This is a genomic window from Streptomyces sp. NPDC093600 (genome assembly GCF_044764755.1).
Taxonomy (GTDB): Bacteria; Actinomycetota; Actinomycetes; order Streptomycetales; family Streptomycetaceae; genus Streptomyces.
Window position 1 is genome coordinate 61,144 of record NZ_JBIWIU010000010.1, and the last position, 225,487, is coordinate 286,630.

Annotated in this window: 212 protein-coding genes, 5 pseudogenes and 1 riboswitch; of the genes and pseudogenes, 111 read left to right on the plus strand and 106 right to left on the minus strand. The window is 71.8% G+C overall.

Going from position 1 to position 225,487, the window contains the following annotated elements; all coding sequences use genetic code 11:
* Positions 1–124 precede the first annotated feature (124 nt).
* Together ACIRB4_RS23535 and ACIRB4_RS23540 are read right to left on the minus strand one after the other, a co-directional pair.
* The gene (locus ACIRB4_RS23535) at positions 125–2,086 is read right to left on the minus strand and encodes an N-acetylmuramoyl-L-alanine amidase (protein ID WP_403294103.1); all 1,962 of its coding nucleotides are present in this window, start codon (positions 2,084–2,086) and stop codon (positions 125–127) included.
* A 325-nt stretch (positions 2,087–2,411) separates the two neighbouring features.
* Positions 2,412–3,536 carry an aminoglycoside phosphotransferase family protein gene (locus ACIRB4_RS23540; protein ID WP_403294105.1) on the minus strand — a complete coding sequence of 375 codons (1,125 nt, stop codon included), beginning with the start codon at positions 3,534–3,536 and terminating at the stop codon, positions 2,412–2,414.
* A 234-nt stretch (positions 3,537–3,770) separates the two neighbouring features.
* On the opposite strand from ACIRB4_RS23540, the gene ACIRB4_RS23545 reads away from it, so the two are divergent.
* On the plus strand, positions 3,771–5,264 hold the full coding sequence (locus tag ACIRB4_RS23545; RefSeq protein WP_403294106.1) for a hypothetical protein: 1,494 nt from the start codon (positions 3,771–3,773) through the stop codon (positions 5,262–5,264).
* 103 nt (positions 5,265–5,367) lie between these two features.
* Here the strand turns inward: ACIRB4_RS23545 and ACIRB4_RS23550 are convergent, their stop codons facing one another.
* On the minus strand, positions 5,368–6,849 hold the full coding sequence (locus ACIRB4_RS23550) for a PP2C family protein-serine/threonine phosphatase (RefSeq protein WP_403294107.1): 1,482 nt from the start codon (positions 6,847–6,849) through the stop codon (positions 5,368–5,370).
* 181 nt (positions 6,850–7,030) lie between these two features.
* Here ACIRB4_RS23550 and ACIRB4_RS23555 point away from each other — a divergent pair, with 181 nt between their 5' ends.
* Both ACIRB4_RS23555 and ACIRB4_RS23560 read left to right on the plus strand, forming a co-directional pair.
* Positions 7,031–9,022 (plus strand): hypothetical protein, encoded by a 1,992-nt coding sequence (locus ACIRB4_RS23555; RefSeq protein WP_403294108.1) that lies wholly within the window; start codon positions 7,031–7,033, stop codon positions 9,020–9,022.
* Between the two features lie 177 nt (positions 9,023–9,199).
* Complete coding sequence (locus ACIRB4_RS23560; RefSeq protein WP_403294109.1) at positions 9,200–9,712, plus strand: GNAT family N-acetyltransferase; 513 nt, start codon at positions 9,200–9,202, stop codon at positions 9,710–9,712.
* Between the two features lie 49 nt (positions 9,713–9,761).
* Here ACIRB4_RS23560 and ACIRB4_RS23565 read toward each other — a convergent pair whose 3' ends face one another.
* The 4 genes from ACIRB4_RS23565 to ACIRB4_RS23580 form a co-directional block, all read right to left on the minus strand.
* Positions 9,762–10,313, minus strand: a complete 552-nt coding sequence (locus ACIRB4_RS23565) for a YdeI family protein (RefSeq protein WP_403294110.1) — start codon at positions 10,311–10,313, stop codon at positions 9,762–9,764.
* A gap of 145 nt (positions 10,314–10,458) precedes the next feature.
* Positions 10,459–11,751 (minus strand): ATP-binding protein, encoded by a 1,293-nt coding sequence (locus ACIRB4_RS23570; RefSeq protein ID WP_403294111.1) that lies wholly within the window; start codon positions 11,749–11,751, stop codon positions 10,459–10,461.
* Positions 11,752–11,956: 205 nt separating this feature from the next.
* Positions 11,957–12,310: a DUF805 domain-containing protein gene (locus ACIRB4_RS23575; RefSeq protein WP_403294112.1), complete on the minus strand. Its 354-nt coding sequence runs from the start codon at positions 12,308–12,310 to the stop codon at positions 11,957–11,959.
* 221 nt (positions 12,311–12,531) lie between these two features.
* Complete coding sequence (locus tag ACIRB4_RS23580; RefSeq protein ID WP_403294113.1) at positions 12,532–12,912, minus strand: SPW repeat protein; 381 nt, start codon at positions 12,910–12,912, stop codon at positions 12,532–12,534.
* A 354-nt stretch (positions 12,913–13,266) separates the two neighbouring features.
* Here ACIRB4_RS23580 and ACIRB4_RS23585 point away from each other — a divergent pair, with 354 nt between their 5' ends.
* The 3 genes from ACIRB4_RS23585 to ACIRB4_RS23595 all read left to right on the plus strand — a co-directional run bounded on the left by ACIRB4_RS23585 (position 13,267) and on the right by ACIRB4_RS23595 (position 14,876).
* Positions 13,267–13,638: a cupin domain-containing protein gene (locus ACIRB4_RS23585; RefSeq protein WP_403294114.1), complete on the plus strand. Its 372-nt coding sequence runs from the start codon at positions 13,267–13,269 to the stop codon at positions 13,636–13,638.
* Between the two features lie 96 nt (positions 13,639–13,734).
* The gene (locus ACIRB4_RS23590) at positions 13,735–14,265 is read left to right on the plus strand and encodes a GNAT family N-acetyltransferase (RefSeq protein WP_403294115.1); all 531 of its coding nucleotides are present in this window, start codon (positions 13,735–13,737) and stop codon (positions 14,263–14,265) included.
* 260 nt (positions 14,266–14,525) lie between these two features.
* Positions 14,526–14,876 (plus strand): DUF4440 domain-containing protein, encoded by a 351-nt coding sequence (locus ACIRB4_RS23595; RefSeq protein ID WP_403294314.1) that lies wholly within the window; start codon positions 14,526–14,528, stop codon positions 14,874–14,876.
* Between the two features lie 31 nt (positions 14,877–14,907).
* Here the strand turns inward: ACIRB4_RS23595 and ACIRB4_RS23600 are convergent, their stop codons facing one another.
* Entirely contained in the window at positions 14,908–15,273 is a 366-nt protein-coding gene (locus ACIRB4_RS23600; RefSeq protein ID WP_403294116.1) for a hypothetical protein, read from the minus strand.
* A gap of 206 nt (positions 15,274–15,479) precedes the next feature.
* Between ACIRB4_RS23600 and ACIRB4_RS23605 the strand changes: the two genes are divergently transcribed.
* A complete protein-coding gene (locus tag ACIRB4_RS23605) occupies positions 15,480–16,988 on the plus strand; it encodes a carboxylesterase/lipase family protein (RefSeq protein WP_403294118.1) in 1,509 nt (502 codons plus the stop codon).
* 145 nt (positions 16,989–17,133) lie between these two features.
* Here the strand turns inward: ACIRB4_RS23605 and ACIRB4_RS23610 are convergent, their stop codons facing one another.
* The gene (locus ACIRB4_RS23610) at positions 17,134–17,694 is read right to left on the minus strand and encodes a type 1 glutamine amidotransferase domain-containing protein (RefSeq protein ID WP_403294119.1); all 561 of its coding nucleotides are present in this window, start codon (positions 17,692–17,694) and stop codon (positions 17,134–17,136) included.
* A 92-nt stretch (positions 17,695–17,786) separates the two neighbouring features.
* Positions 17,787–18,227, minus strand: a complete 441-nt coding sequence (locus tag ACIRB4_RS23615) for an OsmC family protein (protein ID WP_403294120.1) — start codon at positions 18,225–18,227, stop codon at positions 17,787–17,789.
* 235 nt (positions 18,228–18,462) lie between these two features.
* Here ACIRB4_RS23615 and ACIRB4_RS23620 point away from each other — a divergent pair, with 235 nt between their 5' ends.
* A complete protein-coding gene (locus tag ACIRB4_RS23620; RefSeq protein ID WP_403294121.1) occupies positions 18,463–18,771 on the plus strand; it encodes a hypothetical protein in 309 nt (102 codons plus the stop codon).
* 64 nt (positions 18,772–18,835) lie between these two features.
* Here the strand turns inward: ACIRB4_RS23620 and ACIRB4_RS23625 are convergent, their stop codons facing one another.
* The 3 genes from ACIRB4_RS23625 to ACIRB4_RS23635 form a co-directional block, all read right to left on the minus strand.
* Positions 18,836–19,894 (minus strand): hypothetical protein, encoded by a 1,059-nt coding sequence (locus tag ACIRB4_RS23625; RefSeq protein WP_403294122.1) that lies wholly within the window; start codon positions 19,892–19,894, stop codon positions 18,836–18,838.
* 87 nt (positions 19,895–19,981) lie between these two features.
* Positions 19,982–21,346 carry a (2,3-dihydroxybenzoyl)adenylate synthase gene (locus ACIRB4_RS23630; RefSeq protein WP_403294123.1) on the minus strand — a complete coding sequence of 455 codons (1,365 nt, stop codon included), beginning with the start codon at positions 21,344–21,346 and terminating at the stop codon, positions 19,982–19,984.
* A 226-nt stretch (positions 21,347–21,572) separates the two neighbouring features.
* Complete coding sequence (locus ACIRB4_RS23635) at positions 21,573–22,277, minus strand: NADPH-dependent F420 reductase (RefSeq protein WP_403294315.1); 705 nt, start codon at positions 22,275–22,277, stop codon at positions 21,573–21,575.
* A gap of 180 nt (positions 22,278–22,457) precedes the next feature.
* Here ACIRB4_RS23635 and ACIRB4_RS23640 point away from each other — a divergent pair, with 180 nt between their 5' ends.
* The 4 genes from ACIRB4_RS23640 to ACIRB4_RS23655 all read left to right on the plus strand — a co-directional run bounded on the left by ACIRB4_RS23640 (position 22,458) and on the right by ACIRB4_RS23655 (position 26,729).
* Entirely contained in the window at positions 22,458–23,756 is a 1,299-nt protein-coding gene (locus ACIRB4_RS23640; RefSeq protein WP_403294124.1) for a YncE family protein, read from the plus strand.
* Between the two features lie 88 nt (positions 23,757–23,844).
* Positions 23,845–24,462, plus strand: a complete 618-nt coding sequence (locus ACIRB4_RS23645; RefSeq protein WP_403294125.1) for a hypothetical protein — start codon at positions 23,845–23,847, stop codon at positions 24,460–24,462.
* Positions 24,463–24,619: 157 nt separating this feature from the next.
* Entirely contained in the window at positions 24,620–25,444 is an 825-nt protein-coding gene (locus tag ACIRB4_RS23650) for an RNA polymerase sigma factor SigF (RefSeq protein ID WP_403294126.1), read from the plus strand.
* Between the two features lie 76 nt (positions 25,445–25,520).
* Positions 25,521–26,729, plus strand: a complete 1,209-nt coding sequence (locus ACIRB4_RS23655) for a phosphatidylserine/phosphatidylglycerophosphate/cardiolipin synthase family protein (RefSeq protein ID WP_403294316.1) — start codon at positions 25,521–25,523, stop codon at positions 26,727–26,729.
* A gap of 13 nt (positions 26,730–26,742) precedes the next feature.
* On the opposite strand, the gene ACIRB4_RS23660 is transcribed toward ACIRB4_RS23655, so the two are convergent.
* The 3 genes from ACIRB4_RS23660 to ACIRB4_RS23670 all read right to left on the minus strand — a co-directional run bounded on the left by ACIRB4_RS23660 (position 26,743) and on the right by ACIRB4_RS23670 (position 28,415).
* Positions 26,743–27,672: an anti-sigma factor RsbA family regulatory protein gene (locus ACIRB4_RS23660; RefSeq protein WP_403294127.1), complete on the minus strand. Its 930-nt coding sequence runs from the start codon at positions 27,670–27,672 to the stop codon at positions 26,743–26,745.
* Complete coding sequence (locus ACIRB4_RS23665) at positions 27,669–27,953, minus strand: STAS domain-containing protein (protein WP_403294128.1); 285 nt, start codon at positions 27,951–27,953, stop codon at positions 27,669–27,671. Before ACIRB4_RS23665 ends, ACIRB4_RS23660 begins: the two co-directional genes overlap by 4 nt.
* 219 nt (positions 27,954–28,172) lie before the next feature.
* Positions 28,173–28,415, minus strand: coding sequence for a DUF6411 family protein (locus ACIRB4_RS23670; RefSeq protein WP_403294129.1), 243 nt, complete (start codon positions 28,413–28,415; stop codon positions 28,173–28,175).
* A gap of 158 nt (positions 28,416–28,573) precedes the next feature.
* Between ACIRB4_RS23670 and ACIRB4_RS23675 the strand changes: the two genes are divergently transcribed.
* Entirely contained in the window at positions 28,574–29,293 is a 720-nt protein-coding gene (locus ACIRB4_RS23675; RefSeq protein ID WP_403294130.1) for a leucine-rich repeat domain-containing protein, read from the plus strand.
* 32 nt (positions 29,294–29,325) lie between these two features.
* Here the strand turns inward: ACIRB4_RS23675 and ACIRB4_RS23680 are convergent, their stop codons facing one another.
* Positions 29,326–30,276, minus strand: a complete 951-nt coding sequence (locus tag ACIRB4_RS23680; RefSeq protein WP_403294132.1) for an endonuclease/exonuclease/phosphatase family protein — start codon at positions 30,274–30,276, stop codon at positions 29,326–29,328.
* A 208-nt stretch (positions 30,277–30,484) separates the two neighbouring features.
* Here ACIRB4_RS23680 and ACIRB4_RS23685 point away from each other — a divergent pair, with 208 nt between their 5' ends.
* The 4 genes from ACIRB4_RS23685 to ACIRB4_RS23700 all read left to right on the plus strand — a co-directional run bounded on the left by ACIRB4_RS23685 (position 30,485) and on the right by ACIRB4_RS23700 (position 35,187).
* Positions 30,485–31,702 (plus strand): RNA ligase, encoded by a 1,218-nt coding sequence (locus tag ACIRB4_RS23685; protein WP_403294133.1) that lies wholly within the window; start codon positions 30,485–30,487, stop codon positions 31,700–31,702.
* A gap of 4 nt (positions 31,703–31,706) precedes the next feature.
* Positions 31,707–32,621 (plus strand): AAA family ATPase, encoded by a 915-nt coding sequence (locus ACIRB4_RS23690; protein WP_403294134.1) that lies wholly within the window; start codon positions 31,707–31,709, stop codon positions 32,619–32,621.
* Positions 32,622–32,693: 72 nt separating this feature from the next.
* Positions 32,694–33,806, plus strand: a complete 1,113-nt coding sequence (locus tag ACIRB4_RS23695) for a CapA family protein (RefSeq protein ID WP_403294135.1) — start codon at positions 32,694–32,696, stop codon at positions 33,804–33,806.
* 67 nt (positions 33,807–33,873) lie between these two features.
* Complete coding sequence (locus ACIRB4_RS23700; RefSeq protein WP_403294136.1) at positions 33,874–35,187, plus strand: phosphoribosyltransferase family protein; 1,314 nt, start codon at positions 33,874–33,876, stop codon at positions 35,185–35,187.
* On the opposite strand, the gene ACIRB4_RS23705 is transcribed toward ACIRB4_RS23700, so the two are convergent.
* Entirely contained in the window at positions 35,184–36,104 is a 921-nt protein-coding gene (locus ACIRB4_RS23705) for an alpha/beta fold hydrolase (protein WP_403294137.1), read from the minus strand. The two genes, ACIRB4_RS23700 and ACIRB4_RS23705, sit on opposite strands and share 4 nt — an antisense overlap.
* 228 nt (positions 36,105–36,332) lie before the next feature.
* On the opposite strand from ACIRB4_RS23705, the gene ACIRB4_RS23710 reads away from it, so the two are divergent.
* The gene (locus ACIRB4_RS23710) at positions 36,333–36,911 is read left to right on the plus strand and encodes a Type-2Aa cytolytic delta-endotoxin (RefSeq protein WP_403294138.1); all 579 of its coding nucleotides are present in this window, start codon (positions 36,333–36,335) and stop codon (positions 36,909–36,911) included.
* 188 nt (positions 36,912–37,099) lie between these two features.
* Positions 37,100–37,870 carry a hypothetical protein gene (locus ACIRB4_RS23715; RefSeq protein ID WP_403294139.1) on the plus strand — a complete coding sequence of 257 codons (771 nt, stop codon included), beginning with the start codon at positions 37,100–37,102 and terminating at the stop codon, positions 37,868–37,870.
* A gap of 45 nt (positions 37,871–37,915) precedes the next feature.
* Here ACIRB4_RS23715 and ACIRB4_RS23720 read toward each other — a convergent pair whose 3' ends face one another.
* A complete protein-coding gene (locus tag ACIRB4_RS23720) occupies positions 37,916–38,812 on the minus strand; it encodes a transglycosylase SLT domain-containing protein (protein WP_403294140.1) in 897 nt (298 codons plus the stop codon).
* Between the two features lie 4 nt (positions 38,813–38,816).
* Positions 38,817–38,977: riboswitch (cyclic di-AMP (ydaO/yuaA leader) on the minus strand.
* 371 nt (positions 38,978–39,348) lie between these two features.
* On the opposite strand from ACIRB4_RS23720, the gene ACIRB4_RS23725 reads away from it, so the two are divergent.
* The 5 genes from ACIRB4_RS23725 (at position 39,349) to ACIRB4_RS23745 (ending at position 43,465) form a co-directional block, all read left to right on the plus strand.
* Complete coding sequence (locus ACIRB4_RS23725; RefSeq protein WP_403294141.1) at positions 39,349–39,735, plus strand: PadR family transcriptional regulator; 387 nt, start codon at positions 39,349–39,351, stop codon at positions 39,733–39,735.
* Positions 39,725–40,291, plus strand: coding sequence for a hypothetical protein (locus ACIRB4_RS23730; protein WP_403294142.1), 567 nt, complete (start codon positions 39,725–39,727; stop codon positions 40,289–40,291). The genes ACIRB4_RS23725 and ACIRB4_RS23730 overlap by 11 nt, the downstream gene beginning before the upstream one ends.
* Before the next feature lie 107 nt (positions 40,292–40,398).
* Positions 40,399–41,880, plus strand: a complete 1,482-nt coding sequence (locus ACIRB4_RS23735) for a carboxylesterase/lipase family protein (protein ID WP_403294317.1) — start codon at positions 40,399–40,401, stop codon at positions 41,878–41,880.
* A 177-nt stretch (positions 41,881–42,057) separates the two neighbouring features.
* Positions 42,058–42,414, plus strand: coding sequence for a hypothetical protein (locus ACIRB4_RS23740; RefSeq protein ID WP_403294143.1), 357 nt, complete (start codon positions 42,058–42,060; stop codon positions 42,412–42,414).
* Positions 42,415–42,538: 124 nt separating this feature from the next.
* Positions 42,539–43,465: a glutaminase gene (locus ACIRB4_RS23745; RefSeq protein ID WP_403294144.1), complete on the plus strand. Its 927-nt coding sequence runs from the start codon at positions 42,539–42,541 to the stop codon at positions 43,463–43,465.
* Between the two features lie 69 nt (positions 43,466–43,534).
* Here the strand turns inward: ACIRB4_RS23745 and ACIRB4_RS23750 are convergent, their stop codons facing one another.
* On the minus strand, positions 43,535–44,467 hold the full coding sequence (locus ACIRB4_RS23750) for a MerR family transcriptional regulator (RefSeq protein WP_403294145.1): 933 nt from the start codon (positions 44,465–44,467) through the stop codon (positions 43,535–43,537).
* Positions 44,468–44,610: 143 nt separating this feature from the next.
* Here ACIRB4_RS23750 and ACIRB4_RS23755 point away from each other — a divergent pair, with 143 nt between their 5' ends.
* Positions 44,611–46,170 (plus strand): alpha/beta fold hydrolase, encoded by a 1,560-nt coding sequence (locus ACIRB4_RS23755; RefSeq protein ID WP_403294146.1) that lies wholly within the window; start codon positions 44,611–44,613, stop codon positions 46,168–46,170.
* 7 nt (positions 46,171–46,177) lie between these two features.
* On the opposite strand, the gene ACIRB4_RS23760 is transcribed toward ACIRB4_RS23755, so the two are convergent.
* Positions 46,178–47,545 (minus strand): NAD(P)/FAD-dependent oxidoreductase, encoded by a 1,368-nt coding sequence (locus ACIRB4_RS23760; protein ID WP_403294147.1) that lies wholly within the window; start codon positions 47,543–47,545, stop codon positions 46,178–46,180.
* Positions 47,546–47,850: 305 nt separating this feature from the next.
* Between ACIRB4_RS23760 and ACIRB4_RS23765 the strand changes: the two genes are divergently transcribed.
* On the plus strand, positions 47,851–48,660 hold the full coding sequence (locus ACIRB4_RS23765; protein WP_403294148.1) for an SAM-dependent methyltransferase: 810 nt from the start codon (positions 47,851–47,853) through the stop codon (positions 48,658–48,660).
* A 37-nt stretch (positions 48,661–48,697) separates the two neighbouring features.
* Here ACIRB4_RS23765 and ACIRB4_RS23770 read toward each other — a convergent pair whose 3' ends face one another.
* Together ACIRB4_RS23770 and ACIRB4_RS23775 are read right to left on the minus strand one after the other, a co-directional pair.
* Complete coding sequence (locus ACIRB4_RS23770; RefSeq protein WP_403294149.1) at positions 48,698–49,600, minus strand: helix-turn-helix domain-containing protein; 903 nt, start codon at positions 49,598–49,600, stop codon at positions 48,698–48,700.
* Positions 49,601–49,686: 86 nt separating this feature from the next.
* A complete protein-coding gene (locus ACIRB4_RS23775; protein WP_403294150.1) occupies positions 49,687–49,926 on the minus strand; it encodes a DUF397 domain-containing protein in 240 nt (79 codons plus the stop codon).
* Positions 49,927–50,083: 157 nt separating this feature from the next.
* On the opposite strand from ACIRB4_RS23775, the gene ACIRB4_RS23780 reads away from it, so the two are divergent.
* The 3 genes from ACIRB4_RS23780 (at position 50,084) to ACIRB4_RS23790 (ending at position 53,262) form a co-directional block, all read left to right on the plus strand.
* On the plus strand, positions 50,084–50,575 hold the full coding sequence (locus ACIRB4_RS23780) for an ATP-binding protein (RefSeq protein WP_403294151.1): 492 nt from the start codon (positions 50,084–50,086) through the stop codon (positions 50,573–50,575).
* 182 nt (positions 50,576–50,757) lie between these two features.
* Positions 50,758–52,254, plus strand: a complete 1,497-nt coding sequence (locus tag ACIRB4_RS23785) for an APC family permease (protein WP_403294152.1) — start codon at positions 50,758–50,760, stop codon at positions 52,252–52,254.
* Between the two features lie 63 nt (positions 52,255–52,317).
* Entirely contained in the window at positions 52,318–53,262 is a 945-nt protein-coding gene (locus ACIRB4_RS23790; protein WP_403294153.1) for a hypothetical protein, read from the plus strand.
* A 49-nt stretch (positions 53,263–53,311) separates the two neighbouring features.
* On the opposite strand, the gene ACIRB4_RS23795 is transcribed toward ACIRB4_RS23790, so the two are convergent.
* The 3 genes from ACIRB4_RS23795 to ACIRB4_RS23805 all read right to left on the minus strand — a co-directional run bounded on the left by ACIRB4_RS23795 (position 53,312) and on the right by ACIRB4_RS23805 (position 57,563).
* Positions 53,312–54,676 carry a cytochrome P450 gene (locus ACIRB4_RS23795; RefSeq protein WP_403294154.1) on the minus strand — a complete coding sequence of 455 codons (1,365 nt, stop codon included), beginning with the start codon at positions 54,674–54,676 and terminating at the stop codon, positions 53,312–53,314.
* A 273-nt stretch (positions 54,677–54,949) separates the two neighbouring features.
* On the minus strand, positions 54,950–56,611 hold the full coding sequence (locus ACIRB4_RS23800) for an FAD-dependent oxidoreductase (protein WP_403294155.1): 1,662 nt from the start codon (positions 56,609–56,611) through the stop codon (positions 54,950–54,952).
* A gap of 37 nt (positions 56,612–56,648) precedes the next feature.
* Positions 56,649–57,563 (minus strand): diiron oxygenase, encoded by a 915-nt coding sequence (locus tag ACIRB4_RS23805; protein WP_403294157.1) that lies wholly within the window; start codon positions 57,561–57,563, stop codon positions 56,649–56,651.
* A 275-nt stretch (positions 57,564–57,838) separates the two neighbouring features.
* Between ACIRB4_RS23805 and ACIRB4_RS23810 the strand changes: the two genes are divergently transcribed.
* Complete coding sequence (locus ACIRB4_RS23810; protein ID WP_403294158.1) at positions 57,839–58,273, plus strand: Hsp20/alpha crystallin family protein; 435 nt, start codon at positions 57,839–57,841, stop codon at positions 58,271–58,273.
* A 325-nt stretch (positions 58,274–58,598) separates the two neighbouring features.
* On the plus strand, positions 58,599–59,387 hold the full coding sequence (locus tag ACIRB4_RS23815; RefSeq protein WP_403294160.1) for a VOC family protein: 789 nt from the start codon (positions 58,599–58,601) through the stop codon (positions 59,385–59,387).
* Between the two features lie 24 nt (positions 59,388–59,411).
* Here ACIRB4_RS23815 and ACIRB4_RS23820 read toward each other — a convergent pair whose 3' ends face one another.
* From ACIRB4_RS23820 to ACIRB4_RS23835, 4 genes are all read right to left on the minus strand, one after another.
* Positions 59,412–61,511, minus strand: coding sequence for a SpoIIE family protein phosphatase (locus ACIRB4_RS23820; RefSeq protein WP_403294318.1), 2,100 nt, complete (start codon positions 61,509–61,511; stop codon positions 59,412–59,414).
* A 195-nt stretch (positions 61,512–61,706) separates the two neighbouring features.
* Positions 61,707–63,566, minus strand: coding sequence for a molecular chaperone DnaK (gene dnaK, locus ACIRB4_RS23825; protein WP_403294161.1), 1,860 nt, complete (start codon positions 63,564–63,566; stop codon positions 61,707–61,709).
* Between the two features lie 51 nt (positions 63,567–63,617).
* Entirely contained in the window at positions 63,618–64,013 is a 396-nt protein-coding gene (locus tag ACIRB4_RS23830; RefSeq protein WP_403294162.1) for a DUF2267 domain-containing protein, read from the minus strand.
* Between the two features lie 80 nt (positions 64,014–64,093).
* The gene (locus ACIRB4_RS23835; RefSeq protein WP_403294163.1) at positions 64,094–64,297 is read right to left on the minus strand and encodes a hypothetical protein; all 204 of its coding nucleotides are present in this window, start codon (positions 64,295–64,297) and stop codon (positions 64,094–64,096) included.
* Between the two features lie 219 nt (positions 64,298–64,516).
* Between ACIRB4_RS23835 and ACIRB4_RS23840 the strand changes: the two genes are divergently transcribed.
* From ACIRB4_RS23840 to ACIRB4_RS23860, 5 genes are all read left to right on the plus strand, one after another.
* Positions 64,517–64,699 carry a DUF6381 family protein gene (locus ACIRB4_RS23840; RefSeq protein ID WP_403294164.1) on the plus strand — a complete coding sequence of 61 codons (183 nt, stop codon included), beginning with the start codon at positions 64,517–64,519 and terminating at the stop codon, positions 64,697–64,699.
* A gap of 208 nt (positions 64,700–64,907) precedes the next feature.
* A complete protein-coding gene (locus ACIRB4_RS23845) occupies positions 64,908–65,675 on the plus strand; it encodes an NPP1 family protein (RefSeq protein ID WP_403294165.1) in 768 nt (255 codons plus the stop codon).
* Between the two features lie 131 nt (positions 65,676–65,806).
* Entirely contained in the window at positions 65,807–66,349 is a 543-nt protein-coding gene (locus ACIRB4_RS23850; RefSeq protein ID WP_403294166.1) for a VanZ family protein, read from the plus strand.
* A gap of 29 nt (positions 66,350–66,378) precedes the next feature.
* Positions 66,379–66,996 (plus strand): DUF6328 family protein, encoded by a 618-nt coding sequence (locus tag ACIRB4_RS23855; RefSeq protein WP_403294167.1) that lies wholly within the window; start codon positions 66,379–66,381, stop codon positions 66,994–66,996.
* 96 nt (positions 66,997–67,092) lie between these two features.
* Positions 67,093–68,043 carry an aldo/keto reductase family oxidoreductase gene (locus ACIRB4_RS23860; RefSeq protein WP_403294169.1) on the plus strand — a complete coding sequence of 317 codons (951 nt, stop codon included), beginning with the start codon at positions 67,093–67,095 and terminating at the stop codon, positions 68,041–68,043.
* 22 nt (positions 68,044–68,065) lie between these two features.
* Here ACIRB4_RS23860 and ACIRB4_RS23865 read toward each other — a convergent pair whose 3' ends face one another.
* From ACIRB4_RS23865 to ACIRB4_RS23900, 8 genes are all read right to left on the minus strand, one after another.
* Complete coding sequence (locus ACIRB4_RS23865) at positions 68,066–69,565, minus strand: bifunctional phosphatase PAP2/diacylglycerol kinase family protein (protein WP_403294170.1); 1,500 nt, start codon at positions 69,563–69,565, stop codon at positions 68,066–68,068.
* A gap of 136 nt (positions 69,566–69,701) precedes the next feature.
* Complete coding sequence (locus ACIRB4_RS23870) at positions 69,702–70,055, minus strand: STAS domain-containing protein (protein WP_403294171.1); 354 nt, start codon at positions 70,053–70,055, stop codon at positions 69,702–69,704.
* A 2-nt stretch (positions 70,056–70,057) separates the two neighbouring features.
* Positions 70,058–71,341, minus strand: a complete 1,284-nt coding sequence (locus tag ACIRB4_RS23875) for a SpoIIE family protein phosphatase (RefSeq protein ID WP_403294319.1) — start codon at positions 71,339–71,341, stop codon at positions 70,058–70,060.
* A gap of 186 nt (positions 71,342–71,527) precedes the next feature.
* Positions 71,528–71,701 carry a CsbD family protein gene (locus ACIRB4_RS23880; RefSeq protein WP_345483882.1) on the minus strand — a complete coding sequence of 58 codons (174 nt, stop codon included), beginning with the start codon at positions 71,699–71,701 and terminating at the stop codon, positions 71,528–71,530.
* A gap of 128 nt (positions 71,702–71,829) precedes the next feature.
* Positions 71,830–72,177 (minus strand): ATP-binding protein, encoded by a 348-nt coding sequence (locus ACIRB4_RS23885; RefSeq protein ID WP_403294172.1) that lies wholly within the window; start codon positions 72,175–72,177, stop codon positions 71,830–71,832.
* 174 nt (positions 72,178–72,351) lie between these two features.
* Positions 72,352–75,636 carry a LuxR C-terminal-related transcriptional regulator gene (locus tag ACIRB4_RS23890; RefSeq protein ID WP_403294173.1) on the minus strand — a complete coding sequence of 1,095 codons (3,285 nt, stop codon included), beginning with the start codon at positions 75,634–75,636 and terminating at the stop codon, positions 72,352–72,354.
* A gap of 98 nt (positions 75,637–75,734) precedes the next feature.
* Complete coding sequence (locus ACIRB4_RS23895; RefSeq protein WP_403294174.1) at positions 75,735–76,592, minus strand: alpha/beta hydrolase family protein; 858 nt, start codon at positions 76,590–76,592, stop codon at positions 75,735–75,737.
* 310 nt (positions 76,593–76,902) lie between these two features.
* Positions 76,903–77,130, minus strand: coding sequence for a DUF5133 domain-containing protein (locus ACIRB4_RS23900; protein ID WP_403294175.1), 228 nt, complete (start codon positions 77,128–77,130; stop codon positions 76,903–76,905).
* Between the two features lie 323 nt (positions 77,131–77,453).
* Here ACIRB4_RS23900 and ACIRB4_RS23905 point away from each other — a divergent pair, with 323 nt between their 5' ends.
* From ACIRB4_RS23905 to ACIRB4_RS23920, 4 genes are all read left to right on the plus strand, one after another.
* On the plus strand, positions 77,454–81,476 hold the full coding sequence (locus ACIRB4_RS23905) for a HAMP domain-containing protein (protein ID WP_403294176.1): 4,023 nt from the start codon (positions 77,454–77,456) through the stop codon (positions 81,474–81,476).
* 115 nt (positions 81,477–81,591) lie between these two features.
* A complete protein-coding gene (locus ACIRB4_RS23910; protein WP_403294177.1) occupies positions 81,592–84,156 on the plus strand; it encodes a SpoIIE family protein phosphatase in 2,565 nt (854 codons plus the stop codon).
* 44 nt (positions 84,157–84,200) lie between these two features.
* Entirely contained in the window at positions 84,201–84,569 is a 369-nt protein-coding gene (locus ACIRB4_RS23915) for an STAS domain-containing protein (protein WP_403294178.1), read from the plus strand.
* Positions 84,570–84,605: 36 nt separating this feature from the next.
* Positions 84,606–85,820, plus strand: coding sequence for a PP2C family protein-serine/threonine phosphatase (locus tag ACIRB4_RS23920; protein ID WP_403294179.1), 1,215 nt, complete (start codon positions 84,606–84,608; stop codon positions 85,818–85,820).
* 208 nt (positions 85,821–86,028) lie between these two features.
* Here ACIRB4_RS23920 and ACIRB4_RS23925 read toward each other — a convergent pair whose 3' ends face one another.
* Positions 86,029–86,535: a MarR family winged helix-turn-helix transcriptional regulator gene (locus tag ACIRB4_RS23925; RefSeq protein ID WP_403294180.1), complete on the minus strand. Its 507-nt coding sequence runs from the start codon at positions 86,533–86,535 to the stop codon at positions 86,029–86,031.
* Between the two features lie 105 nt (positions 86,536–86,640).
* On the opposite strand from ACIRB4_RS23925, the gene ACIRB4_RS23930 reads away from it, so the two are divergent.
* From ACIRB4_RS23930 to ACIRB4_RS23945, 4 genes are all read left to right on the plus strand, one after another.
* The gene (locus ACIRB4_RS23930; RefSeq protein ID WP_403294181.1) at positions 86,641–87,867 is read left to right on the plus strand and encodes a PP2C family protein-serine/threonine phosphatase; all 1,227 of its coding nucleotides are present in this window, start codon (positions 86,641–86,643) and stop codon (positions 87,865–87,867) included.
* A 37-nt stretch (positions 87,868–87,904) separates the two neighbouring features.
* Positions 87,905–88,348, plus strand: coding sequence for an ATP-binding protein (locus ACIRB4_RS23935; RefSeq protein ID WP_403294182.1), 444 nt, complete (start codon positions 87,905–87,907; stop codon positions 88,346–88,348).
* 141 nt (positions 88,349–88,489) lie between these two features.
* Positions 88,490–89,344: an RNA polymerase sigma factor SigF gene (locus ACIRB4_RS23940; RefSeq protein ID WP_403294320.1), complete on the plus strand. Its 855-nt coding sequence runs from the start codon at positions 88,490–88,492 to the stop codon at positions 89,342–89,344.
* A gap of 186 nt (positions 89,345–89,530) precedes the next feature.
* Positions 89,531–89,962 (plus strand): ATP-binding protein, encoded by a 432-nt coding sequence (locus ACIRB4_RS23945; protein WP_403294183.1) that lies wholly within the window; start codon positions 89,531–89,533, stop codon positions 89,960–89,962.
* 68 nt (positions 89,963–90,030) lie between these two features.
* On the opposite strand, the gene ACIRB4_RS23950 is transcribed toward ACIRB4_RS23945, so the two are convergent.
* The 4 genes from ACIRB4_RS23950 to ACIRB4_RS23965 form a co-directional block, all read right to left on the minus strand.
* Positions 90,031–90,288 (minus strand): WhiB family transcriptional regulator, encoded by a 258-nt coding sequence (locus ACIRB4_RS23950; RefSeq protein ID WP_403294184.1) that lies wholly within the window; start codon positions 90,286–90,288, stop codon positions 90,031–90,033.
* A 92-nt stretch (positions 90,289–90,380) separates the two neighbouring features.
* A complete protein-coding gene (locus ACIRB4_RS23955) occupies positions 90,381–90,836 on the minus strand; it encodes an SsgA family sporulation/cell division regulator (protein WP_403294185.1) in 456 nt (151 codons plus the stop codon).
* Positions 90,837–90,972: 136 nt separating this feature from the next.
* Complete coding sequence (locus ACIRB4_RS23960) at positions 90,973–91,650, minus strand: DUF4230 domain-containing protein (RefSeq protein WP_403294186.1); 678 nt, start codon at positions 91,648–91,650, stop codon at positions 90,973–90,975.
* Positions 91,651–91,697: 47 nt separating this feature from the next.
* A complete protein-coding gene (locus ACIRB4_RS23965) occupies positions 91,698–92,426 on the minus strand; it encodes a beta-glucanase (protein ID WP_403294187.1) in 729 nt (242 codons plus the stop codon).
* A 200-nt stretch (positions 92,427–92,626) separates the two neighbouring features.
* Between ACIRB4_RS23965 and ACIRB4_RS23970 the strand changes: the two genes are divergently transcribed.
* On the plus strand, positions 92,627–93,751 hold the full coding sequence (locus ACIRB4_RS23970) for a glutamate--cysteine ligase (protein ID WP_403294188.1): 1,125 nt from the start codon (positions 92,627–92,629) through the stop codon (positions 93,749–93,751).
* Between the two features lie 103 nt (positions 93,752–93,854).
* Positions 93,855–94,130: a GlsB/YeaQ/YmgE family stress response membrane protein gene (locus ACIRB4_RS23975; protein WP_403294189.1), complete on the plus strand. Its 276-nt coding sequence runs from the start codon at positions 93,855–93,857 to the stop codon at positions 94,128–94,130.
* A 76-nt stretch (positions 94,131–94,206) separates the two neighbouring features.
* Here the strand turns inward: ACIRB4_RS23975 and ACIRB4_RS23980 are convergent, their stop codons facing one another.
* Together ACIRB4_RS23980 and ACIRB4_RS23985 are read right to left on the minus strand one after the other, a co-directional pair.
* The gene (locus ACIRB4_RS23980) at positions 94,207–94,824 is read right to left on the minus strand and encodes a hypothetical protein (protein WP_403294190.1); all 618 of its coding nucleotides are present in this window, start codon (positions 94,822–94,824) and stop codon (positions 94,207–94,209) included.
* Between the two features lie 94 nt (positions 94,825–94,918).
* Positions 94,919–95,476 (minus strand): hypothetical protein, encoded by a 558-nt coding sequence (locus tag ACIRB4_RS23985; RefSeq protein WP_403294191.1) that lies wholly within the window; start codon positions 95,474–95,476, stop codon positions 94,919–94,921.
* A 230-nt stretch (positions 95,477–95,706) separates the two neighbouring features.
* On the opposite strand from ACIRB4_RS23985, the gene ACIRB4_RS23990 reads away from it, so the two are divergent.
* From ACIRB4_RS23990 to ACIRB4_RS24000, 3 genes are all read left to right on the plus strand, one after another.
* A complete protein-coding gene (locus ACIRB4_RS23990) occupies positions 95,707–96,180 on the plus strand; it encodes a DUF6098 family protein (protein WP_403294192.1) in 474 nt (157 codons plus the stop codon).
* Between the two features lie 116 nt (positions 96,181–96,296).
* On the plus strand, positions 96,297–97,625 hold the full coding sequence (locus tag ACIRB4_RS23995; RefSeq protein WP_403294193.1) for a UDP-glucose dehydrogenase family protein: 1,329 nt from the start codon (positions 96,297–96,299) through the stop codon (positions 97,623–97,625).
* 105 nt (positions 97,626–97,730) lie between these two features.
* Positions 97,731–98,144, plus strand: coding sequence for an STAS domain-containing protein (locus tag ACIRB4_RS24000; protein WP_403294194.1), 414 nt, complete (start codon positions 97,731–97,733; stop codon positions 98,142–98,144).
* Positions 98,145–98,184: 40 nt separating this feature from the next.
* Here ACIRB4_RS24000 and ACIRB4_RS24005 read toward each other — a convergent pair whose 3' ends face one another.
* The 5 genes from ACIRB4_RS24005 to ACIRB4_RS24025 form a co-directional block, all read right to left on the minus strand.
* Positions 98,185–98,385: a DUF5988 family protein gene (locus ACIRB4_RS24005; RefSeq protein ID WP_403294195.1), complete on the minus strand. Its 201-nt coding sequence runs from the start codon at positions 98,383–98,385 to the stop codon at positions 98,185–98,187.
* A gap of 64 nt (positions 98,386–98,449) precedes the next feature.
* Positions 98,450–99,196: a VOC family protein gene (locus ACIRB4_RS24010; protein ID WP_403294321.1), complete on the minus strand. Its 747-nt coding sequence runs from the start codon at positions 99,194–99,196 to the stop codon at positions 98,450–98,452.
* A 154-nt stretch (positions 99,197–99,350) separates the two neighbouring features.
* Positions 99,351–99,635 carry an isoamylase early set domain-containing protein gene (locus tag ACIRB4_RS24015; RefSeq protein WP_403294196.1) on the minus strand — a complete coding sequence of 95 codons (285 nt, stop codon included), beginning with the start codon at positions 99,633–99,635 and terminating at the stop codon, positions 99,351–99,353.
* 134 nt (positions 99,636–99,769) lie between these two features.
* Positions 99,770–100,009 carry a DUF6213 family protein gene (locus ACIRB4_RS24020; protein ID WP_403294197.1) on the minus strand — a complete coding sequence of 80 codons (240 nt, stop codon included), beginning with the start codon at positions 100,007–100,009 and terminating at the stop codon, positions 99,770–99,772.
* A 162-nt stretch (positions 100,010–100,171) separates the two neighbouring features.
* Entirely contained in the window at positions 100,172–100,699 is a 528-nt protein-coding gene (locus ACIRB4_RS24025) for a hypothetical protein (protein ID WP_403294198.1), read from the minus strand.
* Positions 100,700–100,941: 242 nt separating this feature from the next.
* On the opposite strand from ACIRB4_RS24025, the gene ACIRB4_RS24030 reads away from it, so the two are divergent.
* Complete coding sequence (locus ACIRB4_RS24030) at positions 100,942–101,502, plus strand: hemerythrin domain-containing protein (RefSeq protein ID WP_403294199.1); 561 nt, start codon at positions 100,942–100,944, stop codon at positions 101,500–101,502.
* 93 nt (positions 101,503–101,595) lie between these two features.
* Here the strand turns inward: ACIRB4_RS24030 and ACIRB4_RS24035 are convergent, their stop codons facing one another.
* Entirely contained in the window at positions 101,596–103,227 is a 1,632-nt protein-coding gene (locus tag ACIRB4_RS24035) for an amidohydrolase (RefSeq protein ID WP_403294200.1), read from the minus strand.
* 151 nt (positions 103,228–103,378) lie between these two features.
* On the opposite strand from ACIRB4_RS24035, the gene ACIRB4_RS24040 reads away from it, so the two are divergent.
* The 3 genes from ACIRB4_RS24040 to ACIRB4_RS24050 all read left to right on the plus strand — a co-directional run bounded on the left by ACIRB4_RS24040 (position 103,379) and on the right by ACIRB4_RS24050 (position 105,255).
* The gene (locus ACIRB4_RS24040; protein ID WP_403294201.1) at positions 103,379–104,143 is read left to right on the plus strand and encodes a TetR/AcrR family transcriptional regulator; all 765 of its coding nucleotides are present in this window, start codon (positions 103,379–103,381) and stop codon (positions 104,141–104,143) included.
* 10 nt (positions 104,144–104,153) lie between these two features.
* Positions 104,154–104,807: a DUF4232 domain-containing protein gene (locus ACIRB4_RS24045; protein ID WP_403294202.1), complete on the plus strand. Its 654-nt coding sequence runs from the start codon at positions 104,154–104,156 to the stop codon at positions 104,805–104,807.
* Between the two features lie 244 nt (positions 104,808–105,051).
* Positions 105,052–105,255, plus strand: a complete 204-nt coding sequence (locus ACIRB4_RS24050; protein WP_356889295.1) for a cold-shock protein — start codon at positions 105,052–105,054, stop codon at positions 105,253–105,255.
* Positions 105,256–105,322: 67 nt separating this feature from the next.
* Here the strand turns inward: ACIRB4_RS24050 and ACIRB4_RS24055 are convergent, their stop codons facing one another.
* Together ACIRB4_RS24055 and ACIRB4_RS24060 are read right to left on the minus strand one after the other, a co-directional pair.
* Positions 105,323–107,584 (minus strand): catalase, encoded by a 2,262-nt coding sequence (locus tag ACIRB4_RS24055; protein WP_403294203.1) that lies wholly within the window; start codon positions 107,582–107,584, stop codon positions 105,323–105,325.
* A 295-nt stretch (positions 107,585–107,879) separates the two neighbouring features.
* The gene (locus tag ACIRB4_RS24060; RefSeq protein ID WP_403294204.1) at positions 107,880–108,296 is read right to left on the minus strand and encodes a CBS domain-containing protein; all 417 of its coding nucleotides are present in this window, start codon (positions 108,294–108,296) and stop codon (positions 107,880–107,882) included.
* 379 nt (positions 108,297–108,675) lie between these two features.
* Between ACIRB4_RS24060 and ACIRB4_RS24065 the strand changes: the two genes are divergently transcribed.
* The 3 genes from ACIRB4_RS24065 (at position 108,676) to ACIRB4_RS24075 (ending at position 121,010) form a co-directional block, all read left to right on the plus strand.
* Complete coding sequence (locus ACIRB4_RS24065; protein ID WP_403294205.1) at positions 108,676–112,230, plus strand: LamG-like jellyroll fold domain-containing protein; 3,555 nt, start codon at positions 108,676–108,678, stop codon at positions 112,228–112,230.
* Between the two features lie 193 nt (positions 112,231–112,423).
* Positions 112,424–116,017: a right-handed parallel beta-helix repeat-containing protein gene (locus tag ACIRB4_RS24070; RefSeq protein ID WP_403294206.1), complete on the plus strand. Its 3,594-nt coding sequence runs from the start codon at positions 112,424–112,426 to the stop codon at positions 116,015–116,017.
* Between the two features lie 55 nt (positions 116,018–116,072).
* Positions 116,073–121,010: a CHAT domain-containing protein gene (locus ACIRB4_RS24075; protein WP_403294207.1), complete on the plus strand. Its 4,938-nt coding sequence runs from the start codon at positions 116,073–116,075 to the stop codon at positions 121,008–121,010.
* Positions 121,011–121,089: 79 nt separating this feature from the next.
* On the opposite strand, the gene ACIRB4_RS24080 is transcribed toward ACIRB4_RS24075, so the two are convergent.
* The 3 genes from ACIRB4_RS24080 to ACIRB4_RS24090 all read right to left on the minus strand — a co-directional run bounded on the left by ACIRB4_RS24080 (position 121,090) and on the right by ACIRB4_RS24090 (position 122,351).
* Entirely contained in the window at positions 121,090–121,254 is a 165-nt protein-coding gene (locus tag ACIRB4_RS24080; protein WP_403294209.1) for a hypothetical protein, read from the minus strand.
* Complete coding sequence (locus ACIRB4_RS24085; RefSeq protein ID WP_403294210.1) at positions 121,226–121,984, minus strand: DUF6338 family protein; 759 nt, start codon at positions 121,982–121,984, stop codon at positions 121,226–121,228. The genes ACIRB4_RS24080 and ACIRB4_RS24085 overlap by 29 nt, the downstream gene beginning before the upstream one ends.
* Positions 121,985–122,075: 91 nt before the next feature.
* The gene (locus ACIRB4_RS24090; RefSeq protein WP_403294211.1) at positions 122,076–122,351 is read right to left on the minus strand and encodes a hypothetical protein; all 276 of its coding nucleotides are present in this window, start codon (positions 122,349–122,351) and stop codon (positions 122,076–122,078) included.
* A 247-nt stretch (positions 122,352–122,598) separates the two neighbouring features.
* Here ACIRB4_RS24090 and ACIRB4_RS24095 point away from each other — a divergent pair, with 247 nt between their 5' ends.
* Positions 122,599–123,642: a YihY/virulence factor BrkB family protein gene (locus ACIRB4_RS24095; RefSeq protein ID WP_403294212.1), complete on the plus strand. Its 1,044-nt coding sequence runs from the start codon at positions 122,599–122,601 to the stop codon at positions 123,640–123,642.
* Positions 123,643–123,651: 9 nt separating this feature from the next.
* Here ACIRB4_RS24095 and ACIRB4_RS24100 read toward each other — a convergent pair whose 3' ends face one another.
* On the minus strand, positions 123,652–124,716 hold the full coding sequence (locus ACIRB4_RS24100; protein ID WP_403294214.1) for a saccharopine dehydrogenase family protein: 1,065 nt from the start codon (positions 124,714–124,716) through the stop codon (positions 123,652–123,654).
* Between the two features lie 97 nt (positions 124,717–124,813).
* Between ACIRB4_RS24100 and ACIRB4_RS24105 the strand changes: the two genes are divergently transcribed.
* Entirely contained in the window at positions 124,814–125,806 is a 993-nt protein-coding gene (locus ACIRB4_RS24105; protein ID WP_403294215.1) for a GlxA family transcriptional regulator, read from the plus strand.
* Here ACIRB4_RS24105 and ACIRB4_RS24110 read toward each other — a convergent pair.
* From ACIRB4_RS24110 to ACIRB4_RS24120, 3 genes are all read right to left on the minus strand, one after another.
* Complete coding sequence (locus ACIRB4_RS24110; RefSeq protein WP_403294216.1) at positions 125,796–126,398, minus strand: isochorismatase family protein; 603 nt, start codon at positions 126,396–126,398, stop codon at positions 125,796–125,798. The genes ACIRB4_RS24105 and ACIRB4_RS24110 overlap by 11 nt on opposite strands.
* 74 nt (positions 126,399–126,472) lie before the next feature.
* Positions 126,473–127,456: a GlxA family transcriptional regulator gene (locus ACIRB4_RS24115; RefSeq protein ID WP_403294217.1), complete on the minus strand. Its 984-nt coding sequence runs from the start codon at positions 127,454–127,456 to the stop codon at positions 126,473–126,475.
* 48 nt (positions 127,457–127,504) lie between these two features.
* On the minus strand, positions 127,505–129,031 hold the full coding sequence (locus ACIRB4_RS24120) for an MFS transporter (protein WP_403294218.1): 1,527 nt from the start codon (positions 129,029–129,031) through the stop codon (positions 127,505–127,507).
* Between the two features lie 171 nt (positions 129,032–129,202).
* On the opposite strand from ACIRB4_RS24120, the gene ACIRB4_RS24125 reads away from it, so the two are divergent.
* On the plus strand, positions 129,203–129,556 hold the full coding sequence (locus ACIRB4_RS24125; protein WP_403294219.1) for a PRC-barrel domain-containing protein: 354 nt from the start codon (positions 129,203–129,205) through the stop codon (positions 129,554–129,556).
* 50 nt (positions 129,557–129,606) lie between these two features.
* Here the strand turns inward: ACIRB4_RS24125 and ACIRB4_RS24130 are convergent, their stop codons facing one another.
* Entirely contained in the window at positions 129,607–130,323 is a 717-nt protein-coding gene (locus tag ACIRB4_RS24130) for a formylglycine-generating enzyme family protein (RefSeq protein WP_403294322.1), read from the minus strand.
* Between the two features lie 57 nt (positions 130,324–130,380).
* Here ACIRB4_RS24130 and ACIRB4_RS24135 point away from each other — a divergent pair, with 57 nt between their 5' ends.
* The 4 genes from ACIRB4_RS24135 (at position 130,381) to ACIRB4_RS24150 (ending at position 133,472) form a co-directional block, all read left to right on the plus strand.
* Positions 130,381–131,496 carry an AI-2E family transporter gene (locus ACIRB4_RS24135; RefSeq protein ID WP_403294220.1) on the plus strand — a complete coding sequence of 372 codons (1,116 nt, stop codon included), beginning with the start codon at positions 130,381–130,383 and terminating at the stop codon, positions 131,494–131,496.
* A 106-nt stretch (positions 131,497–131,602) separates the two neighbouring features.
* Positions 131,603–132,022, plus strand: a complete 420-nt coding sequence (locus tag ACIRB4_RS24140; protein WP_403294221.1) for an ATP-binding protein — start codon at positions 131,603–131,605, stop codon at positions 132,020–132,022.
* Positions 132,023–132,222: 200 nt separating this feature from the next.
* The gene (locus ACIRB4_RS24145) at positions 132,223–132,672 is read left to right on the plus strand and encodes a hypothetical protein (protein ID WP_403294222.1); all 450 of its coding nucleotides are present in this window, start codon (positions 132,223–132,225) and stop codon (positions 132,670–132,672) included.
* Positions 132,673–132,899: 227 nt separating this feature from the next.
* A complete protein-coding gene (locus ACIRB4_RS24150; RefSeq protein WP_403294223.1) occupies positions 132,900–133,472 on the plus strand; it encodes a GNAT family N-acetyltransferase in 573 nt (190 codons plus the stop codon).
* Between the two features lie 146 nt (positions 133,473–133,618).
* Here ACIRB4_RS24150 and ACIRB4_RS24155 read toward each other — a convergent pair whose 3' ends face one another.
* Positions 133,619–134,296 (minus strand): response regulator, encoded by a 678-nt coding sequence (locus ACIRB4_RS24155; RefSeq protein WP_403294224.1) that lies wholly within the window; start codon positions 134,294–134,296, stop codon positions 133,619–133,621.
* A 187-nt stretch (positions 134,297–134,483) separates the two neighbouring features.
* On the opposite strand from ACIRB4_RS24155, the gene ACIRB4_RS24160 reads away from it, so the two are divergent.
* The 3 genes from ACIRB4_RS24160 (at position 134,484) to ACIRB4_RS24170 (ending at position 138,197) form a co-directional block, all read left to right on the plus strand.
* Positions 134,484–135,539, plus strand: a complete 1,056-nt coding sequence (locus ACIRB4_RS24160) for an ABC transporter ATP-binding protein (RefSeq protein ID WP_403294225.1) — start codon at positions 134,484–134,486, stop codon at positions 135,537–135,539.
* Positions 135,536–136,345 (plus strand): ABC transporter permease, encoded by an 810-nt coding sequence (locus tag ACIRB4_RS24165; protein WP_403294226.1) that lies wholly within the window; start codon positions 135,536–135,538, stop codon positions 136,343–136,345. Before ACIRB4_RS24160 ends, ACIRB4_RS24165 begins: the two co-directional genes overlap by 4 nt.
* 307 nt (positions 136,346–136,652) lie before the next feature.
* Positions 136,653–138,197 (plus strand): sensor histidine kinase, encoded by a 1,545-nt coding sequence (locus ACIRB4_RS24170; RefSeq protein WP_403294227.1) that lies wholly within the window; start codon positions 136,653–136,655, stop codon positions 138,195–138,197.
* A gap of 51 nt (positions 138,198–138,248) precedes the next feature.
* Here ACIRB4_RS24170 and ACIRB4_RS24175 read toward each other — a convergent pair whose 3' ends face one another.
* A complete protein-coding gene (locus ACIRB4_RS24175) occupies positions 138,249–140,051 on the minus strand; it encodes a hypothetical protein (RefSeq protein ID WP_403294228.1) in 1,803 nt (600 codons plus the stop codon).
* A 252-nt stretch (positions 140,052–140,303) separates the two neighbouring features.
* On the opposite strand from ACIRB4_RS24175, the gene ACIRB4_RS24180 reads away from it, so the two are divergent.
* The 4 genes from ACIRB4_RS24180 (at position 140,304) to ACIRB4_RS24195 (ending at position 145,576) form a co-directional block, all read left to right on the plus strand.
* Positions 140,304–141,053, plus strand: a complete 750-nt coding sequence (locus ACIRB4_RS24180) for a restriction endonuclease (RefSeq protein ID WP_403294229.1) — start codon at positions 140,304–140,306, stop codon at positions 141,051–141,053.
* Between the two features lie 147 nt (positions 141,054–141,200).
* Positions 141,201–142,370 (plus strand): serine hydrolase domain-containing protein, encoded by a 1,170-nt coding sequence (locus tag ACIRB4_RS24185; RefSeq protein WP_403294230.1) that lies wholly within the window; start codon positions 141,201–141,203, stop codon positions 142,368–142,370.
* A 382-nt stretch (positions 142,371–142,752) separates the two neighbouring features.
* On the plus strand, positions 142,753–143,946 hold the full coding sequence (locus ACIRB4_RS24190; RefSeq protein WP_403294231.1) for an FAD-dependent monooxygenase: 1,194 nt from the start codon (positions 142,753–142,755) through the stop codon (positions 143,944–143,946).
* A 70-nt stretch (positions 143,947–144,016) separates the two neighbouring features.
* Entirely contained in the window at positions 144,017–145,576 is a 1,560-nt protein-coding gene (locus ACIRB4_RS24195; protein WP_403294232.1) for a hypothetical protein, read from the plus strand.
* A gap of 47 nt (positions 145,577–145,623) precedes the next feature.
* On the opposite strand, the gene ACIRB4_RS24200 is transcribed toward ACIRB4_RS24195, so the two are convergent.
* On the minus strand, positions 145,624–146,604 hold the full coding sequence (locus ACIRB4_RS24200) for a TIGR03557 family F420-dependent LLM class oxidoreductase (RefSeq protein WP_403294233.1): 981 nt from the start codon (positions 146,602–146,604) through the stop codon (positions 145,624–145,626).
* Between the two features lie 183 nt (positions 146,605–146,787).
* Here ACIRB4_RS24200 and ACIRB4_RS24205 point away from each other — a divergent pair, with 183 nt between their 5' ends.
* The 9 genes and pseudogenes from ACIRB4_RS24205 (at position 146,788) to ACIRB4_RS24245 (ending at position 157,489) form a co-directional block, all read left to right on the plus strand.
* Positions 146,788–149,316: a SpoIIE family protein phosphatase gene (locus ACIRB4_RS24205; RefSeq protein ID WP_403294234.1), complete on the plus strand. Its 2,529-nt coding sequence runs from the start codon at positions 146,788–146,790 to the stop codon at positions 149,314–149,316.
* A gap of 119 nt (positions 149,317–149,435) precedes the next feature.
* Positions 149,436–149,871 (plus strand): annotated as a pseudogene (locus tag ACIRB4_RS24210) (hypothetical protein); the annotation flags it as partial.
* A gap of 100 nt (positions 149,872–149,971) precedes the next feature.
* A complete protein-coding gene (locus ACIRB4_RS24215; RefSeq protein ID WP_403294323.1) occupies positions 149,972–150,484 on the plus strand; it encodes a DUF2716 domain-containing protein in 513 nt (170 codons plus the stop codon).
* 256 nt (positions 150,485–150,740) lie between these two features.
* The gene (locus tag ACIRB4_RS24220; RefSeq protein ID WP_403294235.1) at positions 150,741–152,480 is read left to right on the plus strand and encodes a SpoIIE family protein phosphatase; all 1,740 of its coding nucleotides are present in this window, start codon (positions 150,741–150,743) and stop codon (positions 152,478–152,480) included.
* A 60-nt stretch (positions 152,481–152,540) separates the two neighbouring features.
* Positions 152,541–153,074, plus strand: a complete 534-nt coding sequence (locus tag ACIRB4_RS24225) for a cytochrome b (RefSeq protein WP_403294236.1) — start codon at positions 152,541–152,543, stop codon at positions 153,072–153,074.
* Positions 153,075–153,146: 72 nt separating this feature from the next.
* Complete coding sequence (gene ligA / locus ACIRB4_RS24230; RefSeq protein WP_403294237.1) at positions 153,147–155,252, plus strand: NAD-dependent DNA ligase LigA; 2,106 nt, start codon at positions 153,147–153,149, stop codon at positions 155,250–155,252.
* Positions 155,253–155,357: 105 nt separating this feature from the next.
* Entirely contained in the window at positions 155,358–155,882 is a 525-nt protein-coding gene (locus tag ACIRB4_RS24235) for a hypothetical protein (protein ID WP_403294238.1), read from the plus strand.
* 198 nt (positions 155,883–156,080) lie between these two features.
* Positions 156,081–156,707, plus strand: a complete 627-nt coding sequence (locus ACIRB4_RS24240; protein WP_403294239.1) for a hypothetical protein — start codon at positions 156,081–156,083, stop codon at positions 156,705–156,707.
* Positions 156,707–157,489, plus strand: a complete 783-nt coding sequence (locus ACIRB4_RS24245; protein ID WP_403294240.1) for a hypothetical protein — start codon at positions 156,707–156,709, stop codon at positions 157,487–157,489. The genes ACIRB4_RS24240 and ACIRB4_RS24245 overlap by 1 nt, the downstream gene beginning before the upstream one ends.
* Positions 157,490–157,620: 131 nt before the next feature.
* Here the strand turns inward: ACIRB4_RS24245 and thpR are convergent, their stop codons facing one another.
* From thpR to ACIRB4_RS24270, 5 genes are all read right to left on the minus strand, one after another.
* The gene (gene thpR, locus ACIRB4_RS24250) at positions 157,621–158,286 is read right to left on the minus strand and encodes an RNA 2',3'-cyclic phosphodiesterase (RefSeq protein ID WP_403294241.1); all 666 of its coding nucleotides are present in this window, start codon (positions 158,284–158,286) and stop codon (positions 157,621–157,623) included.
* 127 nt (positions 158,287–158,413) lie between these two features.
* Positions 158,414–158,698, minus strand: a complete 285-nt coding sequence (locus tag ACIRB4_RS24255) for a hypothetical protein (protein ID WP_403294242.1) — start codon at positions 158,696–158,698, stop codon at positions 158,414–158,416.
* 65 nt (positions 158,699–158,763) lie between these two features.
* The gene (gene ctaD / locus ACIRB4_RS24260; RefSeq protein WP_403294325.1) at positions 158,764–160,503 is read right to left on the minus strand and encodes a cytochrome c oxidase subunit I; all 1,740 of its coding nucleotides are present in this window, start codon (positions 160,501–160,503) and stop codon (positions 158,764–158,766) included.
* Positions 160,504–160,646: 143 nt separating this feature from the next.
* Positions 160,647–161,981 carry an APC family permease gene (locus tag ACIRB4_RS24265; RefSeq protein WP_403294244.1) on the minus strand — a complete coding sequence of 445 codons (1,335 nt, stop codon included), beginning with the start codon at positions 161,979–161,981 and terminating at the stop codon, positions 160,647–160,649.
* A gap of 84 nt (positions 161,982–162,065) precedes the next feature.
* Positions 162,066–162,374, minus strand: coding sequence for a hypothetical protein (locus ACIRB4_RS24270; protein ID WP_403294326.1), 309 nt, complete (start codon positions 162,372–162,374; stop codon positions 162,066–162,068).
* A 279-nt stretch (positions 162,375–162,653) separates the two neighbouring features.
* Here ACIRB4_RS24270 and ACIRB4_RS24275 point away from each other — a divergent pair, with 279 nt between their 5' ends.
* The 4 genes from ACIRB4_RS24275 to ACIRB4_RS24290 all read left to right on the plus strand — a co-directional run bounded on the left by ACIRB4_RS24275 (position 162,654) and on the right by ACIRB4_RS24290 (position 165,290).
* Positions 162,654–163,439, plus strand: a complete 786-nt coding sequence (locus tag ACIRB4_RS24275) for a hypothetical protein (RefSeq protein WP_403294245.1) — start codon at positions 162,654–162,656, stop codon at positions 163,437–163,439.
* Positions 163,440–163,441: 2 nt separating this feature from the next.
* A complete protein-coding gene (locus ACIRB4_RS24280) occupies positions 163,442–163,984 on the plus strand; it encodes a phage holin family protein (RefSeq protein ID WP_403294246.1) in 543 nt (180 codons plus the stop codon).
* Positions 163,960–164,652, plus strand: a complete 693-nt coding sequence (locus ACIRB4_RS24285) for a DUF3618 domain-containing protein (RefSeq protein ID WP_403294247.1) — start codon at positions 163,960–163,962, stop codon at positions 164,650–164,652. Before ACIRB4_RS24280 ends, ACIRB4_RS24285 begins: the two co-directional genes overlap by 25 nt.
* Before the next feature lie 293 nt (positions 164,653–164,945).
* The gene (locus ACIRB4_RS24290) at positions 164,946–165,290 is read left to right on the plus strand and encodes a hypothetical protein (RefSeq protein ID WP_403294248.1); all 345 of its coding nucleotides are present in this window, start codon (positions 164,946–164,948) and stop codon (positions 165,288–165,290) included.
* Between the two features lie 24 nt (positions 165,291–165,314).
* Here the strand turns inward: ACIRB4_RS24290 and ACIRB4_RS24295 are convergent, their stop codons facing one another.
* A complete protein-coding gene (locus ACIRB4_RS24295; RefSeq protein ID WP_403294249.1) occupies positions 165,315–166,475 on the minus strand; it encodes a hypothetical protein in 1,161 nt (386 codons plus the stop codon).
* 395 nt (positions 166,476–166,870) lie between these two features.
* On the opposite strand from ACIRB4_RS24295, the gene ACIRB4_RS24300 reads away from it, so the two are divergent.
* A complete protein-coding gene (locus ACIRB4_RS24300; protein ID WP_403294250.1) occupies positions 166,871–167,545 on the plus strand; it encodes a DUF4142 domain-containing protein in 675 nt (224 codons plus the stop codon).
* 4 nt (positions 167,546–167,549) lie between these two features.
* The gene (locus ACIRB4_RS24305; protein WP_403294251.1) at positions 167,550–168,224 is read left to right on the plus strand and encodes a class F sortase; all 675 of its coding nucleotides are present in this window, start codon (positions 167,550–167,552) and stop codon (positions 168,222–168,224) included.
* Between the two features lie 100 nt (positions 168,225–168,324).
* Here ACIRB4_RS24305 and ACIRB4_RS24310 read toward each other — a convergent pair whose 3' ends face one another.
* Positions 168,325–168,747 (minus strand): acyl-CoA thioesterase, encoded by a 423-nt coding sequence (locus tag ACIRB4_RS24310; RefSeq protein ID WP_403294252.1) that lies wholly within the window; start codon positions 168,745–168,747, stop codon positions 168,325–168,327.
* A 249-nt stretch (positions 168,748–168,996) separates the two neighbouring features.
* Between ACIRB4_RS24310 and ACIRB4_RS24315 the strand changes: the two genes are divergently transcribed.
* Positions 168,997–169,614 carry a DUF1707 domain-containing protein gene (locus ACIRB4_RS24315; RefSeq protein WP_403294253.1) on the plus strand — a complete coding sequence of 206 codons (618 nt, stop codon included), beginning with the start codon at positions 168,997–168,999 and terminating at the stop codon, positions 169,612–169,614.
* 46 nt (positions 169,615–169,660) lie between these two features.
* Here the strand turns inward: ACIRB4_RS24315 and ACIRB4_RS24320 are convergent, their stop codons facing one another.
* The 4 genes from ACIRB4_RS24320 to ACIRB4_RS24335 all read right to left on the minus strand — a co-directional run bounded on the left by ACIRB4_RS24320 (position 169,661) and on the right by ACIRB4_RS24335 (position 172,754).
* Positions 169,661–169,993: a GYD domain-containing protein gene (locus tag ACIRB4_RS24320; protein ID WP_403294254.1), complete on the minus strand. Its 333-nt coding sequence runs from the start codon at positions 169,991–169,993 to the stop codon at positions 169,661–169,663.
* A gap of 148 nt (positions 169,994–170,141) precedes the next feature.
* The gene (locus ACIRB4_RS24325) at positions 170,142–171,302 is read right to left on the minus strand and encodes an oxygenase MpaB family protein (protein WP_403294327.1); all 1,161 of its coding nucleotides are present in this window, start codon (positions 171,300–171,302) and stop codon (positions 170,142–170,144) included.
* A 128-nt stretch (positions 171,303–171,430) separates the two neighbouring features.
* Positions 171,431–172,486, minus strand: coding sequence for a polyprenyl synthetase family protein (locus ACIRB4_RS24330; protein WP_403294255.1), 1,056 nt, complete (start codon positions 172,484–172,486; stop codon positions 171,431–171,433).
* A complete protein-coding gene (locus ACIRB4_RS24335; protein WP_403294256.1) occupies positions 172,476–172,754 on the minus strand; it encodes a polyprenyl synthetase in 279 nt (92 codons plus the stop codon). Before ACIRB4_RS24335 ends, ACIRB4_RS24330 begins: the two co-directional genes overlap by 11 nt.
* Positions 172,755–173,013: 259 nt before the next feature.
* Here ACIRB4_RS24335 and ACIRB4_RS24340 point away from each other — a divergent pair, with 259 nt between their 5' ends.
* Positions 173,014–175,182, plus strand: coding sequence for a protein kinase (locus tag ACIRB4_RS24340; RefSeq protein WP_403294257.1), 2,169 nt, complete (start codon positions 173,014–173,016; stop codon positions 175,180–175,182).
* 353 nt (positions 175,183–175,535) lie between these two features.
* Positions 175,536–176,852: a phytase gene (locus tag ACIRB4_RS24345; RefSeq protein ID WP_403294258.1), complete on the plus strand. Its 1,317-nt coding sequence runs from the start codon at positions 175,536–175,538 to the stop codon at positions 176,850–176,852.
* A 105-nt stretch (positions 176,853–176,957) separates the two neighbouring features.
* Here ACIRB4_RS24345 and ACIRB4_RS24350 read toward each other — a convergent pair whose 3' ends face one another.
* A complete protein-coding gene (locus ACIRB4_RS24350; protein WP_403294259.1) occupies positions 176,958–177,851 on the minus strand; it encodes a LysR family transcriptional regulator in 894 nt (297 codons plus the stop codon).
* A gap of 126 nt (positions 177,852–177,977) precedes the next feature.
* Here ACIRB4_RS24350 and ACIRB4_RS24355 point away from each other — a divergent pair, with 126 nt between their 5' ends.
* Together ACIRB4_RS24355 and ACIRB4_RS24360 are read left to right on the plus strand one after the other, a co-directional pair.
* Positions 177,978–179,183, plus strand: a complete 1,206-nt coding sequence (locus ACIRB4_RS24355) for an MFS transporter (protein WP_403294260.1) — start codon at positions 177,978–177,980, stop codon at positions 179,181–179,183.
* Between the two features lie 819 nt (positions 179,184–180,002).
* Entirely contained in the window at positions 180,003–180,392 is a 390-nt protein-coding gene (locus ACIRB4_RS24360) for a MerR family transcriptional regulator (RefSeq protein WP_403294261.1), read from the plus strand.
* Between the two features lie 69 nt (positions 180,393–180,461).
* Here the strand turns inward: ACIRB4_RS24360 and ACIRB4_RS24365 are convergent, their stop codons facing one another.
* Positions 180,462–181,073 (minus strand): SMI1/KNR4 family protein, encoded by a 612-nt coding sequence (locus tag ACIRB4_RS24365; RefSeq protein ID WP_403294328.1) that lies wholly within the window; start codon positions 181,071–181,073, stop codon positions 180,462–180,464.
* Between ACIRB4_RS24365 and ACIRB4_RS24370 the strand changes: the two are divergent.
* From ACIRB4_RS24370 to ACIRB4_RS24395, 6 genes and pseudogenes are all read left to right on the plus strand, one after another.
* Positions 181,047–181,191: pseudogene (locus ACIRB4_RS24370) on the plus strand (IS5/IS1182 family transposase); the annotation flags it as partial. The gene ACIRB4_RS24365 and the pseudogene ACIRB4_RS24370 sit on opposite strands and share 27 nt — an antisense overlap.
* A 147-nt stretch (positions 181,192–181,338) precedes the next feature.
* A complete protein-coding gene (locus ACIRB4_RS24375; RefSeq protein WP_403294262.1) occupies positions 181,339–181,728 on the plus strand; it encodes a VOC family protein in 390 nt (129 codons plus the stop codon).
* A 1,111-nt stretch (positions 181,729–182,839) separates the two neighbouring features.
* Complete coding sequence (locus tag ACIRB4_RS24380; protein ID WP_403294263.1) at positions 182,840–183,202, plus strand: hypothetical protein; 363 nt, start codon at positions 182,840–182,842, stop codon at positions 183,200–183,202.
* 30 nt (positions 183,203–183,232) lie between these two features.
* Complete coding sequence (locus tag ACIRB4_RS24385; RefSeq protein ID WP_403294264.1) at positions 183,233–183,514, plus strand: hypothetical protein; 282 nt, start codon at positions 183,233–183,235, stop codon at positions 183,512–183,514.
* Between the two features lie 334 nt (positions 183,515–183,848).
* Positions 183,849–184,073, plus strand: a pseudogene (locus tag ACIRB4_RS24390) (Hsp70 family protein); the annotation flags it as partial.
* A gap of 204 nt (positions 184,074–184,277) precedes the next feature.
* Complete coding sequence (locus tag ACIRB4_RS24395; protein WP_403294329.1) at positions 184,278–185,018, plus strand: SDR family NAD(P)-dependent oxidoreductase; 741 nt, start codon at positions 184,278–184,280, stop codon at positions 185,016–185,018.
* Between the two features lie 34 nt (positions 185,019–185,052).
* Here ACIRB4_RS24395 and ACIRB4_RS24400 read toward each other — a convergent pair whose 3' ends face one another.
* The 8 genes from ACIRB4_RS24400 to lanL all read right to left on the minus strand — a co-directional run bounded on the left by ACIRB4_RS24400 (position 185,053) and on the right by lanL (position 191,376).
* Positions 185,053–185,187: a hypothetical protein gene (locus ACIRB4_RS24400; RefSeq protein WP_403294265.1), complete on the minus strand. Its 135-nt coding sequence runs from the start codon at positions 185,185–185,187 to the stop codon at positions 185,053–185,055.
* Positions 185,188–185,217: 30 nt separating this feature from the next.
* Complete coding sequence (locus tag ACIRB4_RS24405; protein WP_403294266.1) at positions 185,218–185,421, minus strand: DUF5335 family protein; 204 nt, start codon at positions 185,419–185,421, stop codon at positions 185,218–185,220.
* Positions 185,422–185,474: 53 nt separating this feature from the next.
* Positions 185,475–185,864, minus strand: a complete 390-nt coding sequence (locus ACIRB4_RS24410) for a hypothetical protein (RefSeq protein ID WP_403294267.1) — start codon at positions 185,862–185,864, stop codon at positions 185,475–185,477.
* Positions 185,759–186,415 carry an Hsp20 family protein gene (locus ACIRB4_RS24415; RefSeq protein ID WP_403294268.1) on the minus strand — a complete coding sequence of 219 codons (657 nt, stop codon included), beginning with the start codon at positions 186,413–186,415 and terminating at the stop codon, positions 185,759–185,761. The genes ACIRB4_RS24410 and ACIRB4_RS24415 overlap by 106 nt, the downstream gene beginning before the upstream one ends.
* Positions 186,310–187,209, minus strand: a complete 900-nt coding sequence (locus ACIRB4_RS24420; RefSeq protein ID WP_403294269.1) for an ABC transporter permease — start codon at positions 187,207–187,209, stop codon at positions 186,310–186,312. Before ACIRB4_RS24420 ends, ACIRB4_RS24415 begins: the two co-directional genes overlap by 106 nt.
* Positions 187,206–188,309 (minus strand): ATP-binding cassette domain-containing protein, encoded by a 1,104-nt coding sequence (locus ACIRB4_RS24425; RefSeq protein ID WP_403294270.1) that lies wholly within the window; start codon positions 188,307–188,309, stop codon positions 187,206–187,208. Before ACIRB4_RS24425 ends, ACIRB4_RS24420 begins: the two co-directional genes overlap by 4 nt.
* A gap of 174 nt (positions 188,310–188,483) precedes the next feature.
* Positions 188,484–188,639 (minus strand): VenA family class IV lanthipeptide, encoded by a 156-nt coding sequence (locus ACIRB4_RS24430; RefSeq protein ID WP_403294271.1) that lies wholly within the window; start codon positions 188,637–188,639, stop codon positions 188,484–188,486.
* Positions 188,640–188,682: 43 nt separating this feature from the next.
* Complete coding sequence (lanL, locus tag ACIRB4_RS24435) at positions 188,683–191,376, minus strand: class IV lanthionine synthetase LanL (RefSeq protein ID WP_403294272.1); 2,694 nt, start codon at positions 191,374–191,376, stop codon at positions 188,683–188,685.
* Positions 191,377–191,786: 410 nt separating this feature from the next.
* Between lanL and ACIRB4_RS24440 the strand changes: the two genes are divergently transcribed.
* The 7 genes from ACIRB4_RS24440 (at position 191,787) to ACIRB4_RS24470 (ending at position 198,492) form a co-directional block, all read left to right on the plus strand.
* Positions 191,787–192,998, plus strand: coding sequence for a serine hydrolase domain-containing protein (locus ACIRB4_RS24440; protein ID WP_403294273.1), 1,212 nt, complete (start codon positions 191,787–191,789; stop codon positions 192,996–192,998).
* Positions 192,999–193,211: 213 nt separating this feature from the next.
* On the plus strand, positions 193,212–193,976 hold the full coding sequence (locus ACIRB4_RS24445) for a uracil-DNA glycosylase (protein ID WP_403294274.1): 765 nt from the start codon (positions 193,212–193,214) through the stop codon (positions 193,974–193,976).
* 143 nt (positions 193,977–194,119) lie between these two features.
* On the plus strand, positions 194,120–195,439 hold the full coding sequence (locus ACIRB4_RS24450; RefSeq protein ID WP_403294275.1) for a hypothetical protein: 1,320 nt from the start codon (positions 194,120–194,122) through the stop codon (positions 195,437–195,439).
* A gap of 80 nt (positions 195,440–195,519) precedes the next feature.
* Positions 195,520–195,996, plus strand: coding sequence for a hypothetical protein (locus ACIRB4_RS24455; protein ID WP_403294276.1), 477 nt, complete (start codon positions 195,520–195,522; stop codon positions 195,994–195,996).
* Between the two features lie 107 nt (positions 195,997–196,103).
* Complete coding sequence (locus ACIRB4_RS24460) at positions 196,104–196,325, plus strand: hypothetical protein (RefSeq protein ID WP_403294277.1); 222 nt, start codon at positions 196,104–196,106, stop codon at positions 196,323–196,325.
* 54 nt (positions 196,326–196,379) lie between these two features.
* Positions 196,380–196,736, plus strand: coding sequence for a phage holin family protein (locus tag ACIRB4_RS24465; protein ID WP_403294278.1), 357 nt, complete (start codon positions 196,380–196,382; stop codon positions 196,734–196,736).
* Between the two features lie 268 nt (positions 196,737–197,004).
* Positions 197,005–198,492 (plus strand): protein kinase, encoded by a 1,488-nt coding sequence (locus ACIRB4_RS24470; protein WP_403294279.1) that lies wholly within the window; start codon positions 197,005–197,007, stop codon positions 198,490–198,492.
* Positions 198,493–198,627: 135 nt separating this feature from the next.
* On the opposite strand, the gene ACIRB4_RS24475 is transcribed toward ACIRB4_RS24470, so the two are convergent.
* The 3 genes from ACIRB4_RS24475 to ACIRB4_RS24485 form a co-directional block, all read right to left on the minus strand.
* Positions 198,628–198,996 (minus strand): DUF4190 domain-containing protein, encoded by a 369-nt coding sequence (locus ACIRB4_RS24475; RefSeq protein WP_403294280.1) that lies wholly within the window; start codon positions 198,994–198,996, stop codon positions 198,628–198,630.
* Between the two features lie 182 nt (positions 198,997–199,178).
* On the minus strand, positions 199,179–199,676 hold the full coding sequence (locus ACIRB4_RS24480; protein ID WP_403294281.1) for a hemerythrin domain-containing protein: 498 nt from the start codon (positions 199,674–199,676) through the stop codon (positions 199,179–199,181).
* Positions 199,677–199,823: 147 nt separating this feature from the next.
* Positions 199,824–200,789 carry a YihY/virulence factor BrkB family protein gene (locus ACIRB4_RS24485; RefSeq protein WP_403294282.1) on the minus strand — a complete coding sequence of 322 codons (966 nt, stop codon included), beginning with the start codon at positions 200,787–200,789 and terminating at the stop codon, positions 199,824–199,826.
* Positions 200,790–201,247: 458 nt separating this feature from the next.
* Between ACIRB4_RS24485 and ACIRB4_RS24490 the strand changes: the two genes are divergently transcribed.
* Positions 201,248–201,556, plus strand: coding sequence for a hypothetical protein (locus ACIRB4_RS24490; RefSeq protein ID WP_403294283.1), 309 nt, complete (start codon positions 201,248–201,250; stop codon positions 201,554–201,556).
* Positions 201,557–201,764: 208 nt separating this feature from the next.
* On the opposite strand, the gene ACIRB4_RS24495 is transcribed toward ACIRB4_RS24490, so the two are convergent.
* Positions 201,765–201,956 (minus strand): hypothetical protein, encoded by a 192-nt coding sequence (locus ACIRB4_RS24495; RefSeq protein ID WP_403294284.1) that lies wholly within the window; start codon positions 201,954–201,956, stop codon positions 201,765–201,767.
* Between the two features lie 413 nt (positions 201,957–202,369).
* A complete protein-coding gene (locus ACIRB4_RS24500; RefSeq protein ID WP_403294285.1) occupies positions 202,370–202,639 on the minus strand; it encodes a hypothetical protein in 270 nt (89 codons plus the stop codon).
* Positions 202,640–203,277: 638 nt separating this feature from the next.
* Here ACIRB4_RS24500 and ACIRB4_RS24505 point away from each other — a divergent pair.
* The 4 genes from ACIRB4_RS24505 (at position 203,278) to ACIRB4_RS24520 (ending at position 204,846) form a co-directional block, all read left to right on the plus strand.
* Positions 203,278–203,475, plus strand: a complete 198-nt coding sequence (locus ACIRB4_RS24505) for a hypothetical protein (RefSeq protein WP_403294286.1) — start codon at positions 203,278–203,280, stop codon at positions 203,473–203,475.
* Between the two features lie 320 nt (positions 203,476–203,795).
* On the plus strand, positions 203,796–204,116 hold the full coding sequence (locus ACIRB4_RS24510) for a hypothetical protein (RefSeq protein ID WP_403294287.1): 321 nt from the start codon (positions 203,796–203,798) through the stop codon (positions 204,114–204,116).
* Positions 204,113–204,325 carry a hypothetical protein gene (locus tag ACIRB4_RS24515; protein ID WP_403294288.1) on the plus strand — a complete coding sequence of 71 codons (213 nt, stop codon included), beginning with the start codon at positions 204,113–204,115 and terminating at the stop codon, positions 204,323–204,325. Before ACIRB4_RS24510 ends, ACIRB4_RS24515 begins: the two co-directional genes overlap by 4 nt.
* 383 nt (positions 204,326–204,708) lie before the next feature.
* Positions 204,709–204,846, plus strand: a complete 138-nt coding sequence (locus tag ACIRB4_RS24520) for a hypothetical protein (protein WP_403294289.1) — start codon at positions 204,709–204,711, stop codon at positions 204,844–204,846.
* 126 nt (positions 204,847–204,972) lie between these two features.
* On the opposite strand, the gene ACIRB4_RS24525 is transcribed toward ACIRB4_RS24520, so the two are convergent.
* Both ACIRB4_RS24525 and ACIRB4_RS24530 read right to left on the minus strand, forming a co-directional pair.
* Complete coding sequence (locus ACIRB4_RS24525; RefSeq protein ID WP_403294290.1) at positions 204,973–206,217, minus strand: serine hydrolase domain-containing protein; 1,245 nt, start codon at positions 206,215–206,217, stop codon at positions 204,973–204,975.
* 601 nt (positions 206,218–206,818) lie between these two features.
* Positions 206,819–208,546 carry a BCCT family transporter gene (locus tag ACIRB4_RS24530; protein WP_403294330.1) on the minus strand — a complete coding sequence of 576 codons (1,728 nt, stop codon included), beginning with the start codon at positions 208,544–208,546 and terminating at the stop codon, positions 206,819–206,821.
* A gap of 526 nt (positions 208,547–209,072) precedes the next feature.
* Here ACIRB4_RS24530 and ACIRB4_RS24535 point away from each other — a divergent pair.
* Positions 209,073–210,128 carry a hypothetical protein gene (locus tag ACIRB4_RS24535; protein ID WP_403294291.1) on the plus strand — a complete coding sequence of 352 codons (1,056 nt, stop codon included), beginning with the start codon at positions 209,073–209,075 and terminating at the stop codon, positions 210,126–210,128.
* A 935-nt stretch (positions 210,129–211,063) separates the two neighbouring features.
* On the opposite strand, the pseudogene ACIRB4_RS24540 reads toward ACIRB4_RS24535, so the two are convergent.
* Positions 211,064–211,189, minus strand: a pseudogene (locus tag ACIRB4_RS24540) (hypothetical protein); the annotation flags it as partial.
* A 50-nt stretch (positions 211,190–211,239) separates the two neighbouring features.
* Between ACIRB4_RS24540 and ACIRB4_RS24545 the strand changes: the two are divergent.
* A pseudogene (locus ACIRB4_RS24545) lies at positions 211,240–211,521 on the plus strand (IS5/IS1182 family transposase); the annotation flags it as partial.
* A 3-nt stretch (positions 211,522–211,524) separates the two neighbouring features.
* Here the strand turns inward: ACIRB4_RS24545 and ACIRB4_RS24550 are convergent.
* From ACIRB4_RS24550 to ACIRB4_RS24580, 7 genes are all read right to left on the minus strand, one after another.
* Positions 211,525–211,827: a hypothetical protein gene (locus tag ACIRB4_RS24550; protein ID WP_403294292.1), complete on the minus strand. Its 303-nt coding sequence runs from the start codon at positions 211,825–211,827 to the stop codon at positions 211,525–211,527.
* Between the two features lie 597 nt (positions 211,828–212,424).
* Positions 212,425–213,021 carry a restriction endonuclease gene (locus ACIRB4_RS24555; RefSeq protein WP_403294293.1) on the minus strand — a complete coding sequence of 199 codons (597 nt, stop codon included), beginning with the start codon at positions 213,019–213,021 and terminating at the stop codon, positions 212,425–212,427.
* A 167-nt stretch (positions 213,022–213,188) separates the two neighbouring features.
* On the minus strand, positions 213,189–213,398 hold the full coding sequence (locus ACIRB4_RS24560) for a hypothetical protein (RefSeq protein ID WP_403294294.1): 210 nt from the start codon (positions 213,396–213,398) through the stop codon (positions 213,189–213,191).
* 681 nt (positions 213,399–214,079) lie between these two features.
* Complete coding sequence (locus ACIRB4_RS24565) at positions 214,080–215,018, minus strand: sigma-70 family RNA polymerase sigma factor (RefSeq protein ID WP_403294295.1); 939 nt, start codon at positions 215,016–215,018, stop codon at positions 214,080–214,082.
* Positions 215,019–215,028: 10 nt separating this feature from the next.
* Positions 215,029–216,231 carry an NAD(P)/FAD-dependent oxidoreductase gene (locus ACIRB4_RS24570; protein ID WP_403294296.1) on the minus strand — a complete coding sequence of 401 codons (1,203 nt, stop codon included), beginning with the start codon at positions 216,229–216,231 and terminating at the stop codon, positions 215,029–215,031.
* Positions 216,232–216,551: 320 nt separating this feature from the next.
* The gene (locus ACIRB4_RS24575) at positions 216,552–217,148 is read right to left on the minus strand and encodes a hypothetical protein (RefSeq protein ID WP_403294297.1); all 597 of its coding nucleotides are present in this window, start codon (positions 217,146–217,148) and stop codon (positions 216,552–216,554) included.
* A 147-nt stretch (positions 217,149–217,295) separates the two neighbouring features.
* Positions 217,296–219,365 (minus strand): RICIN domain-containing protein, encoded by a 2,070-nt coding sequence (locus ACIRB4_RS24580; protein WP_403294298.1) that lies wholly within the window; start codon positions 219,363–219,365, stop codon positions 217,296–217,298.
* Between the two features lie 454 nt (positions 219,366–219,819).
* Between ACIRB4_RS24580 and ACIRB4_RS24585 the strand changes: the two genes are divergently transcribed.
* Entirely contained in the window at positions 219,820–220,776 is a 957-nt protein-coding gene (locus ACIRB4_RS24585; RefSeq protein ID WP_403294299.1) for a zinc-binding alcohol dehydrogenase family protein, read from the plus strand.
* A 169-nt stretch (positions 220,777–220,945) separates the two neighbouring features.
* Here the strand turns inward: ACIRB4_RS24585 and ACIRB4_RS24590 are convergent, their stop codons facing one another.
* The 6 genes from ACIRB4_RS24590 to ACIRB4_RS24615 form a co-directional block, all read right to left on the minus strand.
* Positions 220,946–222,313 (minus strand): pyridoxal phosphate-dependent decarboxylase family protein, encoded by a 1,368-nt coding sequence (locus tag ACIRB4_RS24590; protein ID WP_403294300.1) that lies wholly within the window; start codon positions 222,311–222,313, stop codon positions 220,946–220,948.
* Positions 222,314–222,715: 402 nt separating this feature from the next.
* A complete protein-coding gene (locus ACIRB4_RS24595) occupies positions 222,716–223,336 on the minus strand; it encodes a ketopantoate reductase C-terminal domain-containing protein (RefSeq protein ID WP_403294301.1) in 621 nt (206 codons plus the stop codon).
* Positions 223,337–223,429: 93 nt separating this feature from the next.
* Complete coding sequence (locus ACIRB4_RS24600) at positions 223,430–223,582, minus strand: hypothetical protein (RefSeq protein WP_403294302.1); 153 nt, start codon at positions 223,580–223,582, stop codon at positions 223,430–223,432.
* A gap of 74 nt (positions 223,583–223,656) precedes the next feature.
* A complete protein-coding gene (locus ACIRB4_RS24605; protein ID WP_403294303.1) occupies positions 223,657–223,911 on the minus strand; it encodes a PCC domain-containing protein in 255 nt (84 codons plus the stop codon).
* A complete protein-coding gene (locus tag ACIRB4_RS24610) occupies positions 223,911–224,348 on the minus strand; it encodes a hypothetical protein (RefSeq protein ID WP_403294331.1) in 438 nt (145 codons plus the stop codon). Before ACIRB4_RS24610 ends, ACIRB4_RS24605 begins: the two co-directional genes overlap by 1 nt.
* Complete coding sequence (locus ACIRB4_RS24615) at positions 224,243–224,839, minus strand: DUF2165 domain-containing protein (RefSeq protein ID WP_403294304.1); 597 nt, start codon at positions 224,837–224,839, stop codon at positions 224,243–224,245. Before ACIRB4_RS24615 ends, ACIRB4_RS24610 begins: the two co-directional genes overlap by 106 nt.
* Positions 224,840–225,487: the final 648 nt, after the last annotated feature.

Genomic DNA, 225,487 nt, shown 5'->3' on the forward strand with positions numbered 1-225,487 from the left:
GCCGATCTCCTGCCTGAGCGCGTACAGGACCAGGGCGCTCCCGTCGTAGACGACGGGCCGGAAGAGGCTGATCTTCTGGCCGGGCGAGGCCGGCGACACCCCGAGACCGACCTCGCCGCCGGCCTCAGACGCGGGACACCAGCACGTCGGCCGCCTTCACGAAGGCGACCCGGTGCCCGAACTGGATCTCGTAGTACTCCTCCTCGCCCCGCACGACCTGGTGGCCCGCCGGGTCGAACGCCGGCGCGAAGTAGTACTCGCCCGGCGTGCGGTCGCCCACCACGTACCGCTGCCCCGCGAGCAGCTTGTACGGCAACGGCGACACCGGCTGCACCGGGACACCGGGCGGATACGCCGACGCCTCCGGATAGGCGCGCCCGTACACCGGGATCTGCGCGGCACCGTCCTTCGGGGTCAGCACCCACCCCCGCGCGCCGACCGCCGTCGGCTCCCCCTTCGGGTTGTGGAACCACGCCTTCTGCCCGAGGTACCAGATCGCCGTCCAGTCACCCCGGCGCTCCGCCACCGCGTACTGCTGGCCGGTCGACGCCCGCGCCCCGGTGTCGTTCACCCCGGTCGTCGAGTCCTGACCGCCCGGCCGCAGACCGATGTCCTTCACCAGCGGGGCGTCCGCGCCCGGCGCGGTGTGCAGCCGGACCGCGCCGCTGCCGTGCGGCGCGCACGCCTGGCCCGCCTTCACACAGCCGGTGTACACCGGCTGGTGCGCGGCGTACTCCGGCCGGATCGTGACCACCCCCGCGTCCGGGCCCGCGCTCGGCGTGAAGGGCCGTCCCAACAGCTGGAAGTAGTGCGCCCAGTCCCAGTACGGGCCCGGGTCCGTGTGCATCCCCCGGATCGTCGAGGCGACCGTGCCCGGCACGTTGTCGTGGCCGAGGATGTGCTGCCGGTCCAGCGGAATGTCGTGGAGCTTGGCGAGATGACGCACCAGCCGCGCCGACGTCCGGTACATCGCCTCCGTGTACCAGGAGTCGGGCGAGGTCAGGAAGCCCTCGTGCTCCAGACCCACCGACTTGGCGTTCACGAACCAGTTGCCCGCGTGCCAGCCGACGTCCTTGAGCGGCAGATGCTGGGCGATGTGCCCGTCCGACGAACGCAGCGAGTACTGCCAGGACACGTACGTCGGGTCCTGCACCAGCTTCAGGGTGACGTCCCAGGTGGCCTCGGTGTCGTGGACGATGATGTAGTCGATCGACTGGGACGCGGGCCGGTTCGCCTTGTCGTGGTTGCCGTAGTCCCCGTCGCCGAACTCCTCGTACGGCGCCGGGATCCACTCGCAGGCGACCGTCCGCGGGCACTCCGTCCCCGCGGAGTCGGCGGTCCGCAGTCCGAGGGACTCCACCTGCCCGGTCTCGGGGGCGATGTCCGCGTCGGCAGCCAGCGTGACCACCTGCCCGCTGTCGGTCGTACGGGTCTCACCGTCGCGGATGATGTCGTACACGTCGTTCGCGTACGTCGTCGCCGTCGCCCGGTCGTCCGCGCCGGAGTAGCGCGCCACCGCGCCGTACCAGTCGGCCGGGTCGGCGCTCAGCGGCCGGCCCGACTCCCGCTGGGCCGCGGCGAGCAGCGCGGCCCCGCCCTCGATGTTCGCCGCGGTGCTCGTCCGCAGCTCCTCGGCGGGGATTCCCGACACGGCCGCCGCCCGGTCCAGGGTCCTCAGGCGCGCCGGGAGATCGGCGGCCGTCGGCAGCGGGGTCGGCGCCTCCGCGCCATGACGAGGGGTACGCGAGTCGTCGCCGCGCGCGTCCTCCTCCCCGTGCGAGTGGTGCGGGGCCTGGGCGAGCGCGGTCACGGCGTCCGTCAGGTGCATCGGGCCGTAGCCGCCCGTCACACTCGGCGCCCCTCCGTGCCCGTCCCACCGCGACTGGAGGTACGACACGGCGAGGAGAACACTCTCCGGAACGCCCTGGCGCGCGGCGGCCGCCGCGAACTGGCGCTGCAGCGAGGCGGCCTCCCGCGGTTCGGCGGTGGCCGACGGGGCGGCGACGAGGAGGGGTGACAGCAGAGCGGCGGACGCCAGGGCGCACACCGCTCGGGGGACACGTCTGCGTGCGGCGGAACGGTGCAAGGCAGCCTCCGGAACGGGGGGGGAGTGAGGGGGCGGGGGCCGAACCCGTACAGGGGTATCGGCTCACCGACCATCCGTCAATCACTCTGTCCGACACGGGATTTCCCATGTCAGAGGCCGTTTCACGGAGTTTCGCGACGGCATGGCCCGGGCCTGCGGCGCGTCAGTGGAGTGGACCAATGCCGGTGCCGCGCGGCGCCCGGAATCGATGACGCCCCTCGCGCCCGATGTGTCGGCACCGGGCGCGTGGAGCGATCCCCCGTGGATCCGGCCGGCGTGCGCGCGCCGTCGACGCGTGGCCGCGCCGTCAACACATGCCGCGCCGTCAACGCGTGCCGACCGCGGCGCGCACGGCCCGCCGTGCCATGGCGCAGTCGTCGTGCAGCCGCCGCAACAGCAGCCGCTGCTCCTCACCGGGCGAGACCGCACCGGAGGGGACGGGAACGGAACCGGCGGGCGGCGCCTCCTTGATGGTGCGCTGCACGGCCGTCTCGTACGTTCGGATCTCCCGCGTCAGCACGATCATCAGGTTCACCAGGAAGGCGTCCCGCGACGCCGGTCCCGCCTGCTGGGCGAGCTGGCTGATCTGGCGCCGGGCCAGCGGAGCGTCGCCCAGCACCGCCCACATCGTCGCCAGGTCGTACCCGGGCAGATACCAGCCCGCGTGCTCCCAGTCGACGAGGACGGGGCCCGTGGGGGAGAGGAGGATGTTGGAGAGGAGGGCGTCGCCGTGGCAGAACTGGCCCATGCCCTGGCGGCCGCCCGCGTGCGCCAGACCGTGCAGCAGCTTCTGCAGATCGTCCCGGTCACGGTCGGTGAACAGACCCAGTTCGTGGTAGCGCGCGATCCTCGACCCGTAGTCGAGCGGCGCGTCGAAGGTCCCGGCCGGCGGACGCCAGGCGTTGAGCCGGGCGATCGCGCCGAGCGCCGCACGGATGTCCGCCCGGGGCGGAGCCTCCACGGGGTGGCGCGCCAGCGCCGCCGCCCGTCCCGGCATCCGCTCGATCACCAGCGCACAGTTCTCCGGGTCCGCGGCGACGAGCCGCGGAACGCGCACCGGCGGGCGGTGCCGGACGAAGGCGCGGTAAGAAGCTATTTCGTGCTGGAACCGCTCGACCCACGCGGGGGAATGGTCCAGTAAACACTTCGCGACCGCCGTCGTCCGCCCGGTCGTCCCCACGATGAGGACCGAACGGCCACTGCGCCGCAGCACCTGCACCGGGTTGAACTCCGGGCAGATCCGGTGGACGGACGCGATGGCCATCCGCACCTGAGCGCCCTGCGGGCCGGACAGATCGATTCTCCCACTGGGCGCCTGGGGCACACCCCCCGCCCAGCGCCGGGCCCGTACCGGCTGGGCCGCGGGGGCGAGATACGGTCCGCTGCCGGCCGGCACGGAACGGTGCTGCGGCCGGGGCGGGGCGGACACGGAGGACGATGCTGTGTACATGGAGGAGACAGATCCCTTCGTGTGCCGACGAGTTGCGTGCGTCGCCCCGCCCGGCCTCCGGTCCGCACCCTGGGGAATGAGGGCCGGTTGCCAAGGCGGGGTGGCGCGTTCCTACCTGACACCCGGGCGCGGGTGGCGGAACATCGGGCGCACCCTGGCGAACCCTGGCGAATAGTCGCCAGCCCTATGACAGGGGGTTACTGTCAACTCAGCCGAGAACCTGGGGGCTTAGACGTGACCGGACAAACCAACACCCGCCTGGCGGACCTCTTCGGCCTCACCGGATGGTCCAAGGGCGAACTCGCGAGACTCGTGAACCGGCAGGCGGCGGCCATGGGCCACCCGCAGCTGGCGACCGACACCTCGCGGGTGAGGCGGTGGATCGACATGGGGGAGACCCCGCGCGATCCCGTTCCGCGGGTGCTGGCAGCACTGTTCACCGAGCGACTCGGCCGTGTCGTGACCATCGAGGACCTCGGGTTCGTACGACACGGGCGCGCCGGGAAACGGCAGAACGTCAGGAACGACGACAACCCTGACGGGCTGCCATGGGCGCCCGAGCGTACGGCGGCGGTCCTCACCGAATTCACGGGAATGGACCTCATGCTCAACCGACGCGGCCTGGTGGGCGCGGGCGCCGCGCTCACCGCGGGCGCCGCACTCAGCAACGCCATGCACGACTGGCTCCACACCGACCCCGCACGCAAGACCGACCTTCCGCGTGGCACCGACCCCCTGCACGCCGACCCCGCCGGGTTCGACCGCTACGAGGCCGCCCCCATCGGGTCGGAGGAGATCGAGGCGCTGGAGCGCTCGGTGGAGGTGTTCCGCGCGTGGGACGCCTCCCGGGGCGGCGGCCTCCAGCGCAAGGCGGTCGTGGGCCAGCTCAACGAGGTGGGCGGCATGCTCGCCTACCGTCACCCCGACCACCTCCAGCGGCGCCTGTGGGGCGTCGCCGCCAATCTTGCGGTCCTCGCCGGCTGGATGTCCCACGACGTGGGCCTCGAACCCACCGCCCAGAAGTACTTCGTCATCGCCGCCCACGCGGCCCGCGAGGGCGGCGACCGGCCGCGCGCCGGGGAGGCGCTCTCCCGCGCCGCCCGGCAGATGGTCCACCTGGGCCGGCCCGACGAGGCCCTCGACCTGATGAAGCTCGCCAAGTCCGGCTCGGGCGAGGAAGTCCTGCCGCGCACCCAGGCGATGCTGCAGACCATCGAGGCGTGGGCGCAGGCGTCGATGGGCAAGGGCCAGGCCATGAGGCGGACCCTCGGCGAGGCCGAGGAGCTCTTCGTCTCCGACCGCAACAACGAGAAGCCGCCGAGCTGGATGCAGAACTTCGACGAGGCGGACATGCACGGTATGCAGGCCCTCGCCTACCGCACCCTCGCCGAGCACGATCCGGCGGCCGCGGTACCGGCGCAGCGCCACGCCAAGCTGGCGCTCGAACTCCGCCGCAGCGGCCACAACCGCTCCAAGCTCTTCGACTACATCTCGCTCGCCTCGGCGTGCTTCATCGCCGACGACCCGGAACAGGCCGACCGGTACGCCCGGCTCGCACTGGTGTCGATGGGGGAGACCTCCTCGCACCGCACCTGGGACCGGCTGCGCGAGATGTACCGGCTGACCGGGCAGTACGCGGGCTACGCCCGGATCGAGGACCTGCGCGAGGAGATCGCGCTCGCGCTGCCCAAGCCCGCGGCGAAGCGTCCCGGGTTCGGCGACGTCTGAGCCGCCCGGCCCCACCGCGGGCAACCATCCCGTACGGACGAGAAAAAGGGGCACACCGGCAACCGCCGGTATGCCCACCAAGGCAAGGCGCCGTCGCGCGCGCCTACCGACCGACCCGGACCACCATCACACAGGCGTCGTCCTCACGGGGGGCCTCGCCGAACTCCTCGACCACCGAGCGTACGCAGTCCTGCGCGTCCCGCGCCCCGGCCAGTCGTGGCGCGAGCGCGAGCAGGCGCCGCGTGCCCGAGTCGTCCTGCGCGCCGCCCGTCCCCCGGGTCAGCCCGTCCGTGTGCAGGATCAGCAGGTCACCGGGGAGCAGCCGGACCTCGGCCTCCTCGTACGCGGCCCCGGTCGTCGCTCCCAGGAGCACACCGTCGGGCCGGGCCAGGGCTCGCCCCGTCCCGTCGCGGAAGAGCAGCGGGGCGGGGTGTCCTGCCTGCGCCCAGGAGAGCGTCTGGCTCGCCGGGTCGTAACGGCAGCACATCGCGCTGCCCAGCGCCGGCTGCACGGCGGTCTCGAGGAGCTGGTTGAGATGGCTCATCAGCGCGCCCGGCCTGATCCCGGCCACGGCCATACCGCGCAGGGCGCCGAGGAGCATCGCCATCGAGGAGGTGGCGGAGACGCCGTGGCCCGTCAGGTCACCGACCGTCAGCAGCGCGTCCCCGTCCGGGAGCGCGAGCGCGTCGTACCAGTCGCCGCCGATCAGACCGGTCGTCGAGGCGGGCAGATAGTGGCCCGCCACGTCGAGCGGCGCCCCCGGGCCGCCGTGGGCGAAGCTGAGCGAACCGCGCCAGGGCGGGAGTACGGCTTCCTGGAGCTCGACGGCGACGCGGTGCTCCGTGCGCTCGATCTGCCGACGGCGCTGGAGCGAGTCACGGGACTCACGGACCGCGCGCTCACTGCGGCGCAGTTCGCTGACGTCCCGTAAAACGGCCCACATGGAGGCGGTGGAGCCGTCCTCGTCGAGGACCGGCTCTCCCATCATGTGCAGCGTACGGACCCGCGCGTCGGTACGGACGATCCGGAACTCGCCGTCGATCGGCTTCCCGTCGATCAGACAGTCCGTCACCATGGCCTGAAGCAGCGGCTGGTCCTCGGCGAAGACCATCGACGGAAGCTCGTCGAGCGACATGGGGCCGTTCTCCGGGGCGCGGCCGAAGATCTGGAACAGCTCCTCGGACCAGCTGACCTCGTCGGTGAGCAGATTCCACTCGGCGCTGCCGACACGGCTCAGCAGGGAACCGGTGGGCGCCGGGGCGGGATCGCCGTACGCGGCGCCCGGGTCGGACGGGAAGCCGGTGCCGGTGTCGCTCTCGGGGGCGGAACCGGGCGTGGCGGGCAGCTCGTCGGGGAGACCCACCTTGAGCTGGCTCAAGTGGGCGCCCAGGTCGTCGAGTTGGTGCACCGCGAGGTCGCACAGGGCGCGCTGCCAGCGGTTCCGGGGGTCGTCCTCGTCCAGTACGGCGTCCCGGCGAACGGCGTCCACGTCACCGCGCAGACGGCGTGTCTGCGAGATCAACGCGTCCACCATGCCGGGCTCCGGCGGCTGGGCGGGACGGTCCGCGAACAGATGGGACGGCATGTCGTACTCCGATACAGGCGCGGCGCGGCCAGGTGTGGAAAACAAGGCCCGGACACGACTGTTGCACAGGCTGACGCAGGCCGTAAGCGATTTGGCAACACTCGATCCGGTGGTGCTTCTGACATATGCCAACGGCCCGCCGATTATCGGCCACGGGCTCTCGGGTTACGGTGCTGCTGTGGTGAGCGACGAAGTGGACACGGTGGGTACGGCGGTGCTGCTGGCGGCTGCGCCGACCGGACGGGGCAGGGCGATGGACGCGGCGTCGGTGCTTCCGGCGCTGGCGGCGGTGCCTCCGAGCGCGCTGACCGGCACGCCGTCGGCGACGGTCGTCGAACTGGCCGACCCGCTGGACCCGCAGACCGTTCTGACCCGGTTGCGGGCGGCCGCGGCGATGCCGGGGCCGATGGCGGTCTACCTCGCGGGCCAGGTCCACCTGGACCGCCGCCAGCACCTGCCGCATCTGGCGCTCGCCCGCACCACGTCGACGACGCTGCGCTACACCGGGCTGCCGTGGCACTGGCTCGCGGCGGAACTCGCGGTGCGCGGACCCGGGACGACGACGGTGGTGGCGGACCTGGTCGTGGAGGCGGAGCTCTGGCAACGCCTGACCGCCACGCCCGGGCTCCTCTCCCTCGGGCCCGGCCCGCTCCTGTACGGGCGCGTCGCCCCGGCCCCTCGCCGTGGCGAGCCGGCGACGCCGGAGTACCTCCGCACCTTCGCCACGATCTGGCGCACGGGCGCCCGCCCGCCCCTGGCCCAGCTCCACGAGGAGGCGGCCGCGCACACGGCAGGAGGCGACGCGCTGCTGCTCGCCCCGACAGGGGCGGGGGCGTGGGGTGCATCGGCTCCCGTAAGGGTGCCGGCCGGGCCGGTGGGGATCGGAGGCGGGGCCCCGGCGGCGTCTCTTGGCGTGGCGGCGGGGTCGCTTCCGGCGGCGGGGGCGCCCCTTGGTGTGGCGGCGGGGTCGCTTCCGGCGGCGCCGATCCGTTCCGCGCCCACGGTGACGGAGCAGACTGCCTCGGCGGGCGACTCGCGGACGGGGGCCGCCCCTTCGGGGCCGCTGGTCGCGGCCGTGGCCCCGAGCGCGTGGCCGCCACCGGCCGGGCTTCCCGGCTCGGGAGCTCCTGCCGGGTCGCTCATGGACGGGGCGGCTCCGTCCGGTGCCCCGGGGGTGGCGACGCCGCCCGTCGTGCCGCCCGTAGGGGCGTCGGCGTCGGTCGTGGTTGCCGGTCCGGGGATTTCCTCCGCGCCGCTCGGAGCGTCAGGGACGCCCGTGGTCTCTTCGGACGGGGCGACTCCGTCCGCCGTGCCGCCTGCAGGGGCGTCGGCGTCGGTTGGTGCCTCGTCCGCCCCGCTCGGGGCGTCGTCGGCTTCCGGCGGCCTCGCGGACCGTGTCGTGCCTACCGTGCCGTCCGGGGCGACGGCGGCGGTCGGTGCGTCCGTGCCCATGGCTCCGGCAGGGACTGCGCCCACCGAGGCCCGGCCGTCGGACCGCAGGGGACCGGCCGCGCCGACCGGTGCGTGGCCGACTCCGTCCGGAGCCGCCGGCCCCGGACCGGTGGTGCCGCCCGTGCCGTCGGGCACGTGGGGGCCTTCGGGGCAGGGGGGCGCGGCGATCGCGCCCGGCGGTGGCCCTTCCCGCGCCCCTGCAACCCCGTCCCACATGATCGCCCTACCCACGGAGCCGGCCCCGACCACCTCGCCGTCGTCCCGTTCGCCGCACGGCACCGGTGGTCAAGACGGAGCGCCGGCCGTCGCCCCCGCTCACGACCCGCACCGGGAGATCCTCGCCGCGGCGCAGGCCGGGCGGCACGGGGAGGCCATCGCGGTGGCGGCCGCCTGGGAGCGGGAGGCGCTGCGGCGGTACGGTGCGCGCTCGCAGGAGGCCGTGCACTGGATGGAGGTGCGCGCCGACCTGGCGCGGCTCGCCGGAGAGCCCGCCCGCAGCTGCGAGTTGTGGATCGCCGCCGCCCAGGCCCGACTCGGCCTGCGCCAGGGCCCCGGCGACCCCGACGTCGAAGGCGCCGTCGACCGGGCCCACCACCAGTGGGAACAGATCCAGGACCCCGCCCGCGCCCGCGAACTGGGCCCCGCGCTCATCGCCCTGCGCCGCCAGGTGCCGGGCCGTCAGCCCGGCGCGCTGGCCGCGCTCCAACGCCGGATGCGCTGAACGGCGGCGACGCGGGGCCGCCTTGGGGCCGGAACTCCGAGCCGCTCACCGGGCACGCCTACGGCCGCCCCGCGCACCGTACCCGTACGAGCGCCGTGAAGGCGGCCCCGACGCTCCGTCATCTCGTCCCCCGACCGCAGGACGCGCACGATCCGGCGGGAGTGCCATGATCGAGACATGGCGACCTCCTCCGCCCCGGCCGCGGGCCACCGAGCCACCTGGACGCTGACCACCCGGCGGCTGCTGCTGCGGCCCGTGCGCACCGGTGACGTCCCGGCCGTCACGCGGCTGTGGACGGACCCGACGGTCCGTCACCACCTGGGCGGCCCGGTCGCCGACCATGTCGTACGGATTCGCCAGCGACGGATCGTCGGGGCCCCCGGCGTCCATGCGGTGGTGCGCGAGTCGGACAGGGCGCTGCTGGGCCTGGTGACGCTGGAGTGGGGGGCTCGGGACGGGGAGACCGAGATCTCCTACCAGTTCCTGCCCGAGCACTGGGGCCACGGCTACGCCCGAGAGGCCGTCGCGGCCGCCGTCGAACGGGCCCTGGAGGGCACGCCGAGCGTGGTCGCGGTGACCCAGGACGCGAACGACCGCTCTCGACGGCTCCTGGAGGGCATCGGCATGACCCACGCCGTCTCCTTCGAGGAGTTCGACGCCCACCAGGTGCTCTACCGCAAGCGGGCATGACCAGTGCGTGCCCAGTGCGTGCCCAGGGCGTGAGCCGTCCGGCGCGCCCTCAGCGCACCTTCTCGCCCGCCGCCAGGCGCGCGATCATCCGCTCCAGCCGCTGGGCCCGGACCTCCGGTGTACGGGCCTGCCACAGTCGCAGGATCACCAGATACCGGTCGGTCTTGCCCAGGCTCTCGTAGAACTCCCGCGCCCGGTCGTCCGCCGCCAGAGCGGCCGCGAGATCGTCCGGTACGGTCGCCTCCTTCTGGGAGGGGTACGCGGATTCCCACCGGCCGTCGGCCTGCGCCGTCCGTACCTCCGCGAGCCCCGGCTCCCGCATCCGCCCGGCCGCCAGGAGCGCCTCCACCTTGCGGACGTTCACCTGCGACCAGAGGCTGCGCGGTCGGCGTGGCGTGTACTTCTGGAAGTAGTACACGCCGTCCCCGCCCTTGCGTTGCCCGTCGATCCAGCCGAAGCAGAGCATGCAGTCGAGGATCTCGGGAAGGGACAGCGACTCGCCGCCCGCTCCCTTCTTGGCGATCCTCAGCCAGACACCGGGGGCCTCGGCGTGGTGTGTCTCCAGCCAGGACTCCAGCTCCTCGGCCGTCGTCACGGTCATGATCTCGAGCCCCTCGTACCGCTCCACAATCCAGCCCCCTGTTCGTCGCCGAGCGGCGGAAACCACTCGGTGGCCAGGATAGGGACAGCGGTGGGCGGGGCCGCGGCGCCGATCACGCGTGAGCAGCGGCGTGGATCCGGCGGCGTCAGAAGCGGGCGTGGGTGGTGATGTCCGACTCGAACTGAGTGATCATCTCCGGCGTCACCGTCGGGCGGCACTGGGCGATCGCCTCCAGATAGTCCGCGGTGCTCGCGCCCGGTACCCGTTCCTCGACGCCGCCTCGTGCCCCCACCGCGACGAGGTCGCGTTCGAAGGAGTTCTGGGCGGCGATCCGGGCCGCGTGCTCGATGTCGGCCGGGGTGAACAGGTCGCTCGCCGTGACCAGTTCGTCGATGTCCACGTCGGCCCGGCCGCCGGTGTAGCGCGCCCAGATCGCGGCCCGGGCCGCCTTGTCGGGCGTACCGATGGGGATGAGGTAGTCGAACCGGCCGGGACGGAGGAAGGCCGGGTCGAGGGAGCGGATCGAGTTGGTCGCGCAGACCAGCAGCCGTTCGTCGCGCTCACGGAATCCCGGTATCAGCTTGAGCAGTTCGTTGGTCACGCCGTGCATGCCGCCGGGCTGCGCGGGCTCGGAGCGGACGGGCGCGATCTCCTCGACCTCGTCGATGAAGACCAGGACCCGTTCCAGCTCCGCGATCCGGGCGAACGCGGAGCGCAGCGCGGCCGCCAGATTGCCCTCGTCGGCGAGGCGGGAGGGCAGGATCTCCACGAACGGCCAGCCGAGCCGGGAGGCGATGCCGCGCGCGAAGGTGGTCTTGCCGGTGCCCGGAGGGCCGAACAGACCCACCGCGCGCGGCGGACGCACCCCGTGCCGTGCCGCGCGCTCCGGCTCGGCGAGGGGAAGCACGACACGCCGTTCGATCAGGTCCTTCTCGCGTTCCATGCCGGCCACCTTGGCCCACAGGTCGCCGGGCAGGAGCCGTCCGCCGAGGTCGTCGAGCAGGTTGGCGGCGGGGCCGTGCAGCGGCTCGACCTTCTCGAAGTACGCGACGGCGGGCTGGCGCGTGTAGCCGGCGTTGAGGAGGCCCTCGCCGAGCAGGTCCTCCTCCGGGAGTACGTACGCGATCCGCCCGACCCGAGCCGCGACGAGCCGCCGCTCCAGCTCGACCAGGAGCGCGCTGGCCAGGCCCCGGCCGCGCCACGCCGAGGAGATGGCGATCCGCATCACCCAGGCCCGCTCACCGGCCACACAGGCCAGGGCCGCACCGATGGGCGCGCCCTGGTGGACGGCGACGACGGCGGGCTGACGGGAGGTCAGGGCGCCGATGCACTCGGCGAGGGAGAAGACCGACTCCTGTCCCAGTTCGGCCGTGGTGTCGATCAGATGGACGACCGCGGCGAGATCGCTCTCGCGGTAGTCGTGGATGAGCCAGTTCATCGGTACCGCCCCTCGTTCGTACTTTCGTACTGATGCGGCGAGGCTAGGGGCGGCGGGGGAGGTGGGTCGCGCTCCGGTGTGCACAAGGCGGTGCCACTGAATGCTACGAATCGTCACTGGTCAGGGCGGAGTCCGGAATGCGCGAAGCCCCCGGAAGGAATCTTCCGGGGGCTTCGGAGCACTACCGCGAGTACGCGGGCTACCGTCAGTACGCGGGCGCGAGCTTCGGGTTCGGGCCGTGGGCGTTCTCGGTCTGGTTGCCCTCGCTCGCGTAGAACACGATGAGGATGATGAAGCCGACGAGCGGCACCAGGCCGATGAGGATCCACCAGCCGGAACGGCCGGTGTCGTGCAGGCGGCGGACGGAGACCGCGAGCGTCGGGATCAGGACGGCCAGCGAGTAGATCAGGCTGAGCAGCTGGATGCCCAGCGCGCTGTCGATGATCGTGAGCACGATGCTGATGAGCACGCTGAAGAGCGTGAACATCCAGAATTCCTTACGGCGCGCACGGCCGCTGAATACCGCGTACTTCTTGAGAACGTCGAGGTACCAGTTCACTTTGTCCCCCCAAGGACTGGGATGTGATGCGGGAGGCCTGTCCCTGTGGAGCAAGCTTACGCAGAACTTATGTGGCCGAAACGGCGTGGGTCAATTCGTTATCTGGTAGGGGGCGTTGGGCGCCGGTGTGTCTGGGTTTGTGCCGCGTGTGCGTGAATGCACAAGGAACGGCGCCGCATCCACGCGGATGCGACGCCGGTCGGGAGCGGATCAGTGTTTCGTCACGTCTTCCGCTTGCTCATCAGCAGACCGCCTGCGACGAGCGCGAAGAGGCAGACGCACGCGCCGGTGATGACGTTGCTCAGGATCGCACCGGTGCCGGGGTCCCTGACGACCACCCAGGGGGAGATGATCAGCCAGGCGCCCATCAGCAGGACGGCGAGGTTGAGATCGCCCGTCCGCTCGGGGGCCATCGACATACACAGGCCGACGACCGCGAGCGCGATACCGACGACCAGGTTGCTGAGGGCGAGTTCTGGCCTGGCGGCTGCGAAGTGAACCGTGTATGCGGAGATCGCTGCCCAGACACCCGCGAGCATCACGAGTTCTTCGACTGCTGTGACGCCCCGGGTCTGGAGCATCCTGGAGTAGCGGTCACGCATTTCTGGTGCGTCAGGGTGGCCCCTGATATCACCGGGACGGTGAGAGACGTCAGACATACGACTCGCCTCCTTCTGGCGTCATACACGTCTGACCACGCTTGCGGCATCGTGCCGCGGTTTCATTGTGCTCTTATCTGGCCTTTATGTGTAGATCTGTCCGGTAAAGGATCCGCACAGAAAGCGACCCGCGGATGTGCCGGTATCCGCCAAGCGAACCAACCGTCCGGTGAACGGCCACCGAAGAGATCACATGGAGCCGGACCGATGTGCCGCGATCGGCCCGCCGGGCCGGCCCGGCGTAGCCTGGAAGAGGACTCGGGGTTCTCACGCGCCACCGCCGGGAGGCGGATGATCATGACCGGAATCATGCGGCGGAGCTTCGACTCCGCGGATGAGACCCGCCCCTTCGAGGAAGGCAAGGGCAGGCTGGACCTGCTCACCACCGAGCACGGCCCGGTGGGCCGGGCCGTTTTCGAGCCCGGCTGGCAGTGGTCGAAGCACGTCAAGCCGATCGCGGGCACCGACAGTTGTCAGGCGTCCCACGTCGGTTATGTGGTGAGCGGCCGGATGAGGATCGTCATGGACGACGGCCAGTCCGGCGAGGTGGGTCCGGGAGACTTCTTCACGGTCACCCCCGGGCACGACGCCCTGGTCCTCGGTGACGAACCGTGCGTGGCCCTGGACTGGGTCGGCTTCGGCGAGTACGCCAGGGCGCAGGGCACCTGACCTCTGACGCGGGACCGTGAGCCGCCGTCGCGGCAGAGTGCGGCCGGACCGGATATCCGCTGATCACGAGGGCGTTGGGCTGTTATCGTCGCCCGCATGCCCGAACTGATCGCCCCCACGGCACGTCTGCACTCCTCTTGGCTCGAAGCCCATGCCGAGTGGAATCCCGGTGCCCACCAGGACGGCGCCGGCATGCGGCTCGCGCTCGACGGCGCTTTCGCGATCCCGGAGGTCTTCGCCGCGTGGGTGGGCCGGCTGCGCGACCAGTCCGACCCCACCCGGCCGCTCGCCGATGGCTCAGTCCACGCCACCCACTGGTGGATCGTCGAGGACGGGGCGTACATGGGCGCCATCGATCTGCGGCATGAACTGAACGACATCCTGCTGCGGGCCGGCGGCCACATCGGCTACAGCATCCGCCCCTCCGCCCGCCGCCGGGGACTCGCCACCTGGGCCCTGGGCGCGGTCCTCCCCGAGGCCCGCGCGCTGGGGCTCGACCGTGTCCTGGTGACGTGCGACGACGACAACATCGCCTCGGCGCGGACCATCGAGCGCAACGGCGGCGTTCTGGAGGACATCCGGGAGACGGAACTCGGCCGTAAGCGGCGCTACTGGATCGCGCTGTGAGCGCAGGGCGCCAGGGCGGGGAGCGGGACGGGAACGCGGAGGCTGCCGAGGACGCCCGGGTTGCCAAGGTGCGCCATGCCGTCGAGAACGGCCGGGCTGCCGAGGCTCGCCGGGCTGCCGAGGCTCGCCATGCTGCCGAGGCTCGCCATGCTGTCGAGGACGCCCCGGCCGCCGACTCGGCCGGCGCCGCCCGGCCCCCCGTCGCTGAACCGGGCGCGAGCGGTGACGCCGAGGCCGTCTCGCAGGCCGTCGCTGCCGAGCTGCGGCTCATGGACCCGGCGGTCCGCACCTCCCGGTCCCTCGCCGCCGAACTCCTCGATCCGGAGTTCGTCGAGATCGGCGCCTCCGGCCGCCGCTGGACGTACGACACCCTGCTCGCCGCACTGCCCGAGATGGCCGGCGCCACGGAGGACGGCCCACGCCACGAGCCCTCGGCCATGACGGGAGTCGTGCTGGCACCCGGCATCGTCCATCTCACCTACGAGACCGTCATCGACGGACACCGCGCCCGCCGCAGTTCACTGTGGCGCCGCACGGCCGACGGCACCGGATGGCGCATGTACTACCACCAGGCGACCCCCGTACCCCAAGGCGTCGCCGACCCGTCGTAGCACCACCGCCGACCGGCCGGAGGGCCGGACGTCAGCCGTAGGCGTCGGTCATGCAGTCGGCCGCGCACGCGCCGCGCTCGTACTGACGCCGCAGGGCCGCGGCGGCCCGTGGCCGTTCCACGTCCACCTGCCCGAAGTGCTCCCGGGCCACCCGTACGACGTCGTCGACCGTGACGATGGCCGGCTCGCCCGGGGCGGCCGCGCCGCGCGCGCAGGCGATCGCCACGTCGGCCGCGCGCAGCAGAGCCCGGGCGGAGGCACGCTCGGCCACCGCCCGCGCCCGTTTGGGGAACAACGGCCTGACGGCGCGCCCCTTCCAGGTGGCACCCGCCGCCATCAAGGCCGCGCCCGTGGCCAGGATGAAGATGCCGACCACTGCCCCGGAGCCGATCGTCACGCCTCGCCCCTCCCGTCGACTCTCTCGCAGGCGGTCTACCCGACGGCGCTGGGGCGCCACACACGACCCGCGTCGGCCCGTACGAGTGGCACGTGTCACCTTCCTCGTTCCGGGCATTGACGACCCCCGGCGAGGGCCCGAGGCTGTGGACGACCCCGACCGAAGCACACCGCCCGCCCGCCGCCGCCCGTCAGGAAGGCACGCCCATGTCCGCCCCGACCCCTCCGCGCCCTCCCGAGGAACCGCCCGCCCGCCCCCGGTGGGCGGGTGACGCCGCCCCTGTCGTCGACACGGCGTACGGCCCGGTCCGCGGAGAGCGCCGCGCCGACGGCAGTCTGCGCTTCCTCGGGATCCCTTACGCCCAGCCGCCCGTCGGAGGCCTCCGGTTCGCGGCGCCCGTACCCCCCGAGCCCTGGCACGAGCCCCTCGACGCCACCGCCTACGGCTCGACCGCCCAGCGCCGCCCGTTCGCCGCGGTCACCACCATCCCCGAACCGTCCTTTCCGGGCGGCGGCGTGCTCAACCTGAACGTCTTCACTCCCACCACCGCCCCCGCGTCGGCCCTGCCGGTCCTCGTCTGGATCCACGGCGGCGGGTACGTCGCCGGTTCGGCGGCCAGTCCCTGGTACGACGGGTCCTCCTTCAACCGGGACGGCGTCGTCCTGGTCTCCCTCGGCTACCGGCTCGGGATCGAGGGCTTCCTGCACCTCGACGACGCGCCGGACAACCGCGGCGTCCTCGACTGGATCGCCGCCCTGGAGTGGATCAGGGACAACATCGGCCGCTTCGGCGGCGACCCGGCCAAGGTCACCATCGCCGGGCAGTCGGCGGGCGGCGGCGCCGTACAGACGCTGCTGGCCGTGCCCGCCGCCCGGGGCCTCTTCCGCGGCGCGCTGTCCGTCTCCGGCGCGGTGATGCGGCCCGACGGCCCCGAGGTCGCCTGTGCGGCCTCCCGCCTGTTCACCGCCCGTACCGGAGTGCCCGCCGCGGCCGCCGCACTGCGCGGCTTCGGTGACGACGAGCTCCTCGAGCTCCAGGGCCGGCTGGGGGAGCCGGGCCCCGACCGTGCCGGGCTGCCGCCGCTGCTGTCCCTGGGCCCCTTCGCGGACGGTGTGCTGATCCCGGAGCCGGTCTTCGACGCGCTCACCTCGGGGGAGGCGGGCGCGGACGTGCCGCTGTTGCTGGGGTTCACCGCGCACGAGTTCAACGGCGCCCCGGCTCCGGGACCCGACGGGCCGCCGCTGCCGGAGCTGCTCGGCGCCCTGGGCCTCGACCCGGACGGGGTGGCGGCCTTCACCGCCGCGTATGCCTCGGGCGACCCTGCCCGGCTGTTCGGTCAGGCGCTCACCGACACCACGTTCCGAGCGCCGTCCCTCGCCGTCGCCGACGCCCGCGCGGTACGCGAACGGCCCACCTGGCTGTACGAGTTCGCATGGCGGTCACCCGTCAACGGCATGGCCTTCCACTGTCTCGACCTGCCGTTCGGTTTCGATCTGCTCGACGCCGAAGGCGTCACGGCGGCGGCGGGCGAGGCGCCGCCGCGGGCGCTCGCCGATGCGATGCACCGGGCCTGGGTCTCCTTCGTGTGCGACCAGGACCCGGGGGAGGGGTGGCCGTCCTACACGGCGGAGATCCGCGCCACGATGGTCTGGGACGCCGAGCCGCGCGTCCAGCACGACCCGCTGAGGCACGTCCGCGAGATCTGGCTGACCTGACCGGTCACACCGAGCCGACCGCAACGGGCCCCGGCGACGGCCGACACGCCGTCGCCGGAGCCCAGGACTCGGCGGCCCGGAACTCCGCGACCTGGAAAACGCGGGCCCGGATCTCCTCGGCCCGGAACCCCCGGCCCGGGCCTCCTCAGGACTCCCTCCCTCCCAGCGCTTCGATGATCGCCTGGGAGAAGGGCTCCAGGTCGCCCGGCTTGCGCGAGGTGATCAGCTTGAAGCCCTCGGACGAGTCGACGACCACCTGCCGGTCCACCCACGTCCCGCCCGCGTTGGTCACATCCGTCCGCAAGGACGGGTACGAGGTCAGCTCGCGGCCCTTGACCAGGCCGCTCTCGACGAGCAGCCAGGGCCCGTGGCAGATCGCCGCCACCGTCTTGCCGGCCTCGGCGAACGACGTCACCAGCTCGCACGCCGCCTCGTCCATCCGGAGGTGGTCGGCGTTGATGGTCCCGCCGGGCACCACCACGGCGTCGAACCGGTCCGGCGACATCTCGCCGTACGTCGTGTCCGGCCGCACGCTGTCACCGGGCTTCCGGTCGGACACCAGGGTCTGCACGGTCTCCGGCCTCTGGGCCGCGATGGTCACCCGCGCGCCCGCCTCCCGCAGGGCCGCCACGGGCTTCTTCAGCTCGTCCTGCTCCGTGCCGTAGTTCGTCGTCATGACGAGCACATGCTTGCCTTCGAGGGTCACGGTCGTCTCCTCCCGGTCGTCGGCGTCCGCGTCACTCCCTGCGTGTCACCGCGCGCCACGATCCCAAACCGGGACACTCCGGCACCGGGTCGTCAGCCGGCCCGGAAGCCGACCGTGCCGTCCGGCAGGACCGCTTCCACAGCGGCGCCGTGCTCCACGGTCCTGCTCACCGTGCAGTGCTTCGCGTGCGTCAGCCGGACGCCCCGTGCGAAGACCTCGGCGGCTCGCGGATTGCTCTCCGGAAGCTCGAACTCGTAACTCACCCTGATCCGGCCGACCCGCCCGTCGTCCTCCGGCCCCGAGACCGACTCCACCACGATGCGGAGGTCGTCGTGGTCCACCGCGCGCGCCGTGCGGTCGATCACCAGACCGCCGCACCCGCCCATCGCCGCCAGGAGCAGCTCGACCGGTGTGAACGACGGCTGGGTGGAGTCGTCGTCCGCCGCACCGATCCGGACCTCGGCGCCGCGGTCGTTGCGGGCGGTCCAGTCGCGGTAGCCGTTGCGGACGGTCTCGATGCGGTAGTCGGCCATGACTTCGGTGCTCCTTCGTCCGGGGTACGGTGCGGTCGACCGTCCACGCAACGGCACCGTACCCGGCCCGCCGGGGGACGCGCCGGTCCGGCCGCCCGTACGCCCCGCGTCGGAAGCGGCCCTCACGCGGACGGAGTTCCGCCTCCTCCGGCCGTACGGACTGAGTAGCCGCGGACGGTGAACTGAGTACGGCGTCCGATACCCGGCCCCGGCCCGCGCTGGTTCGATACGGATCATGACCTCGGACACCCGGCGCAACCGCCGTATGCAGCACGTCACGACCACCGGCTCGGCGCTGGCCGTGGCGCTCGTCCCGCTGGTCGTCGGCGTTCTGCTCGCGAAGTCGGTGGGAGCCGATCCGATGACGCCGGTCAACGCCCTGATCACCAGCGGCGGCCAGCGGGCCCGCCTCTCCCGCTCCCAGCTGCGCACCTGCGGGGGACGGGCACTGCGCAGGGCGGGCGCCGGTGTGCGGTCGGTGCGGCACGGGCGGGCGGTCGGCGCGGCGCGTGTCGTACGCGCCGGCCGCGCGCGGCAGCTGTGACGCCCGCAGGCCGCCATGGGCCTGGCGGCCTGCGGGAACGCCCGCGGGTGCTCTCCTGGACGGGTCAGCCGGTGGGAAGGCCCAGACCGTAGTACCGGACGTGGTAGCCGTCCACGTACTCGGCCTCGCCGCCGACGATCAGATCCGCCGGCTCGCTCACCCCCGCCGTCCTGGCCGTCGCCACGAGCATCTCCGCGAGTGCGCGGCCCTTCGGTTCGCCGGGGCCGCCCGCGTCCACGCGCCACACCGGATCGTCGTCGCTCCAGACCGACGCCGTGCCGGGGTGCTGGGCGACCGTGCCCCAGCCGAGCGCGGCGGGATCGACACCGTCCGGGGCGAAGCAGCCGATCGACAGCCGGTCGCCGCACGACACGTCGAAGAGGATGGGCGAGCCGTTTCCGGTGCGGCCGTAGAACGGCATCCCGATGCCGATGCCGAGGGCGGTGGCCTCGGCGGGCAGTGCCCCCAGGAAGCTGCCGAGGGACCGGGTGACGGTCTCCCAGCTCTGCGCGGTCCAGCCGCCGGGAAAGCCGAGACCGGCGTTGGCCTGGTCGCGGTTGCTGCCGAAGAAGCCGCTGATCGAGTGCTCCTCGCCGATGCCCTGACGCCAGAACCAGTTCTCCGCCGGGTCGGTGGGCTGCAGGACCAGCTCCGGCCCCGACGCCCCGGCGCGCAGCTCCAGGGTGTCCGGCCGGCCGCGCCAACGCGCGAAGGGGGCGCCCCAGAGCGGCCCGCTGTCGTAGAAGGGGCCCATGTCTCCGTGCGAACCCATGACGGACGGCTTGCCCAGCGCGGCGGTCAACTCCTCCCTGACCGCGCGGAAGGCCGCGGCCTGCGCCGCGGCGTCCGGTGCGGCGGTCGCCACCGGGACCGCGAGCTCCACGTACGACTCGCCGTCGGCGTAACGCTTCTCGTATGTGCCGACCGGCCGCAGGCGGGCGTCACCCGAGGGCCGGCCGGTGATCAGGACGGGCTTGTCGGGCGTACCGCTCCAGGCCCAGCCGAGCTCGGCCGCCAAGGCCCTCACCCCGTCCGGCGTCCAGCCGCCGGTGTCCGCCGCGACGAGTCGCCGGGCGAGATCCGCGATCGACTGGCCTTCTGTGCTTCCCCGTTGTTCGTTCATGCGCTCATCCTGCCGCATCCCAGGTCGGACGGTTCTGCGGGGTGTACGGGCCGGCTCCGACCGTGACCGCCAGGCCGATCTACGCGATCAGCCCGGCCGTAGGCCGTCCTTGAGCCGGCCGGTCACCACCAGGTCGCCGTCCGAGGTGCGCCGCGCGAGGACGCCGGTGCGGAAGTAGCCGTCGCCGGTGAACGAGCGGGCGTTGTGGTCGGGCGCCCGGTAGTAGCCCCGCAGGGTGTACGGGCCGCGGGCGAGGAGTTCGCCGGGCTCCCCGTCGGGCACGTCCTCGCCGTCACCGCCGACGATACGGATCTCGTCGTCGGGTGAGAGGGGGCGGCCCTGCGTGGTGAGCACCGTCTCGTCCGGGTCGGCGGGCCGGGTGAGGGTGAGCACCCCTTCGGGCATGCCGAAGACCTGCTGCAGACGGCAGCCCAGTTCGGGGCCGATCCGTTCGGCGGTCGCCCGGTCCAGGGGTCCGCCGCCGATCTGTACGAGACGCAGAGCGCTCACATCGGCCTGGACCGTGGGCAGCGCGTCGAGCAAGAGCTGGGCGGCGGAGGGCGTCAGCGACGTGAGGGTGACCCGCTCTCGTCCGATGACCGCGAGGCATTCGGCCGGGTCCGGGTCCTCGGCCAGGACGACGGTGCCGCCGACGGAGAGCGTGCCGACGACGCCGGGGCAGCCGAAGGCGAAGTCGAACGCGGCGGGCAGCGCGGCGAGATACACGTCGTTCTCGATGAGCGCCACCGACTCGGCGGCGGCCCCCGCCTGATAGGCGTAGTCGTTGTGGGTACGCGGAACGAGCCAGGGCGCCGCGACGGTGTCACCGGAGGGAAGGAAGAACGCCACCTGGTCGGCGCTCTGCGCGAGCGGCGGCTCGGGCGGGGCGTCGAGGGAGCCCAGCGGAGAGTAGTGACAGCCCGACGGGTCGGTCGTCAGGCCGCCGGACAGGGACGACGAGCCTGATGCCTCAAAGGTGAACACCCGGCGCAGGAAGGGCCATCGGGCCGCGATCTCCGCGGCCATCGCCGTGTGGTCGAAACCCTGGTACGTCGAAGGACCGACATACCCGGCCGCCTGGGTGAGCCGCGCGAGGTGGGACACCTCGGCCGTGCGGTGCGAGAGGGGGCAGAGCACGGGGACCGCGCCGGCGCGCATCAGCGCGAACACGGTGACGACGAACTCCGGGACGTTCGGCAGCTGGACCACGACCCGCTGTCCGGGCCGGAAGCCGCGCAGCCGGAACCCCGCGGCCATGCGGTCCACGCGCCGGTTCAGACGCGCGTACGTGATACGGGTGCCGCCGTGCACGAGCGCGGTCCTCGGGCCGTACTGCAGCGCCCAGCCGCGCAGCAGATTGTCCAGCGTATTGCCACGCCAGTGCCCGGCCGCCCAGTAGCGGTCGACGAACTCCTCGGGCCAGGGCGTGCAGCCGTCGAGCATGGGTGGCATTCGCTTCCTTCTGTACCGGGTCCTGAGCCGGAAGCCGTGCGGGGCGTTGATGATCCAATCCGTCAACGCCCGCCGTTCGCAAGGCGCGTTCCCGACCAGGGACGCGGTACGCCGTCGGCGGAACGTCCAAAGGAGCGCCGCTGGCCAGGAGGAACGGCACGGACCGCGACCGCGCGAGCAGTGCAGCCGCGCGCCGGGCCTCCTGGTCGGCGCCCGAAGCGAACGGTCAGCCGCGGAACGCCTCGGGCCGTACGGGCGAGGCCTCGGCGAGGGCCTGTGTCACGGCCTCGACCCCGCCGCGCAGGCCGTAGACCGGGGTGTCCGGCTGCTGGCGCCAGGAGTCGTCGATGCCGCCCGCGTCGACGGTGTCGAAGCCCAGTTCGTCGATCAGCTCGCGTACGGCCTTCTTGGCCACCTCGTCGTCGCCCGCCACCGGAAGCGCGATCCGCTCCGGATCGCCGGCCGGGCGCGGCTTGTCGAGGATGTCGTCGGCGTAGGTGCCGTTGAAGGCCTTGATGACGGGGTGCCCGAGATGCTTCTCCGTCCAGCGGCTCTCGGTCAGTCCGTCGTCCTCGATGGCGGCGATGCGACCGTCGCGCTGCTGCGGGTAGTAGTTGCCGGTGTCGATGACGGCGAAGCCGTCCGCCGCACCCTCGAAGAGTCCGGCGGGGAGGTCGGGGACAGCCTTGAGCGGGACGGTGACGACCACGATCTCGGCGCCGTGCGCCGCCTCGGAGACGGGGACGGGCGTCGCACCGGTCTCCTCCGCGAGGGCCGTGAGGGTGTGCGGGCCGCGGGAGTTGGCGACGGAGACGTCGTGACCGAGTGCGGTGAGCCGGCGGGTGAGGTTGCCGCCGATGTTCCCCGCGCCGATGATGCCGATCTTCATGGAGCTTCCTTCCGAACCGGGTGCGGCGAAGTGCCACGCCAGGCGAGAACCGCCGACCACCTGGACCTATTCCCCGGCTCCGCCCGGCGCGTGCGGTCGTCGCGGCGATCCGACTTGTTCCGCACCGACTCTTGTGGCGGCGGCGACAACTGCTTACTTTCGAGTAACTCGCTTTCGCCGCAAGGTCGTCGGCGGCCCGGCCGTCTCCTGGAAGGAACCCGGATGTCTGCTCCCCGTACAGGTCGCGGCGCGCGCCGCCTCCTGCTCGGCTCCCTCGCCGCCGTCCTCGCGATCACCGCCGGCAACGGCGGAACCGTGGCCGCGGCGCCGAGCGACCAGGGCGCCACCGGCCTGCGGGAGGTGATGTTCGTGGGAAACAACTGGGACGGCACCGCCGACGTCATCCGCTCCACCGGCGACTTCCGGCGGATCGGCCGCCTGAATGTGATCCCCGACCGCGAGCAGCGGATGTGGGAGATCGGCCTCAACCCCGTGAAGCTCGCCTACTTCCTCGGCATCCGGCAGGGTCCCGGCGAGGGGCACGACCAGTTCGTCGACGACATGTACGCCACACCGGACGGCTCGGCCATGGTCGTCTCCCGCCCCAGCTTCGCCGACGTCGTCTCCCTCGACCTGCGTACGGGAGCGATCAACTGGCGCTTCCCCGTCTCGGGCTTCCGCTCCGACCACATGGCGGTCTCACCCGACGGCACCCGCGTCGCCGTCTCCGCCTCCACCTCCAACACGGTGCACGTCCTCGACATCGTCACCGGCGAGGAGGTCGGCTCGTTCACCACCGGCGACAAGCCGCACGAGAACGTCTTCAGCGCCGACGGCCGCCACCTCTGGAACATGTCCATCGGCGAAGTCACCACGGCCCTGGACGAGCCGTGGCTCGACTGGACCAAGGGCGACCGTCGCATCACCGTCGTCGACGCCCGCACCTTCGAACCCGTACGGGTCGTCGACATGCGCGCCCGTCTCGACGCCTTCGGCCGTAAGGACCTCTCCGACGCCGTACGGCCGGTGGCCTTCACCCCCGACGAGTCCACGCTCTACTTCCAGGTCTCGTTCTTCAACGGATTCGTCGAGTACGACGTCGCCGCCGACCGGATCACCCGCGTCAAGGAACTCCCCGAGAACGCGGCGACCGACCCGAACCGCACCACCTGGGTCAACGACTCCCGCCACCACGGCATGTCGATGAGCCCGGACGGCAAGCGGCTCTGCGTCGCCGGCACCATGGACGACTACGCCACGGTCGTCGACCGGGCGACGCTCCAGGAAGGGCCGCTGGTCGAGGCGTCCAAGCCCTACTGGGCGACCGTCAGCGGGGACGGCCGTTCCTGCGTCATCTCCGAGAGCGGCGCGGACCGGGTGACGGCCATCGACTTCGCCACCGGCCGCAAGATCGCCACCGTCGCCGTCGGCGATCACCCGCAGCGCGTCCGGCTCGCCCGGATCCCCGCCGACTGGAGCGGCCCGTCCACCGGCTCCTCCAACGGTCCGTCGGCGGGGTGAGCGGCCCGCGCCCGGCGCACGGAGGCGTACGGGTGCGCCAGGGCGCGACCGAGGTGTACGGCAGGCGGCGAGGGGAAGCCTCCCCGCCGTGAACCAGGACGAGCCGACACGGCCGACACACGAGCCCCATCTGCGCAAGACGTCCTTCACACCCGAGGACGAGGCCAGACACCGCCAGGACTTCCTGGCCGGCACGGTGTTCGTCGCCGCGGCCGGCATCATGTCGGCGGGCGACGGATCGGGCCTCGCACCGCTGGAACCGCTCTTCGTCGTCTACGTCCACGAGGACGAGCGGACCTTCGGCGTCATACCGCAGCTCCGCGAGGCGTTCGCGATCCTCGACGAGGCGGGAGCCGCGGACACGTACGGCCGGATGGAGGTCGCCACCGGCTGGTCCGGCATGGGCGGCCACGACCCGCTGCTCAAGCTGCACCTGCGCTTCCTCGGCCCCCGCCCCGCCGCCGGCACGGCCCAACTGGTCCTCCCCGGCAGGCGGTACGCCACGGTGTGGCAGCACATCGTCGACGGCGGTCTGATCGGCATCAGCTCCCAGGAGCGGATGGAGCGAGCCGTCGGCGGCCCCGGCGCGTCCTTCGCCGACGGGATCGACGCCTGCGTCCTGCTCGCCACCGGGACCTCGCCCGTCCTGGACCAGTTCATCGACGGCTACGGCTGGCCCCGCCGCGCACGGTCGGCGCCCCACTGACCGGGGGAGGCCGGCCGGGCCTGTCCCGGTCGCCGATCAGGAGCGCGCAAGCATGCCCGGCTGCGCTGGGGGTAGGCGCGCTCCCACGGGGGTCGAGATGAGTGCTGGTCGATGAGGGAGGGGCCCGAGAGTGTTGACGACGGCTAAGAGGACGCGGGTGGAGAACGATGTGGCGTGCCTGCCGTCGGTCGACAATCCGCTCCAGGTTGCTCCGAAGGACGCCCGTACCCTGTCGAAGCTGTTCTTCGAGCAGTTGGCGGTGCTGGAAGAGGGCACCCACGAGTACCAGTACGCGCGGAACACCCTCATCGAGATGAACATGTCGCTCGTCCGCTATGCGGCAGGCCGCTTCCGCAGCCGTGGCGCCGACGAGATGGAGGACATCATCCAGGTCGGCATGATCGGCCTGATCAAGGCGATCGACCGCTTCGAGCTGTCTCGTGAGGTCGAGTTCGCCACGTTCGCCGTCCCTTACGTCGTCGGCGAGATCAAGCGGTTCTTCCGTGACACCTCCTGGGCCGTTCACGTCCCGCGCCGTCTCCAGGAGGCGCGTGTGGAGCTCGCCCGCGCCACCGAGGAGCTGGGCACCCGGCTCGGTCGCACCCCCACGGTCAAGGAGCTGGCCGAGCTGATGAGCCTGTCGGAGGAAGAGGTCATCGAAGCCCGTCTGGCCTCCAACGGATACAACTCCGCCTCCCTCGACGCCGCGATCAACGGCGACAACGAGGACGGCGAGGCCGCCCTCGCAGACTTCATCGGCGCCGAAGACCCCGCCATGGAACTCGTCGAGGACTTCAACGCCCTCGCGCCCCTCATCGCCGGACTCGACGACCGCGACCGGCAGATCCTCCATATGCGCTTCGTCGAAGAACTCACCCAGTCCCAGATCGGCGAACGCCTCGGATGCTCCCAGATGCACGTCTCCCGCCTGCTGTCCCGCACGTTGAAGCAGCTCCGCGAAGGCATGCTCACCACTCAGTGAGCTCGGGCGCCGGTGTCTCCCACCGGCGCCCATCCCTCCTCTGACGGCCAGGTGAGTCATGACAAGTACGTACGAGATGCGGGAGTCGAGTCAGGACGCCCCCGGCGATCCGGCCCCTCCGCCGCCGTCCGATGAACGCAAGCACCGCCTCCGGCGGCGCCTGGAGCGGCTGATCGGCATCGCTGCCACGGAGGGGAACTCCGTGACGGCCCTGCGCAACGGGGACGAGATCTTCGAGGCCATGCTGGCATCGATCCGTTCCGCCGAGCACACCGTGGACATGATGACCTTTGTCTACTGGCGCGGGGACATAGCCCGTGATTTCGCCCGTGCCCTGGCGGAGCGGGCCCGCGCAGGGGTACGGGTGCGTCTGCTCCTGGACGGGTTCGGCAGCCGGCTGATCGAGAAGGAGCAGCTGGTGGCGATGGAGCAGGCCGGGGTCCAGGTGTCCTGGTTCCGTAAACCGCTCCTTCTCTCACCGTTCAAGCAGAACCACCGCTGCCACCGCAAGGTCCTCGTCGTGGACGAGCACGTGGCCTTCACCGGCGGCGTCGGGATCGCCGAGGAGTGGTGCGGCGATGCCCGCAACGAGAGGGAATGGCGCGACACCCACGTCGAAGTACGGGGCCCCGCGGTGGACGGAATCGCCGCCGCGTTCGCCCAGAACTGGGCCGAGTGCCATGACGAACTCTTCGACGAGCGCGACCGCTTCGTCGAGCACGAGCCGCAGGGCGATGCCGTGGTGCAGGTGGTGCGCGGGTCGGCCAGCATCGGCTGGCAGGACATGCAGACGCTCATTCGCGTGATGCTCGAATCCGCCGAGGAGCGGGTTCGTCTGGCGACCGCCTATTTCGCCCCTGACGCCTACTTCGCCGAGCTGCTGTGCGCGACGGCCCGGCGCGGGGTCGAGGTGGAGATCCTGCTCCCGGGCCCTCACACCGACAAGCGGGTGTGCCAGCTGGCCGGGCAACGCTTCTACGAGATCCTGACCGCTTGTGGCGTGAAGATCTACCACTACCAGCCGACGATGATGCATGCCAAGGTCATCACCCTGGACCGGACCGCTGCCCTGATCGGCTCGACCAACTTCAACCGACGGTCGCTCGACCACGACGAAGAGGTCATGCTCGCCATCCTGGACGAGACCTTCACCGCCACGCTCGACGAGCACTTCGACCGCGACCTGGAAGCGAGTGAGAAGATCAGCGACGGCCGCTGGAAGAAGCGCTCACCCGTGCAGCGCGCCAGGGAAGCGGCCGTCCTCCTCATACGCCGCTTCCTGTAGCGGCGCGGGACGATCAGCGGTTGAGGTAGAAGCGGACGGTCGTGCCGTCCTCGGCCGTGTGGACCCGGACGAGGTCGGCGAGGTAGTTGACCAGAAGGAGACCACGCCCACCCAGTTGGCCACGTGCCGGAGGTCGGCGGCCGGCGAGCGGGTCGGCCAGGCGGCCCCCGTCCCTGACCTCGCACACGATCCGTTCGCCTTCCGCCCACATCCGCAGGGTGCCCGAACCACCGCCGTGGACCACGCTGTTGGTCGTCAGTTCCGCCACCAGCAGCGCGAGATCCTCTTCCCGGTCCCGGGCCAGGCCCAGAACCTCGGCCTGCTTGACCGCGAAGTAGCGGGCCGCTGGAAGCTCCTCGGCGCCGAACGCGAGGGCGGCGGCGCCCACCGGATACGCCAGAGGCTCGTTGTAGCGGGCGACGACCGTGTGCCAGTCGTAGGCCTCGCTGCTCAGTTCACGGCCCTGGTCGATGACCGTGGGATGCGTGGCCCAGGCGTCCGCGATCACCTCGGCATCCAGGCGCACCGTGTCGTAGGGGCACAGGATGGTCGCGTCTCGGCCTTGGAAGGCCGCGTTGATCAGTGCCTCGTGCTGCACGCACGCCGGATACTCCATGGCGGTGCGGCCGGCCCAGATCGGCTCGCCGATGATGCGGACGCGGCCTTCCCCGTGGGCGTCGGCGAACGCTCTCAGCACTCCCGGGATGATCCGGCCGGGATTGCGGCCGACCTCGGTCATGTCGAGGAACTGGACCTCGTCCGCGCTCGACCCGAGGGCGGACTTGATCAGTTCCAGGTTCGGGCCGGGCACGGCGACTGCCACGGCTTCTCCGGCGGCCAAGCCCTCCTGTACGAAAGGCACCGTTCCGGCTGTGTACTCCTGCTCGTCCCGGTAGAACAGCGCCGGGTGCAGGAACGACTCCCCAGTGGCGACCGTACTCATCGCGGCACCACCTCAATGGTCGGCAGATCGGGCCAGAAAATATCCAATATGCGCCGTAGCTCGGACGGCGGTTCTTCCAGAACGAGGCGGCCACCGGACAGGTTCAGCGACGTGACCGCCAGCGCCGCCACACCGGCTACGTCGACGAACTGCAGTTCCGACATTTCCACGTAGGAGACGTCCTCGTGGCACCGTGCCATGGCCGACAAGGCGGCTTCCCAGGAAGGGCGGGTGAGTACGTTGATCTCGCCCGTGGCGCGTACTCCTCGACGACCGGACAAGGGACCTACCTCCAGCAGAGCCCTGCCTGGCGACGGCACGGGGCAGGGCCCGTCCGCGTCGTGTGGGGCATCCACGCTCTGGTCTCCTACGTCGGCGTTGGCGGCCGCTCACCGTTGCCCGGTCGACTTCTGCCGGGACCGCGCGGCCGCTCCCGAGCCCGGATCTTATCCGATGGACGACGCCCCGGGCGCGGGGGACCGGCGATCCCGCGTGCGGAGTCAGAACGGCAAGCGGGACCGGCCCTTCCGCCCGGCGCGAGCGCTGCGCCCGGCAGCGCGGTTACTGCTGTGGAACGGCTTGCTCAGCCAGCGGCCGAGAAAGCCGGGAGCCTTGTTGGCGCCTCGTGCCCCTATCCCCAAAGACTTCTGTGTCCCTCTCTGCGGGCCGTGCGACAGCTTCGGCACCAAAAGTCCCAGAGCGAACAAAAGGACACATACTCCGATGACTACGGCTATGACCATGGTCTTCTCCTTCGCTTGACCGCTCGGTGTGTAGGCCGCTTACCCCGCTTCGTGAAGGACACCGCCGCCGGGGGGAAATCGCGGAATCACTCCGTGTCCCTGTGGCAAGGTCGGCGCAGCACCGCCGGTGCCCGCCCCGAGGTGAAGGGAAGCCTGACGTGAGCCTCACCGTGAACCTGTGGCGCCGACGACTCGGTCATGTGCCGGAGTGGGTCTGGCACCACACCGAACTGCGCGTCCTCATCCTCGCGGACAACGGGCTGACAGCGCTCCCGCCCGAGATCGGGCGGCTGACGCGGCTGCGCACACTCGACCTGGGCCACAACGCCCTCACCGAACTGCCCGAGGAACTGGGCGATCTGCCGGCGTTGAGCGACTGCCTCTATCTGCACGACAACAAGCTGACCCGGCTCCCCGCCGGCCTGGGTCGCCTGACGAACCTGTGCTATCTGAACGTCGGCGAGAATCCGCTCTCCGCCCTTCCCGACACCCTGGGCGACATGACCGGACTGGTCGAACTGCGGGCGCAGCACAGCCGGCTGACCTCGTTGCCCGACTCCATCGGCCACCTCGCCGGCCTTCGCGAGCTGTGGCTGCGCGGCAACGAGCTCGGCCGCCTGCCGGAGTCGGTCGGCGGCCTGCGCGAGCTGCGCCACCTGGACCTGCGGGAGAACGCTCTGGCCGAGGTGCCCGACTCCCTGTCCCGCCTGCCTCTGCTGCGCCAGATCGACCTGCGGAGCAATCGGCTCGACCGGCTGCCGGAGTGGCTCGCGCGGATGCCGTCGCTGGAGAAGCTGGACCTGCGGTGGAACGAGATCGACCCCGAACTGCCGCTCGTGACCGAGCTCCGGCGCCGAGGGTGTGTGGTCCTGACCTGATTCCCGATCGCGTCTCCTTGCCGATCGACCGCTCAGAACCGCACCCGCGCCCCGACGGGCAGATGGTCGCTCCCGGTGTCCGGCAGCGTCCACGTCTCGACGACCTTCGCGCCGCGCGCCAGCACATGGTCGATACGGGCCAGCGGCAGCCCGGCCGGCCAGCTGAACGCGAACTCCGCCCGGCTTCCCCGGACATGCGAGGTCACCGGGCTCAACCCTCGGTCGTCCAGGGTGCCGTTGAGGTCGCCGAGAACCAGGACCCTGTCCTCCCGCTCGGCCGCGAGCGCGCGACCGAGCAGAGCCGCGCTCTCGTCGCGCCACCCCGTCGCGTACCCCTCGGTGAGGCGGATCCGTACCGACGGCAGATGCGCCACATAGGCCGCGATGTCCCCGCCCGGCGCTCGCACGACGGCGCGTAGCCCCCGATCCCAGCCCGGGCCTATCGCCCGTGGCTTGATGTCGACACGGGTGACGTCCTCCAGGGGGTGCTTCGACCAGAGCCCCACCGTGCCGACGCTCGCGTGATGGGGATGCGTCCGGGCGAACGCCGCGCGGTACGTCGGCAGAGCGGCGGGGGTCAGCTCCTGCAGAGCGACGAGGTCGGGGTGGGCGCCGAGGACGGTCCGCGCCACCCGCGAGGGGTCGGTGTTCTCGTCGCTGACGTTGTGCTGCACCAGCGTCATGTCGTACGTGTCCAGCTCCCGAGGCAGCAGGGCGTCGCGGAACACCCCCGCCCACACGGCCGCGAGCACCAGGCAGGCCACCACCGCGACGCCCGAGCGGCGCACGGCCCCCAGGACGAGCCCGGCCGGCACCGCGAGCCCCAGCCACGGCAGGAAGGTCTCCAGCAGGCCGACGGGATGACCCGGCAGCCGGGGGAGCGAGGAGTGGAGCAGCAGGACGCAACCCAGCGCGGCCGTCACCGCCGCCGTGATCAGCCCACGGCGCCGCCGTACCCCCGGAGCCGCCGTCCGCTCTGCCAAGACCCTGCCGTCCTCTCCGGTGCCCCTGTCGTCGCCTGTGATCGGCTGTCATCGGCGCGGGGCGGGTGCGCCGATGACTGGGACGCCGGAGGCGGCGATCCAGTTGCGGCCGGCCACGAGCCGGCGGGCGGCCGCTCCCACGCCTTATTCGCTGTCGCCCATGGGTTCACGTACATGACAATGAGTCACCACGAACCAGGAGGAACCCATGAGCCAGGGCACCCTGACTCTTCACCGTCTGCTGCCGCCCGGGGAACTGGCGGCCGCCCTCGACGCCGGGCACGTCACGCGCAAGGCGCACCCCGAACTGCCGCTGTCGATCTACACGTACACACGCGCGTGCCAGTACGAGCGAATCTGGAACAGGGTCACCACGCGCTGCCGCGGGCTCGTCGCCGACGACGTCACCGGGGAGATCGTCGCCCTGCCCCTGCCGAAGTTCTTCAACATCGGTGAGCACGAGGCCGGTCAGCCCTACGCGCCCGCTCTGCCCGACGAGCCGTTCGAGGTCTACGACAAGGTCGACGGCAGCCTGGCGGTGGTCTTCCACTACGCCGGCCGGTGGCGGGTCGCCTCCAAGGGCTCGTTCGTCAGCGCGCAGGCGACCTGGGCGCAGCGCCGGCTCGACCGCACCGACACGGCGGCGCTGGTCCCCGGGGTGACCTACCTGGCGGAGATCCTCTACCCGAAGAATCGTATCGTCGTCGACTACGGCGACCGCCGTGACCTCGTGCTCCTCGCGGCTTTCGCCGCCGACGGCACCGAGATACCGCTCGCCGACGCCGCCGCCCACTGGCAGGACATCGGCTCCGTCGTCACGGTGTGGCCCGCCATGGAGATCGACGAGCTGGTCGCGATGACCGAGTCGAACACCCTGCCCGGCGGGCGCGCGGCCACCGGCATGGACGCCGAGGGATTCGTGCTGCGCTTCGCCTCCGGCGTACGGGCGAAGGCGAAACTGTCCGAGTACGTACGGCTCCACAAGGTCCTGACCGGGGTCACCGAACGGGACATCTGGCGCAGCCACGGCATCCAGCGCTTCGCCGGGATGTCCGCCAAGCGGCTCGCCCAGGGTCTGGGTTGCTCGGTCGCCGAGCTCGACGGCATCAGGGCCTCGGGCGGCCGGCCGCTGGACGCCCTGCTCGAACAGGTGCCGGACGAGTTCGACACCTGGGTGCGCGGCGTGATCGCGCGCCTGGAGGACGAGGCGGAGGTGCGCCGGCGCGCCATCGACGACGCCTACCGGAGCATCGCCCATCTGGCCGCCGACCGGGCCGCGTTCGCCCGCGCCGTACGCGATCTGCGCGACGAGGGTCTGCGGGCGGCGATGTTCCTGCGCCTCGACGGGCGGCCGACCGACCTCGTCGTCTGGCGCGCCGTGCGCCCGGAGGCGACCGACCCCTTCACGACCGACCAGGAGAACTGAGACCGTGCCAGTCGTACATGTCATGACGGGGCTGCCGGCCTCGGGGAAGACGACGGCCGCAAGAGAGCTGCAGGCGCGGTCCGAGGGCCGGATGCGGCGCGTCAACCTCGACGACCTGCGGACCATGCTCGACCCACCCGCCCCCGAGCGGGGCCGTTCGCACGCGCACGAGCAGACCGTCCTGGGCATCCAGGACGCCGCGGTGCGCGCGGCCGTCGACGGCGGATTCGACGTCGTGGTCGACAACACCCATCTGACGCCCCACATCCCCAAGCGTCTCAAGGCGGCGGTGGCCGGCCAGGCCACCTTCGTGGTCCACGACTTCACCGGTGTGCCGGTCGAGGAATGCGTCCGCCGCGACGCCGGACGGGCACGACCGGTCGGTGAGGAGATCATCCGCGTCCTCGCCGACAAGCACGCCACGGCCATCCGGGGCGGCTGGCGGCTGACCGACGCCTGGCTGAACGACCGGCCCCCCGTAACGCCGTACGTTCCCGATCCGGCGCTGCCGTCCGCGGTGATGTGCGACATCGACGGCACCCTCGCCCTGCGCCGCGACCGGAGCGCGTACGACTTCACCCGCTGCCACCTCGACGCGCTCAACGGCGCGGTACGGGACGCCCTGCGGGCCTTCCAGAGCACTCACCGCGACGCGATCGTCCTTCTCTCGGGACGCGGCGAGGACCACCGCGCGATGACGGAGGCCTGGCTCCGGCACCACGAGGTGCCCTACGACGAGCTGTGGATGCGGGCGTCCGGTGACGGCCGCGGCGACGACATCGTCAAGGCCGAACTCTTCGACGCGCATGTCCGCCACCGCTACGCCGTACGCGTCTCCCTGGACGACCGCGACCGCGTCGTCGCGGTGTGGCGCCGTATGGGCCTGCCGACCTGGCAGGTCGACTACGGCAACTTCTAGCAGCGAGCGGCCCGCTTCCCACGGGACCGCGGGCCGCTCGTCCGCCCCTCATACCGCGTCTACCCTGGAGGTATGGGCACTGACCTGGTCAGACTGTTCCTCAGCGGAGACGTGATGCTCGGCCGGGGAGTCGACCAGATCCTTCCCCACCCCGCCGATCCCGTCCTCCACGAGCAGTACGTGCGTGATGCACGGACCTATGTGGAGCTGGCCGAGGCCGCGAACGGGCCGATCCCCCGGCCCGTGGACTTCGCCTACCCCTGGGGAGACGCCCTCGGCGCCCTCGCCGCCGATCCGCCCGACGTCCGCGTAGTGAACCTGGAGACGGCCGTGACGGCGGACGGCGACGCGGCCCCCGGCAAGCCCATCCACTATCGGCTGCACCCGGCCAATCTGCCCGCCCTCGCCGCCGTACGCCCCGACGTGTGCGTGCTGGCCAACAACCACGTACTCGACTACGGCCCCCGCGGGCTCGACGACACCCTCGGCGCTCTCGCCGCCGCCGGGCTGCGCACGGCCGGAGCGGGCCGGGACGCCGACGAGGCGCGGCGGCCCGCGGTCGTCCGCCTCCCCGGCGGCGGCCGGGTGCTCGTCTTCGCCGTCGGCATGGCCTCCAGCGGCATCCCGCCCGGCTGGGCCGCCACCGAGGAGCGGAGCGGCGTCCACTACGCCGCCGCGCCCAGCGGCGCCGCCGCGGCCCGCTTCAGTGCGCGCGTACGGGACGAGAAGGGTCCCGGCGACATCGTCGTCGTCTCCCTCCACTGGGGCTCGAACTGGGGTTACGCCCTCACGTCCGCCGACGTCGCCTTCGCGCACGCCCTGATCGACGGCGGTACGGACATCGTGCACGGGCACTCCTCGCACCATCCACGGCCGCTGGAGGTGTACCGGGGCAAGCTCGTCCTGCACGGCTGCGGTGATCTCATCAACGACTACGAGGGCATCGCGGGCTACGAGCGGTACCGCGACGACCTGCGGATCGTCCCCATCGTCTCCGTGACGGCCGAGAACGGCGGCCTCCAGGAGGTGCGCATGATCCCCATGCAGGCCCGGCGCATGCGGCTGGAACACGCCTCCGACCGGGACACGCGGTGGCTCCACGGCGTCCTCGGCCGGATCAGCCGCCCCCGCGGCGCCCGGGTGGACCTGGCCCCGGACGGCACGCTGACCGCCGCGGTCGCGTAGCAGCGCGCGCCGAGCGAGAGGCGCACGCCCCGCGCACCGCTCTCCAGACCAGGGAGACGAACGCACCATGTTCTTCACCGACCGCACCGACGCGGGCAGGCAGCTCGCCGCCCGCCTGGACCACCTCAAGGGCCGTGACGTCGTGGTCCTCGGGCTGCCGCGCGGCGGCGTGCCCGTCGCCGCCCACGTGGCCGACGCCCTCCGCGCTCCCCTGGACGTCTGCCTCGTACGCAAGCTGGGGGTGCCGTACCAGCCGGAGCTGGCCATGGGCGCCATCGGCGAGGGAGGCGTACGGGTCGTCAACGAGCGGGTACTCCGCGAGACCGGCGTGTCCGACCGTGACATCGCGGACGTGGAGGAGCGCGAGCGCGCGGTCCTCGCACAGCGTGCCCAGCGCTATCGCGGGTCGCGGCAGCCGGTCCACCTGGAGGGCCGGACGGTCATCGTGGTGGACGACGGCCTGGCGACCGGAGCCACGGCGGTCGCCGCCTGCCGGGTGGCCCGGGCCAGGGGCGCCGCGCGGATCGTGCTCGCCGTCCCGGTCGCGCCCCACGGCTGGTCCGCCCGGGCCCGGGGGGAGGCGGACGAGACGGTGGCCGTGCACGAGCCCGACTTCTTCTACGCGATCGGCCAGTTCTACAGCGACTTCTCCCAGACCGCGGAGGAGGAGGTCCTCGCCCACCTGGAGCGCAACCGCGCTCTGTACGGCACGGCCGCCGGCCCCGCCGACCGGGTCACCCCGCAGGACACGGACGTGGACATCCCGATGGACGCCGTACGGGTCTCGGGCCGGCTGGTGGTACCGGAAGGGGCCACCGGGATCGTGCTCTTCGCGCACGGCAGCGGCAGCAGCCGGCACAGCCCCCGCAACCGGGCGGTGGCCGGCGCCCTGAACCGCGCCGGTCTGGGAACGCTCCTGTTCGACCTGCTCGACGAGGAGGAGGCGGCCGACCGGGCCAACGTCTTCGACACGGAGCTGCTGGCCGACCGCCTCGGCCAGGCCACGGCCTGGCTCGCGGACCGGCCGGGCACGGGAGGGCTCCCGCGCGGCTACTTCGGCGCCAGCACCGGCGCGGCCGCCGCTCTCCGGGCCGCCGCCGTCCCGTCCGCCTCCGTCGCCGCGGTGGTCTCGCGAGGGGGCCGCCCCGACCTCGCGGGCCCCCGCCTCGCCCAGGTCCGCGCCCCCACCCTCCTGATCGTGGGCGGCGCCGACCCTCTGGTCCTCGACCTGAACGAGGAGGCGCAAAGGCGACTGCGCTGCGAGAACCGGCTCGTGGTCGTCCCCGGCGCCGGCCACCTCTTCGAGGAGCCGGGGACCCTGGAACAGGTCGGCGACCTCGCGGCCGACTGGTTCACCGGCCACTTCTCGAAGGGGCCTTAGGGGGCGGCCGCGGGCTGGTGCACCGGGCTGTCGAAGCACTCGACGGGGTTCAGACAGGGCAGCGTCTCGTACGGCTGGTCGGTGAAGAAGCGGACCATGAGGTCGGCCACTTCGGCGTCGCGTTCGATCTGGACGAGGTGGTCCGACTCCTTGATGGTGGTGAAACGGGCGCCGAGTCCTTCGGCGACGCTCCGGCCCATGGACGGGAGCGTGAGGGTGTCGTGCTCGCCGGTGAACACGAGCACCGCCTCCGCGCTCACCCTCGGCTCCGGCAGACTCCAGGGATGGTTCAGGAGACGTTCGTGATGAGTGACGTCCATGGACAGCTGCCGGTCGGTCATCTTCGCGAAGCGCTCCCGCAGGAGGCGTTCCACGGCGGCCCGCCGTCGGACGGTCCCCTGTTCGGGCGGGGACATGAACTGCGCGACCATGTCCTGCGCCATCTCTTCGAGCAGGCCGTCGTCCACCATGCGGCGCCACCGTTCGGCCGAGGCGATGTAGTGGGGGGAGAGGCCCTCGGCGGTTCCACCCAGCATCAGGCGCGTGATGCGGTCAGGGTGGCGCTGCGCGAAGCGCAGAGCGATGGAGGCGCCGAAGCAGGCGCCGAAGACGTTGACGCGCTCGAGCGACAGCGTTTCACAGGCGTGCCGGACGGTGTCGGCCAGGAAGTCCATGCCGTACCCGGTCGGCAGGGGATCGGCTTCGCCGTACCCGGGGAGGTCAAGGGTGAGCATGCCGGTGTGCGGCAGGAGCCACTGCTCGTACCGCTGCCAGGAGAAGCGGTCCTGCGAGGATCCGCCGAGGACGACGACGGGCTCCGTCGCCCGGGTGCCGGCGGTCACGAAGCGGGTCAGGAACCGGAAGCCCCGGTACTCCAGCCATTCTTCCGCTACTTGGCTTTGAATGTCGTGGTACATCCCTGTTGTCTACTAAAGGTCACCTCTGCGCAGGGCAGTGCCACGCCGGACGGCCAGGGCTCGGCGCGAGGACATGGACCGACGGCGGGGACGGCGCGGGAGCGCCGGCGGGCACTGCCGGTCCTCGGGCGGCCGGCGCCGTCCGCACGGCGGGACGCCGTCGCCCCGCGGGCCGCCCCCTCGGCATACTGACCCCTCCTTGATCACCGCGACACCGCAGGAGGAGCATTGACCGCCGACTTCAAGACCGTCATCGAGGTGGGCCCGGACCATCTCGACCAGGCCCACGCCATCGACCGGTTGTTCCAGCAGGCGATCGCCCCGGCGACCGTCAACTTCGACTTCGACAACATCAGGGAGGCGGCCGCCGCCATACCCGACAGCGACATCGTGAAGATGGTCCGCGGCTGGGGACTTCAGGAGAACGCCCCCGTGATGGTCATGGTGCTCTCCCTGAAGGAGGCCGTACGCCAGGCGCTCCCCGGAGAGTTCGCGGACGCCGCCTTCTGGGGCACCATCGAGAAGGAGCTGGTCCACGCGTTCACCGGCCTCGCCGCGCAGGAGGGCGAGCCGGGGCTCTCGTACTACGAAGAGGCGGAGGACCGCACCAGCTACTACCGGGACCTGTTCTTCGCGCTGCAGGACGAGGAGACCGGCGCGTACATGTACGCGATCGCCTTCTGCATCGACGTGACCGTCGGCCTCGACAAGGCCCGGGTCGGCGCCCTGGAGATCGCGGACGTCGCCCCGTACGCGATCCGCCTCAACGCGATCGTGGTGCGCCAGCGACTGGGGCTCGCCGCCTGACCCTCGTCCGCAGGGCGAACACCCGCCCCGGCCCGCCGTCCCGGGCCGGACGAGGGCGCCGCCGCCACCGGGGCATCGGCCGGTCGCGTGCCCTGGACGGGTGAGTGTGCGGGCCGGGGGACAGAGTGGGACGCGGATCGGGTACGGATCGCTGCGTTGCTTCCCCCAACCTCGGAGGATGCTGTCCCATGCCCGTCCGCAAGGCCGCCGCCCGAGCGCTGATGAGCACCCTGTGCGCAGCGCTGCTCCTCGCCGCCTGCACGAAGACACCACCCCTGCCGCCCATCACGGGAGCGGCGGGACCGCCCGGCCAACGAGACGCCGCACCCCACGACCGCCCGGCCCCCCTGCGAACACCGTCCTCGGCCGACCGCATCCCGGGAGTGGGCCCGCTCACCCGCGCGCGGGTTCCCGACGGCACCGGTCAGGCCCTCGTCGTCGTCGGAGAGACCGCGGACACCAACCGGGCCACCGCCGTGCTCTACGAACGCGACGAACGAAAGCAGTGGCGTCGCGTGGCGGGACCGTGGTCCGCGCACAACGCGCTGCGCGGCTGGACCACCCACCATGTGGCGGACGATCTGCGCACCCCGATCGGCGTGTTCCGCATCGGGGACGCCGGCGGGCGACTGCCCGACCCGGGCACACTGCTGCCGTACGACCAGGACGAGGAGTTCGCGCTCGACGGCACCGGCTTCGCCGGAGAGCCGCTGGAAGGCTCCTTCGACTACGTGATCGCCATCGACTACAACCGCGTCCCCGGTACGACCCCGCTCAACAAGAAGCGGCCCCTCGGACTCGGGCGGGGCGGAGGTGTATGGATCCACGTGGACCACGGCGGGCCCACCCAGGCGTGCGTCTCGCTTCCCCGCGAGGTCATGCCGCGACTCCTGCGCGCCCTGGATCCGCGGAAGGAACCGGTCGTCGTCATGGGTCCGAAGGCGGACATCGCACGCTGAAGGGGCTCCGGGCCGACGGCCCGGAGCCCCCTGGGTGGCGCCGGATCAGTAGGGGCCGTTGACGTTGTCGATGGAGCCGTAGCGGTCGGCGGCGTAGTTGCACGCGGCGGTGATGTTGGCGACCGGGTCGAAGAGGTCCATCGACGTACCGGGCACGTGGTAGGCGAGGAAGGTCGGCTCGATCACCTGGAGCAGGCCCTTCGAGGGAGTGCCCTTGGCGGCGTTGGAGTCCCAGAGGTTGATCGCCTGCGGGTTGCCCGAGGACTCGCGCATGATGTTGCGGTGGATGCCGTCGTACGTGCCGGGGATGCCGTACCGGGCCATGACGTCCAGCGACTCCCGGATCCAGCCGTCGAGGTCGTTGGTGTACTGCTTGGCGGCCGCGGGGGCGGCCGGAGCGGCGGCCGGAGCCTGGCCGGGGGCGGCGCCGCGCTCCTGGGAACGGCTGGCGCGGTCGGTGGCGGACGTCGCGGCCTTCTTGGGCTCCACCTCGGCCTTCGCCTTGGCCTTCGCCTTCGTCTTCGGCTGCGCCTCGGGCGCGGTCGCCGACTGCTTGCGAATCGTCAGTTCGAGACCAGGGTGAATAAGTGACGGGTTGTCACCCACGGCGCTGCGGTTGATGCGGTACAGGACTTTCCAGCCGCCCGGAACGCCCTGCTCCTCAGCGATCACGGAAAGGGAGTCACCGCGCGCCACCGTGTACTTCTGGGCGGCGGTTCGGGGCGCTGCGGGAAGCGTTTCGTTGATCTTTTCGACGGTCCTCGCGGCGGCCTTCTCCGCGGTGATTCCGGTGGGGGCGCCGGCCGCCGTGGCGGGAGCGGCGTGGGCGGCGGCGGTCGCGACCAGGGGCAGGGCCAGTGCGGCGCCGCCCGTACTCGCGAGGGCGATGCCCCGGGTCAGAGGGCGTGACTTGGGGCGCCGGTGCTTACCGTGTGCGGGCATGACGAGTTCCTCTCCGGCGCCTGCGGGGTGAGCTGTCGGGTTCGGGCTGGAGATGCCCGGCCGCACGCGTGCGACTTCACCCCGATCCGATCCGGATTTTTTCCGAACCGGAGAGAAAAGTGGGTCCCCCGCTCCTGCCGACGGGTGAATAGGCGGTCTTTCGGACGGTGGCAGGATTCGGCGATCCGTCCGAATGCAGATGACCGTAGGCGAGAAATGGAGCCGAAAACAAGTCTCCGGGTCCTCGGGAATTCCCGAATACGGCGGCCGTGTGTGACGCCGCCCTCACTACCGGGCCCGAGCGCGCCGAACTCCCTTTGGCGGGCAGGCCGAGGGCCGGGGCCGAAACGGTTGCCTCGTCCGGCCGTGATTCACGTCACCCGGTAACGAATATCGCCCTTAACTGGAAATCGGCCACGCTGGGGAGAATCGAAAGAAAAATGAATAACGCCCCTCGGTGTCCCTTTTGATGGTTTATTACCCCCTGTGCGACCACTACCTTGCGATGCAAGGTAGTGGTGCCTATCATGCACCGCATGACAAAGGAGCCGCCGGGCGCCGGTGACCAGCGGCGCAGCCAGCTTCTGCGCGGAGTGCTCGACCTCTGCCTGCTCGCCCTGATCGCCGAACGGCCCCGATACGGCTTCGAGTTCGTCGAGGCGCTCACGGACAGCGGGCTGGAGCTGGTCAGCGAGGGCAGCATCTATCCACTGCTGTCCCGGATGGAGCGGGCCGGACTCGTCGAGTCGTTCCGCGCGCCGTCGTCCAGCGGCGGCGCACCCCGGAAGTACTACCGGCTGACCGGGGCGGGCCGCACCGAACTCGACCGGGGCCGGACCGTCTGGCGCACCTTCGCCGCGCAGGCCGGCCGCGTCCTCACCGACACCGACGAACCCACGGGGGAGACACCGCATGACAACTGAGCAGATACTCGCCGTCTGCCGCAGCAACTGGGAGTACCGCGGCCTCGACGACGCCGCCGTCCGCGACATGCTCGCCGAGCTCTCCGCCCACCTCCAGGACGCGGAGGCGGCCGGACGCGCACCACGCGACGTCGTCGGCGAGGACGTCAAGGCGTTCGCCGCCTCCTGGGCCCGGGCGCGCAGGCCGCTGCACCACAGAGTCCTCCGGATGGGCGCGATGATCCTCTTCGTCGCGGGCATCCTCCTGCTGTTCACGCACCTCGTCCGCTGGACGCCGGCCGTGGACATCACCGCCGGCCGCCTGGCCTTCTGGCTCGGCATCGGGGTGGTCACCGTCGTCCTGGAGCTGCGCCGCGGCTCCCTCGGCCTCGGCAGGAGCTGGCTCCTGGCGCTCCTCGTCGGCATGCCGGTCCTCCTGCTCGCCGACGCGCTCGCGGGTGACGCCCCGCTCTTCCGCCTGCCGCTGTGGGGCACGGTGCTGCTGACCCTGCCGGGACTCGCGTACGCCGTCACCGAGGCGCGCGCCCGGCCGTTGTCTCCGCAGGTGGAAGCCTGATTATCCGATTGCAGGGCTCCGGGCGCCGTGGGAGCCTGTGCTGCCGCGCGGACGGACCGACGGCGAGCGGAGGGGAAACACCTGTGGGTGCGTCAGCGGCAGGCGACATCGTGACGACGAAGCTCGGCACGGTGCGGGGGACGACCAGCGACGGGCTGCGCGTCACACGGGGAATCCCCTACGCCGCACCGCCGTTCGGAGCCGGCCGGTTCCGCGAGCCCCAGCCCGCCGAGCCCTGGGGCGGGGTACGGGACTGCACCCGCTTCGGTCCCGTCGCCCCGCAGTCCGCCGAACTCCCCGGAGCCCCGGTCTGGCGCCCCGGCGACGAGGACATCCTCACCCTCAACATCTGGTCACCGGCCGAAACGTCGGGCCCGCTCCCCGTGCTGTTCTGGATCCACGGCGGCGCCTACACCTTCGGCTCCTCGGCCCAGCCCGATTACGACGGATCCGCCCTCGCCCGGACCGGACTCACCGTGGTCACCTGCAACTACCGTCTGGGCTTCGAGGGGTTCGGACACGTCCCCGGACTCCCCGACAACCGCGGCCTGCTCGACCAGATCGCCGCACTGGAATGGGTACGGGACAACATCGCCGCCTTCGGCGGCGACCCGGACCGCGTCACGGTGGCCGGACAGTCCGCGGGCGCCGGCTCGATCGCCTGCCTGATGAGCGCCGCGCGAGCCCGTGGACTCTTCCGCCGCGCCATCGCGCACAGCGTCCCCGACGCCTACTTCCCACCGGAGTTCGCCGCCGGCCTCGCCCGCAAGGTGGCGGAGGCCGCCGGTGGGGAGCCGACCGCCGAGGGGCTTCTCTCCGCGACGCCGCAAGCCCTCGTCGAGGCCTCGGATCGCGTGGTCTCCCAGTACGCGGCCGACCCGGAGTCGGGACCCCTGCACTACGACACGGTCATCTACGGCCCGGTCCTCGACGGGACACTGCTCGCCGAGGATCCGATCGACGCCCTCTCCGCCGGCGCCGGCCGTGACGTCGATCTCCTGGTGTGCCACACCACCGAGGAGTACTGGCTGATGCGGCAGGTCGGCAGCATGCCCGCGGTCACCACCGAGGACGGACTGGCACGCTTCGCCGCCGAGTACGGCCTTCCCGGCGACCTCGTCGAGCGGTATCGCGCCCTCCTGCCCGATGAGTCCGTGCTCGACATCCACCTCGCGCTCGCCGGTGACGCGCTCTTCGCCACCCACAGCGTCCGCCTCGCGCAGGCCCATGCCCGGGCCGGCGGCCGTACCCACCTCTCCCGGTTCGACCGCCGCCTCACCCGCCCCGACGGCACCCGGGTCAGGGCCTGGCACGCCGCCGACGTCCCCTTCGCCCTCGGCACCCTGGACGCCGACGGCGTCGACTTCCTCACCGGCGGCCCCGCCGACGCGGACGACCGCGACCTCTCGCGGCGCATGGTCCGCGCCTGGTCCGGCTTCGCCACCGCCGGTGACCCGGGCTGGGCACCGCTCGACGGCCCGTCCGGAACCCCGGTCCACGTCTGGGCCGTCCCCGGCGACCGCGAGGAGGGCCCCGCGGCCACCCACGCCCTGTGGCACGACGTACGAGCCGCCGGGCTGCGGCTCTGAGACGTGCCCGCCGACCCGACCGCTGACCCGCCCGCCGGGACACCCTCGGCAGGCGGGATAATCGGCGTGTCGACCGACACGTCGATCGCCCAGTCAAGCCATGTGACAGGTGAAGCCGCGCGAGACGTCCGGCCGGGGCCCGGCCCGGTGTCCCGCCGCAGGAGAGGAAGACCACCGATGGACGTCCAGCACTTCGAGCGCGTCAACGCGTTCATCGAGGCGCGCCTCCGCCCGCTGTTCGACGCCGAGACGGGCAGCGAGCACGGCTTCGGCATGGACGACACCTCCCGCTCCCTGCGCGCGCTCCTCAACACGGTGAAGGCCGCGGCCGCGGTCAAGGGACTCGCCGCCCAGCGGGCCGACGCGGACCGGGCGACCCGCGACATCATCGACCAGGCGCTGGAACACAACTGGGACGTGCTGCGCGGTGTCGCACGTCACTGGGAGGACCACCCCGACTTCCTCCGCGAGTTCAAGCGCCACGCCTGGGAACTCGACGAGAGCCCCGCCGCCGCGGCCACCACGGAGAGCTGACCCGGCCCACCGCGCTCCCGGCCAACCGCGCTCCCGGCGCGCCGCGCGACAGCGGTCCGCCGATGCGCGCCGAGAGCCCTCGCCTCGGACCCCGATCCGGCCGATCGGGCGGCAGGGCGGCACAATGGCGATCATGCTGCAGTCCTTCCTGCCCGTGCTCGAGCGCATCGCCGAGGAGATGGCGGACCTCGCCGTCCGCGGCCGGCCCGCCGACTACATCCCGGCGCTCGCCTCCGCCGACCCCCGGCGCTTCGGGATGGCCGTGGCCGAACTCGACGGGACCGTGTACGGCGTGGGGGACTGGCAGCACCCGTTCTCGACGCAGTCCGTCACCAAGGTGTTCACCCTCGCCCTCTCCCTCGCCCGCGAGGGAGACGCCCTCTGGGAGCACGTGGGACGCGAGCCGTCGGGCAACCCCTTCAACTCGCTCGTCCAGCTGGAGTACGAGAACGGCATCCCCCGCAACCCCTTCATCAACGCCGGCGCCCTCGTCGTCACCGACCGGCTGCACGGGCTCACCGGTGACGCCTCGGGCTGTCTGCTCGACTTCCTCCGCGCCGAGAGCGGCAACCAGGACCTCGACTTCGACCGCGACGTGGCCGCCTCCGAGACCGAGCGCGGCGACCGCAACGCCGCCCTCGGCCACTTCATGGCGTCCTACGGCAACATCGTCAACCCGGTGCCGACCCTGCTGCGCGAGTACTTCCGCCAGTGCTCCATCGCGGCCTCCTGCGCCGATCTCGCCCTCGCCACCGGATTCCTCGCCCGGCACGGCATCCGCGCCGACGGCTCACGGCTGCTGACCCGCAGCCAGGCCAAGCAGGTCAACGCCGTCATGCTCACCTGCGGAACGTACGACGCGGCCGGCGACTTCGCCTACCGCGTCGGGCTGCCCGGCAAGAGCGGCGTCGGCGGCGGCATCATCGCCGTCGTCCCCGGCCGGTGCACCCTCTGCGTCTGGAGCCCGGGACTCGACGCGCGCGGCAACTCGGTCGCGGGCGTGGCCGCCCTCGACCGCTTCACCACGATCACCGGCCTGTCCGTCTTCTGAACCGCCGCCCGAACGTCTAAGGCGTTTTCCGGCCGGGCTGCCGGCCGGACTCCTCCGGCGTCCGCGCCGTCAGGGCGCCGGAGGCGCGGACCGGCCGCCGGTCAGGGCCGCGAGAAGCCAGTCATGGGCGGCCCCCGGGGTGGGCTCCGGTGGGCCGGAGGACGGAGCGGTCAGCTCGGCCACGAGCTCCCAGTAACGGTCGATACGAGGATCCGAGGCGAGCACGGTCCCCAGCCGACGCCGGAAGTCGGGGCTGTCGCGCGTGCCACGGGAGCGGGCGTAGGCGGAGACGAAGCAGTCCAGCGCCTCGCCCTCGCCCGGTGGCCGCCGCGCCCGCATCTGCGCGGCGGCCAGCGCGTACGCCTCGACGAGTCCGTCGTAGAGCACGGCCGGACGGTTGTCCCGGTCGGGCAGGTGCGCCGCAGGCTGGCAGCGGTCACCACCGGCGCAGTCGCCGGAGACGAAGGCGTGCAGCCGCGCGAAGGCGAGCACCTGAGCCGGTGACGGGTCCGGGGGCGGCTGGGGAACAGCCCGGTCGATCACGGCGGCGGCCACTCGCGCCGGGAGCCTCGGCGGCAGCCAGCGCCTCCAGAAGCGGGCCAGCACCGCCGTGTCGGGTGGAGCGGACACGGCGCCGACGAGCCGCAGCCGGTCGGCGCGCTCCTCCGGCGCGCACTCCTGGAGGAGCTGGAGCGCGGCCTCGCGCCAGCGCAGGGCCGCCATCCGCGTGCCGAGTTCCCGCAGCTGCTCCGCGACGACGTCCCGCAGCGTGTCCTCCCGGTCAAGCACCGTGCCCACGTCGGGGACCGGCAGGCCGAGCGAGCGCAACGCGCGGATCGTACGCAGCCGGTCCAGGGCCTCGGGGCCGTAGCGACGGTGGCCGCCGGAGCTGCGGGCCGCTTCGGGCAGCAGGCCGCGGTCCGAGTAGAAGCGGACGGTCTTCACGGTGACGCCGGCCTTCCCGGCGAGCTCACCGATGCTCAGCAGTCCCTCGACGGACACGGCTTGAACCTCCCTCAGGGGGAGTTCCTACGGTACCGGTGCGCCCGGACGGCCCCGGTGGAGGGGCCCGGCCGCACGGCGCCGCCCGCGGCGGCCCGCCGCGGATCACGTGAACGAAGCACGAGAAGGACAAGGAGACGCGCATGACGGCATTCGTCCTGGTGTCGGACATCTGGACCGGCGGCTGGGTCTGGCGGGAGGTGGCCGCCCGGCTGCGGGAGTCGGGGGCGCGGGCGCATCCGGTGACGCTGACCGGCATGGGCGACGGCGGCCCTCCGGCCGAGCCCGACACGGACCTGGAGACCCATGTCCGGGACGTGGTGCGGCTGATCGACCGGGTCGACGCGGAGGAGCTGGTGCTCGTCGGCCACGGCTACGCCATCCACCCCGTGCTCGGCGCCGCCGACCGGCGCGCCGAGCGGATCGCCCGGATCATCCACTTGGACGCGGGCCTGCCCCAGGACGGCGACGCGCCCCTCGCGCTGGTCCCCGACCCGGCGGTCCACGAGCACCTGGCCCGCCCGCCCGCTGGGTGGAACGCCGGGAGCGAGAACCCGGTCACCGCGCACTCCGCCGAAGAGAACCGCGGGAAGGACCGGCCCGTGCCACCGCCCCCGGTCGGCGCCTGGCATCGGCTGGGCAGTCTCGCCGGCGTCACGGCGGACGCGGAGGCACGGCTGGCCCGCCTGGCGGCGCCCCAGCCGCCGGGCACGCTCACCCGGCCGCTGCGCCTGACGGGAAAGGCCGCCGCGCTCCCGACGACCGGCATCCTCTGCACCGGCAACGGATCGAGCATCGCCATGGTCGAGGGCCTGGTGAGCCTCGGGGACCCCCGCCTGCGTCGGCTCACCGACCCCACCGTGAGCTTCTTCGAACTCCACACGGGGCACTGGCCGATGCTCTCCGTCCCCGACGAACTGGCCGACACCCTGCTCCGGGCCGCCGCGGGCGAAGGCCACCGCCTGGCCGCGGCGGTGGCCGAGGACCCCACCCACCTCCGGCCCTTCCTGCTCGACCTGCCCGAGCGGAGGCGCGAGCGCGTCGGGCGGCTCGACCTCTACCTGCCGGACGCCGACGAGCCCCGCCCGGCGGTGGTGTTCGTCCACGGCGGCCCGGTCCCCCTCGGCGTGGAGCCCACCCCACGGGACTGGCCGGGCTTCGTCGGCTACGGCACCTACGCGGCCGGCAGGGGAGCGGTGGGCGTGACCCTCGACCATGGACTGCACGACCTCGGCGGCTACCCGCGGGCCGCCGACGACCTCGCCGCGGCGGTCGAACACGTACGGGCAGACCCGCGCGTCGACGCCGAGCGCGTCGCCCTATGGTTCTTCTCCGCCGGCGGGCTGCTGTCGGCCGACTGGCTCGCCGCGCCCCCGCCCTGGCTGCGGTGCGTGGCGGCCACCTATCCCGTCCTTGCGCCGCTGCCGCAGTGGGGGCACTCCGCGTCACGGTTCCACCCCGCGGCCGCCGTGCCCGCGGCGGGAGCGCTGCCCCTCGTCGTGACCCGGGTGGAGCGCGAGCGACCGGAGATCGCCGCGACGGTCGAGGAGTTCCTGACGGCCGCGGCGGAGTGCGACGCCCGGGTCGAGGTGATCGACGTGCCGGGCGCGCACCACGGCTTCGAGACGATCGACCACACCGACCCGGCACGCCGCGCCGTTGACCGAGCCATGACCTCCGTGCTGGGGCACCTGCTGGGCTGAGCCCGCCTCAGCCCTGCGCCGCCCGCAGGGACGCGGTGTGCTCCCGCACCTGCTCGGGGGTGAGATAGGCGTCGGTGTACTCGAAGTCCTGCAGGGTTCCCGACTTGGACGCCAGGAAGCCGGTACGCACGAAGTCGTCTCCGGCGAGCGCGTTGAGGAGCCAGTTCGTCATCACCCGGGTCTTGGCGACGTTCGTGCGCAGCGCCGACCAGTGGTAGGCCCGGGCCACCGCCTGGGCTGGCATGCCGTGCAGTTCGACCCCGAGCGGCTTGGAGACGCCGTCCCGCCCGCCCAGGTCCACCACGAGGCCGAGATCCTTGTGGACGTACGGGTAGGTCTGCCGGCCCCGCAGGACGGCGACCAGGTTGTCGGCGATCTTCCGCCCCTGCCGCAGCGCGTGCTGGGCGGTGGGCGGACAGACGGCGTCCTTGTCGCCCTTCGCCAGGTCGGGCACGGCGGCTGCGTCACCGAGGGCGTACACACCGTCGAGCCCGGGCACGGTCAGGTCCGCGCCGACCACGAGACGGCCCTTGTGCGTCTCCGCGTCCAGGGTGCCGATCAGCGGACTGGCGGCGACACCGGCCGTCCAGATCAGGGTGCGGCAGGGCAGTACCCGCCCGTCGGTGAGCGTGACCGTCTCGGCGTCCACGGAGGCCACCGACACCCCGAGCGACACCTCGATCCCGCGCCGCCGGAGGATGTCGAGCGCCGCGCCGCCGAGCTTGTCGCCCAGTTCGGGCATCAGCTTCGGGGCGATGTCCACCAGGTGCCACTTGATCAGCTTCGGGTCCAGGCGCGGGTAGCGCTTGATCGCGTGATGCGTGAGGCGCTGCAGACAGGCGGCCGTCTCCGTGCCCGCGTACCCGCCGCCGACGACCACGAACTGCAGCCGGGCGGCCCGCTCGGCCTCGTCCTGGCCCGCGTCGGCCAGATCCAGCTGGGCGATCACATGGTCGCGGATGAAGACCGCCTCGGCGAGGGTCTTCATCCCGCGCGCGTGCTCGGCGAGCCCCGGGATGTCGAACGTCCGCGTGACACTGCCGGGAGCCAGGACGAGGTGGTCGTACGGTTCGGCGACGATCTCGCCGGTGATCTTCCGGATCACGCACACCTTGGCCTTGGCGTCCACGCCGATCGCGCCGCCGGGAATGATCCGCGTCCGGTGTCGCGCGCTGCGACGGAGCGACAGCGCCACGGACTGGGGGGTGAGCACGCCCGACGCCACCTGGGGGAGCAGGGGCAGATAGAGCTGGTACGAGAAGGGCGACAGCAGCGAGATCTGGGCCTCGCCGCCGTGCAGCCGCCGCTCGAGCCGCCGTACGCAGGCCACTCCGGCGAAGCCGGCGCCCACGACGAGAATCCTCGGTCGGGTCACGGTGTGTCCGTCCTTCGGGGTCAACGGTCCTTGCAGCTCCAGTAACCCCAGGGGGGAAACGGAAACCCGTGCTGCCCGCCGATGGAGTGACGGTCACGGCGCCCCGGCACCGCCCGGGACGGCGGCGGTGCGTCGCCGAGCCCTCGCCGTGACGGTCGTTCGCCCCGGGATGGCCGGGTTTCTGCCCTGGCCGGAATCCATGCCTCGGAACGCCGGCGCTCCTCGGCGCTCTGTACCGGGGGAGGGGCCGCTCCCTAGCATGGGCGACCAGGGTTTCCTCTTGCGAAGACACGGGTGAGGACTGGATGCGAGACACGTCGTGGCGCCCGGACGCCATCGACACCAACGTGCCGAGCGTGGCGCGTATGTACGACTTCTTCCTGGGAGGCGACGACAACTACCAGTCGGATCGCGACGCCTGCGAGGAACTGCTGAAGCAGGTTCCCAGCACCAAGGTCCTCGCCGTGAACAACCGGCACTTCCTCCGCCGTGTCGTGCGGATGCTCGCCTCCGAGTACGGCATCCGGCAGTTCATCGACCACGGATCCGGCCTGCCCACGCAGGACAACGTGCACCAGGTGGCCCAGGCCGTCGACCCGGACTCGCGGGTGGTGTACGTCGACAACGACCCGATCGTCCTCGCCCATGGACGGGCCCTGCTGGAGGAGAACGACCGCACGGCCGTCATCCAGGCCGACATGCGGGACACGGAGGGCATCTTCGGTCACCAGGAGACGCGGCGGCTGATCGACTTCGACCAGCCGGTCGCCGCTCTCTTCGTCTCGGTGCTCCACTGCATCCCGGACGAGGACGACCCCGCCGGGCTCGTCCGCCGGGTCGCGGAGCGGCTCGCGCCGGGCAGCTTCCTCGTGGTGTGCCAGCTCGTCAGCGACCGGCCGGAGATCCGCCGGTTCGTGACGGACTTCATGGCGGAGGCCACCGGGGGCCACTGGGGCCGGGTCCGCGAGGAGCATGAGGTCGCCGCCTACTTCGACGGGCTCGAGATCCTCGAACCAGGACTCGTGGAGGTGTCCACCTGGCGGCCGGACAACGACCTGGCGCCGGTGCAGCCCAGCGACGAGTGGCTCGAATGGGGCGGCGTCGGCCGACTCTGAGCGTGCGCGGGCGGACGGCCCCGAGGCCGTCCGCCCCTCACAGGCGGTCGAGGCGCTCCCGTACCCGTGCCAGGGACTCGGCCGGAGTCAGCGCGCAGGCGCTGAGCCGGTCCAGCATGTCCCGGTACTGCTCGACGTCGGCCGGCTTCTGGCTGAACGTACTGTCCGTCAGATGCTCGATGTAGACGGCGTCCTTCAGATCCCTGAGCGCGAACCGCAGATACGTCACGCCTGTGCCGACGCCGATCGCCGCCGTCACATCGAGGGGAGCGACCTGGAGCGTCACCCGGGACCGGCCCATCAGGTCGACGAGGTGCTCCAGCTGTTCCCGCATGACCTCGGGACCGCCCACCGTCCGCAGCAGCACCGACTCGTCGATCACGGCCCACAGCCGGGGGCCGCCCTCCCGGTCGAGCTGCCGCTGCCGCTCCTGCCGCAGCTCGATCCGGCGCTGGATCTCGTTCGGCAGCAGGCGGCCGGGCCCCGACCGGACGACCGCGCGCGTGTACCCCGGCGTCTGGAGCAGTCCGGGGATGTAGAAGGGCTCATACGAACGGATCAGCGCCGCCGCTCCTTCGAGGGCGACCAGCGGCGTGAAGAAGTCCGAGAGCACATCGCTGAAGGAGCGCCACCATTCGGCCTGCCGGGACTGGCGTACCAGTCGGAGGAACTCCTCCGAGCGGGCCCCGTCCGTCACGCCGTACAGCGCCAGGAGGGCCATCGCGTCGGCCGGCTTGCAGCCGTGCCGGCCCAGTTCGATACGGCTCGTCTTCGAGCGGGAGAACCCCAGCCGGGCGTCGACGTCGGCCGGCTCAAGACCGGCCGCCACGCGCAGTTCACGCAGCTTGCCGCCGAGGATCAACTTGAGCGCGGTGGGGTTGTTCTCCAGCGTCCCGATGGAACGGACGAACAGGGGCGAACTCGGTTCGGCTTCGGCCATCACGCGCTCCCGCACTCTTCATGAGGGCTACGAGAGTAACGGCGACGGCGATCGCGGACCAGCGACTCCGGGCGCGACGGCGGTTTTCAGCCGATCGCGAAGTCGAAGTCGCCGTCCCTCGCGCCGGCGACGAACGCCGCGAACTCCTCGCGCGTATAGACCAGGGCGGGGCCCTCCGGGTCGCGCGAGTTGCGCAGCGCGACCCCGCCGCACGGGAGGGCGGCCATCTCCACGCAGTTGCCGGTGGCGTTGCTGTGCCGGCTCTTGATCCAGGTGACCGAGGCCAGGGCGCTCGCCCTCATCCCGTTGAACAACTCCGCGGCCATGAGCCCTCCCGATCCGTACGGCGGTCGTACGCCTGTCCATGAGATCGCACGACTGCAATCCCAGATGCAATTGCACTTTCGGTGTGCGCTCGACAATACTCGTTTCACACCGAACGCCGCAGCATTGAACTCCGGGGCATACAAGGAGACATGACTGGTGATCACTCACACGTCGGCCTTGGCGCCCGATCCCACGCCCGCGCCTGTCCCCGGTCCTGAGGCCCTGCCGCTCGGCTTCGCCGCCTGCGGGCTCGACGGGCGCCCGCAGAACGTCTCCCGCGCGCGCCGCTTCGTCCTGCTGACACTGGAAGGCTGGGTGCTGCCCTCCCTCGCCGGGGACCTGGAGCTCGTCGTCACCGAGCTGGTCACCAACGCCGTACGCCACGCGCTCGGCTGCCCCGACCGCGCCGTGGAGGAGGCCGAGTACCCCGTGTGGCTCGGGCTGTCCCTGCACCCCCGCCACCTCGTCGCCGCCGTCACCGACCCCAGCCCCGAGCCGCCCCGCCCGCGGCCGGTCGACGATCTGGGCACGGGCGGACGCGGGATGCACCTGATCGAGGCGCTCAGCGACACCTGGTCCTGGACCCCCGCCGCGCCCCGCGGGAAGACGGTGTGGGCGGCGCTGCTGCTGCCGACCGCCCGGAGCTGAGCGGCTGCTCTTGTCAGCTGCACGGGTGCGGACAACGGAATCCGTAGGTCGTGACAGGCGAGGCCGACCGTTTGCCTTGCAAGCTACCGCTTAGTCGAAGGAAATCGCAGCTCCCCCCTTGTGCTCGCGCGAGCGGGCGCGGCAGGATCGCTCACCTGTACGTCATCGGAGGAGCACGGCACGTGAGCAGCAGAACCGGTAGCGAGGGCGGCGGCGGTCTGCGGGCCGGCTCCCTGGGCACCTTCGACTCGATCGTCATGGCGGTCGCCGGCTGCGGTCCCGCGTACACCGTCGCGGCGACCATCCCCGCGCTCGTGCTCGCCGTCGGCGTCGCCGCTCCGGCGGTGCTCCTCTATTGCGCCCTCCCGATGGTCGGCATCGCCCTCGCCTTCCGCCACCTCGGACGGCTCGACGTCAACGCCGGCGCCACCTACACCTGGGCCGCCCGCGCGCTCCACCCCTTCCTCGGATTCCTCGGCGGCTGGGCCCTGGTCGTCGCCACCACCGTCTTCCTGGTCTCCGCCACCGTGCCCGCGGGCGCCGCCACCCTGGCCTTCCTCGACCCGGAGTGGGCCGCGGACACGACCCTCGCCACGGTCGTCGGCGTCGGCTGGTTCCTGCTCATGGCGGGCGTCGTGGCGCTGGGCGCCCGTATCGGCCCGTACACCCGCAGGGTGCTCACCGGCGCCCAGCTCGCCCTGCTCATCGGCTTCGCTGTCGCCGCCCTCGCCAAGGACGGCAACGCGGTGGACTTCTCGCTCTCCTGGTTCGGATTCAGCCATTTCGACGCCACACACACCTTCGTCGGCGGCGCGCTGATCGCCGGGTTCAGCTACTGGGGGTGGGACGTGACCAGCAACCTCAGCGAGGAGACCCGCAACAGCCGCCGCGCCTTCGGTCTGGGCGGACTCGTCGGCGTCCTGGTGTCGTTCGCGGTCTTCACCGTCCTCACCCTCGCCGCCACCGTCCTGCTCGGCGTGGACGCGGTGCGCGAGAACCCCCAAAGTTTCCTCACCCAGCTCGGTGAGGCCGTCTGGCCGGGCTGGGGCGGCCGCCTGCTCGTCCTGGCCGTGCTGCTGTCCATGATCGCCACCGTGGAGACGGCGCTCCTGCAGGCCACCCGCACCCTCTTCGCCATGGGCCGCGACCGCACGGTGCCCGCCGTGTTCTCCCGTACCCACCGCGAATGGCGCACACCATGGGTGGCGACCCTCACCGTGGCGGCGGTCGCCCTGCTCCTCGTGGTCGTCTCGGCCACGGCCGGCTCCGGTACGCAGTTCGTCCGCGACGCCGTCAGCGGCATCGGCCTGCCCATCGCGTTCTACTACGCCCTGGCCGGTCTCTCCGCCGTCGTCGCGTACCGCAAGGTGCTGTGCACCTCCGTAGGCAACCTCCTCCTCCTCGGCCTGTGGCCGCTCGGCGGAGCGCTCTTCATGATGTGGATCTTCGTGATGTCGCTCCCGGAGCTGAGCGCCGCCTCCCTCGCCATCGGCCTGGGCGCCCTCGGCCTCGGCGTGGTGCCCATGTCGCTCTCCTGGTTCCAGGGCAGTTCGTACTTCCGGCCCCGGCCGCTGGACCCCGAGCAGGCCGACGCGATGGACGCGTACGACGGCGATACGGGGACCGAGGCGGCGCTCGCCGCCGCCGAACGCCGGGACGGCGTCCTGACCGACTTCTGAACGCGGCCCCGCCCGCCGCCCTCCACCCACCCGAACCGGCCTCGACCCGAGGAGTGTCCTGCCATGGCCGCCTGGCCGCGCCGCCGTTCCGGAGCACCGGTCCACGATCCGGCCTACGGCGACCGCGCCCTGTCGGAGGGCTGCCAGGACATGGTGATGGGCCGCTGGGAGGGCGCCCGCGACCTGCTGTCCCGGCAGCCGCGCGACGACTGGGACCGGCGCTCCCACCGCATCCGCCTGCTCGCCGACGCGGCGGCCAACCGGCGCACCGTCGACGTCTGGCACGCAACCGAACCCGGTAACCCCGACGCGGCGATCCTGTGGGCGGAGACCGAGGTGATGCGCCTGTTCGCCGCCGCCCGCACCGGCACGCTGCCGGCGAGGGACAGCCTCGACCGGGTCGCCCGGCTCTGCCTCCAGGCCTCGGACCTCGCTCCCGAGGATCCGCACCCCTTCGTCTCCCTGGTGACGCTCGGCAGGCTGTACGAGGACGGGGACGCCAACATGGCCCACTGGTGGAAGGAGCTCCGGGCCCGGGACCCGTACCACCGGGAAGGCCACCACCAGGCGCTGCGCCATCTCTCCGCCCGCTGGCACGGCTCGCACACCACCGCCTACAACTTCGCCTGGGACGCGGCGGCCTACGCCCCCGCGGGCTCCCCGCTCGTGGCGCTCCCCCAGGTGGCCCGAGCGGAGGAGTACCGGCACCGGACGGAGACGGAGGGCCGCACGACGATCGGCCTCACCTACCACTGGACCGGCGAACGGGCTCGCTGGGACCTGCGCCAGACGCTGGAGAAGTGGATCGTGCCCCGCACGACCGCGTACGCCCAGGACGTCGCCGACCTCAACCACGTGGCCCACGGCCTCGTCCACGCGGGCATGCACCGGGAGGCCGGCGCCGTCTTCGACCTCCTCGACAACCGGGCCACCCGGGTCCCCTGGTCGTACAGCGGAGACCCCGAGCACCTCTTCACCCTCTGGCGCGACAAGTCACGACGCGACTGAGCCCAGCTCCGGCGCCGGGGGCCGGTCTCGGCACGCGGGTGGATCGGCCTCAGCCGGAGCCGAGCACCACGTCGATGCGCAGGGGCGCCCGGAAGGACAGCAGGCCGAGCATCGGAGGGTCCTCCGCGGCCGGGGCGAGACGGGCCGCCGGCAGGCGACGGGCCACCGCGCGCAGGGCGACGGCCGCTTCCGTACGGGCCAGGGAGGCTCCCGGGCAGCGGTGGCGCCCGGCGCCGAAGGCGAGGTGGTGGCGCACGTCCGCCCGGTCCGTGCGCATCACCGCGGGCCCGTCGAAGACCTCGGGGTCCGAGCCGCTCCCCATGAGCATCAGCAGCAGCTGCGCGCCCGCCGGGAGCCGTACGCCACCCAGCTCCACCGGCTGCGAGGTCACCCGGCGCCAGGACGTGACCGGCGGCTCCCGGCGCAGGACCTCCTCCACCCAGGCCCGGGCCAGCGGCTCGTCCCGCGCGGGCCGGGGCCAGAGCCCGGGCTCGGCCAACGCCCTGCGCAGGACGGTGGAGAGGAGCTGCCCGGTGGTCGACTGTCCGGCGACGAGGACGAAGAAGCAGGCGCCCACGGCGGTCTGGACGTCCAGCGGTCGCCCGTCCGGCAGTGTGTGACGGGTCAGGGCGCCCACGAGACTGTCCGCGGGGGCGTTGCCTTCGCTCACCGTCGCCGTGAGCCACTGGTGGAACTCGCCGACCAGCCTGGCCAGTTCGAGCTGGCGGTCGGGCGTGGGCCGCCCCCAGAACAGCTCCAGCGACGCGTCGCTCCAGCGGATCAGGGTGGCCGGGTCGACGCCGTGGACGCCGAGCAGCTCCATCATCACCCGGCAGGGAAGCGCCTGGGCGAACGACGTGAACAGGTCGCAGCCGCCCGTGGCGTCGACGCGGTCCCGCACCCCGTCGAGGAGTTCGTCGGCGATCCGCTCGATCACGGGCACCGCCGCCGCGACCCGGTGGGCGTTGAAGAACCGTGTGACCACGCGCCGGAGACCGGCGTGGGTGGGCGTGCTGTTGTTGGCCAGCGCCGGCCGGACCCGGAACCCCGCCCGCGCCAGTACGCGCAGGGCCGGGACTCCGAGGGGGGTGACCGCGTGCTGCGCGTTGTCCGGGAGGAACGCGGTCTGATCCAGCAGCACCGTGCGTATGTCGCGGTGGCGGCTGACCAGCCACAGACCGGTGGCGGGATCGTGGTGCACCGGGGACTCGCGGCGCAGGACGTCCATCCACGGGTAGGGGTCGCGCACGAACCCGTCGCCGAAGAGATCGAGGATTCCGTACGGGTCGTCCGGGTCGAGCCGGTCGTGCCGGTCGGGAAGCGCGTCCGGCCCCGGAGCGGCGGTCCGGCCGTACGGGCAGCCGCCGCTCGCTCCGGGGTGCGGCGCGGGTCCGGTCACGGCCTGGAAGATCACGGCCCGGACGCTAACACGCGCCCGCGCGGCGTGAGCCTGCGCTGTGCGGAGGATCACGCACGGACGGGGGGAGGGACGGAGGGTGCTGACCGGCGGCGGTCCGCCCGTCCGGCCTCGGTACGGGCGGGCCGGGTGGGCCCCGGCCCGCGGGATGGGTCGGCCAGGCGTCGTACTGCCGGGCGGAGCCCGGCCGGCCCGACGTGGTCGGCGTCGCGTCGTATTGCCGGGGTCGACCTGGGCCCCCGGACGGGTCGGCCTCGCGTCGTGCGGGCGTCAGTTCGGCCGGCTCCAGCGCTTGCCCTTCGCGGCCGCGACCAGTTCTGGCAGCGTGCCGAGCTTGACCCGCGGGCGGCCGCCCGCGCGGCCGAGGGCCAGCTCGGTGCGGTCGATGGCCGCCAGGCCGCGGGCGTCGACGATCTGGCGGCCGCGGCGGCGCGCCAGGCGCTGGAACGCCCTCGGGGTGCCCGAGGGGGCGGGCAGGGCGCCGGCCACGGCGTCGGCCAGGAGCGTGCCGACCGTCTCGGCGGCGCAGGTGCGGTTGGCTCCGATGCCGCCCGAGGGACCGCGCTTGATCCAGCCGACGACGTACGTCCCCGGCCGCCCCGCCACCCGGCCGCGCTCGTGCGGCACGGTGCCGGTCGCCTCGTCGAAGGGGAGACCCGCCACCGGCGCACCGCGATAGCCGACCGCGCGTACGAGCAGGCCCGCCGGGATGTCGAGCCGGCCCGCGCCGTCCGTCACCCGCACCCCGGCGACCGTCGCCTCGCCGAGCACCTCCACCGGCGCGGAGTGGAATCGCAGGACGATCCGCCGTCCCGGGGGAGCCGCCCCCGACCAGTCCACGGTCGCGCGGGCGACGCCCCGCAGCAGGGCCGCCTTGTCGCCGGCCGCCGCGCCGTCGATCGTCGCGCCGGTGCGCGGATCAGCGTCGTCGACGACCAGATCCACCCCCGGCAGGTGGGTGAGCGCGCGCAGCTCCGACGCGGTGTACGCCGCGTGCTCGGGACCGCGCCGCCCCAGAAGGACCACTTCGCGCACCTCGGACCTCCGCAGGGCCGCGAGCGCGTGGTCGGCGATGTCGGTCCCGGCGAGCGCCGCCGGGTCCGATACGAGGATGCGGGCGACGTCGAGGGCGACGTTGCCGTTGCCGACCACGACGACCCGCTCGGCGGACAGGTCGATCGCGTCCGGGGCGACCTCCGGGTGGGCGTTGTACCAGGAGACGAACGTGGTCGCCGCGAGGCTGCCGGGCACGTCCTCGCCGGGGATGCCGAGCCGGCGGTCCGTGGAGGCGCCGACGGCGTAGACGACCGCGTCGTGGTGCGCGGCGAGCTCCTCCGTGGTGAGGTCCTCGCCGACCTCGACGCCCAGGACCATCCGTACGCGGGGATGGGAGTGGAAGCGGGCGAAGGCGTCGCCCACCTTCTTGGTCGCCGGATGGTCCGGGGCGACGCCGTACCGGACGAGTCCGCCCGCCACCGGCAGCCGGTCGACCAGCGTGACCTCGGCGTTCGTGTGCAGCAGCAGGTCCTCGGCGGCGTACATCCCGGCCGGGCCCGTGCCGACGACCGCGACCCGGATCGGCGCGAAGTCGGACGGCAGACTCCGCTCGAAGACGGGTGCGCCCCAGGGGTGGAAGTTCGGCCCGTCGCCGGCGGTCTCGCGCTCCCTGTCCGCCTCCTCGTCCGCGAAGTAGGCCGCGTTGATGGCGGCGTACTCCTTCGCCGGACCCGAGAGGCTGTCCACCGGGAAGATCGCGTCGACGGGGCAGGCGTCCGCGCACGCGCCGCAGTCGATGCACGACCTGGGGTCGACGTAGAGCATGTCCGTACTGCCGAACTCCCGCTCCTGCGGCGTCGGATGGATGCAGTTGACAGGGCACACGGCGACACAGGTGGCATCGCTGCAGCAGTTCTGGGTGATCGCGTAGGTCATCTCGTCAGCTCGGGTCGTCTCGGCGGGGCGGATCGGGTCAGATCAGGTGGGCGCGCTTGTAGAAGGCCAGGGCCGGCTTGGTGAGGAGCCGGGCGGAGGCGAGGAACTCCATGAGCCCCGAACAGCTGGAGCGCATCAGGGACTTGTGGTGTTCGTTCGCCTTGGCCTCGGCGATCGCGCGCCGTGCGTCGAGCCCGGCGTTGGCGTAGACGTTCCGGTTCACCATGCTGGTGACGATGAAGTAGGAGGCGACGGCGATCACGAAGGCGTTGAGCCGCCGGCGCAGCGGGCCGGCGTGCCGCAGCCGCTTGCGCGTCTCGTCGCGGGCGAACTTCATGTGCCGCGACTCCTCCACCACGTGGATGTTGTTGATGGTGCGGACGAAGGGTGCGACCCGCTCGTCGCGCATCCAGTCGCGCTGCATCACGTCGAGGACCTCCTCGGCGACCAGGATCGCGGCGTACGCCGCCTCGCCGAAGGCGAGCGTCTTGAAGACCCGGCCGAGTTCGACCACCATCCGGTGCGGCCGGTAGGCGGGAGCGCCCAGTTTCGCGGCGCCGCGGGCGAACATGACGGAGTGCCGGCACTCGTCGGCGATCTCGGTGAGCGCCCACTGGAACCGCGGGTCGGCCGGATCCTTGGTGTACATGTCCCGCAGCACCATCTGCTGCAGGATCATCTCGAACCAGATGCCGGTGCTGGCCACGGACGCGGCCTCCTGCCGCGTCAGCTCCTTGCGCTGGGCGTCGGTCATCTCCTCCCAGTACGCCGTTCCGTAGAGGGTGCTCCACTCGGGGCTCGCGCCGTGGAAGTCCTTGTCCAGCGGGGTGTCCCAGTCCACCTCCACGGCCGGGTCGTACGACAGCTTCGCGGCCGATGCGAGCAGTCGCCGGGCGACGTCCTGCTCCTGGAGCGGGTCGTGGTTCTCCGGCCGGACGGTGCTGCTTGCCATGCTGCGGCTCCTTGACTCGAGAGATCGCGCCATCCCCGCTTGTTAGACGTGACGTCTAGCAAGCTGTTAGACGGAACGTATAACAAGGGGAGTGGCCGGGCTACCCCTCGGTAGGAAATCCACGCGACCTCCTCAAGCCCCTGGTCTTCGTCGATCGCCGAAGCTGTGTCATCCGTCCGATGACATGCCATTTGTCATCTTTTGGATGACGTGCTACATATGAGACAGGTGAAGCGCACGAGCAGGCACGTTGATCCGGCTGGAGGTGTATCGCGATGCTGATGCGCACCGACCCGTTCCGCGAACTGGACCGCCTCACCCGGCAGTTCCTCGAAACGCCCGGCACCTGGTCGAGGCCGACCGCCATGCCGATGGACGCCTACCGCGAAGGCGACGAATACGTCATCGCCCTGGACATCCCCGGCGTCTCCGCGGACTCGATCGATGTCGACGTGGAGCGGAACATGCTCACGGTGAGGGCCGAGAGGCGGCCGTCGCGCAAGGCCGACGACGTCGAGGTGGAGCTCTCCGAGCGGCCTCTCGGCGTGTTCTCCCGGCAGGTCATGCTGGCCGACACCCTCGACATGGAGCGCATCGACGCCGACTACGACGCCGGCGTCCTGACCCTGCGGATCCCGATCAGCGAGCGCGCCAAGGCCCGCCGCATCCCCATCGGGGAAGGCGCCGCGCAGAAGGAGATCAAGGGCTGAACCACCGGCGTACGCCTGGCGGGGCGGCGCACCCGGAGCGGGCATCCGAAGGGGGCGCGGAAGGACGGGGATCGCCCCGTCCTTCCGCGCCCGTCGCTTCTCTCCGCGGGTCTCGCCGCCGGCCGGCACGCCCGCGCGCGGGGCAGCGCCCTGCGGGTCGTCAACGTGTCGTCCCCCCTGGTCGAGCGCCTCTTCCGCTCGGTGGGAACGGCCGGGGTCCTGCTGGGCCCGCCCGACCACGCTCGCTGCCCCTCCGCGGGCATGGGGAGGCCCGCGCCCGGGCAACGGCACCAGTACGCAGGGGAGGGACGGAGGGAGGCGGACCATGGTGCTGATGGCCGCGGACGTGTCGGGCGCGCCGTGCTGGCTCAGCCTGGTGACACGGGACCTGCGCGCGGCGGAGCACTTCTACGGCGCCGTGCTCGGCTGGACCTTCCGCGAGGCCAGCTTCGGCCGGGCCTTCTCCGTCGCCGAGCACGACGGCGTGCCCGTCGCCGGTATCGGGGCCGTGGCGGGGGAACTGGCCGTCCCCGTGGCATGGACGGCGTACTTCGCGGTCGACGACGCCGACGAGGTGGTCGCACGCGTACGGGAGCGCGGCGGAACGATCGGCGTGGGGCCGGTCTCCTATCCGCCCCGCGGCCGGGCCGCCCTCATGGCCGACCGGGAGGGCGCGACCTTCGGGATCTGGGAAGGCGGAGTGCTCTCGGACTGGAGCGTCGGTGAGGGAGCGGCCCCCGCGTGGCTGGAGCTGCACACCCGCAACGCCTTCGACGCCGCGCTCTTCTACGGTGAGGTGCTGGGCTGGGGCGACGGGGACATGAGCTGCTGCGACGTCTCCTACGAGGAGGACCAGGTCGTGCTGCGACGCGCGGGCGAGCCCGTCGCACGCCTCAACAGCGGCCCCGTCGAGGAGGGCGCGACCAAACCCCACCTCCGGCCCCGCTGGCTGGTCCACTTCAAGGTCCGCGACCTCGACGCGGCGACGGCCCTGGCCGTCGAGCACGGCGGGAGCGTCGCGACGGACGCCGAGTGGGGCGGGGGCCGGCGAGCCACCCTTCGGGACCCGGAAGGCGCACTGTTCACCCTCGACGAGTCACCGGACGCCTCATGACCCCACGGCTCATGACCGCACGGCTCATGACCCCGCGGCGCGCGTCCGCAGCAGCAGGAACGCGATGTCGTCCGTACGGTCCTGGGCGGGCCGCACCCGCCGCAGCAGCCCGTCGATGAAGAGGCCCAGATCACGGTCGTCGGCCCGGTCCAGGAGCGCGGCGAGGCGGGCCACGGACTCGTCGATGTCGGTGCCCGGTGTCTCGACGAGACCGTCGGTGTAGAACGCCAGCAGCAGCCCCGGGGTCAGCGGGATGTCGGTGACGGGATAGACGGCGTCCGGGTCGATGCCCAGGAGGGGGCCGGGTGAGACCTCCATCGGCGCCGTCCTGCCGCCCGGAGGGCGCAGGAGGGGCGGCGGGTGGCCGGCACTGGCCACGCACAGCGTGCCGCGCTCGAAATCCAGATGGGCGTAGAGGCAACTGGTGAACAGCCCGGGGTCGAGGTCCATCAGCAGCCGGTTCGTACCTGAGAGGACGATGTCGGGAGGCGTACCGAGCGTGGCGTGCGCGTGGACGCCGGTACGGACCTGCCCCATCAGGGCCGCGGCGGCGACGTTGTGGCCCTGGACGTCCCCGATGACGGCCGCGGCGGCCGTGTCGCCGAGCCGGATGACGTCGTAGAAGTCCCCGCCGATGTCCATGCCCCGCGTCGCGGGCAGGTACCGCGCGGCGACGTCGAGGCCGGGAACCCGGGGCAGGGTGTGCGGCAGCAGGGCCTGCTGGAGACCATGGGCGAGCCGGTGCTTGGTGTCGTAGAGACGGGCCCGGTCCAGCGCCTGTGCGAGGAGCCCCGCGAGCGAGGACATCACGGCGCGCTCCTCGGCCGAGAACACCCGCGGCCGGTCGTAGGACAGCACACAGCAGCCCACCGGCCGGCCCGAGATGATCAGAGGCAGAAACGCCCACGCCTGCTTGCCGCTGACCAGCGGCGCCTCCGGGTAGATCCGCCGCATCTCCTCCGGGTTCGCGAAGAACGACGGGATGCCGGTGGCGAGCGTGCGCCCCGCGGGGGTGAACGTCGTGGTGAGGGGCAGTCCGTCGAGGCGCTCGATCACCTCGGCGGGATAGCCGCGGTGACCCATGATCCGGAGCCGGCCGGAGTCGGCGACCGACACGACGAGGCCCCGTGCGCCGAAGGCGGGCATCACCTGGTCGGCGATGAGGTCGATGACGTCCTCGACCCCGACGGCCTCGGTGAGGGCGGCCGCCAGGTGCATGAGCTGGTACAGCCGCCCCGCGCGCGCCGGGCCCGTGGTGGCCGGGGCATGCCGGGGCGCCGGTGAGGGCGGCGGCTGCGCCCCCGTGGGAACGATACGGACGCTGATGCCGCTGGCGTCCGGATACAGATGGAAGTCCAGCCACCGGTCGGGTGGACGGCAGGCGGTGAAGGAGACCGGCTCGCGACTGATCACCGCCGCGCGGTAGCGGTCTTCGTATGAAGGATCGTCGAGCCAGGGCAAGGACTGCCACGGCAGCGTCCCCAGCAGCCCCTCGGCATCCCGGCCCAGCAGCTCGCAGCCCCCGGAACTGACATACGTGATCCGCCCCTCCAGGTCCAGGGCGCACGAGCCGCCGGGCAGGCGCTCGGCGAAGTCGGAGGCCGCCTGCGCCGGGCTCGCCGGGCGACGGCCCGCCTCCACGGGGACGACGCGGGGCCCCTCGCCCCGGCTCGGCGGCCCGCCGGGCACGGCGGTCTCCTCCAGGAGCCGCGCCAGACGCCGGCAGTGGGAGGTGATGTGACCGCGCTCCCGGTCACTCATGCGCGCCGGCCGCGTCGCCGGCCACATGAGCATCAGCGAGCCCCAGCGGCGCCCGTCGGTGATCGGCGCGGCGGCGAGCGCCAGCGGGTACGGAAGCGCCACCGCCGTACGCGGATAGGAGCGGGCCATCTCCTCCTGGCTGCCCACCCAGACCAGCCGGTCCTCGCGGACCGCTTCGGCGACGGGAGCGGGGGCGTTCAGCGGAACCTGCGCCCAGGGGGCGGCGAAATCCGCCGGAACCCCGAACACGGCCTCCAGCCGCAGCACCCGCTCGTCCGGCGCGAGGAGATAGACGGCGCCGATGGACGCCCCGGTCTGCCGCGCCGTCTCCACGAGCGCCTCGTCCAGCGCGTCGGCGGCCAGATCGGCGCGCCGGCCCTGTCGGCCGGGCGGGGAGTCGGCTGCGTCGGCCGGACCGCTCGTGCTCGTCACGAGGCACCTCCAGCGTCGCGGCCGGGTTCCTGGGGACCATTATCCCCGCGCCCGCCCCTCCCGGCCTTCCCGACAGCCTCGGACCCCGGCCGGCCTCCGCCCCGTGCCCACGTCAGCTCGGGCCGCTCACCGCGCATCACCCTTCGGCTTCTCGTCGTCGACGATCTCGGCGTCGACGACATCGTCATCGGCCCTGGCCTCGGCGTGCGGGGCCTCGCCACCGGTGGCCTGGGACGCCTGGGCGTCGGCGTACATCGCCTGGCCGAGCTTCTGGGAGACGGCCGCGACCTTCTCCGTGGCCGTACGGATCTCCGCGGTGTCGTCGCCCTTGAGCTTCTCCTTCAGCTCGGCGACGGCGGTCTCGACCTCGGTCTTGACCTCCCCGGGGACCTTGTCCTCGTTGTCCTTGAGGAACCTCTCGGTCTGGTACACGAGTTGTTCCGCGGTGTTGCGGGTCTCGGCCGTCTCCTTGCGGCGGCGGTCCTCCTCCGCATGCTGCTCGGCCTCACGGATCATGCGGTCGATGGCGTCCTTCGGCAGCGAGGAGCCGCCGGTGACGGTCATCTTCTGCTCCTTGCCCGTGCCCAGGTCCTTCGCGGTCACGTGCATGATGCCGTTGGCGTCGATGTCGAAGGCGACCTCGATCTGCGGGACCCCGCGCGGGGCCGGCGGCAGACCGGTCAGCTCGAACATGCCGAGCTTCTTGTTGTACGCCGCGATCTCGCGCTCGCCCTGGTAGACCTGGATCTGAACCGACGGCTGGTTGTCCTCGGCCGTCGTGAAGATCTCGGACCGCTTGGCCGGGATCGTGGTGTTGCGCTCGATCAGCTTGGTCATGATGCCGCCCTTGGTCTCGATACCGAGGGACAGCGGGGTCACGTCGAGGAGCAGGACGTCCTTGACCTCACCCTTCAGCACACCGGCCTGCAGGGCGGCGCCGATGGCGACGACCTCGTCCGGGTTCACACCCCGGTGCGGGTCCTTCCCGGTCAGCTCCTTGACCAGTTCCGTCACCGCGGGCATGCGGGTCGACCCGCCCACCATGATCACGTGATCGATGTCGGGCACCTTGATACCGGCGTCCTTCACCGCGTTGTGGAACGGGGCCTTGCAGCGCTCCAGCAGGTCGGCGGTGAGCTGCTGGAACTGAGCCCGGGTGAGCTTCTCCTCCAGGTGCAGCGGACCCTCGGCGGAGGCCGTGATGTACGGCAGGTTGATCGACGTCTCGGTCGACGCGGAAAGCTCGATCTTCGCCTTCTCCGCGGCCTCCCGCAGACGCTGGACAGCCATCTTGTCCTTGGAGAGGTCGACGCCGTACCCGTTCCGGAACTGCTGCACCAGATGGTCGACGATCCGCTGGTCCCAGTCGTCACCACCGAGAAGCGTGTCGCCGTTGGTGGCCTTCACCTCGACGAGCCCCTCACCGATCTCCAGGAGCGACACGTCGAAGGTGCCGCCACCGAGGTCGAAGACGAGGATCGTCTGGTCCTCCTCCTTGTCGAGCCCGTACGCGAGCGCCGCGGACGTCGGCTCGTTGATGATGCGCAGGACGTTGAGGCCGGCGATCTCGCCCGCCTCCTTCGTGGCCGTGCGCTGCGAGTCGTTGAAGTACGCCGGTACGGTGATGACGGCGTCCGTCACGTCCTCCCCGAGGTACGCCTCGGCGTCGCGCTTCAGCTTCTGCAGCACCCGGGCCGAGATCTCCTGGGCGGTGTACCGCTTTCCGGCCGCCTCGCCCTTCTCCGGGAACCGCCAGGACGCGTCACCCATGTGCCGCTTCACCGACCGGGCGGTGAGTTCGACGTTGGTCACCGCCTGCCGCTTGGCGATGTCGCCGACGAGCACCTGCCCGTCCTTGCCGAAGGCCACGACGGAAGGGGTCGTCCTGTTTCCCTCGGTGTTCGTGACGACCGTGGGCTCGCCGCCTTCCAGTACCGCGACGACGGAGTTGGTCGTGCCCAGGTCGATACCCACCGCGCGTGTCATCGCTCGCTCCTTTCCAGCGCGGACGGAGTCGTCCGGATCCCGCTGTCCGGCTCAGATCGCCTGTGGACGACCGAAGAGCAGGTCATAGCCCACGGGGAGCTGAAGCAGGATCCGGTTCATGAGGTCGTCTCCCGCGATGTCGGCCACGACACTGAGCACGGAGCTGACGTCCCAGGTCGCCGTCTTCTCGGTGGCCCCCTCGATCCAGGCGGCCGTCGCCCGGACGAACCGCTCGGGCGGGAGCGGCTCGCGTGCCTGGAGCGGGTTGAGCAGGACCAGTGCCAGCGTCTCGGGGAGCCGCTCGGCCAGCTCGGACCTCACCTCACCCACGAGATGCGCGCCGAGGAGGGCGAGGACGACGCGGGCGGCGCGTTCGGCCTCCTCGCGCGAGGCGTACTCGCCCCGTTCCTGGACCGCGGCCAGCAGCGCGTCCCACTGCATACGCATGGACACCTCCCCAAGGCGGAATGCATATGTCGGACACTCTGCTTATATACCCCGCCGTACCAAAGTTGACAAGCGCCGACTCAAGGGTTATCGGTGGCGGGAAGTGGGCGCTCGGCGTCCTCGCCGGAGTAGAGGCGGTCGACCTCGGGGCGCAGGTCGAGCATGTCGAGAAGGCGCTCCAGATCCGCCGGGTCGGTGGCGCGCAGGGCGACGGCCAGCCGGGCGGCGCGTCGCTGGTCGGCCATGGCCGAGGGGGTCCGCTCACTGCCTTCTGCTCGCTCCATGCCCAGATCCGACCACGCCCTCGCCGTCCGCGCAGCCCGACCGCCCCGCCCGTCTCCGCGCGCCGGGGCTCGCGGGGAGCTCGTCCGGCCTCGCGAGGGTGACCCCTGAGGCTCGTTCTGCCTGGCCTGATGACGGTGGGTGACGCTCCGGGATGCGAGGGTGAGGGCGCGCTGCTTCTCTGAGGTCATCCGCTCACCCCCCAGATCCCAGGAGTGATCATGAGCGTTGCAGGAGAGACCGGTGGCCGCGCGCAGCAGCTGCGCCAGAAGGCTCAGGAGATGGAGCAGGCCGCCGAGCGGTCCACGGACCCGGACGAGCGTCAGCGGCTGAAGGACCGGGCCCGGCGGCTCGAGGAGCAGAGCAGGCGCGAGTCGGAGATGGGCATCGGCGAACCGATGTAACGGCTTGTGATCGACCGGCCGGCGGCAGCCTCGTAGGGGGCGGCCACCGGCCGGTCGCGTGTGTGACGCGGACGCGACGCCGGCATGTCGCCCGTCCCTCCGTCGCGTGGACACCTCCGGAACTCGACGCGGCACCGCGGTTCGTCATGTCTGTGATGGGCATGTCAAACGCTGGTGTCACTCACGTCGATCCTCAGGAGGCCACGCCTTGAAGACGAGTTCGCGGTTCCGCAGGCTGTCGCTCACCCTCGGTGCCGCCATGGCGCTGGTCCTCGCCGTCCCCGGCAGCGCGCTGGCTGCGCCCCCACGAGCCCTCCCCGGCCACGCGGACGGGCTGGAACAGACCTTCCAGCCCGCCTACGACTACGACACGGACGGCTGCTACCCCACCCCCGCCATCGGACCCGACGGGACCGTCAACGGCGGCCTCAACCCCTCCGGCGCCCTCAACGGCCAGTGCCGCGACGCGTCCGACCTGGACAACACCAACGGGTACGCGCGCTCCCTCTGCAACAACGGCTGGTGCGCCATCATGTACGGCCTCTACTTCGAGAAGGACCAGGCCCTCGCGGGCAGCGGACTCGGAGGCCACCGCCACGACTGGGAGCACGTCGTGGTCTGGGTGCAGAACAACGAGGCCCGGTACGTCTCCACCTCCGCGCACGGCGCGTTCGACATCCACGGCCGGGACCGCATCCGCTGGGACGGGACCCACCCCAAGATCGTGTATCACAAGGACGGCATCGGCACGCACTGCTTCCGCCCCGCCAACTCCAACGACGAGCCGCCGGAGAACCACTACCGCGGCTGGCGGTTCCCCACCCTCGTCGGCTGGAACGGCTACCCCGCCGACCTCCGGGACCGGCTCGGCCGGGCCGACTTCGGCAGCGCCGTGTTCGGCCTCAAGGACGGCAACTTCGCCGCCCACCTCCAGAAGGCCAAGCCGCCGTCCATCCCCTTCGATCCGTACGCCTGACGCTCGCTCGCGGCGACGCGAGGCGCGTTCGGCGCCCGGCCGGAACCTCGCCCTCTCCTCCAGGCGTCCCGGTGTCCATCGGGGGTAGGCGCAACCTTCCTGGAGGACACCGGACTTGGGGGAGGGGACCCATGACGTCACGCATCGGATGGCGCCGCGCCACGGCCGATCGGTCCGAGGACGAGGACCCGGGACGCGGCCCCGGACCCTGGCTCCGGGTCTTCCTCGCGGTGCTGGCGGTGGCGGCGATGGTGGCCTTCGGTGTCGTCCTGGCCCGGCTGACCCTGCAGCCGGAGCCGGCCTCGGACGCGCTCACCCACACCAACCTCCGGCCCGGCGACTCGATCCGGGCCTACCTCGCGCAACCCGCCTTCCGGGACACGGTCAAACAGCTCGGCGGAAACATCCTTCTCGGCGTGCCCTTCGGGCTGTTACTGCCGGTGGTGTCTCCCCGCACCCGGGGCTTCGTCCGGATCGCCCTGCTGACGGTGGCGACGATGCTCCTCGTCGAACTCATCCAGGGCGCCCTCATCACCGGGCGCGCCTTCGACATCGACGACGTGCTGCTGAACACGGCCGGCGCGCTCCTCGGGTACGCCGTGGTGGGACGCCGCCTGGGCAGGGCGGTGCACCCCCGGCGCAAGCCCCGCTGGTGGTCGCTCCGCCGCACCTGACCGACCCGTCATCCCAGAAGGAGGCTTCCATGTACGAACGAGAGGGCGACACCACGCCGACGCGCACACTGGACGGCGGCCGCCCCGGCACCCGGGACGGCGACCGCCCCGGCACCCGGGACGGCGACCGCCCCGGCACCCGGGACGGCGACCGCCCCACCACCCGGGACGCGCGGTCGGACGGCCGGGCCGAGACGGAGGACGAGCGGGCGGACCGGCGCTGGCAGGAACTCATACAGGAGATACGGGTCGCCCAGACCGGCGTGCAGATCCTCCTCGGCTTCCTCCTCACGGTGGCCTTCACCCCGCACTTCCAGGGCCTCGAACAGACGGACAAGACCATCTACATCGTCACGGTCGTCCTCGGATCCCTGGCCACGGGGGCGCTGATAGGGCCCGTCCCCTTCCACCGGATCGTGTCCGGACGGCGCATCAAGGCGCAGGCCGTGGTGTGGGCCTCACGCCTCACCTTCGCCGGGCTCATGCTGCTCCTCGCGACCCTGACCTCGGCCCTGTTCCTCATCCTTCGGGTGGCCACCCACGACACGTACGTGCCCTGGCTGGTCTCCGGCGTACTCGCCTGGTACCTGCTCTGCTGGTTCGCCCTGCCCCTGTGGGTCCGCACCCGTTACACCCGCGGCGACTGACACCGCAGCCGGCTCCGCGGCAGCGGACGGAGCCGCGGGCGCATTCCCACGGGAGGCGCCCGCGGCCCCCGGTCGGCCGTATGCGAAGGTGACCCGGTGACCACGCCTGAGAACTCCGACCGCCTCGTCTTCGGCTGCATGGGCCTGGGGGGCGCCTGGGACACGAGCCCCCTCACCGCCGCCGACATCGACGTGGCCGCCGCGGCCGTCGAGGCCGCCGTCGAGAGCGGCATCACCACCTTCGACCACGCCGACATCTACCGGCACGGAAAGTCGGAAGCCGTCTTCGGCGAGATCCTGGCCCGCTCGGCCGGGCTGCGGGAACGGATCACCCTGCAGACCAAGTGCGGCATCCGGCTCGCGGACGGAGACCGGCCGGGCCTGTACGACCTGCGCGGCGCCTCCATCGTCCGCAGGGTCGAGGAGAGCCTCCACCGACTGCGTACCGACGTACTCGACGTGCTGCTGCTGCACCGCCCCGACCCGCTCGCCGACCCCGCCGAGATCGGCGAGGCCCTGGCCTCGCTCCACCGACAGGGGCTCGTACGCCGTTTCGGCGTCTCCAACATGAACGCGGCGCAGATCGCACGGCTCCAGGCCCACACGGAGCTGCCCCTCGTGGCCAACCAGCTGGAGATGAGCCTGCACCGGCGGGCCTGGCTGGAGGACGCCGTCCTCGTCAACACGCCCGAGTCCGCCGCCAACGGATTCCCCGCCGGCACCGTCGAGCACTGCCTGACCCACGGCATCACGCTCCAGGCCTGGGGAGCGCTGGCCCAGGGGCGGTACACCGGACGGCAGCAGACCCCGCAGGAGCGGGCCACCGCCGCACTCGTCGCCTCGCTCGCCGAGGCCAAGGGCACCACGCCGGAGACGATCGTGCTCCGGTGGCTGCAGCGCCACCCGGCGCGCGTCGCGCCCGTGATCGGTACGTCGAATCCCGACCGCATCCGCGCCTGCCGGGACGCCGCGCTCGACGAACCCGGCCTGAGCCACGAGGAGTGGTACACCCTCTGGGTGACCGCCCGCGGGGCCGCGCTTCCGTAGGAAGCGTCCGGCCCGGCGGCGATCAGTCGGTGAGCGGCCGGTAGACGGTCAGGGCGCCGGGCAGCTTGTCCAGACGGAAGGCGCCCGGAGCCGGAACCACCTCGCCGTCGTACGCCATGTCCGTGCCCTCGGGCAGCCCCGAGACGCGCAGGGACGTGGTCCGGGCCGCCGCGTACAGCCGCGTCCTCGCCAGCCCTCCCGCCACCGCCGTGGCGAGCAGCCGGGTGCGGGCGAACCGGCCGCCGTGCGCGACCCGCACATCGAGGACACCGTCCGCGAGGTCGTGGCGCCGCAGCGGGGCCAGGCCCACGCTGCGGTAGGCGCCGTTGCCGGCGAACAGCAGCCACAGCGACTCGCGCCTGCCGTTGACCTCCGCGCGCAGGGGCCGTGAGGTCCGCAGCACGCGCACCACCCCGAGCAGCGACGCGAGCGGACCGCCGAGCCGGGGCGACCAGCGCTCCCGGAGCCGTACGAGCTCGGGGTAGACACCGAGGCTGAAGGTGTTGAGGAAGTACGCGCGCGACCCGTCCGTCTCACTCGTGATCCGGCCCACGTCGGCGCGCACCGCATGCCCCTCGGTCAGCGCCGCGCAGGCCTCGGCCACCGTGTCCACCCCGAGGTCCACCGCGAAGTGGTTGAACGTGCCCCCGGGCACGACGAGCAGCGGCACTCCGTGGCGCAGGGCCGGTTCCACCGCCGCGTTCACCGTGCCGTCGCCGCCGCAGACGCCCAGGACGCCCCCGCGGGCGGCCACCTCCGCCGCGGCCGTGTCCAGCACGTCCGCCAGGGTGCCGGTCTTCTCCTCGTACAGGATGATCTCCGCCTGGGGCAGGAGCGTCCTGAGCTGGCGTACGGGGTCCAGAAGCTGGGTCTGGGCGCCGGAGGCGGCGTTGGCCACGACGACGAGGCCGTCGCCCTCCGGGAGGGCGCGCACCCGCATGCGCGGCCGCGCGGGTGTGGCGACCAGGTCGCGGGTCGGGGCGAGGCCCCGGACCGCGTAGGCCGCTCCCACGCCGAGGCCGGCGCCCACGAGCACATCGCTCGGGTAGTGGACTCCGGTGTAGACACGGGAGAAGGCGACCGAGGCGGCCACCGGGAGCACGGCCGCCGCCCAGCCGCGCGACTCCAGCGCGATCCCGGTGGTGAAGGCCGCCGCGGAGGCGGCGTGGCCGGAGGGGAAGGAGCTCGTGAACGGCTGATGGGGCAGTCGCCGCACCAGCGGCACCGCGTCGATGAGCGGACGCTCGCGCCGGACGGCGCCCTTGGCGAGGGTGTTGACGGTGGCCGACGCCAGAGCGAGGGATGCCGTACCGCGGACCGCGGCGCGCCGACCCCGAGGCCCGCCGAAGGCCCACATCCCGGCGGCGATCCCGAACCACAGCAGCCCGTGGTTCGCGGACCGGCTGAGCCGGGGGAGGACCGGCTCGGCTCCCGGCCACGAACGGTTCGCCACGTGCCCGAAGACCGTGCGGTCCAGCCGCCCGAACCTTCCGCGCAGCCGACCCTTGGCGACCTGGCTCATCGCATCTCCTCGTCGTCGGATCCGGAGCTCGAACACGCGCCCGGCCAGCGCCAACGTACCCGGCACGGCCGGAACGACACGTCCGGCGCGGAAAACGTCGCCCGGTGTTCCTCCGTACGCCGCGACGGCACCTCCGTCAGGAGTGGGTGAGGTGGGAGTCCGCCGCGCTGTCGCTGTCGGGGTGGATGGCGAAGATCTGGTCGAGGCCCACGATGCCGATGACCCGGGCCACCGGCGGCGGCACCGCGGCCAGGGCGATCGATGCACCCGCCGCCGTGGCGGTGTTGCGGGCCGTCAGGAAGGTGTTGATCCCGCTGGAGTCGCAGAAGTCGAGATCGGCCAGGTCGAGGACGAGCAGGGACCCGGGCGTGAGATCGGCGGCCCGCACCTCCTCGCGCAGGCGCGGCGCACTCTCGTAGTCCAGGGTGCCCCTGAGCGTGAGGACGGGACCGGCGGGCGTGGTGCGGGTGATGATGTCCAGCATGGTCATGATCAGTCTCGATCGGCGGAGGGTCGGTCCTGAGTGTCTCGGTCTGGAGTGGCCCGGTCCGCGGAGCCTCGGTCCACGGAGCGGCGTTCGACGGCCGGGCTGTCGGGAGGAACCCCCAGGGCGAGTAGGGCGGTGTCGTCGCCCAGCCCGTCGCCGAAGCTCTCCAGAAGCCCGGTCAGGGCGGTGACGATCCGAGCGGGCGTCGCCGGGGCGCGCTCGGCGACGAACTCCCGCAGGGCCTCGTCACCGAACAAATCGTAACCGGCTCCCGTACGGGCCTCGGTGAGGCCGTCGGTGTACAGCAGCACGCTGTCACCGGGTTCCAGGATCGTCCGCGCGGAGACGAACTGCGCGTCCGGAAGGATGCCGACGAGCAGCCCTCCCGGCGTCGGCAGGAAGTCCACCCGTCCGTCGCTCCGCAGGACGAGCGCGGGCGGGTGACCGCCGGAGGCCAGTTCGAGCGCGAATGACCCGCTCTCGCCCTGAGGCTCGAGCACGCCGAACACGGCGGTGCAGTAGCAGGTCTCACCCGCCGGACTCTGCTCCGTCAGCGCCGTATTGAGCGTGCGGAGAGCGGCGACGGGGTCGGAGTCGTGGAGCGCGGCCGTCCGCAGGGTGTACCGGGTCAGCGAGGTCAGCGCGGCGGCTTCGGGCCCCTTGCCGCACACGTCCCCGAGGAAGAAGGCCCAGCGCTTACCGTCCAGCGGGAACAGGTCGTAGAAGTCACCGCCGAGCCGGTCGGGAGAGGCGGTGTGGTAGTACGAAGCGGCCTCCAGACCCGGGACGGAGGGGAGGCGCGCCGGCAACAGGCTGCGCTGGAGTACCGCCAGGGCGTCCTGCAGCCGCGCCCGGTCGGCCTCCGCCGCTCGGCGGGCCTCCTCGGCCTCGGCCCTGCTGCGCAGCAGCTCCACCTCGTACGCGCGCCGGTCCCGGGCGTCGGTCAGGGTGATCCTCGCGAGCAGCGGCCGTCCCTCGGAACTCGACCGCACTATGGCGCTGGCCAGGACCGGGAGCGGCTCACCGGACCGGGACAACTCCAGCGATACGCCGCCCACCTCGCCGTTGAGCCGCAGCGCGGGCGCGAGCTGCGCCTCGTACGCGAGCCGGCCGGCCGGGGTGAGGAGGTCGCCGAAGGTCATGCGGCCCACCACGGAGCTCCGGCTCAGCCCGAGCCACTGCAGCAGGGTGGTGTTGATCCTGGCGATCGTGCCGTCCAGCAGGATCGACACATAGCCGCACGGGGCGGTTTCGTACAGTTCCTCCGCGCTGTCCTCCAACACGGCCATATAGGACTCGAAGGCGGCGGCGGGTGAGTGGAAGCCGGGCTGTTCGCGTCCCGTGGTCCCGTGGTTCATCGAAGAAGGCTCCTGGAGCGGTCGGCCTCTGTCCGGGCCGCACGGCGGAAGCGGAAGAGCGCGCGGAGGGGGCGGCTCCGCCACCGCGGAGCCGCCCCTTTCGCCGCCCGGACGAGGTCAGTGCTTGAATACGTCCTTCGCCTTCTCCTTGGCGTCCCGCGCGTCGCCCTTGACCTGCTCGCCCCGGCCTTCGGCCTCAAGGCGCTCGTCGCCCGTCAGTCGCCCCGCCGCTTCCTTGATCTTCCCCTTGGCCTGCTCGGTCTTGGCCTTCGACTTCTGCTCACCGGACACGTCTGATCACTCCTCGGTGCAGGATCACGTCTGACGAGAGGGCGCCTGACCTCGAATCGCGGTGGTAAACCAGGCGGACGGAAAAAGCTCCCCTCGCCTGGCTCTCGCCGCTCCCGTCACTGCTCCCGTCACTGCTCCAGCGGTACGACCGCGCGGATCGTCTTCCCGGCCGCGTGCACCGACACGATCACCTCGCGGCAGAGGTGCAGGACGATGGGCCAGCCGTAGCCGCCCGGCGTCAGGGCTTCGGTGCTCCGGTCCGTCGGCGGCTCGCCGCTCCCGTCGGTCACCGACACCGTGACACTGTCACGTGCCAGGTCGAGGCGGAAACCGGTGACGCCACCGGCGTGCCGCTCCGCGTTCGTCACCAACTCCGAGACGACGAGCATCAGATCATCGACCTGCGACCGGTCCACCGGCCGGATGCTCGCGAGCCGTCGCCTGGTCGCTTCCCGGGCCTCGGCGGAGGTGCGCACCGCCGGACCGTCGCGGGGCGGGACCCCAAGGGGCCGCATCCGCGTGGACATGTGGGGCCATGCCTCATGGCGAGGCTGCATATTGCTTACCCTTCCTCCCGATTTCCCTGCATTCGCTCTCCGCTCGCCTTCCCGCCTTGGGGGAAGGTGACACACGGCATACGGTGACCGCCCTCACCTGCGGCCTCGGGAAGGGCGCCGCGGGACGGCGGCGGGTCCGTCCGCGCTCCTCGCGGCGCGCGCCAGCACGCCCGACAGCTCGACCCGGGACCGGACGCCCAGCCGGGCGAAGACGTTCCGCAGATGGTGGTCGACCGTGCGAGGGCTGATGGACAGCCGACCGGCGATCTCCCGGTTGGTCGCGCCCTCCGCGGCCAGCGCGGCGATGCGCTGCTGCTGAGGCGTCAGGTCCTCCGGACCCGCGGGCCCGCTCGCACCCCCGCCCGCTCCGCCCGTGGCCCGCAGCTCCGCCCGCGCCTGGGCGGCCCAGACCTCGGCCGCCGCCCGCTCGAAGGTCACGAGCGCGTCGCTCAGCCGCACCCGCGCCTCCAGCGGACGTCTGCGCCGCCGGAGCCACTTGCCGTACGCGAGCAGGGTTCTGGCGCGCTCGAAGTCGTTGCCGGACGCGTCGTGCCGGAGCATCGCCTCGCCGTACCAGTGCGCCGCGTCCTCCGGCGCCGCCGCCAGAAGCGCGCGACAGCGCGCCAGCTGGGCGGGAGCCTGCGGGTCCAGTCCGTAGGCCGCCCATACGGCGAACTCCTCGGCCACCGGCCGCGCTTCGGCCGCCCGGCCCGTCGCGTCGGCCGCCTCCACGAAGCACGGAACGACGAGCATGCGCAGCGCGAAGTGACCGGCGCCGGGTCCGGGGCGGACCAGCCGCGCCAGCCGCGCCGCGGCCTGGGCGGCGAGGCCACGGCCCAGCTCCGCGCGGGCCAGTGCCCACTCGGCGAGCGTGGCGGCCTGCGCGAGACCGTGGCGACGCGCGACGGCGAGCGACTGCCGGGCATGGTCCCCGACGGAGTCCGCGTCGCCGGCGACCGAGGCGACCAGGGCGAGGACGGCGTGCTGATGGGCCGCCACGTTGTGCTGTCCGGTCAGTTCGGCGGCGCGCAGGCCCTCGCGGGCGTGTGTGCCGGCCCGGTCGTGGCGTCCGGCCCGTAGCTCGGCGTAGGCGAGATGTTCGAGCACGCGGGGGAGCATGGCGGTACGGCCCTCCGCCCGCACCCGGGCGAGGGCCCGGGTGTGGATCCGGGCCGCCGCCGCCGTGTCCCCGAGGACCAGCGCGGCCGACCCCGCCCGCAGCAGGCGCCGGGGCTCGTCGGCCTCACCGTCGCACACCACGACGCGCGCGAGCGGCGCCCGCGCCTCGTGCAACCGGGCGCTGAGCGCAGCGCGCATCCCATCGAGAAAATCCCGCTCGGCACCGGCGCCGGGGGGCCGTCGGCCGTCGCCAGGCGTCGGGGCCGGGTGGTGGCGGGCCGTGTCGCCGTGTGGGGCTGGGTGGCCCTGAGGCGCGTCGCCCGGCGTCGCATGGTGCGGCGCCGTGTGGTGCCGGGCCGTGTCGGGTCGATCCGCGCCGTCGTGCGGGACCGTGCGGTGCTGAGCCGCGTCGTCGGGCGGCGTGTGGTGTCCGGCCGTGTCGTGTCCGTGTGTCTCCCCGTGCGGGGCTGGGCGGTCCTGAGCCGCGTCGTCGGCCGGCGTGTCCTGGCCGTGTGTCTCCCCGTGCCGGGCCGTGCGGTCCGGAGCCGCGTGGCCCGGCCCCGCCTCACCCGGCGCCGTGTTGCTCTCCCGGGCCGTGTCGCCGTGTGGGGGCCGGGCTGGGTGGCCCTGAGCCGCGTGGCTCGCCACTGCCTCGCCCTCCGCCCCGTGGTCCCGCCCCGTGCCGTGCCCGACGCCGTGCCCCGCGCCGTCCGGCTCGTCCGGGGCGAGCGCCACCAGGCAGGCCGCGGGGTCGCCCGCCGCCCAGGCGGCCTCCATGGCGAGGAAACGGGCGTCCGCCGCCTCCTGCGGGGCGGCGTCGCGCAGCAGCGCGGAGGCCAGGAGCAGCGCCTGATGGGCGTCCCCGACCGGACCGTCGGCCAGCTCCGAGAGCCCGCGTACGAGTTCGGCCCGGCCGCGCACCACGTCCGCGAGCGAACGCACCTCGTCGGCGGCGTGGAGCCGGTCCGCCCGGTGGCCGAGTGCCCGGAGCAAGGGCGACGTCTGCGGCGTGACCGCGCGTCGCGCGCCACGGCCCGAGGCCGGCCCGGCGGCGGCCGACTCCGCCTCGCCGCACACCCCCGTGAGCGCGCCCCGCCGGCCGTCGCTCGCCGCACCGGCGCCCACCGCGCCGCGACCGGAGCCACCGGGACCACGACTCCGTAACCCCGCCGCCTGGTCGAGCACCGTGCCGTCCGACGGCGCCCCGTCGTTCAGCGGCGGCGCGAAGAGGGCCCGTGCCGAACGGCGCCAGGAGGCCGGTGTCGCGGCGAGCACGGCACGGCGGAGGAACGGGTCCTCGAAGCGCAGCGCATGACGCGCCCCGCCGAGCAGACCGTCCGCGACCAGTCCGTCCAGCGCCTCCGGAGACGTACGCGTCGCCCGCGCGGCGGCCAGGACGGCGCCCGCGTCCACCGTGGGCCGCGCCGTGTCCGCCGTACCCTCCGCGCCCGACGTGGCTTCGCCGGCGACGGCCACGAGCGCGAGCAGCCGTCTCCACTCGGCGGGCAGCGCGTCGAGAAGCCCGCCGTACACGTCGGTGAGGACGCACGCGTCGGTCAGGGGACGGGGGAGGGGCGCGTCGCCCGCGAGCTGCGCGGGCGAGAGGCGCCGGGCCGTCGCGGCCAGGACGCCGGGGTGGCCCGCCGCCTCCCGGAGCAGCCGCTCCCGCACGTCGGGTGCGAGCGGGCCCGGACAGACGTCGTCCAGGAGACCGCTCGCCCCCGCCCGGCTCAGCGGCCCCAGCCGCAGCAACGGCGCCCCCGGTACGTCCGGCGGCCGATGGTGACGGGCGAGCGACACCACCCACCCCACCCCCGCTAGCCCGCCGCCGGCGCGCAGCGCCGAGACGAGCGCGGCGCGCGAGTGCGCGTCCCACAGATGCTGGTCGTCCACACACAGCAGCAGCGGCCGCTCGGGGGCGAGACCCGCCACGGCCGAGGCGAGTCCCTCCGGACCCCGCGCCACCCGCAGGGCGCGACGGGCCGCCGACGGCCCGGGACCGAGCGCGGACAGCAGGCCCCGCACCCCGCTCCACGGGACTCGGTTGCCGGGCGGTGCGGTGACCAGGCACGCCGTACCGGAGAAAGCACGCGCCGCGTGGTGAAGGAGCGCCGTGCGGCCCGTTCCCGGGCCGCCGGTGATCAGCAGTACGCCGCTCGCCCCGGCGCCGACGCGGGCCGAGAGCGAGGCCACCGCGGCGAGTTCGGTCGTACGGTCGTGCAGCCGCGGAGCAGCGGCCGCGTTCATCCCTCCGCTCACGGCCGTCACGCTACTGCCCCGTAGGAACCGACGACAGCCCCCAGGTGTGGACGCCGGCCCACACCTGGGGGCGCCGTTCTGTGAGCGCGCACAAGCCGTCAGGAGTGCGGGCAGGTACCCCGGTACTCCTCGATGGTCAGGCTGGGCCGGGGGAGCGGGCAGAGGAACTGCTCGTACCGGGTGTCGTTGTCGATGAACCGCTTGAGCCACGAGACGCTGTACTTCGCGATCGTCGTGTCCGACGTGTTCGGGGTGAAGTGCGAGGCGCCGTTGAGCTCCAGGTACGCCTTGTCGAGCGAGCGCGGCAGACTCTCGTAGAACGGCTCCGAGTGCGAGGAGACCGGTGCGATCGTGTCGCCGTCCGCGCCCACGACGAGTGTCGGGGTGGTGATCTCGGGCCAGGTCTTGTCCGTGTTCCAGCCGGTCAGGGGGATCGCGGCCTGCAGCGAAGGCCGGCTCTTGGCCGCTTCGAGCGCGCCTCCGCCGCCCATCGAGTGCCCCATCACGCCGAGCCGGGTGCCGTCGATCCGGCCGCGGACCGCGCTGCGCTGCGTCAGGTAGTCGAGCGCGGCGAGGAGCTGACGGCCCCGGCTGTCGGGCTGGTCCGTCGTGGTGTTCGTGTCGATGGTGAAGACGACGAAGCCCTGGGAGGCGAGCCGCGGTCCCAGCCAGGCGATGGAGGACTGCGTGGCGGTGAAGCCGGGCGAGATCACCACCGCGCCGAAGGTCCCGTCCGCGGTCGACGTGGGGTAGTAGACGGTGCCGCCGCCGAACCCGGTGACGGCGAGGGAGGAGACGCGGGTCTCTGAGACGGCGTACGGGCCGCGCAGCGCCTCGATGCTCGCGACGGTCGGCGCGGGGCCGCGCTCGTAGGGGTTGTCCGCGGCCCGGGCGCCGGGGGCGGTGAGTACCGTGAGACAGCAGACGGCCGCGGCGGCGGCGAGGTGTCGTTTCACGACGGAGTCGTCCTCTCGTGTCGTGTACGGCGGCTCCCGAGGCGGCCGGGAGCGGCCGTGGAATGACTGGCCCGGTCAATGTCCGGGCAACGAGGGACGGAGGCATCGGCACAATCGCCGGTCGTGGCGCGGCTTCGCCGTCACGCCCGAGAGGCCCTGGGCCCAGAACGCGCCGAATCCGGCACACCCTCGTCGGGATGTGCCGGATCCGGCCACCGGATGCGAGCCCTTCAAGCCTTTCCAGCTCTTCTCTTCGGGCTCTCTCCCGGCTCTCTTCGGGATCTTCGGGCCTTCGGGCTGTGCAGCCCCGTCAGGCCATGAGCACCGAATCGTCCTCGGGACGCGCGCCCGGCAGCCGATGGCGGGCGGCGATCAGTGCCGTCTCCACATCGCGTGTGCCGGTGGAGACGCACAGCGTGTACGCGATGTCGTCCATGCGCTGCCGTACCTCCGCGCTGCCGTTCTCCGCGTGCAGCACCCTCAGCGTCTCGTACTGCTCGATCAGGTTGCTCAGCACCGCAGGATGGGCCATCAACACAGTGCAACTCCCCTCGCCGTCAGGGCGCCGACCGCCCGGTTCGAACCGCCGCGTACCCCGGCTCTCCGCTTGTATGCGGGAACATATGCGGGTCACCATGCGGGGCGTATGCGGACCGGCGAGCGGGGCGCGGACCCGGAGCGGCTCGCTCCGGCGACTCCCTCCCGTCTCCCTCCCGTCGATCACGGGAGGTAGGCTCGCCTTTATTGCCGTACGACAACGGTCTGTGCCGGAGGCGTACGGGAGGGGCGGTGTCCCGGTCACGGGGCACGGCACTGTGCAAGCCCCTCGGCGACTGTCGATGAAGCCAACGAGGGTGGGTCATGTCCGAGACGACGATCAAGAGCTCATCAGCGGCACGGCCCGGACCGGCCGTCGTGGAGGAGCCGGAACTGCGGCAGCTCCTGGCGGGCCTCACCGCCGTACGTGACGGGGACTTCGGCACCAGGCTGCCGGACGACGCCGACGGTCTGATGGGTGAGATCTCCGCCGTGTTCAACGGCATGGTCGACCAGCTCTCCCTCTTCACCTCGGAGGTGACCCGCGTCTCACGCGAGGTCGGCACGGAGGGGACCCTCGGCGGCCAGGCGGTCGTCCCCGGCGTCTCGGGCACCTGGGCGGACCTCACCGACTCCGTGAACGCGATGGCCGGCAATCTCACCACCCAGGTCCGCGACATCGCCCAGGTCGCCACCGCCGTCGCCAAGGGCGACCTCTCGCAGAAGATCGACGTGGACGCGCGGGGCGAGATCCTGGAGCTGAAGAACACCATCAACACGATGGTCGACCAGCTGTCGTCGTTCGCCGACGAGGTCACCCGCATGGCCCGTGACGTGGGTACGGAGGGCATCCTCGGCGGCCAGGCCGACGTCAAGGGCGTCTCCGGCACCTGGCGCGACCTGACGGACTCCGTCAACTCCATGGCCGGCAACCTCACCACCCAGGTGCGGTCCATCGCGCAGGTCGCCACCGCCGTCGCCCAGGGCGACCTCTCGCAGAAGGTCAGCGTCGACGCGCGCGGCGAGATCCGGGAGCTCAAGGAGACCATCAACACGATGGTCGACCAGCTGTCCGCCTTCGCCGACGAGGTCACCCGCGTCGCCCGCGACGTGGGCACCGAGGGCAACCTCGGCGGCCAGGCGACCGTGCGGGGCGCCTCGGGCACCTGGAAGGACCTCACGGACAACGTCAACGTGATGGCGTCCAACCTCACCGGCCAGGTGCGCTCGATCGCACAGGTCGCCAACGCCGTGGCCCGCGGCGACCTGTCCCGCAGGATCACGGTCGAGGCCAAGGGCGAGGTCGCCGCGCTCGCCGACACCATCAACACGATGGTGGACACCCTGTCGGCCTTCGCCGACGAGGTGACCCGCGTCGCCCGCGAGGTGGGCACCGAGGGCCGGCTCGGCGGCCAGGCCCGGGTGCCCAACGTCGCCGGCACCTGGAAGGACCTCACGGACAACGTCAACTCGATGGCGAACAACCTGACCGGGCAGGTCCGCAACATCGCCCAGGTCACCACCGCGGTCGCCAACGGCGACCTGTCCAAGAAGATCGACGTCGACGCCCGGGGCGAGATCCTGGAGCTGAAGACGACGATCAACACGATGGTCGACCAGCTGTCCTCGTTCGCCGCCGAGGTCACCCGCGTGGCCCGTGAGGTCGGCAGCGAGGGCCGCCTCGGCGGCCAGGCCGAGGTCGAGGGCGTCTCCGGCACCTGGAAGAGACTCACGGAGAACGTCAACGAGCTCGCGGGCAACCTCACCCGGCAGGTCCGCGCCATCGCCGAGGTCGCGAGCGCGGTCGCGGAGGGCGACCTCACCCGCTCGATCACCGTCGACGCCTCCGGCGAGGTCGCCGAACTCAAGGACAACATCAACTCCATGGTCGGGTCGCTCCGGGAGACCACGCGGGCCAACCAGGAGCAGGACTGGCTCAAGTCCAGCCTCGCCCGGATCTCGGCGCTGATGCAGGGCCACCGCGATCTGGCGGTAGTCGCCGAGCTCGTCATGGACGAGCTCACCCCTCTCGTCTCCGCCCAGTACGGCGCGTTCTACCTCGCGGAGGAGGGACCCGACGGCATCGAACTCGGGATCGTCGGCTCCTACGGCCGTCCCGCGGGCAGCCCCGCCGACCGCCGTTTCCGGCTGGGTGAGTCCCTCGTCGGGCAGGCCGCCCGCAGCCGCCGCATCATCGCCGCCGACGACGTCCCCGGCGACTACGCCACCATCTCCTCCGGACTCGGCAGCTCCACCCGCGGCAGCCTGATCGTGCTGCCGATCGTGGTCGAGGACCAGGTCCTCGGCGCGATCGAACTGCTCTCCTTCACCCCGTTCACCTCCGTGCACCGCCACTTCCTGGAACAGCTCATGGAGACGGTGGGCGTCAACGTCAGCACGATCGTCGCCAACGCCCGTACCGACGAACTGCTCGGCGAGTCGCAGCGGCTGGCCGACGAGCTGCGGGCCCGCTCCGAGGAGCTGCAGGTGCAGCAGGAGGAGCTGCAGCGCTCCAATGCCGAACTGGAGGAGAAGGCGGCCCTGCTGGCCTCCCAGAACCGCGACATCGAGGCGAAGAACCTGGAGATCGAGCAGGCCCGGCAGGAACTCGAGGACCGCGCCCAGCAGCTTTCGCTGGCGTCGAAGTACAAGTCCGAGTTCCTCGCCAACATGAGCCACGAGCTGCGCACGCCGCTCAACAGCCTGCTGATCCTCGCCCAGTTGCTCGCCCAGAATCCGACCCGCAACCTCACCGCCAAGCAGGTCGAGTACGCCGGCATCATCCACTCCGCGGGCTCCGACCTGCTGCAGCTGATCAACGACATCCTCGACCTGTCCAAGGTCGAGGCGGGGAAGATGGAGCTCAACCCCGAACGGGTCGCGCTGCGGCAGCTCCTCGACTACGTCGAAGCGACGTTCCGTCCCCTCACCACGCAGAAGAACCTGGCCTTCACCGTCTCCACCGCACCCGGCGTGCCCGTGGACCTCGTCACCGACGACTCCCGCCTGCGGCAGGTGCTGCGCAACCTCATCTCCAACGCCGTGAAGTTCACCGAGCGCGGCAGCGTTGAACTGCGCATCGAGCCGGCCGCGGACGACGAACTGCCCGGCACCGTGCACCGCGGCGGCGCCGTGGTCGCCTTCCGCGTCAAGGACACCGGCATCGGCATCGCCGGCGAGCACCTCGAAGCCATCTTCGGCGCCTTCCAGCAGGCCGACGGGACGACCAACCGCAAGTACGGCGGCACCGGCCTCGGGCTGTCCATCAGCAGGGAGATCGCCTATCTGCTCGGTGGCGCCCTGACGGCCGACAGCGAGCCCGGTGAGGGCAGCACCTTCACGCTCTACCTGCCGGTCGCCCGGGCCGACTTCCAGCCCCAGGCCGCTCAGGAGGGCAGGCAGGCCGAGGACACGGCGGAGCCCGCGGAGGTGCCGTCCGGTGCCCGAGCAAGCCGGCCCGCGCTGCCCGCCGCACCGCAGGCACGCCAGCCCAGGCGGCTGCTGGTGATCGAGGAGCGCCCCCGCGGCCTCCTCTCGCTGGTCGCCGAGAACGCCGTCGCCGAACTGGCCGACAGCCGGGACTTCACCGACCGGGGAGGCATCGAGGTGATGACGGCCGTGGGACCCCAGGAGGCCGCGACCGCCCTCGCCACCCAGCCGTTCCACTGCGTCGTCCTGGAACTCGACATGGCGGACGACGAGGCCCTGAACTTCCTCGACGCCATGGACGGGGACGCCGCCCTGCGGACCGTTCCCGTACTCGCCCACAACAACCGCAGGCTCACCGCCGAGCACGAGCACAGCCTGCAGTCACGCGCCCGCCAGCGGCCCCTGGAACTGCTGTCCAGCCTCGACGAACTCCGCGAGCGGATCGCCCTGCACCTGCTCGCCGACCGGCCGGGCGACGTCGTCCCCCTGCTCCGCGGCGACCAGCGGCAGCCCGCCCCGCAGACCGTGGACGCCGCCCTGCACGGCCGTACGGTCCTCGTGGTCGACGACGACGCCCGCAACCTCTACGCTCTCAGCGGCATCCTGGAGCTGCACGGCATGAAGGTCCTGCACGCGGAGAACGGCCGCAAGGGCATCGACGCGCTCGCCGCCCATCCCGGCATCGACCTGATCCTGATGGACGTGATGATGCCCGAGATGGACGGTTACGCCGCCACTGCCGCGATCCGCCAGATGCCGGCCCACGCCGGACTGCCGATCATCGCGGTCACCGCCAAGGCGATGCCCGGGGACCGGGAGAAGAGCCTGGCCGCCGGCGCCAGCGACTACGTCACCAAGCCCGTCGACTCCGACGAGCTGATCGCCTGCATCCGCCGGTGGCTGCACGAAGGGCAGTGAGCCGCGTCCCGAGCCCGGCCCGCGGCGCCCCGCCCGGCGCCCACCGCACAGCCGTCGTCCACCCCCCGTCCGTCCCACCGGCCCCCCAGGCCGTCGCATCCGAGGAGTCCGCGCCATGAGTGCTCCCCCTGACCACGGCGGAGACCCTGTCGCACGTCCCCTCGGCGACGGCGCCCGGCCGTCGCCGTCCACACCGGCGCCCGGGACCGTCCGGCCCGCCTCGGGAGGTGGCGCGGTGCCGGCGCCCCGGAGCGCCGCGGGCCACGGCCCGCACGGCGATGCCGCCCCCTACCCGGAGGACGCCCTGTCGGACCAGCACTCGACCGTCGGCCGGCTGGCCGCGACGGTGGAACGGCTCCGCGGGGAGGTACGGGCCGCGCACGCCGCGGCCGACGGACGGGCCCTGATCGAACTGGCCAAGGGCGTGATCGTCGAGCGGCTGCGGTGCGGCCCGGCGCAGGCCGCCCTGCAGCTCGGCGAACTCGCGGCCCAGGCCGGGCTCTCCCCCTTGGAGCTGGCCGCCGACATCGTCAACCAGGCCGCCCACGACCGCGTTGCCGAGATCGCCGAGGACTTCGTCCGGCGTGCGGTCGGCGAAGCGGACGGCGGCGGACCGGACGGCGGCGAACGGGACCGCGGCGACCGGCCCGAGCCGTCGGTCGCCGTCCGGCTGCGCACCGCCGAGAGCGCCGCCCTGAACGCCGGCGACACCCAGACGGTGGCCGAGTCCCTCCTCGCCCACGCGCTCGCGCCGCTGGGAGCCACGGCCGTCGCCGTCTGGACCGCGGGATCCGACGGCTCTCTCACCCTCTGCGGCCACGCGGGCTTCGGCACCGACGAACCCGCGCGCTGGCGCTACGTACCGCCGGGGGTGGCGACCGCGGCGCGCCAGGCCCTCACCGAGCGCGGCACCGTCTGGTTCCCCTCGCTCGGGGCCACCGGCATCCCCTCCATCGGCTCCGCCCGGAACCCGGACGGCGGCCGCGTGGTGGTGCCCGCCGGCACCGGCGGGCGGATCCTCGGCGTCCTGGAGATCTGCTGGCCCCAGCCGCTGGAGCGGCAGCCGCAGGCCGTGGAGCGCCAGATCGAAGCGCTGGCCGAGCTGTGCGCCCACACGCTGGACAACCTCGCGGGCGACCCGGCGCCGGCGCCCCCGCACGAGCCGCCGGGAATCTCCGAACTGGTGGACCTCTCCGACGGCCTCTACGACCCCGCCCTCGTCCTCATCCCGTACCTGGACGCGGACGGCTATCTCCGCGACTTCCGCATCCACCACGCCAACGACCACTTCCAGGACCCGGCGGGCCGGCCCAGGAGCGCCGTCGACGGGTCGCTGCTCCTGGAGGCGTACCCCACGGCGGCCGGTCACAGCGAGCTCTTCGAGCGGATCGAGCGCGTCTACGCCACGGGCGAACCCTTCCGCGCCCGCCGCGCGCCGCTCACCGCGCTGGTCGACCAGGTGCCCCTCGCCTCCGCCGCCGACCTCAGCATCAGCCGCCACGGCGGCGGTGTGCTGCTCATCTGGCGCATCGAGGACGAGACGGCCCGGCTCGCCAGTCTGCTGCAGCACGCCCAGCGCCTCGGCCGCATCGGCGGCTTCGAGGAGAACGTCCTGACGGGCGAGATCACCTGGAACGGGCAGCTCTTCGACCTGTACGGCAGAGAGGTCGGCGAGTCGCCCGTTCCGCTGCGGGACCTGGCCGCCCACGCCCACCCGGACGACGCCGACACCATCGGCCATTTCCTCCAAGCGGTCCTGCACCACCGGCGCGCGACCTCGGCCGCCTTCCGGCTGCTGCGGCCCGACGGGGTGACCCGGCACATCCGGGTGATCGCCGAACCCGTCCTCGGCCCGGACACCCGCCTCCTCGCCGTACGGGGCGCCTATCAGGACATCTCCTCGCAGCACTGGACGGAGGTCGCCCTGGCGGCCACCCGAGACCGGCTCGCCGTCACGGAGCAGGAGTCCGCGGAGCGCAACCGCCTTGCACTCCAGCTGCAGCACGCCATCATGCCGCCCACCAGGGGCCCGCTCGACGCCCCGGGCCTGCAGATCGCGGTGCGCTACCGGCCCGCCGAGACCGAGTCCCTGGTGGGCGGCGACTGGTACGACGCCGTGGTGCTGCCGTCGAAGAAGGTCCTGCTGTGCGTCGGGGACATCGCCGGTCACGGCATCGAGGCCGCCACCGGGATGGTCGTGCTGCGCAACGCGATGCGCGGTCTCGCCGTGACCGGAGCGGGCCCCGCGCAGTTGCTCTCCTGGCTGAACATCGTGGCGCACCACCTCACCGAACAGGTCACGGCCACCGCCGTGTGCGGCGTCTTCGACCCGGAGACCCGTACGCTGCGCTGGGCCAGGGCCGGGCACCTTCCCCCGGTCCTGGTGCGCGGCGGCGGAGCCACGACGCTGCCCCTGCTGAAGGGGCTGCTCCTGGGCGCCCTCGCCGAGGCCGAGTACGAGGAGGCGGAGATCCAGCTGGAGGCGGAGGACACGGTGCTGATGTACACCGACGGTCTGGTCGAGCGCCGGGACACGGCCGTGCACGACTCCCTGGCCCAGCTCATCGCCTCGGCCCAGGCGCCGGCCGACACCCTGGAACGCCGGCTCGACACCCTGCTGACCCACAGCAAGTCCGACACCGACGACGACACGTGCCTGATCGGGGTGCGGGTCTCCTGACCCCCGCCCCGCCCCACCGTTCACTCACCCCCGAAAGCAGGACCATGACCGAGCGAGAAGCGAACCTGGACGTCGAGGTGGAGATCCGCGACACCGACACGGCCGTACTGGCCGTGGGCGGCGAACTCGACAACGACACGGCCACGCTGCTCCACCACCACCTGGCCAACCAGTTCGTGCACGGCCGCCGCCACCTCGTCCTGGACCTCTCCCGCCTGGGGTTCATGGACTCCTCCGGCCTGAACATCCTGATCCGGGCGGCGCGCGACGCCCGCGAGTCCGGGGGCGATCTCCATCTCGTGGCGCCGACCCCGGCCGTGCGGCGCATTCTGGAGATCACGGGCCTGACGATGACGACGCCCCTGCACGCCGATGTGGCGCAGGCGCTCGTGGCCGCCGGCCACGCGAGATAGTCCCGGCCGGAACAGAGCGGAAGAGAAGCGGGAGCGATGGACGAGATCGCCATTGTCGAGCAGGCGCTGCGCCGGGCCGCTCCACACATGCTGATGAGTGTGGTGGAGGAGGCTCTGCGGAAGTACTACGGCGCCGTGGACGTGGAACTCCGGCTGGCCGACTACGGCCTGCGCTCGCTCCAGCTGGTGGGGAGCAAGCCCCTCGCGGAGTGGTCGCTGCCGATCCACAGCAGCCCGCAGGGCCGTGCCTTCGGCGCCCAGGAGCCGTACGTGACGCGCACGGCCGACTCCGTCCAGGCGCACCTGCCGGTCACCATCAGGGGAGACCGGATGGGCGTCCTGACGGTCACGGTGGCCAAGGACCACGACATCCTCCCGCAGCTGGAGGAGCTGCAGCACATCTGCGAGGCCCTCGGCCACGAGATCCTGGTCGCCGAGCGCGACACCGACCTGTACGTCCTGGCGCGCCGGGCCGCCCGGCTGACGCTGGCGGCCGAGATGCAGTGGCAGTTGCTGCCGGGCCGGTCCTGCGCCCGGCCCGAGTTCTCGCTCGGGGCGCATCTGGAGCCCGCCTACGCCATCTTCGGGGACAACTACGACTGGTCCGCGTCGGCCGACCACCTGACGCTGACGGTCACCAACGGGATGGGGGAGGGCATCGAGGCCGCCCTGCTGACCAATCTCGCCATCAACGCCCTGCGCAACGCCCGCCGCGCGGGCCTGGACCTCGCGGACCAGGCGGCGCTCGCGGACCAGGCCGTGTACGCGCAGTACCGCGGCCGGTCCTATGTCTCCGTCCTCCTGCTGCGCTTCGACCTCACCAGCGGAGAGGTGGAGGCCGTGGACGCCGGTTCGCCGCGGCTGTGGCGCATGCGGGACCGCGCGGTCGAGCGGGTCTCGTTCGAGTCGCAGCTGCCCCTCGGGATGTTCGAGGACACGGTCTACGTCACCGAGCGCTTCACGGTGCTCCCGGGTGACCGGCTGCTGTTCGGGAGCGACGGGGTGTACGACGCGGCGTCCCCGGACGGCGAGAGCTACGGCGAACGCGCCCTCGCCCGGGCGCTCACCTCGACCAGGCTGCTGCCTCCCACTCAGGTGCCGGGAGCCGTCCTGCGGGAGCTCACGGCGTACCACGGGGACAGCCCGCTGGAGGACGACGCGCTCGTGGTCTGTCTCGACTGGCGGGGCCGCCAGGACGGCGCCCGGGGCGAGGACCGCGCGAGCGCACCGCCGGAGCCCGCCGACGCCTGACGTACCCGCCCCTGATCCGCCCGCCGGGGCCCCGACCTGGGCGGTCCGCCTCGCATCACATGACCACGTGTCAACAGTTGTCGTTCGACAAATGTATCCTTGGTGTAACACCTGGCTCGTGCCCGGGAGTGGACATGGCGTAGGCGACCAGAGGGTGACAAGTGGGACATGGGGCGCGTGACCGGACGACGATCACGGCGGAGGGTGGTCAGGCGGACCGGGCGTTCCCGAGCGGCGTGCCGCGGCGCGGAGACGGATTCTCCTTGTCCAACGCCTCCTGGAACCCGGTCAGTCCGCGCAGCAGCGCCTTGCGGGTCGTCGGCGTCATGGCGGTGATGACGGCCAGCAGGGACTCCTCCCGCTGGCTCCGAAGGTCCCGCAGGTACGCCTTGCCCCGGACGGTCAGGTGGAGTTCGAGCTGCCGGCGGCTGACGGGACTGGGCAGCCGCTGCACGAACCCCAGCGCCTCCAGCCGGTCGCACATGCGGCTCACCGAAGGCGGCGCGGAGCCGAGCAGCTCGCCCAGGGCGCGGAGGTTGATGCCCTCCTCGCGGTCCAGGCTGTACAGCACACGGAGCTGAGAGGCCGACACGGGCGTCGACGACACCATGTCGCGGCCGCGTTCCCACAACACCTCCAGGAGCTCGATGAGCTCCCGCGCTGCCTCCGTCGTCTCCTGCGGCTCCCGCTGAGACGGGTCGGGGTTCGTGTCCATGGCTACTGACACTCCTCAGGCGTCCGGGGCCGAGGGCGTCGGTCTCGCGACGCGCCGGTCATCTACATCTCTCCAGAAGGCGGTACAGGTTCGGTGGATCGACGCGTGACAGTGGAACGCGCTCTGCGCGCGGCGCCGGCACACCGCCTCCTGGACTCCCTCCGTATCAATCTGGCACAGCAGTTCGCCGCGTTCTCGGCCGACCTCCTGCTCGTCGACCACGCCCTCACGGAACTCCGCCCCGTCGAGCCCGTACAGGCTCCGGGCGGGTCGAAGCCCATGACCGTGGAATCGGGGCCCGCGGGTCACGCCTTCTCCACACAGCAACCATATCTTTTCGGCGGAGACGGACCCACGGCGACCGCGTTCCTTCCTGTGACGGTTCGAGGCGATCGCTGTGGGGTTCTTGTGGTCGACCTGCCCGCCGAGCGTGCCACACCGGAGACGACCGAGGACCTCGCCGCCATCGCCGAGATGCTCGGCCACGCCCTGCGCGTCGCCGAGCGCCACACCGACGTCTACCGGCGGGCCCGCAGGGCCCGCGCCCTCGACGTCACCGGTGAGATGCAGTGGGACCTGCTGCCCGGTCGGGCCTGCGTGGGGGAGGAGTTCGACCTGCACGCGTACTGGGAGCCGGCCTACTCCTCCGGCGGACACGTCCTCGACTGGTCCGTGACGGGCGAGGAGCTCACCCTGGTCGTCGCCAACGGCACCGGTCCCGGCACCCAGGCCGTCCTGGTGAGCAACCTCGCCCTCAACGCGATCCGCAACGCCCGCCGCGCCGGCCTCGACGTCGTCGGCCAGGCCAGCCTGACCGACCAGGCGCTCTACGGACAGTACGGAGGAGAGAGATGTCTCTCCGCCCTGCTGATGACCTTCGCGCGCGCCACCGGTGAGGTGCAGGTCGTCGACGCCGGCTCACCGACGGTCTGGCGGCTGCGCGGCGCCGTCACCGAGCGGCTGGAGCTGGAGCGCCAGCTTCCCCTGGGCATGTTCGAGGACACCGTCTACGCCGCCCAGCGCCTGTGCGTCCGCCCCGGCGACCGGCTCGTCTTCGTCGCCTGCGACCGTGCCGAGCCCGCCGGAGGAGGCGACGGCGCTCTGGACCGGCCGGTCGTCCGGGCGATCGAGTCGACCCGGCACCTGTCCTGCGCGGAGACCCCCCGCTCCGTCGTCCGGGCGCTGCGGGAGTCCGGACGCGGGGCGCCGGACGACATCCTCGTCCTGTGCCTGGACTGGTACGGCCCGCAACCGCACCAGGCACCTCCGCGTCCACATTTCTCGGATGTGAACGGATTGGAACGGGCGGGCATGGGAAAATGCGCCGGATGAGACGAGGAACGAGCAGCCACGTGAGGGAGGAGGGGCGATGGCCGAGGCGATCGCCAGGAGAAGCGCGGTGCGCCGACCGTCGCTGTACGCGAGCGTGGCCTACGAAGGGGCCGACGCCGACGACGGCATGATCGCGTCGGCTCGTGACTTCACCGCCGACTTCCTCGCCGCCGCGCCGGCCTCGGGACGAGGGCCGGTCAGCCGGGAGCGCATCGATCTGGCGCGTCTCGTGGTCAGCGAGCTGGTGACCAACGCGGTGCGGCACGCACCGGGCCCCTGCCGGGTCACCCTGGAGCTGTTCGACGGCGCGCTGGAGATCTCGGTCTTCGACCGCCTCGACGCCTCCCCGGTGCCCCGGGCGCACGACCCCCGCCGCATCGGCCAGCACGGCGTCGAGATCGTCCTGGCGGTCTGCGAGAGCGTGAGCGTGGAGCCGCAGCCGTCGGGCAAGCGGGTCCGCGCCCGCCTCTCCCTCGCGTGACCCGCTCCGGCGTGGTGGACTGGCGTGGCCGAAAATTTTTCCTCCGACGAGAATTTCTTGGCATGCCTCGCGGAAGTGGGGGTAGGCGAGGCCCTCACGGGGGGAAACGAGCAGCGACGGACGAGGGAGGTCATCAGAGTGCTGACTGAGGTGACGACGGAGACGCGGGCCGGTGTCGAGACGGGTGTGGGGGACCTTCCCGTGCTCGAAGCTCCCCGCAAGGTCGCCCCGAAGGACGCACGTGAGCTGTCGAAGGTGTTCTTCGACAAGCTGGCGGTACTGGAGGAGGGGACCCACGAGTACCAGTACGCGCGCAACACGCTGATCGAGATGAACATGTCCCTCGTGCGCTACGCGGCCGGCCGGTTCCGGGCCCGCGGCGACGAGATGGAGGACATCGTCCAGGTCGGCATCATCGGCCTCATCAAGGCGATCGACCGCTTCGACCTCTCCCGCGAGGTCGAGTTCACCAGCTTCGCCGTCCCCTACATCGTCGGAGAGATCAAGCGCTTCTTCCGCGACACCTCGTGGGCGGTCCATGTGCCGCGCCGGCTGCAGGAAGCCCGGGTGGAGCTCGCCAAGGCGACGGAGGAGCTGAGCTCCCGCCTCGGCCGCGCGCCGAGCGTGGCGGAGCTGGCGACTCTGATGAACCTCTCCGAGGACGAGGTGATCGAGGCGCGCATCGCCTCCAACGGCTACAACTCCACGTCCCTCGACGCCGCCGTCGGCCCCGACGGAGAGGACGGCGACGCGGCGCTCGCCGACTTCATCGGGGTGGAGGACCCGGCGCTCGAGCTCTTCGAGAACTTCCACACGCTCGCGCCCCTGCTGGAAGAGCTCGACGACCGCGACCGCCGGATCCTCCACCTGCGCTTCGTCGAGGAGCTGACGCAGTCGGAGATCGGCAAGGAGCTCGGCATCTCCCAGATGCACGTCTCCCGGCTGCTCTCCCGCAATCTGGAACGCCTGCGCAAGGGAATGCTCGCCCAGGCGTAGACGCGACCGCGTCCACGTCGAGGGGCGAGTTCCCTTCCCGCATACGGAACGGCCTCACCAACCCCCTTCTGGTGAGGCCGTTCCGTGCTGGGCGGCCGGGGAACCGGGTCCGGCGGGAGGACGACAGGGGCATCGGGGCGGCGACAGGAACCAGGGACAGGGTGTGGAAGGCGAACGGGGAACGACATGACCGAGGTGAGAGAGACCGGCCTGCGCGCGGGCGACGCCCTGCACGCCGTCGTCGAGTTCGGTGAGGCTCAGGGGGTCATCGCGAAGGCCCGGGACTTCACCGCGGCATTTCTCCAGGAGGCGGCGGCCGACAGCGGGCCGTACACGGCGCGGGACATCGACGCCGCCCGCCTCGTCGTCAGCGAACTCGTGACCAATGTCGTGAAGTACGCCCCCGGCCCCTGCCGACTCGAACTCTCCCTGTACGCCGGAACGCTGGAGATATCCGTCCTCGACACGCGCCCCGTGACCCCGGTGGCCCGCCCGCGGGACCCGGACCGGCTGGGACAGCACGGCATGGAGATCGTCCTCGCGCTCTGCGACGGCGTCGAGACCGAGGCCGTGGCGCCCTACGGCAAGCGGGTCAGGGCGCGTCTCCCCCTGGGGTGACCCGCCCTGACCCGTGCTTCGTACGTGCCGACCTTCGTCTCTTCGACCGGGCGGCGCGACCGCCGCGCTCAGTTCCGCTCCTTGGCGCGGCGCCGCAACCGGCGCTTCAGCGCCTGTCGTTCGTCCTCCCGCAGACCGCCCCACACCCCCGTCACCTGGCGGGAGTCGTCCATGGCCCAGCGCAGACACGCCTCGCGCACGGGGCATCGTCGGCAGATCTCCTTGGCCTCCTCGGCCTGGATCAGGGCGGGTCCGCCGGTCCCGACCGGGAAGAAAAGGTCGGGGTCGACATTCTGGCAGGCCGCGGATGCGCGCCAGCTCTCCATCGGTATCTCCTGTTCGTACGACTGGTCGTGTCTCTCCTACTCGGCTCACCCGTGTGCGGTACTTGAAACACCGTCACCCCGACGGCGCAGACTCATCGTCGCGCGAAGAGGTGGGGGGTCTCGGACTCCCAGTCGATCCGCGCGGCTTCGCTCCCCTCCGGGACGGCGGCGTACGTCTCACTCAGCCAGTCCCGCAGACCCGCGCGGTCGACGTCGACCAGCGCGAACGCCCCCGCCGCGCCCAGCCGCATGCGCACGCGTCCCTCCCTGCCACCGCGGCGCAGCGGCCACAGCCGCACATCGCCCTCGCCGCTCAGGACACGGGTGCCCGAGCGGAGCAGGTCCCGGGAGAACGTCCAGACGACGACCCTGCCGAGCGGAAGCCGGAAGCCGATCCGTACCGCCCACGGGTCGTCGGGGTCGTAGTCGAACGTCGCCGGCACGGAAAGGTCGACGCCTCCCTGCACCTGACGGGCCGTCGTGTGCCACGACCGCACGGGAGGCGTCAGCCGTCGTTCCGCGGTCTCGGGTCGGTTCGGTTCGGACATCGTCACCACTTCCCTCGGGGAGATCGCGCTGCCTGAGCGGCGCGTGCTTCTCCCCTCGTAACCGCCGACGGCGAATTCACGCACCGATCCGGTAAAAGGCGGGTGAAAGGTGGAACCGATGCCCGGGGTTGACGGCTCAGACGTAGGTGACCGTCACGCGCTCGAAACCGAGCGCACGCAGCATCCCCTCCAGCATGGCCGTGGTGTTCTTCTCGGCCCGCCGGGTCAGATCGCTCTCGCGCGCGGCCTCGCCGATGCGCTGGGCGGCGAGCGCGTGGACGGCCCGCTCGTCGGCGGGGTTGTCGGAGAACAGGTCGCCCAGCCGGTCCAGGAGCCCGCGCTGCTTGGAGACGGCGTAGGACTTCTCCGGGTCGAGCGACGGCTCGGCGAGCCGCGCGCGCGGCAGGCGCAGCGTGGCCGAGGTGCGCTCCTCGTCCACCGTGACGCTGTCCTCGCCCACGGCGCCGAGATCGACATAGGCGCCGACCGTGCCGCTGGCGACGTAGAGCGTACGGGTGCCGCGGATCGCGTCCGGCAGGAGACGTGCGTCCTTCTCCAGGTCGACCACGATCTGGAAGTTCCCTGCGGCACCTTCGTAACGGTGCATGTCCTGCACGGATTTCAGCAGCGCCGGGCCCGAACGGTCCTTCGTCTCCACGCCGAGGACCCCGCCGAGACCGGGGAAGAGGCCGGCCCGTCCGACGAGGACGACCAGGAGCGCCCCCACCAGGAGGGCGACGGCGACGACCGGCAGGCGGGCCGCACGCCCATGGGCCCGCGGCTCGCGCGGGGGAATCCCCTCACCTTCTCGCATCCTCACAGGATTCCCCCGGCACGCCCCTTCATCCCCGTGGTGCGCCTTCACGGCCGGTGGACGCGAAGGTCGGACACCTCGAAGGACATCTCCGACGCGCCGGGCTCGGGAGGCGGGTGGTGACGCCCGGCGCACACGGACAGGTTGACGATGAGATACGCCCGCCACCGGCGGCCCACCCCCCGCCGGTCGGCGAACACCCGCGCCCCGTTGACGTGCCACACCACCGAGCGGGCGCCGAACTCGACCCTCAGGTCCACCCACGCGCCGGGTTGGACCGAAGGGTCCCGGTAGTAGAGGTGGCCTCCCCGCACCCGGTTCGACAGCTCCAGCAGATCGGGATTGTCCGGGTGGTACTCGAAGACGTCGATCTCCTGGTCCCCGTCGCGCCAGGTCCAGATCGCCGGCCAGGCGCCCAACTCCTCCGGCAGCCGTACCCGCGCCTCCAGGACGTCACCGGCCCTGACCATGAAGCCCTCCGCGCTGCCCTCCGTCGTGAGCAGGCCCGCGTCCCAGTTGCCGTCGGTGCGCCGGGTCGCCCGGAACCGCCCCGAGCGGCTGTACGCGGGATCCTCGACGAGATGGTCGAGCTTGTTGTCCCCCGGATTGGTCGGCCCGCCGTCGGGATAGGCCCAGGACCGTCCGGCGACCCACTGCTCCGTCGAGGCGAAGTCCGCGGTGAAGACCGGCTCGCCGGTGCGGGGCGCGCCGTCGGATGTCGCCCGGCCCCGCCCGCGCCGGAGCCGCTTCAGCCGGTCGATGATCTCCCTCAGCATCGGTGACTCCTCCGCCGCCGGTACGAACTGTCCGGACGGGTTCTGCCCACCCCGCGCCACACCCATACGAGATTGCTCACCCAGTGGCGTCAACTCGTCACGCTCGGGCAGGAATCCCAGGTCTTGGTGCCTCTGTGAGTTTCCGATCCGGGTGCGTGGACAGAGGCAGCAACCAAAGAGTCCGACCGAGGGGTGGAGATGTGCGCAGCGTAGGTGTGGAAGAGGAACTTCTGATCGTGGACGCGGAGAGCGGTGAGCCGCGCGCGCTCGCCGGAGCCGTCCTGGCGGCGGCGGAACGCGCCGCCGACCGCGAGAGCCGGGACGACGACCGCGACTTCGAGAAGGAGCTGCAGAAGGAACAACTGGAGTTCGCCACCAGGCCCGTGACCAGGATGGACGAGCTCCAGGAGGAGATCGTCCGGTGGCGCCGCGAGTCGGCCCGGCACGCGGATACCGTCGGCGCGGTCGTCACCGCCATGGGTACCTCGCCGCTGCCGGTGAGCCCCTCGCTGAACGTGGGGGAGCGGTACGAGTGGATGGGCCGGCAGTTCGGTCTGACCGCGCAGGAACAGCTGACCTGCGGCTGCCATGTGCACGTGTCGGTCGAGTCCGACGAGGAGGGAGTCGCCGTACTGGACCGTATGCGGCCCTGGCTCCCCGTTCTCCTGGCGATGAGCGCGAACTCGCCGTACTGGCAGGGCGAGGACAGCGGCTACGGCAGCTATCGCAGCCGGGTGTGGAACCGGTGGCCCTCGGCAGGCCCGGTGGACGTCTTCGGCTCCGCGGACCGCTACCACGAGCAGGTCAAGGCCATGCTCGACACCGGAGTGCTGCGCGACCAGGGAATGATCTACTTCGACGCGCGGCTGTCCGCGTCCTATCCCACGGTCGAGGTGCGGGTGGCGGACGTATGCCTGGACGCGTCCACGCCCGTCCTGCTGGCGGCCCTCATACGCGCCCTGGTGGAGACGTCGGCGCGCGCCTGGAGGGAAGGGGAACCGCCGCCCCGGATCGGCACGAGCCTGCTTCGGCTCGCCTCGTGGCGGGCCGGCCGCTCCGGCCTGGACGGCCCCCTGATCCACCCCGAGACGATGCTGGAGGCGCCGGCCGAGAGCGTCGTCCAGGCGCTCTACCGCCATGTGGAGCGGGCCCTGGAGGATCTGGGCGACGCCGAGCGGGTCCGGAAGGGAATCGCCGACCTGTTGGCACGGGGCAACGGCGCCCGCGTCCAGCGCGAGCTGCTGCGCACGGAGGGCAGCCTCGCCGCGGTGGTCGCCGGCTGCGCACGCATCACCACGGCCGGAGCGGACGGTTCGCCGTCATGAGGGGCGTCTCGGGGGCGATCCACGCGTTTGGATCCGGCCGTGGCGCGCATCCGATGGAGGAAGGAAAACGAGGCAGGACGCCAAGCCCTGAAGGAGGACCACCATGGGCATCATCGCCTGGATAGTCATCGGACTGCTGGCCGGTCTGATCGCCAAGGCTCTCATGCCGGGCCGGGACCCCGGCGGGCTCATCATCACCATGCTGATCGGCATCGCCGGCGGGCTGCTCGGCGGCTGGCTGGGCAAGGTGCTCTTCGGTGTCGAGTCGATCGACGGCTTCTTCGAACTGTCCACCTGGATCGCGGCGATCATCGGCTCGATGATCCTGCTCGCCCTCTACCGGCTGTTCACCGGTGGGCGCACACGCCGGCACGCCTGACGTTGCCGGTGAGGACCGCGAGGGGGCCGGCCCCCGCCCGTCGGGCGGGGGCCGGCCCCTCTCCTTGTCCTTCCGCCTATTTCGTCAGGAGCCGGTTGAAGAACGACCGGTACTGCCGCAGGGCCATCCGCAACCTCTCCGTGTCGGCCTGCTCGCCCTGGTTCCACTGGCCTTCCAGGCCCTTCTTGTGGTCGGCGAAGGTCTCGGCCAGCGTCCGCATGACGTCCGCGACGAGGCCGTCGGCCGAGTGGACGGCCTCGCGCGGGTCGTCCACGAACTGGTTCTGGATCTCCTGCCAGCGGGAGCGGAACGCGTCCACGTCCTGCGCCGACAGCAGCTCCGGGACGTCTTCGTCGGACGTTCCCCCGGCCGTGCCGCCTGCGGTCCCGCCTGCGGTCTCGGCCGTGGTCACACCCGCGGTCTCCTCGGAGGGCCGGTCCGCGGTCTCGCCAGAGGGCTCACCCCGGGTCTCCGCAGCGGTCTCGCCGGAGGGCTCGCCCGGAGTCTCGCCGTAGGGCTCGCCCAGTGTCGCGTCCGCCGTCGTCTCGTCGGTGGTTCGTGCCGCCTCGCCCGGGTACGCAGGCGCTTCGGGTTCCTGCCCGGCGCCTGCCGCCTCCGGGTCACCGAAGCCGGCGATGTCCTCGGTCGTCAGGCCGCTCTCGTCGGCCCGGTCCGGCATGTCGTTGTGCTGCATGACGTCTCCTCGTCATGACGTCGCTTCGTGATGACGCCGCCTCGTAGGTCCGTCCTCCGCCGTCCGCCCCCGGTCGTCCGCTTCCGCGGACGGATCAGGAACCGGTTGAGTCGGACCGGTGGCCCTCGGCGAGCAACTCGTCGAACAGCGCCCGGTAGTGCACCATCGCCCCGCGCAGCTGCTCGGTGGTGGCCTGCTGACGGGTGCTGAGCGCGTTGATCTCGTGGGCGGCCCGGTAGTGCTCCAGCGTGCGGCCGTGTTCGACGGAGAGGTCCCGCACCTGCTGGTCGAAGTCCTCGGTGGGATAGCCGCGCGCCTTCATGAGCGCGGTCACGAGCCGGTCGGCGTCGTGGACCGCTTCCTGCGGGCGGTCGACGAACTCCTCCTGCACGCCGTTCCACTCCCGTGCGTACCTGTCCCGTTCGCTGCTCTGCAGGGGCCGCAGTTCGAGCGAATCGTGGCGCTTCTCGCGCTCGGCGAGTTCCCGCTCGGCGGCCCTGCGGCTGCCGGCGTCCTCGACGGTCCGTTCGTACTCCGGCCCGAAGCGGTCCTGGAGGCGGCGGCGTCGTCGTGCGGCCACCAGCGCCACGGCGATCAGTGCGATCACCACCACGGCGGGGATGATGATGGCGAGTAGCGTCCCTGTTGACATCGGGGCCGCCCCCTCGGTCGATTCCGGGTACGTCTGTCAGCGGCGCTGCTGCCCGTTCGGGACCGGCCGAAACGGGGTACCGTACGCCAACCTCGGGCGCGGGTGGAAACGGCTACGGGCCCCCCGCCGGATCCCACGGGCGGCGGCCGCGTGGGCCCCGCGCCGGACCGCCTGACAGGGACCTCCCGAAGCCACGCGTAACGCCGGACGGGCCCGGGTAGCCGCCGTCCATGAACGACCCCGACGACCTGACCGCCGCACCCGACCTGCCCGTCATCGGATCGCTGGACGAGCTCGCCGGATTCCTCTCCGCCCGCAGCGGGCTGTACATCAGGTGGTCCCGGGGCCCGGCCGTCGACCTTGCGCAGAAGGGCAGCCGCGACGGGCTCACGGGCCTCGAACTCCCCGGGCTCTCAGCCAACCCGCTCGACGCCGAGCCGTGGTGGGAGGACCGGCCGCTCCGCCTCTGGGCGGCGCGCCGCCTCCACGACTACTCCCACCTGCCCCGCGAACGCGGACCCGGCGTCCGCCCCTGGCTGCTGCGCGGCACCGAGGCGGGGCGGGGGCCCGACAACGAGCCGCTGGTGCGCGACGTCGCACCGATCGGCTGGGTGGCCGACGCCGTCATCAAGGAGGCCGAGGCCGTCGTGAACGGCCAGAACGGCGCCTGGGGCCCGATGCGCCGCCATTCCGGGGCGGACTGAGACGAGGCCCGCCCGCACCGCTCCCGTACCAGGTAGGGCCATCAAAACAGGCCGCCCCGTCACCGTTCGTGCTCTCGTGGGAGGAGAAGGAATGGGCGAGCCCCGAGGGAGCGGCGATGCGGGCAGCGGTGGTGGGTCAGGGCTACGTAGGTGTGACGGGTGCCGTCGCCTTGGCACAGCAGGGGCACCGGGTCTTCGGAGTGGAACAGGACGCGGAGCGGCTCGCGTGCCTGCGCTCCGGTGAGCCCCCGGTCGTCGAGCCCGGCCTGGTCGAGCAGATGACGGCGGTGCTGCGCACCGGCCGGCTCGACTTCGTCGAGGACCTCCCCGACGCGGTCGTCGCCGACCCGCTCGACGCGGTGCTGATCTGCGTCGGGACCCCGCCCGCCGCCGACGGCACGGCGAACCTCTCCCAGGTCCTGGCAGCGGTCGGCGAGGCCGCCGAACTGGCGGGGGCGCCGCTGGTGGTGCTCAAGTCGACCGTTCCGCCCGGCACCAGCGACATGCTGCTCGGCGAGTACCCGGAGCTGCGGCAGCGGTTCGTCTGCAACCCCGAGTTCCTCAATCAGGGCAGTGCCCTCGACGACTGGCAGTCCCCGGCCCGGATCGTCGCCGGGGCGCACCACCCGGCCGCCCTCGACCGGCTGCGCGAGCTGTACCGGTCGGTGACCTGCCCCTGGGTGACCTCCACGCCCGCCGGCGCGGAAATGATCAAGTACGCGAGCAACGCCTTCCTCGCCACCAAGATCAGTTTCGCCAACGAGCTGGCCCGACTGTGCACCGGACCCGACATCAACATCGACCACGTGATCCAGGGCGTGGGCCTCGATCCGCGCATCGGCCACGCCCTGCTCCAGCCCGGAACCGGCTACGGCGACTCCTGCCTGCCCAAGGACACCACCGCGCTCTCCCGCTGGGCAGCGGAGCGCGGCATCCCGACGCCCCTCCTGGACGCCACCGTCCAGACCAACCTCCAGCAGCCCGGCGCCATCCTGCGGCTGCTCAAGGAGAGCGTCGGCGGAGATCTGAGCGGGGTGGAGGTCGCAGTCCTCGGCGTCCGGTACGAGCCCTGGAGCGACGACCTCAGGGCCGCGCCCAGCCGTACCCTCCTGCCCCTGCTCCAGGAACACGGCGCCGCCGTACGGCTCTGGGACCCCGGACTCACCCCGGACGAACTGCGGCACCTCTCGCCCCGGGCCGAACCGCACACCGCCCTGCGCGCGGCCGTCGCCGGTGCCCAGGCCGCCCTCGTGCTCACCGAGTGGCCCCAGGTCGTCGAAGCCGACTGGGACGACCTCGCCTCCCGGATGGCGGAGCCCCGGGTCGTGGTCGACGCCAAGAACTGCCTGCCGCCCGTCCTGATGCACCGGGTCCCGGTCGTCTACCGGGGGATCGGCAACCGCCGCCCCACGACGGAACTCGCCCCCACGGAGACCGTCGGCTGACGCCGGAGGTCCGGTGGGGGAGAGGCGACGAGGGGACGGCGGTCCCGCGGAGTGGGAGAATCGAGGCGAGCCGTCGAGTGGCTCCCCTCCTCCGGCGAGGCAGCCATGAGCACACCGCACAACCCACCTCGCAACGCCGACCGGCGTCTCGTCACCCTGACCGACCGCCGGACGTACACCGAGCCCAGCGGCAGGGCCCGGGTCGTCCGCTCGGCCGGGGTGGTCCCCGGCCTCCGCGTACTGAGGGCGTCGGGGGAGTTCGACATCGACACCGTGAGCTGTCTGCGTCAGGCGCTCGCGGACTGCCGTGCCGCCGGAGAGGTCCGCACGGTCCTCGACCTGTCCCAGGTCGAGTTCGGGGACTCCACGTTCCTGCATCTGCTGATCGCCGCCCACGACCAGCACGAACGCCTCGTCCTGGCCGGCCCCTTCCCGCACCATCTGCGCCGGCTCTTCCGGCTCACGGGCGTCGAACAGGTCCTCGACCTCGCGCCCGACCTCGGCACGGCATGCCGCTGAGCGGTCGTGGGATCCCCGTCGCTCCGCGTCGCCCGCCCCATCACTCCGCGATCTCGGTGCGTTCCCACCACTCGTAGACCGGAAGCTGCCCCTCAGGGCTGTCCTGGCGCCGCGCCGTGGCCCTGAAGTGCTCGTAGCCGCCACGGTGCGGAATCTTGAGGTCCTCGTCCGGGGCGGTGAGGGTGACGATGCGCTCCCGCAGATCGTCCGGGCCGCCCTCCAGTGCTGCCTTGTTCGCCATGTCCTCAGTCTTCCCACCCACCGCGCGCCCCGCATGTCGGGCGCGGCCTGCGCGGGCCGTCCGCTCAGGCGGGCACCGGCCCGGCGGCGGTGGCGAGACCGAACAGCGCGCCGTCGGGGTCGCGCAGCGTGACGCCGCGGGTCAGCGGATCGACCGGGCTGTCGGAGAGGGTCCGGCCGCCGAGCCCCTGGGCCGTCTTGACGGCGGTTTCGATGTCGGGGACCCGGAAGTGGACGTGCCAGCGGGGACGGACGCGCGGGTCGGGGGCCTCCGCCAGAGCCCCGCTGTGCAGCCGGGCCACCGTCTGCCGGCCGTGGCGCAACAGGATGTTGTTGTCCTCCTCCACGTACATGACCTCGCAGCAGCCGGGCTGGTCACAGGCCCACTCAAGGACCTCGCCGTAGAAGATGGCGGCGTCGAAAGCGTCCCTGGTACGGAGTTCGAGCCAGGCCGGAGCGGCTTCGTCCCCCATGCCCCAGTCGGGGATGGCGCTGCCCTGCCAGATCCCGAAGGTGGCCCCTTCGCGGTCGGCTGCGAGCGCCGCGCGGCCGGTGCCGAAGGAGAGGGGCCCGACGGCCACGGTCCCGCTGCGTTCGAGGATGCGCGCGGCGGTGGCGTCGGCGTCCTCGACGGCGAAGTAGGGGGTCCAGGCCACGGGGATCGAGAGCGTGGGCGCCAGCGCGCCGATGCCGGCGACCGGGACGCCGTCGCTGAAACCGATGGAGAACCCGTCCCCGAGGTGGGCGGCGCGGAACTCCCACCCCAGAACGGCGCGGTAGAAGTCCTGGGTGGCGCGGAGGTCCGGGGCCATGAGGCTGACCCAGCACGGTGCCCCGAACGTCTCGTGACTCGAAGTCGACACGACAGTCACCTCATCCGCCTCACAGGACCCGTGAACCCCTCCCACGGTACTCGCGGCAGCGCGCCGACAGGGCGCGCGCGGCTCGGGAGGGGTCCGCAGCGGCTCAGGTACGCACGAGGCTGTTCGGCCCTTCCAGCGCGTCGGCCCCCTCGTCGTTGAACCAGTAGTCGCCCGCGGCCAGGTAACGGAAGGCGTGCGTGCTCTCCCCCGGCAGGGTGACCGTGACGGCCCGGGTGCCGTCCTTGCGCGGTTGGAGCAGATGCGTGCCGGGCCTCCAGCCGTTGAAGTCACCGACGACGCTGACCGGCCCGGGCGGTGTGTCCGCCGGCAGGACGAAGGTGACCTCGGTGTGCGGCTTGCCGCCCTTGCGGCGCTTGCGTTCGAGCATGGGATGGGCTCCTGCCAGTCGGAAGGCGTGGGGCACATCCTCGTACCGGGGCGGGTCGCCCGCGTGCCGACACGGCGGAGAGGCCACTCGGGCGGGGGAGCGCCGGACGACGGGGCGGTCGCCCGGGGCCGTGCTCAGGCCCCGTCGTCCTTCTCCGACGCGAACCCGATGCATTCCACGTCGACCTGATCGGCGAGCTCGGTCAGCACGGCCGCCAGGTCGCGAATGGTCTGTTCGTCACCGCGCATCTCCCCGGAGCTGCCCGACCGCACCCAGTCGGCGGCGAGGCCGCGCAGCAGGGCGGTGACATGACCGGCCGGAATGAGCAGACCCCCGTCGGCGGTGGGAACCAGCGGTATGGACATCTGGATCATGAAACCGCCTCCCGTGGTGCGCTGGTGTCTGAGGGGAGCGTTGCCGACAGATCGCGTACCAAACCCGATGCACCGGCAAATCTCGAACACCAACCCGCGGGCTCAGGCTCTCAGCCCGGCTCTCAGGCCCGGCGCTCATCTTCGGTCCCCAGGCTCCGGTCCTCAGGCCGGGAGGGTGCTCCCGGCTGCCTGGAGGCGGGTCAGCAGCTGCGCGCGATGGAGGTCGGCTATCGGCGCGAGGAAGTCGGGATGGCGCAGCAGACCGGCCGCCCGGCGGTCCTGCTCGCCCGGCTCGGTCAGACGCCGGAAGGCGACGGGCGCTGCCTCCCCGCGCTCCGCGCGGACGGCTTCGGCCGCGGCGGAAGCCAGGGCGGGCGAGCCCAGCAGGCACGCCGCCCAGCTGGCCACCACCTCGTCGACCCAGGTGCGCCAGGCGTCCGTGTCCTCCGGCCGGGTGCCGTCCGCTCCGGTGATCCAGTCCAGGCGGGAGGTGCCCCCGGGGCCGGACAGGGCGACCAGCTCCATGTCCAGGTCCGTCGGGTAGCGAAGCCAGGCCGCCACGGTCACCGCCTGCCGGGCCTGCGCCTCTGCAAGACCGCGCTGCAGCGCCCCCGGCCCGGACGGATAGGCGCGGTTGAGCCACTGCGTCGTCGCCGCTATGAGCGGTGACAGAAGGGAATCTGCGGGCACGGGCTGACCATCCGGACGGATCGGGGAGCGGAAACGCCTGCACCATAACCGGCCCGACTCCCCTCCTGAAATGGCGCAGATCACGCGAGAAACGGCGCGACCGAACCACCGGTGATCATCGCCGACGCGCGACACCCGAAATGAGGGGCGGCGACACGCTGAATGAGGCGTAATGCGCGCCCCCACTTGCCGACCGCGTTTCATTGGGAATCCCACGGAGGCAACGCGAAAAGGAGAAACGCATGGGACACGGCGGCGACGTCATCGCAGAGCTCACCACCGACCACGAAGAGGTCGAAGAGCTGTTCACCAATATCGAGGAACTTCCCTCGGGTGACCCGCGCAGAAAGCAGTACGCCGACCAGGCCACCATGGAATTGGTCCGGCATTCCGTCGCGGAGGAGTCCTACCTCTACCCGGCCGTCCGCGAGCACCTTCCCCAGGGCTCCGACATCGCCGACAAGGAGCTCCAGGACCACGCCGCCGCCGAGCGCACGATGAAGGATCTGGAGGGCTGTGACGCCGATGATCCGCGGTTCGACGAGCTGATCATCAAGCTGATGAACGAGATCCGGGCACACATTGCCGACGAGGAGAACAACCTCTTCCCCCGGCTGCGGGAGATGTGCTCGGCCGAGATGCTCGACGAACTCGGCGACAAGGTCCGCCAGGCCAAGAAGATGGCGCCGACCCGGCCGCACCCGTCCGCCCCCGACACCCCGCCGGCCAACAAGCTGCTCGCCCCCGGCGTCGGCATGGTCGACCGTCTGCGCGACGCGATGAGCGGACGCGGCAAGGGCTGAGGCAAGGGCCGAGACAGGGCGCGGAGGGGCCCGGCGGACGCGATCCGCCGGGCCCCTCCTCGCGTTCCCGCCACCGGCGTCGTCCCACTCGCCTCACTCGCCGAAGACGCGCTCCCCACCGACGTACGTCGCCTCCACGCGCAGGGAGGCGAGGGCCGACGGATCCACCGTGTACGGATCGCGGTCGAGGACGATCAGGTCCGCGAGGTGGCCGGGCCGCAGCACGCCGGTGTCGTCGAGCCGGTTCACGTACGCGGAGCCCGCCGTGTAGGCGGCGAGGGCGGTGGTCAGGCCGAGCCGCTGCCGGGGCAGGAACGGGGGCATGTCGCCGTCCGGCAGGATCCGGTTGACCGCGACGTGGATGCCTTCCAGGGGATCGGCCGAGCTGACGGGCCAGTCGCTCCCGGCCGCCAGCGCGGCGCCCGCGCGGTGCAGGTCGCCGAAGGGGTACTGCCAGTCGGCGAGTTCGCCGCCGAGGAAGGGCGTGGTCAGCTCGTCCAGCTGCGGCTCGTGGGCCGCCCACAGCGGCTGGAGGTTGGCGACCGCCCCGAGCCCCGCGAAGCGCGGCACGTCGGCCGGGTGGACGACCTGGAGATGGGCGAGATGGTGCCGGTTCCCGCGTGGCCCGTTGGCGCTCCGGGCGGCCTCGACCGCGTCCAGGGCCTCGCGCACGGCCCGGTCGCCCAGCGCGTGGAAGTGGACCTGGAAGTCCAGCGCGTCGAGCTCGGTCACGTACCCGCGCAGTGCCACCGGGTCGACGAAGCTGAGGCCGGAGTTGGAGGTGGCGCAGCCGCAGGAGTCCTTGTACGGCGCGGACATGGCGGCCGTGTGGTTCTCGGCGATGCCGTCCTGCATGATCTTGACGGTCTCCGCCCTGAACCGGCCGGCCCGCAGCGTCTCGCGGCGCTCGACGAGCCGGGGGATCTGCTCCGCGCCGGCGTCCCGGTCCCACCACAGGGAGCCGTTGACCCGGGCCGTGAGCAGTCCGCGCCGGGCCGCGGTGTGGTAGGCCGGGGAGACGTCCGGGTGGCCTCCGTACGCGCCGAGCAGGGCGTCCTGCCAGGCGGTGATGCCGTACGAGTGCAGCAGCCGCTGGGCGCGCAGCAGCCCGTCCAGCAGGTCCTCCTCCGTGGGCCGCGGGGCCGCCCTGCCGACGAGTTCGACGGCGCCCTCCTGCAACATTCCCGAGGGGATGCCGTCGGCCTCGCGCTCGATGCGCCCGTCGGCGGGGTCGGGGGTCGACGCGGTCACTCCGGCCAGTTCCAGCGCGCGGGTGTTCGCCCAGGCGCCGTGGTGGTCCCGGTTGGCCAGCAGGACGGGCCGGTCGGGCACGAGGTCGTCGAGCAGGTGCCGGGTCGGCATGCCGCCGGGGAAGCTCTCCATCGACCAGCCGCCCCCGGTGATCCACGGACGCTCGGGGTGGGCGGCGGCGTAGGCCGCGATCCGCCGCCGGTACTCGGCCACGTCCGTCGTTCCCGTCAGGTCGCAGGCGCCCAGTTCGAGCCCGCCGAACACGGCGTGCACATGAGCGTCCTGGAAGCCGGGCAGCACCGCGCGCCCCGCCAGATCGACCACCCGCGTGTCCGGCCCGATCAGCTCGCGCACCTCCTCGCCGCCGACCGCCGTGATGCGTTGCCCGGTCACGGCGAGCGCCGTGGCGCCGGTGCGCACGGGGTCCATGGTGATCACGGAGCCTGAGGTGAAGACGAGATCCGCGTGGCTCATCAGAGGGGGTCCTCCTGGAAAGGGACGGGTCGGCGTGCCGACGGGTCGGCAGCGTGGCAGTCGGGCGCCGGTGAAGTCAACAGCGTTGACAACATCGTTCACTCCGGGCGGGGCGGCACAATGGAGCCGTCCGGAGCGAGGGGAGTGCGCAGTGGCGTCACGTACGGGGAAGCAGACCGCGACCGCGAAGGGCGCAGCCGCCCCCTCGGGCCGTCCCAGGCCCTCCCTCAGCCCCCGTGTCATCGTCGAGGCCTGCCTCCGGCTCCTGGACGCCGAAGGCGCCGACGCCCTGACGTTCCGGCGGATCGGCGCCCGCCTCGGCGCCGACCCGACCGCCCTCTACCGGCACTTCCGCAACAAGGACGATCTGCTGCTCGCGGTGGCGGACCATCTGCTCGAAGAGAGCATCGAGGGCTTCGAGCCCTCCGAGGACTGGCGGGAGACCCTGCGGACGCTGTTCATCCGCAACCGCAAGGTCTATCTCGCGCACCCGCGCGCCGCCGTACTGGCCACCGTCCGCATCACCCGACGGCCCGCCGAGATGCGAGTGATCGAGACGATCCTCGCCGCCCTCGCCGACGCCGGCTTCCCGCCCGACCAGGCCGTACGCCACTACCGCGCGCTGGTCGACTTCGTGCTCGGCTGGTCGTGCATGGACGCCACCTACTCCACGCTCGACCCCCGCGCGCGTGACGCCGACGAGTCCGCCTGGACCGGCGCGTACGCCGCCGTGCCCGCCGCCACCCACCCCCACATCGCGGCGGCAGCCCCCTACTTGGCATCGGTGGAGGACGACGCCAACTTCGGGTTCGCGCTCGACCTGATGCTCGACGCCATCGCGGCCCGCGCCCCCGCGCCGGACCTGGCCGGCGCGGAGGGGACCCCGGCGGGCCGGAGCGGCGACGAACGCGTGTGATGATCATGGCATGACCGGCATACCACCCGTACGGCGCACGCTCCTCCTGGTGGCTCTCGCCGCCCTCGCCCCGGGCTGCGGCCTCGCCGCCGAGATCGACCGCGAGGTGGACCCCGCCAGGACCCGGACCGCGACACCGCCCCGGCCCTCCGCCACCGGCGCCCCCTCGCCCGCCGTACGGCCCGGAGCCTCCACCCCCGCCGCGCCGGACCCCGCCGCCACCGCCGTCGAGGAGTGCCCGCCCTCCGGCCTACGGGTGTCCACCGGCGCGGTGAACGCGTCCATGGGACTGCGCGCCATGCCGGTCACGCTCACCCGCTGCGGTACGGGCGAACAGCGGCTGAACGGCTACCCGGACGTACGGGTACGGGACGTCGAGGGCCGGCCCATGGACGTGACCGTCCTGAAGGGACCGGAACCCATCACGAGCCTCGACGACCCGGGACCGCACCCCGTGACCCTGAGGCCGGGCGAGTCGGCGCGCAGCGTCTTCGTCTGGCGGTACTCCGCCGTCGACGCGGCGACCCTGCGCGGGAGCGGCGTCCACGTCGACATCGCCCCCGCCGCGGGGGCGCCGCGCCAGACCGTTCAGCCGGACGGCGGACTGGACATCGGCGAGACGGGACTGCTCGGCACGACCGCCTGGAAGAAGGTCCAGGACTAGCTCCGACGTGGGCGAACGGCGCCGCCGGCACGTCCATGGCGAGGGAAACGACGTCCACGACGAAACCGTTGCTCTCTGGCAACAAGCGGTTCCGCCGTGTAGCGTCGTCCTCAGATGTCGTGGTTCGCAAACCCGGCGCCCGTGCTTCGGTGCGGGCGCTTTGCCGTGCAGTGCCTGAGGACCAGGGCGATCACCTCCGGGTCCGCGCGGTGCGGTCCCGACATCGAATGGAGAGGCAACACCCATGGCCAGCGGAACCGTGAAGTGGTTCAACTCGGAGAAGGGCTTCGGCTTCATCGCCCAGGACGGCGGCGGCCCGGACGTCTTCGCACACTACTCCAACATCAACTCCACGGGCTTCCGTGAGCTTCAGGAAGGCCAGGCCGTCACCTTCGACGTGACCCAGGGCCAGAAGGGCCCGCAGGCCGAGAACATCACGGTCGCCTGACACCTCGTCCGTCCCCGCCGCGACGCGGCAGGTCCCCGGAGCCGACGCTCCGGGGACCGGGCGGACCTCAGATCGACGCGGGGAACCGCTGCCAGACCCGGTGACCCGCCAGAAGCCGGACCAGCTCCTCCCACACGCCCTCCCGGCCGTCCCCGAGGACGACTCCCGGGGCGTCGGCGGGCAGACGGGCGGCTTCCAGAGCCGTACCGGCCCCCGCCGTGCCGCCGATGGCCTTCCCGTGCCGGTACGCCTCCGTGAGGAGCAGCAGCACCCGCGGGTCGACCGGTGTCGCGTCCGCCGGAAGATGGCCGGCCTTCGCGTCCCGCGCGCCCGTCGCGTCCAGTCCCGGCGCCGGTGCGCCGACCACGAAGAGCGCGTCGCACTCGGTGGAGCGCGCGGTGGCGTAGGTGCGCTGCACCGTGACCGACTCGCCGTCGGCGTGGAGCGTGCCACCCGTCGGCGCGATGACCAGCGGGACCATCCCAGCCTCCAGCGCGGCCGCACGGGCCGAGCGCACATCGGACGAGGCGCCGTTCCCGTCGGTGACGATGCCGATCACGCGCCCGCTCAGCGGCCATGTCCGCCCCAGCTGCGAGAGCGCGGGACTGGGCTCCGCCGCGGCGAGCGGCACCGTGGCGGGCGGCACGGGGAGCCCGAGCCCGGTCGCGACCCCTTCGCACAGCACCGGGTCGATATTGGCCAGCACCGCCAGTGCCCGTTCCTTGATGGCCTGTTCGTAGCACTTGTTCAACTCGAAGGTGTACGCGGCGATGATGTGCTCGCGCTCCGTCGGCGTCATGCTCAGCCAGAAGAGCCGGGGCTGGCTGAAGTGGTCCGAGAACGACTCCGGCGCCTCGCGCCCCTTGACCGAGGACGGCACGGGGACCGGCGTCTCGATGTACGCGCCGGTGTCCGCCCCCGCCAGGAACGGGCAGCCTCCGTCGAGCGAGTTCGGCCGGTAGGGCGCCGCACCGGTGTGCACCGCCGTCTGGTGCATGCCGTCACGCAGCATGTCGTTGACGGGCGCGTGCGGACGGTTGATCGGGATCTGGGCGAAGTTGGGGCCGCCGAGGCGGCTGATCTGAGTGTCCAGATAGGAGAAGAGCCGGCCGGCGAGCAGCGGGTCGTCGGTGATGTCGATGCCCGGGACGAGATGGCCGGGATGGAAGGCGACCTGTTCGGTCTCGGCGAAGAAGTTCTTCGTGTTGGCGTTGAGCGTCAGCAGACCGACCGGACGCACCGGAGCCAGTTCCTCCGGCACGATCTTCGTCGGGTCGAGGAGGTCGATGCCCTCGAAGGTCTGCTCCGGGGTGTCGGGGAACGTCTGGATCCCCAGCTCCCACTGCGGGAAGGCGCCGGCCTCGATGGCGTCGAAGAGGTCCCGCCGGTGGAAGTCGGGGTCCATCCCGCCGACGATCTGCGCCTCCTCCCACACCAGGGAGTGCACGCCGAGCTTCGGCTTCCAGTGGAACTTGACCAGCGTCGTACCGCCCTCGGCGTCGACCAGCCGGAAGGTGTGGACGCCGAAGCCCTCCATCATGCGGTAGGACCGGGGGATGCCGCGGTCGGACATGTTCCAGAGCGTGTGGTGGGTCGCCTCCGTGTGGAGGGTCACGAAGTCCCAGAAGGTGTCGTGGGCGCTCTGCGCCTGCGGGATCTCCCGGCCGGGATGCGGCTTGCCGGCGTGGATGATGTCGGGGAACTTGACCGCGTCCTGGATGAAGAACACCGGGATGTTGTTGCCGACGAGGTCGAAGGTCCCCTCCTCGGTGTAGAACTTCGTCGCGAACCCGCGGGTGTCCCGCACCGTGTCGGCGGAGCCGCGCGACCCGAGCACCGTGGAGAACCGTACGAACACCGGCGTCTCGACCTCCTCGGCGAGGAACGCCGCCTTGGTCACCCGGCTCGCCGTCCCGTAGCTCTGGAAGACGCCGTGGGCGCCCGCGCCCCGCGCGTGCACCACCCGTTCGGGGATCCGTTCATGGTCGAAGTGGGTGATCTTCTCCCGTAGGTGATGGTCCTGGAGGAGCACCGGACCGCGCGGCCCGGCCTTGAGGGAGTGGTCCGACTCGTACAGCCTCGCCCCCTGCGCCGTGGTCAGGTACGAACCGCTCTGCGCGGAGCGGGCGGGGTCCTCGCCCGTCGCCTGGCCGGTGGGGCCGACCGTCTCCGGCCCGCTCTGGTCAGGCTTGGGCGGCGGCGGTCCATGGGGAGCGGTGGGTTCCCGGAGCGAGGGCGGCTCGGCGGCGGGGCGCCCGGGGACGACCGCCCCCGGCTGGTCGCGGCCGGAGGCGGCCGGCTGTTCCTGGGCTGGACGGTTCTCGGTCATGGGGCTCTCCTGGGTGCGGGCAGCCGTGCGGGAAGGCCGACGGAAGGGCCGGCCGGACACATGCGCGAGGGTTGGGCCGTACGGGGGTGAAAGCGACGGGTGAGGCGCGCGAAAGCCACGGGAGAGGCGCGCGCCAAGCGTAGGAGGCGCGCGAAACGGCGGAGGCACGCGCGAAGGGGGAGGCGCGGGTGCGCCGGTCCGGGGGCTGTCGCGGCCCAGGGCGGGGGGCGACCCCTGAACAGGGCCGCCCCCGGGAACGGGCCGGGCCCGATCGCCCGCCCGTCGTGTAAGGCGGTCAGTCCGTGGACAGCGCCTGGAGAAGGTCTCCGACCTGCGGGTCGGGAAGCGCGCGGGCGACATCGGCCTGCGCGACGATGCCGACGAGGTCGTGTCCGTCGATCACGGGAAGCCGGCGGACCTTGTGCTCGGCCATCGTGCGGAAGATCTCGGCGGTGTCGTCGTCCGCGCCGATGGTGACCGCCTCGCCCTGGGCGAGCTCGCCCGCCGTACAGGTGGCGGGGTCCTTGCCCGCACCGAGGACCTTCACCACGATGTCACGGTCGGTGAGCATCCCCTTGAGCCGCTTGTCCTCGCCGCAGATCGGCAGCGCGCCGACCCCCAGCTCGGTCATCTTCCGGGCGGCGTCCAGGACCGTCTCCCGCTCGTTCACGCACTCGGCGCCCTCGGTCATGATCTCGCGTGCCGTAGTCATACCTGCCTCACTCTGAGTGGGTCGATCAGGTTTCTGCTTGCGCGCTTTCCCGGTCGCGCCGGACCTGAACGCGACCGATGCGCCCAATTTCAGGCGATTGCGTACGACGGTACGTCCCCTGGCCCGTCATGGCAGGGCGACGCTCGCCCGACGCCCCCGCGCGGCCCAGGCGCCCGACGCCCCCCCGCGCGGCCCGGGCCCCGCGGCCGAGACGGCCCCCCGACACCCCCGCCCCCTCGGCCCGGCCCCGACACCCGCGGCGGACGACCTGGCCGCGGACCGGCAACGCTGCGGACCGCAGCGCCGCGGACGAGACCCGCGGCACGCGCTCCGACGGACCGCGCCCCAAGGTTTCTGACGGTGGGTTAGCGTCACGATCATGAACCGGACAAGACTTATGGCGGCGCTGCTCGCCTTCGTCTCCCTCGCCGGCCTGGCCGCCGCGTCCCCCGCGGCGGCCAGTGGCACGGAGCTCTCCAGCAGCGCCGCCCTCGGCACCCAGCAGGTCCTCTTCCGCTCCGGGACCGCCGGCTACGGCTGCTTCCGCATCCCCACCCTGGTCACGACAAGAACCGGTGCGCTCCTGGCCTTCGCCGAGGGACGGACCTCTCCCTCGTGCTCGGACCGCGGACCCATCGACATCGTCATGCGCCGCTCCACGAACGACGGACGCACCTGGAGCCCGATCCGGGTGGTGTCCTCCGGCAGCGAGACCGACCCCGAGGCCCCCTACGTACGCGGCAACCCCTCACCCGTCGCCGACCGGGACGGCGACGTCTTCCTCTTCTCCAACTCCGAGAAGGCGACACCGGGAGACGTGCGCAAGTCGTGGTTCCAGCGGAGCTCCGACGACGGCATCACGTTCGGGCCACCCCAGCCCGCGCCCCGCCTGACGGAGTCCGGCAAGGGCTGGTTCGGCACCGGGCCCTCGCACGGCATCCAGCTCCACGACGGCCCGCACGCCGGACGTCTGATCGTCGGCGCGTACGAGACGGTCAGCGGCACCCCGGGCGCGGAGGACCAGCGGGCCGGCGTCCTCTACAGCGACGACCACGGCTCCACCTGGACGGCGAGCAGGACGGTCAACTCGTTCCTCAGAGCCAAGGACCTGGCGGACCCGCCGCCGGGCACCGACCCCGAGGATCCGATGTTCAAACCCGGCGAGCCGGTCGTCGCCGAACTCCCCGGCGGCGACCTCTACCTCAGCGCGCGCAGCCCGTACGACATCGCCGGTCACCGCATGCACACCGTCAGCACCGACGACGGCGCCACCGTCCCGGTGTTCACGCCGACGAAGAACTGGAAGGGCCCCGACGTCCAGGTGTCCCTCCTGGCCCCGCGCCGGACCTACCAGCGGGTCCCCGGCGACCTCCTGCTCATGGCCGGCCCCTCGCACGAGACCCTGCGCCAGGGCATGAGGATCCGCTACTCCCTCGACAAGGGCGTGACCTGGATCGACGCCCCCGGCGGCCAGGTCAGCAAGGTCCTCGCCGACCGGGCCGGATACTCCGACATGGCCGAACTGGCCAAGGGCGAGTTCGGCCTCGTCTACGAGGGCGGCACCGTCTTCTCCGCCCAGCACATCTACTTCAACCGCTTCACCGCCGGGGCGCTCGGCCTCCCGGCGAGCGTCACCTCCAAGGGGTCCGCCCTCCCGCAGCCGACACCCGCCCCCGGGCGGACGACACCCGACGTGACGCCCGAGGCCAACGAGGCCTACCTCGGTACCGGCGCCACCCTCGGCGCGGGAGCCGTCCTGCCCGCCACCCCCACGCCGGTCCCTTTCGGCCAGGGGCTTCAGCTCGACGGAGTCACCGGCCACGCCGACCTCCCCGCCACCCCGTCCCTGGACCCGGGCACCGGAGACGTCACCTACTCCCTCTTCTTCCGGTACGAGGCGACCCCCGCCACGCCGCAGCAGGCACTGTTCTGGGCGTACGGGGAGGGCTCCGGCGCACCCCAGGTCTGGGTCAGGGCGCAGCCCGAACAGAACCGGATCCTCGCCTGGGTCCAGGGCGCCGACGGAACGGCGTGGGCCGCGCTCACCGGCCCGGACACCGCCAAGCCCGCGTACGGTGACGGCCGCTGGCACCACCTGACGCTGGTTCGCACCGGAGAGACCGTCACCCTCCAGGTGGACGGCGGCATCGCGGCGCATCAGCAGGGCAAGGTCGTCGGCGCGCTGGCAGGCCCCCGTGAGAACAACATCAAGGGCATCGGCGTCCGGATCGGGGACAAGCCGGTCGAGGACGAACCCGGACAGCCCTACGACGGCTTCAAGGGCACCATCGACGAGTTCCGGCTCTACCGCACCGCCCTCACCGAGGAGCAGCGAGCGCTGCTGCGCGGCCCGCGCGCGAGCGAGGTCGCGGCGGACGGACTGGCCGCGCACCTTCCCTTCCAGGTCGTCGACACCGCCGACACCGCGCCCCTGACCACCACCCGCATCCAGGACGACGTGTCCGGCCACTGTGCCGACGGCACCGTGCTCGGCAGCGCCAGTACGGAGTCGGGCACCGTGCTGGTCCCAGGGCGCGTGGGCAAGGGCGCGCTCGGGGTGTCCCCCACCCTGCCGGGCGTGGAAGTGCCCTACGTACCCGCCGTGGACAACGGCGCCGGCGACTTCACGTTCTCCCTCTGGTTCCGCTACGCCGCCACCACGGCCACCAAGGACGCCGCGCTGATGTGGGCGTACGGATCCACCTCCGGCGCTCCGTCCCTGTGGGTGCGGGCCAGGCCCTCCGGAGACCGGCTGGTGGCACGGGCCGAGACCACCGAGGGCTCGATCGCGGTGGACCTTCCCGACCCCCGGCAGGACCGGGTCGCGTTCGGCGACGACGCCTGGCACCTGCTCACCGTGACCCGAAGCGGCGACCGTCTCACGGTCGGCGTGGACGGCATCGTCCCCGGCGCGCCCGGCGCCCATGTGGTGACGGCGATCGGCTCCACGGGCTCCTTCACGGACGGGATCGCCACGCCCCAGGGGCTCAGGGTCGGCTCGAAGCCCGACGGGTCGGACGTCCTCAACGGCAGGCTGGACGACGTCCGTTACTACAAGCGGGCGCTGAGCGAGGCCGAGGTGGCCGACATCCTCGACACCGCCCCGCAGGGCTGGAGCCCGCCGAAGAACCCCTCCCTGTGGTGGTCCATGGAACCCGGCAACACCGAGGAGCACCTCGTCATGCGGCCCGCCGTCGACGCGACCACCCGGGGCACCCCCGACTCCTCGCGCCACTGCGGCCACGCCTACGTCCACGGCGGCGCGGCCCTCAGCCCGGCCGGCGCGTTCGGCCGCGGCATGGCCTTCGACGGCACCGACGACGCCGTGGAACTCCCGTACGGCGACGCCAAGGCCCTCGGCGGGAGCGACTTCACACTCGCCACCTGGGTGCGCTACACCGCAGCGGACAACGACACTCCCGTCCTGGCCTGGGCGTACGGGGTGGGTTCCGCGGAGCGCCAGCTGTGGATCCGCGCCGTGCCCGCGGAGAACAAGGTCATCGCCCTGCTCCAGACGGACACCGCGACGACCACGGTGGAGGTGAGAGCCCCTCTCGGGACGGAGTTCGCCGACGACACCTGGCGGCACGTGGTCCTGCGCCGCCAGGCCGGCACGCTGACGCTGTCGGTCGACGGCCCGGCGGCGGACGGCGGCACGAGCACGAGAGCCACCGCCACCGCTCCGGCCGGCTCGGTGACGTACGGGGACAGCTTCGCGGTCCGCGGTTTCCAGCTGGGCGCCCGCCCCGGCGGAACCGCCACCGACCGGCTCCAGGGCGCGATGGACGACTTCTTCCTGGCCCGCCGTGCCCTGTCGGACACCGAGCTGACGACGCTGCGCTCGGCGGCCGACTCCTTCCCCGCGGACACGGCCGTCGTCGTACGACTGCCCTTCGACACCGTGACACCGAAGGGAGGTTACGCCCGCATGTGAGCACGGCGCCGCGCGTCCGCGAGACGGCGAGACCGGCACCGGCCGGGTGTGTCGGATGAACCGCTCGCGGGCGGCGGCGACGCCGGGTTACGTTGAGCGGACATGCAGGGGGCATGCCGACGGGGGTGTGATGGCACAGGCGCTTGATTCCGATGTCCGTGACGGAGCGTCATCGGAGGCCGTCCGTGTCCGTATGACGGGGGTGGCGCGCGGAGAACCGCTCCTCTTCGCGGTGCCGGTCACGGTCGCGCTGGTGCTGTGCGCCTTCGGTGCGGCCGCCTCCGACGCCGCGCCGGTGCAGAGGGCCGCCCTCGGCCTCGGCGCGGCGGTGTGGGCGGTGGTGCTGTTACGGCTCCTGGCGCGGGCCGTGGTGCCGGTGGGGCTCGTCGTGGCTCCCGACGGGCTCGAACTCCGCAGGGGGCGGCGGCGCGTCCGGCTCCCCTGGGACGAGGTGGACGGAGTCTTCCTGGTGCCCGATCCGCGCACCGCGCCGCCCGCCGAGGGGACGCCCGCCGCGGGCGGCCCCGCCGCGTTCCGGGGGCGGCTCATGGTCCGGCCGCGCGCCGGTTCCCCGGCGGGCCTCGCGCCCTGGGGGACACCGAAGTGGTCGTCGTCCTGGCAGGCCGTCGAATTCGACCCCCGGGGGTTGTCGCTGACCCCCGCGCGCCTCGGTGAGCTGTTCGCGTCTCACGTCGGCGGCCGTTGGCACGGGGACGCCGCGCTGCCCCTCGACCGGTCGGGCGGGGTCACCGTCCCCGGACAACTGCTGCCCTGGTACGCCTCCCTGGTGCTGTGGACACGGCCGCTCCTGGCTTTCACCGCCCTGTGCGCCACGGGCGCGGCGGCCGGCGGACCGGGCATCGGGTTCCCGCAGACGATCGCCGCCGCCACGGCGGGACTGACCGTCGCGGTGACGGGTCTGGGCCGGCTGACCCGCCGCCTCGCCGACCCGTGCCTGCTGCGGGTGGACCGGGAGGGGATACGCATCGGGGTCGGCTCCACCGAACGCGCACTGACCTGGGGCGAGGTCAGCGAGGTGACGACCGGCCCGGGGCTCGCCCGGCGCGGCGCCGCCGCGCGCCCGACGACCGCCGTCCTCGCGCGGCTCGCTCCGGGCGCGTCCCCGCCCGCCGCCCTCCCGCACCGGTCCTTCCCCGCCCAGGCCGACCGGCGGCTCGTCGAGATCATGCCGCTGCGCTCCCTCCATCAGCCGTACGGGACCGGACTCGACGCCTTCCCCGCCCAGTTGGCCGCCGTCCTTCGCCAGGTCGGACCCGACGCCGGTGCCGGCGAGCGGACGGGCGGCGGGGCGGCCGCCGGTACCGGCGACGCCGCGTCCGCGGACACGGCCGACGGCCGCGTTCCGCCCCCGCCCGCCACCGGCGAACCCCTCACCCTCCACGTCTCGCCCACCACGCCCGGCGCCCACCGCACCGTCGCCTCGGCCCTCCGCGTCGACGCCGGAGCCCGCCCCTTACGGGTGCTGATCGCACCCGGCCGCTATCCCCAGCCCCTCACGCTGCCCGGCACCGTCGAGCTCCGCGCGGCAGAGGGGCAGGGCACCGTGGTGATCGAGGCGACCGAGGAGGTGACCGTCGACTGCACGGGACACGTCACCCTCACCGGCCTGACCATCGTCAACCGCTCCTCCGCCGCCGTGCGCGCCGGCGGCCGCCTCCGGCTGACCGGCTGCCGCGTCGAAGGGCTGGGGGAGTACGCCGTACAAGCGCTGCCCCAGGCCGAGTTGACGATCGAGGAGTGCGAGATCCGGGTCGGCCGCACCGCGCTCCCGGGAGCACGGGCCACGGTGCGCCGCACGAAGTTCCTCGCCGCCAAGGGCGACGCGGTCGCCCTCACCCAGGGCGCCCACGCCGACTTCGCCGACTGCGAGGTGGCCGACGCCCGCGGCTGCGGCATCAGCGTGACCGGTGCCACCGCCACCATCGAGGACTGCCGGCTGCACGGCACCGGCAGCCACGCCGTCTTCGCGTCCCAGCACGCCGAGGTCCGCATGGCGCGCTGCGTCGCCCGCGACATCCAGTCGACCGCCCTCTCCTTCGTCGACCAGGCGCGCGGCACCATCGAGGACACCACCGTCTCCGGCGCCAAACACGGCATGTACATCGCCCGCGGCGCCGATCCGACCGTACGCGGCAGCCGGTTCGACCACTGCCGTGTCACCGGCGTCAGCGTGGGCGAACAGGGCCGCGGGCGGCTCACGGACTGCACCTGGGAGGCGATCGGCGACACGGGCATCAGCGTCACGGACGGCGGCGCGCCCGTCGTGGAGGACTGCCGGCTCCAGGAGGGGCGGCTCGGGGTCTTCGTCAACAAGGCGCAGGGCCGGTTCACCGGCCTGCGGATCAGCGACCACACGTCGAGCGCGGTGCTGATCCGTGACGAGTCCACCGTCGAGCTGAGCGACGTACACCTGCGGAGCTGCGCCACCGGACTGCTCGCCAGGGGCGCGTCGGTCAACGTCACGCTCACCGACGCGACCCTCACCGACGTGACCCACGCGGGCGTCGCCATGGAGGGCACGGCGCGGATCACCGTCGAGCGCTGCACCATCGAGCGGGCGTCGCTGTTCGGCTTCAACTGCCGCGACGACACGTACCTCTCGGCTCGGGAGTGCGTGGTGACGACCCCAGGGGAGGCCGGCCTGCTCACCGTGTCGACCGCGCACGTGGACGTCGACCGGCTCACGGTCACCGACTCCGGCGGCTGCGGCGTCATCGCGAGCGACAACAGCCGGGTGTCGGTGGCGCACGCCGTGCTGCGCGGCGGCCAGGGCGACGGCATCCGCCTCGGCGCCTCGGTCGTCGGCCGCTTCGAGGACTGCGAGGTGACCGGTTTCCGAGGCGAGGCGATCTCCGGGACGAGCGACCGCGTCCGCTTCGACGACGTCCGCACCGGCGGAACGGACACCACCGGCGCCGATGCCACGGGCGCCGACACCGCCGGACGGCCTCCACGCCCGCCCGAGGCCGCCCCCCTCACCGCCCTGCACCGCATGGTCGGCCTCGACGCCGCCAAACACCAGGTCGACGTGCAGGTCGACCTGATCCGGCTCGCGAAGTGGCGGAAGGCGGCCGGACTGCCCGTACCGCCCGTCGCCCACCACCTCGTCTTCTCCGGTCCGCCGGGCACGGGCAAGACGACCGTGGCCCGGCTGTACGGACAGATCCTCGCCGCTCTCGGCACGCTGAAGAAGGGACACCTCGTCGAAGTGGCCCGCGGCGACCTGGTCGGCGAATACCTCGGACACACCGCCCAGAAGACCCAGCGCGTCTTCGAACGGGCCCGCGGCGGAGTCCTCTTCATCGACGAGGCGTACAGCCTGGCCCGTACCTTCGGCTCCGGAACCGACTTCGGCCAGGAGGCCATCGACGTCCTCACCAAACTGATGGAGGACCACCGCGACGACATCGTGGTCATCGCGGCGGGATACACCGAGGAGATGCGTACGTTCCTGAACTCGACGCCCGGACTGCGCTCCCGCTTCTCCCGCACCATCGAATTCGTCGCGTACGAGCCCGAGGAGCTGACGCGGATCGTCGAACTCCAGGCGGAGGCCCTGGAGTACCGCCTCGCCCCCGAGGTCGCGCCGCTGCTCACCGAACGCTTCGAACGGCGCGCCCGACGAGGCGAAACCGCCAACGGACGCGACGCGCGCACCCTGTTCGAGGCGATGATCGAGAGCCAGGCCGGACGGCTCGCCGGACACGAACAGCCGACACGCGAGGAACTCGTCCTGCTGCTCGCCGACGACATCCCCGGCGCGTAGACCGGGTTCGCGGCGGCACGAGGCAGCGGTGGGGAACGGGAAAGGACACAGGGACGTGACGGTCGAGGACACGGCGGAGATCATTCTGGACCGCGTCAGGCGGGTGGACGACGATCCCGAGGCGCTGCGCTGGTTCCTGACCGGCGAGGCAGCGGCGGCCGCCGACGACGTGCGCCGCGACGCCCAGCTGCCGGACGGGAACGTCCTGCTCGCCGGCGTCCACGCGATCGGGTACTACGACTTCTGCCGGTATCTCGCCGGCGAGGGTGCGGACACGGCGGCGTTCGGCTCGGCCGTGCTCTGCTTCCTCGACGTCTACCAGGCCGATCCCGAGAGAGTACCGCCCCTCCTCCTTCCGCTCCTGGCCCTCCTCGCGGGCGAACCCGCCGGAGCGGACACCGATCCGGCCGACGCCTACCAGGCGGGCGCCGCGATCCTCGTCCTCTACCAGCAGCGCCGCCATCCCGCGGCGCTGCCCTTCGCCGCCGCCCTGCTGCGCCACGCCGTCCAGGGCTTCCCGCCCGGCAGCGCCGAACAGGGCACCTGTGTGTCCGACCTCGGCCTGGCGTGCCTCTACGCGTTCCGGGACGGTGCCGGTCACGCCGTACTGGCGGAGGCCGTGGAACACAGCCGCGCCGCGGTGGCCGCCGCACCCGGCGAACGGGAGGAACAGGCGCGCCGCCACGGCAACCTGGGGTTCGTCCTGCGGCACTGGGCGGAGGCGACGGCGGACCCGGCCACGGCGCGGGAGAGCGTGACCGAGCTGCGGCACACGATGCGGATCAGCGAACCGGGCGACCTCTACCACGGCCTTCACCTCGCGCAGCTCGGCTCCGCGCTGGTCACCGCGGCGGTGCGGCTCGAGGACACCACGCTCCTGCCCGAAGCCGTGACCGTCCTGCGCCAGGCCCTGGCAGCCGAGCCGGACGACGGGCCGCCACCCGCCGGTCACCTGGCGGACCTGGGGACAGCGCTGGTCGTTCTCTCCCTCGCGCCCGGGACCACCACGGAACAACACTCCGACGGCACCGACCCCAGCGCCCTCTTCGACGAAGGCATCGACCTCTGCAGGCGAGCCGCCGACGCGGCACCCAACCGCGTCGAACGCGCCCTGTACCTCACCAACCTCGCCCTCGTCCTCAACGCCCGCATCCTGCGCACCGGAAACCCCGACGTCCTCGACGCCGCCCACGACGCCGCGCGCGACGCCCTGGCGGCCGCACCGCCCGGACACCCCGCGCACGTCCGGGCGCTGCACATCAGGGGCGAGGTACTGCGCTCCCGGTACGTCGCCCGGGGCGGTCTCGACGACCTCGAAGCCGCGATCGACAGCGCCCGCGAGGCGTGGGACGCCACCGGGCCCGACGAACCGCAGCGAGTGACCCGCGGCGTGGACCTGGCCGATCTGCTGCGGCTGCACGCCGGTGCCGTCGGCGGGCCCGACGCCCTCGCCGAGTCCGTCGCCCTGCTGCGGCGCCTCGCCGACGACACCCCGGCACACTCCCGCGACCGGGTCCGGGTCCTGGTGAAGCTGGCCAGGGCCCTCGACGCCCTGGGACAGGGCACGGGAGAGGCGGCCGCCGCGGCCGCCGACGAGGCGATCCGCATCTTCAGGGACTGCCTGGCGCTGCCCGACTCCGGAGGCTCCGACGAAGCCGGAATACGGTTCGCCCTCGGCATGGCGCTCGCCCGTCGCACGGACCGGCCCGCAGGGAAGCCGGGGGCCGGCGGCCCGGACACCGACCGCGACGCCCGGCGCGACGACGAGCGGCGCGACCGGGAGGAGGGGCTCGCCCTGGCCCGGCAGGCACTCGCCCTGCTGGAACCCGACGACCCACGGCGCTCGGAGTACCTGTCCGACTACGGCTGCCTCCACCTGGAACACGCCGCCGAAGCCGGCGACCCGGCCCCCTACGCCGAGGCAGTACGCCTCCTGCGCCAGGCCGTGGCGTGCACGCCCCCCGGCAGCCAGGCCGAGGAGGCCACGCACCGCTCCAACCTCGGCGCCGCCCTCATCGGCCTGGCCTCGCTCACCGCCGACGAGGAGCTGCTCGCCGAGGGGGTCCAGGCACACCGGGACGCCGTCAGGGTGACAGCGCAGGGCGACCATTACCGCACCCACCGCCTCGGCAACCTGGGGGACGCGCTCCAGCAGCTCGCCCAGTTCCGCTCCGACCCCCGACTGCTGGAGGAGGCCGTCGAGGTACTGCGCGAGGCAGCCCGCGCCCCCGGCGCCGGCAGATCCCGCAACCTGGCCCGCCTCGGCAACGCCCTGCGCTCGCTCTCCCGCTTCACCGGAGACGCCGCTCCGCTCGAAGAGGCCGTCCACTGGCACCGACAGGCCGTCGCCGCGGCACGGAACGCCACCGAGCACCCCACCGATGACCAGGGCGGGGCCCGGCTCCCCGCCCTGGTCGGCCTCGCCAACGCCCTCGTCGAACGCTTCCGCCACACCCACGACGAGTCGCTGCGCGACGAGGCGTTCACGCACTACCGCGAGGCCCTCGCGGCCGCCCGCACCCCCGGGGACCGTACCGTCGTCCTCACCGATCACGGATACGCCCTGTGGGGCCGCGCCGTCGACACCGCCGACGACACCCTCATGGACACCGCGATCGGCATGCTGCGCGAGGCGGCCGCCACCGTGTCCGCCCGGCACACCGGAGTCGGCGGAGTCCTCACGAACCTGGGCTCCGCACTGATGACGCGCGTCCGGATCACCGGTGACCGCAGTTGGCTCGCCGAGGCCGTGGCCGTACTGCGCCGCGCCGTCGACGAGAGCCCGCCCACATCCTTCGAGCGGGCCGTGGTGCTCACCAACCTCGCCGAGGCGCTCCGGGTCCGGTACGAGTACACGGGGGAACAGGCCGACGCCGACGAAGCGGCCGGCCTGCTGCGGGAGGCCATCGCCCTCGAGCACGGCGTCCGGCACGGCCGGGACCTCGCCCGCGTCAACCTCGGCGTCCTCCTGCACAGCCTCGCCCTCCCCGCCCACGCCCTGGACCAGGACGCGGACCCCGCCGCACTCGCCGAGGCCCGCGACGTCCTGGAGGACGCCGTCGCGAGCCTCGACGACGACCACCCCCGCCGTAGCCTCGCCCTGATGAACCTCGCCGCCACCTGCGTGATCGCCGCCGAACTCGCCGACCACGAGACCGGCCCGGCCGCCCGCTCCGCCCTCGACCGGGCGGTGAGCGCCGCCCGGGAGGCGCTCGCCCGCGTCCCCGACGGCCACGCCGACCAGGCCCGCACCCAGTGGCTTCTCGCACGGGCCCAGCTGCGGCGCACCCTGATCGGCGAACAGGCCGACCTGGCCGAGGCCACCCGACTGGCCAGTCAGGCCGCGCACAACCCCGTCTCACCGGTCACCGTCCGGCTGCTCGCCGCGCGGGTCTGGGGCGACGCGGCGGCCGCCTCGGGCCGGAACGCCGAGGCGCTCACCGCTCACACCTACGCCGTCGGCCTGCTGCCCCGGCTCGCACCGCGCAGCCTCGCCCGCACCGACCAGGAGGACCGGCTCGGCGCGGGCGCTGGCCTCGCCTCCGACGCCGCCGCGCTCGCGCTGCGGGCGAACGACCCCGTGGCCGCCCTCACCCTCCTCGAACAGGGCCGCGGCGTGCTGCTCGCCCAGGGCCTGGAGGCCCGTGGCGACCTCTCCCGGCTGCGTGCGGCCGACCCCGCCCTGGCCGACGAGTTCGAGCGGGTCCGCGACGCCCTGAGCGTGCCCCCGCCCCGTCCCGCGGGCATCCGCACCGACCTCACCGCCCCCGGCCGCCGACCCGCCGAGGACGACACCGGGCTGCCCGCCGAGTCACGGCACGCACTCGCCCGCGACTGGGACGACCTGCTCGACCGGATCCGCCGCATCCCCGGCCTGGAACGCTTCCTGAGCCCGCCGCCGGTGCCGGAACTGCTCACCGCGGGCGCCGCGGGCCCCGTCGTCGTGGTCAACGTCAGCCAGTACCGCTCCGACGCGCTCGTCGTCACCCCGGACGGGGGCATCGACGTCGTACCCCTGCCCGCCCTCACCCCGGCCGAAGCCGTCACCCGCGCCGCGGACTTCCTCGTCGCCGTCGACGACGCCTACACGGCCACGGCCGCCCCCGAGGCCCTCGTCGCGATGCGGGCGCTCTCCGACACCCTGGAATGGCTGTGGGACGCCGTCGCCGACCCGGTCCTCGACCGGCTCGGCCTGCGCACGACCCCGATCGACGACGAACCGTGGACCCGGCTGTGGTGGTGCCCCACCGGATGGCTGTCCTTCCTGCCGCTGCACGCCGCCGGCCGGACGCGCCCCGGCTCCGCCGAGAGCGTCATGGACCGCGTCGTCTCCTCGTACACACCCACCCTGCGCGCCCTGGTCCGCGCCCGGCGCGCCCCCGCCACCGCCGCCACGTCCCACCCCGCCCCGCTGGTCGTCACCCTCGCCGAGACCCCGGGCGCCAACCCGCTGCCGGGCGCGTCCCACGAAGCGCGGCTGCTGCGCGAGCTGTTCCCCGGGGCGGTCGAACTGGCCGGCGCGGCGGCCACCGTCGACGCCGTGCGCCGCGAACTGCCCGCCCGCCCCTGGGTCCACTTCAGCTGCCACGGCGTCAGCGACCCGATCGAGCCCTCGACGAGCGGCCTGATCCTCCACGACGGACGGCTCACCGCGCTCGACGCCGCCGCGCAACGTCCCGACGAGGCGGTCCTCGCCGTGCTGTCGGCGTGCTCCACGGCCCAGGGCGGGCTTCTGCTGCCCGACGAGTCGGTGCATCTGGCGTCCTCGTTCCAACTGGCCGGGTACCCGCATGTGATCAGCACCCTCTGGCCCGTCGCCGACAAGGTGGCCACCCGCGTGACCGAGCGGTTCTACACCGCTCTCGCCGACGACCTCGCGCGGGACCGCCCTATCGACCCGGCCATGGCCCTGCACGCTCCGGTCCGCGCCCTGCGGGCCCGCTTCGCCCACGCACCGCACCTATGGGCCGCGCACATCCACACCGGCCCCTAGGGAGTGTCCGGAAAGTATCGCCGTCCGCCCGCAGACCAGGCGAGACTTTCCGGACACGACCTAGGGTCTTCCGTCGCGATCAGACCGGATCGGCGGTGTCGCCCATCGCTGTGCCCGAGGGAGCCTGCGGCACGTCCTCGGGCTCGGGGACGTCATCGGTGGGCCGGTACGTGCGGCGCTCGGAGAACTCCTCGAGCAGCGCCTCCAACTCCTCGTCACTGGGCCCGTGTCCGTACTGCGTCACCCTGTTCTCCTTCCTCTCCCGCGCCCGCGGAACCACCCGGCGGCACCGGTACGTGAGCCGGGACCGGGGCCTGCACCTGTGCCGGGACCTGAGCCGGTGCGGGAACCGCCGCGGGCGGGTCCAGCAGCTCCAGTACGTCGACGTCGGCGGCCCGCAGATACACGCCGCCGGTCCCCGGCACCCGCCCGAGGAACCTGCCGTCGGGCCCCATGCGGTACTGAGCCTGCAGATAGACGTCCCCCTGCTGGGGAAAGGCCGACACGGCCGACCGCGTTCCCAGCCAGCCGCCCACCCACAGACCGTTCTTCATGCGCGCCCGTACGAAACAGGACCCGCGGTCACGGAAGAGCGCGTCCCAGGCCGTGGGCGTCGGCTCGTACCGCGCCCGCCTGCGGCGCCTGCCCCACGCCGCCTCCGCCCACGCGATCCCCGCCGGCACCAGGACCACCAGGAGCAGCGCGGCGAGCCCCGCCTCCCGAGGCCGCGACGACGCCCCCGCGAGCGGACCCGCTCCGTTTCCCACGAGCAGGTCGACCAGCCACGGCCCCGCGGCCACCGCGTACACGGCGTCGAGCAGCGCCCCCGCCGCGATCGCGCGCACCAGCCGGTTCTGCGGCTCCTGCTCGGCGGCGACCGCCCCGCGCAGATGCTCGCGTACGGCCTGGTAGAAGACGCCGGGCAGCACCAGGATCAGCAGAATGGTCAGCTGCTGCACCGTCCCCGGAACCATGGCTTTCCTTCCCCCGCCCGCACCTCGCCAACACCCCGGAGCACACGGTACGTTGCGGTCCTCCGGGCCGGCCACTCACCCCCGTACGGGGTCAATGGTCGCGGCGGGCGCCGAACTCGAGCCGCTGGGGTGCCTGCCCCGCGTCGCGATCGGCCGGGGGAGCGCCGGGGCCGCTCAGGGCGAAGGACACGCCGATGCTCTGGCACATGCGGCGGGCGCGGGCGACGGCACTGAGCGTCGCCGGGGACGGCTCGCTCGTGGGCAGTTCCACGGTCACCTCGGCGGGGCGATGGGCGTGGACGAGGGCTTCGATCTGCAGCGCGGCGGCCGCACGGTTCGTGACGTCGAGGTTCTGGTGGATCCTCACACGCAGGATGCCGTTGTCGAGGGTGTGGCTGATGAACAGGGTCTGCCTCCCGTCACGTATGCGCGGCTCGGCTCGAAGGGCCGGCGCGCCCTGACAGTGTGCGGGACGGAAGGCGGCCGGAGCGAGATGACGCGCGCGGCGGCGGGGGTGTCTGCGCCGACCGGTCGGGCCGGTGGCGGGGCGGGCCGGGCGCCGCCACCGGCCTCCCCGTATGTTTTCCCCCTGCCGCGTGGGTCATACGGTGGGTATGAACCGTTTTGAGCCACAACGTGAGGGTGACGGCGAGCCCGGGCCGGCCACCGGCGGGAGCGACGAACCCGGCCCCGGTCGGGACGTGGAGCGCGAGGCCCCGGACCGGCCGACCGAGCTGTCGGGCAAATCCTTCGGTCAGGTCCTGCGCCGGACGCTCAGGGAATTCAAGGACGACGAGCTCACCGACCGGGCCGCCGCCCTGACCTACTACGGCGTCCTGGCCCTCTTCCCGGCCTTGCTGGTGCTGGTCTCCCTCCTGGGCATCGCAGGCCGGGACACCACGCGGAAGGTGCTCGACAACCTCCAGCAGCTGGCGCCGGGCGCCGCACGGGACATCATCACCAACGCGGTGGACCAGCTGCAGGGCAGCGCCGGGATCGGCTCCGTCCTGGCCGTCGTCGGCCTGCTGGTGGCGCTGTGGTCGGCCTCCGGATACGTGGCCGCCTTCATCCGCTCCTCCAACGCCGTCTACGACCTGCCCGAGGGCCGGCCGGCGTGGAAGGTGCTGCCGGTGCGGATCGGTGTGACCGTGGCCTTGATGATCATGGCGTGCGCGAGTGCGCTGATCGTCGTCCTCTCCGGCGGCATCGCCCGGCAGATCGGCACGGCCCTCGGCGTCGGCGACACGGCGATGACCGTCTGGTCCATCGCGAAGTGGCCCGTGCTCGTCGTCCTGGTCATGCTGATGGTGGCGCTGCTCTACTGGGCCGCGCCCAACGCCAAGGGCCGCGGCTTCACCTGGGTCACTCCCGGCAGCGCCATCGCCGTGGTGATCTGGCTGCTCGCCTCGGCCGGTTTCGCCTTCTACGTGGCGAACTTCGGCTCCTACAACAAGACCTACGGCACCCTCGCCGGAGTGATCATCTTCCTGGTGTGGCTCTGGCTCACCAACCTTGCCATCCTCCTGGGCCTGGAGTTCGACGCGGAACTCTCCCGCGAGCGCGCCATTCTCGGCGGCCATCCGGAGCACGAGGAGCCCTACGTCGAACCGCGCGACACCAGCAAATGGACCGATGAGGACCGCCGGCGCCTCACCTGACGCCGCCGGCTACCCCTCGCCGCCCAGCGAAAGGCCGTCCAGAGGCAGGGCGCGCAGGAAGTCCTCGGCGTCGAAGACCTCCCCGGCGGTGACGACACCGGTGGCCCGGGTGCGGCCGGTCAGGATCCACTCGGCGGCCTCGACCACGATCGGCGCGGTGACGGCGTAGATGTCGCGGCCGCGGGCCGACGCCCGCCGCTCCTCGGAGCCCCGCCGGACCACGACCTCGACCAGGAAGACCTGGGACGACCGGCCGTCGGCGTCAGCAGCCCGAGGGCCCTGGGTCTCCGGGTCGCCGAGGTCCTTCAGCGGGGCGGTGTTCAGGAACGTGTCGATCCTCGCGGTGTCCAGGTGCTGGGAGATGGTGATCACATCGGTGGTGGAGAACTGCCCCACGACGTCCTGGCGCCCGAACGGCTCGGCGAAGGTCCACTCGCCTTGCGGCGGCGGCTCGTCGCCCGCGAGGACCCGCAGCCGGTGGTCGGAGAAGACCACCCGCCGTCCGGCCCGGCGCCGGCCGGCAAGCAGCGTTCCCCGAGTCGGGTGCCAGCTGTCCAGGGCCACGGCGACCGAGAGCGCGTCGGCGGCGGCCCAGTCGCCCATCGCCGCGGTGGCGAGAAGGTCGCCCAACGCGCCGTAGAACGCCATCGCAGGTGCCACCACGATGCCCGCCTCCTTCACCCGGGGGTCGTTCCGATAGGTGTCGAAGGTGTCGGCCGCGACCAGCGTCTCGCCCGTGACGTCGAGGTAGTGGATCCCGGCGCGCAGGGCGGCCTCGATCAGCGGGGGCGAGGTGTCGCCGAACGGCCCGGCGCAGTTGATCACCGCTGCCGCGCCGGCGATCGCGCGGTCGAGCGAGGCCGGCGTGTCGACCGAGGCGACCCTCGTCTCCACGCCGGGGAGACCGGCGACGGCCGCCTCCAGCTTCGCCGCGTCCCGGCCGGACAGTACGGGCGTCCACCCGCGCTTCAGCAGCTCCGCCGTCACGAACCGGGCGGTGTGCCCGTAGGCGCCGAACACCGCGATCACCGGCTTCGTGCGCGAGGGGTGGGGACGGTCGTTCGTCCGCGTCATCAGGGATTCTCCAGTCGTCGGGGGCTCGCCCCGATCCTGCTGGGTGCCGGCACGGGGGGCCACCGTCCGCGGCGACACGCTGCGCTAGGTTCGCGTCATGCGCGCCCATCGCGTCGTCATGGCCGTCACCGACGACATGCCGATCTTCGAAGCAGCCGTCCCCTGCCAGGTCTTCGGCGTGGACCGGCCGCACCTGGCCGATCCGTGGTACGAGTTCTCGGTGGTCCCGGTCGGGGGCGCGCCGGTGCGGCTGACCCCGGGATTCACCCTTACCCCGGACGGCCCCGGGTGGGACCCGGAGGCGACGGACACGCTCGTCGTCCCGGCGTGTACGAACGTCCACGAGGATCCGCCCGCGGAGTTGGTGGACGTCGTCCGGGAGGCGTACCGGCGCGGGACGCGGATCCTGTCCATCTGCTCCGGCGCTTTCGTCCTGGCCGCCGCCGGGGTGCTGGACGGACGCCGGGCCACCACCCACTGGCTGCACGCGGAGGAGCTGAGCCGCCGCCACCCCGCCGTCCGGGTCGACCCGTCCGTGCTCTACATCGAGGACGCCGACGTCATCACCTCCGCGGGCACGGTGGCCGGCATCGACGCCTGTCTGCATCTGGTACGGGTCGACCACGGGGCCGCGGTGGCCGCCGAGTTGGCCCGCCGTCTGGTCACCCCGCCGCACCGGGACGGCGGACAGGCCCAGTACCACCGCCCGGTCTCACCGGGGGCCCGCGACGACTGGCTGGCCGGCCTGCTGGAATGGGCCGGGGAACAGCTGCACCTGCCGCTGTCCAGTGCCGACCTGGCCGCCCGGGCCCATGTCAGCGTGCGCACCGTCGAGCGCCGGTTCGCCGAAGCGCTCGGGATGTCGCCCCTGCGCTGGCTGCTGCAGCAGCGGGTGCGCCGGGCCCAGCAGTACCTGGAGACCAGCGACCGGCCCATCGGATGGATAGCGGAGACCTGCGGTTTCGGCGGGCCGGCCAGTCTGCGGGCGCATTTCGCCCGGATCGTCGGCATGTCGCCCACCACCTACCGGCGGACGTTCCACCGACGGGCCGGCGTCCCGGAGCGCGCCGCCGGCCCGGTCAGGTGGTGAGGTGCCCGACGGTGGGGGCCACCGTGCCGAAGAGGTCCGTGATGGTGGTCAGGCTTCCCTTCTGGAGGAGGGCGGCGGGCACGGTGCTGCCGTCGGGCGCGGTCAGTGAGCGGGTGGCGGTCGCCTCGGCGACGACGGTGGGCCGGTAGCCGAGGTTGAAGGCGCCCTGCGCGGTGAAGGTGACGCACATGTGGGTCATGAAACCGGCCAGCACCAGGTCGGGTCCGGCGCCGAGGTCGCGCAGCGTCTTCTCCAGGTCGGTGCGGTGGAAGGAGTCGGGGAACCGCTTGACCACGACCGTCTCGCCGTCGGCGGGCGCCACTTCGGGACTGATGGCGCCGATCTCGGCACGGATGTCGTACGGGGTGCCCTCGCCCCCGTCGTTGACGACGTGGACGACCGGCGCGCCGGCCGCGCGAGCGGCGGCGAGCAGCCGGGCCCCGGCGGCCAGGGCGGGCTCGACACCGTCGAGGGCCATGACACCGGTGCGGTAGGTGTTCTGAAAATCGATCATGATCAGGGTGGTCTCGGCGAGGCGGGGGAGCGTGGCGTCGAGACCGATGACGTCACGCAGGGACACGGAGGCATTCATGGAGGAAAGAGACCTTTCGGATCGTCAACAGGCATGGCGAGACCGCGGTCGCGGCGGACTCGTCGCGCCGGGGGTCAGGAAGCGGTACGGAAACGGCGCCGGTAGGACGCCGGGGTGGTGTTGATCTGCTTGCGGAACGCCCGGTGCAGCGTCTCCACCGAGCCCAGCCCGCTGGTCGCAGCGATCCGCTCCAGCGGCTGATCGGTGGTCTCGAGGAGACGACGGGCGGCTTCGACCCGGGCGGCTTCCACATAGGCGGCCGGGCTGGTGCCGGTCTCCTGACGGAAGACCCGCGCGAAGTGACGCTCACTCAGACACATGCGCTCCGCCAGCGCGGGCGCCGACAGATCGCCGTCCAGGTGCTCGGTGATGAACACCCGCAGCTCGTCGATGTCCCTGCGGGCCGCCGCGGGCCGGCTCAGTGGCACGCTGAACTGACTCTGCCCGCCCTGCCGCCTGAGGTACATCACCAGCTGCCGGGCCACGGCCAGGGCCAGTTCCTCACCGTGGTCCTCGGCCACCAATGCGAGCGCCAGGTCCATACAGGTGCTGATGCCCGCCCCGGTCCACACCCGGCCGGAGCGGACGAAGATCGGGTCGGCGTCGACCCGGACCCGCGGGTGGTCGGCCGCGAGCTGCGCCGCCGTCGACCAATGGGTGGTCGCCCGCCGCCCGTCGAGCAGCCCGGCCGCCGCGAGCACATGGGCGCCCACGCATACGGACGCGATCCGCCGCGCGTACGGCGCCGTGGCCCTCACCCACTCCACCACGGTGTCGTCGACCCGGGCCACCGGACCTTCCGGGCCCAGGTCCACCGCGCCGGGAACCAGCAATGTGTCCACCGCGGCCCCCACCTCGGCGAAGGTCGTGTCCGCGAGGAGGCGTACTCCGGCCGACGTCACCACCGGTCCCGCGTCGGGGCCCGCAAGGCGGACCGTGTACACGGGTCGGCCACCGGTCTCCCGGTTGGCCAGGGCGAACACCTCGGCCGGGCCGGTGACATCGAGCAGATCGACATCGGGGAAGACCGCGATGACGACACGGTGGGGAGTGGGCATGCGTCCATGGTCACGGTGGCCCGGCATGGCCGCAATGACGGCTGTCTGTCACATCCGGCCATCACCCGTTGCCGGCCCGGTCGTCGCGGCCGTCGGAGCGGCGCTCTCCCGTGCCACCGACAGCGGTTCGGCGATGTCCTCCAGGGAGCGCTGTTCCGCGTTCACCGCCAGGAACGCGGCCACGACTCCCGCCGCGCACATCAGTGCGGCACCGATCTGGAAGGCGAGGACCGTCTCCCCGACCACGCCGGACGCGGTGAGGTCGGCGAAGATGAGCGGGCCGCTGATACCGCCGGCCGCCGTGCCCAGCGCGTAGAAGAAGGCGATGGCCATCGCGCGGGTCTCCATGGGGAAGACCTCGGAGACCGTCAGATACGCGCTCGACGCGCCCGCCGACGCGAAGAACAACACCACGCACCAGCAGGCCGTCAGCGTCGTGGCCGTCAGCGACCCCCGGTCGAAGAGCCACGCGGTGCCGAACAGCAGCAGACCCGAGAGCAGGTACGTCCCCGAGATCATGATCCGGCGGCCGACGGTGTCGAAGAGCTTGCCGAGCAGCAGCGGGCCGATGAAGTTGCCGGCGGCGATGACCGCGAAGTAGTAGCCGGTGTGGCCGGTCGGCACGTCGAAGAACGTGGTCAGAATGGCGCCGAAGCCGAAGGTGATGGCGTTGTAGAGGAACGCCTGGCCGATGAAGAGCGAGAGACCGAGGACCGCGCGGCGCGGATAGCGGCCGAAGACCGTCCTGGCGATGAGGCCGAAGCCGATGCTCTTGCGCTGGTGGATGGTGATCTCGCGGGCCGGCGGCGGCAGCGGCTCACCCTTCTCCCGCTCGATCTCCCGCTCGACGGACGACACCAGCTTCTCGGCGTCATCGCCGTATCCGTGGATGAACTGCCACCGGGGACTCTCCGGAACGTGCCGACGGACCAGCAGGATCACCAGGCCGAGCACGACGCCGAGAGCGAAGCTGAGCCGCCAGCCGAGGTCCTTGGCGAAGATGTCGGTGTCCAGCATCACGATGGACAGCAGGGCCCCGCCGATCGCGCCCAGCCAGTAACTCCCGTTGATGATGAGGTCGACCCGCCCGCGGTACCGCGACGGGATCAGTTCGTCGATCGCGGAGTTGATGGCGGCGTACTCGCCGCCGATACCGAAGCCGGTGAGGAACCGGAAGAGGAAGAACCACCAGGACTCGAACGACAGCGCGGTCAGCGCGGTGGCGGCCAGATAGACGGCCAGGGTGACCATGAAGAGGCGTTTGCGTCCGTACCGGTCGGTCAGCCTGCCGAAGAAGAGGGCGCCGAAGCAGGCACCCGCCACGTACAGGGCGGCGGCGACGCCGGTGACCTGCGCCGAGCTGATGGCCAGGCCGCTGCCTTCCTCGGCGAGACGGCCGGCGACGTTGCCGACGATCGTGACTTCCAGTCCGTCCAGGATCCAGACCGTGCCGAGACCGATCACGATCATCCAGTGCCACCGCGACCACGGCAGCCGGTCCAGACGGGCCGGAACGGCGGTGGTGACGGTGCCGGTGGAGGCGGGCACAGAGGCCGCCGACGATTCCGCTGCCATGGTTACCTCTCCGTTGAGTGAGCGCACCCCATATGCCCTGGAACGGGTGGGCCATGCGCACCCGAACGACGGGTGTGCGGCGGAGTTTCCCGGGCACGGGATTCCCGACGCCGACAGCGTGCCGCCGGAAACGCGGTGCGCTCTCACCTTCGGACGAGGAGTGATGTGCGCATGACCGAGCACGTGTGGAGCTACGGGCCGTCTTCGGGCCACCTTCCGGGGACGGACCTGACCGGGTGGAAGGTGGAGGCGACGGACGGCCGGATCGGCAAGGTCGACAAGCACTCCGACGAAGTCGGCAACGCCTTCCTGGTGGTGGACACCGGAACGTGGATCTTCGGCAAGGAGGTACTGCTCCCGGCGAGCACGGTGACCCGCGTCGACCTCGAGGAGAAGGCGGTCCACGTGGGTCTCACCAAGGAGCAGATCAAGGGCGCGCCGGAGTTCCAGTCGGACAAGCACCTCGCCGAGGTGCAGCGCCGGGAGGAGATCGGCGCGTACTACCGTACGGGCGGGTTCTTCTGACGGAGCCTCCGCTCAACCGGCGCGGCTCCTCCGCCGCCTTCCGGAGACCGTCACCCCGGGGGCGGCGCGAGGCGCCCGGCGGAACGCGCGAGACGGAACCCGACGTCGTCGACCTGGAACGTCGGATGACTGCGGCGCCGCGCTGATGCCCGGCAGCTCCAGTGCTCGTCGAACCAGCCGCCTCCGCGCAGCACGCGGTACGTGCCGTAGACCTCGGGATCGTAGAGGTCCCAGCACCAGTCCCAGACGTTGCCGAGCATGTCGTGGAATCCCCATGGGTTGGGGCGCTTCCCACCCACCTCGCGTACGCGTTCCCCCGCGTTGTCGCGGTACCAGGCGATCTCGTCGAGCGGCCCGTAGCGCGGGCCACCGGTGCCGGCGCGGCAGGCGTGCTCCCACTCGGCCTCGGTCGGCAGCCGGTACCCGTCCGCCGAGGTGTCCCACTCGACGGACTCGCCGTCGCCGCCCGGGCCGCCGCCGGGGCCGTCGTCGAGGCGATAGGCCGGCGTGAACCCTTCCCGTTCCGACAGGGCGTTGCAGAACCGGACCGCGTCCCACCAGGAGACGCCTTCGACGGGCAGCCGGTCCCCTCGGGCGGCGGCCGGCCACCGGCCGGTGACCTCCGCGTACAGACCCTGCGTGACCGGGAACGCCCCGAGTCGGCAGGGGGCGACCTCGACCGTCCACGTACGTCGCGTCCGACGGTCCGTCAGAGCGACCTGCCCCGGCGGTACGGCGATCATCTCCTGCCCCGTGTGCGTGCCCATGGTCAGCGACCCTACCCGCGCCCACGGCGGGACGGTGGTGTCCATAGGGTGGCCTCCATGTCTGCCATGTTGAGTTCGACGAAAGCCGCCCGCGCGCTCCGGACAGCGGCGCGTGTGTCCATCGAGTTGATGGTCGTCCTGGTGATGGCCGCGGTGGCCGTGTGGCTCCTGGGCCGGATGTGGTCGGTCGTCTGGCCGCTCATAGTCGGCCTGTTCCTCACGACGCTGACCTGGCCCGTGGCACGCTTCCTGCGCGCCCGTGGGTGGCCCCCGGCCCTGGCCGCGTCGGTGGTGATGGTGCTGTTCCTGCTCGTCGCCACGGGCATCGTGGCGCTGATCGCGGTGCCGACCGCCGCTCAGTCGGGTGAGCTGGCCGACGGTGTGGTGAAGGGAATCCAGAAGCTCCGCGAATGGGCCGCCGGGCCGCCGCTGAACATCGGCGACGACCAGATCAGCGGCGCGTTCGACGCCGCGATCGCCCGCGTCCAGGACAGCGTAGGCAGCGTGGTCACGGCCGTCGTCTCCGGGGTGGGCACCGTGTTCAACGGCGTGGTCACCGCCGTCCTGGCGCTCTTCCTGATGTTCTTCTTCCTCAAGGACGGCCCGCGGTTCCTGCCGTGGCTCACCCGCCAGCTCCCCGGCCGGCTCGCCACCGACGTCCCGATCGTCGCCGCCCGCGGTTGGGACACCCTGGGCGCGTTCGTGCGCTCCCAGGCCGTCGTCGGCCTGCTCGACGCCGTCTTCATCGGCCTCGGACTCTGGATCCTCGGCGTCCCCCTCGTGCTTCCGCTGGCCGTCCTCACCTTCGTGTCGGCCTTCGTACCGATCGTCGGCGCCCTGTTCGCCGGCCTGGTCGCGGTACTCATCGCGCTGGTGTCGAACGGCCTGACGGACGCGCTGATCGTGCTCGCGATCATCGTCGTGGTGCAGCAGCTGGAGGGCAACGTCTTCCAGCCCATGATCCAGAGCCGCGGTCTCGGCCTGCACGCGGCGGTCGTCCTGCTGGCCGTGACGCTGGGCGGCAGTCTGGCCGGCATCGTGGGAAGCCTGCTCGCGGTGCCGGTGGCCGCCCTGGTCGCCGTGGTCTGGAACTATCTGCGCGAACAGCTCAGCGAGCCGCCGCGGGAGCCGGGGCCGGAGCCCGTCGAGTCGCCCGCCGGCGCCCCCGCGTAGCCACCGCCCGTACCCGGGACGCCTGTCCGGAGGAATGCCGGGTATCCGACACTCCCGGTGATACCGACGTGGAAAGCGGCGACAAGCCGCAAAGGGAGTGTGGACAGTGGCGGTCAAAGCGATGGGTTGGGCGCATTCGTTCCCCGTGTCCGGGGGCGTGCGGGCAGGACGGCACTGGACACGGGGGCACCTGGCGGCGCTGCCGTGGGCCGCCGAGGAGCCCGAGACCGTGGACGCCGTCGTCCTGACGGTGTCCGAGCTGCTCACCAACGCCCATGTGCACGCGAACAGCGACGCGCACCTGGTGCTGACCTGGGACGGCGACTGCCTCCATGTGAGCGTCCACGACGACGACTCGACCCTGCCCCGACCGCGCGACCCGGGCGCCGGCGAGGTGTCCGGCCGGGGCGTGGGCATCGTGCAGGCCCTCGCCGACGAGTGGGGGATGAAGTGCCAGCGGCACGGCAAGATGGTGACGGCGTGCTTCCGCCCGGCCTCGGCGCAGCGGGACGACTCCTCCGACTGACCTGAGGGCGGCGGGGAGTCCCGGACGGAGCAGTGCCCCGGCGTGTGTCCGGATCGTTCGTCAGGTCATGCGAAAGAACGAGAACACCCGCCCGGACCCCCACCTGAAGAGGTGCGCGACGCATCCGGATGAGGGAGCTTGCCGCCACCCGGCCGAGACGCCCGGCAGCGCTCTCGCTCGTCCTCGACCGGAGGCCTGACGTGCGCCTCCGCCTTCTCCTTGTCCCGCTCCTCCTGGCAGGCACCCTCACGGCGTGTACGTCCGTCGACGGCACCGCTCCACGGCCGCCGCACCGCCAGGCTCCGGGACTCAGCCCCGCGGGCGCGCCCGCCCCGCAGCCGGTCGTCGAGCCCCCGTCGTCGCCGACACCGGGACCCTTCCGCGAGGAACTCGCCTCCGCCGAACCCGCGCCGCCGCCGAGCAGCGAGCGGTCCGCGCCACGCAAGACACCGAAGGCACCGAAGCGCACCGCCGGGCCGGACCGAGGGAAACCGGCGGGGAGCAAGCAGGCCAAGAAGCGGAAACGGCGGCCCGCGCGCACTCCCGCCGCGCCACGCTCGACGTACGACATGAGGGACCTCTGCCGTCAGTCCGAGGGCGTCGTCGATCCCGGGGTCACCGGCCTGTGCCACGACGCCTACGGCCGCTGACGCCGCGCCCCCGAAACCGTAGGCGCTTCCGCCCACTTGAGCGGACGACGCCCCGGGCGAACGATGCCGACCGTCCTCCCATGTCGTCGCCTCGCTCCGTCGGATTGCTTCGGCAGATGCGGGGCACACGAGGAGAGCCCCAGCTCCGCACGTCGGCCGAGCTGGGGCTCCTCCGGGCGCGCTTCGGCGCGGTGCGCGTTGTCCGTACGTCGTGACATCGTGGTGTCATGACCATCGAGGTTCGCCCGGCTACGGTCTTCGAGGACGTCCGTACCCTGCTCGGCCCGAAGTCCCCCGGGGCCAATGTGTGCTGGTGCCTGAGCTACCGGATCCCCTCCAAGCTCAACAACGAGCTGCGCGGGCCGGCCCGCGGCGCGTACGTCGCCGAGCTGTGCCGTACGGGCCCGCCTCCCGGAGTGATCGCCTACGACGGCGACGATCCGGTCGGCTGGGCCGCGGTGGCACCGCGCGCGGACACCTCGTTCGCGCGCAACCGCAAGATCCCGCACATCGACGATCTGCCGGTCTGGTCGCTGTGGTGCATCCGCGTACGCCCCGGCCACCGCAAGAAGGGAATCTCGCACGCCCTGATCGCCGGCGCGGTCGACTTCGCCCGTACCCAAGGCGCACCGGCGGTCGAGGCGTACCCCCTGGACAACGGCGACGCCAGGGTCGACCTGACGATGGCGTACGCCGGGATCCGGAAGAACTTCGAACGCGCCGGGTTCACCTACGCCGCCGACACCACCTCGGTCCTGGCCGGCCACCCCCGGGTCCTGATGCGACTCGACCTGGGCTGACCTCCCTCGGGGGATCACCCGCAACGTGACGGACATGGTCCGCACGGCGTCCTGACGCGCACAGCCCGTACGCGCGCCCGCGCCGCGGACCCGCGGCCCGACGAGACTGTTAGACGGGGCCTGCCCGTCGGACCGGGGCGCTCGATCTACTCCTCCCGGGTCCTCACCCCGGCCTCGTGGGCCGCGATGGCCGCCTCGACGCGATTGCGTGCGCCGAGCTTCGCGAAGACGGCGCTCACGTGCGCCTTCACCGTGCCCTCGACCAGATGGAGTCGCGCGGCGATCTCTGCGTTGGAGAGCCCCGCGCCGATCCCGGCGAGCACCTCCCGCTCCCGCTCGGTCAGGTCATCGAGTCGGCGATCATGCCGTACGGTCCGGTGCGCCCGCAGGCCCGCGATGACCCGTGCGGCCACTCTCGGCGAGAGATAGGCCCCGCCGGCTCCCACCGCCCGCACTCCGTTCAGGAGCTCCCGCGGGTCGTCCGCCTTGAGCAGGAAGCCGCTCGCGCCGTCCTCGAGGGCGCGCCTGATGAAGTCGTCCTCCCCGAAGGTCGTCAGCATGATCACACCGGCCGTCGGCACGGCCTCGTGGATCCGTGCCGCCGCCGTGAGACCGTCCAGTCCTGGCATCTGGATGTCGAGGAGGACCACGTCGGGGCGGTACCGGCGCGTCAGCGACACGGCCTCGTGCCCGTCGGCGGCCTCGGCGACCACGTCCGTGCGCGGGTCCCTGGCCAGGATGGCTCGTATGCCGGCCCGGACCATCGCCTCGTCGTCCGCCACGAGGACGCGGACCGGCGGCCGGCCGGGGGGCGTCTCTTCCACACCGCGAGCCTACGGCCCCGAGGCGGGCCCGGAGGCGGCGGCCGCGAGAAGTACGACCAGCGGCGGGCCGCACCCCTGACGAAGGGAAGGGAAGGTGCTGACGAACGGCCGATGTGCCGCGGCATCCCGCCCTTCTAGCGTCGCTGCCGTACGGGAAACCCAGTCCGCGGACGCCGAAGGAACCGATGTGATCACCCTCAGAGGGCTTACGAAGCGATACGGCGAGACCCTCGCCGTGAACAACCTGACGCTGGACATCGAGGAAGGAAAGGTGACCGGCTTCCTCGGCCCGAACGGAGCCGGCAAATCCACCACGATGCGGATGATCCTGGGCCTCGACCACCCCTCGCGGGGCCGAGCGCTCGTCGACGGCCGGCCCTACGCGGCCCTTCGCCGCCCGGTCCGCGAAGTCGGGGCGCTGCTCGACGCGAAGGCACGGCATCCGGCCAGGTCGGCACGGAGCCATCTGATCGCGCAGGCCCGCAGCAACGGCATCCCGGTGCGCCGGGTGGACGAGGTTCTGGAGGCCGTGGGCCTCGCCAAGGTGGCGCGACGCCGCGCCGGGACGTACTCCCTCGGCATGTGCCAACGGCTCGGCGTCGCGGGCGCCTTGCTCGGTGATCCGCCCACCCTGATCCTGGACGAACCGGTCAACGGTCTCGACCCCGACGGCGTGCGCTGGATGCGGCAGCTCGTGCGGGCCCAGGCCGACCAGGGACGTACGGTCTTCCTCTCCAGCCATCTGATGAGCGAGATGCAGCTGACGGCTGATCACCTCGTGATCATCGGCAGGGGCAGGCTCCTGGCCGACACGTCCATGGCCGACTTCCTCGCCGGCAGCTCCCTGGCATCCGTACGGGTCCGGGTGCCCGAGCCCGAGGAACTGTCCCTGCTGGTGAGCCGTCTCGCGGCGGTCGGCGGCGTGAAGGTGGAGTCGACGGGCAGAGACGAGATCGTCGTCAAGGGCATGACCGCCGCGGAGGTCGGCGACCTCGCCCACAGCTCCTCGGTCAGGCTGCATCGGCTGAGCGAGACGCAGGTCTCGCTGGAGCAGGCGTACATGGAACTGACGGCCCGCAGCGTCGAGTACGCGACGGACAAGCGAGACGAAGCGGACCATGCGACCGGGCCGGGGCACGGCGCCTCTTCCCACCCGGGTACGACGGCGATGACAGCGACGACCGCCGCCACCGCCGCCACCACGGCGACACCGGCGGCCGAGGCGGGAAGGTGGACGCGATGACGTCCGAAGTGACGACGGGCACGTCCGGACGCGACACCCGCCCAGGCCCGGCCGGCCCGTTCCGCCGCCCGTTCGCCGGCGCGCTCGCCGCCGAGTGGACCAAACTGTGGTCGGTCCGTACGTCGTACGTGTGCCTCCTCGCGGCCCTGCCGGCGACCGGGGTGTTCACCTTCTACTACGGCTCGATCGCCCGCATCAACGAGCACGCCGTCCAGCCGGTCGGCGACGCGGCGGTCTCCTCCACCGTGCTCGTCCAGTTCGCCGTGGTCATTCTCGCCACGATCACGGTCACGGGTGAGTACACGACCACCAGCATGAGCGCGTCCCTGCTGTGGGTACCGGTGCGGTGGCGACTGCAGCTGACCAAGGCGCTGGTCGCCGGCGTGGTCTCCTTCACCGCGGGCACGGTGTCCGCCGCGGTGGGCATGGTGGCGGCCTGGGGCCCGTTCTCCGGCCACGCGTCGTTCGACGCCGGCACGGCCGCGGGCCAGGCCCTGGCTGTCGGCCTCTACTACGCCCTCGTGGCCGTGCTCACCGTGGGAGCGTCCTTCGCCACGCGGCACGCCGCCGGAGCGCTGACCGTGCTCTTCACGTTGCTGTGGGCCATGCCGAGCATGCTGGTGGGGCTGGGCGGTCCCGTCCTGCTCACCGTCAACGACTGGCTGCCGCACAGCGCGGGCCTCCACTTCATGCGGGACAGCGCCGACGCTCCGTACCCACCGATCGTGGCGGTCGCGGTCCTCGGCGCCTGGACGCTCGCCGCCCAGCTGGCCGGCTTGTACCGGCTGCGCCGCCGTGACGCCTGAACACCCGGGCCCGGGCGGGTCCTTGCCCGCCCGGCCTTTGGCCCCGGGCCTTTACCCGCCCGGCCGTTGACCCCGGCCCTGAGCACCCCAGGGCCGCCCGCTCTCCGCCGACGGACCGTGACGTAGCGTCAGGCGGATGACGGCACGCACCGCACCCACGGAAGAGAGAACACGACGCACCATGCGACGCCTCACCCGCACACGGCTGAAGTCGGCGGCCGGCGGCACGGCTCTCTGGGCCGCCTTCAGCACCGCGGGCGTCTTGTGGTCCCGAAGCCACCCGGTCTCGCCGATCACACTCCACCTGGTGCTTCCCATCCTGCTGCTGGCCGTCGCGGTCCTCCTCTCCGGGCGCCGGCCGGGAGCAGCCGTCTTCCTGGCCAACGCGCTGTGCGCCCTCGGCCTGACCGGTACGGCGAGCCCCGCGAACGCCTACGTCCTGGCGCTGGCCGGGCTCAGCTGCCTGCTGGGGGCGCGCACCGCCGAGGACCGCACCCCGCTGCTCGTGCTCGCCGGCTGCCTGGCGGTCGACCTCGCCCTCTGCGCCGTACTGCGGGCCCCCGCGGTGTGGTGGTTCTACACGATGACGGTGCTGCCCGCCGCACTCCTCCTGCCCTGGCTCGCCGGCCGCTACTGGCGCGGCCGGAGGGAGCTCGTACGGGGAGGATGGCAGCTGGCCCGCAGCCTTGAGGAGCAGCAGCATCTCGTCGCGGAGCGGGCGAGGCTCACCGAGCGCGCGGACATCGCCGCCGACATGCACGACTCGCTGGGGCACGTGCTGAGCCTGGTCGCCCTGCGCGCCGGAGCGCTGGAGCTCTCGCCCACACTCGCCCCCGAGGACCGCGCCGACGTCGCCGAGCTGCGCAGGACGATATCGGACGCCGTCGACCAACTGCGGGAGACCGTCACCGTCCTGCGTGACGAACCCCGCTCGGCGGGGGACCCGCCCGCTGCCGACACCGTCGAGGCACTCCTCGGCCGCGCGGTCGCCTCCGGAGTCCGCGTGCGCTGGGAGCGCGAGGGCCCCGTCCCCCCGCCCTCGTCCCTGATCGAACGGGCCGTGTACCGGCTGGTGCGGGAAGCGCTCACGAACGCAACCAAGCACGCCCCGGGCAGCACGGTACGGGTCACCATCACGCACGACACCGACCACACGCGCGTACGCGTCGTCGACTCCGGTACGCCCGAGGACGATTCGCCCGACGCCGGCTCGGCCGACCGCGGGCTGCCCGGCACGGCGGGCAGCAACAGCGGCCTTGCGGGACTGCGCGAACGCGTGACGGTCCTCGGCGGCACCCTGTGGACCGGCCCGTACGAGGGCGGCTTCCTGGTCAGTGCCACCCTGCCGCACCACACGGCCCCCCAGGCGGCACCACGGCACCGGCCCGACGAGGACACCTTCCAACCGTGGTCCCCGCGCGGTACGACGAGCGCTCGCGCGGAGGACGCGACCGGTGGCGCGGCACCCGAAGCGGCCCGCCGGCTGAGGCACGTACAGCGCAGCGCCCGCCGCCGGTTCGCGGCCGTCTTCGCGGCCCCGGCGCTGGCCGCGGTGGTCTTCCTCCCCGCGGCGGCCTATCTGGCCCACCAGCTCACCACGAGTGTTCTGCCGCCCTCCCACTACGAGGAGATGCGCGTCGGCCGGTCACGCGCCGACGTCGCCCACCTCCTCCCGCCCCAGCCCTTCCCGTACCCCCCGGACGAGGCCAGGGCCGCGCCCCGACCGCCCGGAACCAGCTGCGACTTCTACCGTTCGAGCGGCAGCCTCCTGGATCAGGCCGATCTGTACCGCCTGTGCTACTCCGGCCCCAGGCTGGTCGCCAAGGACACCCTCCCGGCGCGTACGGGGTGACCGACTGCTCCCCAGGACGGGGCCTCGGCCGAGCGCGGCAGCGGCTTCGGTTCAGAACCTGCGGATCACGCGCAGCGAGTCCGTGTACAGATCGCCCTTCTGCTCCGTGGTCGACTTCCTGCCGTTGAGGATCGACTTGCCTCCGAGGTCCGCCAGGGTCGGCCCGTTCGGCGTCTTGCGGCTGGAGACGAAACGCAGGCCGCCGTGCTGGTCCTGCCCGACGTAGATGCCGGTGTGGTCGATGACGCCCGCCTCGGTCTCGGGGTCCGCGGGGTCGGAGGCGGTCGCGTCGAAGTAGACGACGTCGCCGATCCGCAGCCCGGCGAGCGAGGGCGGCGCCGTCGTGCCCTTGGCCACCACCACACCGGGACCGCTGGCGGACTGGTGGCGTGATGTGCGGGGCAGGTTGCGGCCGTCGAAGTTCTCGTAGGCGACCATCGGGACGCCCAGATGGTGGCCGTAGACCATCCGGACGAAGCCGGAGCAGTCCAGACAACCCTTGAAGGCGGGATCCGCGGTCTTGGTCTCGCCGCTCGCGGTGAAGGTCCAGTCGAGTCCCATGTACTCGTGGAAGTCGGCGCCGATGTACCGCAGTCCGGCCGCGTCCGGCTCGCTGTACTCGGACTCGCCGACCACGGTCGCGCCCTGGAGCGCCGGGTCGGTCACGGCGGGGGCGAAGGGCCGGTACATGGAGGCGTACGCGAGCGCGTCGGGAGAGGTGTCGCCCGCCCACGCGCGGATCCGCTGCTCAAGCGCGGGCGTCCAGGCGCCGTCGAAGGGCGCCGGCAGCGTTCGTACCCAGGTGTCGTGGCAGATGACCGGCGGGTCGGCCCACACCGCCGAATCGACGTCGAAGTCGTAGACCCGGGCCTCCAGCGTCGTGGTACTGCCGGGGGAGGCGTACGCGCGGACTCCGAAGGTGCCCCCGGTGAACACCTTGGCCGGGTCCTTCTCGGGGTCGCTCAGGCTGTGGTGCCACGTGTCCGCGGGCTCGGCCGTGCCGTGCCGCCAGGCGCGGGCGCGCAGGAGGGTGCCGGTCTTCTCGACCCGTACCCACCAGTGGTCGAACGCGGCGAAACCGGTGCCGACCGTGACGGCCGCACCGAGGACGGTCACGCTGTTCGCCAGCGCCTTCTCGACGACGAGCTGGACCTCTCCGGCGGGGGTGACGATCAGCCGGGCCCGGTAGTGGTTGCTCGCGTCCGTGACCGCGAAGGTCAGGGCGAGCGAGGCGGCCGCGCCGGTCGGAACCTTGTCGAAGGAGAAGCGGGCGGCGGCGCTGACGTCCCCGACGGCCTTGTCGGGGAGCAGGGCGTGGCGGCTGGTACCCGCCTCGTTGACGTCGAGCCGGATGACGGCGCGGCCGCTCTCCAGGAAGTAGTTCGTGTCCGGGCCGTTGTACGTGGACCACTTGCCGCCGCCGGGGGAGGAGCCCCAGCCGTTCTGGCCGGCGGGCAAGGTCCGGGTGAAGGCGTCGGCGAATGGTTTCTTCTGCTCGGTGAACCAGCGCTTCGGCCCGCGCAGCGTGACCGTCGTGGCGCCGGTGGTGAGGGTGGCGAGCACCCCCTGGGTGTCGGACACCTCCAGCAGCGGGGGAGTGGCGGCGATCGTACGGGTGGTGAGCTCCCCGGCCGGGTGGGCGGCGAAGTGCCACGGGTCGCACGGGTCGGCCGCCATGGGAAGCCGGTCGGCGGGCCCCGCGGGCGTCGTGGGTCCGGCGGCCGCCGCCGTGGTCCCAGCCGTCGTGGTCTCCGCGGCGACGGCAGGCGTGGCGGCGAAGACGGACGGTGCGAGCGGCAGCGAACCGCCGACCGCCGCACCGGTCAGCGCGGCGAGCGCCGATCTGCGGCTCAAGGAAGACTTCGGCGTGGACATGCGGGTACCCCCCAGGGCGGTGACTGCGGTCACTGCTGTGACGACAGGGGGACCTTACCGGCGCACATCGCCCAGCCCGCGACCGGCCCGTACGACCGGCGGCCGGGACTCGCGGGCCGACGTGAACTGCCGTACGCGCGCGCCCCGTAGAGCTGTTGAACTCGGGATGGCCGGGCAGAGGAGTCCTATGAATGATCTTGACATCCTCGCCGTCGTCGGAGGGCTCCGCCCATGACCGTCCCCCGCAAGCCCGCCGGCCGCGCACACCAGAGGCAGGCGTTCAGCATCCGGCAGCTTCTCCTCTTCTTCGGCCTGTTGGCGATAGCCCTGTGTGCCGCGGGGCTTCTGGTGAAGGTGATGGTCAGGACGGCCGAACATCATCCCGTGCAGGCGGCCATCACGGTGGTGGCAATCGTCCTTCTGGCGATGTCGCTGAGAAGCGTCCGCAACCGTCGCAGGGCCCGCCGCGCGGTGGAGACATGGGCGGACATCCCCGATCAAGGGGAGGGGGCGACCGCCCATGAGGGCGTACTGGCGGGCGAGTTGGCCACGGAGGCCGACGCGGCACTGCCCCGCTTCGAGGCGGACGACTACCTGGCCATGGACCCTGACGGTTTCGAGCAGGCTGTCGCCGCGCTGTGCGCCCGCGACGGCTGTCTCGACGTCCAGGTCGTCGGCGGCGCGGGCGACCTCGGGGCCGACGTCACCGCCACCACGCCCGACGGACGACACCTGGTCATACAGTGCAAACGCTACGGACCGGTCAACAAGGTCGGCTCCCAGGACGTGCAGAGATTCGGCGGCACCTGCTTCGCGGTGCACGACGCGTCCGTCGCCGCCGTCGTCACCACGGGGGAGTTCACCCAGCCGGCGACGGAGTACGCCGAACAGTGCGGAATCCAGTGCTTCGACCACGAAGCCCTCGTCGCCTGGACGGAGGGCACAGGACCGGCCCCCTGGGAGGCCGCGCCCGCCCGTTAGGTGGGGCTCGCCCCAGCACGCTCCACCGGTCCGCCGCAGAGGAAAAGCGGTGGTCAGCGCCATGGGACGCCGACTCACGCCTCCATACGGTCATGGGCAGAGGGATCTCGCCGCGAGGTCTCGTCAACCAGGAGGACCAGCGCCACCATGACCACCTCACGACGCCGCACCGTGCTTGCCGTGATCGCCGGGGCCGCCGCCCTCACCGTGACGGCGACCGGTTGCGATCACTCCCCGGAGCCCGCCCCCTCCTCCGACCGTGCGATCCAGCAGCAGATCGACGCCGTCGTCGAGCAAGGGATCCCGGGGGTCCAGGTCGTGATCTCCGACCCGGAACGGGGCAGGCGCGTCCTTCGCGCGGGAGTGGGCGACACCGCCACCAGGGCGCCGATCACGGACGACGCGCGCGTGCGGATCGGCAGCAACACGAAGGCGTTCGTGGCGGCCGTCGTCCTGCAACTCGTCGACGAGGGACGGGTCGACCTGGGGAGGAGCGTGGAGCACTACCTCCCCGGAACCGTGAAGGGCAACGGGAACGACGGGAGCCGGGTGACGGTCCGTGACCTGCTGCGGCACACGAGCGGTCTGACGGACTACGTCGCGGCCGGCGGCACGAAGCCGCAGGACATCAAGCCGGGGCAGCTGCGGATCGGCGTCGACGAAGAACCCCTGGGAACGTACACGCCGGCCGAACTGGTGAGGATAGCCACCTCTCTGCCGCCCGGCCCGGGCGCCAAGGACAAGGCCGTCTACTCCAACACCAACTACATCGTGCTCGGCATGCTCATCGAGAAGGTGACGGGCAGCCCCGCCGAGGAGGAGATCACGACGCGCGTCATCGACCGGCTCGGCCTGAAGGACACCTATTTTCCCCGGCGCGGAGAGACCGGGATCCGCGGCCCGCACCCCCGGGGCTACCACCGCATCGGCGAGAAGCGGGTCGACGTCACCGACGGCGACGTGTCCTGGGCCCACACCGCAGGCGCCATGGTCGCGACCGGCGCCGACCTCAACACCTTCTTCACCGCACTGCTGCGCGGGGACATCGTCTCGAAGGACCGGCTCACCGAGATGAAGCGCACCGTGCCGCTCGACAGGGTTCCGAAGGACGGATACGGGCTGGGACTCGTCCGCGTGGGCAACTCCTGCGGGAAGGAGGTCTGGGGCCACGGAGGAGGGATCCCCGGGTTCACCACCTCCGGCGGCGTCGACCCGAAGGGCCGCGCGGTCACCCTCACGTTCAACCATGTGGCGATGACCAAGGAGGCCGGGGAGGCGGTGACACGAGCCGTGGACGCCGCGATCTGCGGTCAGTGACCGGAGCCGCCCCTCGCCGGCCCGGCTGCCCTCGCCGCCCCGGCCGGCGCGCCCGCCCCCACCGGCCATCGCCTCGCACCAGACGGCACCCATCGGACCAGGCCCCGGCCATCGCCACTCACCGAGACGGCAACCACCGGACCGGCCCGGCCCTCGCCACCCACCCGAGACGACACCCGGCCGACCGCGCCCCGCCAGGCCCGGCCTGTCCACCCCGGCACGTTGACAGGCGTCTGCCGAGATGTTGCTATAAGCGCTGCTCAGCCCGGCCCGCGCCGCGACGCGGGCCGCTCGGGCACCGGACCGGCCACCACTTCACCGGCCGGCCACCACTTCACCGGAACTCCACCGGGGCGGCGCCCCGAGACCAGAGCGAGGACCCATGCCGCAGCGCGCCGCGACCATCGTCGGCGGCGGGATCGGCGGTCTCGCGACGGCCATCGCCCTGCACCGCCGCGGCTGGCACGTCGAGGTGCTGGAACGGGCACCCGAGTTCACGGAGGTCGGCGCCGGCATCTCCCTCTGGCCGAACGCGCTGCACGCGCTCGAAGTGCTCGGACTCGCCGACGACGTGCGCGCGCTCGGCGCCGTCGAGACGGGCGGCGGCGTACGCGACCGGCGGGGCCGTCGGCTGTCCCGCACGGACAACGCGGAGCTGACCCGCCGCTTCGGCCACCCCCTGCTGGTCCTGCACCGCGCCGACCTGCTGAGGGTCCTCACCGATGCGCTGCCCGCCGACAGCCTGCGGCCGGGCAGCGAAGTGACCGCCGTCCGCGACGACGGCCGCGACCTGGTCGTCGAACACCGCGGCGGCCAGTCCCGGCCCGACCTCGTGGTCGGCGCCGACGGTCTGCGCAGCGCGGTCCGCCGCGCCCTGTGGCCCGACGCGGCCGGCCCCCGGTACGCCGGCTACACCGCCTGGCGCATGGTCACCGCCCCACTCGCCGAGCCGCCCCCCGAGGGCGCGGCGATCTGGGGCCGAGGGGAGAGATTCGGCTACACCGCGCTGCCGGGCGGACGGATGTACTGCTTCGCGACCGCGTCACTGCCGCCCGCCGGAGCAGCGTCCGGCCCCAGCGAGCACGCCCGCGAGCACGCCGAACTCCTGCGCCGGTTCGGCTCCTGGCCGGACCCCGTCCCCGCCCTGCTGGCGGCCGTCCCCCCGGACGCCGTCCTCCGGCACGACCTGTACGACCTGCCGCCGCTGCCCTCCTTCGCCCACGGCCGGGCCGCGCTGCTGGGCGACGCGGCCCACGCCATGACCCCCAATCTGGGCCAGGGCGCCTGCCAGGCCCTGGAGGACGCGGTCACCCTCGCCCACTGCCTCGACGGCGCCCCCGACGTGGCCGCCGCGCTCCGCTCGTACGACCTGCTGCGCCGCCCGCGCACCCAGGCCGTCACCCGCCGCTCCGCCCGGCTCGGCGCGATCGGCCAGTTGGCGTGGCCGCCCGCGGTGCTGCTGCGCGACACCGCGGCCCGGCTGACGCCGACGTGGGTGATGCTGCGCTCCATGACGCCGGTGCTCGGCTGGACCCCGCCCGCTGACGCGCGACCGGTCGGGCCGGTGACCGAGTGACCCCGACGACGGGCGGGCCGGGTGACCGAGTGACCGCGACGACGGAGAAGACGGAGAACGAGAGCCACTGATGCCGGACTGGACGTACCACCCGCTGCGCGGCCCGGCCGCCGCCCTCCTCGGCCAGCGCCGTTCGCAGCGAACCGCCCTGCGACTGCTGGCCTCGATCGGCTCCCGCCCGGCCGGCGCACGGCTGATCGCCCGGGGATTCGGCCACCGCCATCCGCCGAAGACGCTCGCCGGCGAGGTCTCCGGCGCACCCGTCTCCGTCCGCCTCGGCATATCCGTCCCGCCCTCGCTCGCCCGCGAGGCGATACGCGCCATGCCCCCGCTCGGCGCCGGTGTCGTCGAGGTGTCACCCGTCTCGGCGGCCGACGTGGACACCGTCCGAGCGGCCGCCGCCGGCCGCTCGATCCCGATGGTCGTCCACGCCCGCGACCCGGAGACCGAGGCCGCCCTCGCACCCCACGTCGACGGCTTCACCACGGGCGACGACCCGCCCATCCTCCGCGTGTCCGACCCGTCGGTCACCGCCGCGGCCGCCGCCCTCGACGAGCCCGGCGCCGTCGTGCTCGCCCGCCCCGAGGTCCTCGTGGCGGCCGGCCCCGGCTGGTTCGCACGGGTCACCGAGGCGGCCACGCCCACCGCGCCCGCTCCGGCGCTCCGGGACGTCGGCCCGGTGCTACGCGAGGTCGGCCGCGATCCCCGTCGCTGGCCCGCCTGGTGGTGGGCGCTGATCGTCGGGCTCGGGATGACGGGTGCCGGACTCGGCGCCGCGGCGATCACACTCGGGCCGGTGCTGCTCTGGTACGACCGCGACTACCTCGGCATGACGCTGGACGAACTGCATGCCGCCAACCACCACCTCGTGCACTTCCTCCAGCACGACCGGATCACCATGGCCGGCACCATGGTGGCGATCGGCGCCCTCTACACCGGCCTCGCCCTGGGCGGGATCAGACGGGGATGGCCCTGGGCCCGCGAGGTGTACCTGCTGTCGGGGGCGATCGGCTTCCCCACCCTGTTCTACTTCCTGGCCACCGGCTTCGTGGAACCCCTGCACACGGCCACCGCCCTCGTCCTGTTCCCGATGTTCGTGGCCGGGGTCCGCCGGACCCCGCACGCGCCCCGGTGGCGCCCGGCCCCCGAGGGGCCGGAGCCGGAGCGCCGACGGGCGCTGGTCGGCCAACTGCTGCTGATCGTCACCGGAGCGGGGCTCTTCGTCGGCGGAGCGGTGATCTCGGTGGTCGGTCTGACCGGGGTCTTCGTACCGGCCGACCTGGTCTTCCTGGGCACCAGTACGCAGACGCTGGAAGCCGTCAATCCCCGGCTCGTGCCGTTCGTCGCCCACGACCGAGCGGGGTTCGGCGGTGCCCTGATGGCCGCCGCGGTGGCCATCACCCTGCTCAGCGCGTGGGGCTGGCGGCGGGGCGAGACGTGGGTGTTCTGGAGCCTGGCCGCGGCGGCGGCCGCCGGCTTCCTGCCGGCCGTCGTCGTGCACGGCGCGATCCATTACACCGACTTCCTCCACCTCGCGCCGGTCTACTTCGGAATCGCCACGACCGGCACGGGCCTGCTGCTCGCGCGTCCGTACCTCTGCGCCAAGGCGCCGACGCCCCCGAGGAACTGACAGCCCGCCCGCCGTCCCTGCGGGGGCGCGCGGTGCTCCATGACCGTTCAGGCAGCGTCGCCGGCCGGCCTCAGTCGTCGCATGGGCTCGTTCAGCTCACGCTGGAAGAAGTCGATGAAGCCGTCGGGGTCCGGGCCGGCGTTCTGCATGACCAGCCGGTCGAAGCCCGCGTCGACGAAGCGCTGCGCCACCTCGGTGTACCGCGCCGGGTCGTTGCCGCAGGCGAACTTCTCGAGGATGTCCTCCTCGCGCACGGTCGTGGTCGCCGCCTCGAAGTTGACCGGGTTGGGCAGCTCGCTCATGACCTTCCACCCCGTGACCGCCCAGCGGGACGTCTCCAGTACGGCCTTCGCCGCCGTACGCTCGTCGGGCGCCCACGCCATGGGGACCTCGACATAGCCCGGCCCGTCCCCGCCCGCCGCACGGTAGTGGCGGACGATCTCCGGCTTGTCCTCGGTGGCGAACAGGCCGTCGCCCAGCTCTGCGGCGATACGCGAGGACGGCTCACCGCTCGCCGCCACCGCGATCAGGGGCAGCTCCTCCGGCAGGTCGAAGACCCGGGCGTCCTCCAACCGCAGATGCTTGCCCTCGTACGACTGGTACCCGCCACGCCACAGCAACCGGATGATCTCCAGCGCCTCCCTGAGCATCTCGTGCCGGGTGCGGACCGTGTCGGGGAAGCCGCGGCCGACGACGTGCTCGTTGAGCCGCTCGCCGGAGCCCACACCGAGGACGAAGCGCCCGTCCGAGAGGAGCGCGAGGGTGGCGGCGGCCTGCGCGATGATGGCGGGGTGGTAGCGCACGGTCGGGCAGGTGACGCCGGTGGCGAGCCCGATCCGCGAGGTCTTGGCCGCGATGCTGCCCAGGACCGTCCAGGCGAACGGCGAATGCCCCTGGTTGTCCAGCCAGGGATGGTAGTGGTCGCTGATCTCGACGAAGTCGAACCCCGCCCGCTCCGCGAGAACCGCCTGGCGTACCAGTTCCGCCGGGCCGAACGCCTCGGCGGCGAGCTTGTATCCGATCTGCACGTGTCGTACCTCTCCTCGATACGGGGACACCGCTTGTGTCCGCGCAGAGGTACCCCGGCCCCCGCGGCCCGTAACGGGGCGCGGGGGCCGGGCCAGGGGCGGAGGACAACCCATCCGGGCCGAGCGCGGTTGTGCTGCGGGTAGCGCCGACCGACCATGAGGTTACGTAAGAAGGCAGGTGCCATGAGCGCGGTGTACGCGGCCGAGGACGCCGACTTCCGCGGTCCTCTCGACGTGACGAAAGCGGCGACTGCCGTCCTGGACGCCGACGGTACGGTCGTCGGCTGGGGCCCGGCGGCCTACGCGCTGCTCGGGTACCCCGCGCACGAGGCGGTGGGCCGCCCCATCGGCACGTTCGTCGTCGACCGCCCCGACCCGCACCGCGCGGCCACGCCCATGCCGGGCGCGGCCGAGGCCTGGCATCACGTGCTCCACATGGGGCACCGGGACGGCCACGTCATCCGCGTGGCGACCGCGTCCCTTCCGCTCTCCCACACGGGGACCGGTCCCGCCCGGCTGCTGTTCCTGGCGGACGCCGACGAGACGGAGCGGTGGGAGGCGCTCCAGTCCATGCTCCGGGGCCTGGCCACCCAGTCGCCCGTCGGCCTCGCCATCTACGACACCGATCTGCGGGTCGTCTGGACCAACCGCGCCCTCTGCGACGAGATGGGGACCACGCGGTACACGGGCCGCGGCCCCGACGAGATGGTCACCGACGGTGAGGTCCTCTCCGACGGCTACCCGCCCACCTTGGAAGAGACCATGCGCCGGGTGCTCGCCACCGGCGAAGCCGTCATCGAGCTCCACTACAGCGGCCGCCCGCCCGTCGACCCCGAGCACGACCACGTCTGGTCCTGCTCGTACTACCGGCTTGAGGACGCGAACGGCAGCGCCCTGGGCGTGTGCGAGGAGACGGTCGACATCACCGACCGCTACCTCGCCCAGCAGCGCCTCGACCTCCTCGTACAGGCCGGCGGGCGCGTCGGCACATCCCTGGACATGACACGAACGGCGCAGGAACTCTCCGCCGTGGCGGTGCCGCGGTTCGCCGACAGCATCACGGTCGACCTCATCGACGTCGTCCTGGAGGGCGAGCAGCCTGCCCCCGGAACGGCCACCGTCAGGCGTTTCGTACGGGTCTGGGAACGCCCACCCGACCGGGCGGCGGCGGACACCGACCCGAATCGCCCCACCCGCACGGACCCGGGCGGCGACGGCGGCGTGGCCGGGGAAGGCGCCGCCGCCCCGGCCGGCGAAGGCGCTCCCGGCGCGGCCGGCCTCGCGGTCTCGGGCGGGCCTGCCGTACGGAGCGCCTACACCCGGATGGTCGACCACGCGCCGGACTCGATCCAGGCCCGTTGCCTGGCCGGCGGCCGCTCCGTACGGGAGAGCGGGACACGCGACGCGAGCGGCGCGCACGCGCGGCTCGCCGTGCCGCTGCACGCCGGAGCCGCCCCGCTCGGCGTCGTCACCTTCTGCCGCGACAACCACCCAGACCCGTTCGACTCCGATGACCTCCTCGTGGCCGAGGAACTGGCGGCCCGGGCCGCCGTCAGCATCGACAACGCCCGCCGCTTCACCCGTGAACACACCGCCGCCCTCACCCTGCAGCGCAGCCTGTTGCCCAGGAACCTGCCGCGGCTGACCGGTGTGGACGTCGCGCACCGCTATCTGCCGGCGGACAGCAGCGCCGGAGTCGGCGGTGACTGGTACGACGTGATCGCCCTGTCCGGTACGCGCGTCGGCCTGGTCGTCGGCGACGTCGTCGGCCACGGGGTGCGCGCCGCCGCCACCATGGGCCGGCTGCGGACGAGCGTCCGCGCGCTCGCCCGGCTCGACCTCCCGCCCGACGAACTTCTCGCCCGCCTCGACGAACTCATCACCCAGGACGCCCACGAGCAGGCCACGGTCCAGGCCGGGACCGACGACGCGGCACTCGGCGTGACCTGCCTGTACGCCGTGTACGACCCGGTGACCGGGCGATGCAGCATGGCCCGCGCCGGCCATCCGCTGCCCTCCGTCGTCGACCCCGCCACCGGGGCGGTCACCCACCCGGACCTGCCCGCCGGACCGCCGCTCGGCCTCGGCGGTCTGCCGTTCGAGAGCAGTGATTTCACCCTCCCCGAAGGCAGCGTCATCGCCCTGTTCACCGATGGGCTGGTCCAGGGCCGGGGCCGGGACCGCGACGCCGAACTCGACGCGCTGCACGGCATCCTCGCCGACCACCGGCACCCTCTGGACGACCTGTGCGACCGTGTCGTCGCCAAGCTGCTGCCCGGCCCCGTCGACGACGACGCCGCACTCCTCCTCGTACGCACCCGGACTCTCGACAGTCACGAGGTGGCCGCCTGGGAGCTGTCCGACGACCTCGAAGTGGTGGGCCGGGCCCGCGCGCTCGCCACCCGGCAGGTCGACGCGTGGGGACTGGACGGCGACCTCTCCTTCACCACCGAACTGGTCGTCAGCGAGCTCGTCACCAACGCGATCCGCTACGCCTCCGGCCCCATCCAGCTCCGGCTCATCCGCGACCGCGCGCTGATCTGCGAGGTCTCCGACACCGGCCACACCTCCCCCCATCTGCGGCGCGCCGGCAGCGAGGACGAGGGCGGTCGCGGTCTGTTCCTCGTCGCCCAGATGACCCAGCAGTGGGGCACCAGGTACACCTCCACGGGCAAGACGATCTGGGCCGAACAGCCGCTCACCTCACGCTGAGCGCGCAGCCGCCGCCCCCGCCGCGCTCCTCATGCCTCCCGCCTCGGCGGGCGAACGCCCGGCCGCCCCGCGCTCGGGTGCCGTCGCCGTCCGCGAATCTGCCTCCCTTCCTGCGCCACAAGCCGCGCGGGGTTGTCGAGTGCTGCTCGTACTCGAACCCCAGCCTCGGCTGTACCGGCGAGCGTGAGGACGCGATCGCCGCCCACACCACGGCGCCGGCCCGGTACATCACGGGCGACAGCCGGTACGCCAGGAAGTCGATCGAGCTGATGGACGCCTGGTCGGCGCTGACCGGGGACCACACCGACAGCAACGCGCCCCTGCAGACCGGCTGGGCCGGCTCCTCCTGGCCTCGGGCCGCCGAGATCGTTTCTGCGGCGGCGTCCTCGAGGCAGGCTCGGCCCGATCACCGAGGTCGGTTTCAACGCCCTGGCCCCCCGCATGGGGTACGGCATGACCAACACCCGGCGCCTGACCGAGCAGCAGCGCCCGGTCGGCACCAACAATCTGTTCGTGGCCTGGGAGACGCTCACCCACGCGGGCAACCCGCACTGACGACCGCCCGCCGGCCCCGCCGCTGAGCCCGACCGTCCACCCCCGTAAAGGCTGGTCAAAAGCTCTGGAGGGAAGGGCTCGATATCATCAGCGGATGAGAATGGATCCCGTGGCCGTGTTGTCCGACGCCGAGCACCAGCGCGTCTGGGACCGCTTCTCCGCGGAGTTCCAATTCCGGCCGGGCATGAGTCCGTTCACATGGCCGGCCATCAAGGAACCGGCCGATTCCGTGACGTGGAGCTTTGCCGCCCTCGACGACGATCCGGGTGACGAGGGTCTGGACCGCCTGGTCGAGGTGGTCCGCCGAGGCCTGGCCTCTGCTGTCGGCCCGCATGGGACGCTGCTCGCTCTCGATTGGCAGCACACGTCCTACCGGTTCGCCCCACAGGAGGTCGCTGGCGTTGCGCAGCGGGCATGGCCCCTGAGCCCGTACCCTGATGGTGACTACTACATCTATCTGTCGGAGGACTTCCGTACGGGCAGTTTCGGGCACCCGTGGGAAGAGTCCCTCTGCCTGTTCGGTCAGGCGTTCCTCGACTCCGTCGCCGCGGAGGTCGACACGGTTCTCGGGGCACCGATACGCAGGTCGGGCAGGCGGGAGGGCCCCGCGTAGGACGAGGTCGCCGACCCGGGGCGTCGCGGGGCGCCGGCTCCGCGGTGTCCCCGTACGAGTGACACCACTGCCCGGCCGGGCCCTCGCGCGCGTGCCGCCCCCCGACGTCGGCGAGACGTTCGCCCCCGCGCCGGTGCCCGCCCCCACCGCACTCGATCAGCGGATACGGCCATAGTGTTTGCGAGTGATGTCCCGGGGCGATCAGCAAGGCTGACGACGATGACGGCCAGGTCAGGCCAGGGAGGCACGGGCGATCGTGGAGGACCAGGATGTCGAGAGCGAATCCGCGCGCGGTGCGGCTTCGCCTTCCGAGCTGCCCGGCCGGCTCGAGGCGGCCGCGTGCGTCGTGGACGACTGCGGCGTCATCACCGCCGTGAACGCCCGCGCCGAGCGGCTGCTGAGGATCAAGGCCGCCGACGTCATAGGGCGTGACGCCCACGACCTCCTGCACCGTGACGGCCACGGCCAGCCGCTGGCCAGGGCCCGCTGCCGGGTCGAGGAAGCCGTCCTGGCCCGGCGTACGCAGACCGGCCGCGGCTGGTTCGAGCAGGGAGACGGGAATCTGACCGAGCTGTCCTGGTCGATCGTCCCCTGTGCCCGGTCCGCGGACTCCGGCGCGGACACGCTGATGATCTTCCACGACCCGGGCACCGGCCTGGCCACCTCCGAGGGAGCCGCGGAGACCGGCGCGACGCTGTCGGAGCTCGAGCGCCTGGCGCTGCTGGCCGAGACGACGACGCAGCTGACGTCGACCCTCGACAGCGAAGAGACGCTGCGCCGCCTGGTGCAGCTGGTGGTGCCCCGGCTCGCGGACTGGGTCGTGGTGGACCTGATCACCGAGGCCGACGAGGTGGAGCGGGTCATCGTCGTCCACTACGAGGACGACGCCCTGACCTACCGCGAGGACCTGCAGGGGCCGATGCCACCGGTCCCCGCCGAGTCACCGATGCCCCTGTCACGCGCCCTGCGGGGCGCCGCTTCCACGCTCGTGAGACCGGCGACGTACCAAGGGCCCCCGGACTCCGGCATCGCCATCGAACAGCGGCGGCTGTTCGAGGCGACGGGCATGCATTCGGCGGCGATCGCCCCGATAAGGGGCGTACGGGACGTCCTCGGCGCGCTCACCCTGGGACGGTCCAAGCGCCCGGACGCGATGACCCCCGCGGACCTGTCCCTGGTCGAGGACATCACCCGCCGTACCGGGCTGGCTCTGGACAACGCACGCCTGTACCAGCGGCAGCGTAAGGTCGCGGAGACGATGCAGCGCCACCTCCTGCCGCAGCTGCCTTCGATCCCCGGGCTGCAGATGACCGCCCGCTACGTCCCCTCGCCGGACGCCTCGCAGGTCGGCGGCGACTGGTACGACGTCTTCACCCTGGCCGACGGCACGACCGCGCTGGCGATCGGTGACGTCGTCGGGCACGACCTGGACGCCGCGGCGGGCATGGCCCAGGTCCGCAGCATCCTCCGCGCGTACGCCTGGACCCATCACGACCCGCCCAGCGCGATCGTGAACCGGCTGGACGAGTCGGCCATGCACATCGCCGGGGTCTCCATGGCGACCCTGGTCTTCGGCATCCTGGAACAGACCGGTGACGGAGCCTGGCACCTGGCCTGGACGAACGCCGGCCACCCGCCGCCGCTCCTGATCACACACGACGGGCAGGCCCGCTACCTCACCGAAGGGCACGGGCTGCTGCTCAGTACCGGCCTGACGGCGAAGCGGACCGACACACGCATCGTCCTTCCCCCGCAGTCGACGCTGGTGCTCTACACCGATGGGCTCGTGGAGAGCCGCGACCACTCGATCGACGACGGCCTGGAGCGGCTGCGCAAGCACGCCGCCTCCCTGGTGCACCGCCCGCTCGCCGCCTTCACCGACCTGCTGCTGGAACGCGCCCGCCCGGTCCGGAACAACGACGACGACATCGCCATCCTGGCCCTGCGCACCCCGGCCGCGCACGAGCCGAGCCCGCCCCGGTTGAGCGCTCCCTGACCGCCGTGGGGGAGGAGGGGCCGGTGTGACGGATGGAGGCGGCTGACCCACACTGGGATCATGGGCAGCGGCGGCGCCGGGTACCGGCCCCTCACCAAGGTCTTGCACTGGAGCGTGGTGGCCGCGTTCGCCGCGCAGTTCGCCGTCGGTTACCTCCTCGACGCCGACGAGTCGGGCCGTGGCCGTGGCAGAGGGCGGGGCGGTGGACCGGGGCGGGGGCGCGGCAGAGGAGACGGCGAGTACGCCGCCTTCGGGGACGACGCGCTCCTCACCGCGCACGTCCTCCTCGGTGTCACGATCATCGTGCTGGGCATCGTCCGGCTCGCCCGGCGGCGGCTGACCCCCCTGCCGCCCTGGGCGCCGACGCTGACGGCACGGGAGCGACGCCTCGCCCACGGCACCGAGAGCGCGCTGTACTGGCTGACCTTCCTCGTGCCCGCCACCGGACTGGTCCTGCTCGCCGCCGGCGACGATATCCTCCCGCTCCACATCTCCGCGCATATCGCCTTCTTCGCCGCGCTCGCCCTGCACGTCGGCCTGGTGCTCAAGCACCAGTTCGTCAACCGCGACCGGCTGCTGCAGCGCATGCTGTGACCTGGGGGCACAGGTCCCTCCCCGCACGGTGCGACCGCCTCCGTTGTCAGTGGTGGGCGACAGGATGGGCGCATGACGACGAACTCAGCTGTTGTGCTCGCCGACGCGCCCGCGTACGCCGCCGCTGTCGACCAGGCCGCGCAGGCCGCGGCCGCGTACTACACCACCGGCGAGAGCATGCTCGACGACGACGCGTACGACCGCCTGGTACGAGGGATCGCCGCCTACGAGGCCGAGCACCCCCACGGGGTGCTGGACGCCTCACCCACGGGCAAGGTCGCCGGCGGCGCCGCCGGCGGGGACATCCCCCACACCGTCCCCATGCTCTCCCTGGACAACGTGTTCTCCGCCGAGCAGTTCGTCACCTGGACGGCGTCGCTCGAACGGCGCATCGGCAGACCCGTCGCCGCCTGGAGCGTGGAGCCGAAACTCGACGGGCTGGCCGTCGCCGCGCGCTATCACGAGGGCCGGCTGGACCGGCTGATCACCCGAGGCGACGGCACCGCGGGCGAGGACGTGTCACACGCGATCGGCACCATCGTCGGCCTGCCCGAGCAGCTCGCCTCACCGGTGACGATCGAGGTGCGCGGCGAGGTCCTCATGACCGCCGAACAGTTCGAACAGGCCAACACGGTGCGTACGGAGCACGGCGGCGCCCCCTTCGCCAACCCGCGCAACGGAGCGGCCGGCACACTCCGCGCCAAGGACCGGCCCTACCGCGTCGAGATGACGTTCTTCGCGTACGGCGCGATCCCGCTGCCCGACTCCGGCGAACTCACCGCCACCCTGACCGAACTCCCGCACAGCGAGGTCGTCGCGTACGTCGCGGGACTCGGCGTACACACGGCGGCGGCCACGGACGTGGCACCCCGCACTGTCACCACGGCCGAGGAGGTGCAGACCCGGGTCGAGGAAGTCGCCGCGCTGCGCGCCTCGTTGCCGTTCGGGATCGACGGCATCGTGATCAAGGCGGACCTCGCCGCCGACCAGCGGGAGGCGGGCTCCGGCACACGGGCGCCGCGCTGGGCCATCGCGTACAAGCTCCCGGCCGTCGAGAAGGTCACCCGCCTCCTGGGCGTCGAGTGGAACGTCGGCCGTACGGGCATCATCGCGCCGCGCGCCGTCCTCGAACCGGTCGAGATCGACGGATCGACCGTCAGCTACGCGACCCTGCACAACCCGGCCGACATCACGCGACGGGACCTGCGCCTGGGCGACCGGGTGATGGTCTACAAGGCCGGCGACATCATCCCCCGCATCGAGGCGCCCGTCGCCCATCTGCGCACCGGCGAGGAGCGGCCGATCGCGTTCCCGGAGACGTGTCCGCGGTGCGGCTCCGCGATCGACACCAGCGAGCAGCGCTGGCGGTGCACGCGCGGGCGTGACTGCCGCCTGGTCGCCTCCATCTCGTACGCCGCGGGCCGCGACCAGCTCGACATCGAGGGCCTCGGCTCCACCCGGGTGGTGCAGCTCGTCGACGCCGGCCTGGTCGCCGACTTCGCCGACCTCTTCACCCTGCAACGCGAGCAGCTGCTCGCCCTCGACCGGATGGGTGAGACCTCCACGGACAATCTGCTGGCCGCCATCGACACCGCCCGCAGCCGCCCGCTGTCGCGGGTGTTCTGCGCCCTCGGAGTACGCGGCACGGGGCGCTCCATGTCCCGGCGTATCGCCCGGTACTTCGCCACCATGGACCGAATCGTCGCCGCCGACGCGGAGACGCTTCAGCTCGTCGACGGGATAGGCAAGGAAAAGGCGGCGGGCGTGGTCTCGGAGCTGGCGGAGCTCGCCCCGCTGATCGAGAAGCTGGTGAACGCGGGCGTCAACATGACGGAACCCGGCGCGACACCGCCGCCGGAGCCGGGCACCGACCCGGATACGGAACCGGGCGCCGAGAGCGGTGAAGGGACGTCGCAGAGGCCTCTCGCCGGGATGACGGTGGTCGTCACCGGAGCCATGACCGGCCCGCTGCAGAACTTGTCACGCAACCAGATGAACGAGCTGATCGAGCGGGCGGGCGGGAAGTCCTCGTCCAGCGTCTCCCAGCGCACGAGCCTCCTCGTCGCGGGCGAGAAGGCCGGCTCCAAGCGCACCAAGGCGGAGGACCTCGGGGTCCGGATCGCGGCACCCGACGAATTCGCCCAGCTCGTCGAAGCGTTCCTGCCTCTGGAGGTCTGACGGACCGCACACCGGGAAAATCGCGGGCAGTGCGCCCACCACCCGTCCTATCGTGTACCGCTCGCTGCCGTCCACACCGGACGGCCCGACAGGAGAGGCGGCCGAGTGCCGGACACGTACGAGATCATGCTGGACGCCGAGCTGAACAAGGCGTTCGACGTATGGTCCGGCTATCTGGACGCCCGCACGGCTGAGGACCCCGAGGCCCGGGCCCGACTACGCTCCACGTTGGAGTCGGCCCGCGCGGCCGCCGCCGAGGGCGACCCGGCGTCCGCGCGCGCCCTGGTGGCGGACATGTACGACGACGCCCGGGAAGCCGGCCTTCCGTGGGCGCCCTCGCCGCCCAGCCTCTGCGAGGCCGACGCCCAGGCGCGCGACTACGCCAAGGACGAACTGCGGCAGGTGCTTCCTGTGGGCCTGCGCGAGGAGCTCGACACCATCGCGCTCTTCCTGCGTGTCACGGGCCGCCGCCTTCGGGCAACCCCCGGACTCTCCACCGCCACCTGCCAGGACATCCGGTACATCACCGCCCGCGCGGGGATGGCCCTCGACCTCGCCCATCCGACAGCGGCGCGACACGAACTCGAACGCCTCAAGGCGATCGCGCGACGCTGCGGCGTGGCGCCCTGAGAGCCGGGTGCGGTGGCCGGCCTGTCCGAGCGCTCACCACCCGCACCCCGCCGCCGAGTTGGTCGACGCCCCTTGACCTCTGCCCGGGGAGCAGTCCCTTTCGGGTTTGACCGCCGGAGAAGCGGCAAGCCGAACTGTCGAGCGCTCTGCAAGCAGTGACGAACAGCCAGCCAGGAGACACGATCCAGGAAGGCAGCCATGTCGACCCTGACCACAGTCCTCATCATCGCGGCGTTGGTCGCGGTGGTGCTGGCGGCCGGTGTCGCGTTCCGGGCCCGTTCGGGCACGGGTAGCGGCACGCGCTCTCTCAAGCGGCGCTTCGGCCCCGAGTACGACCGCACCATCGAACGCCACGGCGGAAACACCGAGGCCGCCCACCGTGACCTGCGCGAGCGGGTCGAGCGGCACGGACACATCCGGCCGCTGCCGCTGGAACCCGCCGTCCGCGAGCAGTACGACGCTCAGTGGACCACCCTCCAGGAGCGCTTCGTCGACGCCCCTCGGCAGGCCGTCGCCGACGCCGAACAGCTCCTCGCGCGGATCGCCGCGACCCGGGGCTTCCCGGCCGCCGACCGGCACGACGAGCAGCTCGCCGCCCTCTCGGTGCACCATCCCCGCCACGTGGAGGGCCTGCGTACGGTACGCCGGACCGTCCACTCGGGGACCGCGTCCACCGAGGAGCTGCGCGAGGCCCTGCTCCACGCACGCGCCCTGTTCGAGAGCCTGACGGCCGCCGAGCCGGCGTGGGGTGGCAGGAGTCGTCCGCACACGGCCTCCGCACGAGGCCGTGGGCACCTGCTCAAGCCGAAGGGAAGTGGTGCCTGATGGCGCGCGAGAACCGGGACCAGCGGGCAGAGGGCCGTACCGGAGACCACCTGCGGCACAAGCCCCCGGCCCCCGCGTACCGGGACTCGTCGGGCGCCGCCGGCAACGGGCCGGACCGCACGGCGGGTGGGGGCGTCCCCTTCGAGGCGGCGCAGGCCCAGAACACCGGCCGCCCCGCACCGTCGGCGCCCCCGTCGCCACACGCGCCACCGGTCACCGGCAACCCGCCGACACCGCTGTCCGCGTCACCTTTGTCCGCCGAACCGTCCGGCGACCCCGGCGCCACGGGCCGGAACGACAGGAGCCCTAAGCAGGCTCCCGCCGCGACCCCCGCCGCGCCGCGCGGACGGCAGACGACGGACCCGCTCACGTACGACGGCCACACCTCCGGGTCGGGCCGCGAGTCGGGTGACGACGGCAGTGGCGACCTCGACGCCGGCGGTGACCTCGACGCGAACGGCGCGCGCCACGCATCCGGCCCGGACGGGAACCGTCCGCTCGGGCTGTTGCTCGGCGACGCCGACCGTGACCGGCTGGGACAGCGCCTGCACCACGCGCTGGCCGCGTTCGTCGACTCGCCGCGCAGCTCGGTCGCCGAGGCGGCCGAGGTGCTCGACGAGGTGGAGGAGCAGCTCATCGCCTCCCTCCGGGACCGTCGCGCCGCGTTGCGGGCGGGCTGGCAGGGAATCGGCGATTCGAGCGACCGGGGCGTCGAAACCGAACAGCTCCGGCTCACCCTGCGAACCTACCGCGAGGTGACGGAACACCTGCTCGGCGCATGACCCCGGCGCCCCTTCCGCCGGCATGGCTGTGGCCCCCGTGGATCACCACGGGGGCCACAGCCATGCCGGTCGACCGATGGCGCGCCACGCGGGTCGACGGTCGGCTCCACTCTGTGGGACGGTCCGTCCGTTCAGGCCTCGGAGCGGGACGACCGTTCGTCGCATTCGACCCCGCCGCCCTCGCCCTGGCCCTCGCCGTCCCCGCCCCGGGGAGCCCGGCCTTCGCCGAAGCTCCATGCGTCGATGTCGCGGTAGCGGATCGGCCCCGGGCCGCGGCCGAAGTTGCTGCCGACCAGGTGCAGGCGTTCGCTCTGCCAAGGCCGGCCGGTGAATCCGGCGAGTCCCGCAGCCGCCTCCACCACGCTGTCGGGGTCGTCGCGGCGGGAGCGCGCCAGCGTCAGATGGGGACGCAGGGGGCGGTCCGCGACGTCGACCCCGCAAGCCTTGACGACGGCGCGGACCTCGGTGGCGAGCAGGTGCAGCCCTTCGAGGTCCCCGTCGATCCCGCTCCACAACACCCGTTCGTCGAAACACCCGGAGCCGCGTAGTGCCAGCCGCAAGGGCGGACGCGCTGCCGCCAGGCGTGCGAGCGGTGCTCGCAGGAGCGGAACGGTGGTGACGGGCAGCTCGCCGAGAAACGCGAGCGTGATGTGCCAGTCCTCGATACGGTTCCACCGCATGTTCGGGTACGCGTCGTAGGCGGACCGCAGCTCCCGCGCCAGTTCTTCCTTCGCTTCGTCGGGCGGGGCGAGAGCTATGAAGACGCGGACGGTCGAGGTCTGAATTTGTTCGTTCACAGAGACTTCGTACACCACCGGCTCCCGGCTCCGGCCGGAGGGCGCTTCGCCGGACCTCTCGTACGCGAAGACTTTCCGGCACCGGGCCCGGAGAACCGCTACCTCCTGTGGCCGGCCGTTCTCGGACTCAGCCGCGCATCGCGATCCATGTGGTGGCCGCGACGGTCAGGGCCACGGCGCTCAGCGCGAGCGCGAACGTGCGGCGGCGGAGCATCTCGTACCGCTGGCTGTACTCGGCGCGGAGCTCCGCGGCCCGCTCGACGGTCGATCGGAGCATCTGCAGGCGGAGGGCGAGGTGCTGGTCGGCGAAGCGGCGGGCGACTTCGTCCTGCTCCAGGGGCCCGAGCCAGGACAGGCTCCGGGCCAGGTCCTCACTCATCTGCTTCACCTCCTGCCGGATGGCCTGGCTCATGAGGTAGCCCTCGAGGCGCGCGAGGCCCTCGGCGTTGCCGTCGCGCCCTTTCGCGGAGCGCGGCCTCATCGAGGCGCCGAGCCGTGTGGGCCGGTGTCGCGTCCCGGCTGCGTCGCGGCGGCGGAGTCGTCCAGGACATCGCGCTTGTGCCGCTTGCCTTCGTCGAGGGCGGCGACCTCCGGATAGTGGAGATCGAAGGCCGGGGACTCGGAACGGATCCTGGGCAGGGTGACGAAATTGTGCCGCGGGGGCGGGCAGGAAGTGGCCCATTCCAGCGAGCGGCCGTATCCCCACGGGTCCTCGACCTTGACCCGGGGGGCGAATTTCGCGGTCTTCCAGACGTTGTAGAAGAACGGCAGCGTCGACATACCGAGAAGGAAGGCGCCGATGCTGGAGAGGGTGTTCAGTGCGGTGAAGCCGTCGGCCTGCAGATAGTCGGCGTAGCGCCGGGGCATTCCCTCCGCGCCCAGCCAGTGCTGGACGAGGAAGGTGCCGTGGAAGCCGATGAAAAGGCTCCAGAAGTGAATCTTCCCGAGGCGTTCGTCGAGCATGGTGCCCGTCATCTTCGGCCACCAGAAGTAGAAGCCCGCGAACATCGCGAAAACGACGGTGCCGAAGACGACGTAGTGGAAATGGGCCACGACGAAATAGGTGTCGGTGACATGGAAGTCCATCGGCGGTGAAGCAAGGATGATGCCCGTCAGGCCACCGAAGAGGAACGTCACGAGGAAACCGATCGACCACAGCATCGGCGTCTCGAAGGACAGCGAACCCTTCCACATGGTGCCGATCCAGTTGAAGAACTTCACGCCGGTCGGCACCGCGATGAGGAAGGTCATGAAGGAGAAGAACGGCAGCAGAACGGCCCCGGTGGCGAACATGTGGTGCGCCCACACCGTCGCCGACAATCCCGCGATGGCGATCGTGGCGGCGATCAGCCCGATATAGCCGAAGATCGGCTTACGGGAGAACACCGGAAGAATCTCGGAAATGATGCCGAAGAACGGCAGCGCGATGATGTACACCTCGGGGTGCCCGAAGAACCAGAACAGGTGCTGCCACAGCAGCGCGCCGCCGTTGGCCGGGGCGAAGACGTGCGAGCCGAACTGCCGATCGGATTCCAGCACCAGCAGCGCCGCGGCCAGGACCGGGAACGCCAGCAGTACCAGCACGGAGGTGAGCAGGACGTTCCAGGTGAAGATCGGCATCCGGAACATCGTCATGCCCGGGGCCCGCATGCAGATGATGGTGGTGATGAAGTTGACGGCACCCAGAATGGTTCCGAAACCGCCGAGCGCCAGCCCCATGATCCACATGTCGCCTCCCACATAGGGAGTGCGTTCACCGCCACTGAGCGGTGTGTACGCGGTCCAACCGAAGTCCGCCGTTCCCTGGGTGGTGAACACGCCTCCGAACGCGATGAGGCCGCCGAAGAGGAACAGCCAGTAGGAGAACATGTTCAGACGGGGGAAAGCGACGTCCGGGGAGCCGATCTGCAAAGGCATGATCGCGTTCGCGAAACCCGCGAAGGTCGGCGTCGCGAACAGCAGCAGCATCACCGTGCCGTGCAGGGTGAACGCCTGGTTGTACTGCTCCGGGGACATGATCTGGATTCCGGGCCGCGCCAGCTCGGCCCGGATCATCAAGGCGAGTAGCCCGCCCAGGAGAAAGAAGACGAACGACGTGATCAGGTAGAGATGCCCGATCTTCTTGTGATCGGTCGTCGTCAGCCAGGAGACGACCACGGCCCCTACACTCCGGCCCGCGACGGGGACGGGGGCGACCGGCTCAGTCGACGTCGTCATGAAAACCTTCCGCAAGAACGAGCGGCCGACAAACGGCCGTGACGTACCACTTCTACGCCAGCTCGCTCGGCCGAGCCCCTCATGGCGCGGGCGCGTACGAGTGACATCCGGCAAGAGATGGTGACGTGCGGTCAATTCCGCTCTCAGCTCGTGCCGACGGTCTTTCGCCGCCTCATGGCGGCCACCGCCGCGAGCACGACGCCGCCGCCGATCACCGCGAGTCCACGAAGCCACACCTCGGCCTCGATCTGGGTGGCGAGGACGACACAAGAGATCAGGCCCAGGACGGGAAGCACGGTCGGGGCCCGGAAGTGGTCGCTCTCGCCCGGGTCCCGGCGCAGGACGATGACCGCCGTGTTGACGATGAGGAACACCACGAGGAGCAGCAGGACGAGTGTGGAGGCCAGTTCGGCGACACTGCCGGTCAGCGCGAGCAGCATCGCCACCACCGTCGTGGCCGCGATCGCGACCCATGGGGTACGGCGGCCGGGCAGCACCTTGGTCAGGCCGGAGGGCAGCAGCCCGTCACGGGCCATGCCGTAAGCGAGACGGGATGACATGATGCCGGTGAGCAGCGCGCCGTTGGCGACCGCGATCAGTGCCACGGCGCTGAACAGCCACGTCGGGACGCCTCCCGCGGCCTTGACGACTTCGAGGAGCGGGCCGCTGGACTCGGCGAGCCTCTCCGTCGGCACCGCGGCGGAGGCCGCGATTCCCACGAGCACGTACACGGCGCCCGCCGCGGCGAGCGCGCCGAACAGCGCACGCGGATAGGAGCGTCGGGGGTTGCGCGTCTCCTCGGCGACGTTCACCGACGTCTCGAAGCCGACGAAGGAGTAGTACGCAAGCACGGAACCGCTCAGGACAGCGGGCACGGCACCCTTCTCCGCTGTGCCGAGCTGGGTGAGTCGCCCCGGATCCCCTTCGCCACGCAGCAGCAGCCACGCGCCAAGCACGACGATGACGAGGAGGCCGCCGACCTCGATGACGGTGGCGACGACGTTCGCGCGGGTCGATTCCTTGATGCCTCGCGCGTTGAGCAGCGCGAGTGCGGCGAGGAAGACGACGGCGACCGCTGCGACGGGCAGCGTCACGAACGCCGACAGGTACTCACCGCCGAAGCCCCGGGCGAGGGCCGCGACGGAGACGACCCCCGCGGCGAGCATGCAGAATCCGGCGATGAAGCCGACCACCGGGCCGAACGCCCGCGTCGCGTAGTGCGAAGCCCCACCGGCCCTCGGGTACTTCGTCGCCAGCTCGGCATAGGAAGCGGCGGTCAGCAGCGCCAGGAGGAGGGCCACGGTGAGGGGCACCCATACGGCGCCACCCGAGTCGGCGGCGACCTGCCCGACCAGGACGTAGACACCGGCGCCCAGGACATCTCCGAGAATGAAGAAGAAGAGCAGGGGAGTGGTGAGGGTCCGCCGGAGGGAGGGCTCGGTCGTAACCGTGGGGAGTACTTCGTTACCTGTCGACATGTCGACCCCTATCCCCTGGAAAGCCCGAACCACACCCCTCTCTCCGTCATGTCACCGTGAAAGCCCCGCCACCGGTCGCGGGGCTCACGGCCTGGGGTCGGTGCGATGCCACCGAGGTCGGGCGTCGCCGCCGCGCCGGCCGGCGACGGAGGCACAGCGCGGACATTGGAGCCGCACGCGGTCCGCCGCGCCGCCGGACTCCGGAAAGGTGTCCGCCCAGGTGATGTGGGGGAAGCGGGTCAGCTCGGACCGGCTGAGGGACAGGCCGCACACGGTCTGGTTCATGCCGGGCTCCCAGGCATGAACCTCTCCGGCGGGCAGCCGCCGCCGGCCTTCCTCCTCATCCGTCCACTGCCCTGAGGCGGCGACGGCGTACTGCTTCGAGCGTGGCATGTCGTACCAGCTCCCGTGGTGGTCGGTGTCGATGTCGATGTCGGTCACTTCGGTAGTCGGCCGCGGTTCGGGTACACGGATGTACACCGATGCTGCCGAGGTGCGTTCCGTACGGCCGTCAGGGCTGGTCGGCGCCGGGGCAGGGGAACGGCTGCCGCACTCGCGAGGCCGAACGATCACATCATTTTCAGAACATAGACGTAGATAGGCGGAAAAGGGGTACGCGTGGCGTGCATGAGCAACCGGAAAGCTGAACGTTTCGATTGACCAGGAGGAGCCTTGAGCGACTTCCAGGACAGCGGCCGTCCCGACCGGAGCAGGTCCGAGGCGGTGGCGAAAACGGCTCAGGACAAGGCGAGCGAGGGTGCCGGACTGGTGGCGGAGAAGGCCGCCGCGGTCACCGGCACCGCAAAGGAGCAGGCCGCCGACGTCGTCGGCGAAGCGACGAGTCAGGCCCGTGACCTGGTCGGAGAGCTGCGTGATCAGCTTCAGGGCCAGGCACACACCCAGACGCAGAACCTCGCGCGGAACGTACGCCGATTGGCGGACGAGCTGCGGGAGATGAGCGAGAACGGCAAGCCGGAGTCCAGTGCGGCGGGTCTCGTGCGGCAACTGGCCGACGGCGGACATCAGGTGGCCTCCCGGATCGAAGAGCGAGGACCTGACGGTCTCGTCGGCGATCTGCAGGATTTCGCGAGGCGCAGGCCGGGCGTGTTCCTGGCCGGAGCGGCCCTCGCGGGATTCGCCGTCGCACGGGTCGGCAAGAGCGTCAGCGGGTCCGCCTCATCGAGCACCGGCGCGGGGCAGGGCGGAACGGGCGAGGGCGGCGTGCCACCGCGCCCGACGAGCCCGCCTCCCTACCAGGCGGCACCCAGCAGCGGCCCGGGCGTCCCGCAGACGGGCTATGACGATCCGCTGGACACCTACGGGCAGTCCCAGCCGCCCCACGTGACCCCGTCCTACGGGCAGGCCCCCACGCCCCAGACCCCGCCCGCCGCGGCGGCGCCACCCACCCCGCCTCCGCCTCCGCCGACCGGACCGCAGCGACCGACGCAAGGGAGCTGAGCGTGGTTACCCCGTACAAACAGCGCACCACCGCACCGACGACAGGCGTTCCACCGAGCACACCGCCGGCCGGAACGCGTCCCGGATCCTTCCCCGGAACGCCGCCCGGTAGCCCGTACGGCACCCCACCGCGAACGCCCCCCGGCGTCTCCCCGCAAGCACGCGAGGAGGAGCAGTCGATCGGCGACCTGATCGGAGAGATCAGCTCGGACCTGTCGCAGCTGGTCCGCGACGAGATCGAACTCGCGAAAGCGGAGCTCAAACAGGAGTCGACCAAGGCGGGCAAGGCCGTCGGCATGCTCGGCGGAGCCGGCTACGCCGGTCACCTGGTCCTCCTCTTCGGCAGCCTGGCAGCGGTCTTCGCCCTCGCCAACGTCATGGACCCCGCCTGGGCCGCGCTGATCGTCACCGCCGTCTGGGCCGTCGTCGGTGCGGTGCTGTACACCACCGGACGCAAACGTCTGCGTGACGTCAACCTCAAGCCGGAACAGACCATGGAGACACTGAAGGAGGACGCCCGATGGGCCCGACACCCGACGAGCTGAGGACCGACGTGGAGTACCGGCGAGCTCATCTGGCCCGCAACGTCGACTTGTTGACGGACCGGGTCACCCCCCGCAAGGTGGCGCGCCGCAAGGTTGGCGCGGCCCGGGGCCGGCTGAGCGGAGTGAGGGAGCGTGTGATGGGCACAGCCCGTGAGACCACCGGACGGGTGGCCGAGACCACGCAGGGTGTGGCGGACTCCGCCGGGCAGACGTCGGCGAACATCGCCGAGGCGGCGAAGGAGACGACCGACCGGCTCGGTGACGCCCTGTCCCAGGCGCCCGCCCAGGTCAGGCAGCAGACCCAGGGCAGCCCTCTCGCGGCCGGCCTGATCGCGTTCGGCGCCGGCATGCTGACGGCCGCGTTGCTGCCGACGACCGAGGCGGAGCAACGTGCCGGTCAGCAGCTGCGGGAGCACTCCGACGAACTGCTTGAGCCCGTGAAGCAGCAGGCGGTCCAGGCGGTGCAGGACATCAAGGAGGAGCTGCGCGAGCCGGCCGCCGAGGCGGTGGAGTCGGTGAAGTCCACGGCTCAGGGCGCGGCGCAGACCACGATGGACGAGACCCGGACTGCCGGACAGGAGACGGCGGGCGGCCTGCGCGACATGGGCAAGGACGCCGCCCACGAGGTCCGGGGCCAGAGCGGCCGACAGGGGCCACCGACGGCGTGAGCGGCTGACCGGGCCGCGTGAGCGGCCGTTCTGGGCGGCCGTCCCGTGAGGAGCGAGACGCGTAGCTCGCTGTACGCAGCAGGGGCGCCCGTGCATTCGCACGGGCGCCCCGTCGTCGCGGAGGCCTCGTGGTCCACGTCCCGGCCAAGGCCGGAGGGCCGCCTCGGCGATCCGCCCGGCGGCGCATACCGCACGGGAGTCGGGGCACTGGCCCGGCGGGGAGCGTTCGCGGGTTCGCGACGTGCGGAGGGTGCGCCGTCGGCCCCAGCGGGCCGGCAGTGAGGAGCATCGCTGTGAACAGCGCGACTGTGGCCCGAGCACATGGCTGTTTCCACGTGGTGACCGGCGCGTGGCCCCTCGTCCATCGACGCAGTTTCGAGGCGGTCACCGGGCCGAAGGCGGACGTCTGGCTCCTGCAGACGGTGTCCGGATTGCTGGTCGTCACCGGCTGGGGCCAGATCAGGGCAGCCGATGCCGACCCGGACAGCGCGCGGAGGATCGGCGTAGGCACCGCATGCACGCTGCTCGCCATCGACGTGATCTACGCATCCCGGGGGAGAATCCGGCGGGTGTACTTTCTCGACGCCGTCTTCCAGGCGCTCTGGCTCACCGCATGGCGCCGCCCGTCCGCCTCGTGAACGCGGCGAGCCGGGCTCGCGTACTCACGCCTCCCGCTCCTCCGTGGCGTCGCCGCACGCTCCCGCCCGCCACCAGGCGGCGAGCCAGGCGATCTCTTTGGCCGCGTCCATGAGGTACGTGGCGGGGATCGTGCGCCGGGGGACGTACACCAGATCGATGGCGAGGAAGGTGAGGGCGGTCCCGACGCCGATACGGCGGGCATGGCGCACCCCGGCAGGGGTGGAGCCGGCACGGAGCATGCTGTACCCGGCCGTCGCGAGCAGAGCCCCGCTGGTCCGCTGCAGCCACTTGTCGGTCTTCGCGCCGTAGACCCGCTCGAAGGTCCGCAGCGAGACGACCGGCCACAGCCCGCCGACGATGTTGAACACGCCCTGGGCGCGAGCGACGGCGACAGGACGCACCAGGCTCGATCCACGGCTCCCGCCCTCCGGCGCGGGCCGGAGGCGGCGCGGCGGCGTGGGAGCCCCGCGCCCTTGGCGGGAGCCGGCGTAGGCGGCTTCTCGCAGGGCGCGTAGACGGTCGGTGGGCGGCAGGTCGGGGAGGCGCGCGGTATAGGGGTCGTACGCGACCCGTACGTGCGTGTCCCTCTCCGTGTCCGTGCCCGCGTCCATGTCCATGGCCGGGGGAGTGCCGTTCACGGTGAGCGTGGCGAACTGCCGCCACGGCTCGCCTCGGCCGGCTGCGCAGAGCCGGAAGCGCACCGGATGCCGGCGCAGGGCCTCGGCGATCGCCGCCGGCCGCGCCGGAAGTCGGCGCCCGGGTTCGTCGGGGAAGGCCGCGACGACACGGTCCCGGTCGGGAAAGCGGTAGCCGCTCAGGGTGGAGTACGGCCCGCCGAGTGCGTCGGTGCGCGGTACCGGGAGGTGCCGTGTGAGCGGCCCGCCGCCGCTTGAGGTGAGGAGCAGGTCCAGCGGGCGGCCTGGACCCGCGGCGTCCACGACCTTCAGCGCCAGACCCAGGCCGTCGGGCAGGGCCACCGGTACGCCAGCGGCCCGTGACCAGCGCAGGGTCACGTCGTACCGTCCCGCTCGGTCCAGCCATCCCACCGACCACGGCTCTTCCTCGGAGGGGAGGATCTCGAGCACACCGGAGAACAGCAGACCGTCCGGGTGCAAGGCGGGCCGCCGACGGCGTCGGGCCAGCGCGCGGGCGGCTGACTGTACGGAGCGGGTGAGGGCGACCATCAGAACCCCCCGACCGGCCGCACCGCCGGCCCGGTGGCGCCGATACGGCGCTGAGCCGGGGCGTCCGAGACAGGGGGCGATGCGATGCCGTCAACCATGACCGTTGCCTTTCGTGTGGGTCCACCCGTGCGCTGTCGTGTCCGGCGGGTACCCGTGCCGCCGCGGCCGACACCGCGCCGTACCCGACTCCCCGGCCTCCAGCGCCAAGGGCGCATGGACCGGCCGCCGAGCCGATCACGCAGCGTTGGCGATACGCCATGACTTATCACCCTTTGTAGTGAATCTGGACTTCTGACGCAGGGGCGGCGTGTCGCTGCGGGACTCATGAGGCGTGGGTGCTAGAAGGCGCCCGATCGCCGTGCCACCGGATCGCGGTGGCGAAAGGAAGTACTCCCATGCGGAAGCAGCTCGTGACCGTGGCCCTCATAGGCGCCGCCGGTGCCCTGTGCGCACCGCAGGCGTACGCCGCGCCTGTCAGCGACCAGGACACCGCGTTCACGCAGGCGGCACACCGGGCCAATCTCGCCGAGATCGCCGCCGGACAGGACGCCCAGAGGAACGCGACCACCGGTTGCGTCAAGACCGTCGGAGGCGTGCTGGTACGCGATCACAGCCGACTGGACGCGGGTCTGACCGCGCTGGCGAAGAAGCACGGCATCGCGTTGCCGGGCTCGCCCGCCCCGGAGGACGAGCAGAAGCTCATGGCCGTACGGGCCAAGGCCGGAACCGCCGCGTACGACAAGGCGTGGCTCGCGCACCAGGAGGCCGCGCACACCAAGTCGCTCGCCCGGATCGACGAGGAGATCGCCAAGGGCGACAATGCCGAGGTCGTCGCCGCCGCTCGCGCCGCGCGGCCGGTGGTCGCCATGCACCTGGACATGGTCCGCGGCGGCACCTGCCACGCGGCCAAGGACTCGAAGACCGTCGGCGCCGGCAACGGCGGCCAGTTGGCCGCCGCGATGAACGACCGCGTCGTACTGGGCACGGTGGCGCTGGCCGGCGGCGCGCTCCTCGTGGCGGGCGCCGGGCTGTGGGCCCTGCGCGGACGTCGCAGCGACGCCGAGAGCTGACGGGATGAGGCGGCGCCACCGCGTCGGCCCCGCGACGGCGGCCATGGCCGGTGGCGTACTCATGGCGGCGGCCGGCTGGAGCTTCCTCGACCGGGCCCATCCCGGCGTGGACGCGGGTGCCCTGCCCGCCGCCGCACCCGCCGCCGACCCGGCTGCCGAGAGGCATGCACCCCCGGTCGCCGTCACGGTCCGTGGAGCGTCCGGCTTTCACGCCGAGGTCGGTCCCGTCGCCGCCACGCGCGGCGGAGACCTCACCGTGCCGGCGCGCGGCGACCGCGCCGGCTGGTGGGCCCTGGGCGCCGCCCCGGGAGACTCACGGGGCACCGTGCTGATCGCGGGACACGTGGACACCAAGGAAGGGCTGGGCGCCTTCGCGGAGCTCCACGACCTGGACCTCGGCCGGCGGGTGGAGGTCACCGGAGCCGACGGACGCACCCACCACTACCGCATCACCGCCCGCCGCACGTACCGTCACGCCCACCTGCCGTCCGACCTCTTCTCCTCCGAAGGCCCCCCTCGCCTCGCGCTGCTCACCTGCGCCGGCGACTACGACCGGGCCACCGGTCAGTACGCCGACAACCTCGTCCTCTACGGCGAGTGGACCGGGGCAGGCGCAGTGCAGACGCCCGCTCCGACGCCCGGTACGAAGAGCGCCGACCCCGCCGCTGGATCAGGCTGATCGCCGCCGCCGGACGGCTGGGGCGTAGGCCGCGTACGACGCGCCCGGCACCCCTTGCCGTTGTCACTGTCTTCGACCGCCTGCCCCCGACCCCCGGGGGTCAGAGGCCGAAGACCTCAGGGGAGTCGGCCAGCGCCCGGAAGTACTCGCGCGGATCCTCCACCAGCCGGCGCGCCTTCAGATCCATCAGGCCGCCGACGCCTGTCACCTCGGCGGCCACCGTGCCGTCCGCCTTGCGAATCGTCTGCTCGATACGGAAGGTCTTGCCCTCACCCCAGAGGAAGGCGCACGTCACCTCCACCTCGTCACCCGCCCGCAACTCCCGCTGATAACGCACGGTCACCTCCAGGGCCACCGGCCCCACGCCCTTTTCCAACAGCTCCGCCTGCCGGATGCCCGCCTTCTGCAACAGCGACCAGCGGGCATGCTCCGCGTACTGGAGATAGACGGCCTGGTTCAGATGGCCCTGGGTATCGGTCTCGTATCCACGCACGGAAACGGCTACGGAGAATGGCTCGGCCACGGCGTTCCTCTCGACGACAGCACGGCAGGATGACTGGCTCGATCCAGTCAATCGCGCGACGACGCACAGCATTCCACGGCGGGGCCGCCCCGCTTCGGAGAGGGCCAGGCCAGTAGTACGGAGTCGGGTCCCTCGGCCACCGCCACGCTCTGCCCGAGTCGGGGCGGTCCGTACCTCCTTTGAACGAGGCGGTGTTGGGAATGCGCAGTCCCGATCCGCTCAGTCCAGGAGCTGCTTATCCTTGTGGCTATGACTGCCCAGCCTCGGGATCCTTCTTCGCGCCCTGTTCCCTCAGGAGAGCTCCGAGCCTCTCACGACGAACGGGAAGCAGTGGTCGAGCAGCTGCGCGACGCGGCAGCCGAGGGGCGAATCGATTTCGATGAGCTGGATTCGCGCCTGGAACAGGCTCTGAAAGCCAAGACGCATGCTGAGCTGGCCGTCGTGACCGCGGACCTGCCGAGGCTGAACCTCCCCGAGAGCCAGCCGCCGCTGGTGCTCAAAGGCGGCATGTCCGGCGCCTCCCGAGGCCCCGGGCGCTGGGATGTCCCCGGGCACGTGATCGCTCACGGAGGCGTGGGGGGTGTGAAGTTGGACTTCACCCGGGTCGAGTGCCGCCTCACGGAGGTCGCAGTGGAGGCGCACGGGGACACATCCGGTGTCACGATCGTCATCCCCGACGGCTGGGCCGCAGACACCAGCGGCATCGATCCCGGCGTGGGCGGCCTGACGGACACGACCACTCCCGAGCGGCTCCCGGGAACTCCGCTGATCCGGCTCACCGGGTCCGGTGGCGTGGGAGGCGTGGTCATCCGCCACCCCAACCGCCGGGAACGGCGCAAGCTGCACAGCAACCCGATGCGGGGCTAGGACGCGCGCCGCGGTGTGCCACCCAGGCATCTGCTCCGGTTCGTGCTCACCGCTCCACGCCCGGAGGGCGATACCCGACTCTCTCGGCTGTCCGCAGCGCGTCCAGCGTTTCGTCGACGGTCAGGAGAACGGTCGTCTCGAACGAGCTGAGCGCCCCGCCTCCAGTGATCGCCAGCGCGACGGCGGCCATGGAGACGTTGTCCGGAGCCTCCCAGAGGCCGTAGCCGTCGTGCGTGCCGAAGGCGTACCAGAAGCCGTGGAGCTTCCCACCGACGGACTCGATGTACGACTCGGCGGCCTTCCTGCGGTCCTCGGGGTGGCCGATCAGCCTCGCCCAGGTTTCTGGTGTGTAGCTGAACGTCGACAGATAGAGCGGCATCGTGTTCTCTCCTTCGTTTCATCAAGGGATGCCCGCGCTGGGCGGAAGGAGCGCCGAAGGCGGCCAGGGTCCCCCGAACAGCCGGTGACGACGACCGGCACGGTGAACGATGAGAGTGCGCATTCAAGGCCCGGGCCGGGGCCGGGGTTCAGGACACCGTGGAGGCGGGAGGGCTCCAGCGGTGGGTGCGCGGCACCGTGCTGGAGACGCCGAAGTCCTTCTTCAGCTGTTCCGGGATGGCGTAGTGCATGACGCGTCCGCGCGTGAGGGAGGACAGCTCGAAGATGGTGGTGAGGTGGCCGAGGCGGTCCAGGGCCCAGGCGCTGAACGGGGAACGGTCCTCGATGGTCTCCAGGACGCCCAGGAGGTGAGGTGCGGCCTTGATGACGGTGTCCCATGGTGTACGCGGCACGTGGAGCCAGTCGGCGCAGGTGTCGCCGATGAGATGGCGGATGAGGGCGGAGACGATCGGGTCGAAGAACGTGCCGGGCACCACCTCCTCGTAGAGGTCGATGAGCTGCCGGGTCAGCTGCGTGCCCTCCTCCGAGGGCCCCATGTACCGGATCATGTACAGGTCGAGGAACCGGCGGGCGTCGTCGAGGGTCTTGGGCACGGCGTCCTGGTCGACGCCGAGCATGGCGCCGACGACGCGCCAGGCGTAGTAGTACGCCTCCGCGCCCTCCGTGGACATGTGGATGCCCAGGCGGTGCAGGCTGTCCAGCACGAGCAGGGAGAAGAACATCTGCCCGCCGATCATGTCCTCCTGGCAGATCGGCGTTCCGAACGTGTCGGTGTCCCACCGGTTCTCGCGCGTGAGGTGGTGGCGGATGGATGCGTGCAGGAGGCGCACCTTCTGGGCGGCGGGGATGAAGCGGCTGCCTGCCTCGAAGGCGTCGGGCCGCATCAGGTAGACGGTGAACTGTCCCGTCTCCGCCATCCGTTTGGAGGGGTACTTCAGCCCGTGGGTGGTCGACAGCAGCTTCGCCACACGCGGGACGACGTAACAGGCGGGCATGGAGGCGAAGGACAGCGCGGTGGAGATGTGCACGTTGTTGTCGATGAAGAACAGCCGAGCCCTCTCCATCTCGCCCCAGTCCACCCAGGCCGGCGGCACACGGGTGGCCTCGAGGTATTCCCGGGCGACGTCGGGCAGCCCGTCCGGCAGGGGAGCGCCGACGGTGGAGACGTAGCGCATCAGGCTGTTGAACTTTCCGACCTCCCCGCGTTCGAAGAGGGTGGCGACGGTGGCGTCGGCGAGTTCGTCTCCGGCCAGCCGCAGGGCGTTCATCGATGCCTCGGTGTACGTGATGGCAGTAATCCTTGTCTTCCAGGGGGCCGTCCACGACCGGCGGGAGGCCGACGTGAGGCCGGCGGAAAGCCGGCGGGAGGCCCGGCGGAGGGGGAGGCACGGGATTCGCGCAGCCCCCGATGCGAGGGTCAGGACCGGCGAACCGCCGCCGAGTGCGCCAGCGCGCTCAGGGCAGCCGCGGCGTGCGCCGGTACGTCCAGTTCGGAGAGGGCGTCGAGCGCCGCCTCGACCCGCGCGCTGATCATGCCCTCGATGCGGTCGGGTGCCCCGACCCCGCGCATCACCTCACGGACCGTTTCCAGATCCTCGTCGCCCGGGTCCTGCCGGCCGAGGAGGGCCCGCAGCAGCTCCCGTTCGTCGTCGCCGGCCAGGCGCCAGGTCTCCGCAAGCAGCGCCGTGGGCCGGTGCCCGCGCAGGTCGTCCACGCTGGCCTTGCCGGTGTGCTCCGGGTCCCCGAACAGGCCGAGCAGGTCGTCCCGCAGCTGGAACGCCTCGCCCAGCGACAGCCCGTACGCGGAGTAGCCCTCGCGCAGCCGGGCCCCGGCCCCCGCCAGGGCGCCGCCGATCAGCAGGGGCTGCTCGACGGTGTACTTGGCGGTCTTGTACCGAATCACCTTCAACGACGCGGTCGTGTCCGGACCGGCTCCGGTACGCAGGATCTCCAGGCACTCGCCCGCGACCAGCTCCCGAGCCATCACCCACCACAACGGCCGTGCCCGGGCGAGGTACGCGGCGGGCAGGCCGCTGGTGGCGAACAGCTGCCCGGCCAGCGCCATCAACAGATCTCCCACCAGCATCGCCAGCGACCTCGCGGCACCGGCGGCCAGCGGTCGACCACGTACGGCACCACGCAGGGCGACGTGTGCCGTGGGCCGCCCGTGCCGCAGCGGGCTGTCGTCGATGAGGTCGTCGTGCGCCACCGCGGCGGCATGCACCAGCTCCATGGAGGCCGCCGCCCGCAGCAGCGCGTCACCGTCCGGCTGTCCCACCGCACGCCAGCCCCAGTAGCAGAACGCCGCCCGCAGCCGCTTGCCGTCCGCGACCGCCGCCTCCAGCCGCTCGGCCACCGGGGACAGGAGCGGATCGATGGCCGCGAACCGGTCCGCCTCCTGGGCGACGAACCGGTGCAGCACCTCGTCGACGCGGCCCTTGAACGCGGCCGGCTCCCACCCGTCAGACGCCATCGACGCCCCGTCGAGCCAGGGAGTGCCGGGCCAGAACCTCCAGATGAGCCGGGGGTACGGTCGCGTACCGGTCCAGTACCAGGCGCCCGCGCGCGACGAGGTCGTGCTGGGCCTCCGCCGCCAGCTCCGCGGTGTCCGAGCGGCGCAGCAGCCCCCGTACCGTCCCCAGGGCCGAACCCAGCGTGCTCACCGCCAGATCGGCCAGCCCGGCCACCAGCAGCACCGCCTGGCCGTCCAGCCCACCGCCCCGTTCCGCTTCCTGCCTCATGCCATGTCCCCACTCACCGATGTCCAGGCGGCGTCGGTCACACGCCGTCCCTCCGAGCATCGCGTCGGAGAGGGCGCGATGGCGGAGCAACTCACGATCGAGTGATCACACCGCTCGACCGTACGGATCGGTCCGCCCCGGGCGCTGAACGGCTCCCGGGGCTCCCGGCCACTACAGGTCCCTGGCTTGACTGTCGTATGCCTCGACGGGTAGGCAGTGGCCTGCCCCTGCTCAGGGGCGGAAACAGGGGGACGCACGCATGAAGCCGTTGGCACCGGGGGATCCCGTCTCGGTCGGTGACGGCCGCTACCAGCTGACACACCGGCTCGGTCAGGGTGGCATGGGCGTGGTGTACCTCGGCCGTTCTCCGTCGGGCCGGGCGGTGGCCGTGAAGGTCGTACGGCCGGAACTGAGCACCGAACCGGGCTTCCGGCGCCGGTTCGCCGACGAGGTGGCGGCCGCCCGGCGGGTGGGCGGCTTCCATACGGCCCCGGTGGTGGACGCCGATCCGGAAGGCGATCCGGCCTGGCTGGTGACGGCGTTCGTGCAGGGGCCGACGCTGGCCGCCGTCCTCGCGCGCGTCGGCTCGCTGCCGGCGGACACCCTCACGGTGCTGGCGGCCGGGCTCGCCGAGGCGCTGGAGGCGATCCACCGGGCCGGTGTCATCCACCGCGATCTCAAGCCGGCGAACATCATCGTCGCGGAGGACGGGCCTCGGGTCATCGACTTCGGCATCGCCCGCGCCCTGGACGGGACGACACTGACACGGACCGGCTACCAGGTGGGGACTCCAGGCTTCCTCTCGCCCGAACAGCTCACCGGAGGCGCGGTCACGCCGGCCGTGGACGTCTTCGCCCTGGGCGTGGTCCTGGCCCAGGCGGCGGGCGGCTCGCCGTTCGGGGACGGGCCGTCCGCCGCGCGCCTGTACCAGGTCGTCCACGAGGACCCGGACCTGAGCGCCGTCCCCGACGCCCTGCGCGGGCTGGTCGCCGACTGCCTCTCCAAGGACCCGGCGGCACGGCCCACCCCGACCGAATGCCTCCGCCGTCTGACGGTCCGCCACCGGGAGGACGGTGCCTGGCTTCCGGACGCGGCGACGGCCCTCTTGCCCCGCCGGGACCCGGCGCGCGAGGAGCCGGGTGCGCACGGTGCGCCGGAGCGGCTTGAGCGGGAGAGGACGGGGACGGCGCGAACCGAGCCCGAGAGGCTTGAGGCGGATCGGGTTGAGCGGGAGCTGTCTGAGCCGGAGGGGACGAAGCCGGAGCGGCCTGAATCCGATCGAACTGAGCCGCAGCAGCCCGGGCCCGAGCGTCCCGGGCTCGACCGGTCCGGGCTCGAACGTCCTGGGCTCGAACGTCCTGGGCTCGAACGTCCTGGGCCTGAGCATCCTGGGCCTGAGCCGATCGAACCGGGTGCGACTGGCGACGAACCTCCTGTACGGCGTCCGGGGCAGCGCCGCGTCGTGCCGGTCGTCGTGGGCGCCCTGGTGGCGCTGGCCGTGGCCGGTGTCGTGGTGTGGCAGCCGTGGTCCGGCGAATCCGGGCAGAACGGCAAGGGCGGCGGCACCGGCGGTCCGTCCGCCTCCTCCTCAACCCCGGCCCCCTTCCCCGACGAGCCCCTGCTGATCCGGCAGGACACCGCACCGGGCTGGCCGGGGACATGCCATGGGGTGATCGCTCGCCGCGACCCGGGAGAGGATGTGTCCGTCCCCCTGATCGCCGACGACACCTGCTCCGTACTCCCGCAGTGGTCGCCGGACCGGCGCTCGATCGCTTTCACACGCATCACCGCCGAGGGCGCGGCCGTCTGGACGGCCAACGCCGACGGCACCAATCCTCGGCGGCTTGCGTCCATCGCCGGCGGCCGGGTGTCCTGGTCCCCCGACGGCACCCGGCTGGCGGTGCTCCGCAAGAAGAGCGGTGTGCAGCAGCTGTTCACGGTGGACCTGGCCGACGGAACCGCACGGCAACTGACCACCGGCTCCGGCCGGGTGGAGGACCCCGCCTGGTCGCCGGACGGCAGGAACATCGCCGTCTGCCAGGAGGCGGGGAAGGGCAACTGGCAGATCCACCTGGTGAATCCGGACGCGCCCGGCGCCGCCCCGCGGCAGGTGACCCGGCTGCCGCACCCGGCGTTCGACCCGGTGTGGTCGCCTGACGGGCGCGCGTTCGCCTACACGGCCGGCCGCTACGGCCAGGGCACCCAGGGCGACATCCACGTGGTCGGCACGGACGGCCGGAACGACCGCGCGGTCGTGGCGACCGGCGTCCATGAGATGGACCCCACGTGGTCTCCGGACGGCGCCTGGCTGGCCTTCGTCCGCGGCCCCTACGAGAAGCCCTGGATCTGGGCCGTCCGCCGGGACGGCACCGAGCCCCGCTCACTGACCCCGGGCACCACCGCCGAGGGTCACCCGAGCTGGCGCTGACGCGTCATCTGCTGCGGGACGGCGGCCGCGGGGTGCTGCCTGTACAGCCGACGGGACGGCGCGCCCGAGCGGGGCGCGGCCGCCGTGTTCACCGGGGCTCTGCCTGCGTCCTGCTCGACCTGGTAGTCCTGGTCGGTCTGCGTCCTGCTCGGCCTACGTCCTGTGGCCGCCGAGCACGACCGGTAGGAGGAGACGCCACAGGCAGCCCGGCCAAGGTGATCGACGAGGCCCCAACACCGCCTTGTACAGACCCCGTTGATCTGAAAGGTCGTTCGGTGTTCACCGGCGTGTGCGCCTGTCTTTGCCCGCCACCCATAGCGTTTCCGCGCCCACCCCCTTGACCGAGGAGTACCGTGAGCGCTTCCGCTCTGTGCGCGCTGGCCGCCGCCTTCCTCATGGCGACCGGAACCGCCCCCCACCCTCCGCTGTCCGTCACCGCACGCGCCGAGACCCCCGCGGTCTACGACGACGAAGCGGGCGGCAACGCCGACGCCGACGACCCGGCCGTCTGGGTGGACCCCGCCCATCCGGGTCGCAGCATCGTCATCGGGACCTTGAAGGAGGCGGGCCTCGACGTCTACGGGCTGGACGGCCGCCGCCTCCAGCACATAGCGGCGCCCCCGGCCCCGTACGACGAGGCCGCGCCCGGCCGCTTCAACAACGTCGACATCGTCTACGGGTTCGAGCTGGACGGCAGGAAGACCGACCTGGCCCTCGTCAGCGACCGAGGACGAGACCGGATCCGGGCCTTCGCCATCGACCCCGGCGCCGTCGCGGCGGGCAGGCCGCCGCTCAGGGACGTCACCGCGCCCGATGCCGCGCCGGTCTTCGCGGCCGACGAGGCGGAGGTGGACGACCAGCACACCGCCTACGGCCTGACCGCCTTCAGCGACGACGACAACGCCTATGTGGTGGCCTCGCAGCGCGAAGAGGCCCGACTGCGGCTGCTGCGACTCGAGGACCGCGACGGACGAATCGGCTACCGGACCGAGGACACCCTCGACCTCCCCGACACCTTCACCCTGCCCGACGACACCACCTGGTCCCCGTGCGCCGACCCCGGCGAGCGCCCGCAGGTCGAAGGCATGGCCGTGGACCAGGAGGAGCACGTGCTCTACGCCGCTCAGGAGACGGTGGGCCTGTGGCGGATCGAACTCGACGGTGAGGAGTTCGACGATGCGGAGCTGATGGACCGCGTGCGCGAGTACGGCACCCCGTGGACGTACGACACCACGGAGGAGGAGTGCGTCCTCGACACGGAGAACGACCCCGGATTCGGTGGTGAGCACCTCTCCGCCGACGCCGAAGGCGTCACCGTCTACCACGCCGAGGACGGCACCGGATACGTGCTCGCCTCCAGCCAGGGCGACGACACCTTCGCCGTGTACGAGCGTGACGGCGACAACCGCTACGTCGGCAGCTTCTCCGTCACCGACAGCACCGCCACCGACGGCGTGCAGCACTCCGACGGCGCCACCGTGGTCAACGTCCCCCTGGGCAGGCCGTTCCCCAAGGGGCTGCTGGTCACGCACGACGGTGAGGCCACTCCCGCGGACGGGGACCGGGAAGGCACCAACTTCAAGCTGACCCGGTGGGACGCCGTGGCCGCCGCGTTCCCCGAGCCCTTGACGGTCGACACGGACTCCTTCGACCCGCGCACCTCGGACTGACCCCACCCCAGAGCGGCTCGCCGCCCCCGACACCCGTGGTCGGCGAGCCGCCACGACCTCCACGTCATTCAGGCGTCGAACGGTCAAGGCCATGGGGGCCGGGTATCACCCCACCGTCTCCGAGAGCGCCCGCGCGAACGCCTCCGCCTGGGCCGAGGAGTGAGCACGGGGCCGGACCAGGCCCAGGAGGGAGTCCGGGAGGCCCTCGACCGGGACGTACGCGAGGGAGCCGCGCCGGCTGTGGTAGTCGGCGGTCGAGCGGCAGAGCAGCATCGCCCCGCGGTTCGCCGCCGCGAGGCTCAGGCCCTCCTGGAGCGTGTTCACGACGGGGCCGGCCGGTACCGCGCGGCCGCCCGGCGTTCGGGACGGTGCCTGCGCCAGCTGCCAGTAGGCGGGCGCCGGGGGGCTGACACCGATCAGATCGCACTCCGCCAGATCCTCCGCCGAGACCGACTCCCGTGCGGCGAAGGGATGTTGGACCGATATGGCGAGGGTCTGTGGCTGCCGGGAGAAGACCGGGCCGAGGACCAGGTCGTCCTCCTCCACCGGCAGGAGGACCACCGCGCAGTCCACCTCCTGACGGCGTACGGGGCCGAAGGGATCCGACAGCGGAACCTCGGCCAGTTCCCATACGCACTCCGGGTACCGGTTGCCGAACAGGGCGATGGCCCGCCCCAGGTGGTCGTCGACGGCGCCCTGGAAACCGATGCGCAGCACCCCGCCGTTCCCGCGGGCCGCAGCACGGGCGTCGTCGACCGTCGCGCGCAGCGCCTCGTACGCGGGACGCAGACCGGCGAGAAAGCTCTCCCCCAGAGGCGTGAGGCGCACCCGGCGGCTGGTGCGCTCGAACAGAGGGGCGCCGATCCGGCTCTCCAGGGCCCGCAGCAGCTGGCTGACCCGGCTCTGGGAGACGTACAGCCGCTCACCCGCCCGGCCGAAGTGCAGTTCCTCGGCGAGGACGAGGAACGTCTCCAGCTCGCGCATCTCGAGACCGCTCATGCGTCTGCGCCTCCTTCCCCCGGGGGAGCGACCGATCGAGTAGCCCCGCTCATCGAGTAGCACCGCTCATAGAAGGATGAAGGATCGGCCGTTGTTCCCGCAGGTCACCGCCGGTTGGCTGGTCGCATGGCACAGACAGAGAAGAACGCGCCCGCCGTGGCGCAAACGGGGCGCCCAGAGCTACGGGAGTGGCTCGCCGTGACCGCCGTCGCCGGTGCGACATTCACCGTGGTCAGCTCCGAGATGCTGCCGGTGGGCCTGCTCACGCCCATCGGCGACGCGCTGAACGTCACGGAGGGAACGGCCGGGCTGACGCTGACCGTCACCGGCCTGGTCGGCGCGGTCTCCGCGCCGCTGCTGACACCGGCGTTGGGGCGGTTCGACCGGCGGCTCGTCCTGTGTGCCCTGATGGCGGTCCTGACGTTCGGCAACCTGCTGGCGGCGTGGGCGCCCGGCTTCGGCGTGATGATCGCCGCCCGTGTCCTGGTCGGCGTCGGCATGGGCGGAGTCTGGGCCATCGCCGCCGGCCTCGCCGTACGGTTGGTCGCGCCGAAGTCCGTGGCGCCCGCCACCTCACTCGTCTTCAGCGGAATCGCCGTGGCGTCCGTCCTCGGCGTCCCGGCAGGCACGTACATCGGTGAACTGGCCGACTGGCGCACGGCGTTCCTGACCATCGCCGGCCTCGCGCTGCTGGTCCTGGTGGCTCTCGCGGTGCTGCTGCCCCCACTGCCCGCACACGAGCACATCCGCGTCGCCGGTGTGCTGAGGCTGGCAGGCAACCCCCGCGTGGCCACCGGCCTCGCCGTGGTCGGCCTCCTGGTCACGGGGCACTTCGCCGCCTACACGTACGTGCGCCCCGCCCTGGAGGAGATCTCCCGAGCGAGCGCAGCGGCGATCGGCACACTGCTGCTCGTGTACGGAGTCGCCGGCGTCCTCGGCAACTTCGCCGCCGGATCCGGCGCCGGACGGTCACCGCGCCGCACGCTCGTGGTGATCAGCCTGGTGCTGTCGGCGACGGTCGGACTGCTGCCGCTGCTGGGCGGTTCGGTCATGACGGCCGCGATTCTGCTGGCCGTGTGGGGATTCTCGTACGGCGGTGTCTCCGTCAGCACCCAGACCTGGTTGCTCGCCGCCGCCCCGCACGCCAGGGAGGCGGCGTCCTCGCTCTTCGTCGGCGTCTTCAACGGGGCCATCGCCCTGGGAGCACTGGTCGGCGGCCTGGTGGCGGACGGCGCCGGGATCGAGCCGGTGCTGTGGACGGGGGGCGCGCTCGCCGCGGGTGCGCTGGCAGTGACAGCCTTGGGGCGCGCCCCGGAGAGCGGACGCCTCTAGGCCGTGTCCGGCAACTCTCGCCGGGTTCGCCACGCCTGGTCGGCACGTCACGCGGGGGAGCGTGTGCGCCGCGAACCGGCAGGTTCACACCCCTCCGCGTTCGAAGGCGACTATCTCACTGTCGAACACATAAAAATCTGTGCTGGCCGCAGTAGACATTGGGTGGTGGTGTGGTTATGGTTTCTCTCGTAGCAGAGATCGAGAAGGGCCCGGCAGAGATGAACTGCCGGGCAGCAGTACCCGCAGTTGCAGTTGTAGTTCGCAGGACGGTGCGGCGGTGGAGTTCCGAAGCCAGAGCGGTTGCAGGATGGCGACGGGACTGACGGCCGGACCGGGTGGCCCGCAGTGATCAGGGGCCGCCACGAGCAGTACCGGCAGTGCGGTTCACAGCGGTACCCCGGTAAAGGCGTCTGACTGCGGGCGCGCGTACCGGGAAGTCCGGCAGTGGGGTTCTAAGCCAGAGCAGACGCAGGACGGGCGACGGGGCTGGCTGCCGGAGAGTGGCGCTGTTCGAGGCCACAGCAGTACGCAGTACCAGTTCAGTAAGTGATTGGTTCAGAGGGAAGAACGGAGGAGTTGAACGCCATCAGGATCGCCCGGACGGAAGTACTGAGTCCGGGTACCGCAGGACATCGATAGGCAGGTGGTCTCCGGTCACGCAACCGCGATCCCCGCGCCCCCGGCGGCAGTTCAGCCGGGCCCGCGGAAACAGAAGGTCGGCGCAGCACTAGGGCCGACAGATGGTGTAGCAGTTCCTTCGGGGCCCTGGTGCCGGTACGGCACCAGGGCCCCTCAACACGTTTGACAGAGAGGTGCCAATTGACAGCAGACGACCCCTACGGCCGTCTCGACGACGACGACTTCCCCGCCTACACCATGGGCCGGGCCGCCGAACTGCTCGGCACCACCCAAGGCTTCCTCCGCGCAATCGGCGAAGCCCGCCTCATCACCCCGCTGCGCTCCGCGGGAGGCCACAGACGCTACTCCCGCTACCAACTGCGCATCGCCGCCCGAGCCCGGGAACTCGTCGACCAGGGGACCCCCATCGAAGCCGCGTGCCGCATCGTCATCCTCGAGGACCAGCTCGAAGAAGCCCGACGCATCAACGCCGAATACCGCCGCGCCGCCGAAGCGGCGAACCCCCCGATCGCGGCACCCCACCGAGACGCCTCCACCAGGACCTCCGAACCCCAGCCGGCAACCCGGTGACGAGCCGACCGCCCGGCTTCCTCATCTTCCTCCCCCCAGCGTGAGGTCCTCGGGTACGGCCTCCGGATGTCATGCCGGGCTCGTCGCACCTCGCGCACGCGAAAGCAGAACCTTCTGGGCTGTGGCCCGCGGGCCCCACGGGGTGCTCGCGGCGGTTGCCGGGGAGGTCAGCCCCAGTGCGGCGTTGTCCTTGCCGTCCCGCATGTGGTCGAGCCAACGTTCGTACCGGCTGAGGAAGTCCGGTGCCGAGGAGACGTTCGGAGGCCAGACGCCGTCCGCGTTGCCGGTGACCACACGGCCGGCAAGAGGACCGGTCACTCCGATGAGGCACAGATCGCTGCAGCCCATCTCGATGACGTGAAGGAACAGGTCACGCTGCACCGCATCCGGGTGGTCCACATGAGTGAAACCTTGCGGGCTGCCGTCCGACGGCTTCCGGTTCATTGTGAACAGCCTGCACTCATCCAGCGGAAGCAGACCGTAGAAGGGGCCGGCACCACTGCCCCCGAGCTCGATGAGGAACGCTCTGTAGGCCGCCGGCAGGACAATGTGGTGTTCCGTCTCGAAGGCATCGGCCTCTGAGGGACTGATGCGCGGGCCGAGGCGGAACTGGTGGCGCTCTTCGCACGCGGAGTGGCTACGTCGTGCCTGGTACGGAATCTTCGCCAGCTCGCGGCGTATGCGGGCATTGCCCGTAAGGGCATCAAGCCCCTCCACACGACTGGGCCGCCACCGCTGGGCCGTCGAGAGGAGGGTCTCCTGCCTGGCTGGATGCCGACGCCTGCATCGCCGCTACGAATGCCTTCGTCGGTACAGCCGCGGCGCTCATCGACTACCGCCGACCCACTTCGTGGACAACAGCGACTAGAATCTACCGGGACATCGCGTGTCGATCACCGGCTGGGTGAGGCATGGAGGTGTCGGGAGATGCCTTCGGAGGCATTCCTTGTCAGTTGAGTTGAACCACACGATCGTCCACGCCCGGGACAACCGGGAGTCCGCGCAGTTCTTCGCGGACCTGCTGGGTCTTGAGATCACCGCGGAGTGGGGCCCCTTCATCGCGGTCGGCCTGAGCAACGGCGTCACGCTGGACTTCGCCACGATCCCCGCCGACCACATCGTCATGCAGCACTACGCCTTTCTGGTCTCCGAGGAGGAGTTCGACGCGGCGTACGCGCGGATCAGCGAGCGCGGCATCGAACACTACGCCGACCCGCACCGGCAACGGCCCGGCGCGATCAACCACAACGACGGCGGCCGCGGGGTGTACTTCATGGACCCGGCGGGCCATGCCATGGAGCTGATCACCGTGCCGTACGGCGGCTGGCCCTCGTAAGCACATGCGCCGAGCGCCGCACCCCAGCCCGGGGTGCGGCCCTCAACCGTTGCTTGTGCCCGATGTTCTCGCGGCGGCGCTTCCCCTGGCCCTTCGTCCTTGTCAGGCGGTGGAGATTCGTGAAGGGGACGCGCACTCTTCCTATTGAGCCGGGAGCGGTAGACCGAGCCAAGGCCGACCGAGTCCTCATGCATCTCGCCGAACCCGCGAACGCTCTTGTGCGGCTTCATCGCGCGACTCGGCCAGGTGCCCGAGTCGGGCTTGCCGAACGGGACCGGGACACCTTGATCGTCGATGCCGTAGATCTTGAGACAAGCCGCGCTTTCACCCGCTACATCATGCCGAAGTGGTCCGCAATGCGAAACCATCGGGCGGAGCCGCGCACGCCTCGCCGAACAGGCAGGCTTCCGCGTCGAAACCGTGCTCGGCACGACACCGGTCTTCCAAGACTTTCATGAGGCGGACCACACCCTGGGCCTCGGCCGAAACATGCAGAAGCCATCAACGATGGTCGCATCGACCAACACCGTGGCCGTCGCTGGTTCGACGGGCTCTCCCAAGGGCCGTTCTATGCGTCGTTCCCTCTCGTCAGCGTGATCTGCTCCCGTTGATTGGGAGGGCGCTCGGCCGACAGTGCGATCCGATCGTCTCATCCAGTGCGGCTGGACGCGCTCGTGGCCGGGGTTGAGCGCCCATCGCTCGCCGGCCTCCTGCGGAGCAAACAACCGGAGTCCCCAGCTCTCTACGACCAGGTCCTGGAGCGGAGATAGCGGCCGCTGGTCCGACACCATCGTGGGCCGCGACCGCCTGGTGTTCTTCGACCGACCTGGCCGCCCAGTTGAGCCGGCAACAGTCGCCTGATGGCGGCATGGAGAAGACGGCCTGCACCGCGGGCGCGCCGCCCGCACCCGGGGCCTGAGCGGTGCAGGCGTTGTCCGAGTGGCAGGGCTGGCCCGAATGAGTGACGGTGGTGGAGGTGTGCTCGTGCAGGTGTCGTGGTGTCACGCCAGATACCGCACGATCGCCGACCAACGCGCAGTTGGTACTTCACTCGGCCTGGCAAGCCGGCTTCACCCATGGCATGGCCGCCGATCCCGAGGGAGGAAGACCCATGCCATCGTTCAGAGACGCCCTGCGGACAGGGCTGGCGGTCATCGCGGTACTGGGAATCTCGGCCCCCGCCGCGCTGTCCGCCGCGCTGTCCACCGCCGGGAGCGCAGCAGCGGCGCCCGGGAAGTACTGCGGATCGGACAGTGTCCACGGACTCGCCGTGTTCGGCAGCGGCACCACTTCCTGTCCCACCGCCCTCGACGTCGCCAACGCCTATCAAGCCCGCGGTTCGGATGGCTCCCCGGTGACCGTCCGCGCCGGCGGCACCCCCTGGCGCTGCCAGGAGCGGCAGGGCGATCCCAATCCCGTCCACCGGTGCGTTGCCACCACCGATTCGAACCGGTGGGTCGAGCTCACCTCGTAGGCGTCAGCGCCTTCACTTCGGAGGTTTCCCATGAACTCTCTACGCTTGTTCGCCGGCGCGGCCGCGGCTGCCCTGGCCCTCGCTCTCCCTTCCGCGGCTCACGCGGCGCCGGCCATCGCGCCCGGTGGTTGCGCCAAGGCGATAGCGGTCGCTGAGATGACCGAGAAGGACTATGAGGACACGGTGAAGTGGTACAAGAGCCTCATCGCCCAAGGCGGCCACCCCGGCGTCGTCGGAGAGCGAGCGGTAGCGGACGCCAAGGCGGATCGGGACAGGGCGGCGTCCCAGGCGCAGCGTATCTGCGGCCCCTGACCCCTGTTGTTCCCGTGGTGAGCTGCGGAAGGCCGACGCCGGCCTCCCACGGCTCACTGCGTTACGGCCACGCGCCACGCCCGCGCGGAGACGGTGAGGCGCCGCCCTCTACCCGTGTCAGGACGCTCCACACGGTCATCTCTACGCAGAGTGGCCAGGCGTCGCTCTCGAGGCGAGCGAGGAACCGGTCGTCGAGACCCACCACGCCCTACCTGCGCCAGCTCTCAGCAAACAGTTGACAAAACCGGCTCAAGTTTATGCCGGAAGTGGACGTATGGGGCGAGCGGCACCTCACTCCACCGGGGCAGCCGAGAGCGATCAGGAGGGCATGACGATGGCCAAGGCTGTGGGTATCGACCTGGGGACGACGAACTCCGTCATCGCCGCGTACGAGGCCGGGAACCCCGCTGTGATCACCAACGCCGAGGGCGGACGCACCACCCCGTCGGTCGTGGCGTTCACCGACACCGGTGAGCGCCTTGTCGGGCAGATGGCGCGTCGGCAGGTGGTGCTGAACCCGCAAGGCACCGTGTATTCGGCGAAGCGGTTCGTGGGCCGCCGGATGAGCGAGACCGGGGGCCGTCCCCGACGGCTCCACCATCACGGTCGACGCGGACGAGGAGCACCTGACCATCGACACCGTGCCGCCGCAGGAGAACACGCCACCGACGACGCACTGACCGCACCTGCGGGTATCACTGCAAGAGGCCGCCGGCTGGTGTGCGGGCGGCGGCCCCTCGCGGCAGTGGCAGGATCCTCAGGCATGAGCATGGAAAGAGCGGATCGGCCTGTCGCCCTGGTCAGCGGGTCCACGTCGGGCATCGGGGAGGCCGTCGCGCGGAGGCTGGCGAAGGACGGCATGCGGGTCGTCGTGCACTCGCGACGCAGCGTGGCGGCCGGGAAGGCGCTTGCGGCGGAGTTCGGCGGGGCGTACGTGCGGGCGGACCTGGCGGTGGAGGAGGAGGCCCGGGGACTGGTCGAGACGGCGCTCGAACGGTACGGGCGGCTGGACGTGCTCGTGAACAACGCGGGCATCAGCCGGCCGATCCCCCACGACGACCTGGCCGCGGCGACACCCGCGTACTGGCGACAGTTGCTGGAGGTCAACCTGATCGCGCCATGGGTCCTGTGCACGGCGGCACTTCCGGCGCTGCGCGCATCCCCGGTGGGCGGCAGCATCGTCAACATCACCAGCCACGCCGGGGTACGCCCCAAGGGCTCATCGGTGCCGTACGCGGCGAGCAAGGCCGCGCTCAACCACGTGACCCGGCTCCTCGCGGCCGCCCTCGGGCCCGAGGTGCGGGTCAACGCGGTCGCGCCGGGCCTGGTGGACACGCCGATGACGAAGGACTGGGCGCACGCGCACGAACTGTGGCGTGAGCGTGCGCCCATGCGCCGTCCGGCCCGGCCCGCCGACGTGGCCGACCTGGTGGCGTCGCTGCTCGCGAGTTCGTACCTCACCGGCGAAGTGATCCTGCTCGACGGCGGCCTGAACCTCACCTGAAGCCGTCCATCCGCAGCGGGGTGTCATCACTTCTTCAGGACTCCTCCGTACCGGACTCGACCGGGTAGAAAGTGATCAAGGTGGCGCTGTCCTCCTGGTCCACGACCCGTACGGCCGTCTCGCGGACGCCCACCGTGGACACATCGATCTCCTTGGGCTGCGACACCATGTGCCGCAACACCACGGGATAGCGGGGGGACTACCCGCCGACGGCCACGATCACCGCGTCGTCCTTCGGGTCGTAGGCGAGGTAGGAGAACGGCAGCCGCTCGGCTTCGTACTGGTGCCCGATCGAGGGGTCGGCGACTTCGATCGTGACGAGCCTCCCGCTCTGGGCGTCGGTGATCTCGTCGAGCGCCGTTCTCCACTCCCCGCGGTCGAGCGCTGCCTTGTTGTCGGACATGGTGTCGACCTCCCTTCTACGGTCCGTCCGCCGGATCGGATCTTCCTGACGAGTCAGGCGGTCGGCGCCGGCCCGTTCACGGCTCGTGCGCGCTCCGCGGCGAGGCGCACCGCGTGCACGGCGCCTTCCGGGTCGGCGCTGGAGACGGACAGGCGGGCGAACGCGCGGCCCGGAAAGAGATCGACGACCGCCACCGGCCCGCCCGCGTGAACGGCCACGAAGTCGACACCGTCCGCATGGCGCCACGTACCCAGGCCGAAACGTCCCGGACTCCAGCGCCCGCGCTCGGCGGCGCCCCGCAGGGCGCGCCACCAGTCCGGCTCGACCCGCGCCGCCTTCACGGCGGTGAGAGGCACCCGTACCTCCTTCCGCCTGGCGACGAGTGCCTCACGCCACGACAGCCGTGCGACCACATCCTTGTTCTCGACCACGAGACGGGCCACGGTGATCGCTTCCCTCCTGCCCTCCGTGCCGGTCGCGCACATGCCGTCCGGCCGCGTCGACCTCGGATCTCGATGCGGCGCGGCTTGGCCTTCCGGGCCTTGGGGACCCTGATGGTCGGCACGCCCTCGGCGAGTTCGGCGCTGACGTTCTCTGCGTCGGAGTCCTGGGGGAGGGTGACGCGGTAGTCGAACTGGCAGTTCATACGGTCTCGAAGGTCTACGCTCTCGCGGAGCGGATCCCACATCGGTGCTGTCCGCTCGCGGTGCGCGGGAAGCGTCATTCCGATCATCTCCTTCCGAAAGCACTCGGGGCGTGACGCCGGCCCGCATCTTCCGGAAGTCCCCCTGACCAGGACCTCCCATAGGCATATTGCCGTCGGCGCGCCGCCTATTCCCGCACGCGAGGTGCAGGGGAATGGCCTGTTTCCGGGCTCTTTTCGGGGGGTTATTCCGGGCGGCCGAAGCGGTGGGCGGCCCACAGGAGGGCCATGGCGCCGCCGGCCAGGAGGAGGGCGGCCACGAGGGGCAGGGGAGGCTGCCGGCCTGCCCATTCGATGCCGCCGACGGCGGCATGGTCCGGTACCCGGAGGGCGATGCAGCGGCGGAGCAGATCCACTCCGTACGCGAGCGGATTGGCGTTGGCCAGCGTGTGCGCCCAGCCGGGCATGGTCTCCAGGGGGAAGAAGGCGCCGGAGAGGAACAGGAGCGGCATCATCACCAGGCCGAGCAGCATGTGGAACGTCTCGGCTCTGCCGATGCTCACGGCCAGTGCCAGGGCTAGAGCGGTGAGCGTGAAGGAGGTCAGGATCATGCCGGTGAGGAGCAGCACCAGGAGGAGCGGGTCGTACGGCAGGCCGACGGCACCGGCCAGGCTGAGGAGCACGGCGCCCTGGACCGTGGCGACCAGGGTGCCGCCGGCGCAGCTCCCCAGGAGCAGGGTGGAGCGGCCGACCGGGGCCATCAGGAGTTCACGCAGGTAGCCGCTCTGCCGGTCGGTGATCAGACGGACACCGACGGTGATGGCAGGCATCTGCACCGTCATCATCAGCATCCCGGGGAAGAGGTAGATCTGGTAGTCGACCCCCAGGGACGTCCGGGGAATGAGGGCGGCCAGTCCGCCTCCCAGGGCGAAGAGGTAGAGCACCGGGTGGAGCAGCATCAGCGCGGTGTGGGTGCGCTGGCCCGCGAGGCGCAGCAGGTCGCGGTAGATCAGGCCGTGGACCGCGCGCAGTTCGTGCCGCAGGCGGGCGGTCCATCCGCTGCCGGAGGTGCCAGGGATGCCCGAGGTACCAGAGCTGCCGGAGGTGCCGGAGGTGCCGGAGGTGCGGAGGGGGAGTGTCGTCATCGGCCGCCGTCAGCTCCTGTCGTGGTCGCGCACGGGGAGGGGGTGGTCGGTGTCGGGCCGCCGGCCTGTGTGGCGTTGATGCTGCGGCCGGTGTGGTGGAAGAAGACGTCGTCGAGCGTGGGAGGGGTCGCGGAAGCCGCGTGCACGGCGACGCCGTGGCCCTCCAGGGCCGCGCAGAGGCGCGGAATCCAGGCGCTGCCGTCGGGTACCCGCAGGCAGACCCCGTCGGCGTCCACGGTGATCGCCCCGTTCGACGGCGCGATCCGGCGCACCACCTGTTGCGCTGTCGTGTCGTCGCTGGTGCGCAGCACGACCCGGTCGTCTCCGATCGCGGTCTTCAGCGCGAGCGGCGTGCCCTGAGCCACCAGCCGGCCGTGGTCGATGATGGCGATGCGGTCGCAGTTCTCCGCCTCCTCCAGGTAATGGGTGGTGACGAAGAGCGTGCTGCCGTGCCGGTCGCGCAGCGTACGGAGGTGCTCCCAGACCTGGGCGCGTGCGTGGGGGTCGAGCCCCGTGGTCGGCTCGTCCAGAAAGAGCACGCGGGGGGCGTGCAGCAGTCCGCGGGCGATCTCCAGGCGGCGCCGCATCCCCCCTGACAGGGTGCGTACGGGAGAGCTCCGCCGATCGGTCAGTCCGACCATCTCCAGCACCTCGGTGGCGCGCCGGCGGGCGTAGCGGCGGCGCAGCCCGTAGAGGCGTGCGTGGATGTACAGGTTCTGGTCGGAGGTCAGGTCCGGGTCCAGAGCGCTGTGCTGGAAGAGCATGCCGACCTGTCGCCGTACCTGGTGGGGCTGGGTGAGCACGTCGGCGCCGGCCACCGTGGCGTGACCGGCGGTCGGCCGGGCCAGGGCGCACAGCAAGGAGATCGTGGTGGACTTTCCGGCGCCGTTGGGGCCGAGGAAGGCGAAGCTTTCGCCCTGGAGCACGTCCAGGTCCAGGCCGCGTACGGCATGACTGGTGGTGCCGTCCGGTCCCGGATAGCTCTTGACCAGGCCGCGAGCGCTGATGGCGTACCCGGGTTCGGGAGAGTGCGGGCTGGTGAGGGCAGCTGTCATGAGGGCTGAGGGGGCGAGATCGTCATCACCGGCGTGGAGCTGCATGTGGTCTGGTCCTCGTCTACGGAGGGTGCCGCGACGTCCAGGCTCTCCGCTCTGTGGTGCGCTGGGGATCGCGAAGCCGAGGACGGACACCCATGAGTTCCGGCCGTCGCTCCGGTCGTCGCTCCGGCCGGCGGCCGCCCAGAGGCAGCCGCCGGCCGGAGGGTGCTGCCTGACTCAGGCGCAGCTGACGCCGATGCAGACGGTGTTGAGCAGAGTCAGCAGACCGATGCAGTCACACGTCTGGGAGCCCGCGGCCGCGTCGACGCTGACGGGCTCCGTCTCCGGAAGGGCGTGGAGACGGGCCAGCAGTTCAAGGTCCTGGTGTTCCATGGGTTCTCCTTTTTCGGTGGGTGGCGGCAGTACTGCGTGCCGCTCAAACCGGCATCTGGACCATCCAGTGCCGGGGGTCGGCGTGGCGGATTCGCAGGAGGAAGGCCAGGATTCCGGCGGATCCGTCGCTCCAGCTGGTCGAGACGTCCCCGTACTCGTTGGGGAAGACCAGGTGGCCGTGGCGCTGGGCCCCTTCGGCGAGGATGAGGCGGGCCAGCTCCTCCGCCCTGGCGCGGTAGGCGGGATCACCTGTGGCGTCGGCCATGTCGAGGAGGAAGTCACCGTTGCCCGCCAGCCCGTGGCACTGGGTGAGGGCGGCCCGGGAGGCGCGTTCCGTGACGGCGTGCGTACCGCGGCGGGCGAGGTCGCCGAACCTGTCGTCGCCGGTGGCCTTCCACAGCCGGACGAGGAAGGTGCCGATGCCCGCGGAGCCGTGGCACCAGTACGGGGCCGTGGGCAGGTTCGTGGCCTGTGCGGGCCACTGGGCCGCCTCGCCGACGAGTACGGTGTTGGCCAGCAGGAGCCCGCCCGCCTCCACGGCCAGCTCCATGTGCTCCGGGCGCTGGGAGACGGCCGCGGCGCCGAGGAGAAAGCAGCCGATGCCGGCCGTTCCGTGGGCGAAGCCGAGGTAGCGCTTGCCGGCCTCCTCGGAAACGGCTTCCGCGGGAACCGCCCAGCTCACCCCGGACGGCTCGCGCTGTGCGGCGGCGGCCAACCGGTCGGCGGCGTCGACCACCAGTTCCGCGAACCGCGCCTCACCGGTGCGGTGCCACAGATGCAGGGCGGCGAGTCCGCTGCCCGCCGTACCGTGCGTGATGTCGTGGCTGGGCGTGGACTCCTGCGGTGCCAGCGCGAGGGCCAGCGCATGATCGGTGAGTCGACGGTCGTCGATGGCGCGTCCGGCGTCGTACAGGGCCCACGCGGTCCCACGGCCGCCGAAGTGCAGACCGGGGCGTGTGGAGCGGGTGTCGGTGTGGCGTGCGATCCAGTGGCCCGCGGTCGAGATCAGCTCGGGCAGGCGCGGGTCGCCGGTGAGTTCGAAGTACCGCGTCAGGACCGCGAGGACGCCGGCCGCGCCCTGCTGCACGGTGCAGGGGTCGGTCTCCCCGGCCGTGGTGGACACCGGCCACAGCCGACCGTCGTCCGCCGGGGTCATCGAGTCGACGAGGTGGTCGACGATCCGGACCACCGGATCGCCGGGGTCCTCCTCCCGGGCCACCCGATTCGTGGGGTCGTCCTCCGGAGCCGGGTGGGCGGCGGCGTCGCCGACAGGCTGCGCCGGGATCGCTCTCCTGAGGGCCTCGCGGGCCGTGGACGGGTCCCAGCGCTCGGCGGGATCGTCCTTCATCAGCCCGAGGACCATGTCCGCCAGGCCGTCCGGCAGGCGCAGCGGCCCGGCGCAGGCGGCCAGCCAGGTGGCGAGCCGCTCATCCGAGGTCCGTCCCGCAGGCTCCTCCGTCAGCAGGTTCGGCACCTTCCCGGCCAGGACGAAGCACACGTTGGCACCGAGGCTGTAGTAGTCGGCCGTCGGGGAGACGGGTGCGTCGGTCAGCCGTTCGGGGGCGCTGAAGCCGGGGGTTCCCAGACGCGTCGGCAGGGGAGTGTCGCCCTCGAGAACGGCGAGCTCCAGGTCGATCAGGCTCAGTTCGCCGTCCGGGCGGACCATGATGTTGCCGGGCGTGAAGTCCCTCAGGACGCAGCCATGGGCGTGGGCCGTCGCGACCAGGTCGACCAAGCGCGCGACCAGGGCCAGCGCGTCGGCGTGGTAGCGCTCACCTCCGACGTCACGGAAGTGCTCGGCGACCCAGGTCCGCAGGGTGACCCCCGGCACCTGGTCCTGGGCGAGGAACAGGTGCCCGCCGTGTTCGAACAGCTTCAGCGGTTCCGGCGCCAGCCCCAGGCCCTTGAGCTTCTCCAGCGTCCGGGCCTCGGCGCGCAGCCAGTCGCGGACGTCCCGGCCGGAGACGTCGGCGTCCACGTGCGGCCGGGCCTCCTTGATCACCACGTCGGCGCCCGTCTGCACGTCCGTACCCCGGTAGACGCCGCCCTTGTTCGTGTGCCGGATCGCCTCCCGTACCGCGAAGCGGCCGCCGAGCACCACCGGGTTGCCTGCCGTCTCCTCCGCGCGCGGAGGGGTGGGCACCGAGGCGGGGAAGGGGCAGACCGCCCAAGGCGGCGGAGAGAACTGACCCGTGCGCTTGTCCTCCACGGGATTGCCGTCGGGGTCCTCGATGAACCACACCAGCAGACCGTGGTCCGACAGCCGCCGCCGGGCGACGAACGAGCCGTAGCGGTAGTGCACCAGGCTGTTCGGGGCATAGGGCTGGTCGGACAGGATCCGGGGGCCGGCCAGCCCCACCGTGGCCTGGTGCAGCGCCTCGGCCAGCCGCGCCGCGTCGGCGTCGGAGCTCGGATAGACAGTGATGAACTTGCCCGAGCTCCCCCGGGGCGTGGCACGGGAGTTGAGCGCGCTCACCTGGTCGAGCGACCGGGCGAACTTGAACGCCGACTCCTCCCGCAGCAATACGTCCAAGGCCTTCGCGAGGACCGTCGGCGCGGAGGCGGCCGTCGCCGACACGTGCAGCTTCCAGCCCTGATCGCGCCGCGACCCGGTCCGGGGCGCGACACGGCACCACATCTCGTCCGTGTGGGCCGTCCAACGCGCGTCGGTGCCCGTGGCCCGCAGCGCTTGGTGGAGGAGGCCCTCCAGCTCGGCTTCGGTGGTGTGACTCGTCATGCATTCCCTCTCAACGGCGAGAAGCGCTGGGGGAGACGTGCCCGATGATTCCGGCGTTACCAACACAGAACGGGTCGAATTCACTTGATTCGACGAGCGCGCGGCCTGTTTCTCCCACCCCGGCGAGCGCCCGGCGCAAAAGGAGGCGCGCACGCGAGCACGCCGGGGCGGCCGTAAGTCTCGAACGCCTCCACCGCGCCTTGATCGACGAAAGCCTGCCGGCGGCCCCGCACCTCAGCCCTTCGCGCCGCCGCGGCCACGCGAAACCCCCGCGAAACCCCTGTACGGGTGGCGAAGGCGCTGGATGGAGCACGAGCGAGTGGCGGAACGCCGGTGCCGGGTCACGCTTGACGGGAGCCGCCCGGTCGGGCGGCGCCCCTGAGCCTCGCCGCGTCCAAGAGGAGCCGTCCATGCCACCGTTTCCGCGCCCGGGCCGTACCCGCACCCAGGACCGCACCGGTCCTGTACGGCGCGGATACCGCCCGATCATCCTGCTCGCCACGGCCACCACCGTCATCTGCGGCCTGATCGCCCCGCCCGCGACGGCGGCGGGAGGAGACGGGCAGTCCACCGACGCGCTTCGGGAACAGCTCGAACAGCTGGTAAGCGCACCCGGAGGACCGCCGGGAGCGATCGCGGTGCTCCAGCAGGGTAAGGAACGGCATGTTCTCCGGGCCGGTGTCGCGGAGGTGGGCACGGACCGGAAGCCCCGGCCCACCGATCACATGCGGCTCGCCAGCACGGCGAAGATGTTCAGCGGCGCCGTCTCACTCCAGCTGGTCGACCGCGGGAAGCTCCGCCTGGACGACACGATCGGGAAGATCCTCCCCCACCTGCCCGAGGCATGGCACAAGGTCACGCTTCGACAGCTCCTCCAGCACACCAGCGGCCTGCCCGACTTCTCCCAGGCCCCGGAGTTCGCGGCCACCCTGACGGCAGACCCGCAACGCGTCATCGACTCACGACGCCTGCTCGACTTCGTCGCCGAAGAACCGCTCGCCTTCGCACCGGGGACGCGGTACGCCTACTCCAACTCCGACAACATCGCCGTCGCTCTGATGACGGAGGCGGTGACCGGCAAGCGCTACGAGGACCTTCTCGCCCACCTCGTGTACCGGCCCCTCGACCTGCGCGACACCAGCCTCCCGAAGGGCTCGGAGATGCCGGAGCCCTACCTGCACGGCTACGACGTCCAGCCGCCCGGCCCGCCCGAGGACGTGAGCGAGTCCTACAGCATGTCCTACGTGTGGGCCGCCGGCGGCAGCGTATCGACCCCCGCGGACCTCAACCGCTTCATCCGGGGGTACGCGGGAGGCCGGCTCCTCTCCCAGCCCACGCGCCGAGAACAGCTGACCTTCGTCGAAGGAGCGAACTCCTCCCCACCGGGCCCCGGAGCCAACGCCGCGGGCCTGGCGATCTTCCGCTACAAGACCCGATGCGGAACGGTGTACGGGCACACCGGCAACACCCTGGGCTACACCCAGCTCGCGGTGGCCACGGCGGACGGCCGCCGCTCGCTCACGTTCAGCCTCACCGCCCAGATCACGGAGACCACCGATCCGGCACTGTTCTCCCGGGTACGGGCGGTACAGGAGGACTTCGTGTGCGCGCTGCTGGCGTGATCGCCTTCGGGCAGGACGAGGACACCGAGGAGCCGGGGGAGCGGCAGGCGGGGTTGTAGGGTCGCCGCGTGGCGCGTCCAGGGCGCCCCGCGTGTCGGAACGCCCGGCGGCGACAAGGCGGCGCGCGCCTCGCCCCGCGGAGGTGCCCCCTCCCCGTCCGGACCGAAAGACGGCTGCCCATGGGCCACCCGTCACCTCGAAAGTGGTTGATCATTGTCCCCGGATTACCCGCGGCAGGCCGCGGACGCCGCCCGAACCCTGGCCGAGCTGGACGCACAGCTGGTGCGGTGCCGCGCCTGCCCCCGCCTCGTCGCGTGGCGTGAGGAGACCGCCCTCGTCAAGCGTCCCGCGTTCCTCGACTGGCAGTACTGGGGACGACCGGTGCCCGGGTTCGGGCCCGAAGACGCCGCCATGGTGATCACGGGGCTGGCCCCCGCGGCACACGGCGGGAACCGGACAGGCCGGATGTTCACCGGCGACCGTGCGGGGGACCTGCTGTTCGCGACTCTGTACGAGCTCGGCCTCGCCTCCCAGGCAACGGCCACGAGCCCGGACGACGGCCTCGAACTGTACGGGGTCAGGGTCACGGCGCCTGTGCACTGCGCGCCGCCCGCCAACCGCCCCACGCCTGAAGAGCGGGACACGTGCAGGCCGTGGCTGGCCCGGGAGTTGCAGCTGCTGAGCTCGACGATGCGCTCCGTCGTCGTACTGGGCGGCTTCGGCTGGCAGGCCGCACAGGCCGCCCTGGAGGAGGCCGGCTGGCGCCTGCCCCGGCCGCGCCCGGCGTTCGGCCACGGCCGGCGGATGACAGTGACGCCGGTGAACGGAGAGGGCCCGCCGTTGACGGTGTTCGCCTGCTACCACGTAAGCCAGCGCAATGTGTTCACCCGCCGGCTCACCCCGGAGATGCTGCGCCAGGTGCTCGCCGAGGCCGCACACACGGCCGGCCTTTCCACGGAGCGGCCGAACCAGACGTGAGCGGGTCCTTCACCGCAGCGCGCGGGGACCCCCGGTTCCCCCCGGTGCGCACCCTCCGCAGCCACTCAGCCCCAGGCCGACGGCACATGACCGCATGTGATCATCGTACGGAATGGGTCCAGGGAGGATTCAGGGGAGGGAACATGGCTTACACAGACGCCAACGGCATCGACCTGTCCGGTGTGACCGGAAGGCTGATCCAGACCGTGGACCTGGTGAAGAACCCGGCTCCGCAGGCCATCGCGACGGACACCGTCAACGGTCACATCTTCGTGCTCCAGGTGGAGAGCTCGGCCACGGCCTCGGTCGGCAACATGTACCTCAACCGCATCGACCGCCAGACCGGCGCGCGTACGGGTCACATGCACCTGAAGGGCTTCGGGCACGGCCTCGCCATGGGGGTGGAGGCGGTCGGCGGCGACAGCTACCTCTGGACCGAGGTCGGCCCGCTCCATGTCACCAGCAGCGGCACCGCCTTCGGGAAGGCGGTCACGCGGTTCCGGTTCGTCGACGGCGCGGTTCTCGACGGAGCCACCATTCCGCAGGAGCAGAAGTTCACCGCACCCGGAAGCACGGCCGGCACCGGGCCCTCGACCGACCCGGTGAACCGCCTCCTGACCGTCATGTACCACAAGGACGGCAAACGCCTCTTCACCCGCTACGACCTGGCCGGAGCCGCGGCCGGCGAGTGGGTCCCGGTGGGCACGACGTTCACCGTGCCCACCGGTGAGGACATCACCCCCGCCGTGCCGTCGCCGTACACCCTGAAGCCGAAGCTCACCTTCCAGGGGTTCGCCGCCCTGGGCGACGTCCTGTACATCTACCAGTGGGCGCCGTACGACAAGGACAAGGACCCGACCATCCCCAGCGAGTTCCCGGGGATCACCTTCCTCACCTCGTACTCGTGGACGACTGGCGAGCGGCTCGACCGGCAGGTGGTCACGGGCGCCGACGGCCTGACACGGCGGGAACCGGAGGGACTCGCCGTCGAGGTCGACCCGACGACCCAGGAGACGCGGCTGCTGTTCGGGTTCAGCAACACGGTCCCGAACACCGAGTACGCGCGCGATGTCACGATCGGCTGGTACCCGACGAAGCAGGCGGTGGACGGCGTCAAGGTGCTGTCGGACTGGGAGGACCTCACGCTGGAGACCGGAGTCGCCCCCGGCGCCCAGCGCCCGCGCGGCCGGCTGATCGCCCTGGCCGGCACGGCGTACCTCCAGCTGCGGGGCACCCTCACGTGTTCCCCCGGCCTGACGGCGGACCGTAAGATCGCCACCTTGCCGCACCGGCTGCGGCCCACGCGGCCGGTCCGGCAGAACGCCTCCCGCAACAACCAGTCCGGACGCTGCGTGTGCCGGATCGAGGCGGACGTCCACGGCGCGCTCTGGGCGTACGGAGCCACCACCGGCAACGCCATCACCTGGATCGACCTCGACGGCGTCTCGGCCGCCTGGCGATGACGGCACGCCGCCACCGGACATCCGCCCACCGGTTTCCCCGCCCACCGGCTTCCCGCCCCACCCGATCCGGAGGATCGCGCATGAACCGCCCTCGCCCCACCACCAGCCGCCGCTCCCTCCTCGGAGCGGCCCTGGCCGCCCCCGCCGTCGCCGCCGGGGCACCGCTGCTGTCGGCCACACCCGCCGCGGCGGTGGACGCCGTGGAAGGGTGCCAGGTCGTGGTCGACTGGACACCGATCACCCCGGCGCCCGGAGTGACCCCCCAGGCCGCGGCCCCGGTACAGGCACGCGTGATACGCCTCGCGGGTACCGAATACCTGCAACTGCGCGGCGCGGTCACCTGCTCCTTCACCGCGGACAGCCAGCTGGGCGCCCTGCCCGCCACGATCCGCCCGCCCAAGGTGACCCGCGGCGTCTGCCCCCGCAACAACAGCCAGGGCGTGAACGCGGTCCGCGTCGAGGCGAGCACCCAAGGAGTCCTCACGGTCTTCGGCCCGCAGACGACGAACGAGGTCACGTGGATCCAGCTGGACGACTTCTCGTCCGTGATGCGCTGACCACCGCATCGGTTCCAGAGGCCGTACCGGACCACTCCGATACGGCCTCTGACGTGACGGTCTGCAAGGATCTCCGTGACCGTACAAACGATGCAGGGGTGGGAAACATGATCGTTCTGGTACTGCTCGGCGTCGTGGTGCTCGCCGTCGGCGGATGCGTGTGCGCGGTCTGGGCGGAGCGCGGTGGACCCCGCTGGGTCCGCGCCGTGGCGGGCGTGACGCTCGCCCTCGGCCAACTGCTCCGCCAGGCGGACAGGAATCGCCGCCGCGGCCTGAACAGCGGCAACAGCAACAACAACGGCAATGGCGGTAACGCAGGCGGCGATTAGGCCGAGCGGCGGCTCGTTCGCGTGCCCGGCCGCGTCGGGGGTACCCGGGAAGGCATGCAGGCATTGTCACAAGATGTGATCGAGTGGGTCCGTGAGGACATCGACGAGGTGAAGGCGGAACTGGTGGCTGCCGTGTCCGACGGGCGCCGTGGCTCGGCGGCTCTGGGAGCGGGCGGCGTGCTCGGCGTACTGGCCCTGCTGGCCGCTCAGGAGTCGGCCGTGCGGGCGCTGGAGCGGGTGTGGCCGGCGCAGCGTGTGACAGGGGCGCTGGCCGCCGCGTACGGCATCGGGGCGGTGGCCTTCGCGGGGTACGGGTACGAGAGACTGCGACGAGCCCGAGCCGCGTCACGGGAGGCGTTGGCGAGTTCGCTGGACACGGTGAAGGACGTGGCCGACGAACTGGCCCAGTGACGTCCGCTCTCCACGGCGGGGCGGCCCCCGTCCCCTCCGATTTTCCGATGTCCGTACGGATGTCCCGAGGTTCAGGGGGCACGCGTAGTTCCGTGCTCGCACACGGGAGCGGGTCCGCGCCGCCGGAACCGTACGACGCCGGACGCCGGACGCCGCCGCCCGGCAGCCAAGCGGTCGGCATCGACCGACAGGGACGTACGCGGGCGTGCGCGGGCGTATGGGGGCGTGCGCTGAGCGGCAGGGTGACAACGGAACGCAGGGAGCGCAGATGAAGGTCCGTCAGTGGTCCGTCCGACCGGATCTCCGGCTCACGGCCCACGTGGTCGCCGGCCGCTATCGGCTCGAGGACCTGTTGGGGCGCGGGGGCGCGGCTGATGTGTACGAGGGCTGGGATCTGCGGCTGCGGCGGCCGGTGGCGGTGAAGGTCTTCCGGCCGGGCGGTGACTCCCAGACGGAGGAGCGCTTCGAAGGCGAGGGCCGCTTGCTGGCCCAGATGCAGCACCCGGGGCTGGTGACCGTGTACGACTCCGGCTGCGAGGACGGACGGCCCTACCTGGTGATGCAGCTGATCAAGGGGATGACGCTGCGCCGGCGCATCGCAGCGGCCCCCTTGGCGCCCGCCGAAGTCACGCGGATCGGGGCCGCCCTGGCCTCGGCGCTCGCCCATGTGCACGCGGTCGGTGTCGTACACCGCGACGTCAAGCCGTCGAACATCCTCCTGGACGGGACGGGCGCCCCGCATCTGACCGACTTCGGCATCTCCCGGCTGCTGGACACCACCGCCCACACCGCCACCGGCACGCTCGTGGGCACCGCGGCGTACATGGCGCCGGAGCAGGTGCTGGGCAGGGGAGCGGCGCCGGCCGCGGACGTCTACAGCCTCGGACTGGTGCTCCTGGAATCCCTGAAGGGTGAGCTGGAGTACGCGGGTGCCCCGTTGGAATCCGCACTCGCGCGGCTGCACCGGCCCCCGGTCATTCCCGCGGGCCTTCCGGCGGATCTCGTCGAGCTGCTGGAGGCCATGACCGCTCAGGACGAGACCAGCCGGCCGGACGCACACGCCTGCTTCCAGGCACTGGACGCCATGCCGGGCGGGAACTCCACGTCGTCCGCCGGCTGGGCCGGTCCAGCAGGAGACCTCCGTCAGGCGGGTGAGGACGAGAACGCGGTGGACGACACCCTGCGGTCGGAGTCGGCCGGTGGCCGAACAGGTACGGCCGGGCCGCTGCTCGCGTCCCTACCGGGTGAGGACTCCCCGCCGCCCGTGGGCCCGGTGTCCACGGCTTCCGCTTCCCGCCGTTCCCGTCGCCCCCTGCTTGCCACGGGGGCGACGCTGGCCGTGCTCGGCGCCACGCTGACCGGCTCGATCGGCGGGCTGCACCCGGAAGGCGAGAGTGCGGCCTCCCCGCCGGCACGCCAGGCCACGACGGACTCCACCTCTGCCGGAACGGAGGGGACGAGCGAACCCTCGCCGGCCCGGGAAGGCCACCCGAGCCCCTCCTCCTCTTCTTCTTTCTCCTCGACGGCACCGGGCTCCGTCCCCCGTTCGCGGACGACGTCTCCTCCCACCGCCAAGGAGGACCCGTCCGCCACGGAACAGGGCCCGGCGGCCGGGAAGCAGGAGAATCCGACCCCCGCGGCCTCCCGAGAGAAACCGGACAGCGGGAGGGGCGGCGCTGCCGAGGATCCCGTACGCGACGAGCCCGGGCCGAGGCCGGCGAAGGCCAAGCCGCCGAAGAAGAACCACCGGGACTGACGACGACCCGGCCGACAGCGCAGAGCCCGACCCACAGCGCCCTGACCCACCACCGCCGCACACCAGCACCGCCCCTGGGCCGATGAAGATGGGAGATCTCATCGGCCCAGGGGCGGCGCTGCGGACGCTGGTTGATCAGTCGTTCACGTTCCGGTCGAAGTTCTTCTCGCACATCTCGCGATCGCTCTCCGTCTTGGCGTGCTGGACGCAGTCGGTGAAGCTTTCGAACTCGTCGGAATTGAGGACCGACGCGCCGATCGCGAGGATCACGACGGACCCGATCAATCCCAGACCGCCGAGAACCGCGCCGACGATCGACATCTTCCCGTGCGGCGCGCCGCCCCCTCGTGCCTTGCGTGCGCCGACGATGCCGAAGATCACGGCCAGCAGACCGAGCACGATGCCACCGAACACGGTCCAGAAAAGGAGCAGCGCCGCTACACCGAGAACGAGCGCGGCGATGGCCAGCCCGTTACCCCGCTTCCCGCTCACGTCCGAGGCCATCGCGGAGTCGCTCGGCGTCTGGGGGTGGTGGGAGAAAGACATGTCATCACACTCATCTCTGTTTCCGCGCCGTCGAGTTCACGTACGTACCACCGTGTGCCCCCCTATCGACGACGAATGCCCTCCGTTTTCACGCCGGAGGCGAAGGAGGAGGACAGGGGTGTGCCCGTACCCACAGCGGATCAGGCGCTGCTGGAAGCGACCAGCTTGCGTACGTTCTCGACGCTGCCGCACCCGGACTCCAGGTACTTCGCGCGCGCGTGCTGGAAGGCCTTGCCGAGCTGCGCGCGGCGCTCGTCGCTGACGTTCTCGCGCGCGTCGTTGATGAGGGTCCGTTCCTCCTCGTCGGCGTGGTGGTTGACCGCCGTGACGAGCTCTTCGAGCTTCTCGTCCCACTCCTCCGAGGCCGGGTCGTCGACCTCCAGCAGGGCGAGCAGCGCCTCGTTGGCTTCGTGGTGCTCATGGACGCTGTGCTCGACGTCATCGTCGTCCACGTTCTTGTAGCGCCGCAGAGCGGGGTAGACCTCGTCCTCCTCGGCCGAGGCATGGGCGATGAGGAGGTGGGCGAACTCTTCCAGGGCGGCGGAACGGTCGGCTTCGACGTTGCGCATCGTACGGAAGAGCTCCTCCATGCGGCGGTGGTCCTCCAGGATGGCCTCGACGACATCGTGGGACGGCATATCGACTCCTTGATCGTGCGGGTTGGTCCGGTTCACCGGATACCCCGGTTCCCCCAGCTCAGGCCTCCCGCTCGACGAGTCGCTCCATGCGTGGCACCCATGGGAGGCGATGCGCGGGAGGGCTGCGCCCTGGATGCCGCGTCGCGGTCAGGCGCCCGGGCCGGGGTCAGGGTGGACGGGTTCCTCGATGCCCGCTCGTGCGGCTTCCAGTTGAGCGGCGAAGGCGATGCCGAGGAAGAGCGCGATGCCCGTCACATTGGCCCACAGCAGCAGGGCGACGAAGGCCGCCAGAGGCCCGTAGACCGCTCCGAAGGATCCGCTGCCGCCGATGTAGAGGCCCAGAAGCCAGGTGGCGACGACCCACAGAAGAAGATGGATACCCGACCCGAAGACGAGCCAGGTGTAACCAGGCTGGTCACGGCGGGGAGCCCAGCGGAAGATCACAGCGGAGGCGACTGCCGCGAGCAGCACTCCGACCGGGAGGTGGAGCGGCCGCCACCAGTCGAGCAGGGACGGCGGCCAGTGCAGGGCCCGCGTCACGGACTCACCGATCTCGGGCCCGGCGACGATGACGAGGAACCCCGCCCCCAGGGGCAGGCCCGCGCCTACGGCGAGCAGGACGCCTCTGCCGTACTTCGCGAGGAAGGGGCGGTCCCGCTCGATGCCGTAGATGCGGTTGCAGCCTCGCTCGATCTGCCCCATGGCGGAGGCGAGGTTGAGCACCGCGAACCCGAGCCCGAGCCACATGGCCACGGCCCCCGCGATGTCCGCCCCGGCGCTGTGCCGGGTGTCGGCGAGCGCCTGACGTACGAGATCGGCACTGGCGCCCGGCACGATACGGGCGAGGGTCAGTTCGATGGCCTGACCGAGACTCTCGGTGTGCATGGTCGTCGTCACCCCGACGAGAGCGATGGTGAACGGGACGATGCCGAGGACCACTTGATAGCCCAGGGAGCGGGCGGAGCTGAAGCCGTCCGCGTACCGGAAACGGGCGAACGAGTCGATGAGCAGTGTGCGACCGCCGTAACGCCGCAGTGCGGTGAACGCCTCGTCGCCGGAGAGTTCCTCGCCGAACATGTCCCGCGTCTGCGGAACGTGTACCACCGTGCCCATGACGTCCTTCCTGGCCAGCAGCGTCCCGCACGACACGCGACATCTGCCGTGTGCCCGCTACGGAGGGGTGCATACGCGCGGGCTGCCGGGGGCTGGCGATGCAGTCGCCGCGCACGAGAACCGCAGGAGGACGCGGCGTGGAGGAGCGGCGTCGTCGCCGGGGACCTGGGGCCCGGGCGAGCGGTCGGGAAGACGCTCAGCCGCATGTGGTGGCTGAGCACGTCGTCGGCCGAACCGCGCCAAGGAGCAGCCGAAGGTGTGGCCACAGGCCGGGGCAGGGCGTGGGGGGAGAGGTCGTGCATGGCGGCGGTGTGTGATGGGAATGGACGCGATCGGTCAACCCGCACGAGCGACCGGGCCCGGAGCGCTCCGCCGAACACCCCTGGCACCGATCACCGCCGCTTTGCGAGACTGTTCCCATGGCACATGAAGCACCTCACGAGGCAACGGTCGCGACCATGGCTGTCCTCTTCGATCCCGAGCCGACGCCGTGGGGTCTGCGCGGTGACCCTCACGTGTGGCGGGCCATGCGCGACCGCCTGTCCGGCACGGACGTCCCAGCGGCGGTCGATGAAGCCACCGCCCAGCTGCGGGCGGTGTTCGCCGAGCTTGTCGGTCTCGACCTCGCCGAGGCCGACGTTTCGTCCGTCTACCGGCAGGAGTACGCCCACGGCGGGATGTCCAGCGGCATGGTCGACCTCGACACCTGGCGTGAGCGACTGATGCCCCTGCTCGTGGAGCGTGCCAGGGCTCTGTTGGGCGGCTGACCGCGGCCGCGCCGCCAGCCGGGGGTTCCACACCCTTCGGCATGCGCTGCCGCCGCCCTGCTGGCGCGGATGGACCACCTGGCCAAGCGTTGAGCGATTCCTCCACCGCCTCCACCGCCTCCACACGAAGGCGCGCAGAGGGGGGAGGCGGCGGGGCAGCGAGCGAACTGGACTGGTGCCGTTGACTCTGCCTAGGGCGAGCCGGCCTTTAGCCGAACGGAGAGAATGCCTGTTCCTCTCTCTGCTGCCGCGAGAACCGGATGTCGCTCCAGTCCAACGCCTGCCGCGCTTGACGCTCAGCCTGCTCCGCCACCTCACGCGCCTCGACGAGAACGTCACCGCGTTCCTTCACCAATCCACGGTAGATCGGCGGCTGCTCGGATATCTCTGCATTGCTCATGAGGCTCATACTGACTGTTCGGCGACGTTCTGTCAGTTCAAGCCCCCTCTGCATCGTCCCGAAGGTTGCTCGGCCCTCCCGCCATAGACAGCCCGTGCCCCCCCCGCAGCCGGCCCGCGACCGGTAGGCCCACTCGAACGCGATCCGCACCTGGGACCGACCCCACGGCCACGACCTTCCCCAGCGCGGCCGCACCCCCGCCTCCATCGTCGATGCTTGGAGCCGAAGGCCCCGTGAACAGCATCCCGCCAGGCGACGGCTCTTGGATCGGGCAGTACGGGGAGGACAGGCACCGGTGGGTCTGAGCCGTGCGTCCCGTGGGCGGTGAATGCCGAAAGCCGCCCGGGGGTTGCCGAGCGGCCTCCGTGCGAGCGTGCGGTGGATCCTGGCTGCGCTGGCTGCTGCCTCGGGGTTCAGCTCCCGACGCTCTGCTCTGACGTATTTCCGCTGATCGTCGTCGTCGAGTTGGAGTCGCTGCCACTGGAGGACCGCTGATCGTTGCCCTCGCCAGCGTGGTCACGGGAGGAGGAGTCTCTGTTGCTGTCGGTGGTTCCCGCGATGCCCAAGGTGTTGAGGATGCCGTCCCCTGCCGGAGTGTCGGCCACGGCGTGCGAGGCTCCGGAAAGGGTGACAGCGGCCGCGGCGAGGGCAACGGCGGCGAACGCGCGCTTGGTGTTCTTCATGCCAGGCGAACGATCTCCACGGGGCGGGGTCACGGTGGCGACGGCGCACACGCTGTCGACAGGCTCGTGTCCTGAGGTCGGTCGCCTGTTGATCCCTGCGTGAAGACCGCTCAGCCGGTGACCGGCGATGGGACCGTGCCGCCCCTCCCTGAGCCGACCGCTGCGGAAGCGCGGGCAGCAGGCTCATCACGTGGACTCCCGCGCGCACACTGATCAACAGCTCGCACCGCAGCTGACGCGAAATGCCCGGGCAGTCGGACAGACTGTTCCACAGGGCTGGCCGCAGGTAGTGGGTTCCGTCAGGCGCCGCATTCGCTCGCACCCACGCTGGGTCCAACGCGGGTTCAGGCGGAGGTCAGACGCCTACTCCTGCAGCATGAACAGCGAGGCCGAATCGATGGCTTTCAGCTCGCGAGGCAGCGGTTGATCGAAGTGCATCACCCCATGCTGTCCGACATGACCCCACGACGAGGAGCCGGCCCCAAGGAGTCATTCCGTGAGGAGTCCTTGGAGGCTCGCACTGGCCCCGGCGGCTACGTCCACGAGGTGCGAACAAGTCTGTAGGCGCACACATCAAGGACTCGCGCAGGCACCAGCAGGCTTCTGCCGTGTGATCTACTCTCCCGCCAGGAGGGGTCGTGAACCAGTTGCTGAGGTTGTTGAAGCGGACCTGGATCGACTGGGCTGTCTTCGTCTCCATGGTCGTGGCTGTTGCCAGATGCAAGAGCCCATTCCTGGACGTCTTCTTCACGGTGGGCGCGCTTGCGGCGGCCGCCGTCGGTATCCGTAAAACCTGGCAGATGGTGGGGCGGGACCCGAGACGAAGCGCCCCGTAAACACCTCACGGCACCGCAGAAGTCGAGCCGGACCCGAATCCCCTGTGGACGAAGCCAGCAATACCGGGCGTCGCACCTGCTGTGGCGCCAGTGCCGGTCCCGTACCTCCCCCTGGGTTCCCGGCGGTGACGGCGCACGGTACCGGGTCGCGCTCCCGCACGGTGGTGGAATATGCCAGGTTCGAGTGCGGGGCGTCCGGCTGCTGCTGCATGGTGTGCGAAGGGCGACCGCCGATCGCGGCGTCCTGGCGGCGCATAGTCGGAGGAGGATCCATGGGGTGGTTGCGTGAGGGGTATCGATCGCACGAGGGAGCCGTGGGAGTGCTGCTGGCCGACGGCAGCGAGCCGGGACCGGTGTACTTCGACATGGGCAGCGGAGGGGACGTTCACCAGTCCACGGACTGGTGGGTGTACGACGGTACACGTCGTGCTCCGACCGCCGTACAGATGCGCGGAAGGTGTTCCTGCGGCTGGCGGGGCGAGCGCACCTACCCGATCGATTGGGCCCAGATTCCGCGCGACGACCCTTACGAGTACGACACCTCCGGTCCGCTGGAAGACTGGCAGGAACACGTAGACGAGGTGGAGGCGCTCACGGTGCCGCTGCCCGCCGCTCGCCGACCTCCTGGTGCAGCTGCGTGAGCAGTTGGACCGCCTCGTCGACGACAGCCCGCTCGCCGCGCTCCGAGGCGGTGAACGAGCTGGAGACGGTCGTCTCCTCGATCGGCCCGGTCGCCGCCCTGCTCACGGTGAGGGGAGAGAAGACGCCGATGCCCCGGATCGCCGAGGCCCTCGGCATGACCGAGCGCGACGCCAGCTCCCGCCTCTTCCACTACAAGTACATGCGGTGAACGGGCCTTGTCGCACGGGGAGTCGGTCAGCCGGTTGGGCAGACAGTCGGGAGTGGACGGAGGCCGGCATCAGCCCACCCATGGCCGCGAACCGGCCCCTGCGGCTCTTTTGATCCGGCTGACCATGGCTTCTAGGACGGTCTGCCATGGCCTGCTGCGACGCCTTCGTCCGGCCCCCGCGTGGGGGCGGTTTGGAATTGCCCACAGACCTCGGGAAGGTCCCGCGGCGGGCGCGCGGAAGTTCGCAGACTTCCGCGCGCACCGAAGGTAGACCGCGGAGTGCTGATGCCACTCCCGACCTTCGTCTCGGCGAAGTCCTTCGGCGTCACCAGCTCCGCGCTCGCCCTCACCCTCGCCTCGAAGCGACCAAGCCTGTTCGCTGAGTGCGATCCGGCAGGCGGCCGTATCCGGGCGGACTCCTCCGGGCCGAAGTCGGCGCCGATTTCGGCCTCTACCACCTGGCAGCCGCCGAGCGCACCAGCCCGGACGCGCTCGCGCAGGGCTTCGCCTCCCATCTGTAACTGATGTACGAGGCCGGCCGCTCACCACTCGTCATCGACACCCCATGGCTTCAGCCGAGCCACGCCGCGCCCCGGAGCGATCCACCACTCCGGAGGCGATTTCGGTCAGGAGTTCTGGGGCGGGCTTCAGCGGCGCTCGGGCAGGTCGGCCTCCGCCGGCAGGGTGGTGAGCGTTCGCGGCGCCCTGGTCGACGATGCCGCGGGCGCGGTCCTCTTCCCGCAGAAGGCGGCTTCCAGCGTCCCGCCGAGCGCAGTGTTCGCCGCGCCCCGGTTCGAGGTGTTCGCCATGGCGGAGAGCGCGCGCCGGCCGTCGCGGGTGGCGAAGGCGTACGTGTAGAAGCCCTGCACGGTGCCGGTGTGCCCGTACACCTGGGTGCCGCAGGACAAGTCGTAGCGGCGCAGCCCGAGCCCGTAGAAGCGCGTCTGGGTGGCGTCCGTGGGGGTGACCGTGGTCATGGCGTCCAGCATCCGGGGCGAGAGCAACCTGCCGCGCATGAGCGCGGTCGTGAAGGTGTTCAGGTCGGCCGGGTCGGAGATGACCGCGCCGGCCGTCTGGGCCCAGGAGGCGGTCTGCTCCGTGGAGTCGACGAGCGGCGACCCCTCCTCGTCGGGGTGGAGGTAGCCGCGTACGTGTGCTCCCTTAATCCGCGTCTCCGGGTGGACGTACGAGGTGTGACGCAGCTTCAGCGGCCTGATGATGCGTCGCTCGTACTGCTTGGCGACGGGGGTTCCCGTGGCGTTCTCGATGAGCATGCCGACGACGACGAAGTTGGCGTTGGAGTACTTGTACGCCAGACCGGGCTCGGTGGTGCGGGGCTCGGCCAGCGAGAGGTCGACCAGCTCCTGGTAGGTGAAGACGCGGTTGCGTACGGCTTCGAAGCCGGGCACGGTCTTGGCGAACATGGCCTCGGTGTAGTCGGCAAGGCCGCTGCGGTGGGTGAGCAGATGGCGGACCGTGATGCGATCGTCGGGCAGCAGCCCGGGAAGGTAGCGGTTGACCGGTGCGTCGAGCTCCAGCCGTCCCTCGTCGACGAGTTGGAGCAGCACGACGCTGGAGAAGGTCTTGCTGACACTGCCGATGCGGAAGCGAGCCCGGGTGTCCATGGCGGCGCCGGAGACGCGGTCGCGGACACCGACAGTGCGCGTCCGGACGCCGTCGGGACCGGTGAAGCGGGCCATCGCCCCCGGAGCGCCGTTGACCATGGCGGCGTTCAAAGCCGCGGTCACGCCGTCCATGTCGGGGGAGGGGGCGGCTGTTTCTGTGGGTGCTGCCGGTGCCGCGGAGGCGGCGGTGGCGGGTGCGAGGCCGCCGGCGAGGGCGGCGATCAGAGTGGCGCTCAGGGCCAGACGTCGGTGCGTCGACAGGGGCACGTGACTTCCTCGTTCTCGTCTCATCGGAAGAACGGCACACGCGTGGGGTGTGCCGTGTCGGGGCCTGGGAGGAGCGATCACTGCGCGCTGTCCGGGATCCCCATGGAGCATGAGTGCCAACGGGCCACGTCGGTTCCTGTCACGGGGCGCCGATATCCCGTCCGGCAGGGTGCCGGAACCGTTTCGCCGGTAGGTCGCTGAGTGTCACCGGGGCTCGGCAGCGGTCCTGGGCACAGAAGAACCATCCCGACCGGGTGCGGGATGGTGGGGGAGGAGGCGGCATTTCTGTGTGCCTGCCGCGTACATTGGCACCGCCCCAGGTGAAGGACGTCACCTGGGGAATCGTCGCCATGCCGGCGAAGGCGCCGCAGGGGGCGCGATCCGTTGCCAGCCGGGCGGAACGCCCAGCCCGGTGAGGGCGACCGGCGAGGCGAGATCCGCCGCGGCATGGGCTGTAGACGTCGTACAGCTCCTCGCAGCCCTGGCCGCGGAACATCTGGACCGCACGGTAGAGGGGTAGGTCGGGCGGATCGGGAGGTTCCTGTCGACGAAGCCGCCCTCGCCGCCGTTGCCGCCGGTGAAGGCGTTGTAGACCTCGCCGTCAGGAGGCCGGAGGCGGGGCTCCCGGGTCTTTGTGGTCGCGGCCCTCCTGCGTGTCCCCTGGAGGGGCCTCGTCCTGCGCCGGGCCGATGCGGATCTCGAAGTCGCCCGCGTACTTCTCGTGGCCCGCGATCACAGCTTCCTCCACCGCCTCTTCGGCGAGTTCGTGGCGGACGATCAGCGGGTCCTGGCGGAGGTCCCGCAAGAGGGCCCAGCACATGCCGATCATCACCAGGACGAACGGGGCCGCGACGAGGATCGTCAAGTGTTGCAGGCCCGCGAGGGCGTTGCCCTTGCCCTCGCCGACGAGCAGCATCACGGCCGCCACGCCACCGGTCACCACGCCCCAGAAGACGACGATGAACCGGGCAGGTTCGAACGTGCCCTTCTGGGAGAGGGTGCCCATCACGATCGACGCCGCGTCGGCGCCGGAGACGAAGAAGATGCCGACCAGGATCATCACGAGCAGGCTCATCACGCCGGCGATCGGGAATTCCTGGAGCACGCCGAAGAGCTGCGCCTCGGGCGTGGTCGCCCCGCCGAGGCTTCCCTGCTCCTTGAGGCGCATGGCAGTACCGCCGAAGACGGCGAACCAGATCAGGCTTACGGTGCTGGGCACCAGGATGACGCCGCCGACGAACTGACGGATCGTGCGTCCCCGGCTGATGCGGGCGATGAACATGCCGACGAACGGCGTCCAGGAGATCCACCAGGCCCAGTAGAAGACCGTCCAGCTGCTCAGCCAGTCGGCGACGTCACCCCCGCCGGTGGACGCCTCGGTGCGGCCGATCAGCTGCGGCAGCTCGTCGAAGTACGCGGCGAGGGAGGTGGGGATCAGGTCGAGGACCAGGATGGTGGGCCCGACGATGAACACGAACACCGCGAGGATCACGGCCAGCACCATGTTGGTGTTGGAGAGCCACTGGATGCCCTTCTCCACGCCGGAGACGGCGGAGAAGACGAAGCAGACCGTCAGCACGCCGATGATGGCGACGAGCAGCCCCGTCCCGGCCTTGCCCAGCCAGCCCACCTCGTGCATGCCGCTGCCGATCTGGAGCGCGCCGAGTCCCAGGGACGTGGCGGAGCCGAACAGCGTGGCGAAGATCGCCAGGATGTCGATCACCCGGCCGGGTGCCCCCTCGGCGCGCTTCCTCCCGATGAGCGGGACGAAGACGGCGCTGATCGTCTGTCGCCTGCGGCGCCGGAAGGTGCTGTACGCGATGGCCAGCCCGACCACCGCGTAGATGGCCCACGGGTGCAGCGTCCAGTGGAAGAGCGTGGTGGCGAGCGCCGTCTGCATGGCGTCCGCCGAGTCGGCGGGGTCGGTGCCCGGCGGCGGAGTGGTGTAGTGGGCGAGGGGTTCGCTGACGCCGTAGAACATCAGGCCGATGCCCATGCCGGCACTGAACATCATGGCGACCCAGGAGACGGTGCTGAACTCCGGCTTCTCGTGCTCCTGGCCCAGCTCGATCCGTCCGTACCGGCTGATGGCGAGCCAGAGCGCGAAGACGACGAATCCGGAGGCGGCCAGGACGAACGCCCAGCCGCCGTTGTGCATCAGGGCGTTCAGCAGGGTGTCGGAGACGCTCTCCAGGGCGCCGGTGGCCGTGGCGCCCCAGATCACGAAGCCCAAGGTCAGCACGGCCGTCACCCCGAAGACCACCTGGTCGGTGACGGGCGCCTGGTCCTCGTGCGGATGGCGGCCGGGCAGGGCCGCCTTCACCGGCAGCCGCAACCTTTGGCCCCGTTTGCGTTGCTCCTGAGACACAGGCGGCACCCTTCGCGATCATGGCCCGAATTGACTCCTGCCTATCCCGTACCACGGCGCACACACCTGTCCCGGCATCAACAGGCGCCGTGGGCACCCTTTTGTGCGGTGATAGGCCGCACGGGTGTCGAGGAGGAGCGGCACGAGAGCTCGCTGCGACTGCCACCGCCGTAGGAAGGCCCGGTCGCGGCCGGGCCGGGCGGTCACCTCGTGCAGCGCCGGCTCGTCCTTGACCCGCGCGGGGCTTCTGCGGGCGCCAGCCGTGTCGGCGGCGCAAGCTAGGGTTCGCGACCATGGACAGAGTCGACCTTGAGCACCGCCATCGCACGTACGACGGCTGGATACCGCCCACCGTCGCCGCACTCCTTCACGAGCATGGCCACCACGACATCCTGCGCCAGGCGGCTGCCCACGGTGACTGGTTCTGCGCCCGTCGGCTCGCCGAGGCCGCTGTCGGGTCCTGCCCGGACGGACGACGGCGCTGGCATTGCTGGAACCGTTCGCAGCCACAGGCTGGTGGCCTGCCGTCGACGCGGTCGCCGGGCTGCTCGCCGAGTGGGGGCGGCACGAAGAGGCCATCGTGTTGCTGCGTCCGCTCGCCGACACGGGGCATCGGTACGCCCAGCGCGACCTGGCACGGTTGCTGGCTCGGCAGGATCACCTCGACCAGGTCGTCGCCCTGCTCGGACCGCGGGCCGCAGACCTCCTGCTCGCCGAGGAACTGGTGGAGCTCACCGCGGGCCACGGCCGCGACGCCGAAGTTGCTGCGTTGCTCCCCGAAATCCATACCGGCCCGACGGGCCCGTTCGAGTCCTGGAGCTCGGATGCCGTGGACGCTGTCCGTCTGCATGCCAGGTTCCTGGAACTCCAAGGCCGAATCGACGAAGCAATCCACCTGCTGAGCAGGCACGTTTGTGTCGATGGTGTCGTGTACGCAGACCACGCCGAGCAGCTTGCTCGTCTCCTGGGCCGCCACGGACGTGAGGCCGAGTTGCGCGCGTTCCCGGCCGACGGCGGCGAGGAGTACGCCCTTGCCGCCCTGGCCCAGCTGTTGGAAGAGCTGGACCGCATTCCGGAAGCGGTTGCCCTGCTCGGGCAGTCCGCTGGGGCCGGGAATCCCCATGCGGCCTTTGGCCTCGCCGAACTACTCGCCCGTCACGGCCGCCACGGCGAGGCGGTCGAAGTGCTGCGCACGGCTGCAGAGACAGCCGACGACGATTGCGACTGGCTCATCCACCTGCTCTGCCGCATCCTGGTCGATGCCGGGCGGCCCGACGACGCCCTCACCTGGATCGACGACTACTTCACCCGCCGCGGTGGCAACGACCAAGAGCAGGCGTTCATGCGGGCCGAGGTCATGAGGCTGAGCGGCCGTGCCGCGGATGCCCAAGCGGAGCCAGCCGAGTTCGCGACATCCGACCAGGAGCTCCTTCGCTCCGGAACGGTGGACGGTGCGATCGCACTCGCTGAACGCCTGGTGCGGCGCGGCGAGCCGCAGAAGGCCGTCGCTCACCTCCGCGATCGCTTGGACGGGCTGAGGTAGTACGCGGGTATTGCATGCGCTGGCCGACTTCTTGCCCGGACCAGGGGCCGCCAGGATCGTGCCCCCGGTGAATCGGGAGGTGGGCAGGTCGTGGTCAGGCGCGCTCGATCGCGGAGACGCTCAGCCGGGTGCCGTCCCTGACGGCCCGAAATCCCGCCGTGGCCTCCGTCCAATCCCGACCAGTCAGCCCGCATCACCCGAAGTGCATGAGTGCGGCTACCGGCATAGAACTCCGTCGTCAACTCGGCGCGGCCCTGCCCCAGCCGCAGGGACCTCAACCACTGGTCAACGATCGGGACGACACCCAGATTGTCGTCCAAGACCGTCCAGTACCGCGTACCCGGCGGCAAACCTCACGGGAGAGACCCGCATGCCTACTCCTCAATCAGGCGGTCAGCGCAACAACCCGATGCGGAGCCGCACCCCCTGAGAATCGCCCCGGAAGCTCAACGAGACCAACCAGAACCACGCCACACCACAAGGCCCGGCCCCCAAGAGAAGGCGGTGTCGGCCTCGACTTCGGTGACCAGGCCAGGGTGACCCGGTGCCGCCCAGGGGTATGTGGACAAGAACCGGACGCCGGTCCACGGATGGACGGAGCCGGCGGGCCGAGGAGGCCGGCGACCTGACGGGCGGTGTCCGGGCGCAGTGGCACGGGGCGGCCGACGCGCGCACGCAGCCGTGGTCCTCGGTTTCGGTCGAGGATGAGCAGCTGCGGGCGGGGGACGGCGCCGATGATCGCTTCGGTGGTGTCCCGTCTTCAGACCGTGAACCTTCTCTGCACCAAGTCGATGAGCCGATAAGGGGGCCCGGGGCATATGGGTGATAGCGGCGGCTGTCTCGGTCCCACGCTGCAGCCGACCGTGCAGCCATGCGCCCGTCGCATCGGCCCGGATCGCGCACGCCGGCACGGTGCCGCCTGCGATTGCCGTTCTCTACGGGATGCCGATGACCGTCTCGCACCGCACGGCGGTGTCGCGGTTGCCTGCTTCGCCGTCGCAGAGGTCAGTGTGCGACCCGCCGTCGAGGAAGTCGTCTGCCGGGCCTGCCCGTAGCGTGTCGTCTCCCGCACCGTCCTAGAGCTTGTCCCTCCCGCCGACGGCGCCGATAATCGCACAACTCACGCCGCAACCACCGCTACCTGTGAAGACGCCAGATCAAGCACACCATCCCCGAACCGAAGGACCAACGGGCAAACCGCAAACGCCGCGGCAGCAAGGGCGGCCGGCCCACCGGCTTCGACAGCGAGACCTACAACCGCCGTAACGAAGTCGAGCGCACGATCAACCGGCTCAAGAACTCAAGAGCCGTCGCCACCCGCTACGACAAGAGGGCCTACGTCTTCCACGGCACCGTCATGGCTGCTGCGGTCCGGCTTTGGCTCCGTTCCTGATCGTCACCTCTGGAAGACCTGCCAGGTTGTCCCGGAAGCCTCATCGCGGGTCGCGAGGTGTCCCAGCGGCAGGGCCGGCAGGCTGGCCAACGACGGATCGCGCTCCAGGAGGTGAGTTGCGTGAAGCAGCCGCGGGCGTCCGAACCAGCGCGGTTCGGCACCCGAGAACGCCTGCCAGTCTCCGTCCTCATCACGGTGCATACGCATGACTGGCTGCCCGCGGAACACGCGCTTGGACACGAACACGTGATCATCAGGGGAGAGGCCCCGCACTGGGCCACAGCCTTCGTGCACACTGCTGTCCATGTTCCCTCCCTGGCCGAAGGCCCCCATCTCAACACACCCCTTGAGCGCAGGTGCATCGAGGCAGCTCAAGAGACGGCTCCACTAGATCCGCTGGACACGGACTAGGCCTGGCGGTCCTGTGATCAGCGCATGGTTCGTGCAAGCTCCTTGTACCTCTCGTCGCTGCCGCCGACGCAGAGAGTGGCCCGGTTGCCGCATAGCGGTTGAAGGCGACCTTGCCGACGGGCTCCTGGCTGCACCCGGCCAAAGGTAGCGTGACCGCTCACGCCCTGGGCATGGGACCAAACGCGCTGCTCCAGCGGCTAGGAGGGCTGGGGCCGCCATGTCGAGGGCGACGGCCCGACCAGCTGCTTCCGCTACCTCCCCACGATGCAGCGGCCCCGACAACAAGCGGATCTTCATCGACAGGATCCCCGATGACTACGACGGAGCCTGGTCCGGTAGGAGACCCGGCGGCCCGGCCGAGACACTGCTGGACTGGCTGAGCCTGTCCGCGACCCGCACGGGGCCGCGGTCGTGGGATGGAGAGTTGAGGAAGCCAGACGGCACCGTCGGTCTATCCGTGCCGCCACCCGACGCCGCCGTGCTCGGCCGGGATCAGGACCCGGAGGACGGACGGCGGGGCGAGGGGATTGCGCCCAGGAGTTCCCACAGAGGAGTGGCGCCGGCGGCCCACTGGGCGAGCAGGTGTCGGTCGACCAGGTGGAGTCGCTGGGAGCGGGCGAAGGCGACGGCTTTGTCCGTGAAGCGGCCGTTGGTGACCAGCACGACGACGTCGCCGTTGTGGACGGGGCGACCGGTGCCGTTGAGGACGTGCAGGTCCGGGGTTCCGACCGCAGAGCCGGCCAGTCCGGCCCGCCGATGCTTACACTGGATCACCCACAGGCGGCCGAAGGGGTCGGTGGCCTTCACATCGGCGCCGTTGTCTCCGGCACCACCGACCCGGATCGCCTCGGGGCAGCCGTCGCGGCGCATCAGATCCCGTACGGCTTCCTCGAACTGCCGGTGGTGCAGGGCGTCGATCTGCGGCATCGCGTAGCGCAGTCCCCGCTCGCGGACCTGGTTCCAGCGGGCGGTTTCCCGGCGCCGGTGCACCCACACCCCGACGGCTACCGCCGCGATCGACAGCAGTACGACCGGCACCCAAGGGTGCGCGGCCAGCCACCGCAGCGCACCGATGACCAGGCTCCACACCACGGCGAGCGTCAGGAGCAGCAGACCGGCCTGCTCCCAGCCGGAGGCCCGCCGTCGGCGGTGAGGAGCCGGGCGACGCCTGGGCGCGGCTCGGCGTCGAGAGGAGGGAGACGTACGGCGCTGGCGTGGGGCGGGGGAGCGGCGAGTGCCCGGCCGGGAACGGGGGCTCATGTGCCGGCCTGCGAGACGCCGGTCACCAGCTGCTTGATCACGTTGAAGATGCCCTGACCCAGCGGGGTCGGCGCGATCACGATGCCCAGGGCCAGGACGAAGAAGGCGGTGTTGCGTTCCTCGACGCGGCTTCTGGCCTGAGTCCTGCGGCGTAACCGCATCACCACGATGACCGCGAGCAGCACCCCCACGTTGATCGTCATCATGCGAAATCCGCTCCCGCCCCGCCCTCGTCTCCTGCATTGTTCCTGGCCGGCCTGAAGGGGCCGGGGAACAGTGCAGCCGATCAGGCGCCCGGACCGCAGTGGGTCGGCGAACGTTGGCGAGAACCGCGCCGGACGCTGTCCGGTTACCGTCCGGACATCCGTTCTGACAGGTGAACGAGGTAGAGGACCCAGCTGAGCCGACCGGCCGTTCCGGCCTGGCGACCCCACTCGCCCAGGAAGAACCGGCCTCCAAGAGCACCGGCCGCCCGCAGGCGAATCTGGCAGTAGGGCGGTCTCAGAACGCTGTGCGTGCGTTGCTGCGGGGGTCACCCACGGGGTCCGCTCGTCGTAGAGTCCGGCTCGGGCAGAGCGCCGCCACGGGTAGGCGTAGCCAATGGCCACGTTGATGTCTCGTCCTGCGGGGGACTACAGGAAAAGACTCCAGGACTGAGCAGAGCGGGCGCCGTGGCCGGGTAGGTCCACGGCAGCCAGTGCGAACTCCTTTCGAAGTGCCGCGAATTGAGGGCGCCACTACCCCGCGCTGAACCGCGTCCGTGCACGAAGACGATGGGCGGTGCGTCCGCTGCCGTCATGAGTCCCCCAGTTCACGCTCTTCTCGGCCCGACTCTACCGGCGGGACCACCCCTCACTCCGGGACGCCGGAGTTGACGGTGGCTCCGGTCACCATGCGTCGATGACCGGCGCGTCGGGTTCGTGCTGCTGCCAGGCCTCGTTGAGACGCGCGAGCCGGTCCGCGGCGGCGATGCCGCGCAGGGACGCGATCTTGCCGTCGCCGACTTCGAACGCCACGGCGCCCACGACCCGGTCGTCGACCACGGCGAGGACGGCCGGGGAGCCGTTGACCAGCGCGATATGGATGGCGGGCGAGCCGCCGGCCAGCCGCCGCTTCGCCGGCGTGGGCGTGAAGCCGGCCCGCACGTAGGACGCGACCCGCTCGCGCGTCTTGTACCGCAAAAGCCGCCTCGCCAGTCCGGCACCGTCCGAGACCGCCGTCACGTCGTCGGTGAGCAGCGCGACCAGTCGTTCGGTGCGCCCCGACGTGGCGGCGGCGAGGAACTCCTCGACGACCCGGCGCGCGGACGCGGGGTCCACCTCGCCGCCGCGGCGGCGCTCGGCGGCGACCCGGACCCGGGCCCGGTGGACGTGCTGCTGGCTCGCGGACTCGGTGATGTCGAGGATCCCGGCGATCTCGGCGTGGCTGTACGAGAAGGCCTCACGCAGGATGTAGACGGCCCGCTCGACCGGCGAGAGGCGCTCCAGGAGGGTCAGTACGGCCAAGGACACCGATTCGCGCTGCTCGAAGGTGTCGGCCGGGCCGAGCATGGGGTCGCCCTCCAGCAGCGGCTCGGGCAGCCAGGCACCGGCAGCTCGCTCATGGCGCGCCTGAGCCGAGCGGAGCCGGTCGAGGCAGAGGTTGGTGACGACCTTGGTCAGCCATGCTTCCGGTACCTCGACCCGTTCGCGGTCTGCGGCCTGCCAGCGCAGGAACGTGTCCTGCACGGCGTCCTCGGCGTCGGCGGCCGAGCCGAGCAGACGGTACGCGAGGGAGGCCAGCCGGCCCCGGCTGGCCTCGAACCGATCGATGGCCGCGCTCTCCATACCGAACAACCTATGCGGCGACCCTCACATCGGCCTGGTCGGGCGCGGTGGTCAGGCGGCGCTTGCGCTTCGGCATGCCGAAGGTCGGGTGGTCGATGCCCCACCCGGCCCCCTTGAGCACGCCCGACTTGAGCAGCGCGGCGGTCCGGCCGCCCAGGTACCAGGACGTCGACCGGGCGTCCCTGTCCACCATCTGGAAGATCGCGTCCCTCCGCCCGAGGCTGATGTGGTTGCCGTGGTACTTCAGTGCGGTGGTCGGGACCTCGCCGCCGGTCAGGCGCGCGACGATCGCGGCGGTCGCCCGCATGTTGGTGAAACCGGCCGAGGCGCAGGACATCGGCAGCGGCAGGCCGTTTTCGCCGATCGCGTAGGCGCAGTCACCGGCGGCGTAGACGTCCGGGTGGGAGACCGAGCGCATGGTGCGGTCGACGACGATCTGGCCGGTCTCGGCGACCTCCAGGCCACTGGCGGCCGCGAGGGGGTGCACGGCGAACCCGGCCGACCACACGGTCACATCGGCCGGGAGGGACGTACCGTCGGCAGTGATCGCCCGGGCCGGCTCGACGGCTTCGACGGCGGTGTGCTCGTGGACGGTGATACCGAGCCGGTCGAAGGCCCGGCGCAGGTGACGGCGGGCCCTTGGGGAGAGCAGGGCGCCCAGCTCGCCCCGGGCGGCGAGCGCGACCGAGAGGTCGGGCCGGGACTCGGCGAACTCGGTGGCGGTCTCGATACCGGTCAGCCCCTCACCGACGACCAGAACGGTGCCGCCCGCGCCCAGGCCGGCCAGGCGCTCGCGCAGACGCAGCGCCGAGGAGCGGCCGGTCACATCGAAGGCGTACTCGGCCACGCCGGGGACGCCGTGGTGGGCCACGGAGCTGCCGAGCGCGTACAGGAGCGTGTCGTACGCGAGTTCGCCGTCCTCGCCGTCCTCGCCGTCCTCGCCGGTCACCGCGACGGTCCCGCGCTCGGGGTCGACTCCGGTGACGCGCGCCAGGCGCAGCCGCACCCCTGTGCCCGCGAAAACGTCGGTGAGCTTGCGGAAAGCGAGGTCCTGACCGCTCGCGAGCTGGTGGAGCCGCATCCGCTCGACGAAGTCTGGCGCGGCGTTGACGACGGTGATCTCGGTGTCGGCGGGGGAGAGCCGGCGGGCCAGGTTTCCGGCGGCGAAGGCCCCGGCGTATCCGGCACCGAGTACGACGATGCGGTGCTCCATGGCGTTGCTCCTGTCTCGTTCGCGTGCGCTTTGAACGGGACAGCGCCCTCGTTGCTGACAGGAACCTGGTGTGACGTGGGTCACCAATGGGCCTTCGCTGCCCGCCGACGCGTTCGCAGGCGCTCTCTGAGCGCGACCGCGCCTCCGAGGAAGGGGACAGCCCCACAAGTCCAACCACGTCGACGACCGGTGACCCGGTGGTCTCACCGCTGGTGATGGGGGCGTTGAGCCGTAGGACCGGACTGGGCGAGCGGCAGCACCGACCGCGGGCGCCGTCGGCGTCCGGCCAGGGGCGGGGTGGGCGGGGCTGCCCCTCCGCGTCACGGATTGCCTCGGCGCCTTTTCCGCATGATGATCGCGGCAGCCACGCCGCCGGCCAGGAGGAGTCCCCCGGCCGCCGCCGCGGTACCAGGCAGCCACGGACGAGCCTCGGCGGCCACTGTCGCATTCGTTGTCGGGGGCGTCGTCGTGCTCGTGGGCCGGTGGGAGGCCGAGACAGACGGGGCGGGTGGGACGGGTGGGGTCTGCGTCCGTTCCTCGGCCACGGTGATCTCTTCCTCGTCGCTACCGAGGGCGGGCTGGCCGACCGCGACCGAGACCTTCCAGCGGCCGGGAGGGAGCGCCTCCGCGGTGGTGAAGCGCTTCTTGTCGGAGGGGTCGCGCACCAGGATCCACGGCCCGGCTGTGCGCCTGCCGTCCACGCTCACGGCGTTGACGGTGGCGGCGACCCGTTCGTCGACGGAGTCCTCGTCGTTCTCCCAGGTGACCCGGGCCGTCACACGGCCGTGGTCATGTCCGGCGATGTCGACCGCCAGGGTGCCGCCGTGGGCTCTGGCGGTGCCGGAGGCGGTCACGAGGACCGTCAGGACGGCCGCTGCCGAGGTGGCGGCCGCGGTCGCTGAACGTATGGAGTGCACGGGGTCCTCCCCAAAGGACGGTTCGGTGTCAGGAGCCGAAGGGCGGAAAGGCCGAGGGGCCGGAAGGGGTGGGCGGCCGACGGGCGGTCAGGCGCCGTCCGTCGGCCGTCATTCGGGTAGGCGTTCCGGCCGGAGCCGGTCAGGAGGTCAGGCCGACTTCTGCAACGTCCAGATCTGCGCCGGCGCCCCGGCCGCGTGCTGGAGCTCGATCAGCCAGGATCCGTAGTACGGCCGGTTGCTGACGCCGAGCGCGAAGCGGCTCGCACCGGCGGTGATCATCATGCCGTTGCCGGTGGGAGTGAGCTTCCACAGTTGCGCGGCGGCGTTGCCGCAGGGCTGCTGGGACACCCACATGCCGGGGCCGGCCGTACCGCCTGTCTGGAGGCACTTGCCCGAGGCGGCAGAGCGGATACGGCTGTGACCGTTGCCCGCGTCGTCGACGTACCACTGCTGATGGGCGTAGCCGTTGCGTGGAGACCCGACCAGGACGGTTCCGTCCGCGGTCCTGCCGCCCCACACTTCCGCGGCCGTGCCGGTGGCACCGTTCGTGAGAACGTAGCGCGTGTTCGGCGTCGTGCCGCCGCCGACGCCGGCCGTGCGGAAGGACGTGGCTTTGCCCGGACCGCTGTCCTTCCCGGACAGGTCCCGCACGGAGACGGCAAGCGTGTGGTCGCTGCCGGGCTTCAGGTTGTAGACGCGGGCGCTGTTCCCCTTCACCCATCCGATGGCCTGGCCGTCGAGGATGAGCTGGTACCAGTCGGCGTTGCGGACGGCCGGCCAGGTGGCCACGACGGAGTCCGGCGCGATCTGTCCGACGGTGACGGAGGGCGCCGTGGACGGCCCGCCCGTCGGCCCGCCCGTCGGAGTCGGTGTCGGTGTCGGTGTCGGTGTGGGTGTCGGATCGGGCTGGGTGGTTCCCCTGGTACGCATGAGGAACTGGTTGTCGGCGATGTTCCAGTGCGTGGCCAGATAGCTGCCGGGCCGGGGGTTGGTGTGGAAGTAGTCGTCGTGGTTGCAGTCCAGCCGGTTCTCGTAGGCGCCGTTCTGACAGATCGAGCGCATCCGCGGGTAGTACGGGCTGTCCGAGTAGCACATCACGTCCCACTCGTCGGTGCAGTGGGCGCCGCGACTGGTGTTGGGCGCGCTGTTGTTCACCGCGCCGAGATTGTGGCCCAGTTCGTGGGCGGCGGTGTGGCCGCCCCAGCAGCCTGTGTCCGTACGGCCGTAGGAGGGGCCGAAGTTGCTGAGGTTGTTCTGGGCGGGTCGCTCGTCACCGGCGAAGGTGCCTATGCCGCAGTACACCCGGGCGTCGGCGAAGATCATGTACTTGCGGTCACGGCGGTCCAGACCTCGGGCGGCGAGCGCCCGGTTCATGGCGCTGAACTCGGCCAGAGCGGAGGCGGGGAGCTCGATGTTGAGCACCGTCGGCACGCAGCCGGAGCCGGTGACGTAGCGGATGTGCCGTATGCCGCCGGTGTCCTGGGCGCTCACGGAGAAGATCAGGTCGGCGTCCGCCGCCCACTTGCGGAAGGACGCCAGGTACGTGGCGTACCGGTCCGTTCCCGGGGCGTGGACGTAGACCACCTGGACGCGGTTGCCGGTCGTGCCGTCACCGTCGCACTGCACGGTCTGCCCGGAGGGGGCGGTCGCCGGCGCCTTGCGGGTGCCGGAGGCCGCCCCCGTAGGCGGGTCGCCCTGCTTCGGTGCGGCGGCGTCGAGCGCGGGAGTGGAGGTCCGGGGCAGTTCGGCTGACCCCTTGTCGTCGGACCGGTCGGGCGCCTGCCTGGCCGGGTCCTCGGCGGGGACGACCGCCTTGACGGCCGGAGGCGTGTCCTTCTTGATGTCGACGCCCTTCGGAGGGGCGTCCGGGCCGTGCGTGCAGTGGCCTGCCGTCGTGCGGTAGACGCCGGCGCAGCGATCCCCCTGGGGTGCGGGCGTCAAACCCTCGTAGACGAGTCCGCGTTCCGGCTCGCTCTTCGGCTTCTTGACCAGGGGTTCCGGCTTCTCGTCCCGCGCGGGGCCGGCGGCCGGCACGGGCGCCGTGGCCGGTGTACCGGCCGGCTGGGCGAGCGGCAGGGGGCGGTCGGTCGTCCCGGCCGCCGGCCCGGTGGCCTCGTATGTCACGCCCGCGACGACCGCGATGGCGGCGACGGCCGTGGCGAGTATGAGACCGGGGGTCCTACGGCGACGCGGCTTCAGTCTTCGACGTCCGGACAAGTGGCACCTCTTCCTTGATCGGGGAACGGTGCGCGGAAGCCTGCCAGAACGTCGGGACAGAAAATTCAGACAAAGAGGGGCCGAACGAATAAGTGCGTTCCGTTACCTGGTGGTCCAAAATGACGATCCGTCAAATCCGTTACTGAGTAAGTCGGTTGGGGTCTAAGGGTGGGAATGGTTTAGCTCTTGACGACCCTCTCGTTATCCAATCGAGATATGGGAAGTAGTTATTGGACTCGCAGTCAACGGAATTCATCACTCCAAAGAATTTTTGCCGTCACGCATGGTGGGAATCCGAAACGACCGCCTGGAGAATCCATGAGACGCCCCGATGTCGGCGGTGTGGCGCAGCTCACATACTGAGCAGTTGGTAATGCCTCTCGCCTGATGGGAACGTGAAGACGGCGGGCTCCGGCGGAGGGCTCCGAGGACATGGCAGGGGTGAGGAGCGACTGTGCGTGCGATACACGTCACCGAATTCGGCGGGCCCGAGGTGCTGCGGCTGGTGGAGGTACCCGATCCCCGGCCCGAGCCCGGCCGTCTGCTGATCGACGTCTCGGCAGCCGGCGTCAACTACGCCGACACGCACGCGGTCGAGGACTCGTACCTGTCCCGTTCCGCCCTGCCGATGATCCCGGGCGGTGAGGTGGTCGGCCGCACGGAGGACGGGCGCAGGGTCGTCGCCCTCGCGGACAACTACGGCGGCTATGCCGAAAAGGCCTCCGTACGGGAGGACTTGGCAATCGACGTCCCCGACTCGGTGAGCGACGGTGAGGCTCTGGCCCTGATCGTCCAGGGCCTCACCGCCTGGCACCTGCTGCGCACCGTGGGACGGGTGGCTCCGGGCGAGTCGCTCGTGGTGCACGCCGCCGCGGGCGGCACCGGCTCCCTCGCCGTGCAGCTCGCCAAGTTGTTCGGGGCCGGACGGGTCATCGCCACCGCCTCCACCCCGCAGAAGCGCGATCTCGCCCTCTCCCTCGGCGCGGACGTCGCCGTCGACGCCGACGCGGAAGGCCTCAAGGACCGGCTGACAGAGGCCAACGAGGGCAGGAAGGTCGACGTCGTCCTCGAGATGACCGGAGGGCCGGTCTTCGACGAGTCCCTCGCCGCCCTCGCGCCCTTCGGCCGACTGGTCACGTACGGCATGGCGAGCCGGCAGGCCCCGCGTCCGGTCCATGCGGCGCAATTGATGGGCCGCTCCCGGGCGGTCGTCGGCTTCTGGCTGATGCACGCGGTCGGGCGCCCGGGCATGTACCGCGAGCCGATGTCCGAGCTGCTCGAGATGGTCGGTGACGGACGCCTGAAGCCGCAGGTCGGCTGCGTCTACCCCCTGACCGAAGCGGCACGCGCGCACGAGGACCTCCGCGCCCGCCGAACCGTCGGCAAGCTGGTACTCGACACGTCCCGCTGATCCCGGGCTGCGCGGCCCCGTACGTCACCTGCGTCACCTACGAAGTCCGTACGGGGGGCCACCGCTGAAGTCCCGCCTCACAAAGGCAGCGGGCCTCTTCTCCAGGCGGAGCCCCAGTTGCTCCGGCGTGCGACTCAGTGAGCGCGAAAACGGTGGGGGCAGCCTCCGGTCAGGCGCTGACGGCCGCGCGCCGGACGGCGTCGAGCGTGCGCCTCACATCGTCCTCGGTGGTCGACCAGTTGCTCACCGAGATGCGCATGACGCGTCGGCCGCGCCAGGTGGAGCCGCTGATCCACGCCGTGCCGTCTTCGAGCAGCCGGGCGAGTACACGGTCCGTGCGTTCGTCGCCGCCGAACTCGGCGCAGACCTGTGTGAACACGACGTCGTTGAGCACGGTCGCGCCGTCCATCTCCGCGATCCCGGTCGCGAACGCACGGGCGTGCCCGCACAGCCGCTCGACGAGGTCGGCCACACCGGAGCGGCCCAGGGACCTGAGGGCGGCCCATGCGGTGAAGGCCCTGCCGCGCCGGGAGAGTTCGGGCACCTTGTCGATGGGGTCACCGTGTTCGTGCTGGATGAGGTAGTCGCCGCGCTCGCCCATCGCCGCCCGGACCGCGGAGGGATCACGCACGATAGCGAGTCCGCAGTCGTAGGGGACGTTCAGGGTCTTGTGGGCGTCCGTCGCCCAGGAGTCAGCGTCCGCGCAACCCGCCGTCAGGTGGGCGTACCGCGGTGAGGCAGCCGCCCACAGTCCGAAGGCGCCGTCGATGTGAACCCACGCGTCCGCGTCGCGCGCGGCCCGCATGCTCTCGACGAAGGGGTCGAAGGCGCCGGAGTGGACGTCGCCGGCCTGGAGGATCACGATCGTGGGCCGCTGTCCTCCGGCCGCCAGCGCGTGCCGCAGGGCGTCTGGCTCGATGCTTCCTTGATCGTCCGCCTTCACCAGGTCGGGCCTGCCGAGCCCGAGGTAGCGCAGCGCCATGTCGATGGCCATGTGCCGGGACTCTCCGGCGACGACGTGTACGGCGGGCCCCCCGGTGAGGCCGTCGCGGTCGACGCTCCAGCCGGTGCGCCGCAGCACCGTGTCGCGGCCTGCGGCGAGGCACGTGAAGTTCGCCATCGTCGCACCTGTGGTGAAGCCGACGGAGGCGGCGCTCGGCAGGCCGAGCAGGTCGAGCAGCCACGCTCCGGCGACGTCCTCCGCCGCCGAGTACGCGGGCGAGACGGCGCGCATCACGCAGTTCTGGTCCCAGGCGCTGACCAGCCAGTCAGCGGCCAGCGCGGCAGGTTCTGTGCCGCCGACCACGAACCCGTAGAAGCGGCCGCTGGGGAATGCCGTGAGCCCCGGCTCGCAGGCCGTGGCCAGCAGGTCGACGACGTCGGCGGGGGTGCTGGGGCCGTCGGGCAGTTCGGCACCGAGCGCGCGCACGATCTCGTCGACAGAGGCGCGGGCGGGAACCCGGCGGTCGGACAGACTCGCCAGCCACCGGACGGCATGGTCATGCGCCCGTCGGAGCGCCGCCTCGCGCGCGTCCATACTTCGGACTATGCGACCGTCGCACACGCCGCGCAAGCCGTGGCCTGCCCGCTTGTCCACACCCCCCGGGGGCACCATCGCCCCGCGACGACGCAGGGGGCCGGCCGGGTGCGGTTGGTGCTGCCGGTAAGGGGCAGCGGCTCGGATGGACGGGGTGGCCCCGAGGCCACGCCCTCCGAAGGGCGGCCCGCTGCTCAAGCGCGCCGCCCGACGCAGCTTCGACGACGCCGCCGAGGCATACACCCGCCCCGACCGCCCCCACCGCGCCCACCGCGCCGGCCGAGAGCTCCGCCACCTTCGCCGGCCCGGCCCCCGATCTCCAGTACACCCGCGGCCGGCGAGAGCGGGCCGCAAGGCCACCCGGGCCCGTCGTGGACGGCGCCCGGGACTGGAAGCAGCTCCCTAGTGACGCCGGACGGGGCCGGACGCGACCCTGATCCGCTCCTCGTGACGCGCAGGTGGAGGGTGGCCAGGTCGAGGAGGGACGTCGCCACCGACAGGGCGTGGGCACGGTTCACCAGGTCTCCGAAGAGGTGCTCGGCCTCGGTGGGCCGCCCGCCACCGGTCGCGGTAGAGGGAGGGGGCCATCGAGGAGCCGGCCGCGGTCACGACGCCGAGCGTCGCGGCCCGTTCGGACTCGGGAACAGGGCGGCCCGCCGCGGCCGCGACCTCCGCCGCATCGGCCAGGACCGACGGGCCCAACTCCGTACCGCCCGGAACGGCCTCGACCTCGCCGACCGTTCCGCGCATCAGGCTCGTCACCGCGCCGAAGGTCGTGATGAAGACCCACTTGTGCCATATCGCGGTGATCACGTCGGAGGGAACCAGGACGTCGATCCCCGCCCCCCGGCCAGTACGGCCCGCACCTTCCCACGCGGGGGAGGGGGGCCGTCCTGTTCGCCGACGGTGAGCTGGGCGAGCGGCGCGAGGCGGGCGATGTCGCCCTCGTCGCGAGGGTGGTGACCACCCTCGCGACTCCGCCGAGACCCGTGCGGCGCCGAAGCGGGCGTTGAGGGCGTCCATGTGGGCGAGACCGTCGAGGAGCGGAGCGATCGCCGTGTCGGGGCCGATCGCCAGGGCGATGTCCTCGATCGCCTGCTCTCAGAAGGCGGGACCTCAAGAAGGCGGGACCTTCAGCGACGACGGTTCGAAGGTGAGCGTCGGGACGCTGTGCGGCCCGCACCGGGGCCGCAGCGTCGACGGCGCGATGACCTCCTGCAAAGCCATCTCCTGGATGAACTGGACCTCCGCCCACAGCAGATGGGACACGCTGCCGGATGCCTCGAGGTCCTTGCGTCCGACCGCGACGTGAAGGTGAGGGGCCAGGAGTCGGCATCCGGGCTTCAGGCGAGGGTCCCGGCACCCACGGCCTCCACCGTCTCCAGGACGGCCCCGTCCCACACGGGGGCTTCCGGGTCCTGCAGCGGACCGGCCGCCCCCACCAGGCCCACCCGCCGGAAGCCGCCGAGGAACATCGGGATGATCGCCTGCCGGATCCCGTGCGCCGCGCAGAAGCCGGTGAGCTCCTTGACGAAGTCGTCGCCGTCGTCGAAGGACAGCGCGAAGGAGCGCCCCAGGGGCAGCTCGGTGGCTCGCATCAACCTCGCCCCTCCGCTGTCGTTCCGGCGGGAGCGAACGTCGCGTGGATCGTGTCGTTCTCGGCGCCGCTGCGTAGCAGCACCGTCAGGAGGTGGCGGGATTCGTACGGGTCGAGCTGTCCGGCGCCGATGGGACCGCGGGAGAGCAGGTCCTTCTCCGATCCGTCGAACCCGTACGCGTGCGTCAGGCTGGTGCCGGCTCCGGTGCGGGAGGCGAGGACGACAGGGATCCGCTGGGCCGCCTTCGCGAGGACGGGAACCAGGTGTCGGGGACGTGGCCGACTCCGAAACCGGCGACGACCATGCCGTCGACCTGGTTCAGCAATGGAGGTCAGGTCCGTTCGATACCTGCCCGGCGAAGACCGGGCAGATGCACGAGGAGGAGCGTGAAGGCGGCCAATGCGACGTTGCGGGCCGCGGCGTCCAGACCGTTCCAGTCGGACGACTGCCACATGGCGAACCACTCGCCGCCGATCGCGAGGAAACCCATCCCGAAGAGCAGCAGCATCATCACCAGGCCCACGGTGCTCGCCGCGCGGGCGCGGTCGTACGTGTCGCGGCGCAGCCCCGTGATCCAGAACCAGGTGGCGGTGAGGAGGACCGACGCGGTCAGTGTCTCCCAGGCGATGATGGCGACGTAGGCGGCGTTCTGGAGGGCGGGGGATTCGACCGCCCGCCACATCAGGTCAGGGTCCTTGAACGTGGTGTCCATGCTCAGGACATGCTGGACGAACTGCTGATTGGTCCCGAAGTCCGTGATGTTCCCGAAGGCGACCAGGGCCATGTAGAGCGCGACGGTCGCCGTCAGCGCGGTCGCCGCGACGGGCGGCGCGCCCAGCCGGAGGAGCCAGTTCCGCGGAGTGGCCGGGGTCGTTTCCGAGGAACTGGCGCCGGAGTCGGTGCCGGTCGGTCGGTAGGCCTGTGCCATGGATGTGTCCTCCCTCGTTGTTCCGCGGGCGTTTTGGACCGCGGGTCGTACGGTCACTTCCCCACTTGCGTGGCGTTCCAGCCGTCCTGCCGGGCGCCGGTCCCTCCGCGTGTCAGGCAGGCGCCTGCACGCCGATCGAGGAGCATTCCAGCTCGCACCATTGGCGCTGATTCGCATGGAACAACCCAAGGGATTCCGATCATCTCTAGGAAGCGACGCGCGGAGCGCTGCTCTCGTGACCGCGAGGCGTCACAGCCCTGCGCGTGCCTGGTGAGTCAGGCGCCGACTTGGTGAGTATCTGGCCAAGGAGGCGGCGTACTCGTGGCCGTGTCGGCACCCCGCGCGCTGTGCCCGCCCGTAGGCGTCGGTGAGCTTCTCTGCCACCGTGAGGTTCTGGCCGTGGTCCTGGGCGGCCGGCACGAGGACGAACCACACGTAGTCGCCGACGCCGGTTCCCTGGGGACGCTGGTGCATGAAGATCTGCAGGGGCGGTGTCAGGGCGGGCAGAGTGTGGTTCGTCAGGAAGACGGCAGCGAGGCCGATGAGGGCGAAGCGAATTGCAGGGCATTCGGCCGACCGGCGGTCAGCAGGTCTGGAGTGCGGGCCCGGACCACGCTGCGGTCCCGGGCCTCGATGTCGGGACCGGCG

Excerpts from the sequence above, each read along its gene's own strand:
- ACIRB4_RS23615 (WP_403294120.1), bottom strand. The coding sequence starts at position 18,227 with ATGGCCGACTACCGCATCGAGACCGTCCGCAACGGCTACCGCGACTGG.
- ACIRB4_RS24380 (WP_403294263.1), top strand. The coding sequence starts at position 182,840 with ATGCCATCGTTCAGAGACGCCCTGCGGACAGGGCTGGCGGTCATCGCG.
- ACIRB4_RS23835 (WP_403294163.1), bottom strand. The coding sequence starts at position 64,297 with ATGGAGCGAGCAGAAGGCAGTGAGCGGACCCCCTCGGCCATGGCCGAC.
- ACIRB4_RS24050 (WP_356889295.1), top strand. The coding sequence starts at position 105,052 with ATGGCCAGCGGAACCGTGAAGTGGTTCAACTCGGAGAAGGGCTTCGGC.
- ACIRB4_RS24085 (WP_403294210.1), bottom strand. The coding sequence starts at position 121,984 with ATGGTTCCGGGGACGGTGCAGCAGCTGACCATTCTGCTGATCCTGGTG.
- ACIRB4_RS24455 (WP_403294276.1), top strand. The coding sequence starts at position 195,520 with ATGAACCGCCCTCGCCCCACCACCAGCCGCCGCTCCCTCCTCGGAGCG.
- ACIRB4_RS23670 (WP_403294129.1), bottom strand. The coding sequence starts at position 28,415 with ATGGTCATAGCCGTAGTCATCGGAGTATGTGTCCTTTTGTTCGCTCTG.
- ligA (WP_403294237.1), top strand. The coding sequence starts at position 153,147 with ATGACGACGAACTCAGCTGTTGTGCTCGCCGACGCGCCCGCGTACGCC.
- ACIRB4_RS23925 (WP_403294180.1), bottom strand. The coding sequence starts at position 86,535 with ATGGACACGAACCCCGACCCGTCTCAGCGGGAGCCGCAGGAGACGACG.
- ACIRB4_RS24130 (WP_403294322.1), bottom strand. The coding sequence starts at position 130,323 with ATGGGCACGCACACGGGGCAGGAGATGATCGCCGTACCGCCGGGGCAG.
- ACIRB4_RS24335 (WP_403294256.1), bottom strand. The coding sequence starts at position 172,754 with ATGAGGCAGGAAGCGGAACGGGGCGGTGGGCTGGACGGCCAGGCGGTG.
- ACIRB4_RS24065 (WP_403294205.1), top strand. The coding sequence starts at position 108,676 with ATGAACCGGACAAGACTTATGGCGGCGCTGCTCGCCTTCGTCTCCCTC.
- ACIRB4_RS23630 (WP_403294123.1), bottom strand. The coding sequence starts at position 21,346 with ATGCCACCCATGCTCGACGGCTGCACGCCCTGGCCCGAGGAGTTCGTC.
- ACIRB4_RS24095 (WP_403294212.1), top strand. The coding sequence starts at position 122,599 with ATGAACCGTTTTGAGCCACAACGTGAGGGTGACGGCGAGCCCGGGCCG.
- ACIRB4_RS23800 (WP_403294155.1), bottom strand. The coding sequence starts at position 56,611 with ATGACCTACGCGATCACCCAGAACTGCTGCAGCGATGCCACCTGTGTC.
- ctaD (WP_403294325.1), bottom strand. The coding sequence starts at position 160,503 with ATGACGACGTCGACTGAGCCGGTCGCCCCCGTCCCCGTCGCGGGCCGG.
- ACIRB4_RS24405 (WP_403294266.1), bottom strand. The coding sequence starts at position 185,421 with ATGTCCGACAACAAGGCAGCGCTCGACCGCGGGGAGTGGAGAACGGCG.
- ACIRB4_RS23705 (WP_403294137.1), bottom strand. The coding sequence starts at position 36,104 with ATGTACCACGACATTCAAAGCCAAGTAGCGGAAGAATGGCTGGAGTAC.
- ACIRB4_RS24285 (WP_403294247.1), top strand. The coding sequence starts at position 163,960 with ATGGGCCCGACACCCGACGAGCTGAGGACCGACGTGGAGTACCGGCGA.
- ACIRB4_RS24185 (WP_403294230.1), top strand. The coding sequence starts at position 141,201 with ATGACCACCTCACGACGCCGCACCGTGCTTGCCGTGATCGCCGGGGCC.
- ACIRB4_RS24355 (WP_403294260.1), top strand. The coding sequence starts at position 177,978 with ATGGCACAGACAGAGAAGAACGCGCCCGCCGTGGCGCAAACGGGGCGC.
- ACIRB4_RS23565 (WP_403294110.1), bottom strand. The coding sequence starts at position 10,313 with ATGACCGTGACGACGGCCGAGGAGCTGGAGTCCTGGCTGGAGACACAC.
- ACIRB4_RS23755 (WP_403294146.1), top strand. The coding sequence starts at position 44,611 with ATGACGGCATTCGTCCTGGTGTCGGACATCTGGACCGGCGGCTGGGTC.
- ACIRB4_RS23655 (WP_403294316.1), top strand. The coding sequence starts at position 25,521 with ATGCGGGAGTCGAGTCAGGACGCCCCCGGCGATCCGGCCCCTCCGCCG.
- ACIRB4_RS24480 (WP_403294281.1), bottom strand. The coding sequence starts at position 199,676 with ATGCCGTCCCACGATGTCGTCGAGGCCATCCTGGAGGACCACCGCCGC.
- ACIRB4_RS23960 (WP_403294186.1), bottom strand. The coding sequence starts at position 91,650 with ATGCGAGAAGGTGAGGGGATTCCCCCGCGCGAGCCGCGGGCCCATGGG.
- ACIRB4_RS24450 (WP_403294275.1), top strand. The coding sequence starts at position 194,120 with ATGGCTTACACAGACGCCAACGGCATCGACCTGTCCGGTGTGACCGGA.
- ACIRB4_RS23745 (WP_403294144.1), top strand. The coding sequence starts at position 42,539 with ATGGCGATCATGCTGCAGTCCTTCCTGCCCGTGCTCGAGCGCATCGCC.
- ACIRB4_RS23870 (WP_403294171.1), bottom strand. The coding sequence starts at position 70,055 with ATGACCATGCTGGACATCATCACCCGCACCACGCCCGCCGGTCCCGTC.
- ACIRB4_RS23995 (WP_403294193.1), top strand. The coding sequence starts at position 96,297 with ATGCGGGCAGCGGTGGTGGGTCAGGGCTACGTAGGTGTGACGGGTGCC.
- ACIRB4_RS23590 (WP_403294115.1), top strand. The coding sequence starts at position 13,735 with ATGCCCGAACTGATCGCCCCCACGGCACGTCTGCACTCCTCTTGGCTC.
- ACIRB4_RS24225 (WP_403294236.1), top strand. The coding sequence starts at position 152,541 with ATGGGCAGCGGCGGCGCCGGGTACCGGCCCCTCACCAAGGTCTTGCAC.
- ACIRB4_RS23840 (WP_403294164.1), top strand. The coding sequence starts at position 64,517 with ATGAGCGTTGCAGGAGAGACCGGTGGCCGCGCGCAGCAGCTGCGCCAG.
- ACIRB4_RS24495 (WP_403294284.1), bottom strand. The coding sequence starts at position 201,956 with ATGAGCAATGCAGAGATATCCGAGCAGCCGCCGATCTACCGTGGATTG.
- ACIRB4_RS24305 (WP_403294251.1), top strand. The coding sequence starts at position 167,550 with ATGAGGCGGCGCCACCGCGTCGGCCCCGCGACGGCGGCCATGGCCGGT.
- ACIRB4_RS23685 (WP_403294133.1), top strand. The coding sequence starts at position 30,485 with ATGAGCCAGGGCACCCTGACTCTTCACCGTCTGCTGCCGCCCGGGGAA.
- ACIRB4_RS23700 (WP_403294136.1), top strand. The coding sequence starts at position 33,874 with ATGTTCTTCACCGACCGCACCGACGCGGGCAGGCAGCTCGCCGCCCGC.
- ACIRB4_RS23620 (WP_403294121.1), top strand. The coding sequence starts at position 18,463 with ATGACCTCGGACACCCGGCGCAACCGCCGTATGCAGCACGTCACGACC.
- ACIRB4_RS24330 (WP_403294255.1), bottom strand. The coding sequence starts at position 172,486 with ATGGCGTCTGACGGGTGGGAGCCGGCCGCGTTCAAGGGCCGCGTCGAC.
- ACIRB4_RS23830 (WP_403294162.1), bottom strand. The coding sequence starts at position 64,013 with ATGCGTATGCAGTGGGACGCGCTGCTGGCCGCGGTCCAGGAACGGGGC.
- ACIRB4_RS23560 (WP_403294109.1), top strand. The coding sequence starts at position 9,200 with ATGGCGACCTCCTCCGCCCCGGCCGCGGGCCACCGAGCCACCTGGACG.
- ACIRB4_RS24265 (WP_403294244.1), bottom strand. The coding sequence starts at position 161,981 with ATGTCGACAGGTAACGAAGTACTCCCCACGGTTACGACCGAGCCCTCC.
- ACIRB4_RS24320 (WP_403294254.1), bottom strand. The coding sequence starts at position 169,993 with ATGCCGCTCTATCTGTCGACGTTCAGCTACACACCAGAAACCTGGGCG.
- ACIRB4_RS24100 (WP_403294214.1), bottom strand. The coding sequence starts at position 124,716 with ATGACGCGGACGAACGACCGTCCCCACCCCTCGCGCACGAAGCCGGTG.
- ACIRB4_RS24500 (WP_403294285.1), bottom strand. The coding sequence starts at position 202,639 with ATGAAGAACACCAAGCGCGCGTTCGCCGCCGTTGCCCTCGCCGCGGCC.
- ACIRB4_RS23775 (WP_403294150.1), bottom strand. The coding sequence starts at position 49,926 with ATGGCCGCGGAGTTGTTCAACGGGATGAGGGCGAGCGCCCTGGCCTCG.
- ACIRB4_RS23850 (WP_403294166.1), top strand. The coding sequence starts at position 65,807 with ATGACGTCACGCATCGGATGGCGCCGCGCCACGGCCGATCGGTCCGAG.
- ACIRB4_RS23980 (WP_403294190.1), bottom strand. The coding sequence starts at position 94,824 with ATGCAGCACAACGACATGCCGGACCGGGCCGACGAGAGCGGCCTGACG.
- ACIRB4_RS24350 (WP_403294259.1), bottom strand. The coding sequence starts at position 177,851 with ATGAGCGGTCTCGAGATGCGCGAGCTGGAGACGTTCCTCGTCCTCGCC.
- ACIRB4_RS24565 (WP_403294295.1), bottom strand. The coding sequence starts at position 215,018 with ATGGAGAGCGCGGCCATCGATCGGTTCGAGGCCAGCCGGGGCCGGCTG.
- ACIRB4_RS24060 (WP_403294204.1), bottom strand. The coding sequence starts at position 108,296 with ATGACTACGGCACGCGAGATCATGACCGAGGGCGCCGAGTGCGTGAAC.
- ACIRB4_RS24460 (WP_403294277.1), top strand. The coding sequence starts at position 196,104 with ATGATCGTTCTGGTACTGCTCGGCGTCGTGGTGCTCGCCGTCGGCGGA.
- ACIRB4_RS23910 (WP_403294177.1), top strand. The coding sequence starts at position 81,592 with ATGAGTGCTCCCCCTGACCACGGCGGAGACCCTGTCGCACGTCCCCTC.
- ACIRB4_RS24550 (WP_403294292.1), bottom strand. The coding sequence starts at position 211,827 with ATGGACAGCAGTGTGCACGAAGGCTGTGGCCCAGTGCGGGGCCTCTCC.
- ACIRB4_RS23810 (WP_403294158.1), top strand. The coding sequence starts at position 57,839 with ATGCTGATGCGCACCGACCCGTTCCGCGAACTGGACCGCCTCACCCGG.
- ACIRB4_RS24490 (WP_403294283.1), top strand. The coding sequence starts at position 201,248 with ATGGCTGTCCTCTTCGATCCCGAGCCGACGCCGTGGGGTCTGCGCGGT.
- ACIRB4_RS23790 (WP_403294153.1), top strand. The coding sequence starts at position 52,318 with ATGGCCGCCTGGCCGCGCCGCCGTTCCGGAGCACCGGTCCACGATCCG.
- ACIRB4_RS24215 (WP_403294323.1), top strand. The coding sequence starts at position 149,972 with ATGGATCCCGTGGCCGTGTTGTCCGACGCCGAGCACCAGCGCGTCTGG.
- ACIRB4_RS24295 (WP_403294249.1), bottom strand. The coding sequence starts at position 166,475 with ATGGTCGCCCTCACCCGCTCCGTACAGTCAGCCGCCCGCGCGCTGGCC.
- ACIRB4_RS23605 (WP_403294118.1), top strand. The coding sequence starts at position 15,480 with ATGTCCGCCCCGACCCCTCCGCGCCCTCCCGAGGAACCGCCCGCCCGC.
- ACIRB4_RS23905 (WP_403294176.1), top strand. The coding sequence starts at position 77,454 with ATGTCCGAGACGACGATCAAGAGCTCATCAGCGGCACGGCCCGGACCG.
- ACIRB4_RS24045 (WP_403294202.1), top strand. The coding sequence starts at position 104,154 with ATGACCGGCATACCACCCGTACGGCGCACGCTCCTCCTGGTGGCTCTC.
- ACIRB4_RS24475 (WP_403294280.1), bottom strand. The coding sequence starts at position 198,996 with ATGGCCTCGGACGTGAGCGGGAAGCGGGGTAACGGGCTGGCCATCGCC.
- ACIRB4_RS24035 (WP_403294200.1), bottom strand. The coding sequence starts at position 103,227 with ATGAGCCACGCGGATCTCGTCTTCACCTCAGGCTCCGTGATCACCATG.
- ACIRB4_RS24315 (WP_403294253.1), top strand. The coding sequence starts at position 168,997 with ATGACTGCCCAGCCTCGGGATCCTTCTTCGCGCCCTGTTCCCTCAGGA.
- ACIRB4_RS24400 (WP_403294265.1), bottom strand. The coding sequence starts at position 185,187 with ATGGTGTCGCAGCCCAAGGAGATCGATGTGTCCACGGTGGGCGTCCGC.
- ACIRB4_RS24150 (WP_403294223.1), top strand. The coding sequence starts at position 132,900 with ATGACCATCGAGGTTCGCCCGGCTACGGTCTTCGAGGACGTCCGTACC.
- ACIRB4_RS24105 (WP_403294215.1), top strand. The coding sequence starts at position 124,814 with ATGCGCGCCCATCGCGTCGTCATGGCCGTCACCGACGACATGCCGATC.
- ACIRB4_RS24300 (WP_403294250.1), top strand. The coding sequence starts at position 166,871 with ATGCGGAAGCAGCTCGTGACCGTGGCCCTCATAGGCGCCGCCGGTGCC.
- ACIRB4_RS23935 (WP_403294182.1), top strand. The coding sequence starts at position 87,905 with ATGGCCGAGGCGATCGCCAGGAGAAGCGCGGTGCGCCGACCGTCGCTG.
- ACIRB4_RS24115 (WP_403294217.1), bottom strand. The coding sequence starts at position 127,456 with ATGCCCACTCCCCACCGTGTCGTCATCGCGGTCTTCCCCGATGTCGAT.
- ACIRB4_RS23950 (WP_403294184.1), bottom strand. The coding sequence starts at position 90,288 with ATGGAGAGCTGGCGCGCATCCGCGGCCTGCCAGAATGTCGACCCCGAC.
- ACIRB4_RS23865 (WP_403294170.1), bottom strand. The coding sequence starts at position 69,565 with ATGAGCCAGGTCGCCAAGGGTCGGCTGCGCGGAAGGTTCGGGCGGCTG.
- ACIRB4_RS23730 (WP_403294142.1), top strand. The coding sequence starts at position 39,725 with ATGACAACTGAGCAGATACTCGCCGTCTGCCGCAGCAACTGGGAGTAC.
- ACIRB4_RS24430 (WP_403294271.1), bottom strand. The coding sequence starts at position 188,639 with ATGGAACACCAGGACCTTGAACTGCTGGCCCGTCTCCACGCCCTTCCG.
- ACIRB4_RS23855 (WP_403294167.1), top strand. The coding sequence starts at position 66,379 with ATGTACGAACGAGAGGGCGACACCACGCCGACGCGCACACTGGACGGC.
- ACIRB4_RS24385 (WP_403294264.1), top strand. The coding sequence starts at position 183,233 with ATGAACTCTCTACGCTTGTTCGCCGGCGCGGCCGCGGCTGCCCTGGCC.
- ACIRB4_RS23625 (WP_403294122.1), bottom strand. The coding sequence starts at position 19,894 with ATGAACGAACAACGGGGAAGCACAGAAGGCCAGTCGATCGCGGATCTC.
- ACIRB4_RS24120 (WP_403294218.1), bottom strand. The coding sequence starts at position 129,031 with ATGGCAGCGGAATCGTCGGCGGCCTCTGTGCCCGCCTCCACCGGCACC.
- ACIRB4_RS23660 (WP_403294127.1), bottom strand. The coding sequence starts at position 27,672 with ATGAGTACGGTCGCCACTGGGGAGTCGTTCCTGCACCCGGCGCTGTTC.
- ACIRB4_RS23915 (WP_403294178.1), top strand. The coding sequence starts at position 84,201 with ATGACCGAGCGAGAAGCGAACCTGGACGTCGAGGTGGAGATCCGCGAC.
- ACIRB4_RS24180 (WP_403294229.1), top strand. The coding sequence starts at position 140,304 with ATGACCGTCCCCCGCAAGCCCGCCGGCCGCGCACACCAGAGGCAGGCG.
- ACIRB4_RS24485 (WP_403294282.1), bottom strand. The coding sequence starts at position 200,789 with ATGGGCACGGTGGTACACGTTCCGCAGACGCGGGACATGTTCGGCGAG.
- ACIRB4_RS23540 (WP_403294105.1), bottom strand. The coding sequence starts at position 3,536 with ATGTACACAGCATCGTCCTCCGTGTCCGCCCCGCCCCGGCCGCAGCAC.
- ACIRB4_RS23990 (WP_403294192.1), top strand. The coding sequence starts at position 95,707 with ATGAACGACCCCGACGACCTGACCGCCGCACCCGACCTGCCCGTCATC.
- ACIRB4_RS23550 (WP_403294107.1), bottom strand. The coding sequence starts at position 6,849 with ATGCCGTCCCATCTGTTCGCGGACCGTCCCGCCCAGCCGCCGGAGCCC.
- ACIRB4_RS24125 (WP_403294219.1), top strand. The coding sequence starts at position 129,203 with ATGACCGAGCACGTGTGGAGCTACGGGCCGTCTTCGGGCCACCTTCCG.
- ACIRB4_RS23770 (WP_403294149.1), bottom strand. The coding sequence starts at position 49,600 with ATGGCCGAAGCCGAACCGAGTTCGCCCCTGTTCGTCCGTTCCATCGGG.
- ACIRB4_RS24570 (WP_403294296.1), bottom strand. The coding sequence starts at position 216,231 with ATGGAGCACCGCATCGTCGTACTCGGTGCCGGATACGCCGGGGCCTTC.
- ACIRB4_RS24395 (WP_403294329.1), top strand. The coding sequence starts at position 184,278 with ATGAGCATGGAAAGAGCGGATCGGCCTGTCGCCCTGGTCAGCGGGTCC.
- ACIRB4_RS24190 (WP_403294231.1), top strand. The coding sequence starts at position 142,753 with ATGCCGCAGCGCGCCGCGACCATCGTCGGCGGCGGGATCGGCGGTCTC.
- ACIRB4_RS24010 (WP_403294321.1), bottom strand. The coding sequence starts at position 99,196 with ATGGCCCCGGACCTCCGCGCCACCCAGGACTTCTACCGCGCCGTTCTG.
- ACIRB4_RS24415 (WP_403294268.1), bottom strand. The coding sequence starts at position 186,415 with ATGGGCAGGCCGGCAGCCTCCCCTGCCCCTCGTGGCCGCCCTCCTCCT.
- ACIRB4_RS24110 (WP_403294216.1), bottom strand. The coding sequence starts at position 126,398 with ATGAATGCCTCCGTGTCCCTGCGTGACGTCATCGGTCTCGACGCCACG.
- ACIRB4_RS24055 (WP_403294203.1), bottom strand. The coding sequence starts at position 107,584 with ATGACCGAGAACCGTCCAGCCCAGGAACAGCCGGCCGCCTCCGGCCGC.
- ACIRB4_RS23725 (WP_403294141.1), top strand. The coding sequence starts at position 39,349 with ATGACAAAGGAGCCGCCGGGCGCCGGTGACCAGCGGCGCAGCCAGCTT.
- ACIRB4_RS24590 (WP_403294300.1), bottom strand. The coding sequence starts at position 222,313 with ATGGACGCGCGCGAGGCGGCGCTCCGACGGGCGCATGACCATGCCGTC.
- ACIRB4_RS24605 (WP_403294303.1), bottom strand. The coding sequence starts at position 223,911 with ATGCGAGCCACCGAGCTGCCCCTGGGGCGCTCCTTCGCGCTGTCCTTC.
- ACIRB4_RS23975 (WP_403294189.1), top strand. The coding sequence starts at position 93,855 with ATGGGCATCATCGCCTGGATAGTCATCGGACTGCTGGCCGGTCTGATC.
- ACIRB4_RS24165 (WP_403294226.1), top strand. The coding sequence starts at position 135,536 with ATGACGTCCGAAGTGACGACGGGCACGTCCGGACGCGACACCCGCCCA.
- ACIRB4_RS24000 (WP_403294194.1), top strand. The coding sequence starts at position 97,731 with ATGAGCACACCGCACAACCCACCTCGCAACGCCGACCGGCGTCTCGTC.
- ACIRB4_RS24205 (WP_403294234.1), top strand. The coding sequence starts at position 146,788 with ATGAGCGCGGTGTACGCGGCCGAGGACGCCGACTTCCGCGGTCCTCTC.
- ACIRB4_RS24030 (WP_403294199.1), top strand. The coding sequence starts at position 100,942 with ATGGGACACGGCGGCGACGTCATCGCAGAGCTCACCACCGACCACGAA.
- ACIRB4_RS24005 (WP_403294195.1), bottom strand. The coding sequence starts at position 98,385 with ATGGCGAACAAGGCAGCACTGGAGGGCGGCCCGGACGATCTGCGGGAG.
- ACIRB4_RS24470 (WP_403294279.1), top strand. The coding sequence starts at position 197,005 with ATGAAGGTCCGTCAGTGGTCCGTCCGACCGGATCTCCGGCTCACGGCC.
- ACIRB4_RS23920 (WP_403294179.1), top strand. The coding sequence starts at position 84,606 with ATGGACGAGATCGCCATTGTCGAGCAGGCGCTGCGCCGGGCCGCTCCA.
- ACIRB4_RS23815 (WP_403294160.1), top strand. The coding sequence starts at position 58,599 with ATGGTGCTGATGGCCGCGGACGTGTCGGGCGCGCCGTGCTGGCTCAGC.
- ACIRB4_RS23805 (WP_403294157.1), bottom strand. The coding sequence starts at position 57,563 with ATGGCAAGCAGCACCGTCCGGCCGGAGAACCACGACCCGCTCCAGGAG.
- ACIRB4_RS24340 (WP_403294257.1), top strand. The coding sequence starts at position 173,014 with ATGAAGCCGTTGGCACCGGGGGATCCCGTCTCGGTCGGTGACGGCCGC.
- ACIRB4_RS23695 (WP_403294135.1), top strand. The coding sequence starts at position 32,694 with ATGGGCACTGACCTGGTCAGACTGTTCCTCAGCGGAGACGTGATGCTC.
- ACIRB4_RS24615 (WP_403294304.1), bottom strand. The coding sequence starts at position 224,839 with ATGGCACAGGCCTACCGACCGACCGGCACCGACTCCGGCGCCAGTTCC.
- ACIRB4_RS23715 (WP_403294139.1), top strand. The coding sequence starts at position 37,100 with ATGCCCGTCCGCAAGGCCGCCGCCCGAGCGCTGATGAGCACCCTGTGC.
- ACIRB4_RS24465 (WP_403294278.1), top strand. The coding sequence starts at position 196,380 with ATGCAGGCATTGTCACAAGATGTGATCGAGTGGGTCCGTGAGGACATC.
- ACIRB4_RS23875 (WP_403294319.1), bottom strand. The coding sequence starts at position 71,341 with ATGGCCGTGTTGGAGGACAGCGCGGAGGAACTGTACGAAACCGCCCCG.
- lanL (WP_403294272.1), bottom strand. The coding sequence starts at position 191,376 with ATGACGAGTCACACCACCGAAGCCGAGCTGGAGGGCCTCCTCCACCAA.
- ACIRB4_RS24195 (WP_403294232.1), top strand. The coding sequence starts at position 144,017 with ATGCCGGACTGGACGTACCACCCGCTGCGCGGCCCGGCCGCCGCCCTC.
- ACIRB4_RS24420 (WP_403294269.1), bottom strand. The coding sequence starts at position 187,209 with ATGACGACACTCCCCCTCCGCACCTCCGGCACCTCCGGCACCTCCGGC.
- ACIRB4_RS23965 (WP_403294187.1), bottom strand. The coding sequence starts at position 92,426 with ATGCTGAGGGAGATCATCGACCGGCTGAAGCGGCTCCGGCGCGGGCGG.
- ACIRB4_RS24240 (WP_403294239.1), top strand. The coding sequence starts at position 156,081 with ATGTCGACCCTGACCACAGTCCTCATCATCGCGGCGTTGGTCGCGGTG.
- ACIRB4_RS24020 (WP_403294197.1), bottom strand. The coding sequence starts at position 100,009 with ATGATCCAGATGTCCATACCGCTGGTTCCCACCGCCGACGGGGGTCTG.
- ACIRB4_RS23585 (WP_403294114.1), top strand. The coding sequence starts at position 13,267 with ATGACCGGAATCATGCGGCGGAGCTTCGACTCCGCGGATGAGACCCGC.
- ACIRB4_RS23720 (WP_403294140.1), bottom strand. The coding sequence starts at position 38,812 with ATGCCCGCACACGGTAAGCACCGGCGCCCCAAGTCACGCCCTCTGACC.
- ACIRB4_RS24270 (WP_403294326.1), bottom strand. The coding sequence starts at position 162,374 with ATGCCACGCTCGAAGCAGTACGCCGTCGCCGCCTCAGGGCAGTGGACG.
- ACIRB4_RS23765 (WP_403294148.1), top strand. The coding sequence starts at position 47,851 with ATGCGAGACACGTCGTGGCGCCCGGACGCCATCGACACCAACGTGCCG.
- ACIRB4_RS24255 (WP_403294242.1), bottom strand. The coding sequence starts at position 158,698 with ATGAGCCAGGCCATCCGGCAGGAGGTGAAGCAGATGAGTGAGGACCTG.
- ACIRB4_RS23945 (WP_403294183.1), top strand. The coding sequence starts at position 89,531 with ATGACCGAGGTGAGAGAGACCGGCCTGCGCGCGGGCGACGCCCTGCAC.
- ACIRB4_RS24560 (WP_403294294.1), bottom strand. The coding sequence starts at position 213,398 with ATGATGACGATCAACGTGGGGGTGCTGCTCGCGGTCATCGTGGTGATG.
- ACIRB4_RS24245 (WP_403294240.1), top strand. The coding sequence starts at position 156,707 with ATGGCGCGCGAGAACCGGGACCAGCGGGCAGAGGGCCGTACCGGAGAC.
- dnaK (WP_403294161.1), bottom strand. The coding sequence starts at position 63,566 with ATGACACGCGCGGTGGGTATCGACCTGGGCACGACCAACTCCGTCGTC.
- ACIRB4_RS24440 (WP_403294273.1), top strand. The coding sequence starts at position 191,787 with ATGCCACCGTTTCCGCGCCCGGGCCGTACCCGCACCCAGGACCGCACC.
- ACIRB4_RS23955 (WP_403294185.1), bottom strand. The coding sequence starts at position 90,836 with ATGTCCGAACCGAACCGACCCGAGACCGCGGAACGACGGCTGACGCCT.
- ACIRB4_RS23985 (WP_403294191.1), bottom strand. The coding sequence starts at position 95,476 with ATGTCAACAGGGACGCTACTCGCCATCATCATCCCCGCCGTGGTGGTG.
- ACIRB4_RS24425 (WP_403294270.1), bottom strand. The coding sequence starts at position 188,309 with ATGCAGCTCCACGCCGGTGATGACGATCTCGCCCCCTCAGCCCTCATG.
- ACIRB4_RS23640 (WP_403294124.1), top strand. The coding sequence starts at position 22,458 with ATGTCTGCTCCCCGTACAGGTCGCGGCGCGCGCCGCCTCCTGCTCGGC.
- ACIRB4_RS24070 (WP_403294206.1), top strand. The coding sequence starts at position 112,424 with ATGACGGGGGTGGCGCGCGGAGAACCGCTCCTCTTCGCGGTGCCGGTC.
- ACIRB4_RS23570 (WP_403294111.1), bottom strand. The coding sequence starts at position 11,751 with ATGAACTGGCTCATCCACGACTACCGCGAGAGCGATCTCGCCGCGGTC.
- ACIRB4_RS24015 (WP_403294196.1), bottom strand. The coding sequence starts at position 99,635 with ATGCTCGAACGCAAGCGCCGCAAGGGCGGCAAGCCGCACACCGAGGTC.
- ACIRB4_RS24595 (WP_403294301.1), bottom strand. The coding sequence starts at position 223,336 with ATGGACGCCCTCAACGCCCGCTTCGGCGCCGCACGGGTCTCGGCGGAG.
- ACIRB4_RS23740 (WP_403294143.1), top strand. The coding sequence starts at position 42,058 with ATGGACGTCCAGCACTTCGAGCGCGTCAACGCGTTCATCGAGGCGCGC.
- ACIRB4_RS23580 (WP_403294113.1), bottom strand. The coding sequence starts at position 12,912 with ATGCGTGACCGCTACTCCAGGATGCTCCAGACCCGGGGCGTCACAGCA.
- ACIRB4_RS24135 (WP_403294220.1), top strand. The coding sequence starts at position 130,381 with ATGTCTGCCATGTTGAGTTCGACGAAAGCCGCCCGCGCGCTCCGGACA.